Here is a 224,915-nt window from a genome sequence, read left to right on the forward strand (position 1 = left end):
TCGAACTCTCCGTCTATGACGGCATCCCGCATTTGCTGACGCCCGTCGTGACCGATCCGAAAAAGGCCGTGGTCGCGCTGAAATGGGCGGTTCGCGAGATGGAAGAGCGCTACAAGCGCATGGCCAAGCTCGGCGTCCGCAACATCGACGGCTATAATGCCCGTCTGGTCGAGGCCAAAGGCAAGGGCGAGGAGCTCACGCGCACCGTTCATACCGGCTTCGACAAGGAGACCGGCAAGGCGATCTACGAGGAAGAGAAACTCGACCTCGAGCCCTTGCCCTATATCGTCATCATTGTCGACGAAATGGCCGACCTGATGATGGTTGCCGGCAAGGACATCGAAGGCCTCGTGCAGCGTCTCGCGCAGATGGCACGCGCCGCCGGTCTACACGTCGTTCTCGCGACGCAGCGTCCGTCGGTGGACGTCATCACCGGCACGATCAAGGCGAACTTTCCGACGCGCATTTCCTTCCAGGTCACGTCGAAGATCGACAGCCGCACCATCCTGGGCGAGATGGGCGCCGAGCAACTGCTCGGCCGCGGCGACATGCTCTATATGGCTGGCGGCGGTCGCATCTCGCGCGTGCACGGCCCCTTCGTCTCGGACGAGGAAGTCGAGAAGGTGGTGCGCCACCTGAAGACGCAGGGCGAGCCGGAATATCTCGAGGCGGTCACCGCCGAAGAACCGGAAGAAGGCGAGGACGGCGCCGTATTCGATGCCACGGGTATGGGCGCCGATGGCGGTGGTGGCGATCTATTCCAGCAAGCCGTTGCTATCGTGAAGCGCGACCGGAAGGCATCGACCAGCTACATCCAGCGCCGGCTGCAGATCGGTTACAATCGCGCAGCGTCGTTGATAGAGCGGATGGAAAATGAGGGCATTGTCGGTCAGCCCAACCACGCCGGCAAACGCGAGATTCTCATCGAAGAAGAAGAAAGCGGTTTTTGAGAGTTTGACCCTGTCGATGGATAATCCCGCTTTCGAGTCGCGAAATCGCCACAGCTCCGGGTTAGCGCCTGCGCTGGTGGCGCCAGCCGCGACGGCGGCGCAAGAGACCACCGGCCGGACCGCAAAACCGGTACCCATTCTGACGCAAAGCGCGGTAAAATGCGCCGAACCCGCCGAGCAGGACGACGCCTTGATGAGACGCCCGACCCATCACGCCGCAGACCGGCCTTTCCTGCTCGTCGGCGCAGCCGGCCTTGCTGCGACGTTTGTCGCTGCCATTCTGGCCCCTTCGGCCTTTGCCCAGACAATCCCCTTGCCGCGACCTGCACCGCAGGCACGCGGCAATGCCAGCCTCCAGATGGCAGCCTCCGAGCCGCAAGCCGTTCGACCGCCGGTCGCCATCGCTCCCAGGACATCGGCAACGACATCCACGCCGCCCAATCCGGTCATTCCGGATCCGCGCCGCAATGTTCCCGCCAGCATTTTCATGACCTTCGATGCGAATCAGAAGGCGCAGGCGAGTAAGGTCAGCAGCTATCTGTCATCGCTCAGCAATCTGAGCGGTAACTTCGTTCAGGTGGGTCCAGACGGCAGCCGCACCACCGGTGATTTCTTCATCCAGAAGCCCGGCAAGGTCCGTTTCGAATATGATGCGCCGACGACCATCGCCATGGTGTCCGACGGCCAGTCGCTCGCCGTCCGCGATTCCAAGCTGGCGACCCAGGACATCTATCCGCTGTCGCAGACCCCGTTGCGCTATCTGCTGTCCGATCGCATCGACTTGATGAAAGACACCAATGTGGTCGCCGTCACCGCTGACGACCTCTATACGTCGGTGACCATTGAGGAGAAGAATGCGCTGGTTGGTACCTCGCGTCTGATGCTGATGGTCGGCACCAAGGACGGCCAGCTCAAGCAGTGGACCGTCACCGACCCGCAGGGCTATGACACCACGGTCGCGATCTACAATCTCGATACCGCGAAGAAGCCTGACCCGGGGCTGTTCAGGATCGACTTCACCAAGTATCCTACCAGCGGCGCGAATTAGACGCTCTTCCTTCCCTTCTCCCCTTGTGGGAGAAGGTGGCGCGGCCAAAGGCCGTGCCGGATGAGGGGTAACGGCCGAGCTCCGTTGCACCCCTCACCCGTCTCGACCGCTCGGCGGTCGATCCACCCTCTCCCACAAGGGGAGAGGGGAAGAGCGTCGTCCGGATTCCCATGCATTTCAAACTCACCACCTGGAACATCAATTCGGTGCGACTGCGCATCGACCTCGTCGCAAAGTTTCTGGAACAGATGCAGCCGGATGTGCTGTGCCTGCAGGAAACCAAGTGCCCGGACGATGCCTTTCCGCTGAAGCGCTTCAAACAGCTCGGCTACGATCATGTCGTGCTGAACGGGCAGAAGGGTTATCACGGCGTCGCCATCGTCTCGAAGCTTCCGTTCGAGAGCAGCGACATCCGCGTGTTCTGCAACAATCTCGACTCGCGTCACATCTCGGTATCGTTCGGCGAGAAGGCCGGCATGGCCGTGCCACTGATCGTGCATGATTTCTATGTACCTGCCGGCGGCGACGTTCCGGATCCGGACGTGAATGCGAAGTTTGCACACAAGCTCTCGTTCCTCGACGAGATGAAAACCTGTGAACCGCTGCATCCGCGCGGCGATGCGCGTCACATCCTGGTCGGCGATCTCAACGTGGCACCGCACGAGAACGATGTGTGGTCGCACAAGCAGATGCTGAAGATCGTGTCGCACACGCCGATCGAATGCGAAAAGCTGCTCGCCGTGCAAAGCGAAGGCAACTGGATCGACGTTGCGCGCGAACGCATTCCACTGTCGGAAAAGATCTACACCTGGTGGAGCTACCGCGCCGCCGACTGGGCTGCGTCCAATCGCGGCCGCCGCCTCGATCATATCTGGGTGTCGTCCGCACTGAAGGATTCGATCCGTGATTTCACTGTCACGTCAGATGCACGCGGCTGGGAGCGGCCATCGGACCACGTGCCGGTCACGACCGTTCTTGAGCTTTGATATCAGTTACTGGCTGAGCTTGGCGCCGATCAGCGTCACGTCACTGGCGAGCTGACTGACGCGGGTGGCCATGTCGTCCCGCAGACGGCGCGCGGCCGCGGGATCGCTGTCGAGCACGCGCTGAAACAGGCTGCGTGTGATGCGGATCGTGCTGGAATATTCCGTCGCAACCGCCGTCGAGGGTCGTTGCATCGCCACCAGCAGTGCAAGTTCACCTATCAATGTGCCGGGGCCCGCGATCACTTCATGATCGCTGCCGTCGTCGAGGCTGATGCGGAATGCGCCATTCTGGACGACATAGCCGCAATCGGCATCGTCGCCCTGCCGGAACAACACCGAGCCGCGCGAGAATTCCTGCTGCTCGGAGCCGATCGCGATCACACGCAAAGCGGCGATACCCAACAGGCGCAATGTCGGGACGCGCTCAAGCAGGGCTACATCATCATCGATCGACATGCAGAACCGTGTGATCGGGACGCGCGAAGGGGGCCACCGAACAGCTAATGGCGAATCGGCTCCCGAATCGTATCACGGCACCAACTTGTAGCCACCGGCTTCCGTCACCAGGATTTCAGGATTGGCGGCGTCCTTCTCGATCTTCTGGCGCAGCCGATAGATGTGCGTTTCCAGCGTGTGCGTGGTGACGCCGGAATTGTAGCCCCAGACTTCCTGAAGCAGCGTTTCGCGCGACACCGGCAACTGGCCGGCGCGATACAGGAAGCGCAGGATCGCGGTTTCCTTCTCGGTCAGGCGAACCTTCTTGGCATTGGCGCCGGTGAGCATCTTGGAGCCGGGGCGGAAGCTGTAGGGACCGACGGTGAAAACGGCGTCTTCGCTGGCTTCGTGTTGGCGGAGCTGGGCGCGAATACGCGCCAGCAGCACGGCGAAACGGAACGGCTTGGCGACGTAATCATTGGCGCCGGATTCAAGACCGAGAATGGTGTCGGAATCGGTGTCATGACCGGTCAGCATGATGATCGGTGCCTTGAAGCCCCCCTTGCGCAGGCTGCGCACGACTTCGCGACCGTCCGTATCGGGCAGGCCGACATCCATCAGCACCAGATCGGGGGAATTGGCCTTGGCGGCAGTGGCGCCCTTGGCACCGGTGTCGACGGCGGAGGCCTCGAACTCTTCATGCAGCGACAGCTGTTCGACCAGCGCCTCGCGCAAATCAGTGTCGTCGTCCACGATCAAGATCTTGCGGGCATTGGGCATTGCGACAATCCTTTGAACGGCTGCGGCGGAGCGGTGTTCGCCGCGCTGAAACAGTGGGCCAGAAATCGTGACAGGCTTCGCCGTTACCGCATATTCTAGCGCAAAATCAGCGACATTCCCGGCGAATGTACTGCTGCAGCGCGAAATAGAACATTTGCGGTAAATAGCAAGGCGGAGTTCGCGATCCGGATGGGAAGTCTCGTTATTTCAGATACTTATCGAACAAGCTTGCGTGATCGGCCGCTAACTATGATTCACATTCGTGCGTCAGCCGGAGACAGGCTCCGTGGATGGCTGACGACCGATCACGCAACTATACCCGTCGCGCTCGGCCGCGGCGGAATCAAGGCGAACAAACGCGAAGGCGATGGCGGAACGCCACGTGGGACATTTCACCCCATCCGGCTGTGGTGGCGCGCCGACCGCAATCCGCGGCCACGGACGCCCCTGCCGATCCGTTCCATCACGCCCATGGATGGCTGGTGCGAGGATCCATCCGATCGGCACTACAATCGACCGGTCCGGCTCGACCATGGCAATGACGGCGACCGACTGTCCCGCGAGGACCATCTCTACGATTTCATCATCGAGATCGACCAGAACACCAAGCCACGGATCGCCGGGCGGGGAAGCGCAGTATTCCTGCATCTGGCCCGCCCGAAATTCGCGCCGACCGCGGGCTGTGTGGCGATGACCAAGCCCGCCATGCTGCGGCTGCTAGCCCGGATCGGACCCAAGACGAAGATCGTCATCGGGTAAATCTGGCGCAGACCTAATCTTCAGATTTTTCAGACGAGGCATGAAGATCCGGCCGGAGATGAGAATGACCTGGCCAGACCGATCGGTTACTCCGGCCTCTTATACGTTGAACCGTATGCTGATGATTTGGGCCATGGCGACGACCGGCATGCTCAACATGGCCAGCACGGCCAGAAGCCAGGTAACGGAGCGAAAGCGTCGCATGCCTGTCCCTCTCGCCGACGGGCTCCCGCGTCCGGGCCCAGTCGAGACGGAATGGTGCGACATTGTGGCGCATCTTCAGGCGCCGATCCGGAGCTTTTCAGTTCAGCAGAGCGCCAACGGCCTTTTACCGGAAGCGGGAGAAGAACTACCGCTTCCCGAAAATCGCCGAGCCGACGCGGACATGAGTCGCCCCAAACTGAATGGCAATAGCGAAGTCAGCGCTCATTCCCATGGATAGTTGCGTGAGCCCGTTACGCGCAGCGATCTTCGCCGTCAGCGCAAAATGCGGCGCGGGCGCATCGTCAACCGGCGGAATGCACATCAGTCCGGAAATCGTCAGCCCATAGGTATCGCGACAGTGGGCCAGAAAATCATCGGCCTCGCCCGGTGCGATGCCGGCCTTTTGCGGCTCCTCACCAGTGTTGAGCTGTACAAACAGTTGCGGCGTCCGCTGCTGCGCCTTCATCTCCTTGCTTAACGCTTCGCAAATGCTCGGTCGATCGACCGAGTGAATCGCATCAAACAATGCAACCGCTTCCTTGGCCTTGTTGGACTGCAAAGGCCCGATCAGATGCAACGCAATCGCGGGTTGAGTGGCGATTAGCGCCGGCCATTTGGATTTTGCCTCTTGGACGCGATTTTCGCCGAATACGCGCTGACCGGACTGGATCACGGGGATAATTGCGTCAGCCTCGAAGGTCTTCGACACTGCGATCAATGTCACAGAACTGCGATCCCGCCGTGCTTCGTTACACGCGCGGAAGATATCGTACTCGACCGACGCAAGTCCGTCGGTTGGTAAAGAAGGCGTTACGCCTGTCGGCTCTTGCACGGATTTATTTTCAACCACGGCGCGAACTTTCTTGAGATCCATTGCAGTTTAACGAATCCGGGAAAGGCTTTTTGAAGGCTTTGCAGTACCTATCTCCGCGGGGCTTAGGGATCGAAGATGTCACGCATCGGTATTAACCGCAATAAAGCGAGGCTCAGGGGAGCTCTCGGTATACGCGCTCGACTGGTCTTGTTGGCCCTCATTCTGGTCGGGCCATTGATGGCGGAGCGTATCCGTTCGCTCGATGCGACGCGTACCCACCAGATCGCGATGGCCGCGCGTGATTTCGCCGGCATCGCCCAGCACAGCGCCGATGCGCAGCGCGAGGTCTTCGCCTCCATCGAGGCCGTACTGAAATCATCCGCCTATATCTATACGTCAGCCGCTCAGGTGAATCGCAGCTGCGCGATCATGCGGGCAAGCCTGCGTGGGGACATGCCGTGGCTGCGCAGCCTGACGGTGGCCGGTGCGGATGGCATCGCCAGGTGCTCGACCTGGCCGGAAGTCATCGAGCAGAGATTCGATTTCAGCGATCGTCCCTATTTCAAGAAGGCCATCGAGACCGGCGAATTCGTCGTCAGCGACTATCTCTTCAGTCGTCTCACGAATCAGCCGACTGTCATGGCTGCCTATCTCGCGCCCGGACTGACCAAGGACGACGATGCCGTGATTCTGGCAGCTGTGAATCTCGACTGGATGTCGAAGATCATCGGCAACCTCGGCGACCGCCCTGGCGTCAGTGCACTGCTGGTCGATCATGCCGGTACCGTGCTCGCAGCACCGCCCGCCGATGCCAGCGCCATCGGCCGGCCGATGGAAGACCTCGCGTTACTGCCCATGATCGAGGCGCATTTGCGCAATACGGACAAGCAGACCGGCTCGCTGTCATTCAGCGCCAGCGACGGTTCGCAGCGAGCCGTATCATTCGCGATGATCCCGGGCACTGGCGCACAACTGATCGTCAGCATCGACGAGGCCCGGGTCTCGGCAGTTGCCGATCATGAGATTCGCACCGCATATCTGCAGCTCGCTTTCGTCTGCCTGTTCGTTCTGCTAGGCGCACTTGTGGTTGCGGAGCGATTGATCATCAAGCCGATCCAGATGATGGAGACCATGGCGAAGCGCTTCGGTCGCGGCGACTGGTCGGCGCGGGTTGCACGTAACACGCTGCCGGCGGAATTCGTGCCGCTGGCGCGCGCGTTTTACGGCATGGCATCGCAGTTGCGCGGTCGGGAACGCGAATTGCGCGCCAGCAACGAGCAGCTCACGGTGCTTGCCTCCATCGACATGCTTTCCGGCCTGGCGAATCGGCGGGGCTTCCAGAGCCGTCTCGATTTCGAATGGCTGAAGGCCCAGCAGTCCGGCGACCATCTGACGCTGCTGATGATCGACGTCGATCACTTCAAACTTTTCAACGACACCTATGGCCACCCCGAAGGCGACGCCTGCCTGGCACGCGTCGGCGAAGCGCTCTCCAATCTGGCCGATCGCACCTCGGGCTTCGCCGGACGCTATGGCGGCGAGGAATTCTGCCTGCTGCTCCCGGGCACCGAGGTCGCCCGTGGCGTTCAGATCGGCGAAATGGTGCGTGCCGCAATCTGGAACCTGTCGGTCCCCCACGCCACCAGCACGCATCAGCGCGTCACGGTCAGCGTCGGCGTGGCCTCGGCGACGCCGGCTACGCTGGAGACGGCGAACGATTTGATCGAGGCAGCCGATGCCTCGCTCTACGCCGCCAAACGACGTGGCCGCAACACCGTGGTGGAGCACGGCTTCGTCCGGGCATATGGCACGGCTGTGTCGCTGGCGGGGTGAGACGACGGGGCCTACTGGCCCCGTTTCTTGTCTTAAACCATTGACCTAACGCGGCCTTTTATGGCCTAGTCGCCCGCCTCAAGCGCGAATTCAGCCCGAGCAAGCACCGGTTTGCGACCTCGTTCGCGTGTCCTTGATCTGAGAAGCGCTCGAACCGGCCGGCGGATTTCAAAAAGCACCATGAGCAACGAACGTTACAACGCCCGCGAGACCGAACCGCGCTGGCAGCGCGTCTGGGACGACAAGGCGATCTTCGCCACCAAGAACGACGATCCACGCGAGAAGTATTACGTGCTCGAGATGTTCCCGTATCCGTCGGGGCGCATCCATATGGGCCATGTCCGCAACTATACAATGGGCGACGTCGTTGCGCGCTTCCAGCGCGCGCAAGGCAAGAACGTGCTGCATCCGATGGGCTGGGATGCCTTCGGCCTGCCCGCCGAAAACGCCGCCATCGAGCGCAAGGTTGCCCCGAAAGCCTGGACCTATGAGAACATCGCATCGATGAAGAAGCAGCTGCAGACCATGGGTCTGTCGCTGGACTGGTCGCGCGAATTCGCAACTTGCGACCCCACCTACTACAAGCATCAGCAAAAGATGTTTCTCGATTTCATGCGGGCAGGTTTGGCCGAACGCAAGAAGTCCAAGGTGAATTGGGATCCGGTCGATCATACCGTGCTGGCCAACGAGCAGGTGATCGATGGTCGCGGTTGGCGCTCCGGCGCACTGGTGGAACAGCGCGAACTGACCCAGTGGTTCTTCAAGATCAGCAAATATTCCGACGAACTGCTGACTGCACTGGATACGCTGGATCGCTGGCCCGACAAGGTGCGCCTGATGCAGCGCAACTGGATCGGCAAGTCGGAAGGTCTGTACTTTGAATTCGGATTGATCGGCGCACCCGCCGGCTTCGACAAACTGCCGGTGTTCACGACACGACCGGACACCATGTATGGCCCGACTTTCGCTGCGGTCTCGCCGGATCATCCGCTGGCGAAAGCGCTGGCCGAGAAGGATCCGAAGGTCGCTGCCTTCATCGAGGAATGCCATCGCATGGGCACCTCGCAGGCCGAAATCGACACCGCCGAGAAGCTCGGCTTCGACACGGGCATCAAGGTCACGCATCCCGCCGACGCATCATGGACGCTTCCACTTTACATCGCGAACTTCGTGCTGATGGATTACGGCACGGGCGCCATCATTGGCTGCCCGGCGCATGACCAGCGCGATCTGGATTTTGCGCGCAAATACGATCTACCGGTGCTCGACGTGTTCGTGCCCGTCGGCAGCGACGAGCGCGTTGGTAACATCGCTTTCACACCGGCGAAAAATGAGACCGTGCAGTATGTCCGTTGGGTGGGTGAACCCGGCGTAATGACCTGCGAAGAAGCGATGAAGAGGTCGCTCGATATTTTCGAGAAGGACGGCTGGGGCAAGCGCGAGATCAATTTCCGCCTGCGCGACTGGGGTATCTCACGGCAGCGCTATTGGGGCTGCCCGATCCCGATCATCCACTGCCCGAGCTGCGATATCGTGCCGGTGCCAGACACGGATCTGCCCGTCGTGCTGCCGGAGGATGTTTCCTTCGACAAGCCGGGCAACGCGCTGGACCATCATCCGACCTGGAAACATGTGAAGTGCCCCAATTGCGGCGCGGATGCGCGGCGCGAAACCGATACGATGGACACGTTCGTGGACTCGTCCTGGTATTTCACGCGCTTCACCGATCCGTGGAACACCACGGCGCCGACGACCACCGCTGTCGCCAATCGCATGATGCCGGTCGATCAGTATATCGGCGGCGTCGAGCACGCGATCCTGCATCTGCTCTACAGTCGTTTCTTTACCCGCGCGATGAAGGCGACCGGCCACGTCAATTTCGACGAACCGTTTGCCGGCATGTTCACCCAGGGCATGGTCGTTCACGAGACCTACAAGAAGCAGGACGGCACCTTCGCCTCGCCCGCCGAAATCAACATCACCGGCGATGGGGACAGTCGTCGGGCGACCATGCTGGCCGACGGCTCGCCGGTGGAGATCGGCTCCATCGAGAAGATGTCGAAGTCGAAGCGCAACACGGTTGATCCCGACGACATCATGGGGACCTACGGCGCCGATACCGCCCGCTGGTTCATGCTGTCGGATTCGCCGCCGGACCGCGACGTGATCTGGAGCGAGGAAGGCGTCAAGGGCGCATCGCGCTTCGTGCAGCGCCTGTGGCGGCAGGTCAACGAGTCAGCCGCCCACGGCAAATCGGCGCCGACAGCCCGGCCGGCCGAATTCGGCCCCGATGCGCTGGCGATCCGCAAGGCCGCCCATGGCGCGCTCAGCAAGGTCTCGACCGAGATCGAAAAGCTGCATTTCAATGTCTGCCTCGCGCATATCCGCGAGTTTTCCAATGTGCTGGGTGAAGCCCTGGCACGGCCGGGAACCCCGGCCCCGGATGTCTGCTGGGCGCTCCACGAGGCCTCGGTCATTCTTGTTCAACTGTTTGCGCCGATGATGCCGCATCTGGCCGAGGAATGCTGGGGCGTACTCGGGCAGAAGGGCATGATTTCGGAAGCCCGTTGGCCGCAAATCGAGCCCAATCTGCTGGTTGAAGACACCATGACCCTGCCGGTGCAGGTCAATGGCAAGAAGCGCGGAGAAGTCACAGTGGCCCGGGAAGCGACGAACCCGGAAATTGAGGCTGCCGCTCTGGCGCTCGATGCTGTAAAACAGGCTCTCGACGGCAAGCCCGTCAAGAAGGTCATTGTCGTCGCCCAGAGGATCGTGAATGTTGTCGGCTAAATCCCGCATTGCCGCCCGGCTCATGGTCGTCGCCACCCTGGCGGCGCTGACGGCCGGCTGCTTCCAGCCGATGTATGCCGAGCGTAGCGATGGCAAACCCGGCCTGCGCGAGAAACTACAGGGCGTTGAAGTTCCGCCGCTGGAATATCCCAATGCATCGCCGCAGGCCCGCGTCGGCGTGGCGATCCGCAACGCGCTGATGTTCAAGATGTATGGCAGCGCCACCGGTCTGCCCCCGACCTATCAGCTGAAGATCCGCTTCAACCCGAGCCGGACCTCGCTGATTGTCGACCCGAATACTGCGCTGCCGACCAGCGAAAATTACGGCATCGACGCGACCTATGGTCTGATCGAGATTGCCACCGGTAAGCAGGTTTTGACCGGAAGCACCTTCTCCCGCGTTACCTATGACATCCCCGGCCAGATGCAGCGCTTCGCCCGGGCACGCGCCTATCGCGACGCCGAAGACCGCGCTGCGGGTGAGATCGCCGACAACATCAATACCCGTCTGGCGTCGTTCTTCTACGCCGGCACCTAAGTACGCCGCGTGGTTGCGCTTCGCGGAAAAGAAATCGACGCGTTTCTGGCCAGGCCCGACGCCAGCCGGCCGATTATCCTGCTCTACGGAGCTGACGCCGGACTCGTCCGCGAACGTGCCGACGCGCTGATGAAATCAGCCGTCGACGATCCCAACGATCCGTTTTCGCTGGTCCGCATGGACGGCGACGATCTTGCCGCCGAGCCGTCGCGCCTTGTTGAAGAGGCCATGACGGTGCCGCTGTTCGGTGGGCGACGGGCGATCCGCGTCCGCGCAGGCTCCAAGAATTTTTCGGCCGGCGTCGATACGCTCGCCGACACCGACATCAAGGATTGCCGCATCGTCATCGAGGCCGGCGAGCTCAGGCCGGAATCGCCTTTGCGGAAAGTCTGCGAGAAGGCCAAAACCGCGGTGGCCATCGCCTGTTATCCAGACACCGAGCGCGATCTTGCAAGGCTCATCGACGAAGAGCTGCGCATTTCGAATCTCCGCATGGCACCCGAGGCGCGCGCCACTCTCATGGCGCTGCTCGGCGGCGATCGCCAGGCTTCGCGTAACGAACTGCGCAAGCTGACGCTCTACGCCCATGGCACCGGCGAAGTCACACTCGACGATGTCATGGCTGTCGTCGCAGACGCGTCCGAATTGAAGATCGATCCGATCGTCGATGGCGCCTTTGCAGGAAATCCCGCAGCGGTGGAAGTCGAGTTCAACAAGGCGATGATCGCGGGCACCTATCCCGGCATGATCATGATGGCCGCGCAGCGCCAGGCCGCATTGCTGCACAAAGCCAGCCTGCTGGTCGAGGCCGGCAGTTCAGCGTCATCCGCCGTCGAGAGCGGGTTTCCGCGGCTGCATTTCTCGCGCAAGGGAACGGTCGAAGCAGCCTTGCGAAATTTCTCGGCGCAGCGGCTGGTGAACATCATCGACCAGCTCGCCGTCGCCGCCCTCGATGTCCGCAAGCAAAACGCCCTTGGCGCGGTGATCGCACAGAGGGCGTTGATGTCGATTGCCGTGAATGCAAGGCGGCGCGGTTAGCCTTCCGAATCCAGCCGCTTCAGAATCTCGTCGAGCTGATCGAGATCACGATACTTGATGATCACGGTGCCGCCGGGGTCGCGGTGATCTACAGCGACCTTCAGCCCGAGCACGTCGCTGACGCGCTTTTCCAGTGCGATCGTATCCGCATCCTTCGCTGCCTTGGGAGACGACGTGCGTGGCTTCTGCGGCGCACGCTCCGGAACACCCTCTTCATGCGCGAGTGCTTCGGTCTGACGAACGTTCAGTCCCTCGGCAATGATCCGCTTCGCGGCGCTCGATGCGTCTGGCAGATTGATCAGTGCGCGGGCGTGACCGTTGGACAACTGCCCCGATGCGATCAGGCCCTGCACGTCCTCAGGCAGCTTGGTTAGACGCATCATGTTGGCGACATGGCTGCGGCTCTTGCCCACGATTTTCGCGATGTCTTCCTGGCTGTGTTTGTAGGTCTCAGCAAGCGCGTGATAGCCCTGCGCCTCTTCCATCGCGTTGAGGTCTTCGCGCTGCACGTTCTCGATGATCGCGATTTCCATCGCGGCCGAATCCGTCACGTCAAGCGGTACGATCGGCACTTCGTGCAGACCGGCGATCTGCGACGCACGCCAGCGTCGCTCGCCGGCGATGATCTCGAAGCGATCATTGCTGCCCTTCACCGGGCGCACCACGATCGGCTGGATCACGCCATGCTGCTTGATCGAGGCCGCAAGTTCGCTGAGCTCCGCATCCGCAAAGGTGCGGCGCGGATTACGCGGGTTGGCCTTGAGAAATTCGATCGGCACCTTGCGCTGGTTGCGCGAAGGACGCTCGACATGCGCGGCCTCGCCGCCGACATCGCCGATCAGACTTGCAAGACCGCGGCCTAACCGCGAACGCGCTTCATCGGCCATCGCCAATCCCCTTGAACTCATCGCACCACTCCGCACTCAAACTTGAAATTCAGACCGCAGGAGCAATGGCGCAAAGTTCACCGCATCCTGAAAAATTATCGACGCAACGTCTCAGTGAGCGGTGCGCAGATCGCGCTCGCGCTGGATGACTTCGGTCGCGAGCCGCAGATAGGCTTCGGAGCCCGAGCATTTCAGATCATAGACCAGCACCGGCTTGCCATAGGACGGCGCTTCCGAGATGCGGACGTTGCGCGGGATCATGGTCTCGTAGACCTTGCTGCCCATGAATTCGCGCACGTCGGCGACGACCTGATTCGACAGGTTGTTGCGCGCGTCGAACATGGTCATCACGATGCCATGAATCGAAAGGTTCGGGTTCAGCGTCGAGCGCACCTGCTCCACCGTCTGCAGCAATTGCGACAGACCTTCGAGTGCGAAGAACTCACACTGCAGCGGAACGAGAATCGCATCCGACGCAGCCATCGCATTGACCGTCAGAAGATTGAGCGAAGGCGGGCAGTCGATCAGCACATAGGTATAGTCGGAGCCCGGCGAGACATTGTTGTTCAATTCGCCGATCGCATCGCGCAGCCGGAAGGCGCGGTCGCGGGCCGAACCGAGTTCGAGCTCGAGGCCCGAAAGATCCATGGTCGATGCCGCGATATGCAGACGCGGCACCGCGGTTACGACGACTGCATCGCGCAGCGGGGCTTCGCCGATCAGCACGTCATAGGTCGAGCAGTTGCGATTACGACGATCGATGCCGAGACCGGTGGACGCATTGCCCTGCGGATCGAGATCGACGATCAACACGCGCTCACCGATAGCGGCGAGTGCCGTACCGAGATTGATCGCGGTGGTGGTCTTGCCGACGCCGCCCTTCTGGTTCGCCAGCGCCAGGATGCGCGGATGTCCAGGCACCGTATTTGACGTATGCTCTTGATATTCCTGATCAATTACGGTCATTTGCGTGGCCATTTTGGTTTGCGGACGGGGGCAGTCGCTCGATCCGGTCGAGTTCGACGATCCAGCCTTGTCCACCGGTCAGGCTGGCATGCAGTCGCGGGCTTAGTTTCCAATATCTAGTAGCTTCGGTCAATTCCGATTCTACATCTTGACCCTTGAGGAATAAGGCCTTTGTGCCCGGCTTCATGAAGGGTTCGGCGAAACCGATGACGATATGTAACGAGGCAACCGCACGAGCGGTGATGCAATCGACATGCTCGGGAAATCTATCCACATTATCCCCGATGTCAGCGAGATGAACTGTACCCGGGGCTTGCGTCACACGTAGCGCTTCGCGCAGGAACGCCGCCTTCTTGGCGTTGCGCTCGACGAGATGAACATGTCCGCCGGCAACATCGCCCATCGCACAGGCCAGTACCACACCGGGAAAGCCGCCGCCGCTGCCGAAGTCCAGCCAAGTCGTTGCACCCGGCGCAAGATTCAGGAGCTGCAGCGAATCCGAGATATGACGCGTCCAGAGATTTGGAAGTGTAGCGGGCGAAATCAGATTGGTCTTGGCCTGCCATTGCAGCAGCAGATCGACATAGCGATCAAGCCTGCCTTCCGTTTCACGTGAAACAGGTGTCAGCCGCAGCGCCGCAGCCTTGTCGGCATCGAGCCGGGGTGCAGGAGCAGCTTGCTGGGATCGTTGAGCCATTGGATTGTCTGTCAGGGGATTGGGACCCATCCATACTCTGAGTCCATTTTTCCCGCTATCGATTTGCCCCGCCACAAAGACGAATCCGGACAAAAAGACCCGATGGCAGAGCGACCGACATATCAGGAGGCCCTGCGACGCGCCGATCTACTCGAGATTCTGGCGCCGTTCGACCCACATACTGTTGGCACTCTCCCTCTTGGAGTTGCTCGATCCGGCAGCGATACCGATATCGTCTGCTGCGCGGTCGATCGCTGTGGCATCGCGGCTTTGCTTTGGGAGCATTTCGGCGACGCCGATGGCTTCGCGATCTATCAATGGTCGGCCAAAGGCCGACCTCTCATCGCAAGATTCGAGGCCCACGGATGGCCATTCGAGATCTTTGGGAGCACTGATCCCGTCCATGAGCAGCCCGGTTGACAACACTTCGAGATTGAACGGCGGCTTCTGGATCTCGGTGGATCGGCCTTACGTTCTGCCATCCTCGCGCTTCGGGCCGCGGGTGCGAAGACAGAGCCAGCTTTCACGACCCTTCTGAATCTTCCTGGTGATCCCTATCGTGCAATGAGCGAGTTGTTCGGCTTGCCTGATGACGCATTGGCCGAATTGCTTACAAAGAGGGGCTTCAAAAGCGGACCGAAGATCATTGAGCTGCGGGATGATGAGAGCGAAGGAGGCGAAACACGATGAGTGATGGCGCGACACTGCAACGAATGGCCCTGGCCCTCGCTGGGGTCAGCGCTGCCCCACACTTTGACCGGACCGCTTTCAAGGTAAAGCGCATCTTCGTGACGCTCGCTGCCGATGGTCTGACGGCAAACTTCCGGTTCTCCCCGGATGAACAAGCGCTCAAATGCACTGTCCTGCCCGAGGCATTTTCACCCCTCCCCAATGCCTGGGGTCAGCAGGGCTGGACTCTCGGAGTGCTTTCGAAGCTCCGTGAGGATGATCTGGCAAATGCACTTGAGGTGGCATGGCGCCACGCGCAGGTAGTGTCTCGGAAGAAAGCAGCTCGGAAATGATCCTGACGATCTGTTTCACGCGAAACAGATTAAGCGACACCAGCGGTCGGCTTCTTCCGCGCTTCGCGGCGCAGATAGGCCGCAAGAATTCCCAGCGCGGCGGGAGTCATGCCGTCAAGACGTCCCGCCTGCCCCACAGTGTGTGGAAGCGCCGCTTTCAGCTTCGCCCGGGCCTCGTTGGACAGGCCGGGGACCGCATCATAGTCGATATCGACCAGTGCGAGACTCTCATCCCGCCGGAAAGCCTCAACATCGGTTGTCTGCCGCTTCAGATAGACATCATATTTGGCATCGATCTCGATATGAGTCCCGATCGCTGGGTCAATGGCCGATAATTCCGGCCAGATCCGGGTCACGCTCGCCCATCCGGTCTCCGGATAGGACAGGAGATCGAAAGCGGAGCGGCGTTGGCCGTCGTGATTGAGCGCAAAACCATGCTTCGCCGCCCCGTTCGGGGTAATCGAAAGCGCCTGGGTGAGCGCCTTGCCAGCTGCAAGAGCTTCCATCTTGGCGCGATGCCGGACGGCACGAACACTGCCGATACAACCCAGGGCGATACCCTTGTCGGTCAGGCGCTGGTCAGCGTTGTCGGCACGTAGTGTGAGGCGATATTCGGCCCGCGAGGTGAACATCCGATAGGGTTCGGAGATCCCCCGGGTGACCAGATCGTCGATCATTACGCCGAGATAGCCGTCAGCACGGTCGAATACGACCGGCGCGGCGCCACTCGCCGCGAGCGCCGCATTCAGACCCGCGACGAGACCCTGGGCGGCGGCTTCTTCGTAGCCGGTTGTGCCATTGATCTGGCCGGCCAGAAACAGGCCCGGCACGCGCTTGGTCTGCAGGGTCGGATCAAGTTCGCGCGGATCGACATGGTCATATTCGATCGCATAGCCCGGACGCGCCATACGGACCCGCTCCAGACCGGGGATCGAAGCCAAGATCGCAGCCTGAACCTCCTCGGGCAGCGAGGTCGAGATGCCGTTCGGATAGACTGTAGAGTCATCGAGGCCTTCCGGCTCCAGGAAGATCTGATGGCCGTCGCGATCGCCAAAGCGGACGATCTTGTCCTCGATGGACGGGCAATAGCGCGGCCCCGAGCTCTTGATCTGACCGGAATACATCGGCGAGCGATGGACATTGGCCCGGATCACCTCATGGGTCGCCGGTGTGGTGCGTGTGATGCCACACTGGATCTGCGGATTGGTGATCCGCTCGGTCATAACCGAAAACGGCTCTGGCGGATCGTCGGCAGACTGCATCTCGACCCCGGCCCAGTCGATGGTGGTCCCATCGAGCCTTGGTGGCGTGCCGGTCTTCAGACGTCCGAGTGTAAAGCCGACACGCTCGAACGCCCTGGATAGGCCGAGCGCCGGGGCTTCATCGATCCTGCCGGCGGGCCAATTCTTCTCGCCGAGATGGATCAAGCCGCGCAGGAAGGTGCCGGTGGTGATGACCACCGAGCCGGCAGCGACTTCGCGGCCATCGGCCAGGCGGATGCCAGCGACTCGGCCATTGACCATGAGCAGATCGTCGGCCTCGCCTTCGATCACGCTCAGATTTTCGGTGACGACGATCGCCGCCTGCATGGCTGCGGCATAAAGCTTGCGGTCGGCCTGGGTCCGCGGGCCGCGCACGGCCGGGCCCTTCTTGCGGTTGAGCATGCGGAACTGAATGCCGCCGGCATCGGCGACGCGCCCCATCAAACCGTCCAGCGCATCGACCTCGCGGACCAAATGACCTTTGCCGAGACCGCCGATGGCCGGGTTGCAGGACATCGCGCCAATGGTCGCAAACTGGTGTGTAACCAGAGCCGTGCGCGCGCCCAGCCGGGCAGCGGCAGCCGCGGCTTCGCAGCCGGCATGGCCTCCCCCGATCACGATGACGTCGAATTTGTCCTGCATGGCCGCAGCTTCTAGCGCGGGCGCGGTCAGGATTGAAGAGAAATCCACAGGCGATGTTTCACGTGAAACAAGGTTCCGGCGGACGCCTCAAAACAGCTCAGGGTGTTTCACGTGAAACACCCTCACCCCTCGTCATAGCGGGGATCCTTCCGACGAAGCAATCCAGCCTTCATTTTTGTACTGGGAACTCTCGCCCGTGGGTTGCTTCGCTCCATGCGCATGAGTGGCTGAAGGGGAGACGATTTATCATGAATATTAATTCATAACTTTAATAAATGAACTAATAAATATTACTTACCTATACAAAAGTCCCGAAAGATACTGTCCAGAACATCCTCGACGTCCACCCGCCCCAGCAAGCGCCCTAATTGCTGCGACGCAGCACGTAAATCCTCGGCAATGAATTCTTCACCCCGACCCGACGACCCCGCAGCATGCCGCAGCAAATCCGCCGTGCTGCGCAACAAACTCCGCTGGCGATCACGGGTGATCCATCCGGATTCACCGGAGCCGAAATATTGCGCGGCGAAATCCACCAGCAATCCCATGAGCTGAGGCAGCCCGTCGCCCCTTTCGGCCGAAATGGAAATCAACAGATCCGGACCTGCGGCTCCTGCCAGATCCATCTTGTTGCGTACGACCCAGACCGGCACGTCGGAACCTGACAGCCATTGATCGGGGTCAGACCCAGACGCCGCCGCGTCAACGAGCCAGAGCACGAGATCGGCCTCGGCCGCACGCCTCCGCGCCCGGCGTACGCCCTCCTCCTCCACCGGGTCAGCCGTCTCGCGAATGCCGGCCGTGTCGATGATGGTCACCGGATAGCCGTCCAGATCGAGCTGCACCTCGATGATGTCCCGGGTAGTCCCGGCATGCGGGGACACGATCGCCACATCGCGCCGGGCGAGCTGGTTCATCAATGTGGACTTGCCGACATTCGGCTGTCCCGCGATGGCCACAACCAGGCCATCCCGTAGGCGTTCACTACGCCCCTGAGCGGACAGCACGTCTTCGATTTCTCGATGAAGCGCCGACGCCTTCGCCAAAGCCGGCGCCAGCAGTTCTGCTGACACGTCACCCTCATCAGAAAAATCGATACCGACTTCCACCAGGGCCAGCGCCTCGATGATCTGCTGCCGCCAGTTACGCGCCTTGTCGCCGAGCAGTCCCTTCAGTTGCCGCAGCGCCTGACGCCGCTGTCGATCGGTGTCCGCGTGAATCAGATCGTCGAGGCCTTCCGCCTCGGTCAGGTCCAGCTTGCCGTTCTCGAAAGCGCGGCGGGTGAATTCGCCAGGTTCCGCCGGCCGCAAGCCATCGATGGCCGCCAGTGCTTCAAACAAGGAAGCCAGCACCGCGCGTCCGCCGTGGATATGAAATTCGGCGACGTCTTCCCCGGTCGCACTGGCCGGTCCCGGAAACCACAGCACCACCGCGTCGTCGATCGGGCCGAGCTTCTCGTCTGACAGCAGAACATGAGTCGCCAGTCGTGACGCTGGCAGGTTCTTCGCCAGACGCCCCAGGGCCTGCCCCGCCAGTGGACCCGACACGCGCACGATGGCGATCGCCGTCGGCGGTCGGCCGGAAGACAATGCGTAGATGGTCTGGTCGCGTGGGTGCATCGCCTATTTGACGATGCGGGTTACATGACGCAACGGGATTCTTGTGGGGAATTGCGAACCTTAGCCAAACATACACGGACCTCATCCTGAGGAGCGGTCGTCTTCGACCGCGTCTCGAAGGATGGCGACAAGCGAACGCATGGTTCGAGACGGCGCCGAAGTGCCGCCTCCTCACCATAAGGGCCGGTGTCTACTGGATCACCGGCTTTCGCGGATGATGACAATCGAGAGTGGGGCAACAAAAAAGCGCCGCTGCTCTCGCAACGGCGCCTTTGATAGCTTCGACCTGCTTCGAAATCAGGTGTTCATGGAATCGAAGAATTCCGAGTTGTTCTTCGTGTTGCGGAGCTTGTCCAGCAGGAAGTCGATGGCATCCATCGTGCCCATCGGATTGAGAATCCGGCGCAGCACATACATCTTCTTGAGCAGCTGCGGATCGGTAATGAGTTCTTCCTTGCGGGTGCCCGAGCGCGAGATATCGATCGCCGGGAAGGTCCGCTTGTCCGAAACCTTGCGGTCCAGGATGAGTTCCGAGTTACCGGTGCCCTTGAATTCTTCGAAGATGACTTCGTCCATACGGCTGCCGGTATCGACCAGCGCGGTGGCGATGATGGTCAGCGAACCACCTTCTTCCACGTTACGGGCGGCACCGAAGAAGCGCTTCGGACGCTGCAGCGCGTTGGCGTCGACACCACCGGTCAGCACCTTGCCGGACGACGGCACCACGGTGTTGTAGGCGCGGCCAAGACGGGTAATCGAATCCAGCAGGATGACGACGTCGCGGCCATGCTCGACCAGGCGCTTGGCCTTCTCGATCACCATTTCGGCGACCTGGACGTGACGTACCGCGGGCTCGTCGAAGGTCGAGGAAACGACTTCGCCCTTCACCGAACGCTGCATGTCGGTGACTTCTTCCGGACGTTCGTCGATCAGAAGAACGATCAGATAGCATTCCGGATGGTTGGCCGTGATCGAATGCGCGATGTTCTGCATCAGCACGGTCTTACCCGTACGCGGCGGCGCGACGATCAGTGCGCGCTGGCCCTTGCCGATCGGCGCGACGATATCGATGACACGCGCCGAGAGATCGCGGCGGGTCGAATCCTCCAGCTCGAGGCGGAAGCGCTGATCCGGGAAGAGCGGGGTGAGGTTGTCGAAATTGACCTTGTGCTTCGACTTCTCGGGATCTTCGAAATTGAGCGTATTGACCTTGAGCAAAGCGAAATAGCGCTCGCCTTCCTTCGGGCTGCGGATATGGCCTTCCACAGTATCGCCGGTACGCAGGCCAAAGCGGCGGATCTGCGAAGGCGAGACGTAGATGTCATCCGGGCCCGGCAGGTAATTCGCATCGGGCGACCGCAAGAAGCCGAAGCCGTCGGAGAGGACTTCTACCACGCCCTCGCCGATGATGTCGGTTTCCTTGATCGCGAGCTGCTTCAAGCTGGCGAACATCAGCTCCTGCTTGCGCATGGTGCTGGCATTTTCGACCCCGAGCTCTTCCGCAAACGAGACAAGCTCGGCTGGCGTCTTGGCCTTGAGGTCCTGGAGTTTCATTTCCCGCATTGGGAGGGGTCCTGTGGAAAGTCGGGGAGGGAGCGCAAGATAGCGGAGACGGATGCGGACGCTGGAAAAGATCAGGAAAGTCCGCAGGTCTCTGGCAAGGAAGTCTTGAGCGAGGAAGGTGCTGAAGAAACTTCAAACCTGATGCGGTGGCCGGTTCAAAAAAAAAACCGGTGCAAACCACATCCGCCTGCGTGGGGTGGGATGACGCGAATATAGAAAATCACAGGGTGTCGCGCAAGGAGCCGAAACGGCCGTTGTGATGAGAAATTTCGCCTAGAACGGCTTCACGATCACCAAAATCACGATCAGGATCATCAAAACTGTCGGTATCTCATTGAGAAAACGATAGAATTTAGAAGACCGCTTATTTTTATCCTGAGCAAAATCACGCACCCGGGCGCTCAGGAAGCCATGAACCCCGGACATCAGCAGCACCAGCGTCAGTTTGGCGTGAAACCAGCCCGCACTGAACCAGTGACCCGCCCAGGCGAGATACAGGCCGAGGATCCAGGTTGCGATCATCGCTGGGTTGATGATCGCCCTGAGCAGACGACGCTCCATCACCTTGAAGGTTTCGGATTGCTTCGAGCCGATCTCCGCATCGCAATGATAAACGAACAGTCGCGGCAGATAGAGCATGCCTGCCATCCACGAGATGACGGCGATCACATGCAGCGCCTTGGCCCATTCATACATTCGAAAGTTCTTTCCAGCATCACTGCGTCACATCGCACGTGCTGATACCGGAACATTTCACCGGAAAGCCGCGTTGCAGGACACGCCGATACAGAGCGGATCATCGCACTATCCGCAAGCCATCCTTCTCTTAAATAATATTTATAGAATCTTAGGTTTGAGTCTAAGTGACAGTGGATTTCAGCCGCCCAAAACAATCCCAGAACTGTCCCACGCTTATTCACATCGACGCGTGATTTTCCGTCAGCCGCTTGCATGCAATATCCATATGCAGCGCAAGGGCTTACCGTCGTCATGCACTGGATTATCCCAAGACAAACCCGGATAACCCCATTATCATTTCAGGCAGCCTCAGAGCTTTTCCTTTTCATGAGCCCTGTGAAGAAAAAACCGAGTTATCCCGGGCCTGCAGCGGCGGTGGTCGATATCCCGGAAAAGCTCCACAGAGATTCACAGGACATACACGATCATGGTGCCCACCACCGGCAGCTATTTTCATCTTCATCTGGTCTCCGATTCGACCGGTGAGACGCTGATCACGGTGGCCCGCGCCGTCGCGGCGCAATACGCCAATGTCACGCCCGTCGAACATGTCTACCCGCTGGTCCGCAGCCAGAAGCAACTCGATCGCGTGCTTTCCGAAATCGAGGAAGCGCCGGGCATCGTTCTCTTTACGCTGCTGGAAAAAGATCTCGTCGGCCGGCTAGAAGCCAAGTGCCAGGAAATCAACAGCCCGAGCCTGTCGATTATCGGGCCCGTGATGCAGCTTTTTCAGGCCTATCTCGGTGCGTCGACCACCGGCCGCGTCGGTGCGCAGCACACGCTCAATGCCGAATATTTCAAGCGTATTGACGCGCTGAATTATTCCATGATGCATGACGACGGCCAGCATGTTGAAGGCCTCGAAGAAGCCGACGTGGTTCTCGTTGGCGTATCGCGCACGTCGAAGACGCCAACATCGATCTATCTTGCCAATCGTGGTGTGCGCACGGCCAACGTGCCGCTCGTCCCCGGCATCCCCATTCCCCATCAGCTTGAGACGTTGAAAAACCCGCTGGTGGTCAGCCTGCACGCGACGCCGGAGCGGTTGATTCAGATTCGCCAGAATCGGCTTCTCAGCATTGGCAGCGACACAACCAATGACGACTATATCGATCGCCAGTCGGTCACCGACGAAGTGACCTATGCGCGCAAGCTCAGCGCCAAATATGGCTGGGCTTTATTGGAAGTGACACGTCGCTCGATCGAGGAAACCGCGGCGGCCATCATGAAACTGTTGGCCGATCGCCAGCGTCAGAGGATGTCCGAATGACCATTTGGTGCGGCGTGCAGCCGCTGATTCTGGCGTCGCAGAGTTTGGCCCGTCGTGAGTTGCTGGCCAATGCTGGTATTACGTTTGATGCGATGCCCGCGGATATAGACGAGCGCGACATTCAGCAGAAATCCGGATTGACGGCACCGGGCGAGATCGCAGCCTTGCTCGCCGAGCGGAAGGCCGCTTTCATCTCGCTGCGCCATCCCGGTCGCTATGTTCTTGGCGCCGACCAGACCCTGGCGCTGGGTGACAGGATGTTCAGCAAACCTGCAGGCCGCGAACAGGCTGCGGAACAACTCGCCGCACTTGCTGGCCGGACTCACGAATTGCATTCAGCACTCGCTGTCGTTTGCGATGGTGCGACGTTGTTCTCCAATGTCTCCGTGGCGCATATGACCATGCGCAAGCTGGATGATACCGCAATCAATGCCTATCTGGATGCCGCGGGCGACAGGGTGACGACGAGTGTCGGCGCCTATCAGCTTGAAGGGCTGGGTGTGCATCTGTTCGAGTTGATCGAAGGCGATCACTTTACAATTCTCGGTCTGCCACTACTGCCGCTGCTGAGTTTCCTGCGCGGCGAAGAGATGATCGCGATCTGATTTTAATGAGGGCTTGATGCGCGTATTGGGGCTGACGGGTTCGATCGGGATGGGCAAATCCACCACGGCGAAGTTGTTCATGGAAGCCGGGGTGCCAGTCTATGATGCCGATGCTACCGTGCACATGATCTATGAGGGTGAGGCTGCACCGCTGATTGAAGCGGCGTTTCCCGGAACCACCGTGAACGGCAAGGTCGATCGCACCAAGCTCTCGCCGCTGGTGGTGCACGATGCTGCCGCCATGAAGAAGCTGGAGCAGATCGTGCATCCCCTGCTCGGCGCCTATCACAGGAAGTTCCTGGACGATGCGGAAAAATCAGGCGCGCCGGTGGCGGTGGTCGATGTGCCCCTGCTCTATGAGACCGGTGGCGAAAAACGCGTCGATGCCGTGGTCGTGGTGTCGACCAATCCCGAGCAACAGCGTGAACGCATTCTCGCGCGCGAGGGTATGACAGCTGAGAAGCTTGATGCCATCCTGGCGCGTCAGCTGCCTGACGCCGAAAAGCGCAAGCGCGCCGACTTCGTGGTGGATACGTCGAACGGATTGGACCCTGTACGGGAGCAGATCCGTGAAATTCTCGCCGAGGCTGTTAAGATGCCACGCAGAAGACCCTGATTCCTGGGCCCTGATTGCCCCCTGATTCGACAACCGGCTTATTTCGATGCGCGAAATCGTCATGGATACCGAAACCACCGGTCTGGATCCCCTCCGGGGCGATCGACTGGTGGAAATCGGTTGCCTCGAAATCTTCAACCGGATGCCGACCGGCCAGACCTTCCATGTTTACATCAATCCCGAACGCGACATGCCGCAGGAAGCATTCAACGTGCACGGGCTGTCGGCCGAGTTCCTGTCGACCAAGCCGCTGTTTCACGAGGTGGTTGACGACTTCATGGCCTTCATCGGCGATTCGCCGCTGGTGATTCATAATGGCATGTTCGACCTCGGCTTCATCAATGCCGAACTCGATCGCATCAAGCGCCCGCCGGTGCCACGTGATCGTCTCGTCGATACGCTGCTGCTGGCGCGCCGCAAGCATCCTGGTGTGTCGAACAAGCTCGACGATCTCTGCGCCCGCTATGCGATCGACAATTCCCGCCGCACCAAGCACGGCGCACTGCTCGACTCCGAATTGCTGGCGGAGGTCTATATCGACCTGATCGGCGCCCGGCAGTCGCAACTGATTCTGGCGGACGAAGCACCTGCGCAGCCAACCGGCAGCATCAACGACGCTCCACGCCGCCAGCGCGAGGTTGCGCTCGCGCCGCGCGTGACCGAAGCGGATCGCATCGAACACCGCGCCTTTGTCGCGACCATGGGCGACAAGGCTATCTGGAATGAATTTCTGGGACCGGCGTCATAAAACGAAAATGGCCGGGACAAGCCCGGCCATGACGTAAACTGGTTGGCAAAAATCGCCGAACTTAGTTCGACTTGCCAGCCTCGGCCTGCCCCTGGCGTTCCATGTTCTGGCGATACAGACCGACGAAATCCACGGGATCGAGCATCAGCGGTGGGAAGCCGCCATCGCGCACCGCGGTGGCGATGATCTCACGGGCGAAGGGGAACAGCAGGCGCGGGCATTCGATCATGATCAGCGGGTGCAGGTTTTCCTGCGGCACGTTGACGATGCGGAACACACCGGCATAGGCCAGTTCGAACGAGAACAGCACCGAGCCGGCGTTCTCTGCCTTGCCCTCGACCGACAGCGTCACTTCATATTCGCTATCGGAGAGATTGTTGGCGCCGACATTGATCTGGATATTGATGTTCGGCTGCTGGGCCTGCGGCGCCAGCGAGGCCGGGGCGTTCGGATTCTCGAAGGAGAGATCCTTGGTGTACTGCGCCAGCACATTGAGCTGGGGGGGGGACTGCTCCGGAGGGGTACCGTTGCCGTTTGCCATCGAAAGTTCTCCTGAAGCGCTGTCGGGCGGGTGGAACCGGTTCGTCGCGGACCTCCGCGCGAACGGTCGAATGAGGTGATCGCGGCGAGTGGCTATCATAGGCCTGCGGCACTCCACAAGGATGCCGCGCCACAACCTGGACGCTAGAAAATCGCTGGTTTGACCCGTCACTTGGGCATGCAGGCGCAAAACCGGTCATATTCGTCCCGAATTCGCGTTAAATGACTGAAAGTGCGGGTTTTCTCGCCCGATCCGATTTCCTCCGCCGGACAAACGCGCTAGAATTTATCGAACCGGTTGTGGTCGAGGCTGCCGGCGCGAAGGCCGCTTTGCCGCAGCTCGACACGATGGCGCGCCATTGGCTGGGCTTAGTTTCATGTCTACATGGAGCAGGTCCGCCCATGATGCGATCTCCCGACCTTGGGGAAGCCGATTTCAGGACTGCGATGGGCGGCATAGTCTTCCGCCGGGCATGCCCGGCACCGATCAGAAAGCAATAAGACGTGGACATTTACACCATCATCTTCCTGGCACTGGCGGTCTTCATTTTCATCCGCCTGCGCAATGTGCTCGGACAGCGCACCGGCGAGGAGCGTCCGCCCTTCGACCGTGCTGCGCGTGATGTTCTGCCGCCCGAAGGCAATGTCGTGCCGATGCCGGGCGGTCCCATCGATCAGGCTGCGCCGGCACCAGCCGCCGACGTCTCTCCCGCCGAGCGCTGGAAGGGCATCACCGAACCGGGCACACCGCTTGCCGCGGGTCTCGATGCCATTGTGGAACAGGATTCGTCGTTCGATCCCCGCCATTTCCTTACTGGCGCCAAGGGCGCCTATGAAATGATCGTGCTGGCCTTTGCCAATGGCGATCGCCGCTCGCTGAAGGACTTGTTGTCGTCGGAAGTGTTCGACAGCTTCGATGCCGTCATCAAGGACCGCGAGAAGAACGAGCAGAAGACCGAGACCCGTTTCGTGTCGATCGACAAGGCCGAACTGGTTGGCGCCGAAGTGCGCGATCGCGCGGCGCAGCTCACCGTGCGTTTCGTGTCGCAGATGATCTCCGTGACCCGCGACAAGACTGGTGCCGTGGTCGACGGCAATGCCGATAAGGTCAGCGACATTACCGACGTCTGGACATTTGCCCGCGACATCACTTCGCGCGATCCGAACTGGAAGCTGGTTGGCACCGGCAGCGTGCAGTAACGCTGCCAGGCTCGGCCGGCTTGCCGCGCTGTGCGTGATTGCTGCTGCGTTGGTCCCCGCCTCGGCAGACGCACGGGCTCGGCGTCAAGCCAAGCACGCCAAACATGATCCTGCACAATTCGTGTATGTCCCGCGGCACAATCCTCCGCGGGAATGGCCGTTCGAATTCACCGGCAGCCAGTATGAGCCCGTTGCCTGGGCCGATATCGCTGGCTGGCGTGACGACGATCACCTCCTCGCCTTCCAGGCGTTTCGCACCAGCTGCAAGCCGATCGTTGCTCAACGCAATCCGCCAACGGATTCGAAGGCGCTCGGCACGACGCTCCGCGATCCCTGCCGTACTGCCAGGAGCAGCGATATTTCCGACAGTGCCAAGGCCCGCGCCTTCTTCGAAGACCATTTCCTGCCGCTGCGAATCTCGCGTCTCGGCGAGCCCGAGGGTTTTGTCACCGGCTATTACGAGCCGGTCATCGACGGTTCACGCACAAAGACAGACGTCTACACCGTGCCGGTCTATCGCCGCCCTTCAAACCTGTTCGTGCGCGGCTATAGCCAGTCATCCGCCAGCATGCCGAATGGCGGCGATGTGTTTCGCAAGATCGGTCGCCGCAAGCTCGTGCCCTATTACGATCGCGGTGAGATCGAGGATGGCGCGATTGCGGGGCGCGGACTCGAAATCGTCTGGCTGAAGAGTCAGACCGATCTGCTGTTCACCCAGATCCAGGGCTCGGCACGCGTGCGCCTCGAAGACGGCGGCATGGTGCGGATCAATTACGATGCGCATAATGGCTATCGCTACACGCCGGTCGGCCGCGTGCTGATCGATCGTGGCATCATTCCGCGCGAACAGATGTCGATGCAGCGCATCCGTCAATACATGGAAGAAAATCCGGATGCTGCGAGTGAACTGCGCCGGCAAAATCGGTCCTATGTGTTCTTCCGCGAGGTGCAGCTCTCCGACAAGGACGAAGCCGTCGGCGCCCAAGGCGTGCCGCTGACGCCGGGCCGATCTATCGCCGTCGACAAGTCGCTGCATGTCTATGGCACGCCGTTTTTCATCGAAGGCGATCTGCCGGTGAATTCGGAGACGGCAAAGACGCCGTTCCGTCGCCTCATGGTGGCGCAGGATACGGGCTCAGCCATCATCGGCCCGGCTCGCGCCGATCTGTATTTCGGCGCCGGTGCCGAGGCGGGCCGTGTCGCCGGCCGCATGCGCCATCCCGCGCGTTTTGTGATGCTAGTACCGAAGAGTCTCGATCCCTCTGCGCGCGGCCATCACATGCCGCTGCCCGATGCGCGCCCTTCGGCGGTCATTGCAAAGCTGTTTCCGCAGACGGAGCCTAAACCCGTCGAAGCGCCAAAGTCCGAGATCACGACGGTCGACAATAAAGCTGCCGCCAAGTCGAATGCGACTGCAACGGCCAAGCCTGACACATCATCATCCGCAGCCAAAGCTCCTGCACCGGGCGTCACCAGCGCACCGCCTCTGCCCGCTGCTAAACCAGTTGCGGCTGGAGCCGCGGTGGTCCCGATGGCGGCAACGCCTGCTCCAGCCGCAGTGCCATTGCCCGAAGCACGCCCGCAGGCGGCGCCTCAGGAGACCCGCCAGGCTGCGGCCGGGGCGAAACCCCAAGTGAAGTCTGAAGTGAAATCCGACGTGCAGCCGGAGATGAGGCCCGAAGCAAAAACCAGGCGCGCCAAACCGAAGCGCCGTGTGTATCGTCGTGCGCCACAGCAGCCGCAGTCCCTGTTCCGTTTCCCCTGGCAATGAAGCGTTCACGCCCGCCGCAACTCATTGATCCCGTAGTGTCGCGCCGTCGTCGCGCGCTGAGCGAGGAAGAGCGTGAGCTTTGGGAACTGGTTGCCAAGCAGGTCAAGCCGCTGCGCAAGAAGCGTGTGGTCAAGCCTGAGCCAGTGGAAGACGCGCCCGTACCTGTGAAAGTAGCGGCGCCCAAGAGGACTGCTTCAGCGCCGCCAATAGCCGTCAAACCCGCAAAGCCGCCACCGCCGCCTGTGCCACCATTGGCGCCGCTTGGCCGCCGCGAACGTTCGCAATTGTCGCGCGGCCGCAAGGAGATCGATGCGCGGATTGACCTGCACGGCATGACGCAGACGCGCGCGCATCACGCGCTGTCCGCATTCCTGCATCGGGCAAGTCACGAAGGTCTCACCTTCGTTCTGGTCATCACCGGCAAGGGCCGCACGGTAGGTCCTGAAGCCGAACGGGGCATCCTGCGCCGTCAGGTGCCGCTCTGGCTGGGATTGCCGGAATTCCGGTCGCTGGTGGTGGGATTCGAGGAAGCGCATACCGGGCACGGCGGTGCGGGCGCGCTGTATGTGCGGATCAGGCGGACAAGGTAGCCACAAGCTTGTCATTCGGGGATGCCCGCAAGGCGGCGGAGCCGACTGAAGTGCAGACCCGGAATCTCGCAGCGATTGGGGCCGCGCGAGGTTCGAGGTTCGCGCAAGGGCACGCCCTCAGCCACTCCAATCGGAGTGGCGGGGGACGACGAGATTGGCGAACTACAAAATAAACCGGCTCAAATCCGAATTTTTCGCCAGATCCCCCACATGCTTCTGCACATAGGCTGCATCGACCCGGATGGTCTCGCCGTTGCGATCCGGCGCCGCGAAGGAAATCTCGTCGAGCACGCGCTCCATCACCGTCTGCAAGCGTCGTGCGCCGATATTCTCGACGGTTGAATTCACCGCAACAGCAACATCGGCCAGCGCATCGATGGCATCATCCGCAAACTCAAGCGTCACGCCTTCGGTCTGCAGCAGCGCGACGTATTGCTTGATCAGTGACGCTTCCGGCTCGGTAAGAATGCGGCGCATGTCATCGCGGGTCAGCGGGTTGAGCTCGACGCGGATCGGCAGGCGGCCCTGCAGTTCCGGCAGCAGGTCTGACGGCTTGGCGATATGGAACGCGCCGGAGGCGATGAACAGGATGTGGTCGGTCTTCACCGCGCCGTGCTTGGTGGAGACCGTGGTGCCCTCGATCAGCGGCAGCAGGTCGCGCTGCACGCCTTCGCGCGAAACTTCGCCACCGCTGCGGCCATCGCGCACGCAGATCTTGTCGATTTCATCAAGGAACACGATTCCGTTGTTCTCGACTACGTTGATGGCCTCCTGCACCAGTGCGTCGCTGTCGAGCAGCTTGTCGGCCTCCTCATTCACCAGCGGCTCATGCGCATCTTCGACACGGAGGCGGCGCGTCTTGGTGCCCTTGCCCATCTTGCCGAAGATATCGCCGATCGAGATCGCGCCCATCTGCGCGCCGGGCATGCCCGGGATTTCGAACATCGAGGGGCCGCCGGAGGACTGCACCTCGATCTCGATTTCCTTGTCGTTGAGCTCGCCGGCGCGAAGCTTCTTGCGAAACGATTCTTTCGTGGCCGCGCTCGCGGTGGCGCCCACCAGTGCATCGACCACGCGATCTTCTGCCGCGAGTTGCGCGCGGGCCTGGACGTCCTTGCGCTTGCGCTCGCGGGTCAGCGAGATCGCGACCTCGACGAGATCCCGGATGATCTGCTCGACGTCGCGGCCGACATAGCCGACCTCGGTGAATTTGGTGGCCTCAACCTTGATGAACGGTGCGCCAGCGAGCTTCGCCAGCCGGCGTGCGATCTCGGTCTTGCCGACGCCGGTGGGACCGATCATCAATATGTTCTTCGGCAGCACTTCTTCGCGGAGCGATCCGGTCAGTTGCAGGCGCCGCCAGCGATTGCGCAGCGCGATTGACACGGCGCGCTTGGCGTCGTGCTGGCCGACGATGAACCGGTCAAGTTCGCTAACGATTTCGCGGGGAGAAAAGTCGCTCATGTTACTCTACGTAGGTTGAGAAGGGCGTTGGGACAAGCGGATCAAATGATGGGTGGTCCGGCCTGCCAGGTTCGGATCGCTTCGAATGGATGAATCAGCATGATCACGTTCAAAGTGAGATTGTCGCGAATGTGCAGGCCGACCAGAATCTCGAATAGCAGTGCGATTGCGACGGTCGCGGCGACCGGCAGCTTCCGCGCCAGGATGAAGCCCGTGATCATCGACAGTGTATCAGCCAGTGAATTGACGATGCTGTCGCCGAAGTAATCCAGCGACATCGTGCCCGCGCGATAGCGCTCGATGATCCAGCTCGAATTCTCCAGCAGCTCCCAGCCGCCTTCGATGAGCATGGCGACGATCAGGCGCGCGATCCAGGACAGTTGCGGAAATAGCAACCAGGTGGCGGCGTAGAACAGGAAGCCATGAATGATATGGGAAAAAGTGTACCAGTCCGTGAGGTGCTGGGAGTTCTCCGAACTCAGCACCACGCCATGCCAGAGTTTTACATAGCCGCAGGCGCAGATCGGCAATCGCCCCATCGCCAAAAGAAGAGCCGCCTGCAGCGCGAGCAGGCTCAGCGCGATCAGGGCGCCCTGCTTGACCGAGAGACCGGTGACAGACGGCGCGCGGGTATCGTGACCCGCGCCGGTCATGCCTCCAGCATTTCCAGCGTCACGTTGCGGTTGGTATAGACGCAGATGTCCGCCGCGATATCGAGCGACTTGCGCACGATGGTCTCGGCATCCTGATCGGTATCGACCAGCGCCCTCGCCGCCGCCAGCGCGTAATTGCCGCCGGAGCCGATGGCCATCACGCCGGCTTCCGGCTCCAGCACGTCGCCGGTGCCGGTCAGCACCAGCGAAACGTCCTTGTCGGCGACGATCATCATGGCTTCCAGCCGGCGCAGATACCGGTCGGTGCGCCAGTCCTTGGCGAGCTCGACCGCCGCCCGGGTCAATTGGCCGGGATACTGTTCCAGTTTCGCCTCCAGTCGCTCGAACAGGGTGAAGGCGTCCGCCGTGGCGCCGGCAAAGCCGCCGATCACGTCGCCTTTGCCCAGTTTACGGACCTTTTTGGCGTTGGATTTGATGACCGTCTGGCCGATCGAGACCTGGCCGTCGCCGCCGATCACGACTTTACCGCCCTTGCGGACGGTCAGGATGGTGGTGCCGTGCCAGACGGGGGATGATCCGTCATGGGAGGCCGAATAGGATGCGTTCATGGAAACCCTCTTGAGCGCCTGATCTAGGCACGGATACCGGCCGTTGCAAATCCGGCGAGGAAGGATAGGCCAGTGGCCGGTCGGCGCGGATTCCGGTCACCATAGGGGCAAAGATCGGTCCGGAATCGGCTCTCCCGCGGTAGCGAAGGTGTCATCTCCCTGTTAAAAGGACGCGTTTTCAGCAGGCGGAGAGGCGTTTTCATGCGCACGGCGACGATCAAGCGCAAAACCAAGGAAACCGATATCGAGGTCTCTGTGAACCTCGACGGCACCGGCGTGTCCAAATCGACCACCGGAATTGGTTTCTTCGACCATATGCTCGATCTGCTCGCCCGCCATTCCCGCATCGACGTCACGGTGAAGGCGGTCGGCGACCTCCATGTCGATTTCCACCACACCACCGAGGATGTCGGCATCGCGCTCGGCCAGGCGGTCAAGCAGGCGCTCGGCGATATGGCCGGAATCACCCGCTATGCCTCGGTCTATATGCCGATGGACGAGACCCTGACCCGGGTGGCGCTGGATATTTCCGGCCGGCCGGTGCTGGTGTTCAAGTCCGCCTTCCCGACCCAAAAGATAGGCGAATTCGACACCGAACTGGTGCGCGAGTGGTTCAATGCCTTTGCCGGCAATGCGGGCGTGACTTTGCACGTCGAAACCCTATATGGCGAGAACAGCCATCACATTGCCGAATCCTGCTTCAAGGGTCTGGCGCGGGCACTGCGGACGGCCGTTGCGATAGATCCGCGCAATGCCGGCGAAGTGCCATCCACCAAGGGTCAGCTCGGCGGCTGATCGGCCTCTACGGTTCCGGGCGGAGTTTGCCATGCCGGTCTACACAGTTCATGCGCCTCGCGGCGCCGGCCCTGAGCCGTTTTCAGCGACGGACAGGTTCGAGTTCGTGCGCGATGGATTCCATGTCTGGGCGTTCCTCGCCGGCCTGATCTGGCTGATCTATCATCGGCTGTGGTGGGCGCTACTCGGCTATGTCGTTCTGTCGGTCGCAGGCGAAGTCGCATTGTCGCTGCTGAAGGTCGATATCGGCGCGCGCTTTATCGTGATGCTGCTGTTTGCGCTGCTGATGGGCTTCGAGGCCGCCAGTCTGCGACGCTGGACTCTGTCGCGCGGAAAGTGGCGTCAGCTCGATGTGGTCGTCGCCGATAACAAGGATGCCGCCGAGCGCCGCTTCTTCGATCGCTGGACGACGCAGCACCACGCCGTCAACGACCAGTGGGCGAGCGATCGTGGCGGTCCGCCGCCGACGCGTCACATGCCCGGCCAAGCATTCTCTCGTCCGCCGTCTCCGGCGCAAAACGACATCATCGGGTTATTCCCGCAACCGGGAGTGACACGGTGAGCGTTGCCATTATCGATTACGGCTCCGGTAACCTGCACTCGGCGGCAAAGGCGTTCGAGCGCGCCGCGCGCAGTATGGATGTGCCGGAGAAAATCATCGTCACGCGCGATCCAGAAGCCGTGTTTCGCGCCGATCGCATCGTGCTGCCCGGCGTCGGCGCCTTTGCGGATTGCCGTAAGGGACTGGATTCGCTGGACGGCATGGTCGAGGCCATGACCGAAGCGGTGCGCGACAAGGCCAGACCTTTTTTCGGCATCTGTGTCGGCATGCAGCTGATGGCGACCAGGGGCAAGGAGCACGTCACGACCGACGGGCTGGGCTGGATCGCCGGCGATGTCGAGAAGATCAAACCTCGCGAAGAAAATCTGAAGATCCCGCATATGGGATGGAATACGCTCGATATGGTGCGAGAGCATGCGGTGCTGGAGCGCCTGCCGCTCGGGCCGAAGGGCCGCCACGCCTATTTCGTGCATTCCTATCACCTGAATGCGGTCAACGAGGCCGATGTGCTGGCGCGCGCCGACTACGGCGGTCCCATCACTGCCATCGTTGGCAAGGACACCGCGATCGGTACGCAATTTCATCCCGAAAAGAGCCAGCGCTTTGGGTTGGCCCTGATTTCGAACTTTCTGAAGTGGAAGCCGTGATTCTCTTTCCCGCCATCGATCTGAAAAACGGCCAGTGCGTTCGCCTGGAACAGGGCGACATGGCGCGCGCCACTGTGTTCAACCTCAATCCCGCAGCGCAGGCGCGCGACTTCGAGACGCAAGGCTTCGAATACCTCCACGTTGTCGATCTCGACGGCGCCTTTGCCGGCAAGCCGGTGAATGCGCAGGCGGTGGAAGAGATGCTGAAGGTCGTCAAGATGCCGGTGCAGCTCGGCGGCGGCATTCGCGATCTCAAGACCGTCGAAGCCTGGCTCTCCAAGGGCATCACCCGCGTTATCATCGGCACGGCTGCGGTGCGCGATCCCGCTTTGGTGAAGGAAGCCGCGAAGAAATTCCCTGGCAAGGTCGCCGTCGGCCTCGATGCGCGCGATGGCAAGGTTGCCGTTGAGGGCTGGGCCGAGACCTCGACTGTCACCGCACTGGAAATCGCGCAGCGCTTTGAAGACGCCGGCGTTGCCGCCATCATCTTCACCGACATCGCGCGCGATGGTCTCCTCAAGGGTATCAATTGGGATGCGACGATTGCGCTCGCCGACTCGATTTCAATTCCGGTGATCGCCTCGGGCGGCCTCGCCTCTATCGATGATATCAAGGCCATGCTTGAGCCACGCGCTGCGAAGCTCGAAGGCGCGATCTCCGGCCGTGCACTGTATGACGGGCGGATTGATCCGGCCGAGGCGCTGTCGCTGATCAAGCAGTCACGGGCGGCATAGGAGCTGGTATGTTCAAGGTGCGCGTGATCCCCTGCCTCGACGTCAAGGACGGACGCGTGGTGAAGGGCGTCAACTTCGTCGACCTGCGCGATGCCGGCGATCCTGTCGAGGCGGCGATTGCCTATGACGCCGCGGGCGCCGATGAACTCACTTTCCTCGACATCAACGCCACCCACGAGAACCGCGGCACCATGATGGACGTGGTGCGCCGCACCGCAGAAGCCTGTTTCATGCCGCTGACGGTCGGTGGCGGCGTGCGCACGGTGGACGATATCAAGACGCTGCTGCGCGCCGGTGCCGACAAAGTCTCGATCAATTCGGCCGCGGTGGCCAATCGCCAGTTCGTCAAGGAAGCCGCCGAGAAATTCGGCGACCAGTGCATCGTGGTCGCGATCGATGCCAAGCGATCCGGCTCGCGTTGGGAGATCTTTACCCATGGTGGCCGCAAGTCCACGGGCATCGATGCCATCGAATTCGCCCAAGAGGTTGTCTCATTGGGCGCTGGTGAAATCCTGCTCACCTCGATGGATCGCGACGGCACCCGCTCCGGCTTCGATATCGAGCTGACCCGGGCCATCGCCGACAGCGTCGGGGTACCGGTCATTGCCTCGGGCGGCGTCGGTAATCTCGATCATCTGGTCGAAGGTATCAGGAGCGGTCATGCCACTGCGGTTCTGGCGGCCTCGATTTTTCACTTCGGGGAATTTACCATTCGCGAGGCCAAGGACCATATGGTGCGGGCCGGACTACCGATGCGGCTGGACCCCTAGGGTCACTCGACCCGTAAGTCAAAGTCTGGCAGGAGTCCGCGCTGCCCAGCCAACAAGGCGCCGAAATGGCTTTTACGCTTCACGATCTCGCCGATACCATCGACGCCCGCGCGGCAGCGGGTGGCGACGCGTCCTATACGCGCAAGCTGCTCGACAAGGGCGCGGAGCATTGCGCCAAGAAGTTTGGTGAGGAAGCGGTCGAGACTGTGATCGCGGCAGTCGAGAACGATCGCATCAATCTGATCAATGAAAGTGCCGACCTGCTGTTTCATCTGCTGGTGCTTCTGAAGGCGCGCGGCGTGACGATTCAGGAAGTCGAGACGGCGCTAGGTCAGCGCACGTCGCAATCCGGACTGCAAGAGAAGGCTTCGCGCCAGAGCGAGTAACAGCGTCGATCATAACGGGGACCGCTTCATGGATGTGCGGGCAGACCAACAATATAATCCCTATCGGACTTTCTCGCGCGAGCAGTGGGCGAAGCTGCGCGACGATACGCCGATGACGCTGGAGGCCGGCGAGATAGCCGCCCTGCGTTCGATGTATGATCGCCTCGATCTGCGCGAGGTCGAAGAGATTTATCTGCCGCTGTCCCGCCTGCTCTCGATCTATGTCACGGCAACGCAGCGCCTGTATTACGCACAGCGCAAGTTTCTGGGTATCGAAGACCGCAAGATGCCCTACATCATCGGCGTAGCCGGTTCGGTGGCCGTGGGAAAGTCGACCACTGCGCGCGTGCTGCAGGCGCTGCTGGCGCGCTGGTCGCCGCGGCCGAAGGTCGATCTCGTGACGACCGACGGATTTCTGTATCCGAATGCAGTGCTCGAGCGCGAAGGCATCATGCAGAAGAAGGGCTTTCCCGAGAGCTACGATCTGCCGACGCTGCTGCAGTTTCTCAGTGACATCAAAGCCGGTCGCAATGCCGTCCGCGCGCCGGTCTATTCGCATCTCACTTACGACGTGGTTCCAAACAAGTGGGTCGAGGTCGATCAGCCCGATATCCTGATCGTCGAAGGCGTCAACGTGCTGCAGACCGGGCGTCTGCCGCGCGACGGCAAGGCGGTACCCGTGGTCTCCGACTTCTTCGATTTCTCGGTTTACATCGATGCGGACGAGCCGGTTCTGCGCGACTGGTATGTGAGACGGTTTCTGGCGCTACGCGACACTGCGTTCCACGATCCGCGGTCATACTTCAATCGCTACGCGCTGTTGTCGGACGAAGAAGCGACAGCGACCGCGTTGGCGATCTGGGAACGGACGAACCTGGCCAATCTCGAAGACAATATCCTTCCGACGCGGCCGCGTGCGACGCTGATCCTGAAAAAGGGCGCGGACCACGTGGTGGAGAACGTTGCGCTACGTCGGCTGTAGACGATCACGCTGCGTGACGTGAGGCATCCGTGCTGAAGTGCTCGATATAGCGGGCGCCGATCGAGGTCACCGGCATCACGATCAGGACGTCGGTGGTGCCGAACTGGTGATCGATCACGGCGCCGTCGCCGATCATGGCGCCGATTCGCAGGTATCCCTTGATCAGCGGCGGCAACGCACGGAGTGCCGCCTTGGTGTCGATGGCATCCGCGGCCATCCGGTTCATCTCGACATAGCGCGACGGATGCGCGCGGGCGCGCCAGGCTTCGGGTGCGCGCGCATTGTGGTGCAGGAACGACAGCGGCAGTGCCAGACGCTCCGGATCGGTGCCTTCAAAGCTGGCACAACCGATCATGACGTCGAACTTGTTCTGGCGCACATAGCTCCAGATGCCCTGCCATAACAACTCGACGGTGCGCTTGTTGCGGTAACGCGGCAGCACGCAGGAGCGACCGAGTTCGAGAAAGCGCAGACCCGCATGGCGCTCGATCATCCCCGACAGATCGAATTCGCTATCGGTATAAAAGCCCCCGTTTCGCATGGCTGCCTCATGCCGTAGCAGGCGATAGGTGCCAACCACCGGCTGCTTGCCGGATAGCGTGGGCTTCGCGTCGTGATCGACGACGAGAAGGTGATCGCAGATCTTGTCGAATGCATCCTTGTCGCGGCGTGCGAGCATGGTGGCGGCGTCGGCGATCGCAGTACCGTTCTTGTAGAATACTTTATACCGCAGACGCTGCGCGCGCTTCACGTCGCGCTTGTCCTGCGCGAGGCGAACTTCGAGCGGGCCCATCCGGCCCAACGAACCGGTGGTAGCCGGAATGCCGTTGGCGGGATGAAGGTGCAGCGGCGGCTTGAACCAGGTGATCGCAGTCTGTGCGGCGGCGCTCATGTTCTGGGGCCGCAACATCTGCATGAAACCCTGTTTCGGTCGCACCAGTTCGTTGCCATGCATGGCCATCCCCAACTCAATCGCCTTGTGCCGCAGGCATCACGCGAATCATCGATGCGGCCTATCCGCACCAGACATCACGAGCGCTCAACAGCCGTGTGACGGACGTGTTGCGGAGGTGTGACAGCGACATTGAGAGTGGAGCTAGGCGGCGATATGCCGCGACGTAGCAAGTCCCTTGAGGGCTTCGGCGAGTTTGTTGCGGTCCAGCGGCTTCATCAGGAAGCCATCCATACCGGCCTCGAAACAGGCGTAGCGATCTTCCACCAGCGCATTGGCTGTAAGGGCCAGGATCGGCGTACGCCTGACGCGCTGGCCGGCCTCGCGTGCGCGAATGCGTTTGGTGGTCTCAATGCCGTCGAGCTTCGGCATCTGGATATCCATCAGGACGAGATCGTAAGGCGTGCCTGCGGAATCCGAGGCCAGCCAGGATTCCAGCGCCTCATTGCCATTGGTGGTCACGACCGGCTTGTGACCCAGCCGCGTCAGCAGTGAGCGCATCAGCAGCGCGTTGATCTCATTGTCTTCGGCAACGAGGATCGACAGACTGGGCCCCGTCGCCAGCGCCAATCCCGGCGTGGCAGGTTCACGCTCGAGCAGATCATCGGGGGCGATCGCTGGCGAATCGGTCTGCAGGGTCAGGCGCGCAGCGAGCGAGGCCGCACGCAGCGGCTTCACCAGATAGCCGGTGAAGGCGCTCGGTGCCGCGGGCTGTAACTCATGTCGCATTGCCGGCGTAAACAGCACGATCCGTCGTAGCGCGTGCGGAATCGCGGCATCCGCGAGGTGTTCGGCGGCGTCAGCGCCAAGGGCACGATCGATCATGACGGCATGCCACGACCGTTCGGGCAGCAGTGCTTGTGCGACGGCAATATCCGATACGGTGCAGGTCTGTGCCCCCCAGCGCCCGAGCCGCAAGGCCATCAAGGAGGCTTCGATGGTTTGCGGCGCCACCAGCATCACCGAAAGGCCAGAGAGATCGGGCGCCATGAAGGTCGCCGTACCGCTGTCGGACGCGGCGAGCGGGATCGACACTTCGAATGTCGAGCCGGCGCCGAGTTCGCTCTGCAGCGTGATACGGCCGTTCATGCGCCTGACGATGCGCTCGCTGATGCTGAGGCCGAGACCCGTTCCGCCGTAGTGGCGCGCAGTGCCCTCGTCTGCCTGTTCGAATTCGCGGAAGATGCGCTGCTGCGCCTCGGGTGCGATGCCGATGCCGGTATCGCGCACCAGGAAAGAGATTTCGTTTGGCCAGATGCCCGGTTCGACGATCAGGGCCACGCCGCCCGTGGCAGTGAACTTGATGGCATTCCCCGCGAGATTGAGCAGCACCTGACGCAGCCGCGCCGCATCGCCCACCACTTGCAGCGGCAGCCGCTCGTCGACATAGGCCGCGATTTCGAGATTGCGGGCCTGCGCGCGCGGCGCCAGCAATTCGGTGATGTCCTCGATCAACCCGGCCAGTGCAAACGGCCGGTATTCAAGATCGATCTTGCCGGCTTCGATCTTGGAGTAATCGAGCAGCTCCTCGATGAGTGACAGCAGCGCATCGCCGGAGGTCTTCACAGCCCTGGCGTAAGTGGTCTGTTCGGGCGTCAGTGGCGTATCGAGCAGCAAGCCACTCATGCCGAGAATGCCGTTCAGCGGCGTGCGGATTTCATGGGACGCCATGGCGAGGAAACGCGACTTGGCGCTGTTGGCGGCATTGGCATGGTCGCGCGCTTCACTGAGGGCGCGTTCGGTCTGGGTGCGGTCGGTGACATCGCGACCGACGCACTGCAATTCGGCGGGCTGTCCGGCGTCGATCCGCACCAGACCTTCGCGCCATGCGATCCAGCGCGGGCCGGTCGCCGTGGCGATCTTCTGATCGTGGATGCTGGTGCCGTTGGGCTCGTTGGCGATGTCGCCCTGCTCCAGCAGCGTGAGTTCGAAGCGGCTGCCGATCAATGCCTCGCGCGGTCGTTCCGCCAGCGCACAATAGGCATCATTGACGAAGGTGATGCAGCCTTCAGTGTTGCGGATCACGATCAGGTCGCCCTGCGCTTCGAACAGGCTGCGCGCGCGCTCTTCGGCCTCCTTCAATTCCCAGTTCCGGTCGACCAGGGCTTCGTTATGTGCAGCCAGCTTGCGCATCCGCTTGCCCATCAAGCGCATGCGGATGCTCATGGTGGCCAGGGCGACGCAGGCCAGCGCGAACAGGAAGCTGGCGCCGATTGCAAAGGCGTGCGGGTCGTAACCTGAGTCTTTCGACGTCGAGCCGGAGATAAAGCCGTAGGCGCCCCCGAAGGCAGCCGAGAACATCACGATGGAGCGGATGATGAAAGCAAGCCATGGAAAACGGCGCGCAAAGCGCCGGAAATAGACCTTGATCCGGAAAACGCCCTTCGCCACAGATCAGTACTCCGGCTTGGTCACATCAAGGCTCGCGCCTGCACGCAAATACAGACCGCGATCAGGCGATCGCGGATATCGGAGACAATGCGGGTATGTTGTTGCCAAGTGCTTGCCCTCGCCGCAGTTTTGAATTTGCCGGCGCAGACATGGTTGATGAAGCGTTAATGTGCGGCCTAGAGGCTGGCCGCTGCCATCCGTGCCGGGCTGCGATTGTGGGCGCCGACGATCAGTGCTGCCGCATCGCGCGCCGTGAAGCTGTGTGACTTCACGAAGATCCGGTAGTCGGCGTCCCCGTGTTCCGACAAATAGATGACGGGCTCTGAACTCGCGGATGTGTCGGCAATGCCGATGAAGCGCGTCGCGGCCGTGATGGAACAGGCGTCGGGTTCCGCTGCGTCGACATCATCGAGCACGACGAAGTCGGCGGTCTCGGCGCTGTCGACGATCTGCACACGGACGGTCGCCTGCAGGGGATCGCTGGTGAAGCTGACATGCGATTGCGCCTGCCAGGGCATGGTGGCGATCTGGATGGTGGTTTCACTGGTGGAGATGCAAGGACGTGCGCCGGTTACGAAATCGCCGTGGGTGAGAAAAGCTGCAAGAGCCAAGGGAATCGTCGAGGCTAAAATCTTGAAACGCAACATGACACGGTACTCGCCTTGGCCCCGTAACGCGGGGTTATGGTGAGCAGAGCGTAAACAAAACTCGTTACTATCGCGTTGACGTCCACATCAGGGGGGTGACGTGGAGACGTCACGCCGCGCGGCGCACATCCTCAGCCAACGCACGGTAAGACAACGCCTCGGCCAGATGCAGCCGACCGATTTTTTCTGCGCCGTCGAGATCCGCGAGCGTCCGGGCTACGCGCAGCACGCGATGATAGCCGCGCGCTGTTAGCCGCATCGTTTCGGCGGCATCGCGCAACAATGTCAGTCCTTGGGCATCCGGCTGCGCGACCGTTTCCAGCACAGAGGCGGGCGCGGAAGCATTGGTGTGGGTGCCCGGCAATCCCGTCGCAGCATAGCGTATGGTTTGCAGATCGCGCGCGGCGGCGACACGCGCTGCGACTTCGGCGGAACCTTCCGACGGCGGCGGCAGAATGAGATCCGATGCGGTGACAGCCGGCACTTCGATGCGCAGATCGATGCGGTCCATCAGGGGGCCGGAGATGCGCGCCTGATAATCGGAGGTGCAGCGATCGATGCGGCCGCGTTTGCAGGAGAAGCCAGGCTCGAACGCGTGACCGCAGCGGCACGGATTCATCGCAGCAACCAGCATGAAACGCGCCGGATAAGTGACGCGGTGATTGGCGCGCGACACCGCGACCTCGCCATTCTCCAGCGGCGCGCGCAGCGAATCGAGCACGCGCGGATCGAACTCCGGCAGTTCATCGAGAAACAGAACGCCCTGATGCGCCAGCGAAATCTCACCCGGTCGCGCGCGCAGGCCGCCGCCTGTGAGCGCCGCCATGCTGGCGGAGTGATGCGGCGCGCGGAACGGCCGGCGTGCGGTGAGCGCTCCGTCCTTGATTTCGCCGGCCACCGAAGCGATCATCGAGACTTCGAGGAGTTCCGCCGGTGATAGCGGCGGCAGAATCGATGGCAGCCGTGCCGCCAGCATGGATTTGCCCGATCCCGGACTTCCGACCATCAGCAGGTGATGCCCGCCGGCGGCAGCGATCTCCAGCGCGCGCTTGGCACTTTCCTGTCCCTTGATGTCGCGCAGATCCAGCATGGATCCCTCGCGCGCGTGAATCTTCGGTTGGGGCCGCGACAGAACCTGCGTGCCCTTGAAGTGATTGGCGATCTGGATCAGCGAGGTCGCCGCGATGATCTGGATGTCTGGGCTGGCCCAAGCCGCCTCCGCGCCGCAGGCAGCCGGACAGATGAGGCCTTCATCGCGTGCATTGGCGCCGATGGCAGCGGGCAGCACCCCGGCCACCGGCGCGAGCGAGCCATCGAGCCCGAGTTCGCCGAGCACGGTGAAACCGCTCAGGGCATCCGCCGGAATCGCGCCGATCGCCGCCATCAGTCCGAGCGCAATCGGCAGGTCGTAATGGCTGCCTTCCTTCGGCAAATCGGCGGGCGCGAGATTGACGATGATCCGCCGTGCCGGCAGAGCAAGACCCGAGGCGACCAGCGCGGCACGGACCCGTTCGCGCGCTTCGGACACCGCCTTGTCAGGCAGGCCGACGATCAGGAAATTCGGCAGACCGGGCACGACCTGAACCTGCACATCGACCGCGCGGGCCTCGATCCCCTCAAAGGCTACGGTGGAAACACGTTGAACCATGCCGCCCTCATTCGGGATGAGAGCATAACTTAAGGTTGTTATTATTTCAAGAACAATCAGTGAACGAAGATAAAGATAAAGTATGCTGATTTTGGCTGAAGTCGGCCACTGGCGTAGGAAATCTTAAACACGTCATGCAAAACATCCTATCAAGAGCTCCGAGACGAAGACCGGGTGCCCGCAGAATGTCAGATCGCTTGTCGAAGCCGCCAGACGCTCCGAATGACGCCGACCTGATCGCTGCGCTGAGGGCGCAGATCGAAGCCCAACAAGTCATTATCGACGAACAAGCTGCTTCGCTGGCGCATAGCCGGAAGATCTTCGATCGCTCTTCGGCCGCCGCGCGAATCGGCGTCTGGGAATGTGACCTTTCCGATGAATCGCTGGTCTGGACCGATGTTGTCTATGACATCTTTGATCTGCCGCGGGGCTCGACGCCGCTTCGCGAGGAGGCGCTCGCCTGTTACCCCGAAGAATCGGTCAGGGAACTGACGAAGCGGCGCAGCAAGGCCATCGAGGATCGCACAGGCTTCAGCCTCGATGCGGAAATCATCAGCTTCAAGGGCAACCGGCGCTGGATCAGGATCACGGCTACCGTCGAGTCCGTCGACGGCGTTGCCGTCCGCATCTTCGGCATGAAGCAGGATATCACGGAAGAGAAGATTCTGGCTGACCGTAACCGCTATCTCGCCGAATTCGATACGCTGACCGGGCTCGCCAATCGCAGCCAGTTTCAAACCAGGCTGTCGCTGTTCGATGCAGCATCGGCCAGCAAGGCAAAACCGTTCGGCGCGCTGTTGCTGATCGATCTGGACGAATTCAAGCCGGTCAATGACTGCTTCGGCCACGCAGCCGGCGACACCTGTCTCACTGTCGTGGCAAATCGTATCCGCAACATTTGCGCGGGCGCGGAACTGGTCGCGCGCCTCGGCGGCGATGAATTCGCGGTTCTGCTGGGCCCCCACGCACAATTCGAGGAAGCCTCCGAGACGGCGCGCGCCATCGTCGCGCAGTTGGGCCTGCCGATCGATCATCGCGGACAGCAACTGCGGGTAGGCGCATCGGTTGGCATCGCTTTGGCGGACAATTGCACGTCATCGCAACTGGCGGCCATGGCCGACTCGGCGCTCTATGCGGCGAAGGATGCCGGCCGCGGGACGTTCCGGATCTACAAGCGCGGTGCAGAGCGACGCGCGCGGGACACGTCATCCGCTGCGTAACGATAGGGTCGGTGTGGAATTCCTGCGGCGGCCACTGTCTCAAGTTCGCCGCAGGAAAGTCGAAAGATGTCCGCTAGAGATTCATCACCATCGGCTCGGCGATGTAGCGGAAGCCGTCGCCTGATTTCACCACATGGCCATAGCCCGGCCACGCGAAGTGATAGGACATCACAGCGGTCTTGTTGGCTGCGAGCATATCGAGCATCTTCACCCGCGTTGCCGCTGCCATCTTCGGATCGGAGTCATAGGCGAACTCCATCCGTGGCTTCTCCAGTAGCAACACCTGATGATGGGTAAGATCGCCGAGGAAAGCGAAGGACTTTCCGTCCGATTGGATCATGAACATGTGGTGGCCGAACGTATGACCGGGCGCATGCATGGCAGTGACGCCCGGCAGGAACTCCTGACCGTCCTTGTAGAACACCAGGCGGTCGCGCACCGGCAGCAGGTTCTTGCGCGCATGGACGATGAAGTCCTTGAGCGGTGAACCCAGTTTGCCTTCGTCGGTCCAGAACTTGAAGTCTTCCTCGCTGAGATAGACCTGTGCATTGGGAAACAGCGGCTTGTCATTGGCATCGACGATGCCGCCGATATGGTCGATATGGGCGTGCGAACACACCACGGCATCGATATCGCCGGGCTTGATGCCCGCTTCGGCCATGCTTTTCTGCAGGCGGCCTGTGGTGTTGCCGAACAATTGCGACGTACCCATGCCTGTATCGAACAGGATGAGTTTGTCGCCCATGTTGACGATCGGGGCGTTCTGTTCGAGCACGACGTTGCTGCTGCTGAGGAAATTATCCGTCAGCATTTTCTGCACGTCCTCCTTGGGTACGCCGACGAACGTGCCGGAAGGATCGCCGAGCGGCAAAGGTCCGTCGGAGACAACGGTGACTTCGGCGCTGCCCAGCATGAAACGATGGAAGTAGGGTGCCTGCGTGCCGAGTTTTGGTGCCTTGGCCGATGCGCTGCCGATCAGGCCGGGAGCGAGGAGATTTGCGCCCAGACCTGCGCCGAGTGCGAGCAGGGACCTTCGCGAAACTTCTGAAGTCATGCGTTTCTCCACTGATATGCTTTTGCTTGCCGCCACATGTGGCGGGCCGCCCGATTGGCCGGTCGTGCATCGGCATGCTGCGCTTGCCGATCATGACTGGCAAGCAAAAGCAGCAAGCGGAGAATTGCGATAAATGGAATTCAAACTGCTGCGTCGATGATTGACGCAGCGCAGCGAATGACGTGGCGGAGTTTACTTCCGCTTCGCTTCGATCACGTCCCAGACGCGCGCCGCCACATCCGGTCCACCAAGCTTGGCGATGGCGCGGATGCCCGTGGGGGATGTGACGTTGATCTCGGTGAGGTTACCGTCGATCACATCGATGCCGACGAACAGCAGACCGAGGTCGCGCAGCGCCGGTCCGACGCGTTCGCAGATCTCGCGCTCGCGCGGCGAGAGTTCGGTGGCCTTGGCGGCGCCGCCGCGCACCATGTTGGAGCGCAAATCGTCTTCAGCCGGCACGCGGTTCACGGCGCCAGCGAATTCGCCGTCGATCAGGATGATGCGTTTGTCGCCATGTTTCACTTCGGGAAGGAAGCGCTGGATTACCCACTGCTCCTTGAAGGTGACGGAGAACAGATCGTAGAGCGAACCGAAATTCATGTCCTGCGGCAGCACGCGAAACACCGCCGCGCCGCCATGGCCGTGCAGCGGCTTCATCACCACGGCGCCATGCTCGGCGCGGAACGCGTTGATCTCATCCTTGTCGCGCGAGATCAGCGTCGGCGGCATCAGGTCCGAGAACCCCATCACGAAAATCTTCTCCGGCGCATTGCGCACCGAGGCGGGGTCATTGACCACCAGCGTCTTCGGGTGGATGCGCTCAAGAAGATGTGTCGAGGTGATGTAAGCGAGATCGAACGGCGGGTCTTGCCGCAGCAGCACCACGTCGAAGGATTCCATATTGGTGCGGACGGGGTCGCCGAGGGTAAAGTAATCGCCCTCGACGTCGCGTACCGACAGCGACTGTACCGGCGCCACCACGTCATTGCCGCGCAGCGAGAGCTTGTCCGGGGTGTAATAGGACAGTTTGTGGCCGCGCTTCTGGGCTTCCAGCAGCATCGCGAAGGTCGAGTCGCCCTTGTGATTGATGCGCGCGATGGGGTCCATCTGGACGGCGACGTTCAAGGTCATGCTGGGGGTCCGGAATTGTGATCAGGAAGGCGAAAACTCAGGTACTGGCGTCGAACGCCGCTAACAGATGGCGTGGCAAATGTCTCGGCGCAATCAGTACGACGTCGAAACGCAGATCGAATTCCGCATGTTCGGGATGCGTCATCAGCCAGGCCTGGGCGGCATCCATGATTCGGGCCTGCTGGCGCGGCGTCACGGCATAGGCGGCTTCGTCCAGGCTGGCGCGGGCCTTTACCTCGATAAAGGCGACCAGGCTGCGCTTCCTGGCGACGATATCGATCTCGCCATGAGGGGTGCGAAAGCGGCGGGCCAGGATCCGATAGCCCTTGGCCAGCAACAAAGCTGCGGCGCGGCTTTCGGCGGAGAGGCCGGTATTGAACGCGGCGACGCGTTCCGGCGCGGCCAGCTTGGCAGCGGGCGTCGGGGCAGAGACTTTGTCAGTCTTCGCCATCGCCGGAGTCCTTGTGAATCTCCTTGGCCAGTTCCAGCGCGCGGGCATAGACGGCGCGGCGCGGCCGCCCGGACAGCTCAACGGCATGAGAGACGGCATCCTTGACGCTGTCGCGCTGCAACGAGCTGCGCAGCAGGGCATCAAGATCGTCTTCGGTCATCGCCTGCGCATCGGCAGCCGGCGGCCCGATGACCAGTACGAATTCGCCGCGGGTCTCAAGCCCATCGGCTTCCTTGGCCAGATCGGCAATCGCTCCGCGATTGACCTCTTCGTGCATCTTGGTGAGTTCCCGGCAGATCGCGGCGTCGCGGTTGCCCATGATGTCGGCGAGATCGGCCAGCGTGTCCTGCACGCGGTTGCCAGAGTCGAACATCACCAGCGTGGCGTCGATGGCGGCAAGCTCCGTCAGTCGCGACCGGCGCGCCATCTGCCGCGATGGCAAAAAGCCCTCGAAGAAAAAGCGATCGGTCGGCAGCGCCGAGACGGCCAGCGCGGCCAGTACCGAGGACGGGCCCGGCAATGAAATGACACTGAAGCCGGCGGCGGTCACTTCGCGCACAAGCTTGAAGCCGGGATCGGAAATCAGCGGCGTGCCGGCATCCGACACCAGCGCGATGGACGCGCCTTGTGCCAGCTTCTCGAGGATCTTCGGCCGCGCCTGTTCGGCATTGTGCTCGTGATATTGCTTGAGCGTGCCGGAAATCCCGTAGCGCTCGGTGAGCCGGCGGGTGATGCGGGTGTCTTCACAGGCGATGATGTCGACCCCGGCCAGGGTCTCCAGCGCGCGCAGGGTGATGTCACCGAGATTGCCGATCGGCGTGGCCACAAGATGCAGCCCCGGAACAGCTTTTGGTGCCATGAGCAGGTGGCCTGAGACCGTGAAGGTCCGGGCCGATGGCGCCGCGGCGTCCGCAGGCGATGAGGATAAGGGTGTTGCGCGCATGGCGACAATGTAGAGCGAATTGCGCCAAAGGGGGACAGCCGTTTTTCGACGTTTGGCTGTGGTTCATTCCCGTCGTGCTAATCTGCCCGCGGTGACCGGGTAAGGCCGAGCATAAAGCTTTTGTTTTGGTTAACTTATTGCCGACAATATGTCTGAATCCGCGCCTCACACTATATGGTGGGTGATGAGGCGGGCCGATGTGATGCGGCCGAAAGAAGAGAAGTGATGGCGGATCCGTTCGACCCCAAATCCGGGACCAAGGGCGCGACTTCCGGCGCGACACGGCGGGCCGCTGTCGGCCTGCTGCTGGGTGCGCCGCTGCTCGGAGCATGCGCGGGTGTGCAATCGACGCTGACCAATGCGTTTGGCACCGGCCCGGCTGCACCGTCAGGTCCGCCCGCTGGAGCGGCGCAGCAGTCGCAAGCCATCGGCACCGGGGGCACGAAAGTCGGGCTGATCCTGCCGCTGTCGGCTTCGGGCAATGCCGGTGTCGCCGCACAGTCGATGAAGAACGCCGCCGAAATGGCGCTCGCCGAATTCCAGAATCCCAGCATTCAACTGCTGATCAAGGACGACAATGGCAGCGCGCAGGGCGCGCAGCAGGCGGCCCAGCAGGCGCTCGACGAAGGCTCCGAAATCATTCTCGGGCCGCTCTTCGCGCTCTCGGTACCGGCCACCGCGCAGCTGACGCGCGCGCGCAATGTGCCGGTGATCGCGTTCTCAACCGATTCCAGCGTCGCCGGTCGTGGTGTTTATTTGCTCAGCTTCCTGCCTGAGTCGGACGTCAATCGCATCGTCGATTACGCCGCGGGCACGGGCAAACGCTCCTTTGCGGCGATGCTGCCCGAGAATGCCTATGGCAATGTCGTCGAGGTCGCGTTCAAACAGGCCGTCGCGCGCAAGGGTGGCCGCGTCGTCGCCTTCGAGCGCTATGGCGCGGATCGCTCCAGCGCAGCGCGCAACATCGCAGCGTCCCTCACCGGCGCAGATGCGCTGTTTATTGCCGACGATGGCGATGCGGTCGTCGCGACAGCCGATGCCCTGACCGCGGCGGGCGCCAATCTGCGCAATGTGCAATTGCTCGGTACAGGCCTGTGGGACAATCCGCGCGTCTTCAACAGCGCGGCGTTGCAGGGTGGGCTCTATGCCGCGCCGGATCCTGCAGGGTTCCGTGCCTTCGCCGGCCGTTATCGCGCGAAATATGGCAGCGATCCCGTTCGTACTGCGACGCTTGCTTACGATGCGGTGGCGCTGGTCGCCGCTTTGGCACGCACCCAGGGCGGACAGCGCTTCGCGCCTGAAACGCTCACCAATCCATCCGGCTTTGCCGGCATCGATGGCCTGTTCCGGTTCCGCAGCGATGGCGGCAACGATCGCGGCCTCGCCGTGATGAAAGTCGCATCGGGTGGCGGTCAGGCGGTGGCCGGATCGCCGAAGAGCTTCGGCGCGTAGGTTTTACGCCGCCAGATCTGCGACAACAGCGTCGAGCACGGGGAATCCCTCCTGCGTCACCCGCAGGCGTCCGTTCTGTTCGACGACGATGGCGCCTTCCTCGCGCAGGATCTGGATACGCTTCTCATCCAGCGCACGGCCGGACAGCATCTGATAGCGCGCAGGATCGATGCCCTCAGCGAGGCGCAGGCCCATCAGCAGATATTCGTCGGCGCGTTCTTCGCTGTTGAGCAATTCATCCGATGTTACGCCGTGGCCGTTGTCTTCCACGCGCATCACCCAGGCTTCCGGACGCTTCTCGGTGGCGATGGCATGGCGGACACCGTCGATGTCGAGACGGCCGTGGGCGCCGGGACCGATGCCGGCATATTCCTGGCCGCGCCAATAGACGAGGTTGTGTTTGCACTCCGCGCCGGGGCGGGCGTGATTTGAAATCTCGTAGAACGGCAGGCCCTGCTGCGCGCAGACCTCCTGCGTCACATCATAAAGCGTGCGTGCGAGGCCTTCGTCGGGTGTCCTCAGTTTGCCGGCGGCGTGCAATCCGAAGAACGGCGTGCCTTCCTCGATGGTCAGCTGATACAGGGACAGATGTTCGGCGGCTTCCGAGATCGCGAGCTTGAGTTCATCGGTCCACATCTGCGGCGTCTGATCGGGGCGCGCATAGATCAGATCGAATGAGTACCGTTCGAATGCGCTGCGCGCGATGGCGACGGCATCGAGCGCTTCACGCGCCGTATGCAAGCGTCCGAGCGACTTCAGCGACGCATCGTCGAGCGCCTGGACGCCGAGCGACACGCGGTTGACGCCGGCCTCGCGATAGCCGCGAAAGCGCGTCGCTTCGACGGAGGTCGGGTTGGCTTCGAGGGAGACTTCGACGTCGGAGGCGACGTTCCAGTATTTTCCGATCGAATCCAGAATTGCGCCGACGGTTTGCGGCTGCATCAGCGACGGCGTCCCGCCACCGAGAAAGATCGATGTCACCGTGCGCCCCGGCGTGCGGGCTGCTGTGGTTTCGATCTCGCGTGCGAATGCGCGCGCGAAACGCACTTCATCGATCGCGTGATGACGGACATGGCTGTTGAAGTCGCAATACGGACACTTCGACAGACAGAAGGGCCAGTGCACATAGACGCCGAACGCGTCCTGCTGTGCGTCAGCGGGGTTCAAGGCAGATCTCCGCGAGTTTCACGAAGGCCCTGGCGCGATGCGACAGGCCTTCACCGAGTGGCGGCAACCCGTGCTTCTCGACCGCGGTCATTTCGCCATAGGTGCGGGTGTGACCATCGGGCAGGAATGTTGGATCGTAGCCGAAGCCGGCGGTGCCGCGCGGCGGCCAGACCAGCGTGCCATGCGCATGCGCTTCGACTTCCTCGAGATGACCGTCGGGCCACGCCACGCAGAGCGCCGAGACGAAATGCGCGGCGCGCTTGTCAGGCGTCGTCGCGCCGCGCTCCTGCAGCAGGCGCTCGATGCGCGTCATCGCGCCGATGAAGTCCTTGGATTCGCCGGCCCAGCGCGCCGAGAGGATGCCGGGCGCGCCGTCGAGTGCATCGACGACGAGGCCGGAATCATCCGCGAAGGCCGGCAGTTGCGCGACATTGGCCGCAGCGATGGCCTTGATGGCGGCATTGGCTTTGAAGGTGTCGCCGGTCTCGTCGGGCTCCGCGAGGCCGAGCTCGCCGGCCGACACCGCTTCGATGCCGTAGGGGGCCAGAAGATCGCGCATCTCGGCAAGCTTGCCGGGATTGTGGGTGGCGATGACGAGCTTCCCAGTGATTCGACGATGTTGAGTCATGATGAAGTATAGTCCGGTAATAGAACTCCGTCATGGCCGGGCTTGTCCCGGCCATCCACGTTTTTGCTCGCGGCTCAGGCGTGGATGCCCGGCATCGGGCATGACGGCTTCGTTTTAAGCGATCGCCATCTTCTGCAATTCGACCAGACGGCCGACGCCCGTCTGCGCCAGTGCCATCAGTTTCAGGAACTCATCCTGCGTGAACGGCGTCTTCTCGGCGGTGCCCTGCACCTCGATAATGCGGCCGTCGCCGGTCATCACGAAATTGGCGTCGGTGTCGGCTTCGGAATCTTCGGCATAATCGAGATCGAGCACCGGGGTGCCCTGATAGATGCCGCAGGAAATGGCCGCGATATTGTCGCGCAGCACGTTGCCGCCACCGTTCTTGAACATGTTGCGGTTCTTCATCCAGCCAATGCAATCGGCCAGCGCGACCCAGGCGCCGGTAATCGAGGCCGTGCGGGTACCGCCATCGGCCTGGATCACGTCGCAATCGATGGTGATCTGGCGTTCGCCGAGCGCTTCGAGGTCGACGGCAGCGCGGAGCGAGCGGCCGATCAGGCGCTGGATCTCGACGGTGCGGCCGCCCTGCTTGCCGGATGCGGCTTCGCGGCGGGTACGTTCGAGCGTGGCGCGGGGCAGCATGCCGTATTCGGCGGTGACCCAGCCGCGGCCCTGGCCCTTGAGCCATGGCGGCAGGCGCTCTTCCAGCGTTGCGGTGACCAGCACGTGGGTGTCGCCGAATTTCACCATGCAGGAGCCCTCGGCATATTTGACCACGCCGCGTTCCAGCGACACGGCGCGCAGTTCATCGGGCGCACGACGGCTTGGCCGCATGAGAAAATCCTTCCAAATGTCCAGAGAAAGCCTGTTCGCGGTGCTTTTAGGGGCGACGGAGCGCAGCGGCAAGGGCAGGGCAGGTTCCACAATAGCAATGGTGCTTGTATCCGGCCCGCCGGAGCGACAGATTAGGTTCTCAAGGAGTTGCCTGTGGCCCACCACGATCCGATCGGCCTGATTTCGCCGCATGCCGGGCTCGCCCAGCTCAACGAGCGGTCGCGCGAGATCTTTCGGCAGATCGTCGAAAGCTATCTCGCCACCGGCGAACCTGTCGGTTCGCGCAATATTTCACGCCTGATCACGGTTCCGCTGTCGCCGGCTTCGGTCCGCAACGTCATGTCGGACCTGGAGCAGCTTGGCCTCATTTACGCCCCGCATACCTCTGCCGGGCGGCTGCCGACTGAACTCGGACTGCGGTTTTTCGTCGATGCCTTGATGCAGGTCGGTGATCTGACCGAACCAGAGCGGCAGTCGATCCAGCAGCAGCTGTCCTCGGTCGGTCGCTCGCAGACCGTGGAAGCGGCGCTTGGCGAGGCGCTGACGCAGCTGTCCGGCCTGACCCGCGCCGCGGCGGTAGTTTTGACCGCCAAGTCCAATGTGCGGCTGAAACACATCGAATTCGTTCGTCTGGAACCCGAAAAGGCCCTGGTCGTGCTGGTGGCCGAGGATGGCCAGGTCGAAAACCGCGTGCTGACCCTGCCGCCCGGCGTGCCGTCATCGGCGCTGAACGAGGCCTCGAATTTCCTCAATGCCCGGATTCGCGGCCGGACGCTGGCCGAGGCCCGGTTGGAGCTGGAAACCGCGCTGACCCAGAACCAGATTGAGCTCGATCAACTGACCCAGAAGGTGATCGCCGCCGGTATTGCCAGCTGGTCGGGCGGCGACAAGGACGATCGGCAGCTGATCGTGCGCGGTCAGGCCAATCTGCTGGAGGACCTTCATGCGCTGGAGGATCTTGAGCGCGTTCGCCTCCTGTTCGACGACCTCGAAGCCAAGCGCGAGGTGATTGATCTTCTCGGCCGGGCGGAAAATGCCGAAGGCGTGCGCATCTTCATTGGCTCGGAAAACAAGCTGTTCTCGCTGTCGGGCTCGTCGACGATCATTGCCCCCTATAGCGACGGCGCGGGCCATATCGTCGGTGTTCTCGGTGTCATCGGACCGACACGTTTGAACTACGCGCGGGTGATTCCGATGGTGGATTACGCCGCCCGTATCGTCAGTCGCATGCTCGGCGGCTAACGGATCGGCCAATTCCGGCCGGTTGCGCTTGATTTTCGGCGCTCAAACCCCGATATCCCGCTCAGCAATCCCACCATTTTGGCGTGTTTTTGAGAAGGCAGCGTGATGACTGATTCCAATGGGCAGAACGACAATCAGGACAAGACGGCAGCGGCCGCCGATCCGGTGGTCTCCAAGCCCTACATCATGCCGGACGATCCGGAACCGAATTCGGTCGAGGCCCTGACCAAGGAAGCCGCGGACGCGCGGGACAAGATGCTGCGCACGCTGGCGGAGATGGAAAACCTGCGCAAGCGGACGCAGAAGGAAATCGCCGACGGCCGCACTTATGCGATCGCTAATTTCGCACGTGAAGTGCTCGATATCGCCGACAGCCTGCAGCGAGCCCTCGATGCGGTGCCTGCCGATACCAAGGCTGCAGCGGATCCGGGTCTGAAGGCCTTGCTCGAAGGCGTGGAGCTTACCGAGCGCTCGCTGCTCAATACGCTGGAAAAGAACGGCGTGAAGAAGTTCGATCCGTCAGGTGAGAAGTTCGATCCGAACTTCCAGCAGGCGATGTACGAAGTGCCCGATGCCTCGGTGCCCGCGGGCACCGTCGTTCAGGTCGTGCAGGCCGGCTACACGATCGGCGAGCGCGTGCTGCGCCCGGCGCTGGTCGGCGTGTCGAAGGGCGGCGCCAAGACGGCGCCGGTTTCGGAGTAAGCGCAGGATGGGCAAAGGCGCACTTGCGCCGTGCCCACCATTCTCACAGTCAATGTAGCTTGGTGGGCACGCTTTGCTTTGCCCACCCCGCAAGATCAAGCGGCCAGGTCGCCCGACTGAATCCGCTTCACGCCGGCCTTGTTCATGTCGGCCCAGGCCTTGGCCAGCGAGCCCTGCGTGTCGATCCCGCGGCAGGCATCCTCGATCACATAGACATCGAAACCCGCTTTTCGCGCATCGAGGGCGGACCACGCGACACAGAAGTCGGTGGCGAGGCCGGCGATGAACACGCGCTGTAATTTGCGGGCTTTCAGATAGGCGGCGAGACCGGTGGTGGTCTTGCCGTCGGCCTCGGTGAAGGCCGAATAGCTGTCGACGTCCTTGTTGAAGCCCTTGCGCAGGATCAGCTCGGTATGCGGGATCGCGAGATCCTTCGAGAGGGCGGCCCCCTCCGTGCCCTGCACGCAGTGATCCGGCCACAGCACCTGCTTGCCGTATTTCACCTCAAGGGTTTCGAACGGCTTCTTGCCGCTGTGGCTGGACGCGAATGAGATATGGCCCGGTGTGTGCCAGTCCTGCGTCATCACCACGTCGGCAAATTTCCTGGCGATGCCGTTGATAACCGGCACGACCTTATCGCCGTCTTTCACAGCCAAACTACCGCCCGGCAGGAAGCAGTTCTGCACGTCGATCACCAGCAACACGGATGTACGATCGAGGCTGACCTTGCCGGCGGCGGATAGTGTTTTGGGAGCTAGGCTGGTCATGGCTACGGCTCCAAGCCCTCCGAGAATTTGACGTCTGTTGAGCATCGCGAAACTCCCCATAGCGGATGACCCAGCAAATCAGGTCACAGGGAAGTCGTAAAGCAGGCCGTGAGCCCGGCCCGCTCCAGTCTTCAGCGCGGCTCGATACCGTCGCGCACAGCACGGAAGCGCGGAAACGCCTTGGCCCAATCGTCGCGCGGTGCGCTGGCAATGATGCGCATCGTAACCTTGCCGCCGCCAAAGCGCAGCCACTGCACCACGCTGACCGGCGTGTTGTTCTTGCCGCTGACGGCATCGATGCGGGTCTCCCAGCCGGCCATGCCGTCGATGCGCTGCGGCTCCGACATGGTGATGCGGCCCTCGCGCAAACCCGGAATCGCGCCTGCGGCCTGCTGGGCAAACCGGCCGCGGTCGTCGGGCTTTTCCGGCGCCGAGGCCAGGCTGCCGATCACCATGAAAGGATTTGTCTCGATGCTGTTCTCGTCAGTCGAGTCGGCCAGCAAAAGGGCCGCGCCGGGTGCGAGCGTGCGGACGGTCTTGAAGTCGCTCATTTCCGAGATCTTGAACGGCATCAGGCCGAGCTGTTCTGCCAGTGGTACTTCCTTGCGCACCACGGCGGATGCGAGCATCTGGCGCACCGCGTCGTCGGTATAGATCTTCTGGGCGTTTTCCGGGACCTGCACGGCCACATAGCCCGAGAAAGTTCCGCCGCCGCCGACGATCATCGAATAACGCCTGACATTGCCGGTGGCGTCCTTGGCATTTTCGATTGTGTAGAAGGCCTTTCCGGCCGTGGTCTCGATGCTTTCCGGCTTCGCGACCATGCCTGCCGGATTGGCCTTGAACGCCGTCTCGACCTCGTTGAAGGCGGCGGCCGGCAATTCGGTCACGAGCACTTTGACGCCCTGATCGGAGGTCTCGAAGCCGACAAAAGTCTTTGCCGGGGCGAGGCCGACCAGCGGGGCCAGACCCACGCGGACGCCCGGCGGGAAGATCGGGTCGGCCGCAAAAGCGGGACTGAAGGCGGCCGAAATGGCGGTCAGCATGGTCAGAGCGAACAGGGGCGCAGCATGTGTCATGAAAAATCTACTGGGTTTGCATTGAGGCTGTTCGATGGTGCCGGGCTCCGGCCTTGGTCGCCGCGCGCCGGCCGGAAGGGGCTTTCACGGTTGCCCCGTTCCGCCAACAGATCAAGCCATAAATCCGTTCCCGGCGGGGGCCGCGCCCATCCGCCGCGTCTTGGCGAAACAACTGCCAAGGGACTGTTTCACCAAATATTAATTTCGCGCGCTGGTCGTGTTTTCATGGGTCCGGAGTGTGCCAGATGCCTTGCGGCCACCACCCCCCCTCCTATATGAGGCCTACCGTCGCAATATCGCGAATAGTTGATGTTTGGGGGTTGGGAGCGGGGTGCCGTCAGGGCCCAGCCAACCTGCCGCAGAAAAAGGATATGAGAGCATGGGAAAGGTCATCGGTATCGACCTCGGTACGACGAATTCCTGCGTCGCCGTTATGGACGGCAAAACGCCGAAGGTCATCGAGAACGCAGAAGGCATGCGGACCACGCCGTCCATCGTGGCTTTTACCGATGATGGCGAGCGCCTCGTCGGTCAGCCGGCCAAGCGCCAGGCCGTTACCAATCCCGAGCGCACCATTTTCGCGGTGAAGCGCCTGATCGGCCGCCGTTATGACGATCCGACCGTCGAGAAGGACAAGAAGCTCGTCCCCTACAAGATTGCCAAGGCTGGCAATGGCGATGCCTGGGTCGAAGTCGATGGCAAAACCTATTCGCCCTCGCAGATCTCCGCCTTCACGCTGCAGAAGATGAAGGAGACCGCGGAGGCTCATCTCGGCCAGAAGGTCGAGCAAGCCGTCATCACCGTGCCCGCCTACTTCAACGACGCCCAGCGTCAGGCCACCAAGGATGCCGGCAAGATTGCCGGCCTCGAAGTGCTGCGCATCATCAACGAGCCGACCGCTGCTGCGCTCGCTTACGGCCTCGACAAGTCGAAGTCCGGCACCATCGCGGTGTACGACCTCGGCGGCGGCACCTTCGACGTCTCGATCCTCGAGATCGGCGACGGCGTGTTCGAAGTGAAGTCCACCAACGGCGACACCTTCCTCGGCGGTGAAGACTTCGACATGCGGCTCGTCGGCTATCTGGCCGACGAATTCCAGAAGGAGCAGGGCATCAACCTGCGCAACGACAAGCTCGCCCTGCAGCGCCTGAAAGAGGCGGCTGAGAAGGCGAAGATCGAGCTGTCGTCGACCACCCAGACCGAAATCAACCTGCCGTTCATCACGGCGGACCAGACCGGTCCGAAGCATCTGACCATGAAGCTGACGCGCGCCAAGTTCGAGGCGCTGGTCAACGACCTGGTCGAGAAGACCATCGAGCCGTGCCGCAAGGCGCTGAAGGACGCCGGCCTCTCCGCCGGTGAAATCAGCGAAGTGGTGCTGGTCGGCGGCATGACCCGCATGCCGAAGATCCAGGAAGTGGTGAAGCAGTTCTTCGGCAAGGAGCCGCACAAGGGCGTCAACCCGGACGAAGTCGTTGCCATCGGCGCGGCGATCCAGGCCGGCGTGCTGCAGGGCGACGTCAAGGACGTGCTGCTGCTCGACGTGACCCCGCTGTCGCTGGGCATCGAGACGCTGGGTGGCGTGTTCACCCGCATCATCGAGCGCAACACCACGATCCCGACCAAGAAGAGCCAGGTGTTCTCGACCGCCGAGGACAACCAGAACGCCGTCACCATCCGGGTCTTCCAGGGTGAGCGCGAAATGGCGGCCGACAACAAGCCGCTCGGCCAGTTCGATCTGATGGGTATTCCGCCGGCTCCGCGCGGCATGCCGCAGGTCGAGGTGACCTTCGACATCGACGCCAACGGCATCGTCAACGTGTCCGCGAAGGACAAGGCGACCAACAAGGAACAGCAGATCCGGATCCAGGCATCCGGCGGTCTGTCCGAGTCCGACATCCAGAAGATGGTGAAGGACGCCGAAGCCAACGCGGCCGAAGACAAGAAGCGTCGTGAAGCCGTCGACGCCAAGAACCACGGCGATGCACTGGTGCATTCGACCGAGAAGGCTCTGAGCGAGCATGGCGACAAGGTTGGTGAGTCCGAGCGCCGCGCCATCGAGGATGCCATGAGCGACCTCAAGGAAGCGCTGAAGGGTGACGATGCCGAGGCCATCAAGGCCAAGACCAACACGCTGGCGCAGGCTTCCATGAAGCTCGGCGAAGCGATGTACACCCAGCAGGCTGAGGCTGACGCCAAGCGCGATGCTGAAAAGGATGACGTGGTCGACGCCGAATTCACGGAAGTCGACGACGACAAGCCGAAGAAGTCGGCCTGATAGGCGAGCAGAACAATGGCCCTCATCCTGAGCAGCGCGGTGCGCATCTCGAAGGATGAGGGCCATTTTTTGTTAGACCGCCTTGTTAGGCGATGCTTGTTAGCCAAGTTTTGTTAGTGCGGGAGTTGCATCTTTATCGATGCGTTCTTCTGGGATGCTCCTCGGGATGAGGACCAATTTCGAGCGGATTGACTGATGTCCACCAAGCAATGTTACTACGACACGCTGGAAGTCGAGCGCACCGCCAATGATGCGGCTCTGAAGACGTCGTTTCGCAAGCTTGCGATGAAGTGGCATCCCGACAAGAATCCGGGGGATGCGTCTGCCGAAATCAAGTTCAAGGAAATTGCCGAGGCCTACGACGTTCTCAAGGACGGCGACAAGCGCGCGGCCTATGATCGTTATGGCCATGCCGCCTTCGAGCAGGGCCACGGTGGTGGGGGCGGTCCGGGCTTCGGCTCCGGCTTCGCCTCATCCTTCTCCGATATTTTCGAAGACCTGTTCGGCATGGCCGGGCAGCGCAGCGGCGGCCGCAGCGGCGGTCGCGAGCGCGGGGCAGATCTCCGCTACAACATGGAAATCACGCTGGAGGAGGCTTACTCCGGCAAGACCGCACAGATTGAGATTCCGGTCGCTGTGACCTGCGAAGCCTGCTCCGGTACCGGCGCCAAGACCGGCACCAAGCCGAAGGCCTGTTCAACCTGCGGCGGCGCCGGGCGCGTCCGCCAGGCCCAGGGCTTCTTTACGTTGGAGCGTACCTGCCCGAGCTGCCAGGGCCGTGGTCAGATGATCGAGGATCCGTGCCCGAGCTGCTCCGGCGCCGGCCGCGTCGAACGCGAGCGCACGCTCTCGGTCAATATTCCGGCAGGCGTCGAGGACGGCACCCGCATTCGCCTCGCCAACGAAGGTGAAGCCGGAACGCGGGGCGGACCGTCCGGCGATCTCTACATTTTCCTGTCGCTCGCGTCGCACGACTTCTTCCAGCGCGATGGCGCCGACCTGCATTGCCGCGTGCCGATCTCGATGGTGACCGCTGCGCTGGGCGGCGAATTCGAGGTGCCGACCATCGACGGCGGTCGCAACAAGGTCAAGGTTCCTTCGGGCACCCAGTCCGGTCGCCGTTTCCGCGTCACGTCAAAGGGCATGCCGGTGCTGCGCTCGCGCCAGACTGGCGACATGTATGTCCAGGTCGTCGTGGAAACGCCGCAGAACCTGACGAAAAAGCAGCAGGAGCTGCTGGCCGAATTCGAAAAACTGTCTTCGGGTGCAACGCAACCTGAAGCAGCGGGTTTCTTCACTAAGGTCAAGGACTTCTTCGGAACGCGGGCGGGCTCCTGACGTTGGAAGCTTGACCGTTTCTATTGTTGCCTATACCTCTTTATGACGAAATTCTGACGTTCCGCACGTTCCGCGGTCTGCCTGGAAGCGACATGCCTCTGCACTCGTCCGCGCGTACGTTGAAGAAGCCGCTCCGTCTCGACGACGAGGTCCGCTTCCTCCGTTCATGGATCGACAAACCTCTGCACATGGGCGCCGTGATGCCGTCGGGTAAAGCTCTTGCCCGCACCATGGCGCAATATGTCGATAACGACGCGACCGGTCCGGTCATCGAACTTGGACCCGGCACCGGCGCGATCACCTCTGCGCTCGTGGCGCATGGGGTGGACCAGAAGCGTCTGGTGCTCGTCGAATTCAATCCCACCTTCTGCGCGCTGCTGCGCGAGCGTTATCCGCAGGCGACGATTGTTCAGGGCGACGCCTACACATTGCGCGACACGCTGTGGGACGTCCTGAAAGAACCCGCTTCCGCCGTCGTCTCCGGCCTGCCACTGGTCACCAAGCCGATGCTGACGCGCCTCAAACTGATCCGCGATGCGTTCACGGCGATGAAGCCGAACGCGCCCTTCGTGCAATTCACCTATTCGGTGGCGCCGCCGATCCCCAAATCGCTGCCTGGCGTGTCCACAGAGGCCTCGGAGCGGATCTGGATGAACCTTCCGCCGGCCCGCGTCTGGGTGTATCGCAAAGGCTAGTGCCGGCCGCGATCGCGCGGCGGCTTCGCCCCGACGATCGGAATTATGGCTGCGATCAAGATCCTCGTTATTCCCGGCTCGCTGCGCACGGGGTCGCTGAATGCGAAACTGGCGGCCGTCGCCATCGATGCGCTGGTCCGCGCCGATGTCGATGCCACCAGGATCTCACTCGGCGACTTTCCGCTGCCGATCTATGACGGCGACCTCGAGAGCAACTCGGGCGTGCCGAAACATGCGCTCGATCTCAAGCGCATGATATCGGCGCATCATGGTGTGCTGATTGTGACGCCTGAATACAACGCGTCGCTGCCGCCGCTGGTGAAGAACACGATCGACTGGATCTCGCGCGTGGAAGACACGCATGAGAGCAAGGGCCAGGTGTTTCGCGAGCGGCCGTTTGCGATTGCGGCGGCTTCGAATGGGCGGCTTGGCGGTGCGCGCTGTTTGCAGGCCTTGCGGCTGGTGCTGTCGGCGTGTCGCGCGATGGTGATCCCGAACCAGCTCACGCTGGCTTTCGCCGGTGAGGCCTATGACGATATGGACCGGCTGAAACACGCCGCCGACAAGGATGCGATGACGGCGATGGTGCGCCAGCTTATCGATGTCGCGCAGCAGATGAAGTGAGACGAGATGACGTTGCAGACCATTGATCCCCGCGACCGCCTGATCGTCGCGCTCGATTTGCCGGATGTTGACGCTGCCGAAGCGATGATTGCGCGGCTCGGCGACAGCGTGACTTTCTACAAGATCGGCTATCAGCTCGGCTATGCCGGCGGCTTGCCGCTGGTGCGCAAGCTCGCCGATGCCGGCAAAAAAGTATTCGCGGACCTGAAGATGCATGACATCGGCAACACCGTTGCGCGCGGCGTCGAGAGCGTCGCGAAACTCGGCGCGACCTTCCTCACCGTGCATGCCTATCCGCAGACCATGCAGGCGGCGGCCAATGCAAGCAAGGGCTCAGGCCTGAAGATCCTCGCGGTGACAGTGTTGACCTCTTACGACAACGAGGATCTGAAAGCCGCGGGTTATCAGCTCGGTGTCAGCGATCTCGTCGCCGCGCGGGCGCAGCAGGCGCAGGCGCTCGGTATCGATGGTCTCGTTTGCTCGCCGGAAGAGGCCGCGAACCTGCGCAAGCACATCAAGCCCGAGATGTGTCTGGTGACTCCTGGCGTGCGCCCCGCGGGCAGCGATGCCGGCGATCAGAAGCGGGTCATGACACCCGCGCGTGCGATTGTGGAAGGTTCGGACTATCTGGTGGTCGGCCGTCCGGTGATGGAGGCTGCCGATCCCAAGGCTGCGGCCGAGGCGATCATCGCCGAGATCACACAGGCGCTGGCGAACAAGTAAGAGCGAGACGAGGGAGAAAGACGATGGCCAAAGCTTACTGGATTGCGCGCGTCGACGTGCACAATATGGACGGTTACAAGCAATACGTGGCCGAGAACGGCCCGGTCTTCAACAAATTCGGAGCCAAATTCCTGGTGCGCGGCGGCCAGTTCGAGGCCAAGGAAGGCACCTCGCGGTCGCGCAATGTGGTGCTCGAATTCAAGGACTACCCGACTGCGCTGGCCTGCTACAATTCGCCGGAATACCAGCGGCTGGTGGCCATGCGTAGCCCGCACGGTGAAAGCGATCTCGTGATCATCGAGGGGTACGACGGTCCGCAGCCTTGATCGGCGGGGCCTTAAGCATGTGTTTGATCTGATTGGTATCTAAGGACTTTAGGTACCGTGGATGTGTTGCCGCCGTGGCAGCGCGCCGCTATACCGCCTTAAGATACTGAGGATCGTTCAATGTCCGATATGAGACTGATTGTTGCTGGCGCCGGCGGCCGAATGGGCCGCGCGCTGATCCGCACCATTTCCGAAACCCCGGGCGCTGTCGTTGCCGGTGCGCTGGAAGCGCCGGGGTCCGCATTGCTAGGACAGGATGCCGGCGTGCTCGCCGGCCTGCCGGAGAATGGCGTCAAACTCTCGGCCGACCTCTGGACGCTGTCGAAGGATGCCGACGGCATTCTCGATTTCACCGTTCCTGCGGCAACCATCGCCAATGTTGCGATCGCAGCCCAGCGTGGCCTCGTCCATGTGATCGGCACCACCGGCCTGTCGGCATCGGATAACGCGGTGATCAAGAGTGTGACAGGTCAGGCCATCGTCGTGCAGTCGGGCAATATGAGCCTTGGCGTCAATCTGCTCGCCGCGCTGGTAAAGCGTGTCGCGCAGTCGCTCGATGACGGCTTCGATATCGAAGTGCTGGAGATGCACCACAAGGCCAAGATCGACGCGCCGTCGGGCACGGCTTTCATGCTGGGTCAGGCTGCTGCCGAAGGCCGCAAGATTCCACTTGAGCAACATTCGGCGCGTGGCCGCGATGGCCTCACCGGTGCGCGCAAGACCGGCGATATCGGCTTTGCGTCGCTCCGCGGCGGCACCGTCGCAGGCGACCACACGGTGATCTTCGCCGGTCCTCATGAACGCATCGAGCTGTCGCACAAGGCTGAGGATCGCCTGATCTTCGCCCATGGCGCACTGAAGGCGGCGATGTGGGCGCATGGAAAAAAGCCCGGTTTGTACTCGATGGCTGACGTGCTCGGCCTTGGTGAAATGTAAGAAGAACGAAACGGAATTCTCGATGAACGAACGTCTTCTCGTCCTCGTCCGTCACGGGCAGAGCGAATGGAATCTGAAGAACCTTTTCACCGGCTGGAAGGATCCTGATCTCACCGAGAAGGGCGTCGCCGAGGCCAAGGAAGCCGGCCGCAAGCTGAAGGCGCAGGGTCTGACGTTTGACGTTGCCTTCACCTCGGCGCTGACCCGCGCACAGCATACGCTCAATCTCGCACTGGAAGAGATGGGCCAGACCGGTCTGCCGATCACCAAACATCTGGCACTTAACGAGCGCGACTACGGCGACCTCTCAGGTCTCAACAAGGACGATGCCCGCGCCAAATGGGGCGAGGAGCAGGTCCATGTCTGGCGCCGTTCCTATGACGTGCCGCCGCCCGGTGGCGAGAGCCTGAAGGATACGCTGGCACGCACGCTGCCGTATTTCGTGCAGGAGATTCTGCCTTGCGTGCTGCGCGGCGAACGTACGCTGGTGGCGGCCCACGGCAATTCACTGCGCGCACTGATCATGGTGCTGGAGAAGCTGACGCCGGAAGGCATTCTGGCCCGCGAGCTCGCGACCGGCGTGCCGGTGATCTATCGGCTCAATGCCGATGCGACGGTGGCGTCGAAGGTTGATCTCGCGGGTTGAGTACTTTCAGTCGTCATTCCGACGAGCGAAGCGAGACCAGATTGCTTGGCTTCGCTCGCAGTGACGTGGCGAGGCATGACCTCTAACCAGCCCCGACCTGCCCGGCCTCCCAGCCGATCATCGCCTGTTTGCGGGTGATACCCCAATGATAGCCTGTCAACGCGCCGGATTTGCCGAGTGCGCGGTGACAGGGCACCACGAAGGAGATCGGGTTGCGGCCCACTGCGCCGCCTACGGCGCGTGAAGCCTTCGGCTTCTCGATCTTGCACGCGATGTCTGAATAGCTGACGGCGCGGCCCATCGGGATCTTCAGCAGCGTCTCCCAGACACGGACCTCGAAGTCGGTGCCGATTAGCACTACCCGCAGCGGCTCGTCCGGTCGCCACAGTTTGGTATCAAAGATACGCCGCGCCAGCCCGGCCGTGCCGGCGGTGTCCTCGATCAATGTGGCTGCCGGCCAGCGCCGGCTCAAGTCGGCGAAAGCGCGCTGTTCTTCGCCGGGGTCGGAGAATGCGAGACCTGCAAGGCCGCGATCGCTGGCGATCACGATCGCTGTGCCGAACGGCGAGGGATGGAAGCCGTAACGCAGCTCCATGCCGGCGCCGCCGGTTTTCCATTCTCCGGGTGACATCGCTTCATGGGTGACGAACAGGTCGTGCAGCCGGCCCGGGCCGGACAGGCCGGAGTCGAGCGCTGCGTCGAGGACGCTGGCGGAATCGCGCAGCAGGTGCTTGGCGTGATCGAGCGTCAGCGCCTGCATGAATGCTTTCGGTGTCAGTCCGGCCCAGCGGCGGAACAGGTGGTGCAGTTCGTCCGGCGTCACGCTCGCGGCGTCCGCCACGGCCTCGATATTGGGCTGGTCCCGCCACTGTGAGTGCATGAAGCCGATGGCACGGCGCACGGAATCGTAATCGCGCAGGGCCGCGTCGCGCTGGCCCGGCTTGATCGGGCGATGCTCAGTCATCGCTAGGTCTCTGGCAAGATTCATCATGATATCGATGTAGGCCTGCGCCCGTGCGCAAACCACCCGATTTCCGACCTGATATCACCACAGGCATCATGCCACCGGATTGTAGGTCGGGCCGCGTTTGGCTGCCTGCAAGGCAGCAATTAAGTCTTTGACGAAGCTTGCCTTTTCTTCCGCGCCCAGAAACCGCGCGATCGAGACCCGGCGGCCACGCGAGACCAGAAAAAGCTGCTCGATGCCGAATTCGGCGTGGCAGACCTGATCGAGCTGCACCCAGAGCGGATTGAACGCCCATTCCACGACGTCGCCCCGTGGGCTGACCCGGCGCACGCGGATTTCCGACGGCGTGACGGTGATCTCTTCGGTGGCCTCGGAGCGTCTGTCGTAGATCCTGAAGGCGATATAGATCGCCAGCAGGTCGAGTCCGAAAAAGCCGAGCACCGGCCAAGCGCCCATCAGCAGGAAGGCCATTCCTGCGCCGAACGAGACAGCGCTGATGAAACCCATAAGCACGAGGAAGCCCTTGCGACCCAGCGCGCGATGCGGACGCAACAGCGCGCTGAACAGCATCGGTTCCTGCAGGACGTCAAAGTCGTTGCCTGATGTCATGGTCCCTCAGTATATCCCTTTGATGCCGAAAATCACCCGCAAGCTCCCCGCCAGCACGAAATCCAGTCCTGCAAAGAAGGTTGTAGCGAAAGCGGTCAAGGCACCTGCGAAGAAGATAGCCAGGTCGAAGCCTATCAAGCTGAAACCCATCAAGTTGAAACCTTGGACCAAAGCCCAGGTCCATGAAGCCTTCTCGCGCTTCCGCAAGGCCAATCCCGAGCCCAAGGGCGAGCTTGAACATCTCAATCCCTACACGCTGCTGGTCGCCGTGGTGCTATCGGCGCAGGCGACCGACGCCGGCGTCAACAAGGCCACGCGCGCGCTTTTTCCCATCGCCGATACGCCGCAAAAGATGATCGATCTCGGCGAAGAGACGGTGCGCGAATACATCAAAACCATCGGCCTCTATCGCACCAAGGCGAAGAACGTCATCGCGCTGTCGGAAAAACTGATCCGTGATTTTGGCGGTGTCGTGCCGCGCACCCGTGCCGAGATCGAGTCACTGCCGGGGGCGGGGCGCAAGACCGCCAATGTCGTGCTCAACATGGCGTTCGGCGAACACACGATGGCCGTAGATACCCATGTCTTCCGCGTCGGCAATCGCACCAACATGGCGCCGGGCAAGAACGTGCTGGAGGTCGAGCTCGAGCTGGAGCGCGTGATCCCTCCCGAGTTCATGCTGCATGCCCATCATTGGCTGATCCTGCATGGCCGCTACACGTGTCTGGCGCGCAAGCCGCGCTGCGAGGTTTGCCTGATCAACGATCTGTGCCAGTGGCCGGAGAAGACGGTGGTCTAGGTCACCGTTAGTTTTGTCACACGTCCCGGTTCGATCAGCTCCGGCCGCGGGCCGCTCAATCGCTTGTGCATGTGAACCATGAAGGCCATGCCGAATAGCGGCGTGGCGAGGTTGACGATCGGAATCGAGACGAAGGCCGCGATGAATAGTCCGGCGGTGAACACCGTCGCCGCGTGATGCTTGCGCATCGCCTTGGCATCTGCGGGCGAGCGGAACCGCATGGCGGCGAGCTCGAAATATTCGCGGCCGAGCAGCCAGGCTGTGGCGATGAAGAAGACGATGAAACCGACACCGGCGAAGAACACGAAGGGTAGTGCGATCAGATAGACCACGATGGTCAGCAGCGCCGTCTTGCCACCTTCGGTGATGGCGAGCCCGAACGGCAATGCGACGCCGACACGCTCCGCAGGATAGTGCTCGCGCTCGACGATATCGGCGACGTCATCGACGAACACGCTGGCGACCAGTGACGTAATTGCCGGCATCAGAAAGATTGCGCCGGCGACGACGCTGAGACCGGCGGCGATCGACAAGGCCCAGGACAGAACATTGATCATCGTGTGATAGTCCGAGCCTATCGTGCTCTCGGCCCAGACGCCGCCCGAGGTGGCGGCCCAGTTCAATAGCCGCTGCATGCCGATCGCCAGTACAGTGATTAAAACCAAGGCAAGCCCGATCGACTTCCACAGGATGCTACGCATCGGTGGTGACAGAATTTGCGATAGCGCCTTGGCAGCAGCAACAAGCATCCGATTTTCTCCTGCAATTACGAAAACGTAACCGTTGCGAAGTTGTCAGACAAGTGCAGCGCAGCATCGACTTCTTCACTGGACGGATAAATAGAAAGAGGTAGTCTCAAGAAAAATAATCATCAGGGAGGACGACGTCTTGATCACCAAGGGTACCCGTGCGCTTGTTTTTGCCACCGCCGCTTCCGGCTTGTTTCTGACCGCAGCGCCCGCCTTCGCGCAGCAAAGCATCACCGTGTGGTTCAGCAAGGGTTTCTACAAATCCGAAGATGAATCGCTGCTGGCGGCGATCAAGAAGTTCGAGGACAAGACCAAGATCAAGGTCGAACTCTCGCAATATGCCATTCAGGACATGATCCCGAAGACTGTGGCGGCGCTGGATTCCGGCACGCCGCCGGATGTCGCCTATGCCGACACCTATGATGTGCAGGCCTCCGGCAAATGGGCCTTCGAGGGCAAGTTGGAAGATCTGACCGACATTCTCGCGCCGATGAAGGACAAGTTCGCGCCGAACACGGTCGAGACCGCCTACCTGATGAACGGTCAGACCAAGAAGAAGGCCTATTATGGCTTTCCGCTGAAGCAGCAGTCGATGCATGTGGAGATCTGGAGCGATATGCTCGAGCAGGCCGGCTACAAGGTCAGCGATATCCCCAAGGACTGGAAAGGCTATTGGTCGTTCTGGTGCGACAAGGTGCAGCCCGCTTACCGCAAGGCTACGGGCAGCCGTGCCTATGGCGTTGGTCAGCCAATGGGCGTGGAGTCCACGGACTCGCTGCAGTCGTTCTACACCTTCATGGACGCCTATAACGTCAAGCTGGTGGACGATGACGGCAAGCTGCTGGTGGATGATCCCAAGGTCAAAGAAGGCCTGATCGGCGCGCTCCGGGATTACACCGACACCTATGTAAAGGGCTGCACGCCGCCGTCCTCGACGACGTGGAAGGACCCCGACAACAATGTCGCCTTCCATAACAAGAGCATCATCATGACCCACAACTTCACGATTTCGATCGCGGCGAAGTGGTTCGAGGATTCGCAGAACCAGACGCTGACACCGGAGCAGCGCGCGGCCGGCAAGAAGGCCTATGAGGAAACGATCGTCACGGCATCGTTCCCGCTGAAGCCCGACGGCACGCCGATCAAGTATCGCTCCGACGTCAAGACGGGGATGATCTTCTCGCAGTCGAAGAACAAGGCGGGCGCCAAGGAGTTCGTCAAGTTCCTGATGGAAGAGGAAAATCTCGGCCCCTATGTCGAGGGCGCGCTCGGCCGCTGGTTCCCGGTGACGAAGGCCGGACAGGCAAGCCCGTTCTGGCAGGCCGATAAACATCGCAAGGCGGTTTACACCCAGTTCACCGGCGGCACCTCGTCGTTCGATTTCGTGAAGAATTACAAGTTCACGATCCTGAACAACGAGAACGTCTGGGCCAAGGCGATGAATCGCGTGGTCAGCGAGAAGGTGCCGGTTGAGAAGGCCGTCGATGAGTTGATCGCCCGCATCAAGGAAGTCGCGGGTTAGTCCGAGACAAAGCCGGCCGCCCCTCGCGGCCGGCTTTTGCAATGGTGCACAGCATGGCCACAATCGCCTACCCCGCTCCCGCCGAGACGCTGCCACGCCGGCCGTGGTCTGCGCGGCTGAGCACGCCGCAGGTCTGGGGCATCGTGATGATCGCGCCCTATCTGCTCGTGTTCCTGGCTTTCGTCGTCTATCCGATCGGTTATGGCTTATGGCTGGCGCGCCATCCTGCGAGCTATGTCGCGCTCTATAACGATCCGGTGTTTGCGCGCGCCGTCGTCAACACGCTGATCTTTCTTGTCATCGGCATCAATTTCAAAATGCTGGTGGCGCTGTTTCTGTCGGGCTTCTTCGTGCAGTCGCGCACCTGGATTCGCTGGCTGTCGGTGCTGTTCATCCTGCCCTGGGCTGTGCCGTCGATTCCGACCATCCTGTCCGTGCGATTCATGTTCAATCCCGAATGGGGCGTTATCAATAATCTGATTTTCAAATTCACCGGCGAGGATGGGCCCAACTGGCTGAATGACCCTGCCATGGGCCTGACGCTGGCCATTCTGGTGCACATCTGGAAGTCGCTGCCGTTCTGGACGCTGATCCTGATGACCGGGCGTCTGGCAATCTCGACGGACATGTTCGAGGCCGCCGATGTCGACGGCGCCAGCTGGTGGCAGAAATTCCGCTTCATCACCTGGCCATCGATGCAGACGCTGTATCTCACCTGCACGCTGCTTTCGATGATCTGGACGCTTGGCGACTTCAACAGCGTCTATCTGTTGACGGGAGGCGGGCCAGCCGATCTCACCCATGTTCTGTCCACGTTGGGGATTCGCTATCTCCGCCTCGATCAGCTCGACATGTCGATGGCATCCATTGTTTGCGCCATGCCGCTGGTGCTGCCGCTGGTCTATTTCATGATGAAACGGCTCTCTCGATGAAAGGGTCTCCGCGATGAGAGTGCCATCCCTGCGCGAAGCCGGCGCCGAAGCGCGACTGCTGCTGATCGGCATTCCGGTGCTGATCTGGACGCTGATTCCGATCTACCACATGTTCCTGTTCGCGATCTCGCCGAAGCAGGATGCGTTTGCGGGCAAGTTGTGGCCCGACCATCCAACGTTGAACAATTTCAGGATCGTGTTCAATCAGCAGCACTATTTTTTGCGCGATTTCTGGGCGCAGTTCGGCAATTCGGTGGTGATAGCAGTTGCCGTGGGCGCGCTGACACTCGTGATCGCAACATCGGCAGCCTTTGCAATTTCACGGCTGCGTGTGCGCGGCGGCCGAACGGTGATGAACCTCGCATTGTTCACTTACTTTATTCCGGCGGCGTTTCTCGCGGTGCCGATGTATCGCACGATGGGCAATTACGGTCTGCTCAACAATCACTGGTCGCTGATCCTGGCGATGGTCACCATTGCCTCACCCTACGCGATCTGGGTGCTCAAGCAGGCGTCGGACAAGCTGCCGCTTGAGCTCGACGAAGCCGCCATCATGGACGGCGCAACGCCGCTGCAACTGTTCCGCATGGTCTATGTGCCGCTGATGCTTCCGTCGCTGGTGGCCGTCGGTACCTACGCCCTGCTGCTTGCCTGGAACGAATATCTCTACGCATTCCTGCTGCTGTCGAAAGATACCGAGATCACGCTTCCTGTCGCACTCGGCAATTTCCTCGCCGCCGACGACTCGCCGTGGGAATTGCTGATGACCACCGGCTTCATTTACGCGTTGCCACCGGCCGCAGTCTATTATGTGTTCCGGCGCTATATGGTCGGCGGATTGACGGCGGGCGCGGTGAAATCCTGAGCCGGATCAGGCCACCAGCCTGATCCGGGGATTTATTATCACTTCCTCGCCAGGAAATTTCGTTTCCGCACCAGACGTTTCAGAACTGAGCGCCGGCGCGCTGATGGGCTCCGGAAACGGACCGAAAGCACCCGCTACCTCCGGGAGCGGCTTCTGCTTGTCGGCCCAATGCAGTGCCGTGTAGTCGAAGCCGAGTTCGATGGTTGGCTTGACCACTTCGAAATAGGGCGAGATGTCGAAATCCCTCGGCATATACAGCGAAGAATCGCGGATGTGCAGAATCTCGCGGCGTGCCTGACGGCTGCCGCCACGGGTGATCTTCGGCAGGATAGGATAGCGCACGGCATCGAAGGCCTGTGCGATCAATGCCGAGCAAATGATCTTGGTGGGATCGCCGGATCCGAAAGCGATCATGCGTCGCCGCCAGCGCTGCGGTATCGGTAGCGGAATCAGATACCGCATCAGATCCAGAATATTCTTGGTGTCGTAACCGAAGCCGATGCGGTTGATGGCATAGCGGCACACCGTGGTGCGGTCCTCATAGGACAGTCCGACCGGGCGGCAAACCCGCGTGTGATATGGAAAGTACTTCGACAGCGGCACAGACGTCACGCCTTCGCCGATATTGGCCTCGATGAGCACATGCGGTTCGCCATCGGGCTCCATCGCGCCTTCGATCGGCCCGACATAGAGCGCGGCGTGCGACCATGTCGATTGCGTCAGATACTTGATGATGCCTGAGATGTGGTTGTTGCCTTCGACCAGCAACACGTCGCCTTCCCGGATTACTTCGCGCAGGCGCTCAGGATCGCTCGGTGTAAACGGCTCATAGCCGGGCAGCTCTTTCTGCAGATACCTGGCGATCAGTTTCCCGACCGTATCGAGCATGAGGCCCATGATGGTTACTCCCCCGGTGCGATTCGTATCGACCGCTTTCCCTGGCTTCATCATGGTCGCAAGCCATTGCAATTTGGTTCATGCCTCTGCGGCACTGGTGACGATTGATTCACCACGACGGTTGCTGCACATCCTCGAATACGGCAAGGTTCGCGGGACGTTCTCATGCATCACAAAGTTTCGGAAACCATGTCATGACAATTTCGCGCCGCGATTTCCTGTCGGCGTCTGCGGCATTGACGCTTGCGCCGCTGTTTGGCGCAAGGGCATTGGCTGCGTCTTTACCGCGCGATGCTGACATTGTCGTGATCGGCGCAGGTGCGGCAGGCATCGCCGCAGCCCGCCGCATCCAGGCGGCGAACCGCAAAGTGATCGTGGTCGAAGCCTCCAACCAGATCGGCGGCCGCTGCGCAACGGATTCCACCAGCTTCGACGTTCCGTTCGATCGCGGGGCGCGCTGGCTGCACACGCCCGAAACCAATGCGCTGGTGAAGTTGGCGCGTCCTGCAGGTATTGATGTCGCACCGTCGCCGCCGAGCCAGAAGTTGCGCATCGGGCGTCGCAATGCCCGTGCCGGCGAGACCGAGGAATTGCTCGCCGCGGTAGTGCGCGCCAATCGCGCCATCGACGAGGCAGCGCGCCGTGCCGACATCTCCTGCGCTGCGGCGCTGCCGAAGGACCTCGGGGACTGGGCGGGCACGATCGATTTCTTGCTCGGGGCCTATGCGACCGGTAAGGACCTGAAGGATCTCTCGACGCTGGATCTTTCTCGCGCACAGGATCGTGCCATCGATGTTGCCACCCGCCAGGGGCTCGGCGCGCTGATGGGCAAACTCGGCGAGACCGTCCCGGTGGCGCTGTCGACGCCTGCGACGCGCGTGACGTGGAGCGGTCGTGACATCGGCGTCGAAACGGCATCGGGCCGCATCGGCGCGCGTGCTGTCATCATCACCGTGTCGAGCAATGTGTTGTCGTCCGGTGCGATCAAGTTCACGCCGGAACTGCCGAAGCGTCAGTTCGATGCCGCGGCAAAACTCAGTCTCGGCAGTTACGACCGCATTGCGCTGCAGTTTAATGGCAACCCGCTTGGGCTCGGTCGCGACGAGCTGATGGTCGAGCAAAGCATCAATGCGCGGACCGGTGCGCTGTTTGCGAACATTGGCGGGTCATCGCTGTGTACCGTCGATGTCGCTGGCGCATTCGGCCGCGATCTCGCAGCCCAAGGTGAAGCTGCGATGGTGGCTTTCGCGGTCGAGTGGTTGACGAAGCTGTTCGGCTCCGATCTCAAGGCGGCGATCAAGCGTTCGGCAACCACGCGCTGGAATGCATCGCCGTTCGTGCTTGGTGCCATGTCAGGCGCTGCGCCGGGCGGACAGGCTTCGCGCCGTATTCTCTCCGAACCGATGGGAAATTTGTTCCTCGCCGGCGAAGCCACGCACGAAACATTGTGGGGCACGGTCGATGGCGCATGGGAAAGCGGCGAGCGCGCAGCAGAGGCCGCGCTCAAGAAGATCGGCGCAATGAAAGAGCTCGAGCCGGAAAAGCCATTGCGGGTCAAGCAGCGTCGGCAGCGGTCGAGCGGAGGTGGGGCGGAGTAGTCGCGACGTGAGGCTGCGATTGGCGCTACACCGGTAGCGCCAGCTGCATCAGATCCTTGGCAACGATGATCTTGCCGGAAAAATTCTTTCGCGCGCCTTCGATCCAGTCCTCGTCCGTGACTTCGGGATCGTCGCCCGGCACGAAATGGCTGAGCACCAGCACCTTCACGCCAGCAGCGGCGGCGATACGTCCGACATCCTCGGTGGTGGTGTGGCTCTCCATCAAATGTTTTTTCAGTGTCGCGCCGTTCTTCGTCTTGATCACCAGCCGGTCAACAGCGGGCACGTAAAGGGCCTCATGCACCAGCACGTCCGCTCCCTTGGCGAACTCTGCGAGTTTCGGGTTGTAAGCGGTGTCGCTGGAGAACACGATGACGCCGTCGGGCGTCTCGAATTTGTAGGCGAAGTTGTCGACGATCGGCGGATGTGGCGTGCGGAACGCCGTCACCTTGACGTTGGCGGTCTGCAGCACCACGCCATCCTCCGCGATATCCTTGGCAATGAGCAGCGGCCGCGGATCGGGGCGACCTTCATCTTCGATGCGGGTATCAACGTCGAATTTGTTCAACTCCCAATAAGTCCGGGTCATTGCCTCGATGCCCTTGGGGCCGAACGAATGGATCGGTGTCGAGAGGCCTGCGGCCCAGGCGTTGTAGAACAGGTTACCGTATTCCAGATTGTGATCGGAATGGTGGTGACTGATGAAGATGTACTTCACCGAGGGAATCGGCACGCCGGCATTGACCAGTTGCCGGCTGACGCCCATGCCGCAATCGATCACGAACGGCGTGTCGTTGACCACAACGAGGTTGGCGGGATTGGATGCACCGACGCCGACGCGCGGGCCGCCCTTGGTGCCGAGAAATATGATCCTGGTGCGCGGTTTTGCCAGCGTCTGCGCCAGCGCGGGGCGCGCCGCGAAGACCACGGCGCCGGCAGCAGCAAACTTCAGCATGTCGCGGCGATCGATCATGGTCTTCTCCCGTTGTTCTTGAATTGGAGAGACCCTAGCGCCGCGCCGGCTGGCGCCGCAAGTCACGCAAGCGTCAGTGAACGATCCCGTCGAACAGCGGCAGGCTGATCAGCGCCGAGACGGCGATCAGCGTGTAGCAGATGCGGCGGAATAGCTCATCGCTGGCCTTGCCGAACAGTTTCGAGCCAATCCACAGGCCAAGCCCGAATACCGGCCCGGTGATCACGGCGAGTCCGAGGATGGCCGTGCTCCACAATCCGCCGATCGTGTAGCTGATGATGATCAGCACGTCGGCGATGGCGAAATACAGAATGATGTTTGCGCGCGTGACGGCGGCCACGGCCGCGTCACGTAGCCAATACATGACCACTGGCGGGCCGCCGAGCTGCGCCAGTCCGCCGAAGAACCCGGCGAGACCGCCAACGCTGACCGTCACCGGTACGGTCGGCTTGCCCGGATAGCGCCAGCCGGAGATCAGCAGTGTTAGCATCGTGACGATGAGCGCGACGATACCCCAGCGGATGGTGAGCGGATCGGCCCAGGCCAAGGCCATCGTGCCAAGCGGCACGCCGACCAACGCCCCCAGCGAAATGATGCTTACGTCGCGCCTGTCAGCGCGGCGGGCGGCATTGGGAATCAGAGTGAGCGTGGTCGAGAAGTCGATCAGCAGCAGCAAGGGCGACGCGATCTGCGCACCGACCACGCTCGAGGCGAGCGGCATGAAGATCAGCGCCGAACCGAAGCCCGAGAACCCGCGGGCCAGTCCGGCGATGAAGGCTGTCACCGTGATGAAGACGAGCGACGTGGTCGAGTATTGGACCAGCCCAAGCGTCTCCATCATGCGCGTAACGTACCGCCCGTTTTCTTCGTCACTTCAGCCACGATCTTCGCCGCCACCGCGTCGATTTCCTGATCGGTCAGGGTCTTCTCGCGTGGCTGGATCGTCACCGCGATGGCCACCGACTTCTTGTCGTCGTCGATGCCCTTGCCCTCATAGACGTCGAACACGGTCACACCGGTGACCAGCTTCTTGTCCACGCCGGCTGCGGCACGCACGATATCGCCAGACATGACCTTGCGATCGACGATGAAGGCGAAATCGCGCGACACCGGCTGGAACGCCGAAAGCTCGAGCGTTGGCTTGGCGCGCGTCGCCTTCTGCTTGGCGTCGGGAATGCGATCGAGGATCACTTCGAACGCCATCACCGGGCCGTCGGCACCGAGTGCCTCGAGTGCGCGCGGATGCAACTCGCCGAAATAGCCGAGGATGTTCTGCGGCCCGATCTGGATCGTGCCGGAGCGACCTGGATGCAGCCAGCCGGCACCACCGGCGACGATCTGCAATGCCTGCATCGGTGCACCCGCGGCTGCGAGAACTGCAAATGCATCGGCCTTGGCGTCGAGCGCGTTCGCAGCGCTGGCGCCTGACCAGTGACGGCCGTTGCCCGCCGACGATGCAAGGCCGCGCCGCACGCCGGAGGCGGCCATGAACTGATCCTGTGGGCGATCACCACGGAAGATCTGGCCGACTTCAAACAGTGCGAGGTCGGACGAGCCGCGATGCGCATTGGCCTGCGCTGCCGCGACAAGGCCTGGCAACAGGCTCGGGCGCATGTCGGAGAGGTCAGCCGCGATCGGATTGGCCAGCGCCAGTTCGGGCGCACCGCCGCCGAAGACTTCGGCGTGGGGCTTCGAAATGAACGACCACGTCACGGCCTCGACGAGACCACGCGCCGCCAGCCCGCGCTTGGCGCGCCGGGTACGCTGCTGAATCTGCGTCAGCACGGGCTTGCGCGGGGCGTCGCCACGTGGGAACGGCGTCATCGGCACCTTGTCGACGCCGACGATGCGCATGATCTCTTCGACGATATCCGCCTTGCCGGTCACATCGCTGCGCCATGATGGCACGGCGACTTTCACCACGGGGCCACTGCCCGCCACCATGAAGCCGAGATGCGTCAGGATGCGTCGCATCTCCGGGAATGGCACGTCGATGGCGGCGAGGCGCTTCACCTCGGTAATCGGGAAATCGATGAGGCGATCGTCGCCATAGCTCTTGCCGACCACGACGCTATCTGACGGCGTGCCGCCGCACAGTTCCATCACCAGCCTGGTCGCCAGTTCGAGGCCGGGCACCATGAAGGCCGGGTCGACGCCGCGCTCGAACCGATAACGCGCATCGGAATTGATGCCGAGCCTGCGGCCGGTCTGCGCGATATTGATCTCGTTCCACAGCGCGGATTCGATCAGGACGTCGGTGGTTTCTTCCGAACAGCCCGACGCTTCGCCGCCCATGATGCCAGCGAGCGACTCGACGCCATGGTCGTCGGCGATGACGCAGGCCTTGCTGTCGAGCGTATAGGTCTTGCCATCCAGCGCGAGCAGCGTTTCGCCGTCGCGGGCACGGCGTACCACGATATCGCCCCTCACCTTGGACGCGTCGAACACATGCAGCGGACGTGCGCGGTCGAAGGTCAGGAAGTTGGTGATGTCGACCAGCGCATTGATCGGGCGCAGACCGATCGAGGTCAGCTTCTTCTGCAGCCACTCGGGAGAAGGGCCGTTCTTGACGCCGCGCACGAGACGCAGCGCGAAGCCCGGGCACAATGTGGCGTCTTCGACGGTGACTTTGATGGGGCAGGGGAATTCCCCCTTGATCGGCTTGATGCCGGGATTCTTGAACACGCCCATGTCGGCCGCGGCAAGATCCCTGGCGATGCCGGATACGCCGGTGCAATCCTGGCGATTGGGCGTCAGATTGATCTCGATGACGGGATCGCCGAGCTTGGCCCAATCGGGATAGATCGCGCCGACAGGCGCATCGGCAGGCAGTTCGATGATGCCGTCGACATTGTCCGGCAGGCCGAGTTCACCGGCCGAGCACAGCATGCCCTGGCTTTCGACACCGCGGATATTGCCGAGGCCGATGGTGAAATCCTTGCCCGGGATAAAAGTACCCGGCCTGGCGAGGACGGTCTTCAGGCCCGCACGCGCATTCGGCGCACCGCAGACGATCTGCAGCGGCCTGTCGTCGCCGGCATTGACGGTACAGACACGCAGGCGGTCAGCATTGGGGTGCTGCTCGGCCGTGACGATCTCGGCGATCGTGAACGGCTTCAGAAGCTTCGCCTTGTCGTCGATATGCTCGACCTCAAGCCCGATCATGGTGAGTTTGTCGGTCAGCGTCTCGAGCGACTCGTCGGTGTCGAGATGATCCTTCAGCCAGGAGAGGGAAAATTTCACGTGCTCAGTCCTCCGGCCAGCGTCGGTACTTCAAGCGGCTTGAAGCCGTAGTGATTGAGCCAGCGCACGTCGCCTTCGAACAGCTGGCGCAGGTCGGCCATGCCGTATTTCAGCATCGCGATACGGTCGATGCCCATACCCCAGGCGAAGCCTTGATACACATCGGGATCAATGCCGCAGGCCCGCAGCACATTTGGATGCACCATGCCGCAGCCGAGAATTTCGAGCCAATCCTCGCCTTCGCCGAAACGGATCTCGTTCTTGTCGCGACGGCACTGGATATCGACTTCCAGCGACGGCTCCGTGAACGGGAAGAACGACGGGCGGAAACGCATATTGACGTTATCGACCTCAAAGAACGCCTTGCAGAATTCGTGCAGGATCCATTTGAGGTGACCGAGATGCGAGCCCTTGTCGATGACCAGGCCTTCCACCTGATGGAACATCGGCGTGTGGGTCTGGTCCGAGTCGCTGCGATAGGTGCGCCCCGGGCAGATCACGCGGATCGGTGGTTGCTGGCTCAGCATGGTGCGCACCTGCACGGGGGACGTATGCGTGCGCAGCAGCAGGCGCGAGCCGTCTTCCTTCGGATTGAAGTAAAAGGTGTCGTGCATCTCGCGGGCCGGGTGGCCCTCGGGGAAGTTCAGCTTGGTGAAGTTGTAGTCGTCGGTCTCGATATCCGGACCCTCGGCGACGGCGAAGCCCATATCGGCGAAGATCGTCGTCAGCTCGTCCCAGGTCTGGCTGAGGGGATGAATGCGGCCGAGTTCGGCGGGACCATCGCGCAGCGGCAGCGTGACGTCGATGGTCTCGGAAGCGAGACGTGCATCGAGGGCGGCGGATTTCAGCACATCGCGGCGCGCGGTCAGCGCCTGCGTAACGGTGTCCTTGGCCAGGTTGATGGCCGCGCCTTCGGTCTTGCGTTCTTCCGGCGTCATCTTGCCGAGAGTCGACAACAGCGCGGAGATCGAACCCTTCTTGCCGAGCGCGCCGACACGGACGGCTTCGATGGCTGCTTCGTCGGAAGCATTGGCAATATCGGCCAGGATATTTTGTTGGAGTGTCGTCAGATCGGACATCAGCAACCTCGATGAGAGAGGCGGGCGCCTCTTGCTGTCTTCGCGTCCGACGGAAGGCCGGGCACCAGCTTCTACAGCACGGGTATCACAGGGATTAAGACGTCAATGGCCGGGACAGGAGCGTGTGAACGCTTCTGCCCGGCCATGACAATGTCGATGAATACGCGGAGCGTAGAGAGCTTAGGCTGCGAGAGCAGCCTTGGCCTTCTCGGCAATCGCGTTGAACGCCGCCGGCTCGTTGATCGCGAGATCCGAGAGCACCTTGCGGTCGACAGTCACGCCGGACTTGGCGAGACCGTTGATAAACACGCTGTAGGTCATGCCGAGCGGACGGACGGCAGCGTTGAGACGCTGGATCCAGAGCGCGCGGAACGTACGCTTCTTGCGCTTGCGATCGCGGAACGCATATTGGCCGGCCTTGTCGACGGCGGCCTTGGCGGCGCGGATGGTATTCTTGCGGCGACCACGGAAACCCTTGGCGGCCTTGTAGACTTTCTTATGCTTGGCGTGAGCCGTCACACCGCGTTTTACGCGAGCCATGACTGATCTCCTTCATCTGAAATAACAAAAGGGGTGATATCCGCCGCAATCAAGCGGCGTAAGGGCGATCAGGCGTTTGGCAGAAAGTACTGCTTGATGTTGTCGCCATCGGTCTTGAACAGCACGCGGGTGCCGCGGAGCTGACGAATCTGCTTCTTCGTCCGCTTGATCATACCGTGGCGTTTGCCGGCATGGGCGGCCATAACCTTACCCGTTCCGGTAACTTTAAAGCGCTTTTTGGCGCCCGACTTGGTCTTCAGCTTGGGCATTTGGCTCTCCTATGGCCACGCAGAAAGCGCCCCGAGGGGCGTTGCGTAGGCTAAAATGCTCGTTAGAGCGTTGAAAATGCTCAACTAACCGCCGTTTGCGGAAAGTCAGCACAGTCGTCGACACGGCAGCCCTTAATCAGCCGGGCGACGAAGGTTGGGCTTATGGCAGAGGAATGCCCCGATGGCAACGATTAACGCGGCTCAACACTCTGTTTAGCGCATGGCTTCAGGCTGGTCCGAACGGGCCCGGATGCCTATGTAACCCGAACCAGAGAAACAAAGGGACGACGACAATGGCCCGGAATACACGTGCCGCCGCAAGGGCGGTTGCCATCCAGCAAAATGCTGCTGCTCAGACCGCCACCCGCTGGATGTTCGTCGCCGCGGGTCTTGCCGCCGCCATCGCGCTGGCCGGTGCACTCGCCCTCGTCTCGGGCTGACCCGCCCGTCTTCGATAGATCTCTGAAAACTCTTCCAAAGAAAAAGGCCCGCCAAGACTGACGGGCCGAAATCCCTCGTTGCCAAGTCGCCGCTGTGATCAGCGCGGTGCCAGCACCATCACCACCTGACGACCTTCGAAGCGCGCGTCCTGCTCCACCTTGGCGTATTCGGCGACGTCTGCTTTGACCTTGTCGAGCAGCTTGGTGCCGATTTCCTGGTGCGCCATTTCGCGGCCACGGTAGCGCAAGGTGATTTTGACCTTGTCGCCTTCCTCGAAGAAGCGCTGCATCGCGCGCATTTTCACGTCGTAGTCATGATCATCGATCATCGGGCGGAGCTTGATCTCCTTGATTTCGACGATCTTCTGCTTTTTGCGGGCCTCGGCGGCCTTCTTCTGCGCCGAATATTTGAACTTCCCGTAGTCCATGATCTTGCAGACGGGAGGATTCACGTTCGGCGAAATCTCGACCAGATCCATACCGGCTTCCATTGCCATCTTAATCGCAGCAATGGTTTCCACGGTGCCGTGGTTGAGGCCGGTCTGATCAATCAGCTGGATCTGCAGATTGCGAATTTCATCGTTGGTGCGCGGCCCGTCTTTGGTTGCGGCGGGCGGGGCTCTGTTGGGACGGCGAATGGGTAACTCTCCAATGTTGTGAAGGAAGGCCGCAGTGTGAAGGAATAAGGCGTTTCGAGCAAGCAAACTCACGCCATATGGCGCCAAATCACTCAAATACGAGGCAATTTCGTCACGCGAAAGGCCACTACGCGTCGCGCCCCGCTGACATAGCTCAAATAGAGTTCTCCGGATCGTTCTGCAAGCCGCGGTTGATGGAAGCGCAACGCGGCACTGGGGTGGGTGTTCCCGAGGATATGGAGGTTTAGGGATCGGCGTTGACGATCCCGACCTGCTCAATCAAACAGCAAGCGGCATTTTGAGGTCGAACAAGGATAGTTTGATGAGCACAACGGTATCGACCGACCCTACCTTCATCACTGTCGGCACCGCCGGCAACAATCGCCAGATCGCCATGCGGGTCCGCGATGGCGGAACACCGGGCTTGTTCTGGATGAGCGGCTTCAAATCCGACATGCAGGGCGGCAAGGCGGTCGCGCTCGATGCCTGGGCCGCCGAGCACGGCCGGGCCTGTGTACGTTTCGACTATTCCGGCCACGGTGAATCCGGCGGCGATTTCGTCGATGGCACCATCGGTCAATGGCTGGAGGATAGCCTCGCGGCGTTCGATGCGGCCTGCCAGGGTCCGCAAGTGGTGATCGGCTCGTCGATGGGGGGCTGGATGGCGTTGCTGCTGGCGCGTGCGCTGGCCCGGCGCGGCAAAGTAGGGCGCGCGACGCTGAAGGGCTTGGTGCTGATCGCGCCGGCGCCGGATTTCACCGAAGAGCTGATGTGGAAGGGCTTCTCTCCGGAAATTCGCGCGGAGATCGAGGCTAACGGCCAATGGCTGCGCCCGTCGGAATATGGCGAGCCCTATCCGATCACGCGACAGTTGATCGAAGAGGGACGCAATCACCTGCTGCTCGGCGGCACGATCGATGTCGGTTGTCCCGTCCGGATCTTGCAGGGCCGGCAGGACCCCGACGTGCCGTGGCAACACGCTTTCCGATTGGCAGAACGGCTGCCGAGCGAGGATGTCGTGTTGACCATGATCCAGGACGGTGATCATCGGCTGTCGCGCCCGCAGGACATTGCGCGACTATTGTCGGCCGTGGCGGAGTTTTGATTGCGTCACCCGCGCCGTTGAATAGGCTCGCCTGAAAAGAGCGATCAATCAGCGGGAGGAACTTGGGATGGATGCCACGGCGATGCTGCGCGCATTTTGCGATGCTGTCGAACAGCGTGACGGCCAGAGCTTCGCGGCGCTCTTTACCGAGGACGGCGTCTATCACGACGTCTTTTACGGGGCGTTCGAAGGCCGCGCCAAAATCGCCGACATGGTCGATGACTGGTTCTATCGGACCGCCGACGATTTCCGCTGGGACATGCACAGGCCGGTAAGCGACGGTACCACGCTCTATGCGCGCTATACGTTCAGCTATCGCTCGAAACTCCCCGAAGCCGATGGCGGTCGCGCGATGTTCGAGGGCGTTGCGATCATGACGCTGCGTGACGGCAAGATCGTGAGCTATCACGAAGTGGCCAATACGGCGCCGGCCTTCGTCGATCTGCATTTCGCGCCGGACCGCATCGCCAAGATCGTCGGTAAGCAGGGGGCAGCGCTTAAAGCGCGGCCGGAGATGGCGCGGCATCTGACAAACTGAGCGCGAGTTGCCATTCGTCGCAGACGCTCTCGTCCTGTTCGGCATCGGCGAGTTTCGAGGCTACCGCAGCAAATTCGTCCGCAGTCATCAATTGCGACAGCGCCCATATCGCAGCCCCGCGCACCACTGGGCTTTCGTCATCGAGCAGCCGCTGCGCTTCGCTCATCAGCGACAGGTCGTCCGAATTGCCAATGGCGATCAGCACGTTGCGGATGAATCGGTTGCGGCCGATGCGCTTCACGGGCGACTTCGTGAAGAAGGTCCGGAAAGCCGCATCGTCGAGCCGCGCCAATTCAGCTAGCGGCGGCGCACGCAATTCATCGCGCGCGGCGAGTTTGATCTCGCGGCCTTCTTGCGCAAACTTGTTCCATGGGCAGGCCGCGAGGCAATCGTCGCAGCCATAAATGCGGTTGCCCATGGGTTTGCGGAACTCGCGGGGTATCGGGCCTTTGTTCTCGATCGTGAGATAGGAAATGCAGCGTCGCGCATCGAGCTTGTAGGGCGCGGGAAAGGCCGCGGTCGGGCAGCTGTCGAGACAGGCCTGGCACGAGCCGCAATGATCGACCGCGCGCGCGTCGGGCGGCAGTTCAACTGTGGTGAAGATTGCGCCGAGGAACAGCCACGACCCGAATTCGCGCGACACGAGATTGGTGTGCTTGCCCTGCCAGCCCAGACCGGCCGCGCCGGCAAGCGGCTTCTCCATCACGGCAGCCGTATCGACGAATACTTTGACGTCGCCGCCAGCCTGCGCGATCAGCCAGCGTGCCAAAAGCTTCAGGCGTTTCTTGATGAGGTCATGATAGTCGTCGCCGCGGGCATAGACCGAGATCGCGGCATGCGAGCGTTGCTTCAGGATTTCGAGCGGGTTCTCGTCCGGTCCGTAATTGACACCGAGCATGATGACGGAGCGGACGTCCTGCCACATTACCTTCGGGTCGGCGCGACGGGCGGGATTGTCGGCCAGCCACTCCATGTCGCCATGGGCGCCGGTATCAAGAAATTCCTGCAATCGCTCGCGCACGCCTGCAATGGCATCGGGATCGGTGATCCCGATCGAATCGAAGCCGAGCGTCAATGCTTCGCGGGTCAGCGTCTCCCTGAGATCCGTGGGAAGCGTACCGTGTTCACCGTCAGCGGTTGTGCTCAGAAATCGAGATCCACGTAGGTCCGCGATGCTGGCACGCCCGCCAGCCACTCGCTCAACAGCGGTCGGAACGACGGACGGGATTTCACCCGCGCGTACCACGCCTTCGCTGCGTCGTCCTCGCTCCATGGCACATCGCCCAGATAGTCGATCGCCGACAGATGGGCTGCCGCGACCAGATCCGCATAAGTCAGTCGGTCACCGGCCAGGAAATTGCGCGTCCGCGCCAGCCAGCCGATATAGGCCAGATGATAGCGCACATTTGCGGTGGCTGCGCGAATCACATCCATCGCCGGCGCACCGCCGCCAACTTCTTCGCTCATGAAGCGCTTGTAGATCCGTTCCGTGACCAGAGGGCCGGACGCTTCCTCGAAGAACTTTTCGTTGAACCACGCCATCAGCCGGCGCACTTCGATGCGTTCCGCCATCGAGACCGGCAGTAATCGGCGGTCTCCTAAGTCTGGCCCATGTGTTTCGTCGATATATTCGGCGATGATCCCGGCACCGGGAATGGGCGGAAAACCGTCGGTGAGCAGCACAGGCGTAGTTCCCGCGGGATTGAGCGCCAGGAATGCCTCGCGCCGATCCCACGGCCGTTCGTCCACCAGCGTGAGGTCGAGTCCGTATTCGCCGAGTACGAGACGAATGAAGCGGGAATGCGGGCAGAACGAATGATGGTAAAGCGTGTACATGCGGGCCTTGATAGTTATGCGATCTTAAGAAAGCGTCTCGGTTGCGTCGGTGGTAAAAGTGTCACGCGGCGCGCGCCAAACTAGCGAAGCTTGGCTCTGAGGCAACCCGCGAATGTGATGGTATTTGCGATTGCAGCAATGGTGGGAATAGGCGAGAAGAACCCGGCTTTTTCAGGCCCACACTGACGAAGGACAGATAAGCAGATGATGTCTGATGCGATAAGGGCGGTGATTCTCGGCATTGTCGAGGGCGTCACCGAATTCCTGCCGGTTTCCTCCACGGGGCATCTCTTGCTCGCAGAGCGCTTCTTTGATCTGGGTGAGGATAATTTCTGGAAGAGTTTCGCCGTGCTGATTCAGCTCGGTGCCATTCTGGCGATCCTTGCAATTTACTTCGGCAAATTGTGGCATATCGCGCTGGATCTGTTCAAAGGCGATGCTGCGGCGCGCCGTTTCGTGATCGGCGTCCTCGTCGCATTCCTGCCCGCCGCGATCATCGGCGCCGCCGCCGGCGGCTATGTCAAAAGCTATTTGTTCAATCCGTGGGTCGTGTGCTTTTCGCTGATCGTCGGCGGCGCGATCCTGCTCTGGGTCGATCAGCTCGATCTTGAGCCGGTCCATCACGATGCCACGACGTTCCCATTGCCGATGTATTTGAAGATTGGTCTGGCGCAGTGCGTGGCGATGATTCCAGGCGTGTCGCGCTCCGGCGCGACCATCGTCGGCGCCATGTTGCTCGGCGCCGAGAAGCGCGCAGCGGCGGAGTTCTCGTTCTTCCTGGCGATCCCGACCATGGTCGGCGCTTTCGTCTATGATCTCTACAAGAGCCGCGCCGATCTCTCGGTCGATCACGGCACGATCATCGCCATCGGCTTCGTGGTGTCGTTCATCACGGCGATCATCGTGGTGAAGAGCTTTCTGGGCTACGTCACGCGCCACGGCTTCACGCTGTTCGCATGGTGGCGCGTGATAGTCGGCACGCTCGGTCTGATCGCGCTGGCGCTGGGTTACTAAAATTCCGTGTCATCCCCGCCTGGCACGCCGAAGGCGTGCGTGGAGCGAGGATCCACAACCACGGCCCCGGTGGTTAGAACGGCGAGGCCGTAATTGCTGCGCTTGAATGAGATCGACAACGTGTCTGGTTCCCCGCCTGCGCGGGGACGACATCGTCAGTTTATGCCGTTATGCGCGAACTGGCCGGTCGCGCGGAAACGCCAGAGATATTGTGGCGCAATGGCTTCCAGCGAATCGGCGGGGATGCCGAGGCCATCCAGCGTCAGGCCGGCCGCCTTGGCTGCGTCCGACACCACATTGTCGACACCAAGCATGGCGACCTGATCCGGCGTCAGCTTGAAGTCGCCGGGCGCGAATTGCAGGAAATACGACTGGAGCTTGGCGATGCCCATCGGCACCGGCAGCGTCATGCGCTTGCGTTCGATGGTCTTGAGAATGATGTCGATGATTTCACTCATCGTCAGCACCTCCGGACCGCCGAGTTCATAGGTGGCGCCCGGCTTGGTCTTGCCGTCGACGGCATCGGCCGCCGCCTGGGCCACATCGCCCACATAGACCGGCTGCATTTTCGTCGTGGCGCCGAATACCGGCATCACCGGGGCCATCCGGGCGAGATTGGCGAATCGATTGGTGAATTGATCCTCGGGGCCGAACACGATCGACGGGCGCAGGATGGTTGCCGATGGCACGGCTGCCAGCACCACCTGCTCGCCGGCCGCCTTGGCGCGGGCATAGGCCGATTCAGAATTGGCATCGGCGCCGATGGCAGAAAACTGCACCATCCGCGCGCCGATTTCGGCGGCGGCCTGCGCCACCGCGCCGGCGCCCCGCGCCTGCACGGCATCAAAGGTCTGTGCGCCGCTCTCGGTCAGGATACCCACCAGATTGACGACGATGCTGGCGTCGCGCATCGCGGCCTTGATCGAGGCCGGGTGGCGCAGATTGGCCTGAACAATGTTGATCTGTCCGACACGGCCAAGCGGCTGCAGGTGGCCGGCCAATTCCGGGCGGCGCACCGCGACCCTGATCCGGTATTGGCGCTTGGCCAGCGCGCGGACCACATGGCGTCCCACGAAGCCGGATCCGCCGAAAACCGTGACGAGGGTGTCGATGGGGGCAGCCATGGATCAGTTCCTTGAGTCAGTCATGCAAGGGCAAAACGGGGGAATTTGGACCAATTCGCGATACGCCAACGCGCGGGGCCTGTACAGCGGATTTGGAATTGAACGAAGCAATTTGACAAGCGCGTAACGGCCCCCTACTAACCGCGCCACGTGCCTCGCACGTGCCCAGGTGGCGGAATTGGTAGACGCGCTGGCTTCAGGTGCCAGTGGCTTAACGGCCGTGAAGGTTCGAGTCCTTTCCTGGGCACCACTAACTTCTTGATGTGAAGCAATTCCAAGAAGTTAAGCCCGATCAGAGTGTTGCGTCGGCCCCGGCTGTGTAACAATGGGGCGTAACATTGCTGTACGCCGGGATGGTTCTCCTAAACTCGCTTTTCCTTCAGCGAAACCCGTTAAGCGCAACGATCCGGCGCCGAGCTTGTGTCGGCTTCCCGGAGGCCGCTGTGTTCGGTCCAATGGTTATAGGAAGTTAACGCCCAGGGCCGGTTGCGAGCAGCGATCACCCAGCACGGGGATGCGCCAAGCACTCCCGGTCGAGGGGGGGCGTTCACAGATTTTCGCCAATAATCCCGAGGGTGACGGTTGACGACGGAGGGCCGCTCTCATGCTGCGGCATGGGCTTCTGCCTGGTCCTGCCGTGAGGCCCGACGGCAGGCGTGCCTCAGCGCAACGAGCCGTGTCGGGGAGTGAGCGATCACAGTGCGAGCCTTTATCCCTCCAATGGAAGAAAGGCGGTCGCCGGATCGCAATTGGCGCAAAATGGCAAGACCGATGATCTGCCTATGCTCGAAATGGCCCCCACGTTAGTCAGATGAATGAAAAGGTACGTCCATGCTCCGCTCCGTTGGCATCAGTCTCGCATTTGCTTCGGTTGCACTGATCGGTGGAGCATTTGCCCAGGCGCCAGCCAGCAAAATGCCGGTCACCGTTGACAATTTCACCCGCGCTGAGACCGATCATTACCTCGCGGCGAATGCAAAGGCCGTAGGCGGGCTGGGCAAGTTTCAGCACTCCCGGGAGCCCGCATCGATCGATAAGCAAACGGTCATTCGCATGAACCGGGATACGCTGTATTCGTTTGCCGTATTTGATCTTGCCGGCGGGCCGGTAACGCTCTCGCTGCCGGACACGGGCAAGCGTTATATGTCGATGATGGTCGTCGATCAGGATCACTACCTGCCAATCGTCGCCTACGGCACGAAGCCGGTTACGTTGACGCAGAAATCCGTCGGCACCCGCTATGCCTTCGTCGCTGTCCGGACGCTGGTCAATCCCAATGATCCGAAGGATCTCGACGAAGTCCACAAGCTTCAGGACGCCATCAAGGTTAGCCAGAAGGCAACAGGCAAGCTCGACCTTCCAAACTGGGATGAAGGGAGCCTGACGGACGTCCGCAATGCGCTGCTCGGACTGGCAAAGTTCCAGACGTCGTTTCGCGGTTCCTTTGGCGCCCGCGGCCAGGTCGATCCGATCCAGCACCTGATCGGCACGGCTGCAGGGTGGGGTGGCATTCCGGACAAGGACGCCATCTACGTAAGCTTCACGCCTGCGAAGAACGACGGCAAGACGGTCTACATCTTCAATATGCCGAAGACTGTGCCTGTGAAGGATTTCTGGTCGGTCAGCGTGTACAACGCGAAGGGATTCTTCGAGAAAAACGAATACAATGCCTATTCGATCAACGACATCACCGCGAAGAAGAATGCTGACGGCTCGGTGACCGTCCAGTTCGGCGGCTGTGACGGCAAGATCCCCAACTGTCTGCCGATCGTTGAAGGCTGGAACTACACCGTCCGGCTTTATCGGCCGGAGCAACCCCTTGCCAGCGGCGAGTGGAAACTCCCGGAGGCCAAGCCCTTAAACTGAGCCTCAAGCTGAAGGACTGAGCACACCCAAGCCCCGCACCGTCATCCCGATACGCCGACTGGCGTGTCCGAGGCCGCGCAGAAACACGTCAAGGCGACACCCGGTTTCCCCGCCGGGATTGCTCGCGAAACTGTCGCGGCGCCACACCGGCAATACGGCGGAAGGCGCGGCTGAAGTGTGCCGGATCCGTGTAGCCGGAAGAAAAAGCGATATCGATAATCCTGGCATCCGTGTCGCGCAAAAGTTTGCTCGCATTCTCATATCTGACGGTGTCGAGCAGATCTGAATAGCTCAGGCCGACATGCGCGAGCTTGCGCTGAAAGCTTCGTGTGCTGACGCCCGCCATTTCAGCGACTTCGGCAAGAGCTGGAATTCCGTCGTCCAGATAGGACGGCAGCATCAGTTTCAGCAGCTCAACGATGTCATAGCCTGAAGGGCCATCCTCGTGAGCGTGCGGCGCAGGGCTTAAATCTTTCCGACGGTTGGCGAGACTGAGGTGCGAGATCGGCAAGTCGATCCACGCGGCATGCTGCCCTGACAGGAATCGCACAGTTGGCCACAAGGATTGCGTCGCCGGACGCGGCGTGTAGCGCGCTTCAAAGGCGATCGTTGCCGGCGTCCAGTCGGGCCCCGCGAATTGCCGCACGATGTGTATGGAGAAAATGTTCTGGATCCATTGCAGATGCTCCATATGCAGGAGCCCCTCTGTCCCGGCGAGCCTGCTGCAAATCCGCACGTGGTCGTCATCGTGCTCAATCCACATGCTCAGAATCGTATCCTCCCGCGGCGCCCATGTGCAGGCGTGTCGCAGGGCAACGAGCAGCGTCGGGGAGTGCGCGATCAGGGCCCGCGTTTTCTCGCGCATATGGGAGAAATGCAGCCGCTGGCTGGCCAGGAAGCCGAATTCTTCAATGCCCTGGCTTCTCCGCGCTGTTTCCATGAAACGGATTGCGGGCATCAGCGGGACATAGAGATCGCTCTTGTCCTGCAGAGATGACGGAAGCCGAAACTTTGTCAGAAGCGAACTTGTCGGCGCACCGGTCTCATCGAGAATCCCGACGAAGGGCAGAAGAAACTGGCAGCGCGTTAAAGGGATATTAGCCATTGGGTCTCGTCGCGATCATCAGTCAGCACTTTTCATCAGCCACAATTTCATTCGAATCGCTACTGGCGAGCCCGGAGAATGTCACCGTTGTCTTGCCGGCACCTGTCGGCCTCGAATTGCAACGGTCGCCGCGTCGAGTGCATGCGGCAAGAATTCACCTGCAAATGACATGATCGGCAGCGATTGGCGCGAAGTGGCAAGACGGCCGGCCCTCGTCTGCACGAAATGACCCGGACAGGGTGCACCTGTCGATCGGAAGGCAACCGGGCCGGGCGCAGGCCCCGGCTCCCCCAAGATTCCGCCCACGGAACGTCGGCACCGGCCCGGCTTTGCTTCCACCTTCACAATGAATCCGACAAGTAAACTGGAACCACCATATTGAGAACGCTGACCTGCGCCGAAACGGCTCAGACGGATTTGCGATCGGAGCGTGTACGAGACGGCATGATCTTCGTGAGTGCCGGAACGTTCTGGATGGGTTCGGATAGGCACTACCCCGAAGAGAGGCCTGCTCACCGCGTCAGTGTCGATGGTTTCTTCATTGACGAGACTCCTGTCACCAATACTCAGTTTGCCGAGTTCGTGGCCGCAACCGGATATCGCACGGTTGCCGAATCCGTGCCCGATCCAAAAGACTATCCCGGCATAATGCCGGAGATGTTGTATGCGGGCTCGCTGGTTTTTCGCGAGCCGACCGGGCGTGTCGGTCTTGATGACTGGTCGCAGTGGTGGTCGTTTCTCGAGGGCGCCAACTGGCGTCGTCCCTATGGTCCGGTTAGCAGCATCGAGGGACGAGATGATCATCCCGTCGTCCACGTCACCCACCAGGACGCGCTGGTCTATGCACGATGGAAGGGCAAGGATCTTCCTACAGAAGCCGAGTGGGAGTTCGCCGCCAGAGGAGGCCTCGAACAGGCCGAATTCGCATGGGGATCGGAGCTGATCCCCGATGGCCGGCATATGGCCAATACCTGGCAAGGGTCGTTTCCGACAGTCAATCATAACCAGGACGGATACGCCCGCACGTCGCCTGTGAAGGCTTTTCCGCCTAACGGATACGGCCTCTACGACATGATCGGAAATGTCTGGGAGTGGACGTCCGACTGGTACTCCGCGCAGCACGAAGCAGACACGACGAAAGCCTGCTGCGTGCCCAGCAATCCTCGCGGCGGCCATGAGTCAGCCAGCTACGATCCGTGCCTTCCCGAAATAAAAATCCCGCGGAAGGTCCTCAAAGGCGGCTCGCATCTATGCGCTCCGAATTATTGCCGCCGCTATCGGCCTGCAGCTCGCCATCCAGAAGCAATCGATACTTCGACAAGTCATGTCGGGTTCAGATGCATTGTTCGAAACGGAGAACCGAATGGAAAAGCCTCCTAATAATCATCTCAGGGCGCGCTGGTTGGGCGTGAGCACGACTCTCCTGTTGTTGGGAACGCCTGCTGTCGCCCAGGAATCGCTGCCGTTTCCGCCGAAGCCCTCAGGGAGCAAAGCCGGACCGACGATCGCGGAGTCGACCTACAGCCCCCTGCCGATGAAGTCGCATCTCCCGGCCAACGCGCCGAACATCGTCGTGATCATGCTTGACGACGTCGGTCCAGCGCTTCCGAGCACCTTCGGCGGCGTGATCGATACACGGACGCTGAGCCGCGTTGCCGGAGACGGGATCACCTATAACCGCTTCCACAATGCCGCGATGTGCTCACCCACCCGCGCGGCCCTGCTGACCGGGCGCAATCACCATCGCGTCGGCTCCGGCCAGATCACCGAACTGGCGAACGACTGGGACGGCTATTCTGGCCGGATCCCGCGCACATCGGCGACCGCGGCGAAGGTCCTCGGCTATTACGGCTATGCGACGAGCGCCTTCGGAAAATGGCACAACACGCCGGCCAACGAGACCACGGCGGTCGGCCCCTATACGAACTGGCCGGCCGGCCAGGGGATCGGCTTCGACTACTTCTACGGCTTCCTGGCGGGAGAATCCTCGCAATGGGAGCCTGCGGTCGTTGAAAACACAGTCCGGGTGAATCCGTCCGAAGGGAAGAAGGAATACCACTTCACCGAAGACATGACCGACAAGGCCGTCTCATGGATGAAGCAGGTCCGCGCGCTGACGCCGGATCGGCCCTTCTTCATGTATTGGGCCCCCGGCGCCTCCCATGGCCCGCATCACATCTTCAAGGACTGGGCGGACAAATATAAGGGCAAGTTCGACGAAGGCTGGGACGTCATGCGCGAACGCGTCTTCGCCCGCCAGAAGGAGCTCGGCTGGATTCCGAAGGACACCGAGCTGACGCCGCGGCCGAAGACGCTGGCCGCATGGACTGACATTCCCGAGGACGAAAAGCCATTTCAGCGTCGGCTCATGGAAGTGTTCGCCGGATATACCGAACACGCCGATGCGCAGGCCGGCCGATTGATCGATGCTTTGGACGAACTCGGCATCCGCGACAACACGCTCGTCTTCTACATCTGGGGCGATAACGGCTCGAGCGCGGAAGGCCAGAACGGCACGATCAGCGAGCTCCTGGCGCAGAACGGTATTCCGTCCGAGATCAAGGACCATATCCGCACCATGAACGAGCTCGGCGGCCTGGACGTGCTCGGCTCGCCCAAGGTGGACAACATGTACCATGCCGGCTGGGCCTGGGCCGGCTCCACGCCCCATCGGTCGACAAAGCTGATCGCCGCGCATTTTGGCGGCACCCGCACGCCGCTCGCCGTTTCCTGGCCGAGCAAGATCAAGGCGGACAAGACGCCGCGTCCGCAATTCCATCACGTCAACGATATCGTGCCGACGATCTACGACATCCTGCGCATCACGCCGCCGAAGCTCGTCGACAGCGTCAGCCAGGATCCGCTCGACGGCACCAGCATGACCTATTCCTTCGTGTCCCCGACGGCGCCGGACCACAAGAAGGAGCAGTATTTCGAGGTCATGGGGAGTCGCGCCTACTACAAGGACGGGTGGATCGCCTCGACGTTTGGGCCGAGAGTGCCTTGGCAAGCGGGCGTCGATCCCTCGATCATGACATGGTCGCCGAAGAACGATGTCTGGGAACTCCATGATCTCAAGAAGGATTTCTCGCAGGCGAAGGACGTCGCCGCCGCCAATCCTGGCAAGCTCGACGAGCTGAAGAAGGCTTTCGAGGTAAGCGCGAAAGATAATAAGGTCTATCCGGTGGGCGGCGCGCTATGGTCCGCGATCTTCCACCCGGAGGACGCACCGTCCAATCCCGCCAAGTCGTTCAGCTTCACGCAGGAGGTCGTCGGCGTTCCCGAGTTCACCGCGCCGAAGCTCGGATCGCGTAGCAACCTCGTCACCATCGATGCGGATTTGCAGCCCGCCTCGAAGGGCGTGCTCTACGCGCTTGGCGCCGTCTCGGGCGGCATCGCCCTGTGGGTCGAGGACGGGAAGCTCCACTACGAGTATAATCTGTTCGAGATCGAACGGACGCAGCTGGAAACGTCAGCCCCGCTCCCGACCGGGAAGGTCAAGATCGAGGTCGAAACAACGCGCAAGACCAGCGGCGCCCGCCCCGCGTCTCTCGACATCGTCATCCGCGTTGACGGCAAAGAAGTCAGCAAGGGCCGTGTCCCACGCGCGGCACCAGGTAGCTTTACCGCCAACGATGCCTTCGACGTCGGCCGGGACAGCTATTCCCCCGTCTCGCTCGCGTATTTCGACCGCAAGCCCTTTGCGTTCAACGGGAAAATCAATCGTCTACGGGTTGAGTATCTGAACTGAGTGGTCGTTTGACCACGTCGAGTAATCGTTGACTGGGAGCGGAGATCGAAGGTGTTCGCTGCTCCCGGTCGAGAACGAACTTCACTACCCCTGCAGATAACGCCCTGCTTATTCACGAAAGGAACGTTCAATGATGAAGCAACTTGCTTTTGTTCTTGCTGTTGCGTGCGCAGCGCCACTGGGCTCGGCCCAAGCCCAAACCGAATTGAAGGCCTATGCTGACGCGGATGGTTACATCAACGTGCAGAAGCTGACTTGCGCGCAACTTGCTGGAACGTATCAGGAAGACGCGAACTTTCTCGGCGTTTGGTACAGCGGTACAATGGCCTCGGAAAGAAGTCGTCCATCAACTTGCCCAGAGTTCGAGAAGGCATTCACGAGTTGATCGTCTACTGCAAGGCCAATCAAGGCACGACGATCATCAAGGCCATCGACGCTCTTCTGAAGGCTGAAAAGGTCCGCACGGCCAAATGAATGATGATTCCCGCATCATTCTGAATTGCCGGCCCGGCTAACTAACAAGTAACAGGAAACATCCCTTGAAAAACCAATCCAGAACGCCCTTGAATGCGGGGCGCCGATCGATCCGCTCTGTTGCCGCGCTCCTGATCGCGTCGGGTTTATCTGCGACATGCATCGGAGCTGGCGCTGCCCGCGCGGACAATGCCGCATCCATCCTGCGCGCAATGTCCGACTACATCGCGAATCAAAAGAATGTCTCGATATCGTATGATTCCGATATCGAGATCATGACCCCGGACATGCAGAAGATTCAGTTTGCCAGTTCCGGGCAACTGACCCTCCATCGGCCGGACAAACTCCGCGTGACACGGACCGGCGGCTACGCCGACGTTGAGCTCGTATACGATGGCGCCAATTTCACCGTTTCCGATCGTGCCCGCAAAGTCTACGGGCAGATGCCAGTCCCCGGTACGATTGACCAGCTCGTCGACCGCATTCGCGACAAGTCCGGTATCGAGGCGCCGGGCGCCGATCTTCTTCTCGCCAATTCCTATGCAGCCCTGATGGATGGAGTCTATGACGCCAAGCATATCGGCAGGGGTGTCATCGATGGCCATGAGTGTGAACACCTGGCGTTCCGTACGCCGGATGCCGACTGGCAGATCTGGATAGAACCAGGCGCGACGCCAATTCCGCGCAAATACATCATCACCACTAAAACGGTGACAGGCGCGCCTCAGTACACGCTCCGAATCAGCAGCTGGAAAACCGGCCCCGACACCAGTGCCGATGCATTCGCTTTCAAGCCGAGCGCGGACATGAAGAAGCGCGAGCTTCAGGATCTCGGCCATATCGACGAGATTCCCCCAGGAATCAGCCCCAGCGGAGAGAATAAATGACTGGATTGAAAAGCAAGCTGCTGAAAATCGCCCTCGGAACGAGCGTGGCCATCCTGTGTCTGTCGGTCAGCGAACAGGCGTCGTTCACGCGTGGCGGCACGTTCATGACCTCGGCTGAGGCACTCATCGGAGCTCCGCTCACGCCCCTGAGTTACGCCGGCGTCGCGCGGCGAACGACGCGCCGAGCCGTCGTTGGTGGAGCCATCGTAGGCGGAGCAGTCGCGGGTGCAGCCGTCGTCGCCGCGCCACCCGCTTGCGTTCAGGCGGTCGACGTCTACGGCCGAATCTATAACCGGTGCTACTGATCGCACTCAGACCGAGGGCTCTTTCAGCAGGTGGTTGTTGTCGATTCACGTCGAGCAGCGACGATGCGGTGTTCTCAACGTTACTGAAATAGCTGGAGCGCGCTTCCATCGGAAAGCGCTCCAGCTTTTCTTGACGCATCCTGTCTCAGAGCGAATGCGTTTGCGCTGGAATGGCCCCATCCAAGATCGGCTCCCTTAGCGTGGTGTCGCCTTTCGATGTAAACGCAACACCCTGCGAATAATGTAAGCAGCGCGGGAATTCGGTGTGACGAATATCGATTTACGCGTATGTTGATCCATTTTTGATTTGTGCTGGTTTACTACGCGGAGTTTGTTGATGCGCTTCTCTTTGACGATGACGGTCGCTGCCTGCGCCATGCTGTGCTGGTCACAAAGGCCAGTCATAGCAGCCGAAGGCGGCGTAAGTGTCTCCCTCCTCGGGTCACACGCAACCGGCGCAGGCATTACGCCGCCGCCCGGCGTCTTCTTTCAGAACGACTTTTATTATTACGACGGCAAACTCAGCGGCGGTCGAACTCTGCCGACTGGTGGTCTTCTCGTTGCAGACGTCTCGGCCCAGAGCTGGATCGAATTACCAACAACACTCTGGGTTACACCTGCCAAGATTCTCGGCGGCAATCTCGCATTCTCGTTGACGGTGCCCGTTGGTGAGCCGCGCGTGAATGCAAATCTGCTGGTGAACTCGCCGCGCTTCGGGCCGATCGGTGTCGGCGTGACGGACAAGAATGCTAGCCTCAGCGACTTCTTTCTCCAGTCCTTTGTCGGGTGGCAGTCGGGCAATTTTCACTGGCAGCTCGGCGTCGGCGGTGTAATCCCGTCCGGAACGTATGTCGCCGGTCAACTGTCGAACGCCTCGCTGAACAGACCCGCGCTCGACGTCTTCGGCACTTTCACATGGCTAGATTCTGCCATTGGCTGGGATCTCTCCGCCGCGGTGGGCGTAACCTTCAACCAGACCAACACGGCGACCGACTACAAGAGTGGCGATGAATTCCACCTCGAATGGGCAGCAACTAAATACATCACCAAGGAATTCACGCTCGGGCTCGTTGGTTACTATTACCAGCAACTGACGGCGGACACCGGAACAGGCGCGAGGCTGGGCGCCTTTGAGGGTCGTGTCGTCGCACTCGGCGGCTCGATTGGGTACACGTTCGAGGTCGGGACGCTCCCGATTTCAACGCGCCTGAAAATCTATCGTGAATTCGATGCCGTGAACCGCATGGAAGGCACTGCCGGATACTTTACCGTGTCTGTGCCCGTCGCGTTGGATACCAATGTAATGGCGCTCGCCGATGGGCGCTCGATAAAAGCCAAATTCTAGCTCCTTCAACTGGGAAGCCTCCAGGCTTGTTCTTTGTCGATGTTCTGAGGAACGATGGATAGGATTGATGACGGCATATCAGTCAGGACACACCGGCTCACAAATTTCGAAGAGCTCAATGCCGCCGTTTATGGAGCACGCATCAGCGGGACGTAGAGATCGCTAAATGGCTTGACCGGCCGCGATTGGCGCGAAGTGGCAAGACGGTTGGCCTTCGTCTGCACGAAATGACCGGATAGGATTCGCCTGTCGATCAGAGGCAATCTGGCTGGACGCAGGCATCGGCGTCCGCGAACAATCCGCTCCGCGGAACGTCGGCACCGGCTCGGCTTTGCTTCCGTCTTCCCAAGGAATCCGATAATTAAACTGGAACCACACCTTTACCGCCTCCGCTTCGATTGTTTTTTTCACGGGGCAACTGGTTGTGCCGAAAAAGTCAGGTGGCAACCATCTTCAGAGCACTGATCATTGCAGCAACCTACCGTTTTTGATCGGCGGCTCTGACTTACCTTCTAAGAGGCGGCTCGGTCAGATGGCGGGGACCCGCATTCGGGGAAACTCAGTCGCCTGATGATCCCGGCACTCTTGAAATGAATAGGGACTATCCATGACTGCAAACCTGGTTCGATCCGCAGGCACATCCGTCTTCGTGCTGCTCACAATTTGCGGTCAAGTCCTCGCCCAATCGAGCGAAGCCCAACCGAAGGTCACTGATCCTCATTTCAAGATAGCGCCCGGCTATCTGAAGCCGTCCGAACTGCCAAACAGCCTGGTCCTGCTCGGTCCGCCTCCCGAGAAGGATTCGGCTGCGCTGGCCAGGGACGAAGAGGCGCGCAAGGCAACGCTCCCGCTGCGCGGTACCGACCGCTGGAAGCAGGCCTATACCGACGCCGACCTTGCCTTCCCGCAGGCCGCCGACAATTTTTCCTGCGCGATGGGCATCAAGATCGACAAGGAACAGACCCCGCGCCTCTATGCCATGATGCAGAAGATGCTGTCCGACTTCGGCCTGTCGACCTATGGCGTGAAGAACAAGTACAACCGCATTCGCCCCTTCGTCGTTCACAACGAAGCCACATGCAGGGCCGATCAGGAAGCGATTCTGCGTGGAGACGGCTCCTATCCGTCAGGCCATACGGCTGCGGGCTGGGGATGGGCCCTCGTCTTCGCGCAGATCAATCCCGAGCGTTCCAACGAGTTGTTCACGCGCGGCATCGCTTTCGGCCAGAGCCGCGTGATCTGCGATGCGCATTGGCAGAGCGATGTCGATGCGGGCCGCATCATGGGGGCGGCGACCGTCTCGCGCTTGCAGACCAACGCCACCTTTCTTGCCGACCTCAAAGCTGCAAAGATGGAAGTGAAGGCTGCGAAAGCGAGGCGCGCTGCGCCGGTTTGTGCGGCCGAGACAACAGCCTTGTCCACGCAATAAGCGGGTTTTGATTTTGAGCAGCGGGCGTCTTCGATCGATTCATGGATGGCTTCTGGTTTGCACCATTTGCGTGGGCGTGACCGATGCTGCCTTCGGCAAGGACGACAACGATCAAGCGGCTCAATTTACCCCGCCAAACGTCTATCTGGATCTCCGCACCACCTATGCGACAGCGCCCGGCGGTGCGATCGGAATCGGCTTCGGCAACACGTCGCTGTTTTCGGTTCTGGGGGCGATCGCCCTCGCGGCCGGCCACACGCCGTCGATGGTGCCGACCCATAAAAAGTTGCCGGCAGTGCACGCGGTCACGATTGATATCCCTCTGACCGTCGATCTCAACGATCGGGTATCGGTCTATGGCGGCGTTTCGGTGAATGCCAATACGATGCCGCTCGGTGGCTGGACGGATATCGACATCGCGAGCTGGAACGTCGGCTTTCAGGCTGATCTCTACAAACAGAACGGCGGTGCGCTCCCCAGCATCACCGTGCAATCGACCATCACGCAATCGCTGCCGAGCGGGCCGTTCGCGACGACGAATTTCAACAACGTCATTGAGTTCGACTATGCATTGGACGAGGATCAAACCAAGGGATTTATCTTTGGCCTCCAGGACACCCGCGTCGCGGTCCAAAGCGCAATGGCTGAGGTCCGTTCGAGCATGATCGGATATGCCGGCGGCTACTATCAGTGGCCGAATAACTGGAAAGCGTCCGCCCGCGTCGGTGTGCAGTCATTCGGCGGCGTTGAACTCGTGAACAGAACGCTGATCCAGCCCTTTACCCAACCCATTATCCGCCTTGACCTCGACCGCATGGACGACAACGACAATCGCGTGTTCGGTGTCATGGTGCAGATCCAATGGATCCCGCAGCCGTCCTATCAATTGACGTTCAGGACACCGCTCTATCTGACGGGGAATTAGCCAGCGTTTGTGTCTGAACTTACCAAGGCACTATGCCGGCATCGTCGACGCCCTGATACCGCTTGAAGCCGCTAATATTCTGAATCGACTTCCGCTTTCGGCGGGATAGCCAACATAGCCGGATTTCCCGCCAGCGGTTGACCAGCTCGGACATCGGTGGGTTTGCGGTCAACACAAACACCCCACGGTTTTTCCTTTCCTTACCTCGGTGAGGGGCAGGGCTGGCCGTTTGGAAGCACGCATTTGGCAGCTGGTGGTGCCGGACGCGCGGCAGGTGGGGGCGGCGGTGCCGGACGTGCAGCAGGTGGCGGCGGTGGTGCTGGACGTGCAGCAGGTGGCGGCGGCGGTGCCGGACGCGCAGCAGGCGGCGGCGGTGGTGCTGGACGTGCAGCAGGTGGCGGCGGCGGTGCCGGACGCGCAGCAGGCGGCGGCGGTGGCGCCGGACGTGCAGCAGGCGGCGGCGGCGGTGCTGGACGCGCGACAGGTGGTGGCGGCGGCGCCGGACGCGCGGCAGATGGTGGCGGCGGTGCTGGACGCGCAGCAGGCGGCGTGGCGGCCGGCTTCGTTGCCGAATGCGGAGTTGCTGGCACCGCGGGCGCAGGCCCAGGAGTTTGGGACGATTTTGCGCCGACGGGCGGAGAAGCCTTCGGAGATGTGACAGGTGGAAGCGGCTGGCCGTTGGTTCCTGGTAGCGCCGATCCCGGCTTGTTCGCACCCGGAGCTACAGGGGCTGCTGGCGCCGGCGAAGATTTCGCACCGGAAGCTGGCGATGCGCCTGAAGCTGCGCCGGGGACAGGCGGAAGCGGCTGACCGTTCGCTCCGGGTAGAGCCTGTCCCGGCGGCTTGTTGATTGCATTTGGAGTCGAAGGCGCTGCCGGGGGCGGCGGTGTCCCCGGCTTTACAGCTGTCAATGGGCGCGCACCGGGCGCGACATTTGTGGGTGACGTCGGAGCCGGACCTGTTGTCGCTGGCGTGGACTTTGTACCAGCCGGCGGCAGTGCACCGGGAACAGGCTTGCCGTCGGGGCCGATGGCGCCTGGCGGCGGCGTTGGCCCTGTTGCTGGCGTGGATTGCGCCTGAGATGGCCCCGGCTGTCCTGGAACAACAGGTTTGGGCGCCTGCACCGGTGGAGGGTTGGGCGCGAGCGCAGCCTTGGTCGCGACCGAAGGCGGCAGCGAAGGCGCCAGAAGCGCGGCAGCCCCTGCACCCGCAACCCCCGCAGCGATGACGCGGCCAGCTCCGGACGAGGGCACCGGCGCCTGTCCCGCGCCTTGCACTGGAGCAGCGGGCGGAGGCGCAAGGGTTTGGGCCTGTCCACTGGGATTGGTGATCGTCACCACATTCGTCGTGTTGTTGACGACGACGGTGTTGTGAATGTTGTTGTAGATGATGTTGCTCGGCGGCGGTGCCACATACTCAGGTGGCCGCACCCATACGGGAATGGGCGAATAATCCGGGACCGGAAGAATGAACGCATAGACCGGTGGCGGTGGTGGCGGCAGATCGACAAAATAGACCGGACGCGGCGGCAGGAAGATGACCGGCGGCGGAGGCGGTGGAGCAAATCCGAAATCGGGATCGTCGAACATCAAAACCGGCCGCTCAACGTAGATTACTTCCTCCGGTGGCGGCGGCGGCACGTCATATGTGATGACGGAAAATTGCGGCGGCGGTTCGAAGGCTGCTGAAAGATAGGCAAGCCGGCGACGGGCATCATCCGCGTGTGCGCCCCGTGGGTAGCGGCGAAGATAGGACCAGTAAGCGGGTGGCGTGTTGACACCCCGCGTTCGGCGCCAGGTGATCGCCTCCCGGCGCGCCGCGACGATCGCGCGAACCCGCCGCGCCATCGGATCATCGGGATAGGCAGCGAGGAAGGCCTCGTAATCCTCCAGCGTGTCACGGTCCACGGCGGCCAGGTAGGCTTCCTGCGAGCTGAAATCGCGAAGCGGTCTTGATCGGATCGCGGAGGCTTGCTCGCGCGAAACCGCAGGCGGAGGCGCGTCGGGCGCGCGGTCGAAGAAATAGAATGGCGCCTCTAACTTCGACGCATTCCATGGGACTTCCGCGCCCTTGGTTGTCTCGTTGACGCGGAGCCGAATGCGGCTGAAGAGGTCTTCCACCCGTAGCCCGCCTTCACGCATCATTTCGGCGAGCGCTTGGGCATATGCCGAATAGGGCCCGGCCTCAGTGGGTGCCACCGTACCAGGTGCCGCATTGAAGGCGATAAACATGCCTTGTTCGGGCTCGACGAGTGCCAGGCCGCCGGTTAGCGGGGGGCCGATTTTGGCGAAGGGATTGGTTCGCGCAATGTCGAGGACCACCATGCTCGCCTTCAATTTCAGCGCGGCAAGCGGCGCCATATAGTCGGATAACCGCAGCGCTTCCGCCGATATGTTGACGTCGCGAGCGATCCTGGCATCGACCGGCACGAAATAGTTCTCGCCTTCAAGCTGCAATCCATACCCGCCAAGATAGATGAAGGCGACCGTCTCCGGTCCAGAGGACGATGCCTTGTCCAGGAACTCCCGGAACGTCCGACGCAGCGAATCCTGATCCAGATCTCGTGCCCCGGTGACGTCGAAGCCGGCAGCCTGAAGTGTTTGTGCAATCAAGCCGGCATCGTTCGCGGGGGTCGGCAGGGCACCTGCCTGATAGTTCGCATTGCCGATCACCAGAGCGATGCGCCGTTCGGACGGCGCGGCGTTCGATTCGCTTCCACCGACCAGCATGAGTGCCAACAGAAAAGCAGCGAACTTCGAGATCGATGTCATGACCATCCCGCCAAATCTTTGGGTCCAGCGTTACACATAAATTCAACGGCGTTGAACGAATTCTGAATGGAACTGGTCGGAATTAAGACGCGACCCCAGAGCACGAGGAGAGCAGCAGGATAGTTAACCACTGATTGTTCCCTCCGTCGGTATGATCACCAGGCGAATCACCCTCAGCGAGGTATCTATCGATGTCACGTCAGCAACTGTCGTCAAAGTTCGAACCCGCGGTCGGCACCACGATGCCGATTTTCAGCGACGACGAGTGTGTTCAGAAACTCGCAATGCTGATGGAGCACAGGGACAGTAAAAACCTTGCCGAAATTGCTGCCTTGATCAGCCGTTTGGCCGTTCCAATAGAATAAGCGCCGGCGAAGCATATACGGTCGTAACAGATTGCCTCGCGGCTGCCCTGAGCCAGCATCCGGCTCGAACTTCAATGCTGGGGTGCATGAGTCCGTCTTGGCACTACCGGGCGGTTAGAGGTCAGGCAGAGTGTATCCGCTCTGCCTGAGTATTCCAGACATCAACTTGTTCGCCATTGCGAACGCATCGCTTTCGATCTTGATCTGTCCGAGCAAAAGCCGGACAGACCTGAGATTGCCTGTGCGCCGATAAATCAGGGTAGCTTTTTGTGCGTCGCGGCGAATGCGTCGCAAACAGCTTCGGATCAAGTCCGGCATCGCCGATCCAGTCCGATCCAGGACGCATCGCACCCTGCTTCTAGCGGGCAATCGCCTGATCATAAGCCGCGACAGATGCCTGTGCGGTCGCCCTCACCTCGATAGCGCTCATTCCAGGTCGGTACAGGCTGCTGCCGAGGCCGAAGGCCTGTATGCCGGCGGCGATATAGTCCGCGAAATTCCGGTCGGAAACACCACCAACAGCCCCGATCACGGCATCCTTGGGCAGAACCGCGCGAATGGCGGCGATGCCGGACGGGCCGAGGATCAATGCCGGAAAGAATTTCAGTGCAGAAGCTCCCGCCCGCAGCGCGAGGAAAGCTTCGGTTGGGGAGAACACGCCGGGCATCGTAACCATGCCGCGGCTCACCGCCATTGCCAGCACATCGACATCGACATTCGGGCTCACCATCAGGCGTCCACCGGCATCGGCGACGCGGGCGCAGTCATCTGCGGTGAGGACGGTGCCGGCGCCGATCAGGGCGTCATTGCCAAATCGTTTGCAGATACGCGCGATGGAATCGAACGGATCAGGCGAGTTCAACGGCACTTCAATCATTTCGAAGCCGGTGTCGATCAACGCCTCGACGATGCCCTCCACCTCGTCGGGCTGCACGCCGCGCAGAATGGCGACGAGCGGACGCTTCACGCTGGGCCAACGGATTGGCTGGTTCATGTGAACTGAGCTCCCCACAGATGGATTGCGGCCTTGGTCAGGCCGTGTTGCGACGCGCGTTCGGCATCGATGATGGCGTCCTCGAAACCGGCAGCCGCAAGCGCCGATGCATAGAGATCCTTGAGCGCGCCGGCGCCGATCAGGCGCACCGGATGCCGCGTGCCATAGCGCGATCCCGCATCGGCGATTTCCGTGCCGATCAGGAGGCCCGACAGGCGTGCCGCGCCGTCGGCCTGTTGCTGGAAGCCGAGCAGTTGTGCCGCGCGCAGGCTGAATAGCGAGGCGGTCAAGCCGATCGGCGCTTCGATCGCGCGCTGCAAGCCATCGCGGAATGCGCCATTCGCGGCGGGCGAACCCGCATCGCGATCGACGGCGTGTTTCAGGATGCTGTGCTGAGTGATGACCGAAAATAGTTCGCCGGTCATATAGGTCGTGAATGACACCACGCTGCCGGCGTCGATCCAGACCCATTTGCTGTGGGTGCCGGGAATGCAGACCAGACCGGTGAAGTGAGGCTCGGTCACGCCGAGCAGTTGCGTCTCCTCGCCGCGCATGACGTCGGGCGCCGTGGCGTCGGCCTGGGCGATGCCGGGCAGGATACGCACGTCGCCTTGTGTATCGACACGCTTCGCACCGTCGTGCAAGGCGTCGAGCCGTGTCGGTGTGTGCAGATAGGGCGCCTCGATCCAGCCCTGCCGTGCGCCGGCCATGCCGCAGATCAACACGGGCAGGTTCTGCATTCCGCCAAGCCTGGCGAGATGATCAGCGAGCACCGGCGCGAAGCCGGCAGCCGCGCAATGCAGCATGCCTTCAGGCCCACGCGTCTCCGCAAGCACGCTGCCGTCGGCGGCCATCAACCAGCCGCGAAAGCTGCTGGTGCCCCAATCGACCGCGACGAAAGCCGGTTTGCCTGATGTCACGTTTTGCTCCGGCTTGCCATGGCACGAATTCGTGCCAAGCATAGCCGAAAGTCTCGCTCATGGAAGGCTGTTCGAGACGGTCGAGCTACAGCACTTCGCACTGGTCCTCTTCACTCAACAGTAATTCTCACACAGCATCGGCTCGGAATCGGTGCGCTGGATTGCGCGCACGGGCGCTTGCGTCAGATGCGGCGTGCCTCCGCGGCTAACAATAGCGCGAAATGCATCCAGGATCGCCGTCGCCATGTCCGGGTGATGCGTCTCGACGGCGCTGTCCAGCCAGTCTGGAAGGTCACGCCGGTTCGAGAGCGCGCAATGCCATTCGCCTTCGTCATAAACGAGCCGACGCAGTTGCCACCGCGGTAGTTCGATCGCGATCAAGGCAAGCGCGGCGTCGGTCCAGGCGCCGGCGGCGACCAGGCGATCGAGGCGTTGGGCTTCCGCCGTGCGGCGCATGGCGGGCAAGCGCTTGCAGGTGGCGAGGCAGATTGCGGTGAAGGCCATCGCGTCAAGCGGAGTCGTTTCGGATGGCGCTTCGGAAAGGAGCGTTTGCTGAAGTGAGATTAACGACATGACGGTTCTCCATGAACAGCGCGATCTTCGGAAGGCCGCATCATGCAATGTCCGTCGTCCGCCATTCGAATACGAGGCAGCTTCGGGCACAAAGATATAAAGGCTGCATAAGCGCCTGAGGACTGGCGACGCATGGGCGTGTGCTTCTCCGCGTCTTTATGAGATTCCTATAAGTTCATCGTCCACTCCATCTCGAAAACCTACCTCCTGACTGGCACCTGATCCTGCATCAGGCGCGGAAGCTGTTTCCTTTCCGCTGCTGCAGCCAGTGCATCAGGAGCTTTCCATGCTGGACGTCGTCATGCTGGCCCTCGGGCTCGGCTTTTTCATTCTCGCGCTGGGTTATGCCTATGCCTGCGAGCGGCTGTGAGGAGCGCATCATGATTTTCGATTACACGCTTGCCGGCTTCGTATCTGCGGCATTGCTGATCTATCTCACTTACGCGCTGCTGCGGCCCGAGCGGTTCTGAGCGCACGCAATCCAAAAGGTCCACTGACATGACAACAATTGGCTGGATTCAAATCGCTTTGTACTGCGGCGTGGTTCTTGTGCTGGTGAAGCCGCTCGGCGGCTACATGACATCAGTCTTCAGCGCCGAACGTACTTTCCTCTCTCTGATTCTGCGACCGGTCGAAGCCGGGCTGTATTGGGTTGCCGGCGTTGAAGAGAAACGCGAGCAGCACTGGCTGACCTATACGGTCGGCATGCTGCTGTTTCATGTGGTCGGTTTCCTCGGCCTGTATGCGGTCATGCGGCTGCAGGCCGTGCTGCCGTTCAATCCTGCCGGGCAATCCGCAGTCGCCGAAGATCTCTCCTTCAACACCGCGATCTCTTTCATCACCAATACCAACTGGCAGAACTACGGCGGCGAAAGCACCGTGTCGTATCTGACCCAGATGTTGGGCCTGACCGTACATAACTTCCTGTCGGCGGCGGCCGGCATCGCGTTGGCCGTGGCCCTGATCCGCGGTTTTGCACGGTCGTCGATGCGCACCATCGGCAATTTCTGGGTCGATATCACCCGTTGCGTGCTCTACATTCTCTTGCCGATCTGCATCGTCTACACACTGTTCTTGGTCTGGCAGGGCATTCCGCAGACGCTTGGCGCCTATGTCGATGCCACGACGCTGGAGGGTGCGAAACAGACCATCGCGGTCGGCCCGGTGGCATCGCAGGTTGCTATCAAGATGCTCGGCACCAATGGCGGCGGCTTCTTCAACGCCAATGCTGCGCATCCGTTCGAGAACCCGACCGCACTGTCGAATTTCATCCAGATGGTCTCGATCTTCGCGCTGGGTGCGGCGATGACCAATGTGTTCGGCCGTATGGTCGGCAACCCCAGGCAGGGCTGGGCGATCCTCGCCGTGATGGGGGTGCTGTTCGTCGCCGGCGTCGCCATCACCTATGGCGCCGAAGCCTCGGGCACCACGGGCCTCAACGCGCTTGGCCTGACCGGCGGCAATATGGAGGGCAAGGAGCTGCGCTTCGGCATCGTCGCGTCGTCGCTCTTCGCTGTCATCACCACGGCGGCCTCTTGCGGCGCGGTCAATGCGATGCATGATTCCTTTACGGCGATCGGGGGCATGATCCCGCTGATCAACATGCAGCTCGGCGAAATCATCGTCGGCGGCGTCGGCGCCGGGCTTTATGGCATGCTGCTGTTCGTCGTGCTGGCAATCTTCGTCGCCGGTCTGATGGTCGGCCGTACGCCGGAATATGTCGGCAAGAAGATCGAGGCGCGCGAAGTCAAGATGGCGATGCTCGCCATTCTCGTCCTGCCGCTGATGTATCTCGGCTGGACCGCGGTGGCGGTGGTGTTGCCGTCGGCTGTGGCGTCGATGGCCAATGCCGGACCGCATGGCTTTACCGAAGTGCTCTACGCCTTCACTTCGGCGACCGGCAATAACGGTTCGGCCTTCGGCGGGCTCACCGGCAATACGTTCTTCTACAACCTCACACTGGCGACCTCGATGTTCGTCGGCCGCTTCTTCATGATCGTGCCTGCCATGGCGCTGGCCGGATCATTGGCCGCGAAGAAATCGATCCCGCCATCGGCCGGTACGCTGCCGACCACCGGCGGTCTCTTTGTTGGCCTCGTCATCGGCGTGATCCTGATCATCGGCGGTCTCACCTTCTTCCCGGCGCTCGCGCTAGGGCCGATTGTCGAGCACCTCGCGATGACCGCCAATACCCTGTTCTGATCGGATTTCGGAGTACTCACCATGGAAACGTTGAAACTGCAGAAGCGGGTGCCAGTCTCGGCCATGCTGGATGCGAAAATCGTGTTGCCTGCGATCCGATCGGCTTTTACCAAGCTTGATCCGCGATTGATGATCAAGAATCCCGTGATGTTCGTGGTCGAAGTCGTGGCCGCGCTTACTACGGTGATTTTCATCAAGAATGCCATCATGGGCGGAAGCGATCTGGGCTTCACGTTCCAAATCATTCTGTGGCTCTGGTTCACCGTGCTGTTCGCCAATTTTGCCGAAGCTGTCGCCGAAGGCCGCGGCAAGGCGCAGGCGGAGTCGCTAAAGAAGACGCGGACTGAAAGCCAGGCCAAGCTGCTCACCGGCAGTGACTCTGGTGACAAGAGCTACCGCATGGTCTCGGGCACCAGCCTGAAAGTCGGCGATGTCGTGCTGGTGGAAGCCGGCGACACCATCCCCTCCGACGGCGAAGTCATCGAAGGCGTTGCTTCCGTGAATGAGGCTGCCATCACCGGTGAATCCGCGCCTGTCATCCGCGAGTCCGGCGGTGACCGATCGGCGGTCACCGGTGGCACGCAGGTGCTAAGCGACTGGATTCGCGTTCGCATTACCGCAGCGCAGGGCTCGACCTTCATCGATCGCATGATCAAACTGGTGGAAGGTGCCGAACGACAGAAGACGCCGAACGAGATTGCGCTGAACATTCTCCTGGTCGGCCTCACGATCATCTTCGTCTTCGCCACGGTGACAATCCCGAGCTACACGGCTTACGCAGGTGGTTCGATTTCGGTGGTGGTGCTGGTCGCGTTGTTCGTCACGCTGATCCCGACGACCATCGGCGCGCTGCTGTCGGCCATCGGCATTGCCGGGATGGATCGCCTGGTGCGCTTCAACGTGCTGGCGATGTCCGGCCGCGCGGTGGAAGCGGCGGGCGATGTCGATACGTTGCTGCTCGACAAGACCGGCACGATCACGCTCGGCAATCGTCAGGCGACAGCCTTCCGTCCGGTGCGTGGCGTAACCGAGCAGGAACTGGCCGATGCGGCGCAGCTCGCATCGCTCGCGGACGAAACCCCGGAGGGTCGCTCCATCGTCGTACTGGCCAAGGAGAAATACGGCATTCGTGGCCGCGACATGGCCGAACTGTCAGCGACCTTCGTGCCGTTCACCGCACAGACCCGGATGAGCGGTGTCGACGCCGGTGGCTCGTCGGTGCGCAAGGGCGCGGTGGATTCGATGCTGGCTTACGTCAACGGTGGTGGGTCGTTCGCCGTGGCATCCGGTAATACTGCGCGCGCGATGCAGCCTGCTGCCATGTCGGATACGGCGCGCGAGATCCAGGCGATCTCCGACGAGATTGCAAAGGCCGGTGGCACACCGTTGGCCGTGGCACGTGACGGCAAGCTGCTTGGCGTCATTCACCTCAAGGATATCGTCAAGGGCGGTATTCGCGAGCGCTTCGCCGAACTGCGTCGCATGGGTATCCGGACGATCATGATCACCGGCGATAATCCGATGACGGCTGCCGCCATCGCAGCCGAAGCCGGTGTTGATGATTTCCTCGCGCAGGCCACCCCGGAGGACAAGCTGCAGCTCATCCGCGACGAGCAGGCCAAAGGCAAGCTGGTCGCCATGTGCGGTGATGGCACCAATGACGCCCCGGCACTGGCGCAGGCCGATGTGGGCGTCGCCATGAACACCGGCACGCAGGCGGCGCGCGAGGCCGGCAACATGGTCGATCTCGACTCCAATCCGACCAAGCTCATCGAGGTCGTCGAAATTGGCAAACAGCTCCTGATGACGCGAGGGGCGCTGACCACGTTCTCGATCGCCAATGACGTGGCGAAATACTTCGCCATTATCCCGGCGATCTTCCTCGCCTTCTATCCGCAGCTCGAAGCACTCAACATCATGAAGCTGGCAAGCCCGCAGAGCGCCATCCTGTCGGCCATCATCTTCAATGCGATCATCATCATCGCGCTGATCCCGCTGGCCCTGAAAGGCGTCGCCTATCGCCCGATCGGCGCAGGCGCACTACTCCGCCGCAACCTGCTGATCTACGGCCTCGGCGGCATCATCGTTCCGTTCATCGGTATCAAGGCGATCGACCTCGTTGTCACCGCCCTGCACATGGTTTGAGGAGTTCCGCTATGTTGAGAGAAATTCGCCCGGCCATCGTTCTGTTGCTCGGCCTCACTGCCATCACCGGCCTCGGCTATCCGCTCGCGATGACGGGCATTGCCGGGGCGATCATGCCGAGCCAGGCGCAAGGTAGCCTCATCGAAAGAGACGGCAAGGTGATAGGCTCTGCACTCATCGGTCAGGAATTCAAGGGCGACGACTACTTCCACGGCCGCCCTTCGGCAACCACCGGTGCCGACCCCCAGGACTCCACCAAGACAGTGCCGCAGCCATACAATGCTGTTAACTCGATGGGCTCCAATCTCGGTCCGACCAGCAAGGCACTGATCGATCGCGTCAAGGATGACGTCGAGAAATTGAAGGCGGAGAATCCATCGATGCCCGTGCCGATTGATCTCGTCACCACGTCGGGCAGCGGGCTCGACCCGAACATCTCGCCGGAGGGCGCACTGTTTCAGGTGCCTCGGGTCGCCAAGGCGCGCAAGCTGCCTGAGGATCGCGTCCGTCAGTTGGTGACCGAGAAGATCGAGGGCCGCTTGGGCGGTCTGCTCGGCGAACCGCGCGTTAACGTTCTCGCGTTGAATCTCGCCCTGGACGCCGTCGCACCCAAATAGGCCGTCCAGGCCCAAGTCTCATCTAGCCTAAGATTTGGCGGAGACTATATTGCCTTATGGCAAATCAGAGCCGCGATCCCGACCGAAGACCTTCGCCTGAGGCCTTGCTGGAAACAGCAAGGCGCGAGGAAGATGCGGCCGGGCGGTTGAAGATCTTCGTCGGCGCCGCTCCCGGCGTCGGCAAGACCTATGAGATGCTGCAGAGCGCCCACGCCAGGCGCAAGGCGGGCGTCGATGTCGTGGTCGGTGTTGTCGAGACCCACGGCCGCGCCGAGACCGAGGCGCTGCTCACGGATCTGGAAGTCATTCCGCGGCGCCGTATCGATCACAAGGGCCAGGTCCTCGAGGAAATGGACCTCGATGCGCTGATCGCGCGGCGCCCGCAGATCGCACTGGTCGATGAGCTCGCCCATACCAACGCGCCGGGCAGCCGGCACTCGAAGCGCTATCTCGACGTCGCGGAATTACTGGCCGCAGGGATCGACGTCTATACCGCAGTGAATATCCAGCACATCGAAAGCCTGAACGATGTGGTCGCGCAGATCACCCATGTGCGGGTGCGCGAGACCGTGCCGGATTCGGTGTTCGATCGGGCTGACGCCATCGAGCTGATCGACCTCACCCCGGACGATCTGATCCAGCGCCTGAAGGAAGGCAAGGTCTACGTTCCCAAACAGGCCGAGCGTGCGCTGGAGCATTATTTCTCGCCCGGCAATCTCACGGCGCTACGCGAGTTGGCGTTGCGCCGCACAGCGGATCGCGTCGATGAGCAACTGCTCACTCATATGCAGGCCAACGCCATCGCCGGTCCATGGGCCGCCGGCGAGCGTATTCTGGTCTGTATCAGTGAGGACCCGCGCTCGGCCGGGCTGGTCCGTTACACCAAGCGTCTCGCGGATCGGCTTCACGCACCGTGGGCGGCGGTCAGCATCGAGACGCGGCGCAGCCTTCAACTCACTGAAGAACAGCGCGACGGGCTGGCCGATACGCTGCGGCTCGCCGAAACGCTTGGTGCCGAAGCCCTGACGATTCCGGGCGCTGGACGGCGGATCGCCGACGATCTGCTCGGCTATGCCCATGCCAACAACGTGACCCAGATCGTGATCGGCAAGGCATCGCGGTCATGGTGGTTCGAGCTGGTACGCGGCTCGGTGGTGCATGATCTCGTTCGGCGCGCCGGCAATATCAGCGTGCATGTGATTGCTGGCGATGCGCTGCCCACGGAGCCTGCCGCGAAACGCGCGCAGATGACAGATCGCGTCGAGCCATTCGATGCCAAGCCCTATCTCGCGGCACCGGCGATCGTGGCTGTTGCGCTGGGTGCTGCTACGTTGATGCGGCCGCTGTTCGGGGTCGAGAACGTCGATCTGGTGTTCCTCACAGCCGTAGTCGTCGTCGCGGTTCGCTTTGGGCTGTGGCCATCGATCATGGCAAGTGTGGTGGCGTCACTCTGTTATAATTTCTTTTTCCTGCCGCCGGTCTACACGCTCACCATCACCGATCCGACCAATGTGGCGGCGTTCTTCTTCTTCATGCTGATCGCTATTCTGGTGTCCAATGTCGCGGCACGGGTGCGCACGCAGGCCGTCTCGGCCTTCGGTCGGGTGCGGACAACCGAGTCGCTCTACGCGTTCAGTCGCAAACTCGCCGGCACGGCGGCGCTCGACGATGTGCTGTGGGCGAGCGCCTATCAGATCGCATTGATGCTCAAGGTGCGCGTCGTGCTTTTGCTGCCGGAACAGGGCGTCATCACCGTCAAAGCGGGCTATCCCCCTGAGGACGAGTTGGACAAGGCGGATCTGGCCGCTGCCAACTGGGCCTGGAGCAACGATCGACCGGCCGGTCGTGGCTCCGACACATTGCCAGGTGCCAAGCGGTTGTTTCTGCCGATGCGCACCGGCCGTGGACCGATCGGCGTGATCGGCATCGACGATGACCGTACAGGTCCGCTGCTGACACCGGACCAGCGCCGGTTGCTGGATGCGCTTGTGGACCAGAGCGCGCTGGCCATCGAGCGTGTGCAACTTGTGGAAGACATGGACCGGGCTCAGCGCAACGTCGAATCCGACCGGCTCCGTCAGGCGCTGCTGACCTCGATCTCGCATGACCTGAAGACACCGCTGGCCTCCGTGCTTGGTGCAGCCTCCACGCTGCGGGACCTGTCGCCGAAGCTCACCGAGGCTGAAAAAGCCGACCTGCTCGGTACGGTGATCGACGAATCCGAACGGCTGAACCGTTTCATCGCCAATCTGCTTGATATGACCAAGCTGGAATCCGGTGCCGTGGTCCCGAACGCAACGCCGCACGATCTCGCAGAGATTATCGGCAGCGCGCTGCGCCGAGCCGGCAAGATCCTCATCAAGCATCGCGTTGCGCTGGATCTGGCGCCGGACCTGCCCATGCTGGAGCTTGACGCGGTGCTGTTCGAGCAGGTGCTATTCAACCTGCTCGACAATGCCGCAAAATATGCCCCGGACAACAGTGCCATCGCGATCAAGGCGATGCGCGACAAGGAGTCGGTTTTGCTGCAGGTGACCGACGAGGGGACGGGCATTCCACCCGCCGATCTCGAGCAGGTGTTCGATAAATTCTACCGCGCCAACAAGGGCGATCATGTCAGGGCGGGCACTGGCCTCGGCCTTGCGATCTCTCGGGGCTTCGTTGAGGCAATGCATGGCACCATTTCGGCCGCCAATCGCGTCGACCGCAGTGGTGCCGTGCTGACCATTCGTCTTCCCATCCCGCCGGCCTCCGAAGCTCTGGACACCGCCGCATGAATACCGCTGCCATCAAGGTTCTGATCATCGATGATGAACCGCCGATCCGCAAATTGCTGCGCATGGGCCTCAGCACCCAGAGCTATGACGTCCTTGAGGCCAGCAACGGCAAGATCGCGCTGGAGAAACTGGCGGAGAAGCCCGCTTTGATCATCCTCGATCTGGGCCTGCCGGACATCCAGGGCCATGATCTGCTGCAGATGATTCGCGCCCGGGACGACAGTGTGCCGATCGTGGTGCTGTCCAGCCGCGGCGATGAAGCCGGCAAGGTGCAGGCGCTCGATCTCGGTGCCGACGACTATCTCACCAAGCCGTTCGGCATGGATGAGTTGCTGGCGCGGATGCGGGCCGCTCTTCGGCATCAGCTACAGGTTCATGGCGAGCGGCCGGTATTCCGCTCCGGAGAATTGTCCGTCGATCTGGTGCGCCGGATTGTGAAGGTCGGCGACCGCGACGTGAAACTCTCACCGAAGGAATATGAGCTGCTGCGGGTCCTGGTGCAGCATGCCGGCAAGGTGCTGACTCACCGGTTTCTGCTGAAGGAATTGTGGGACGAGCTCACCGACGCGCAATATCTGCGCGTCTATGTCCGCCAGCTCAGGCAAAAGATCGAGCTTGATCCGGAGCGGCCGCAATTCGTCCTGACGGAAACGGGTATTGGCTATCGGCTGCGCGCCGGAGAATAGCCAACCATGAAACCGTTGCGCGGTAGGCTATTTCGTCTGCCGCGCTATCGATGCCGGCGCGTTGTAGTCCAGCAGCCGGATCGCCTCGTCGGCGGCTTCCACCATCTCCGACATGAGTTTGCGTGTTCGCTCGAAATCGGCAGCGGTCATGCTGCGAAACAGCATGTCATTCACTGGACGCTGAACGGGTGCCAATTCATTGAGCAACGCGCGCGCTTTCGGGGTGATGGTCAGGATGACGCGGCGACGGTCTTCCTCGTCGGTCTCTTTCTCGACAAGGCCGCTTGATACCAGCTTGTTGATTTCAATGGTAATGAACGCGCCGCTGAAGTGTAGATGCTCGGCAACCTGATTGACGCCAATCTTCTCATCGGTGCCGCTCAAATGAGCAATCGCAATCAGCACCGTATACTGCGTGCCTGATAGGCCAATAACGGCGCCGAGCTGCCCGCGCACAGCCTGAAGCCGCGCCGAAAACGCCAAAGTGTCATGAACGAATTGACGGAAAGCCCGATCCGACCCGTCGACCATCAATTGTGGCCGCGAAATCGTCGGCTCTACCTTCATTTTACGTGATTTGCTTCTAGTCGCCATCAGGCCCCCGCACACCTATGAGTCGTATAGCGGCGGCGTTACTTACAAACAAGTTGGAACCGGCGCGGGGCAGATCAGCCATGCTTGACAGCACGAGCTTTCGTTCGATAATATAGCTTTGTTATAAAGCTATATGTGTGCCGTTGGGTTTTGCGATCAGGAGATGACCATGGGCGCCACTGCGGACGTGGATCCCCGCGCCTTCCGCCAGGCGCTCGGGCAGTTTGCCACCGGCGTCGCCGTGATCACGGCCGAAGCCGCCGATGGTCATGCGATCGGCCTGACCATGAGTTCGTTCAACTCGGTCTCGGTCGATCCGCCGCTGATCCTGTTCTCAATCGACCGCAAGGCCTTCAGCCTCAAGGCGATGACCGAGGCCAAGGGCTACGCCGTGAACATCCTCGGCCGCGACCAGGAGCGCCTGTCGAACAAGTTCGCCAGGGCGCTCGACGATAAGTGGGCGGCGGTCGAGCATACGCTGGGCCATGAGGCGGCGCCCCTGATCGCCGGCGCGCTCGCGCACTTCGAATGCGCGCCATACGCGCAATATGACGGCGGAGACCATGTAATCTTCGTCGGCCGGGTGGTGAAGTTCGCCGCCTATCCGGCCAACGAGCCGTTGATCTTCTTCCGCGGGGCCTATCGCAGCCTTGCGAGCACCGAGCGCAGTCCGGAATGGCCGCTGCCGATGCACTACTGAAACAACACACCTGAAATGCTCATCATGACTGAAAGTGACCGAGGCAACCCATGATCAAGACCGGCGAACAGCATATCGCGAGCCTGCGCGACGGCCGTGAAATCTATCTCGATGGCGAGCTGGTGGATGACGTGACTACCCATCCGGCATTCCGCGGTGCGGTAGCTTCGATCGGGCGGATGTTCGATTTTCAGAGCGCGCCGGAAAATCGCGACCTGATGACCTTTGAGACCGAGACCGGTACCCGCGCCAACCGGATCTGGGAATTGCCCGGCAGCTATGATGCGCTGGTCAATCGTCGCCACGGGCTGGAAGCCTGGACCGAGCTGCATGCCGGGTTCATGGGCCGCGCGCCGGATCACGTCGCCTCCTGCATCGCAGGTATGTATATGGGTGTCGAGGTGTTCGAGGCTTACGACAAGGCGCGCGCCAAGGCGCTGGCTGACTACTATCGCTACGCCCGCGACAACGACCTCTACCTCACTTACGTCATTATCAACCCGCAGGCCGACCGCTCCAAGAGCGCGGCGGAGCAGGCCGATCCGTTCCTGTCAGCGGGCGTGGTGTCGCGCGATGCCGAGGGGCTGACGATTCGTGGCGCCAAGATGCTGGCGACCGGCGGCATCATGGCAAACGAGGTGTTCGTCACCTGTATTCAGCCGCTGCAGCCCGGTGACGAGAAATATGCGGTGTCCTTCGCGATTCCGATGAACACCAAGGGTCTGAAAGTGCTGTCGCGCAAGTCGTACGAGGCTGCGTCGCCGTCGGTATTCGACAACCCGCTGTCGAGCCGGTTCGATGAAAATGATGCCGTGCTGTACTTCGACGACGTGAAGGTGCCTTGGGATCGCGTGTTCATCGTCGATGACATCGCGATGTGCCAGAAGCAGTTCCACGCCACTCCGGCGCATGTGTACCAGAACTACCAGGCCATGATCCGGCTCTCGGTGAAGCTGCGCTTCCTGATCGGCATCGCATACCGGACCGCCGAGACCAACGGTATCGCCGGCTTCCCGCAGGTGAAGGAAATGCTCGGCCAGCTCGCCGCCGAAGTGTCGATGGTCGAGGCCTTTGTGGTGGCGATGGAGACCAAGGGCACGCAGCGCGGCGCCTACTACGTGCCGGACCGGGCCATGCTGTATTCGGCGCAGGTTCTGACCCAGCAACTCTATTCCAAGGTCATCAACACCCTGCGCGAACTCGCCGGCGGCGGGATGATCATGCTGCCGTCGTCTGTGAAGGACTTCGCCAATCCGGAACTGGCGCGCCTGATCGGCAAGACCCAGCAGTCACCGGCCGCCAGCGCGACCGAAAAGGTCAAATTCTACAAGCTGGCCTGGGACGCGGTCGGCTCCGAATTCGCCTCGCGTCACTCGCAATACGAGATGTTCTTTGCCGGCGCGACCTTCGTCACCAAGGGCCATGCCTTCCGCACCTATGACTGGATGAGGTCGGCGGCGTTGCTCGACAAGATGTTGTCCAGCTATGACCTTGCTGATGAAGTCACCACCTCTGCAGCGCCGGTCACCTCGCCGCGCGCTGTCGCTTGATCCGTCCCTTCAGGAAACCTGACCATGGCCATCAATAAACTTCACGATGAATTCCGCACCGTCGATATGTCCTCGGGATGGGAGACGCCTGCGGGCTATCCGGCCGGCATCCAGCAGAAGATCCTGTCGGGCGCGCTCGACGAGGCGAACAAGCGTGGCAGCCGGACCCGCCTGCTGCGTTTCGAGCCGGGCGTTTACACTACCGAGCCATTCGTGCACGAATACTGGGAAGAGGTATTCCTGTTCACCGGCGATCTGATCGTCGGCAATGACAAGCAGGGCAATGGCGGCGAGTCTTTCAAGCCAAACACCTATGCCTGCCGTCCCCCCGGTGCCTATCATGGTCCGTTCAAGTCGGTAGGCGGTTGCGTGCTGATGGAGATCCACTATTTCGATCCAGTCTGAGACAGCGCCGCGGCGTCTGATCGTTGGCATCACCGGGGCATCGGGCACCATTTATGGTGTCCGTCTGCTGCGGCTGTTGCAGGCAACGGACGTCGAAACGCATCTCGTGCTGAGCAAGTCGGCCAAGATCACGCTGACCCAGGAGCTGGATCTCAAAGTGTCCGACGTCACCGATCTGGCTGACGTCGTGCATCAGGCGGATAATATAGGCGCGACGATTTCCTCCGGATCGTTCAAGACCATGGGCATGGTGATCGCGCCGTGCTCGATGCGCAGCCTGGCGGAGATCGCCAGCGGCGTCACCTCGTCGTTGGTGACGCGTGCCGCTGATGTCGTGCTCAAGGAACGTCGTCGGCTGGTGCTGATGGCGCGCGAAGCACCGCTGCATCTCGGTCACCTGAAATCGATGGCGGCAGTGACTGAAATCGGCGCCATCGTCTATCCGCCGGTCCCGGCCTTCTATGCCAGGCCAGCCAGTATCGAACAGATGGTCGACCAGACGCTGGGGCGGGTACTCGATCTGTTCGATATCCAGACCGATGTGGTGAGCCGCTGGAATGGCCTCAATCCCGCCAAGACCCGGGATATCCCATGACCGCGCCGTTGCCGGACGTGACAAGCGTGGCGGCACGATGGCAATGACGGATGATGGCCGGGACCTTGCAGCAGAGAGCTGGGCCTTCGCCCTCAAGCTCTATGCAGAGCCCGGCGTGTCTGACGCCTGCCTGAAGTTGCAGGCCGATACCGGCGTCGATGTCATGATGTTGCTGGTGGTGATCTTCGCAGCGGCGCAGCGGCGTATCGTCCTGACCGTTCCCGACATCAAGGATATGGACAATGAATGCCGCCCATGGCGCGAACAGGTGGTTCGTCCCCTTCGCGCACTCCGCACGGCGCTGAAATCCGGCCCAGCGCCCGCCCCCTCCGAAGTGACCGACAGTCTGCGATCCCAGATCAAGGCGAGCGAACTGATCGCCGAGCGTCTTGAGAACGATCTGCTTGCTGCCTGGCTGCAGGGCAGGGTATCTCAGGACCGCAGACCGGCGCGGGAAGCGATTGGCGGCGTCATGCGTGACGTCGTGCTGCTAGCACTGGGCGAGGAGCGTCATCATCAGATTGGCAGCCTGCAGGCCGCCTTCGACACGCTTCTCTCAGCCACTGATAAATTCGTGCAATGATGCATTGCACGCTGCCAAATTAGTCAGTCTGTGCCTAGCGAGCATGCTTGACTAGCTTTGGTGCTTAGCTATCTTTGTTCGCAATTCTGTGATCAGACGAGAAGAGAACAAAAATCCACATGACGCAGCAGATCCTCGACACCCGCTTCCGTTCCGCACTGGCACGTCTCGCCAAAAGCGACCGTATTCTGACATTCGAGAAGCCTGCTGATCCGCATCTGGAGATCGCGGCGGTGCTGAAAAAGCACGATGGGCGGCAAACGCTGCTATTTCCGTCGGTTAAAGGCTACGATGTTCCGCTGGTCGGGAATCTGCTGAGCTCGAAGGAAAACTGCGAGGCCGCATTCGGCCTCGATTTCAACGGTATCCGTGGCCTGGTACAGCGCGCCATGGGTGGTCCGCTTCCGCCCGAAGTCGTCGCCAACGCGCCGTCACAGGAAGTCGTGCTGAAGAGCGGTTTCGATATCACGAAGATGCTGCCGGCGCTGTTTCATGCGCCGGGGGATGCAGGGCGTTACATCACAGCTGGCATTGTCGTCGTCAAAGACCCCGAGACCGGCATCTACAACGCGTCATATCATCGGCTACAGCTGCTTGGGCCGGATCGCGTCGCCATCAAGCTCGACTTCGGTCGTCATCTCCGCCTCGCTTTCGAGCGCGCCAAGGCGCAGGGCAAGTCGCTGCCAGTTGCGGTCTGTATCGGAACAGATCTGGCGCTGCATTTCACGGCGGCGACCATGGGGTCGCAAATGCCGGAAAGTGCCGATGAGCTGGCTGTTGCCGGTGGTCTCGCCGGCAAGCCGCTGCCGGTGGCCAGGGCCGTCTCGCAGGACATGATCGTGCCGGCCGAATGTGAATTCGTGCTGGAAGGTGAAATCCTGGTCGATGACGTGGCTCCCGAAGGTCCGTTCGGGGAGTTTGTCGGCTTCGCCGCACCGGCGGCGGATGCACCCGTTTTGAAAATTACGGCCGTCACGCATCGCATGCGGCCGATCTATCATGTCATCAACGGTTTCGGGCGTGAGACGATCATTCTGCGTAAATACGTTCTCGAGGCCAGCCTGCTCAAGGTCTTGCAATCGGCGATTCCGATTGTCACCGACGTTGAAATGACCTCCGGCGGCTTGCATCGCTTCCACGCGGTCATTCAGGTCAAGAAGCAGAGCCGCCAGCATAACGGCCTCCAGCGCAATGCGATGATGGCGGCATTTGGTGCGCTGAAGGATCTCGATCTGATTACGATGGTCGACCACGACATCGATATTCGCGATCCCATCGATGTCGAATATGCGGTGGCGACACGCATGGAGGCATCGAGCGATCTCATCCTCATTCCGGGCGCGCGTGGCCACGAATATGTACGCGTCAGCAAGGAAGGCATCCGCACCAAGCTGGGCATCGATGCGACGGTACCGTTCGAGGATCAGGACAAGTTCCGGCGTGTCGAATTCGCAAAGACCGATATCGAACTCAGTCATTTTGCCGCGGGTGAGGACAGGGCCACGCAGGCGCTCGGGCTCGTAGGAACGAACATTGCATAGTATCTGAAGCCCTCTCGACTTTCTCTCAACGGTTAGGAATCCCTGATGAAGCGACTTCTTGCAGCGGCCCTGCTGATGGGCACCGGACTGAGCGCCACTGTCGCGTCTGCGCAGGACTGGCCGACAAAGCCGATCAAACTCGTGGTGCCCTATGCGCCGGGTGGCTACACGGATGCGGTCGGTCGCATCACCGCGCGTTTCCTTGAGAAAGAACTGGGGCAGACGGTGATCGTCGATAATCGCGCCGGTGGTGGTGGTATCGTTGGTTCCGATCTGGTGTCGAAGTCGCCGGGCGACGGCTACACGCTGTGCGTCTGCAGTGTCGGAGCAATCTCGATCGCGCCGGTCGCACAGACCACGTCTTACGATCCGATCAAGAGCTTCAAGCCGATCAGCGTCGTCAGCACGATTCCGCAAACCGTGATTGTCAATCCATCTTTGCCAATCAACTCGATGGAAGATCTCGTCAAATACGCCAAGGCCAATCCGGGCAAGCTGACCTATGGCTCCAGCGGTGCAGGCGGGCTGATGTATTTCTCGGTCGCTCTGTTCGATGCGCGTGTCGGCACCAAGATGACTCACGTGCCATTCAAGGGCGGCTCGCCGGCAACCGCAGCCGTGGTCTCGGGCGAAGTCAATTTATCCTTCACCAACATGACCGACGCGCTGCCGCAGATCGAGGCCAATACCGTCCGCGCACTGGCCGTGACGTCCGCAACCCGCAGCGAGTTCACGCCGAAGCTTCCAACCGTCGCGGAGACGGTGTCGCCTGGCTATGCAGTGGAGTCGTGGAACGGCGTCATGGCGCCGGCATCGACGCCGGATGCGATCGTCGCGAAAGTATCGGACGCCCTGAAGAAAATGGCCGCCGATCCGGAAGTGAAGAAGAACATGGCGGTCGCTGGTGCGTCGACGGTGTTTACGACGCCTGCTGAATACACGGCACAGATCACCAGGGAAGTCGATCAGTGGCGCACGCTGCTCAAGGAAATCTCCGAGAAAAAGACCTGAGTGCGTGATCCCCGGTGGTGCCTGCTTCACGCAGGCGCCATCCGACCATCGTTTCGACGGCAAACGGCATAAGGGCCCGCCATGAAATCACTCGCGCAGCGTGGGAATTCGGACTTCTACACGGGCTTGCTTCTCGTCGTGGTTGCGGCCGTCGCTTTGCTCTATATCCGCACGCTGACCGTCGGCACTGTGCTCGAGATGGGCCCGGGCTACTTCCCGCTTGGATTGGCCTTGATCCTGCTGGGCATGGGTCTCGTCATGATCGTCAAGGGACTGACGACTGCAGGTGTTCCGGTCGGTGCGGTCCATCTGCGTCCCTTGTTCTTCATTCTGCTGTCCTTTGCCGCGTTCGGCTTGCTCGTCGAGCGGGCCGGGCTCGCCATTTCGATCGTGGTGCAAGTTGGCCTGGCGCATTTCGCTTCGCGTGAAACCACCTGGCTGGCCAGCGTAATCACCGCTGTCGCGCTGGCGATCGTATCCTCGATCGTTTTTGTCTGGCTTCTCAAGATTCCCGTGAGCGTGCTGCCATGATCGACCTGTTTGCCGCGCTCGGCCATGGCTTCTCGGTCGCCGCCACGCCGATCAACCTGCTGTTCTGTCTGATCGGCGCCGTCTGCGGAACATTGATCGGCGTACTGCCCGGTCTGGGTCCGGTGGCCACCATCTCGTTGCTGCTGCCAGCCACCTACGCCCTCGATCCGGTCGGGGCCATCATCATGCTCGCCGGTATTTACTACGGCGCGCAATATGGCGGCTCGACCACGGCGATCCTGGTCAATATTCCGGGCGAGTCCACGTCCGTCGTCACCGCCATAGACGGCTACAAGATGGCGCAGCAGGGTCGGGCCGGCGAGGCGCTGGCGATTGCTGCAATCGGCTCCTTCATCGCGGGCTGTTTCGGCACCGTGGTGATCGCACTCCTCGGTCCGCCACTGGCGTTGATGACGCAGAAGTTTGCGTCGCCCGATTACTTTTCCTTGATGGTGCTCGGCCTCGTATCCGCGGTGGTGCTAGCCAACGGCTCGGCCTTCCGCGCCGTGTCGATGATCTTCCTTGGCCTGCTGCTTGGCATGGTCGGTATGGACATCAATACCGGTGAAGCGCGAATGACGTTCGGTCTAATCGAGTTGTCCGACGGCATCAACTTCGTCGCGCTGGTGATGGGCCTGTTCGGCGTGGCCGAGGTGATCTCGAATCTCGAAGGCGTTTCCACCCGCATCGTCAACCATTCGAAAATCACCAGCATCTGGCCATCCTTCAAAGTGTTGCGCGGAGCCTGGGGCGCAGTGATGCGCGGCACGTTGCTGGGCACGTTGTTCGGCATCCTGCCCGGTGGTGGTGCGACAATTGCGTCTTTCTCATCCTATGCGCTTGAGAAGCGCGTATCGAAGACACCGGAGCGGTTCGGTAACGGCGCCATCGAAGGCGTTGCAGGTCCGGAGTCGGCCAACAACGCCGCCGCGCAGACATCCTTCGTGCCCCTGTTGACCATGGGTATTCCAACCAGCGCGACAATGGCATTGCTGGTCGGCGCGCTGACGCTGCATGGCATCGCGCCGGGGCCGACCATCATTTCGCGCCAGCCGGATCTGTTCTGGGGTCTGATCGCCAGCATGTTTATCGGCAATGCGATGCTGGTTATCATCAATCTGCCGATGATCGGGATCTGGGTGCGGCTGCTCAATGTGCCGTATCGTATTCTCTATCTGATTATCGTCGTGGTCTGTGCGATCGGCGTGTTCTCGGTCAATAATTCGAGCTTCGACATCTATATGACCGTGGGCTTCACGGCTCTCGGCTATATCCTGCGCAAGCTGGACGCAGAGCCTGCGCCATTGCTGATGGGCTTCGTGCTCGGTCCGATGGTCGAGGAGAATTTCCGCCGCAGCCTGATCACATCGCATGGCGATCCGATGGTGTTTCTGCAGCGGCCGATCAGCCTCGTGCTTCTGCTCCTGTCTGCAGCTTTGCTGATCTCCATCGTCATGCCGTCGATCAGCAAACGCCGCAACGAAGTCTTTCAGGAGTGACACCAGCCCTCTGTCGGCGGTGCGAATGACAAGAGAACGAGAGACTCCATGAACAAGCACGCCCCGGTTTCTTCATCGGTCGACAAGGCCGTTCTGCGCAATGGTGGCGAGATTCTCGTCGCGGCGCTCCGCCGCAACGGCGTCGATCGCATGTTCGGCGTGCCCGGTGAAAGCGCACTACCAATCTTTGACGCGCTCTATGAGCCGGATGCCGGGATCCGCTTCATCGTCTGCAGGCATGAGACAACGGCGTCCCATATGGCGGAAGCCGACGGCAAGATCTCGGGACGGCCCGGCATTTGCGTCGTCAGTCGCGGTCCGGGAGCCATGCAGGCCGCACTCGGATTACACACTGCGTGGCAGGATTCCACGCCGATGATCCTGATCGTCGGCCAGGTGCCGCGAGGCCATCTGGGCCGCGAGGCCTTCCAGGAAATGAACTACGTCCGAACCTTTGACGACATGACGAAATGGGTGGTCGAGATCGACTCCGTCGACCGTATTCCGGAATTGGTCAGCCGCGCCTTCCATGTCGCGATGCAAGGGCGTCCGGGACCCGTCGTGTTGTCGATTCCGGAAGATATTCTCGGTTCTGTCAGCGAGGTCGCTGATGCGGCGCCGGCGACAGTCATCGAGGCGGCCCCCTCAGACGCGCAGATGGCTGACGTCCGCGCGCTGTTACAGAAAGCGCAGCGACCTCTGGTCATTGTCGGAAATCTCGGCTGGACGGCCACTGCGGCGGAACAATTCAGAGCATTTGTCGAACGCAATGATCTGCCTGTCGTCGCCGGCTTTCGTTCACAGGACGTGCTCGATAACCGCAGCGATCAATATATCGGTGATATCAGCCTCGGCTGCAGCCGGCCGCTGATGGCGCGGGTGAAAACGGCCGATCTGCTGCTCGTGATTGGTGATCGGCTGGGTGACGTCACCACCAATCATTACTCGCTGTTTGACGTTCCGACGCCCAAACAGGTCTTGATCCATGTGTTTCCCGGTCCGGAAGAGATCGGCCGTGTCTATGTGCCGACACTCGGTATTCCCGCCAATTCGTCGCGTTTCGCCGAGGCGCTCGCCAAATTGCCGCCGCTTGAGAGTAGCGCATGGGCCGGCTGGCGTGCTGAATCGCGTCAGGCCTATGAGGACTATCAGGCGCCACGTACCGATGCGCCGCCATTCGATCTGGCCAAGGTGATCGATCATCTGAATTCGCAATTGCCGGACGATGCGATCGTGAGCAATGGCGCTGGCAACTACACGATCTGGCTGCATCGCTACTATCGCTACCGCAAGCTCCGCACCCAGATCGCGCCAAAGTCGGGTTCGATGGGATACGGCCTGCCGGCCGCCATTGCCGCGCAGCTGCGCCATCCGGAACGCAGGGTCGTCTGCCTGGCCGGCGACGGCTGCTTCATGATGGCCTCACAGGAATTCGCCACGGCGGTCCAGCAGCAACTGCCGATCATCGTCATCATCGTCAACAATGCGATGTATGGTTCGATCCGGATGCACCAGGAACTCAATTTTCCAAATCGCCCGGGCGGCACGGATCTGCTCAACCCCGACTTTGCCGCGCTCGCGCAGTCCTACGGGGCCCATGGCGAGGCGATCGAGGCGCATGACGATTTCCCGGCCGCCTTCGCGCGGGCCGTAGCGGCGGAGCGCCCCGCGATCATCGAACTGCGCGTCAACCGCAATCAGCTGACGCCTGACCGCAGTCTCTAAGGCCAGTCCGGGTAAGCCCGTCCGGGGCTTCCAATCTGAAGGGAACCTCTCGTCACCCCTGCGATAGGGCGCTAAAGTCTCCTGAAGCCCTCGAATCGCGGGCGCTGAAAGAGGCAACTGAGACCATGACCATCCGCCTGCATCGCGGCGATCTGCCGGATCTGAGCCGCTACACCGATTCGGTGGCGATCGACACCGAGACCATGGGTCTCAATCCGCATCGCGACCGGCTATGCGTGGTGCAGCTTTCGCCCGGCGATGGAAGCGCTGATGTCGTGCAGATCCCGGCGGGCCACACGGATGCGCCGAACCTGAAGAAGCTGCTCGGCGATCCCAAGGTCACCAAGCTTTTCCACTTCGCGCGTTTCGATCTCGCTGCGCTCTACAATGCGCTCGGCGTCATGCCTTCGCCGGTCTATTGCACCAAGATCGCCTCCCGCCTGTGCCGCACCTATACCGACAGACACGGCCTCAAGGATCTGGTCCGCGAAGTCCTCGGCGTCGATCTGTCGAAGCAGCAGCAGTCGAGCGACTGGGGCAGCCAGACCCTCAGTGAGGCCCAGCTATCCTACGCCGCATCGGACGTGCTGCATCTGCATGGGCTCCGCGAGCGGCTGAACGTGATGCTGGCGCGGGAGGGCCGCACGGAGCTGGCGCAGGCCTGTTTCGAATTCCTGCCGACCCGGGCCAAGCTCGACCTGTCGGGCTGGGAAAACGAAGACATTTTCGCCCATTCGTGACCGGCTTGCGGCGAAGTGACTTTCTGAAACATCTGAGGGGTCCTCCCGCCGCGTTTCGGTCATAGTCCTCGTTCTGGTGGGGCGGGGCTGCAAACCGGTGCATTTCAGCGTAGACTAGCACTGGTTTGGCATGGCCTTTCTCGGCATGGCCCGTTGGAGCGGCGGTGAGTTCAGTTCAGGTTCCCAGCTATCAGGCGGGCATGGATGCGCGGTTCAGGGCCGCTGCACGCCATAGCCGTTTGGTGCGCGTGCTGCGGATCGCTGTCCCTGCCGTTGTGATCCTGTCGATGGCCGCGATCGTCGGTGTATCGATCTTCAATCCGTTCCGGATCCTCGCCAAATTGCCGCTCGACATGGGCAATCTGGTCGTTTCGGGTACTAAGATCACTATGGAGACGCCGCATCTGTCAGGCTTCTCGCCGGACGGGCGGCCCTATGAATTATGGGCCAAGGCCGCGACGCAGGATCTGACGGACCCTGACAATGTCGAACTGACGACCTTGCGCGCCAAGGTGATGATGGAAGACAAGTCGACGATGACGATGGATGCCCGCACCGGGAAGTTCAATTCGAAGGCGCAGATGCTCTATCTGTATCAGGACATCTTCCTGCAAACGACGACCGGCTACGAAGCGCGGCTGACTCAGGCGGAGATTGACATCGCCAATGGCACCGTCAGATCGGACGAGCCGGTCGATGTCAAACTTCTCAACGGCACTTTGCTCGGGCAACGGATGCGCATTACGGAACATGGCGAGCTGGTGCGGTTCGAGGGTGGTGTGTCGATGAACCTGAAGATGGACCCACCTTCGCCGGATGCTTCGGCTCAGCCTGAGACCGTGGCAGAGCCTGAAGTCGCGCCGGAGCCTGCGAGGCCGCGGGCCGCCAACGGCAAGCGCGCCAACGCGAAATGAATGTGATGATTTTTCTCTTCAATAATATCCGACTCCGCGGGGTGACCGGTGCTGCGATTGCCGTGCTCGCCCTCGCTCTGACAGGCGATGCAAATGCGCAGAGCGCGGTGCAGGGTGTGCCGAATGCGATGCAGGGCTTCTCGCAGAATCGCGATCAGCCCATTCAGATCGAAGCCGCATCGCTGGAAATGCGCGACAAGAAAAAGGAAGCGACATTCGCAGGCGATGTGAAGGTCGTGCAGGGTGACACCACGATGAAGTCGAAGACGCTCGTGGTCTTCTATGACGGCGGTGGCTCGGCGAACGAGCCGGCTGCCAAGGCTGCTCCCAAGACGCCGATCAAGGCGGCGCAACCGGGTCCGGGCGGCTCGTCGGCGATCAAGCGACTTGAAGCGCGCGGCGGCGTTATCGTCACCCAGAAGGATCAGGTCGTCACCGGCGAGACGGCGGTATTCGACACCCGGTCCAATCTCGTCACCATGCAGGGCAATGTTGTCCTCACCCAGGGCAAGAATGTGCTGCGCGGCGATCGTCTGACCGTGGATATGACCACGGGCACCTCACGCGTTGAATCCAACAGCGGCAGGGTTCAAGGCATGTTCGAGTCGTCCGGCCAGCAGAAGGGTGGCGGTGGCCCGACCTCGATCATACCTGGGCCTGGAAGCGGAAAACCCAAGTAAATCTAATGATTTACCGACATGGACGAGCCGGGTCCTGTTGAAACCGGTCGCACAACCAGTTATCGCCATTGTTTTAATCGACATGGAAGGCTTGGCGTTCGGCTGGGCAAGGGACATTTAGTCCGCCATGCTGTTCCCATTGGTCAAACATGCCGCGACGTGGCGCGGATGACGTTTAGAGGCTGATCGAAGCGCGAATGGTTGATTTCCTCGGCATGTTCCGTCGGCGCGCTCCGAAACGCGGTCCGCAGGGTTTTGCGCGCTCGCCGGTCGACATCACGGCGCTTGGCGACAGCATGGGCGACATGCTGGGCAGCCCCAGCCGTGAGGCGCCGCCCTTGGTTCGCACCGGCCCGGCCGATACCCCCCAGGTTCCGCAGGCCCGGGCGGAGGCCCCGCGTGCCCCGCAGCAGGCGCCGGCCCGCCGCCCGGAGAAGGCGCCGCAGCGGCCCCGAACCAACGGCGCCGCCGCACCAAAAGCGTCTCCGCGTGCGGGCTATCTGGCCGTCCATAATGTGAAAAAGAGCTTCGGCTCACGGCAGGTCACCCGCGGCGTCAGTATCTATGTTCGTCGTGGTGAGGCGGTCGGCCTGCTCGGACCGAACGGCGCCGGCAAGACCACGGTGTTCTACATGATCACCGGCCTGATCAAGCCCGACAGCGGCGCCATCGAGCTTGATGGCCACGACGTCACCCAGCTACCAATGTATCAGCGTGCTCGCCTCGGCATCGGCTATCTGCCGCAGGAAGCCTCGATTTTCCGCGGTCTGACGGTCGAGCAGAATATCCGAGCGGTGCTGGAAGTCGTCGAACCCAGCCGGAAGAAACGTGAGCGCGAGCTGGATTCCCTGCTCGAAGAGTTCAACATCCAGAGACTGCGCAAGTCACCGTCGATCGCTTTGTCCGGCGGTGAGCGCCGCCGCGTTGAAATCGCGCGTGCACTGGCGACGCGACCGAATTACATGCTGCTCGACGAGCCCTTCGCTGGCATCGACCCGATTGCGGTGGGCGATATTCAGGATCTGGTCCGCCATTTGACCAATCGCGGCATCGGTGTGCTGATTACCGACCATAATGTGCGCGAAACGCTGGGGCTGACAGACCGCGCCTATATCGTCTATGCTGGTGAAATCCTGACGGAGGGGTCTCCTGAGGAGATCGTGGCTGACCCGGACGTGCGTCGCCTTTACCTTGGCGAGGAATTCCGCCTCTAGACCAAATTTACAATTCGTCAAGTCGTGTACATCAGGCTGGGAAAGAGATAAGCAAGAAACGGACCAACTTTTGGATCGGTTTTTGCCTCCATGGCGCTGACGCAGAGACTAGAGTTCCGGCAATCTCAGTCGCTGGTGATGACGCCGCAGCTGATGCAGGCCATCAAGCTGCTGCAGTTGTCGAATCTCGATCTTGCAACCTTTGTCGAAGATGAACTGGAGCGCAATCCGCTGCTGGAACGCGCCAGCGACGGTCCTGAGCCGCCGGTGGCCGGAGAGGCCACCCCCGAGCGCAGCGAGTTCTCCGGTCACGACGAGGCGGGCTATGCTTCCGGCCAGGACGATGGCGGCGACCATTCCGATTTTTCCGATCGTTCAGGCGGCGATAGCTTCGATGCGCCGGCGCCCGACGAGTGGATGAACCGCGAACTCGGCACCCGCGCCGAGATCGAACAGACCCTGGATACCGGGCTGGACAATGTCTTCTCCGAAGAGCCGGCCGAAGCCGCCGCGCGTAACGCGCAGGACGCAGCCCCAACCGCCTATACCGAATGGGGCGGCGGCGCCTCCAATGACGACAGCTACAATCTTGAGGCCTTCGTTGCCGCAGAGGTGACGCTCGGCAGCCATCTTGCCGAACAGCTCGCGGTGGCGTTCTCATCGCCCGTGCAACGCATGATCGGTCAATACCTGATTGATCTCGTCGATGAGGCCGGCTACCTGCCGCAAGATCTTGGCGATGTGCATGAGCGACTGGGCGCATCTACTGACGATGTCCAAACTGTTCTCGGTGCGTTGCAGAAATTCGACCCCCCGGGGGTCTGCGCACGCAGCCTCAGCGAATGTCTCGCAATCCAGTTGCGTGAACAGAACCGCTACGATCCTGCGATGCAGGCACTGGTCGAGCATCTCGATCTCCTGGCCAAGCGCGACATCGGCAATCTCAGAAAAATCTGCGGCGTCGACGACGAAGACCTCACCGATATGATCGGCGAGATTCGCAGGCTCGATCCGAAGCCCGGTCTGAAATTCGGTTCGGCGCGGACCCAGACTGTTGTGCCCGACGTTTACGTGCGGCCCGGTCCCGATGGCGGCTGGCATGTCGAATTGAACAGCGACACGCTGCCGCGCGTTCTCGTGAATCAGGTCTATTATTCCGAACTGTCAAAAACGATCCGCAAGGATGGCGACAAGTCGTACTTCACTGATTGTTTACAGAACGCGACCTGGCTGGTGCGTGCGCTGGATCAGCGCGCGCGTACTATCCTGAAGGTTGCGACCGAGATCGTCCGGCAACAGGATGGCTTCTTCACGCAGGGTGTTGCGCATCTGCGGCCGCTGAATCTCAAGGCGGTTGCTGATGCCATTCAAATGCATGAATCGACAGTGTCGCGCGTTACCGCCAACAAATACATGGCGACAAATCGCGGCAGCTTTGAATTGAAATACTTCTTTACGGCGTCGATAGCGTCGGCTGATGGTGGCGAAGCGCATTCGGCTGAAGCGGTGCGACATCACATCAAGCAATTGATCGATGGAGAAAGTCCTTCTCTTATTCTTTCGGATGACACGATTGTGGAACGCTTGCGCGAAGCCGGAATTGATATCGCGCGCCGTACCGTTGCCAAATACCGTGAAGCCATGCGTATTCCATCTTCGGTCCAGCGCCGCCGCGACAAGCAGAGTATGCTCGGCAATGCACTCACGGCGCCCGCCATATCGTCCGACAGGACAACCGACCGATCCCGCGACACTGCACCAGCTTGATTGCACTCCCGCGGAAACGGGATACTGTCGGTTCAGCGCAGAACGAATCGAGGCATCAGCATGACCCTTCGTATCTCGGGAAAAAGCATCAATGTTGGAGACGCTTTGCGAGGCCGCGTGAGCGAGCGGACCGACGAGGTCCTTCGCAAATATTTCGATGGCAATTATTCCGGCCACATTACGCTCAGCAAGGACGGCTTCGGCTTCCGCACTGATTGTGCGTTGCATCTTGATTCCGGAATTACGCTCGAAGCGGACTCCAATGCAGCGGATGCTTATGCCAGCGCCGATCAGGCGCTGCTCCAGATCGAGAAACGTTTACGTCGCTACAAGAGCCGGCTGAAGGATCGTTCCGCGCGCAAGGCGCATGCGGAAAATCAGGCGATGGCCGAACTCACGGCCCCGACTTTGGACGCGCCGAGCTACATCCTTGAGGCCCCCGATCACGAGGACGATGCCGACGGCGGCTACGATCCGGTCATCATTGCCGAATCGACGAGGTCGCTGAAGCGGCTTTCGGTGAGCGAAGCTGTCATGGAACTCGACTTTACCGGCGCCGCGGTTGTGGTATTTCAGCATGGCAGTACCGGCCGGCTAAATATCGTTTATCGACGGGGGGACGGTAACGTGGGTTGGGTCGATCCGCCGGTGGTTAAACCGTCTTGACGGCATTGACGCCCAAACGCCCCCTCCCTATGGTCCGCCGCCTTTGACAGGTTATGCCCGTCAATGGATTTCGCATGGGGGGTTCCGGTGCTAGAGTACGTTCGGGCGTTCGCGCCCGGTGCGTTTTCCACCACAGGGAACGATGCCCTTTCCAGTCTTTCTTGACGCTGCCGGTTTTGGTTCTAACTACCCGCTGACGGTCAAACATCCTCGGAACGGTCAATGACGATTACCGATCTGGTCGCGCCCGAGGCGATAATCCCGGCGTTGAAGGTCAACAGCAAGAAGCAGGCGCTGCAGGAGCTCGCGGCGCGCGCGTCTGCGCTCACCGGTCAGAACGACCGCGCCGTTTTCGAGGTGCTGTTGCAGCGCGAGAAGCTCGGTACGACGGCCGTGGGCTATGGCGTTGCCATTCCGCATGGCAAGTTGCCGAAACTCGACAAGCTGTTCGGCCTGTTTGCGCGCCTCGACCGTCCGATCGATTTCGAGGCCATGGACGGCCAGCCGGTCGATCTGGTGTTTCTGCTGCTGGCGCCTGAAGGTGCCGGCGCCGATCATCTGAAGGCGCTGGCACGGATAGCACGTCTCCTGCGCGATCAGGACGTCGCCAAAAAGCTGCGTGCCTCCCGTGACGCGCAGGCGATCTATTCCGTGCTCGCTTTGCCGCCGGCGACGGCCGCTTAACCGTCTCACCCCGCAGCTTGCGCTAGAAGCGCCCGGTTTGACCGGGCGATTCTGTACCCCGAACCAGGCCCATATCTGTGTGGGGACGGAAGGCTGGTTGGCCTCGCCGGCTTACGCCGCGAATTCCCTTGCGGAGATTGGAGCGAGCGACTCGTTGCGCACCGCCTGCCGCGCGGTGATCGATGCGAGTTCGTTCATGGCTACAGAGGCGGCTTCGGCCTGCGTTTCGGCACGGACCGATTCTGCTTCTTCTGCTGCGGCAGCTGCGCGCGATGAGGCTGCCATCCGCAGTGCTGTCTGGATCTCACTGGAATCCGCGCCGCTCTTGAGTAGCAGCAGCGTCAGCAGCGCCTTGACGTCGGAATTCATCGCGTCTGCACTCTGCTTCATGCGTCGCACTGCCGCTGACGTTTCGGGAACGTTGACGGCCGCTACGGGACGAAGCTTGGCGACATTGCTACCCGAAGCTTCTGTACCCTGCATGCGCATCGGACTGGCATGTTCTTCCGCCATCATCACCCGCGATGCGGCAGCAAGCTGCAACGCATTGTGAATCTCCGGCGAACTGGTGCCGGTCTTCAGCAGCAGCAAAGTGAGGAGGGCTTTGACGTCCGAGTTCATCGCGGCACTGTTTTGCATGGCGTTCCTCGCTTGTGAGAAGAGTGACGGGGTTAGTTGAAACGTTGTCCGATCAGTCGTTCAAAGAAGGTTGGTTGTTGCGGCGAAGGTTGTGAGCGCACCGTCCTCAAGGCTGCCGCGGATCAGGGTTGGTGAGAGAAAGTCCGGATCTGCGAGTGCTACAGTCGTCACAAGGCGCGCGCTATCCAGGGCGCCGGGTTTCTGAACGGCCTCAGTGCTCAATTGCCCGACCGGCAAGCGGTCTGACTTGGTCACGAAAGGCGGGTTGCCGTCGGGCGCGGTAATGGGAGGGACGGTGCCGTCGGCGCGCATCAGGAATACGGCGGCCGCTGCGCAGCCCGGCGCAAAAACGAAGATTGCGAAGCAGGCTGCAACCACCGGCCGACTATCAAAACTCCGGGAGCTGGTCCGGGGAACTGAATCTGATTTCTGAGGGGTGATCGTTGCACCGAAGTTCCGCAGCAAGTCTTCGACTTGAACGATCTGGGCTTGTGTCGATCCGCTCATGGCGACCTCGAATCTCACTATGACCAGAGTTTCTCAAGTCATGGTGAATGCGTGGTCACTGTTTTCTTCTGTGAAATGGCAGCAGCAATCAGGCGCAATGTTGCCATCGCATCGGATATCTGGATTGTTATTGATGAGGGGATCGGTTTTTCAGATGGCGATGGTGGCTGGAGCCCGTGTCCGAATCGATCACGTCACATGCTGCGCTGACGGTGTTGACGAGGGGTAAAGCAAATACCGCGTTATCAAATGAAGCACGAGCGGCTGCGTATGATGACAGTTGTTGTTCGGACATTGGGATACGCGGTTCCACCGCGTATCCTGACATCTGCATGCTGGCCGGTTCGCGTTAGTGAACGCTGACGGTCTGCAATTCCTGGCTCCATGCATTCGCAATCGCAGCTTCTCGGCTGTCGGTGAGCATGATCGGTGTGCCGTCGGCGGCATGCAGCGCGAACAGCTGCAGTCCCGGCGCAATCGCTGGCGCCTGCGGGAATAGTCCCGGCACGTCTTCCGAGCGAACCGGCTTCACATAGGCGATCATACCTTCGCCCAGATGCGCCAATGCTTCGGTGGTGACGGCGGCATTTTCATTGATCGTAACAACTTCAGTCATCGTCTCGACTCCTTCTATGAGATCAAGCGGTCGAGTCCGCTACTCGTTCCATACTCAGGATGCATGACTTGATCGAAAACCAGAAACCAGTTTGTCGGGTCATGCATTATTCGTGTTCATTGATAGCGATTGTCTTAATGACCCTTTCAGGCTCAGGCCTGGCCAGATCAATCGACAACAGCCCGTTCTTCAGATCCGCACCCAGCACCAGCATCCCCTCTGCCAGCACAAAAGTACGCTGGAAGTGACGCGCGGCGATGCCGCGATGGATATATTGCCGGGTCTTGTCGTCCTGCTGGCGGCCCCGGATCACGAGCTGGTTTTCCTCGGTGGTCACATCGAGTTGATCGCGGGTGAAACCTGCGACCGCCAGCGTGATCCGCAGGCGCTCGGGTTGACCGGTGTTACGGTCGCACCGCTCGATGTTGTAAGGAGGATAACCGTCGGCGCCTTTGACAACGCGATCGAGCGCACGCTCAATCTCGTCGAATCCCAAAAGGAACGGACTGGATAACGAAGGAACACGAGACATACCTACAAAGCCCTCTCGAAGCGACTTTGAGGGGCCCTTACGGCACCCCTGGCCAATCGGCACTCTGCCAACCGGTCATTCAACAATATGGGCATGCCAAAGCCCGGTTCAAGCACCCCTAACTTGCCGGGAAACCGTTACTAAGGCCTTGAAACGGATCAGATATCGATCCGACTGCGGCCGTCGGCGCTGAACAGGTGCAGTTTGTCGCGGGAAGCCGTGGCGCGGATCGACGCACCGATGGCCGGGGCGTCCTGGCCGGGGATGCGGACGATGATCTCACCCTCGGGCAGCTCGCCCGGGGTGGCGCTGACGGCCTTCTCAGCCCGCGCGCTGGTGCCGTAGACGAAGGTTTCCGCGCCCACCCGCTCGATGGCCTCGACCGTCAGGTTCAGGGTGATTCCGTCGGCTGTGGCCGCCTCACCGGAGATCGCGAGGTCTTCCGGCCGAACGCCGAGAATGCCGGTCCCGGCGGCGCTGCGGCTGTCGCCGGCGAACCGGGCACGGATTTCATCACCATTCAGCTTGATCAGGTTCATCGGCGGCGCGCCGATGAAGGAGGCGACGAAGGTGGTCGCCGGCTTGCGGTAAATATCGAGCGGGCTGCCGATCTGCTCGACCTGGCCGCCATTCATCACCACCAGAATATCCGCCAGCGTCATCGCCTCGAGCTGGTCGTGGGTGACATAGATCGACGTCGTCTTCAGCCTGCGCTGCAGCTTGCGGATTTCGACACGCATGGCGACGCGCAGCTTGGCATCGAGATTGGACAGTGGCTCGTCGAACAGGAACACCTTCGGCTGCCGCACGATGGCGCGACCCATGGCGACGCGCTGGCGCTGTCCACCGGACAATTGTCGCGGCTTACGATCGAGCATTGCCGTGATTTCGAGGATCTGCGCGGCTTCGCGCACGCGCGTATCGATCTCGGGTTTCGGCATGCCCCGATTGCGCAAGCCGTAAGCCATGTTGTTGTAGACGCTCATATGGGGATAGAGCGCGTAGTTCTGGAACACCATGGCGATATCGCGATCGGCCGGTTCGATCTCGTTGACGACACGGCCGCCGATATCGATCTGGCCGGAGGTGATGGTCTCCAGGCCGGCCACCATGCGCAGCAACGTCGACTTGCCGCAGCCGCTTGGTCCCACCAGCACGCAGAACTGGCCGTCGCCGATTTCGAAATCGATGCCCTTGATGGCCTCGAATCCGCCGGGATAGGTCTTGCGGACGTTGCGCAGCGATACGTTGGCCATCTGAATTTACTTCTCCGTCTCGACCAGGCCGCGTACGAACAGCCGCTGCATGAACACAACCACGGCGACAGGCGGCAGCATGGCAAGGATCGCGGTGGCCATCGCGAGCTGCCACTCGGCGAGCTCGTCTGTCGTCGCCAGCATTTTCTTGATACCGGTGACGATGGTCTGCATGGATTCCTGCGTTGTGATCAGCAGCGGCCACAGATACTGGTTCCAGCCATAGATGAACTGGATCACGAACAGAGCCGCCATTGTGGTGACCGACAACGGCAGCAGCGTATCCTTGAAAAAGCGGAAGGGACCGGCGCCGTCGATGCGCGAGGCTTCGAGCAATTCATCGGGGATGGTCATGAAGAACTGACGAAACAGCAGCGTGCCGGTGGCCGATGCGATCAGCGGCAGGATCAGCCCGGCATAGGTGTCGAGCATCTTCAGATCGGCGATCACCTTGTAGGTCGGATAGATACGGACCTCGACCGGCAGCATCAGCGTCACGAAGATGATCCAGAACGCCGTCTGGCGGAACGGAAAACGGAAATACACCACCGCATAGGCGGAGAGGATCGAGATCACGATCTTGCCGAGCGCGATGCCCATTGCCATGATGAATGAATTCATCAGCATCTGACCGACCGGCTCGCGGCTGTAGCGCGACCCGCCGACGAAAATCGCACGGTAGTAGTTCTCCAGCGCATGACCGCCCGGCAGCATCGGCATGTTGCCGTTGACCACTGTCGCGGCGTCATGGGTCGAGGCGATCAGTGCGACATAGACCGGGAAGACGACGATGAACACGCCGAGGATCAGGATCGCGTAAGCGAGGATGTCGTTCCAGCGGCGGTGCTCGACCATCAGTACTGCACCTTGCGCTCGACGTAACGAAACTGGATGGCCGTGAGCGCGATCACGATAACCATCAGGATCACCGACTGCGCTGCCGATCCGCCGAGGTCGCCGCCGAGCCTGCCGTCGGCATAGACCTTGTAGACCATGGTGGTCGTCGCCCCGGCCGGCCCACCACCCGTGACGGCGTCGATGATGCCGAAGGTGTCGAAGAAGACATAGACGACGTTGACGACCAGCAGGAAGAACGTGGTCGGCGACAGCAGCGGGAACGTGATCGTCCAGAACCGTCGATATGGTCCGGCGCCGTCGATCGCCCCGGCCTCAAGTACGCTGCGCGGGATCGCCTGCAGGCCGGCCAGGAAGAACAGGAAATTATAGGCGATCTGCTTCCACACCGCGGCCATGACAACGAGCGCCATGGCGTGGTTGCCGTTCAGCAGCGGATTCCAGTTGAAGCCCATCAGGCGCAGCGGCCGTGCCATGGTGCCAAGCGTCGGGTGGAAGATGAACAGCCACAGCACGCCGGCAACCGCGGGAGCCACCGCATAGGGCCAGATCATCATAACCTTGAACGTCGGCGCTGCTTTCAGATTCTTGTCGGCCTGGGTTGCGAACAACAGCGCGATCGACAGCGAAAGCGCCGCGACCAGCGACGAGAACACCAGCGTCGTCGCCATCGCCTTGTAATATTCGGGCTGCGCAAGAAGAGCCTGATAGTTCTCCAGCCCGATGAATTCCGAATTCAGGCCGAACGCATCTTCGCGCAAAAACGACTGCCAGACGGCCTGACTCGCCGGCCAGTAGAAAAACACCAGGGTGATGACCAGCTGCGGCACGAGCAACAGATATGGCAGCAGCTTACCCTTAAAGACCGCTGACTTTTCCATTGACGTGGTCGTGCCTTCGATGCCGGTGCTTTGGATGCCGTGGTCGAAGGCCCGCTCCGGTGTTGGAACGGGCTTCGTGGGAGCGTTACTTCGCAGTCTTTTCGAAGGTCCGCAACATGGCGTTGCCGCGGCTCACGGCCGTGTCGAGTGCCTGTTGCGCCGTCTTCTGGCCACCCAGCGCAGCCTCGATCTCTTCGGACCAGATGTCGCGCAGTTGCACCATGTTGCCGAATCGAAGCCCGCGCGAATTCTCGGTCGGCTCCTTGTTGGTCAGCTCCTTCAGCGGCGTCTGCAGCACCGGGTTCTTTTCGTAGAAGCCGTCAGCCTTGGTCTTCTCGTAAGCCGCCTTGGTAATCGGCAGATAGCCGGATTCCTGATGCAGCCTGGCCTGGCGGTCGGTGTCGGACAGGAAGCTGAAGAATTTCGCGATGCCCTTGTATTCGTCGGGCTTCTTGCCGCCCATCACCCATAGCGAGGCGCCGCCGATGATCGAGTTCTGCGGCGCGCCGGTGACGTCGGGATAGTAGGGCATCGGCGCCGAGGTGAAGGCGAATTTGGCAGTGCCCTTGGCGGTGGCGTAATAGCCCGACGAGGTCATGAAGAGCGGGCATTCGCCGGAGCCGAACCGGCTTTCGCTGGCATTGCCGCGGCCGGAATAATCGTAGGTCTTGTCCTTCTGCAGTTCGATCAGCGTCTGCAGATGTTTGACATGCAGCGGCGAATTGAACTTCAGTTCGGTGTCGAAGCCATCGAGTCCGTTCGCCTTGCTGCCGATAGGCACGTTGTGCCACGCGGAAAACTGCTCGATATGCGCCCATGTCGCCCAGGCATTGGAGAAGCCGCAGGTGGTATAGCCGGCCGCCTTGAGCTTCCTGGCGTCCTCGAACACTTCGGGCCAGGTCTTCGGAATCTCGGCGATGTTGGCCTTCTTCAGCGCATCCAGATTGACCCACATCACCATCGAGGATGAATTGAAGGGGAACGACAGCATCTCGCCCTTCGAGGTCGAGTAGTAGCCGGTAATCGCGGGCAGATAGTTGTTTGGATCGAACGGCTCGCCCGCATCCTTCATGAGCTGGTAGACGGGTTTAACGGCGCCCTTGGCGCTCATCATGGTCGCGGTACCGACCTCGAAGACCTGCAGGATGTGCGGTGCGGTACCGGCGCGGAATGCTGCGATGCCGGCATTCATGGTGTCGGGATAGCTGCCCTTGAAGGTCGGAACCACCTTGTAGTCCGACTGGCTGGCGTTGAAATCGGCCGCGAGCTTGTTGACGATGTCGTTGTTGCCGCCGGTCATCGCGTGCCACCACTGGATCTCCGTCACCGCATGCGCGGGCGAAGCGAGCGCCAGCGTGGATGCGAACAGGGCAGCAAGTGCGAATGGGGGGCGGATCATGCAGTTTCTCCCGAAGTGCCGTCATCTCGTTGTGCGCGTAGCCGCGCCGGATGACGTGCATGCGACATTTTGACAGCGCGGATGCTAGGCGGGAAATGGCGGCGTTGGGAAGCCGCAAAAAGTCGAAGTCGAACGGGGCTGCGGATCGCGCAGCCCCGTGTCGTTCTTATCGTTTGCGTTCGGAGCCGCTTACGGTTCCCTTGGCGACGAGATCCTTGATCTCGTCCGCGGAGTAGCCGAACTCGCCGAGGATCTCGTTGGCGTGCTCGTTGAACTTCGGCGGGACGCGGCGCAGGCTGGCCTTGGTGCGGTCGAAGCGGACCGGGGAGGCGACGCCCTTGTACCAGTCCTTCTCGATGACATCGCCGCGATGCTTCGTGTGCGCATTGGCCAGCGCCTTGTCGATCGACTGCACGGGACCGGCCGGGAGGCCGGCACCGAGCAGGCGTTCGCACAAAGGTGCGCTGTCGTGATCTTTCAGGATCGCTTCCAGCTCGGCACGCAGCGCATCGCGATTCTGCACACGGTCGCGGTTGCGTGCGAAGCGCACGTCTGTGCCGAGCTCCGGTTTGCCGAGTTCGCGGCACAGCTTCCGGAAAGTGCCGTCATTGCCGACACCCATGAAGATGTTGCCATCGCGCGCCTTGAACACGGCATAGGGCACCAGATTCGGATGCTCGTTGCCGGTCAGGGCAGGCGGCTTGCCGCCATTGTAGAAGTAGTTCGAGGTGTGCGGATGCATGATCGCGAGACCGGTCTCATACAAAGTCGCTTCCACGAACTGTCCGAGACCAGACTTTGCACGCTCCTGCAGCGCCATCAGGATGCCGACGCAGGCATAGAGGCCGGTCGCCATGTCGACGAGCGCGACGCCGATGCGGGTCGGGCCGCTTTCCTGCGAGCCGGTCGAGGCCATCAGGCCGACCATCGACTGGATGATGGCGTCATAGCCGGGATGGCCGCCATGCGGACCGTCGGCGCCGAAGCCGGAGATGCGGCAATGGATCAGCTGCGGGAATTTTTCGCGCAGGAAATCATTGCCGATGCCCCATTTGTCGAGTGTGCCCGGCTTGAAGTTCTCGATCATCACATCGGCATCTTCGAGCATCCGCATCAGCACGGCGCGGCCGCCCTCGGAAGCGAGGTCGAGACCGATGGAGCGCTTGTTGCGATTGGCGCCGACGAAATAGGCCGCATCCTCGTCATGGAACGGGGGGCCCCAGTCGCGGGTCTCGTCGCCGGCGGGCGGCTCGACCTTGACGATGTCGGCGCCGTGGTCACCCAGGATCTGCGTGCAGTAGGGACCACCGAGCACACGCGACAGATCGATCACGCGCAGGCCGGCAATCGCGCCGGGAGCTATGGGCAAGCTCATTCAATCAGCCTTCTCTCAAGTGTCGTTGGGATATTTTTATGCCAGAGAGCATGTCGAAGGCTGTCAGAGCTAGCGGGCTTCCGGCTGGTCAGCAATGGCCTTGTCCGGGCAGCGGCTATGGCCAGAGCGGGGGTATGACGCAACCGCCAGACGAACGCGAACGGGCTCGGCCATCGGCCGAGCCCGTTCGTACCGAGAGTTAATTCGTTTGCGTCGCCGTAACTCAGACGATCACGGTGCGGACGTCGATATTGCCGCGTGTGGCGTTGGAATACGGGCAGACCTGATGCGCCTTCTCGACCAGCGCTTCAGCTTCAGCGCGCGGCAAGCCCGGGAGCGAGACCGCCAGTTCGACATCGAGGCCGAAACCACCGGCTGAACGCGGGCCGATGCCCACGGTGGAGGTGACAGACACGTCGGCGGGTACCTTGGGGCCGCCCTGCGAGCCTACGAACTTCATCGCGCCGATGAAACAGGCAGCATAGCCGGCCGCGAACAGCTGCTCGGGGTTGTTGCCGGCGCCGCCTGCGCCGCCAAGTTCCTTCGGCGTGGTGAGCTTGACGTCAAGCGCGCCATCCAGGGTTGCGGCGTGGCCATCGCGGCCACCGGTTGCTTTGGCGCTGGTCTTGTAAAGCACATTCACAGACATTGTGTGTCTCCTCGTTGTTGTGTCTTGCCCGATTATAATTGCGCACAATTATATTGTGCGCAATACATAAAACGCGTGACGCAATCGAATTGTGCTCAACTGATCGTGAAGGGGTTGGGGTCTGGCGTCACCTGTGGCCAAATAGACTTTGGAGATAATCATGGCCAAGAAACCCGCACCTGTTCCGCTGCTGCAGCTCGATAATCAGCTCTGCTTTGCCGTCTATTCGGCCGGCCATGCGTTCAATCGCGTCTACAAACCGTTGCTGGACCGATTGAAGCTGACCTATCCGCAATATCTGGCGATGCTGGTGCTGTGGGAGCATGACAATGTTCCGGTGAAGGATATCGGGGAACGGCTGTTTCTCGATTCCGGCACGCTGACGCCGCTGCTGAAGCGGTTGGAGGCCGCTGGCCTGATCAAGCGCACCCGCAGCGCGGAGGATGAGCGGCAGATGTTGATCGCGTTGACGGCACAGGGGCAGGCATTGCGCGAAAAGGCCAAGGCCGTACCGCTGGGAATCCTTGCGGCGTCAGCCTGTACCGTAGGCGAGATGGCCGCGATGAAGAATGAACTCGTGGCGCTACGCGACAGGCTGAATGCGGCGCTGGGGGAGTGAGGGGCTGCGTTGTGGCTCAGTATCAGAGCCGCTTTTTCGCGAACGCGCGGCCGGAGTGGGATTTCAGATATTTCTCGAAGGCGAGAGCGCGTTGTTTGTCCGGGAAAGCGCAGTACCAGACCAATTCCCAAGGCATGAACTTTGCGGTGTGTGTGGATTTGCCCGCGTTGTGCTCGGCGAGTCGCCGCTTCAGATCGGCTGTCGCGCCGGTATATTCCTGATGGGGGAAGTTGATGCTGCGGATGATGTAGACGTACCACATCGTGGCTCGGCCCGATTGGGAAGTCATCAAGCAGTAAAGTGGGAACTTCAGTCCGTCTTTGCCCTAGCGGGCTTCGCCGGACACCACGCTCCGCCAGGAGGCTAAGCGCGGCTGCGCCACGCGTAGCCTCTTGGCGGAGCGTGGTGGAGCCAGGCGGGATCGAACCGCCGACCTCTTGCATGCCATGCAAGCGCTCTCCCAGCTGAGCTATGGCCCCGAACCTGCGACGCACTGGGTGGAGCGTCGCGCGGCAAACCAAGATCACATATCAGCAGTGATCTCAAGTCTTACAATTTAACTTTCTTCGTCGCCCGAAACGTCGCCGATGATGTCGGTGACGTCTTCATCGCCTTCTTCCTCGTCGGCAATGAAGGTCGAATCGTCGTCTTCATCGTCATCGATGGTGTCGTCGACTTCGATATCGTCCTCGGATTCCAGCACGGCAGCCTTCTTGCCGGTGTTTTCCTCGGCGTCGGCTTCCTCCAGCGAGACCAATTCTTCGTTCTCGGCGGCTTCCGGAGCTTCTGCGGCGGCAGATGCTGCCGCTGCGCGTGCGGCGGCGTCCGCGCGGGTCCGCGGCGGTGCGATCGGCGCAATCGGCACAACCTCACCCGTATACGGCGAAATCACCGGGCTCTTGTTGAGGTCGTAGAACTTCTTGCCCGTCGTGGGGCAAATGCGTTTGGTTCCGAGATCGGATTTGGCCACGTGAAGGGTCCTGGGGATTTTTTGAAAAACGGTGCTTCACTTGGCTAGTTGACGCGCCCCTGTCAATAGCGCTTTGCGTGAGAATGACCGCGGCGTGACGCAGCGTGGCTCTTATGCTACGAGCCGCCTGCGCGAAGGAACACAATCTTGACCCAATCAGACACAGCTGCCGCCCGCCCGACACCGCTGACGGCGCGTAAATCCGGCGCTTTGCGCGGCTCTGCCCGCGTTCCCGGCGACAAGTCGATCTCGCACCGGGCCCTTATTCTGGGCGCTCTGGCGGTTGGCGAGACCCGGATTACGGGACTGCTGGAGGGCGAGGACGTCCTGAATACCGCCAAATCGATGCAGGCGCTGGGTGCCAGCGTCGAACGAACAGGCGATTTCGCGTGGAAGGTCAATGGCGTCGGTGTTGCCGGATTCGCCGCACCGAAGGCGCCGCTGGATTTCGGCAATTCGGGTACCGGGTGCCGGCTGGTCATGGGCGCCGTCGCGGGCTGTCCGATCGAGGTGACATTCGACGGCGATGCGTCGCTGCGCAGCCGGCCGATGCGCCGGATTGTCGATCCCCTGGAATTGATGGGCGCCAGGGTGACCGCCAGCCAGGAGGGCGGACGTCTGCCGCTGACGCTCAAAGGCGCGCGTGATCCGCTGCCGATCGTCTATCGCACCCCGGTGGCCTCCGCCCAGATCAAGTCAGCCGTGCTGCTGGCCGGCCTGTCGGCCCCTGGCACCACCACGGTGATCGAGACCGAGGCCAGCCGGGACCACACCGAGCTGATGCTCAAGCATTTCGGCGCCGAGATCGTCTCCGAGAAGGAAGGCGCGCACGGCCGCAAGATCACGCTGACAGGCCAGCCCGAACTGAAGGGCGCCGATGTCGTGGTGCCGGCAGATCCGTCCTCCGCAGCATTCCCGATGGTCGCGGCATTGATCGTGCCGGGCTCAGAGATCGTGCTCACCGATGTGATGACCAATCCGCTGCGCACCGGGCTGTTCACGACACTGCGCGAGATGGGCGCGTCGATCGAGGAGAGCGACATCCGCGGCGATGCCGGTGAGCCGATGGCGCAATTCCGCATCACCGCCTCGAAGCTAACGGGCGTCGAAGTGCCGCCGGAGCGCGCGCCGTCGATGATCGACGAATATCTGGTGCTTGCAGTCGCAGCGGCATTTGCCGAAGGCACGACCATCATGCGCGGGCTGCAGGAGCTGCGGGTCAAGGAATCCGATCGTCTGGAGGCCACGGCAGCCATGCTGCGGGTCAACGGCGTCAATGTCGAGATCGTCGGCGACGACCTCATCGTGCACGGCAATGGCCGTGTTGCCGGCGGTGGTCTTGTCGCCACCCATATGGATCACCGCATCGCCATGTCGGCACTGGCCATGGGCCTCGCTTCCGACAAGCCGGTGACCATCGACGATACGACATTCATCGCCACCAGCTTCCCTGATTTCATCCCGATGATGCGGCGCTTGGGCGCTGATTTTTCCTGAGGCGGGCTGGCGTGGATATTTCCGGCGACGGGTGCTAAGCCCGCGCAGGTCGCGCGAGCCCGGCTCCCGATCCACCGCCATTCATCGCTTCAAGACGAGCACGCGCAACGCATGATCATTGCTATCGACGGTCCCGCCGCATCCGGAAAAGGCACGCTGGGCAAACGGCTTGCGCACCATTACGGCTACCGGCACCTCGATACCGGCGTGATCTATCGCGCGGTCGCCAAGGCGATGCTCGATCTCGGCGCGGACCTGACCGATGAGGCGCAGGCCGTGGCTGTCGCCAGTGAGCTCGATCCCGAGAAATTCGGCAATCCGGCGCTGAAGACCCAGGAAGTCGGCGATGCGGCCTCTGTAGTCTCGGCCATCCCCCGGGTGCGGGAGGTCCTTTTGAATTTCCAGCGGCGTTTTGCCGAGGATCCGCCGGGAGCGGTGCTCGACGGCCGCGACATTGGAACCGTGATTTGCCCCCATGCGGACGTGAAGATCTTCGTCGTGGCGGATGCCAGGGTCCGCGCCCGCCGGCGCACCCTGGAGGCTCTTGGACGGGGTGAGGTAGCCGATGAGGCCGCCGTGCTGGCAGATATCATCAGGCGTGACGAACGCGACCAGAACCGCCCGATTGCGCCTCTGAAGCCGGCCGCGGATGCATACTTGCTGGATAACTCCAATTTGGATATAGAAGGCGGCGTCCGGGCCGCCATCGACATTGTCGAGGCCGTTCGAGCGGGCCGGCAACGGGTCTGATTTTTCTTTCTTTCCGAAAGGCCTCAGACAAAAACGTTGCCGTCATTGGAGGAAAGCCCGCTCCCGATCTCGAGCTGCGATACGCGCTTCAGGCTCCGGACACCATCAAGTACTACCCACGTTTCGATCGTGAAGGCATGCTGCCGGCCCGTTCTTGCATCCTCCTGCAAGGCGGTCGTTAGAGGTTGCGGACCCCTGACACTTCACATTTGAGACGCCCCTTAACCCGAACGGCCGGCGATACCCGCATCTGGAGAACAAATGGCTTCGACTGCTTCTTCGTATAATCCTTCCCGCGATGATTTCGCGGCAATGCTCGACGAGTCCTTCGCGGGCGGCAACCTTCAGGAAAGCTCTGTCATCAAGGGCATCGTGGTTGCGATTGAAAAGGACATGGCCGTCATCGACGTCGGCCTGAAGACTGAAGGCCGTGTGGCACTGCGCGAATTCGCCGGTCCCGGCCGTGACAGCGAACTCAAGGTCGGCGACGAAGTCGAAGTGTTCCTCGACCGGATCGAAAACGCGCTGGGCGAAGCCGTTCTGTCGCGCGACAAGGCGCGCCGCGAAGAGAGCTGGGGCAAGCTCGAGAAGGCCTTCAAGAACAACGAAAAGGTCAACGGCGTCATCTTCAATCAGGTCAAGGGTGGCTTCACCGTCGATCTCGACGGCGCAGTCGCCTTCCTGCCGCGTTCGCAGGTGGACATTCGTCCGATCCGCGACGTCGCCCCGCTGATGAACAATTCGCAGCCGTTCCAGATCCTCAAGATGGACCGCCGCCGCGGCAACATCGTCGTGTCGCGCCGCACGGTTCTCGAAGAGACCCGCGCCGAGCAGCGCCAGGAGCTGGTGCAGAACCTCGAAGAAGGTCAGGTCATCGACGGCGTGGTCAAGAACATCACCGATTACGGTGCGTTCGTTGATCTCGGCGGCATCGACGGCCTGCTGCACGTCACCGATATCGCGTGGCGTCGCGTCAATCACCCGACCGAAGTGCTGACCATCGGTCAGACGGTCAAGGTCAAGATCATCAAGATCAACCACGAGACCCACCGCATTTCGCTCGGCATGAAGCAGCTGCTGGACGATCCGTGGCAGGGCATCGAGGCCAAGTATCCGCTGAACTCGCGCTTCACCGGCCGCGTCACCAACATCACCGACTACGGCGCGTTCGTCGAGCTCGAGCCCGGCATCGAAGGCCTGATCCACGTCTCCGAAATGTCGTGGACCAAGAAGAACATGCACCCCGGCAAGATCGTGTCGACCTCGCAGGAAGTCGAAGTGCAGGTTCTCGAAGTCGATTCGTCCAAGCGCCGCATTTCGCTCGGTCTCAAGCAGACCATGCGCAATCCGTGGGAAACCTTCGTCGAGAAGTATCCGGTCGGCGCCACCGTCGAAGGCGAAGTCAAGAACAAGACCGAGTTCGGTCTGTTCCTCGGCCTCGACGGCGACGTGGACGGCATGGTCCATCTCTCCGACCTCGACTGGAAGCAGCCGGGCGAGCAGGTCATCGACAACTTCAAGAAGGGCGACATGGTCAAGGCCGTGGTGCTCGACGTCGATGTCGAAAAGGAGCGCATCTCGCTCGGCGTCAAGCAGCTCGAAGGCGACCCCTTCGCAGAGCCGGGCGACGTCAAGAAGGGCGCCGTCGTGACTTGCGAAGTGATCGAAGTGAAGGAATCCGGCATCGACGTTCAGATCGCCGGCACCGACTTCACGACCTTCATCAAGCGTTCGGAACTGGCGCGTGAGCGTTCGGATCAGCGCGCAGAGCGTTTCGCCGTCGGCGAAAAGGTCGATGCCCGCGTGATCCAGTTCGACAAGAAGGCCCGCAAGGTCCAGGTGTCGATCAAGGCTCTCGAAGTGGCAGAAGAGAAGGAAGCCATCGCGCAGTACGGATCGTCGGATTCGGGCGCGACCCTCGGCGACATTCTTGGCAAGGCGCTCAAGCAGAGCACCGACAAGTAAGCGCGCAAGTAAGTTTCGACTCACTTGCTGCTACCAATTGGGGCCCCGGTTTCACCGGGGCCCTTTTTGCTGTCTCGACCATGTTTTCTTCATATTGCCTCGCAATTGATGTATTTGAGATACCTCAAGTAAACGCTGCCCGGACGACAGATGCAGCTTCCGCCAGACGCAGCTCTCGCCGAGGGCTTCCAGGAGATTTCCGATGTCGCTTGATTCCGATGTGATCGTCGATCGCCGCAGGATGCGCCGCAAGCTGACTTTCTGGCGTGTGGCCGCCGTGCTGGCAGCGGTCGCAGCGGTGGTCGTCGTCGGGCTCACCGTGACGCGGTCGGGGTCCGAGGCGCTGTCGTCGTCAGGTGCGATCGCGCGCATCAAGATCGAGGGCCTGATCCAGAGCAACAATGATCGCGTCGAGGCGCTGGAGCGGCTGGAGAAGTCATCGGCTGCCGCGGTGGTGGTTCATATCAACTCGCCGGGGGGCACCACAGCGGGCTCCGAGCAGCTCTATGACGCGCTGATGCGCGTGAAGGCCAAGAAGCCCATGGTGGTCGTCGTCGAGGGCCTGGCCGCATCCGGCGGCTACATCGCGGCGCTTGCGTCCGACCATATCGTCGCACAGCAGAGCTCGCTGGTTGGTTCCATCGGCGTGCTGTTCCAGTTTCCCAATTTCACGGGTTTGATGAAGACCGTCGGCGTCGAAGTCGAGCAGGTCAAATCCTCGCCGCTGAAGGCGGCGCCCAACGGCTTCGAGCCGACCAGCCCGGAAGCGCGGGCGGCGCTCGAATCGCTGGTGAAGGACTCCTACGCCTGGTTCCGCGGGCTCGTGCAGAGCCGCCGCGCCATGGATGACGCGCAACTACAGAAAGTCGCCGATGGCCGTGTTTTCACGGGTCGCCAGGCCGTGGACCTCAAGCTGATCGACCAGCTCGGCGATGAGAAAGCCGCCGTGGCGTGGCTGGTATCTGAGAAAAAGATCAAGAGCGACCTGCCGGTCCGCGACTTCAAGCTGACGCCCAAGTTCGGCGATCTGACCTTCCTGCGTGCTGCCGCGACGATCACACTCAATGCAGTGGGTCTCAATGCGATCGCGCGGCAGGTCGAGCAGGCCGGCGTCACGCAGGCGATGGACGGTTTCGGCCTCGGCGGCATGCTGGCGCTCTGGCAGCCGGCCACCACCAACTAGGGGACCGCTCATACGGTCCTTCCCGCACTGCAAAGAGGGCTGCAACAACGGTTTCGGGCATTTGTCACGCATTTTCGAAGGTGCCCGATTTCATTTAGCGTCTTGACAGTTCAAGGCATTTTCACGGAAATGCATCCTCCCGTTCAGAGTCCAACGTCTCGATGATCAAATCCGAACTCGTTCAACGCATCGCTGAGCATAACCCGCACCTCTACCAGCGGGATGTTGAGAACATCGTGAATGCGATTCTCGATGAGATCGTGGCTGCGCTGGCACGCGGTGATCGTGTCGAACTTCGCGGCTTCGGTGCATTCTCGGTGAAGCATCGCCCTGCCCGCGCAGGCCGCAATCCGCGTACCGGTGAGCATGTTCCGGTGGACCAGAAGAGCGTTCCGTTCTTCAAGACCGGCAAGGAAATGCGCGAGCGCCTGAATCGCGACAATGCAGCGCCGGAAGCAAGCGCAGCGCCATAGAGAACCTTGAGGTAGCGCGCATTCGGGCTGACAAGCCTGAGCCCATTAGCGGAATGCGCACCCGCATCGCCTTCGCGAGAGACTTTGATGCGCAAATTCTTCTCTGCCCTGGTGATTATACCCCTCGCGATCATCTTCATCGTGTTCGCCGTCGCCAACCGTCATCTGGTCACGGTCTCCTTCGATCCGTTCAACAGCAGCTATCCCGCGGTCGGTGCCACGATGCCGCTATTCGTCGTGATCATCCTGTCGGCCATCCTGGGCGTCATCGCAGGGGGAGTGGCTACCTGGTTCAGGCAGGGCCGCTGGCGCCGTGCGGCGCGTCAGCACGAGGCCGATGTGCGGCGGGCGCGTGCAGAACTGGCTGATCTACGCGCCCATGCTGCGACCGCCTCGCGGAATGGTATGCAGCGGATCCCGGCGCCGGGTTCCCCTTATATGGCTGGTGAGCGAGACAAGTCCGGCGCGACGTTGTAGAACCCCGCGCATAGGCTTTTCCTGCCATTCCCGGTATTGCCAGCGGCCATTTGAAACATGTCTCTGATCGTTAAAATCTGCGGCCTGTCCACTCCGGAGACGCTCGACGCGGCTCTGGTCGGCGGTACGGATATGGTCGGCTTCGTGTTCTTTCCGCCGTCGCCGCGCCATGTCACGCTCGACGTGGCGCGGGCTCTCGGGAAGCAGGCGAAGGGCCGTGCTGTAAAGGTCGCGCTGTCGGTGGATGCCGACGATGCGGATCTGGAAAACAGCATCGACGCATTGAAGCCCGATATCCTGCAGCTCCACGGCAAGGAAAGCGTGGCGCGGGTGCGTGATATCAAACAGAAGTTCGGCCTTCCGGTCATGAAGGCGCTCGCCGTCGAGACCAGGGCCGATCTCGGTGCATTGCCTGGCTATGCTGCCGTCTGTGATCGCATCCTGTTCGATGCCAAACCACCAAAGGATGCAACGCGTCCGGGTGGCCTCGGCGCGGTCTTCGACTGGCATCTGCTCGAAGGCCTCGATCTGAAGCTGCCCTTCATGGTGTCGGGCGGCCTCAATGCCGCCAACGTCGCCGAAGCCCTGCGCATCACGCGGGCCGGCGGTGTCGATATTTCGTCCGGCGTGGAAAGCGCGCCGGGCATCAAGGATCCCGACATGATCCGCGCTTTCATCCGCGCCGCGCGCGCAACGGAAGAACTGACGACCTGATGACTCAAGCCATTCCCAATTCCTATCGGTCCGGTCCCGACGACACCGGTCACTTCGGCATCTTCGGCGGCCGCTTCGTCGCCGAGACGCTGATGCCGCTGATCCTCAATCTGCAGAAGGCCTATGAGGAGGCCAAGGCCGATCCCGCCTTCCGCAAGGAGATGGACGGTTATCTCAAGGCCTATGTCGGCCGCCCGTCGCCGCTCTATTTTGCGGAGCGCCTGACCGAACATCTGGGTGGCGCAAAAATCTATTTGAAGCGTGAGGAGCTGAATCACACCGGCTCGCACAAGGTGAACAACGTGCTCGGCCAGATCATGGTCGCGCGCCGTATGGGCAAGAAGCGGATCATTGCCGAGACCGGCGCCGGTCAGCATGGCGTGGCGACGGCGACGCTCTGTGCACGCTTCGGCCTCGAATGCATCGTCTATATGGGCGCGGTGGACGTCGCGCGTCAGCAGCCCAATGTGATCCGCATGGAAATGCTTGGTGCCAAGGTGGTGCCGGTGCAGGTTGGTGCGCGCACGCTCAAGGATGCGATGAACGAGGCGCTGCGCGACTGGGTCACCAATGTGCACGACACGTTCTATTGCATAGGCACCGTTGCCGGCCCGCACCCCTATCCGATGATGGTACGCGACTTCCAGTCGATCATCGGGGAGGAAACGCGTGTGCAGATGCAGGAGCTCGAAGGTCGCCTGCCGGATTCGTTGATCGCCTGCATCGGCGGCGGCTCCAATGCGATGGGGCTCTTCCATCCGTTCCTCGACGATCCCTCGGTCGATATCTACGGCGTCGAAGCGGCGGGTCACGGCCTCACCAATTTGCATGCGGCGTCGATCGCTGGTGGCCGTCCCGGCGTGCTGCACGGCAACCGCACCTATCTCCTGATGGATGAAGACGGCCAGATCCAGGAAGGCCATTCGATCTCCGCCGGCCTTGATTATCCCGGCATCGGCCCCGAGCATTCGTGGCTGCATACGATCGGCCGCGTGAAGTATCTGTCGGCGACGGATGAGGAAGCGCTCGCCGCATTCCAGCTGCTGTCGAAACTCGAAGGCATCATTCCGGCGCTGGAGCCGGCCCATGCCCTCGCCAAGGTGAGCGAACTCGCGCCAACGCTGCCGAAGGATCACCTGATGGTCGTCAACCTCTCCGGCCGCGGCGACAAGGACGTCCCGCAGGTCGGCGATATCCTGAAGGGCAGGCAATCGTGACCACCCGCATCGATACCCGTTTCGCCGAACTGAAAGCCGAAGGCCGTGCGGCATTCGTCACTTTCGTGATGGCCGGCGATCCCGATCCCGCCACCGCGCTGGAAATCGTCAAGGCGCTGCCGAAGGCCGGTGCCGACATCATCGAGATCGGTATGCCCTTCACCGATCCGATGGCTGACGGCCCGTCGATCCAGGCTGCGGGTCTGCGCGCGCTGCAGGCTGGCATGACGCTGCGCAAGACGCTGCAGCTCGTGCGCGACTTCCGCGTCACTGACGACAAGACGCCCATCGTGCTGATGGGCTACTACAATCCGATCTATATCTACGGCGTCGATAAATTCCTGCCCGATGCGAAATCCGCCGGAGTCGATGGCCTGATCATCGTCGACCTGCCGCCGGAAGAAGACGCCGAACTCTGCCTGCCCGCCATGAAGGCAGGCCTCAATTTCATTCGTCTCGCGACGCCGACCACCGACGACAAACGCCTCCCGGCTGTGCTCGCGAACACGTCGGGCTTCGTCTATTACGTCTCGATCACGGGCATCACCGGCTCGGCCAGCGCGGACACCTCCGCCGTGAGCGCCGCTGTGGAACGCATCAAGCGTCACACCAAATTGCCGGTCTGTGTCGGCTTCGGGATTCGGACGCCGGAAGCGGCGCATGACATCGCAAGGCATGCCAATGGCGCCGTGGTCGGCACGGCGCTGGTCGATGCCCTGAAGGCCTCGCTGGATGCCGAGGGCAAGGCAACGCCCAAGACCGTCAGCGCTGTCGCCGGTCTGGCCGCAGCCCTTGCCCAGGGCGTTCATGGGGCCAAACAGGCTGCGGAATAAGCCACAATTGGCCGACATAGACCGGGAACGATGGTTGCCGGGCTCTGTGCTGGCCGCCATATAGATATCAGAGCGACGCATCATCTCAGCGACGCGGAGACACACATGAACTGGCTCACCAACGTCGTCCGGCCGAAAATCCGCAACATCCTGCGTCGTGAGACGCCCGAGAATCTGTGGATCAAGTGCCCGGATACAGGACAGCTCGTGTTCTACAAGGACGTCGAGAGCAACCAGTTCGTCATTCCCGGCTCGAACTATCACATGCGCATGGGCGCCACCGCCCGCATGAAGTCGATCTTCGACAACGAGACCTGGTACGACGTCGCGCTGCCCGAGGTGATTGCCGATCCGCTGAAGTTTCGCGACGAGCGCAAATATGTCGATCGCATCAAGGATGCGCGCACCAAGACCAGCATGAACGACTCGGTCAAGGTCGGTTACGGCAAGATGGAGGGCACCGGCGTCGTCGTCGCCGTGCAGGATTTCGATTTCATGGGCGGTTCGCTCGGCATGGCCGCCGGCGAGGCACTGGTGCGCGGATTTGAGCTCGCGGTCGAGAAGAAGTCGCCCTTCATCGTGTTTGCGGCCTCCGGCGGTGCGCGCATGCAGGAAGGCATCCTCTCGCTCATGCAGCTGCCCCGCACCACCGTCGGCGTGCAGATGCTGCGCGAAGCCAAGTTGCCCTACATCGTGGTGCTCACCAACCCGACCACAGGCGGTGTCACCGCATCTTATGCGATGCTGGGCGATGTGCAGATCGCCGAGCCCGGCGCGCTGATCGGCTTTGCCGGAGCCCGCGTGATCGAGCAGACCATCCGCGAGAAACTGCCGGAAGGTTTCCAGCGCGCCGAATATCTGCGCGACCACGGCATGATCGACATGGTCGTGCATCGCCACGATCTGAAGCCGACGCTGGCGCGCCTGTGCCGCCTGCTGACGAAGTCCCCGGCCATTGCCAGTCCGCCGCGCGCGGAGAGCATTCCGGCCGAGATCGTCGTGGCTCCTGACGCGGTGCCGGCCGCGCACGCGTGAGCAACTCCGCGCCGCCATCGTCGCCGGACCTCGGCGGGATTCTGGCGCGGATGTCGACGCTGCATCCGACCGCCATCGATCTGTCGCTGGACCGCATGCAGCGGCTGATGGCGCAGCTCGGCAATCCCGAGCGCAAGCTGCCCCCGGTCATCCATGTCGCCGGCACCAATGGCAAGGGCTCGACCATCGCCTATCTGCGCGCGATCTGTGAGGCCGCCGGTCTCAAAGTTCATGTCTACACCTCGCCGCATCTCGTTCGCATGAATGAGAGCATCCGCCTCGCCGGCGCGCTGGTGAGCGACGATGAATTGCAAGCGGCTTTCGCCCATGTCGAAACGGTCAATGCCGACGCACCGATCACGCTGTTCGAGGCCGAAACCGCCGTGGCGTTCGGTCTGTTCGCGAAACATCCCGCCGATGTCGCGCTGCTCGAAGTCGGCCTCGGTGGCCGGCTCGATGCGACCAATGTCATCGAAACACCAGCCGCCTGTGTGTTGACGCCGATTTCCATCGATCACACGGATTTTCTCGGCGATACGCTCGCGAAGATTGCCAGTGAGAAAGCCGGCATCATCAAGCGCCGCGTGCCGGTGATCACGGCCGAGCAGGCGCCTGAAGTGACCGGGGTGATCGAACAGCAGGCGCGCAGGATGCATGCGCCGCTTGTGAGCGCCGGGCAGGAATGGCACGTCAATATCGAGCGCGGGCGTCTGGTGTATCAGGACGATCGCGGGCTGATGGATATCGCCGCGCCACGGCTGTTCGGGCGCCATCAGTTCGGCAATGCCGGTTTGGCAATTGCGACATTGCGTGCGCTGGACATCTTCAAGATCGATCCCGCGGCCTACGAGACGGGGGTGGCGCGCGCCGAATGGCCAGCGCGGATGCAGCGACTGACATCGGGCAGGCTCGTCGCTGCGGCGCCTGCCGAATCCGAAGTCTGGCTCGATGGCGGCCACAATGCGGATGGCGGTCGCGTCATCGCAGCCGCGCTCGGCGATCTCGAAGAGCGCGTGCCGCGACCGCTGGTCGTGATCGCCGGCATGATGGCCAACAAGGATGCCACCGGCTTTCTGGCGAATTTTGCCGGCCAGACCCGGCATATCATTGCGGTGAAAATCCCTGGCCGCGACGGCGCCATGGCGCCGGAGACACTGGCCGATGCCGCGCGGAGCCTGGGTATGCGCGTCGAGACCGCGCCGAGCGTCGCTGATGCGCTGCAATCTCTCACCAAGCTGGCCTATGAAGTGCCGCCGCGGATCCTGATTGCGGGCTCGCTCTATCTCGCCGGCCATGTGTTGGCCGAGAACGGCACGCTACCTGCATAGAACCTGCATCACGATAAACGATCTCTGATTGATCGTTGATTGTTACGGGGAGATTCGATGCGCTTCGCTGCCATTGCCGATGTTCACGGCAACCATTTCGCCCTTGAAGCTGTTGTCGCTGACATCCGCGCGCAGGGCATTTCCGATATCGTCAATCTCGGCGACATGGTTTCAGGCCCGCTGGATGCCCGCCGCACCGTCGAGATCATGATGGGCATGAACGCCGTCTGCGTGCGTGGCAATCACGATCGCTATGTCACCGATTACAGACTTGAAGACATGTATCCGTCCGACCGCCTGGCGCATAGCCAGCTCGAACCGGCGCAGATGGAATGGCTGCGTGCGCTGCCCTTCAGCACGATCTATCGCGATGAGGTCTATCTCGTTCACGCGACACCCGATGACGACAACACCTACTGGATGGAGTCCGTAACGCCCGAGGGCATCGTGCATATGGCCGCGATCGAAGCCATCGAGGAGAAGGCGAAAGGTATCACCCAATCGCTTATCCTCTGCGCCCACACCCACATTGCACGCTCCGTCAGGCTTCGCGACGGCCGCATGATCGTCAATCCCGGCAGCGTCGGCGGCCCCGGTTATCGCGACGTCGTGCCTTTTCCGCATATGCTGGAAGTCGGCACGCCGGACGCCTGCTACGCAATCATCGAAAAGGTGGGCAAGCGATGGCACGTGACGTTCCGTCAGGTGCCTTACGATCATCAGGCGATGGCGGAGTTGGCGTTGCAGAACCAGCGACCCGAATGGGCGAGCGCACTGGCGACGGGCTGGATTCGCTGAAAGAAAAACGGTCGGCGCCGCTTCCCTCGCCCCGCTTGCGGGGAGAGGGTGGCGCGGACGAAGTCCGCGGCGGGTGAGGGGGGCCAGCGAGTGAAACACTGGCTCCCCCTCACCGCCTTCCACATGCTCCGCATGTGAAAGGCGACCTCTCCCCGCAAGCGGGGCGAGGTCAGGTACACAAAACAAAAACGGCCGGTGAGATATCACCGGCCGTTCGAATTCTCAGAGATGAAAGGCGATCAGACCGCAGCGCTGATCCACTGCTGCAGCTTCGCCTTCGGCGCGGCGCCGACCTGGCGGGAGGCCATTTCGCCGCCCTTGAAGATCATCAGCGTCGGGATCGACATCACGCCATACTTGGAGGCGGTCTTCGGGTTCTCGTCGACATTGAGCTTCAGGATGGTGACCTTTTCGCCCATGGCAGCGGAGATTTCGTCGAGCGCCGGCGCAATCATGCGGCACGGACCGCACCATTCGGCCCAGAAATCGATCACGACCGGGCCGGTCGCCTTGAGCACTTCCGCTTCGAAATCGGCGTCTGTCACCTTGCCAACGGCCATGGTCGTATCCTCGTCCTGTTCAATGAAAGGCGCGCTGGAAGATTCGCGCGCCGGAATGATGCATCCAACCTATGAACGCCCCCTTGCCGGGTCAAGGTTGGTCACAGTGAGATGATGGCGGCCAGCTCCGCGTCCAGCGCAGCACCGGAAATCTCCATCATTTCAAGCGTTTCCGTCCAGAGCAGGGCGGCGCGGATCGGCCGGTCCGGGTATAACCTGGCGAGCACGCCGCGATACAGCGCCAACTGCCGGATGTAAGCCTTGGGTGCCTCGATCAGCTTTCGCGGCGGATTGTGATTGGTCTTGTAATCGACGATCCGGATCTCGCTCTTGGTCAGGACCAGCCGGTCGATCTGGCCCGACACCAGAACCGGCGAGCCGTCCTTACGCGTCAGCCGGCCGGCCACGGCCACCTCGGCGCGGCTGCCCGGCGCAAACAGCTCGGACAGGCGCGGATCGCCGATCAGCGCCAGCACCTGCGTGGCCAGCGCCACCCGGTCAAGGTCGGTCCAGCCGTCCCTTTCTTGGGCGTTACGGGCAAGGAAGCTCAGCCCGGTCTCGCGGCGCTTCTCGGCGGCGATATCGGGCAGCGATTGCAGCAGCCGATGCACGAGATTGCCGCGTTGCAGGGCCAGTTGGCGCAGCCGCTCGGATTCACCCGTGCGCTGGCCGCGCCCGTCGTCATCGTCTTCGGCGTCCGATGGGCGGAGCAGGCTTTCGCGGCGCGGCTGGTCGCCGACCTTGTCGCGTAGCCACGCCGGCAGCACGATTGGCGCAGCCGCAGCGGCAGGGGTTGCAGTGCCCGGCGCGGGTACGATGTCTTCCACCCGCGTATAGCGTTTTACCGCGCCGTCCGGCGGCGGGACCTGTTGCATGTGAAGGCCCGAGTTCTCGAGGCCCTTCTGGATCAGATCGTACCAGGACAGCGGCCGCACTTCGTTGCGATTGCCGGGCATGCAGCCGCCGACGATCAGGCGGTCGGCTGCGCGCGTCATCGCCACGTAAAGCAGCCGGCGATACTCGTCTTCGGTATCGCGGATCATGTCGGCGCGCGCCGCCGCCACAGCCGGCGGATCGTCCGCTTTCTTGCCGGCCCAGACCACGACGCCCGGTGCGTTCGGCGCGGCATTAGCCTGCGGCAAATGGATCAGATTGAGCCGCTGTGAATCCGCGGGCGACGATGTGGTATCGACCAGGAACACCACCGGCGCTTCCAGACCCTTGGCGCCGTGCACGGTCATCACGCGGACTTCATCGCGCGTGATTTCCATGTCGCGCTTCACCTCGGTGTCGGCGGCGCGCAGCCAGGCGACGAAGCCCTGCAGCGAGGCCGGTGCCTTGCGCTCATAGCCCAATGCAAGTTCGAGAAACTCGTCGAGCGCATCATTGGCTTCATGGCCGAGCCGACGCAGGATGCGCGCGCGGCCATGGTCGCCGCCGAGCAGCCAGGCATAGAACGCGAAAGGCGTCTCGCTCGCACTGCGCTTCTCGCAGGTGATGAGCCGTTTCAGAGCGTTGCCGAGTTTGGCATCGTTCGCCGCCTTTTCACCGAGCGCGTCGCGCAACGATCCCGTGCGCTCATAGGCCAGCTTGAACAGATCGTCGTCGTCGAGGCCGAATAGCGGGCTCTTCAACACGGTCGCCAATGCCAGATCGTCCTGCGGCAGCAGCAGCGCATCGGCCAGGTTCATCAGGTCGATGATGGCGATATGTTCGGTGAGCTTCAGCCGGTCAGCGCCGGCGACCGGAATGCCGGCATGTTTCAGCGCCTGGATGATGGCGTCAAAGGCCTTGCCTCGGCGGCGCACCAGCACCAGCATGTCGCCATAGCGCAGTGCGCGGCGCTTGCCGATGGGGCCGGTCTCCGTCTTCGCCGCGATCAGGTCCTTGATCTCGGTCTGCACACGGCGCGCGAGCTTCACTTCGGGGCTTGTCTCGGAGCGCTTGTCGAACGGTGCTTGCCAGCCTTCGATGCTGGGCCGGTCGTCAGGCTGTTCCAGCTCCCATAGATCGATCAGGCTGGGCCCGGCATCGTCCAGCGTTTCATGAATCGGATAGCCGTTCTCCACCGCATGGATGCTGCGGAAGATCGCTTCGTCGCGAAACACGTGATCGACCGATCGCAGAATGGCCGAGCCCGACCGGAAGGAATGGCTGAACGCAATGGGATCGAATTTCATCCCGGCGTCCTTGAACCTGCTCTGCAGTGCCTTGCGCCGCAGGTCGAATTCGCGGGGTGCTGCGCCCTGGAACGAGAAGATCGATTGCTTCTCGTCGCCAACCGCGAAGATCGTGCGCTTGAGGCTGTCGCGCGCGCCTTCTCCGGAGGTGAATTCCGAGATCAGATGGGTGATGATGTCCCATTGCCGCGGGCTCGTATCCTGCGCCTCGTCGATCAACACGTGGTCGACGCCGCGATCGAGTTTGAAATGCACCCAGCTCGACGACACCCGGTCGAGCATCTCCAGCGTGCGCGCGATCAGGTCGTCATAGTCCAGCAACCCGCGTTCGTTCTTTTCGCGGCGATAATTTTCCGCGACCTGGCTGGCGATCACCAGTAGCGACTGGGTGCGTTCGCGCATGGCGACGGCGCGGCGTCGCTCCAGCAGCGGGATCACGCGGTCGCCCTCGCGCTGCAGGGCTGCCAGGAGGTCCGGACGGCTGTCGGCGATTTTCTTGGTGGCCAGCGACTTTCGCAGCGACTGATCCTTGGTCAGGAACAGTTCGAGATATTTCTCGACCTGTTCGGTGCCCGACAGCGACAATGCCTCGCGCAGTCGTGTCGCCTGATCGTTGTCGGTCTTGCTGCCGGTTTCGAAGATCTCGGCGGCGGGTATCCAGCGCTCGCGCGGCAGATGGGGCCCGTCGATGATTTCGAGCTCGACATTCTCAGGGCTGTCTTCGGGCGCCACGCCCAATGTCGCCGAGAGCTGCGCCATCGCGGCGTCGGTCGAGCCGGCACGTGCGATCCAGGCTAGGAATTGATCGCGGGAGAGGCTCGCCTCGCGCACCACGTCGCGGAAGGTGACATCGGCAGCGGACGTCATGGCCGTCGTCAGCGCGCGGCCTTCGGCGCTGTCGGGCGCGGCGGCTGCATGCAGCAGCACCTGCAGGCTGGCGCGCTCCATCATCTCGTTCTGGTCGCGATCATCGAGCACGCTGAACCGCGCCGGCACATTGGCCTCGAACGGAAACTGCTGCAGCAGCCGCGTGCACAGGGCGTGGATGGTCTGCACCTTCAACCCGCCTGGTGTTTCCAAGGCGCTGGCAAACAGCTCGCGGGCTCGCGAGCGCAGTCTGCTGTTCGACGCGGGAACGCCGGCATTTTTGATTTCCGCGTCGAGCGCGGCATCATCGAGCGTGACCCAGTGGCCGAGCCGCGTGAACACGCGTTCGGCCATGTTGGCCGCGGCTGCCTTGGTGAAGGTGACGCAGAGGATCTTCTCGGGCGGCACGCCATCCAGCAGCAGCCGGATTACGCGATTGACCAGCACATAGGTCTTGCCGGAGCCGGCATTCGCGGAGACGAACACCGAGGATGCGGGATCCGACGCAAGCTGTTGTCTGGCACTCGCCGCGGGCGGGATGTTGCGCGGGCCACTCATGACTCGGCTCCCCCAGAGCCACCATTGGCAGACCACTCCTTGATCCGCGCCAGATCGTCATAGCTGCCATAGCGGTTCGACCACATGGACAGGCTCAGCGACGTATAGGCGGTGGCCTCGTCCTCGAATGTGCGGATCAGCGCCTCCAGCTTGGCGCGTGCTTCGATAGCAGCATCGTCCGGCAATTGCGCCTCGTCCTTGCGCTCCATCTTCAGTTCGAGCACCCGCTCTTCGCCGGGCGGGTTGTTGCCGCTGAGCCGGACATAGACCAGCTCGCTGACGGACGATCCGGCAGCGATCCCGGCAAAGCCGCCCTCGCGCAGGATCGCGGCTTCCAGCGTGAGTTGCGGCGACAGGCCCATGCGGACCTGCTTGCCGGTCGGCGGCTGGCCGGTCTTGTAGTCGAGCAGCGCGAAAGTGCGGTCGCTGCGATGTTCGATGCGGTCGGCGCGCGCCGACAGATGAAAGACGCGGCCGTGATCGAGCGGGATCTTGATCTCGCCGCGCACTTCCGCATCGATGCTGGCGACATTGATGCGGCGGTCGATCTCCCAGGCCGCAAACCACGATGCGATGCGCAGGAAGCGCGGCCACCATAATGCCCGCGCCTCGGGCCGCGCCATCAGGGGGGCAAAATGCTGATCGCCAATCTGGCGCAGTTCACGGGCGGGATCGTCAGGCAGCGCCTTGCTGTATGCGATGGTGAAGTCGCCGAGCGCGGCATGGATCGCCGATCCCCGGTCGGCAGCCGACAGCGGCATGTCAACGGGATCGAGCGGTGCCAGACCCAGAATATATTTGGCATAGATCGTGTAGGGATCGCGCAGCCAGTCCTCAATGGCGGTGACCGACAGTCTGAGCGGCCGCGCGGCGCGCGGTGGCCGGGGCTCCGGTTGCGTGATCGGCGTGACTTTGTCCGGTCGGTCGAGTTCTTCGGCGTAACGAACATAATTCTCGCCCGCAGCAACTGCTGCGTTCCAGCGCACCTTACCGGCGACGGCTTCGAGCCGATGCAGGAAGCGCGACGCGACAGCCGGCGCACCGCCGACTTTTGCCGCGTGGCTGAGAATGACCTCGTCGCTGCCGAGCAATTGCACGAAGTCATGCGCGGTCAACCCGATGCGACGCTCCGGAAGGTCGAGGCCGAGTTGATGCCGCATCGGACGGCTGAGCCAGGGGTCGATGCGCGGCGATGGCGGCCAGATGCCTTCGACGAGGCCACCGAGAATGACACGGTCGGATTGCGTCAATCGCGCTTCGAGCTGACCATAGATGCGCAGTGTCGCATTGGCGACTTCCGGCCGGCGTACGATGCGATCCGCAAAAGCGGTCTGAAACACATCGGGGTAATCGCGCAGCTGCATCATCAAGCCGCTTGGACGCAGGCGATCCTCGCCACCGTCTTCGGCTGGCTCCTTCACGAGCAGATCGTCGAACGCCCTGGTGAGCGGCGTGCCCTCGCGTCCGACGAGCGCGACGTCATTGCCTTTGTCATCACGCGACAAGAGCTTGATCGCCTCGCGGTGCCGCAAGGCGACTTCGGCGAAATCGATCGGCCTGATGGGATGGATGCTTTCCAGCGGCGCCAGCGCCGCCCGCAATCCGGCGATCAATTCTTCCGCGCGGTCGAGTTGGTCGTCGTTCAGTTTCGCGCGCGGCTCAGCGCCATGTAGCATGGATGCCTCGCGGCGTCGCAGCTTGCCGAGCTCATCGCGGAATCGCATGAAGTCCTGCGCAAGCCCCGCGGTGCCGGGCGTCGGCCGCGTGCCGCGCAGCAGCGCAAGTTCGAGCGTCTCGATCGCGTCTTTCCAGGAATTCGGTGCAGCACCCAGACGAAACAGCGGATGTTTCAGCAGGGCCAGCAATGTCGCCGGCTCGAGCTGTTCTGCTGCGGCCTCGGCGATGAGGCGCGCGAAGATACCGGCCGACGTCTCCGTCAGCGCATCGCCGCCAGAATCGTCGAACAGCAGATTCCAGCGCCCGAGCGCGGCCATCACCCGGCGCGCCAGCGCGCGGTCGGGCGTCACCAATGCGGCGGATTTCTTCAGCTCATGGGCTTCGCGCATTGCAATCGCGATGGCCAGCGCTTCCATTTCCGGATTTGTGGCGGCGATCACGGAGAGATTTTGCATCCCGGCAGCGATCTTCTGCTCGACGGCAGGCTGCGCCAGTCGCGTATGCCACTGCGCCGTGGCATTGGACGGCCGCATGGCTTCCGACGTCAGCAATTCGCGGCCCCGTGGGGATGGCGTGCCGAGCGTCATCACGTCACGGCGGGTGATGCCGAACCGTTCCAGTAGCGCATGGAGCGCGAATTGCGGATGGTTCGATGCGGAGGATTCGGTGCGGCCCAATGCATCCTTGGTGCCGCCGATGAGATTCCATGCGATGTCGTCGAGATCGGTATCGAGCCCTGGCAGAACGACGGCGCCATCAGGCAGTTGCGCGACTTCGCGCAGAAACTTCGCCGTCGTCGGCATCGAGCCGGTCGAGCCTGCCGCGATGATCGGGCCGCCTTTGTGAACCTTCAGGCGTGCCGCCTCGGCATCGATCAGCAGATCGCGGCGCACAGCGGGCTCGATCGCTTTATGGGCGGCAAGGATATCCGGCCAGACATTCCTGGCGATGCTCAGAAACTGCAGCGTGAGTTGCCAGTATTGATCGAGCGCATCGGGCACCAGCCCGTCCAGCGCGCTCCAGTCGACCTTGCGCGTCGCCATGTCGTCCATCAGCCGCGCGAGATCGTCGGCAAGGGCGAGCGTCGAGGCCGGTCCACCGACCACCAGCGGCGTCTGCGTGGGGTCGCCGGGTGCAAGCTGCCTGGCCCATGCGGCAATCAGTTGCGCGAGCAGCAGGCGGCGCTGCAATCCATCGAGTGCAGCGGGCGCATCCAGCCTTTCAAGCGCCTCGGGCGATGCCGCCTGCGCAAAAGCCAGTTCCTCCTCGTCGACATCGCCGAGCGGCACGATACGCGGCAGCAGCACGGCGTCGGTGCCGAGCACGTCGAGGAAGATTTCCTGCGCCATGCGTCCGGCGCGGCGCGTCGGCAGATACAGGGTGACGGTTGCCAGCTTCTCCGGCGCGTTGCGCGCGGAGAATCCCTCGACGAGATCACCGTCGACGAGCGCGGTGATCAGCGTGCGCAGAAACGGCGCCGAGGATGGAATGTTGAAGACGCGCATGAACACCCTGATTCGTGATCAGGATGCATCATGGCATGGCTGGGAAGGCGACGGGAGTCGCAGGAAACTCAGGCGACGCTGGCCAGAAACGCATCTTCCGCGGCGCGCACGGCATCGGGCGTGCCGACATGCATCCAGACGCCTTCCATGCGCAGGCCGAACAGGCGCTCCTGCTCGTTGGCCTTGTCGAACAGTTTGGTCAGCGAGAATTCGCCGGATGGTGCATCCTTGAACAGCGCGGGCGTGAGGATCGCGACGCCGGCATAGACGAACGGGACGACCTGGTTCTCCTTGCGGCGACGCAGCGCACCATCGGTGAGCATCGCGTAGTCGCCGGAGCCGGCATAGCCGATGCTGTTTGCGGTGGGTGCCATCAGCAGCAGGATATCCATGCGTGCGGGATCGAAGGCGTCGGCGAGGCGCGCCAGATTAGGCTGCACGCCGTCGATCCACATCGTGTCAGCATTGAGATGATAGAACGGCTCATTGCCGAGCAGCGGCAGGGCCTTCACCACAGCACCACCGGTACCCAGCACCTGATCGCGCTCGTCGGAAATGATGATCTTCGGTTTGGTGCGCGTCGCGACATGATCGATGATCTGGTCGGGCAGGTAATGCACATTGACCACCGCTTCGGTCACGCCTGCAGCAGCGAGCTTGTCGAGCACGTGATCGAGCAGCGGCTGTCCGGCGACAGGGACCAGCGGCTTCGGCAGATTGTCGGTGAGCGGTCGCATGCGCAGGCCGAGGCCGGCGGCGAGAACCATAGCTTTGTTGGGTCTTACGGGCATGGCGACGTTGGCCTTGGTAGAAGGATGGGCCTTGAAGGAAGGATGGCCCTGATGGAATCGTTCTCGAATTTTTGAGCTGAAATAATGGTAGCATGGCGGCGTGCCGCATGCATGAACCTATCGAGCCATAATGGGCCGAGATGACGCAGGTGCGACAATTGCACCCGCCTGCACAGTCATGTTTCGGCGCCTTGATTCTCCGGACGTTTCGCCTTTTTCTTTTTGTCGTTGGGTTTGAGAAAATTCACGCCAATCTGATCACCATTGACCCAGCCGAGTTCGCAGCGGCGATAGGCAAGTCCGGTGGACGAAAGCAGAAGGAAGAATTCTTTCAGGTTCAGTCCTTCGACCGAACCATCGACGGTGAGCTTGGCACCAGTCTCGGAAATATCTTCCATGATGCACGAGCGACGCCAGGTACCGTCGATGCCCATCATGTGCGCAGGAAAACCGCGCTCGAAAACGACCCGATCTCCCGCACGTCGCTCCGTCATGACACGTCCCTTGTCCAGTACGCCAAGCCCGCACGTGCAGGGCTCATGCGCAGGATAGGGTGCCTGCAACTAATAAGTGGTTAAGGAAGTGTTAGAGCGTTTTCGAGCGAAGTGGAGACCGGTTCGCATCAAGAAAACGCGTTGAACTGAGTGGCTCTAGGCGCGGGGCGGTGGTACATGCGCTGCATACCACTGCTGGAACGGCGCCAGCGTCGGATGCGCCAGCGAGCGGTTGAGATAGGTCCAGATCCGCGGCTGGTGCTTGAGATAATGCGGCTTGCCGTCGCGGCGGTTCAGGCGCGCAAATGTCCCGAGCAGTCGCGTATTCCGCTGTGCCGACATGATCGCGTAGAGCTCGGCAAAGGCCGCGGCATCGAAAGCCGGATCGGCTGCGCGCCGCGCCTTGATATAGCGCGTCAGCATGGTCAGCTCCAGATGCTCGGGCACGTCGATGCGCGCGTCCTGCAGCAGCGAGACGAGATCATAAGCGGCAGGGCCGAGCACCGTGTCCTGGAAATCGATCACGCCGACCCTGTTGATGCCCTCGCGGTCATCGAGCCAGATGATGTTCGGCGAATGAAAGTCGCGCAGCACCCAGGTCCTCGGTGCCGCAGCGGGTTTCGCCAGCAGCTCGCGCCACATCGAGAAGAACTCGGTGCGTGCCTCATCGGCGAGCGGCGCGTTACGGTCCGGCAGATACCATTCCGGCATCAGGCCGATCTCGACCAGCAATGCGTCCGTGTCGAAGACGGGAATAGCGTAGTCGACATGTGGCGACAGCGGCAGCGTCTCCGGCAGCGCCTTGCCGTGCAGCATTGCGAGCATGTCGGTTGCAGCCTGGTAGCGCTCGGCGATCGGCGCGGGCGGCTCGCCTTCGATCACGGGCACCGTGCCGAAATCTTCGGTGATCAGGAATCCCGCATCGAGATCGGCGTGATGGATCGCCGGAGCGGAGATACCCTGCGCGCGCAGACCGTTCGCAATGGCGACGAACGGTTTGACGTCCTCGGCCAGATGCACTGCCGCGCTGTAGGACTTGCCGTTATAGATCGGCGCACCATCCGGCCGCTTCGGCGCATTCATCAGGATGAAGACGTCGTCACCGTGGATCAGCCGCGCATAGGAACGCGTTGAGGCGTCGCCGGCCATGCGCTGTCTGATAGCATCGAGATAGCGTGCCTCTTCGAGAAATTCACGCAGTGCCTTGAGGCGCAGAACGATGGATGCGGCCTTGCCGTGACCGGTGATCTCCGCCGCCCGCGCCACGGAACCCAGTGCCGGCCGGTGGCTGAGCGCGATATCGATACGATCCGGTGGCAGCGTGCCATCGGCGCGCTCCGGCCATTCGATCAGCGCGACCACGCCGTCCGGGAGCGGTGAGAGACCGATCTCTTCCAGCTCGCTTGCGTCGTTGATGCGATAGAGATCGGCGTGGATAAGCGGAAACGACGGCAAGTCGTAGCTCTGCGCGAGCGTGAAGGTCGGACTCGGTACTTCGAGCTCGGAATCCCCAGCGAGATAGCGGATCATCGCACGCGCCGCGGCGGTCTTGCCGGCGCCGAGATCGCCTGAGAGCGTGATGACATCGCCGGGGCCGATCAGCAGAGCGAGATCGGCCATCAGTTGCGCAGTGGCGTTCTCATTTGCGAGCGCCAGCGAAAATGTGCAGGGCTCGTTGATGACAGGTTCGCTCATTCGGCGGCGCTGCGATGCGCGGTCTGGTCGATGGGGAAATCGCAGCTGACGGTGGTGCCCTTGCCGACGGCGGAATCGACGCGGACCTTGCCGCCATGCAGTTCGACGAAGGAGCGCACCAGTGACAGGCCGAGCCCGGCGCCACGATGACGCGAGCCATTGGCGTGGCTCTCGAACCAGTCGAACACCTTGTCTTTCACCTCAGGCGGAATGCCCGGGCCGCGATCGGTGACAGTGAATGTAATGGTGTGGTCGGAACGTCGTGCGGTCAGCGTGATCGCGGCATCATGCGGCGAGAAGCCGACGGCATTGGCCAGCAGGTTATACAGCACCTGCACCACGCGGCTCTCGTCGCCGGTGAAGCTGCCGATGGCGGGATCGACATCGATCTGCAGCGCGATGCGGTCGCGCACCAGCCGGTCCTGAATGCCTTCGGCTGCTGCAGAGATGGTCTTGCGAATATCGATCGGGCCGAGATTCAGCGTCATCGCGCCGGCGTCGATGGTGGCGAGATCCAGGATGTTATTGATGATCGCCAGCAGCGCGCCGGTCGAGGTGGTGATGTAGTCGAGATATTCCGCCTGCTTCGGCATCAACGGGCCGGTCACGGGATCGCTGAGCAGATGCGCGAAGCCGATGATGGTGGTCAGCGGCGAGCGCAGCTCGTAGGACACGTGGTGGACGAAGTCGACCTTCATCTGGTCGGCGGTCTCGAGCGCCTCGTTGCGCTCGCGCAGCGCGCGCTCGACATTTTCGGCGTCGGAAATGTCCTGGAAGGTCAGCATGGTCGCGCCATCGGGCAGCGGCATGGTCATGCAGGCCAGCACGCTGCCGTCCTTGCGTTCGAGCTTGAGCGGAACCGACTTGCGATTGTCGATGCCGGTAATGGCGCTGCGGATCGCCTGCCATGTCGGGGTATCGTCGAACAACGGCCGGCACCAGGTCTCGACCATCTCGATATGCGGACGCTGTTCCAGCGATTCGTCCGACAGCTTCCACATCTTGGCGAAAGCCGGATTGAACAGTTGCGCGCGGCCGTTGCTGCCGAACACGGCGACGGCTTCGGCGAGATTGTCGAGGGTCTCGCGCTGAACGCGGATCAGGCCGTCGAAGCGCCGTGCCAGTTCGAGGCTCTCGGTCACGTCGTCGAACAGATAGGTGACGCCACCTTCGGGATTGGGCGTGGTGACGATCGAGAGCGCGCGGCCATCCGGTAGATACCAGACATCCTTATGGGCTTCGACGGCGCGATAGGCTTCGTGCAGCTTGGCTTTCCAGGCGCGGAAGTCCGGCTGCTCCGGCAGTTTTCGCGCGGCCCGGAGACGGTCCAGCACGCTGGAATCGTCGGGATTGCTGTCGAGGAAGGTGCGGTCCAGATCCCACAGCCGCCGATAGGCATCGTTGTAGAAGGTGAGGCGACGCTGGCCGTCGAATACGGCAACGCCGGAGGACAACTGGTCGAGGGTGCGGCGATGCGCTTCGGCCATACGCACGAGGGCAGCGCTGAGTGCCGCGGCCTCGCTGGCGTCGATCGCCATGCCGGCGCTGCCGCTGGCGACCTTGGCGGCGTGGACGTCGAAAATGCGGCGTTCGCCGGAGATCACGATGGGCAGGCGCGCGGCGAAAGGCTGGTTGTCGTTGAGCGCCCGCGCCAGATTGCCGCGATCGTCGCTGTCCAGCAGTTCCAGATTGCGACGGACCGCATCGCCCGTATCAGTCGCATCAGTCGCACGCGCATAGGCGGCATTGGCGAAACTCAAGCCGCCATCGGCACCCTTGGCCCAGATCGGCCATGGCGCCGCATTGGCGAAGCCGCGGAGAATCTCGGCTTCCTCGGCCAGCTCCTTGTAACGCAGCGAGACTTCGGCGAGCTCGCGGCGCAAACCGCTCAATTCGCGAATCCGGACAATGGCCTGGCCGCCGATGGCGCGGCCCATCGCCTCGATGGCGCGGCCGCTCGACGTCGTCAGATTCAGCAGGAAACCTTCGCCGGCATCGAGTAGCGCATCGACGGCGTGGTCCATCCGCAGCGCGGGTTCCGGCGGCAACCAGGTTCCGAAAGCGAGGATGCGCTGCGGCTGATGGGTCTGCGCGTCCTGCGACATCATCAGTGCGGTGTCGCCGGAGATGTCGGGGCGGTTCTCGCCCGCAGCCCAGGCGATCAGCACCTGCGGTTCGGTGAACAGCAAGGCGCGAAAGCGGTCGGCTTCGACCTGCAGCGTGTGCAGTTCGGAGCGCAACTTCGCCTCGGTCCTGGCGGAGCGAATGCGATTGTGCATCAACAGGATGGCGGAGACGACGGAGAAGCCGAGCACCGCTGTGGCTGTCGTCAGCGCTGCGATTTCCTGGCGATCGAGGTCGAGCAGGTTGGCCAGCGTCTGGGTGATGAAGGGGCCCTCAGCGGCCGACGCGGAGGAAGTGGCCAGAAGTGCAGACGCACTGATGCCGACAAGCCCGTCGCGCACCATAGAAGTGCACGACAGCAAGGTCCGACGCATCGCCGCGATCACGCCTGACATCATTCGCCCCAAACCGCACGTCTTCCCGACCAGCCCCGCCCGATCGCGAATCGTTTGACAATATCCGCTTCGGGAGTCGCCGGGTAAGAGTCCAGACCGTGAACGCAGAGTCCCCGGTTAAAAAATGCAGACGCCTTTGATTCAAATGCTGCGCGATGTGACGAAATGCGCGCTATCGGCCGGTGGATCCGAAGCCGCCGCTGCCGCGTTCGGTCTCGCCGAGTGCTGTGGCCACCACGAGTTCCGCATGCGTGACCGGCGCGATCACCATCTGCGCGATTCGCTCGCCGCGTTTGATCGTGAAATCTGCCGGGCCGTGATTGATCAGGAGTACGCCGATCTCGCCGCGGTAATCGGCGTCGATGGTGCCGGGTGAGTTCAGCACGGTGATGCCGTGCTTGGCGGCAAGGCCGGAGCGTGGGCGCACCTGTGCCTCATAGCCGGGTGGCAGTGCGATGGTCAGCGCGGTCGGCACCAGCGCATATTTGCCGCTGACGAGAATCATCGGCTGGTCCTCGGGAACCGCGGCGAGCAGGTCGAGGCCGGCAGCATGTGCGGTCTGATAGGCCGGCAGCGCGAGGCCTGCGCCATGCGGGAGCTGCTGGACGTCGACCTGTACGGGGATGGCAGCGCTCATGATTGGTCTTTCGTGGATTGCGTCGATTTATTTGATGTCACCGCGTCGGCGATTCGCGCGACCAGGGTCGTCGCGACCTGTTCCTTGCTCATCGGTGCCCACGAATCAACGGCGATATCGGTGCTGTCCGTACTGCGCGTCAGCAGATGCACGGTATTGTCGTCGCCGCCCATGATGCCAGTGGCCGGCGAGACGTCGTTGGCGACGATCCAGTCGCAGCCCTTGCGCGCGATCTTGGCTTTGGCGTTGTCGATCAGATGTTCGGTCTCGGCGGCGAAGCCAATCACCAGCGGCGGACGACGCTCGGGAAGTTTCGAGATCGTCGCGAGGATGTCGGGATTTTCGGTAAGCTGCAGCGGCGCCATTGCGGCACCGGCCGTCTTCTTCAATTTCTGCGCACCTTCGTTGACGACGCGCCAATCGGCCACGGCCGCCGCGAAGATCGCGATGTCGACCGGCAACGCGGACTGGACCGCCGCGAGCATGTCGCGCGCGGATTCGACATGCGTCATGGTCACGCCCGGTACCTCGTCGAGATCGACCGGGCCTGACACGAGAATGACCTCGGCACCTGCGGCCCGTGCCGCAGCAGCAATCGCATAGCCCTGTTTGCCGGACGAGCGATTGGCGATGTAGCGCACCGGATCGATCGGCTCATGGGTCGGACCTGCGGTGATCAGCACGCGCTTGCCGGCCAGGGGCTGCGCGCGCGGCGGACGGAGGAAGCTGTGCGCGGCAATCGCAATCTCGGTCGGCTCCGCCATGCGGCCGATGCCGGATTCGTTGCGCTCGGCCATCTCGCCGGCATTCGGCCCGATCATCCTTACGCCGTCACGCTGCAATTGCGCGACATTGCGACGTGTTGCGGCGTTATTCCACATCAGCGGATTCATCGCCGGCGCGATCAGAATGGGTTTGTCGGCGGCGAGCAGAATCGCAGAGGCCAGATCATCGGCGTGGCCGTTGGCCATCTTTGCGATCAGGTCGGCGGTCGCCGGCGCCACAACGATCAGATCGCATTCGCGCGCAAGACGAATATGCCCGGCATCGAATTCGCTCTGCGGATCGAACAGGTCGGTATAGGCGCGCTCGTTGGACAGTGCGCTGGCGGCCAGCGGGGTGACGAATTGCTGCGCGGCCCGGGTCAGTACCACGCGGACATGGATGCCGCGTTCCTTCAAGCGGCGGATCAGATCGAGCGCTTTATAGGCTGCGATTCCGCCCCCGATGATCAGCGTCACGCGGAGCTGATCGTCGATATTTTTCAAGGGCTTGGGCAGGTTTTCGGGACCTGGCGCGTCTTGCGGAAAACTCGCGTCAGGCTTGAGGCCGTCTTGCGACGCCTCGCGCAAGATGACCCGCACCTCGTCCTCGACCGATCGACCATTACGCGCCGCCCGCAGGCGCAATTCGTCGCGGATGGCATCGTCGAGTTTACGGATAGTCAGGCTGGCCATGATGATCTCACGCTCGTTATGACAGCAATGCTAGCACGAAATGCCAGCATTGCAATCAATCGCTAGCGGATCGAGAGCAGCAGTCCCAGGAATGACAGCGCGATCACCCAGACGCCAACCGTACGCCAGCGGAGCTGCTTGGCCCGCGCCCGCGCGATGGCGGCGATGGTTGCGTCGTCGAGCCTGACGCCGTCCCGGGTCATGGTCTCCAACTGTTCGAGCACCGTCAGCGCCCGCGTCGCCAGGGCCGGCAGGCTGCCGACGACCTTGCCGAGCTCGCCGGCGCCGGACAGCGCACCCTGGATTTTGCCGAGCGGTCCGAGATTGCGCTCGATCCATTCGCGGACGACGGGATCGGCGACCTTCCAGATGTCGAGCTTGGGATCGAAGCTTCGCGCGACACCTTCGACAACAACCATGGTCTTCTGCAGCAAAATCAACTCCGGCCGCGTGCGCATGTCGAACAGGCCCGTGACCTCGAGCAGCAGCGTCAGCAGCTTGGCCATCGAGATTTCTTCGGCGGTGCGATTGTGAATCGGCTCGCCGATGGCGCGGATCGCCTGCGCGAAATTCTCCACCGAGTGATGGCCCGGCACATAGCCGGCCTCGAAGTGAACTTCGGCGACGCGGCGATAGTTGCGGGTGATGAAGCCCAGCAGAATCTCCGCGAGGAAGCGGCGCTCCTTCAGCCCGAGCCGGCCCATGATGCCGAAGTCGACGGCGACGAGGCGGCCGTCAGGATCGAGGAACAGATTGCCGGGGTGCATGTCGGCATGGAAGAAGCCGTCGCGCAGCGCGTGGCGCAGGAAGCTCTGGATCACCTTGCGGCCGAGATCCGGCAGGTCGACGTTGGATTCTTCAAGGGACTTGTGATCGTTCAGCGCGATGCCGTCGATCCATTCCATGGTCAGCACGTTATGCGAGGTGCGATCCCAGTCCACCTCCGGCACGCGGAAGTCCGGATCGTTGCGGGTGTTCTCCGCCATCTCGGACAGTGCTGCGGCTTCGAGACGAAGATCCATCTCCATCGCAACCGAGCGCGACATGGTATTGATGATCTCGATCAGGCGAAGGCGACGCGCCTCGGAAAAATGCTCTTCAGCCTTATGGGCGACGTAAGCGAAATCGCCGAGGTCGCGGCGGAATTGCGCGGCGACATTCGGGCGCAGCACTTTCACGGCGTAGGTCTTGCGGACACCGTCCTTGTCGATCTCGGCGCGATGCACTTGCGCGATCGAGGCTGCGGCGACTGGCGGGCTGAAGCTCGCATAGAGCTGCGCCATCGGCCGTTCCAGCGAAGCGGCGACGACGCCTTCGGCTTCGGTCAGGGAAAACGGCGGAAGCCGGTCCTGCAGGCTTTCGAGATCGCGCGCCATGGCGATGCCGACCACGTCGGGGCGCGTCGCGAGAAACTGTCCGAGCTTGAGATAGGCAGGTCCCAGCCGCGTCAGCGCGCGCGACAGCCGTGCGCCGGATTTGGCGCCGGGCCGCTCAATGAGCCGCGCCATGCGCAGCGCGAGTTGTCCCGGCGGCGGCACCAGCGACGGATCGACGACGCCGAACACGCCTTCGCGCGCAAACACGAAGCCGGCGCGGGCCAGCCGCGCCATATGATTGAGTGCAGAGATCACAAACGCCAGCCCGAATGCAGCGCGACGATGCCGCCCGAGAGGAGTTCGTATTTCACGCGGGAGAAGCCGGCTTCCCGGATCATATCGGCAAAGATCGGCGGCTTCGGAAATTTGCGGATCGATTCGACGAGATACTGGTAGGATTCGGAATCACCGGTGACGGCCTTGCCAAGCGGCGGGATCACCTTGAACGAGAACAGGTCGTAGATCTTGTCGAGACCCGGCACATCGACGGTCGAGAATTCGAGACAGAGAAAACGGCTGCCCGGCTTCAGCACGCGATAGGCCTCGGACAGTGCGCGATCAATGCGCGGCACGTTGCGGATGCCGAAGGCGATCGTATAGGCGTCGAAACTCTTGTCGGCGAACTGGAGCTGCTCTGCATTGCCCTCGACGAAGGAGACCTGGTGTTCGAGATGCTGCTTGATGGCGCGCTCGCGGCCGACTCCCAGCATTCCCGTATTGATGTCGCAGACCGTCGCGGAAAAGCCGAGGCCCGACGCCCTGGCGGCGCGGAAGGAAATATCGCCGGTGCCCCCGGCGACGTCGAGCAGGGCGAAGGGCGCATCGGAACGCGGCGGGTTGAGCTGATTGATCATCACGTCCTTCCAGACGCGATGCATGCCGCCGGACATCAGATCGTTCATCAGGTCGTAACGCTGCGCGACGCTGTGGAACACATCGTTCACCAGCGTCTGCTTGTCGCCCACGGGGACGTCCCTGAAACCGAAATGGGTGGTTTCGCCCGGCTGATCCATCGTTCTCATCTCAAAAGCCTCATCGCGGCGGACCATAGCGCGCCTGCGGCAATGGGGCTATCACGTCCCCATCTCAAGGTGAATGACGTGAATCATGCCTGAATTGCCCGAAGTCGAGACCGTCCGCCGCGGCCTGCAGCCGGCCATGGAGGGGTCGAAGATCACCCGTCTGGATCTCAGGCGAAAAGACCTGCGGTTTCCGTTTCAGGCGGATTTTGCCGGGAGGTTGCAGGGCCGGACCATCACCAGCCTGGGCCGCCGCGCCAAATATCTGCTGGCGGATCTGGATTCCGGCGATGTGCTGCTGATGCATCTGGGCATGTCCGGCTCGTTCAGGGTGGTGTCCGATGAAGAAAATGTGATGCCGGGCGCCTTCCATCATCCGCGCAGCGACGAGCGCGCGCACGACCACGTTGTCTTTCACATGTCCTCTGGCCCGTCGGTGATCTACAACGACCCGCGCCGCTTCGGCTTCATGAAGATATTTGCGCGCAGCGAGATCGAGAACGAGCCGTTCCTGAAAGACATCGGCCCGGAGCCGCTGGGCAACGCCTTCGATGCGGCCATGCTGGCCGGCGCCACCGCAGGCAAGAAGACCAGCCTCAAGGCCGCGTTGCTCGACCAGCGTGTCGTCGCAGGCCTCGGCAACATCTATGTCTGCGAAGCGCTCTTTCGTTCGCATCTGTCGCCGCGGCGGTTGGCTGCGACACTGGCGACAAAAAAAGGCGAGCCGACCGATCATTCCAGACGACTGGTCACCGCGATCCACGAGGTGCTGAACCAGGCCATCAAGGCCGGCGGTTCGTCGCTGCGCGATCACCGCCAGACCGATGGCGAGCTCGGTTACTTCCAGCACTCGTTTCAGGTCTATGACCGGGAAGGCGAGCCGTGCCAGACCGATGGCTGCAGCGGCATCGTGAAGCGCTTCGTGCAGAACGGGCGATCGACCTTCTGGTGCCCGAAGTGTCAGAGGTGACACCGCGCCTGCTTGATTTGCTGGCACGTCATTGTTGAATATCGACCGTCACATGCCCTTCAACACATGTCCTTCAACGCGGCGGCTGCGGCCTCTGCCACCCCCGCACGCGATGTCATCAGCGGCTGAATGCGCTGCCCGAAATCTTCAACGCCCTGGACGAAGTCGTCAAAGGTGAGCAATACGCCCTCGGTCCCCGGCACGGTGGCAACCTCGTCGAGCATGCGGGCGACATTGGCGAATGAGCCGACGAAGGTCCCCATATTGATATTGACCGCTGAGGTCGGGTCGGCCATCTGGCGGATGTTGGTGTCCTTGCCGGACTTGGTGTCGACGGCGCCCTGTACGCCCAGCCAGGCGACCGCCTCGTGATCGACTCCGGCTTTGTAGTGCTCCCACTTTGCAAACGCAGCTTCGTCGGTCTCCGCTGCGATCACCATGAACAGCACATAGGTCGTGACGGTCCGGCCGGTTTCCCGTGTGGCCTCGATCAGCCGCTCAGCGGCGGGGGCGAAATCTGTCGGGGTATTGACGCCTTTGCCGAAGCAGAAATTGTAGTCGGCGTATTTTGCAGAGAAGGCCATTCCCGCGCCGCTCTGGCCGGCGCAAATGATCTTCATGTCGGCTTGAGGTCGCGGGCTGACGCGGCAGTCCTCCATCTGGAAGAACTCACCTTTGCGATCCGAGGCGCCGGTCTGCCAGAGTTCGCGGAGGATCTCGACATATTCCGAAAGATATTCGTAGCGGCGTGCGAAATATTCGTCGCCCGGCCAGAGCCCCATCTGTGAATATTCGGGGCGTTGCCAGCCGGTGATCAGATTGAGTCCGAAGCGGCCATGTGAAATCGAATCGATGGTCACTGCCATGCGTGCGGCAATCGCGGGCGGCATGACGAGCGTCGCTGCCGTCGCGAACAGTTGAATCCGCTTGGTCACCGCGGCCAGGCCGGCCATCAGGGTGAAGGATTCCAGATTGTGATCCCAGAATTCGGTTTTCCCGCCGAAACCGCGCAATTTGATCATCGAGAGCACAAAATCGAGGCCGTAATGCTCGGCCTTGAGCGTGACCTCCTTGTTGAGGTCGAAAGTCGGCATGTATTGCGGTGCATTTTCGGAGAGCAACCAGCCATTGTTTCCGATTGGAATGAATACGCCGACCTTCATCTTGCTCTCCTGCGCAACCGCGTGACGCCCCGGGGCATCGCGAACCATTCTGCTTGCGTTGAGCAAAGCAACAACCGTGCCGATATGCTCCTTTGCCTCGACCAGGGATCTCACCATGAAGGAAGAGGTTGCAGGCGATGCATTTCCGTTCATGATCTGCCGCCAACGCCGCATTGAGGACGCCCATGACTGACGCATCGTCTCCCTCCATCCGGTTCAACGATGGCGCGTCCTATGAGCGAATGATGGGCGTCTGGAGCCGCAGCGCCGGCGAGGTCTTTCTGGATTGGGTGGCGCCAAAGCCGGGTCTTGCCTGGATCGATGTCGGCTGCGGCAACGGCGCCTTCACGCAGCTGATCGCCGAGCGCCATGCGCCGTCGGTGATCGACGGCATCGATCCCTCGGAGCCTCAGCTCGCCTACGCGCGGACCCGGCCGGGTGCCGCGATGGCGGCGTTTCATCTGGGCGACGCGATGGCGCTGCCGTTTTCCGACAAATCCTTCGATGTCGCCGTGATGGCGCTGGTGATCTTCTTCGTGCCGGAGCCATCGAAGGGCGTTGCGGAGATGGTGCGCGTCGTGTCGCCCGGCGGCACGGTGGCAGCCTATGCGTGGGATATGGACGGTGGCGGCTTCCCGCTGCAGCCGATCCTCGGTGAGCTCAGCAAGATGGGTCACATGCCGTCGCTGCCGCCGAGGGTGGACGCGTCACGCCTCGACGTGATGCAGTCGCTCTGGACCTCCGCCGGCCTGGTGGAGGTCGAAACGCGTGTGATCGATGTGACCCGTGCGTTTAGCGATTTCGATGACTTCTGGTCGGCCTCGTCCGCGGGGCCATCGGTGACGGCAGCTTTGATGGTGATGACTCCGGAGCAGATCGTTCAGCTCAAATCGCGCGTGCGTGCGGGACTTGCGGAGGATGCAACGGGCCGGATCACCTGCAGTGCCCGCGCCAATGCCATCAAGGGGCGAGTGCCCGGCTGAGGCAGGGCGACTGCCAGCTACCGTGACCCAATCGCCGGGATTTTTCCGGCAATATTTCTTCAATTTGAAGGGGTACATAAGTAACGAAATAACCAAAGTGCGCGTAAACGCTCGCATGGTCGGGTTTTCTATGGTGGTGGAGATGTGCCGTAGAGGGTGAACCCGTGTCCGTTGAAAAATTCCTCAAGCAGCGCGCCGTCAATATCGTCGTCAGCGGTCAGTATACGCTGTCGAACTGGCTGGATGCCGAAGGCAAGCCGCGGAGCTTCGCCTGCCGGACCAGCCGCGTCTCGCCGTTCAGGATGATTGTCGATGTGCCCGTGGTGGGCCGCATCGGCGATCGCATCGCCCCCTATTTTGGCGACTTTGGTCAGCTCGAAGGCCGCATCAGCGACGCCATTTCCGGCAGCTTGCTGCTCGAACTCAACATGACGCCGCCGATGCGCCAGAAGCTATCGGACAAGCTGATCTGGCTGGAGAAATTCCAGCAAGACCCCATGGTGCGCGAAGAGCGCAAGCAGGCGCGCCTCATTCCCGCGAGCCCGCATTCCACGCTGGCCTTGGCCGACGGCAGCGTGAAAAGCTGCTTCGTCATCGATATGTCGGTGTCCGGCGCTGCCGTGTCAGCCGATGTGCAGCCCGAGGTCGGAACGCCGCTCGCCGTCGGCGCCTGCGTCGGCCGCGTGGTGCGCCATCTCCCGGGCGGCTTCGCAGTGAAATTCGTCGAGCAGCAGAATCGCGAACACCTCGAACGCCGGATCATCCGTGCGCCGGCAGCACCTGCGCCGCGCGCGACGCCGTTCGCGGCGCAGATGGATACGGTGTACGAGGAAGTGGATTAGAGTATCGGATAAGCCGCTGCCTATGACAGCCAGTTCTCAACCTTGAGACCGCTCACCCGTTTGAACTCCTTCGCATTCGCGGTTACCAGCGTGGCATCGACGGCGCAGGCGTGAGCCGCTATCAGCAGGTCATTCGGGCCGATGGGGATGCCCTTCTTTTCGAGGTCATGGCGAATGCGCGCGTATTCGGTGTCGGCCGGGCTCTCCAGCGGCAGGATGTCGAGTTCATTCAGCACCTGCTCTATGAGTTGCGAGAGCCGCGGCGAACTGCGTTTGGTGCATCCAAACCGTAATTCGGCAGAGGTGATGATACTGACGCAAAGCCCCTCGGCGCCGAGTTTGCGAATTCTCCCGGCCGCACGGCCCGCTGGATTTCGGATCAAATCCGAAATGATATTTGTGTCGAGCATGTAGCGTGGAGTGCTCAAAGCTCGATGTCCCTTAACGGGCGCAAGCCTGTATCGACATCCGGAAATTCTTCGGCGAAGGGTTCCATCGTATCGAGCAGTGCGAGCAGGCCGCGTTTGCGTACGGGCTCGATCACGAGCCTGTCGCCATCGCGGTGCATGACGGCTTCGTCGCCCGGTAACTCGAATTCGACGGGAATACGGACCGCCTGATTGCGGCCGTTACGGAACAGCCTGACATGACGGGAGTCGGTCATCGGCACCTCCGTGGCATATGCCTAAGCATAGGCCAAAAAAGCCCCGATTTCCAGCGAAAACTACTTTCGCACGCAGATCACACGCACCATCGCAGCCTTGGCGTCGGCCGAGGTGCCGGTCGCGCTCGCGCCATTCGCTCTCACGAAATTCCGCACCAGATCCGCGGGCACCAGAGCCGCCTGCGGCGCCGCATTCGGCGGACCGGCCACGAGCAGCGGCTTCAATTGCGCGAGTCCTGCGAATTTTCCGTCGCTGTCGATGGCGGCTGCGCCGGCAAAGCCGAGCCCCGGGGCGGGTGACAGCGCCAGTTCGCTTCCGGTGCCGACCGGTGCGGCGACTGCCTTCACACTGGTGATCGCTGCGCCGCCGCCCTGGCTTTGCGGATCGGCGATCCCGATGAGATCGAGATTGGGTTTTGCAGCACGCGTACCAAGCGACAGCGGCTTCAGCTCGCGCGCGCCATAGATACGCAGCAACGCGAGATCGTGCGCCTTGTCCTCGGCGAGTTTGTCCGCATTGCCATAACCGGCAACGACGATGGACATGCAGCCATCCACCGCCTGTCGGTCGGTGACGATGGCGCCGTCATCGCTCACCACGATGCCGCTGGCATATTCGACTTTCTTGCGGGGCGGCGGGCCCATCGCCTGCGCGCCGATGGGGAATGCGTTGAAGGCTGAGGACATCGCGATCACCACCGGCTCCATCGTGCCTTCGGTCGCCTGATCATAGAAGATCGAGAGGATGCGGACCTCGGAGTCCTTGAACTGGCCGCGGATGTAGAACTTCTTCTGGTTCTGCAGGCCGGACAGGACGAAGAAATCCGGCTTCACCACCTGATAGTCGATCTTGCGGCCGGGCTCCTTGCGCTCCGCCTCGGCGAGCTTCGCGGTGGAAGGCGCGTCCTCCTTGCGGCGCGCCAGCGTGATCTGGATCGTGCCGGTGGATGACGACCACTTGCTGCCGTTCGCGTCGGAGGCCTGCTGCGGCACCAGCTTGCCGGGAATGCCGAGCCGTGCGCCGGTCACCATGTCGGTGACCATTTTCCAGCCGACATTGTCCTGAAGCTTCTTCGCCGCGGCGCGCAGCAGATCGCGCTCCTGCGGGTTCAGCACGCCCGTTTGCTTGGCGCCGTTGTCCTTCTGGAACGTCTTGATCGCATTGACCATGCGATCCGAGACCTCGCCGGTGATGGCGCCGTTATACTGCCCGGTCCATGCCAGATCCGACTGGATCCCAAGCCGCTCGGCCTGCGCCATGGCATTGGCGGTGTCCGCGGGGGTCTGCAGCGCCGGGCGGATCGGCGTGGTCGTCACCGGCTTGGGTTTGATGCCTTGCACCGCGGGAGGCGTCGCCTGCACCTGCGCATGCGCCGCAGAGGCTGCCACGATCATCAATGTTGCTGAAAGCATCGATCTCATGACATGTCCGGTGTTGAAGCTGGTGATTGATTTCAGTGGAATTAAGCACATCTCGTGGGTCGGTGACAGCGCGGGAAGGGTTCACGACAATGCGGGACCTGATCTGTGGCCTCATCCTGAGGAGGCGCTTCTTCAGCGCCGTCTCGAAGGATGAGCTGTTCATCTCATGGTTCGAGACGCGCGCAAGAAGCGCGCTCCTCACCACGAGGGTCGGAGTTTGGAGCGACTATTGCGATGCTGAATGCCGATGAACTCGAGCGCTATGCGCGCCACATCGTGTTGCGCGAGGTCGGCGGTCCCGGCCAGGCTGCGCTGCAGCGCGCGAAAGTGCTGGTGATCGGCGCCGGCGGGCTGGGTGCACCGGCGCTGATGTATCTGGCCGCGGCGGGCATCGGCACACTCGGCGTGATCGATGACGACACGGTATCGCTGTCCAATCTGCAGCGGCAGATCATCCATGCGACGCCGGATATCGGCGCGCTGAAAACCGAGAGCGCGGCCGCAAAGATCCATGCGCTCAACCCGCATGTGAAATTTGTCGGCCATGCTGTCAGGCTCAATGCCGCGAATGCGATGGCGCTGTTGTCGGGCTACGATCTCGTGCTCGACGGTTCCGACAATTTCGTCACGCGCTATCTGATGTCAGACGCGTGCTATCTCGCGAAGAAACCCCTGATCTCTGCGGCGCTCGGCACCTTCGATGCGTCGCTGACCACGATCCGGGCTCATGAGACCAATGCAGCGGGCGTGTTGAATCCGACCTATCGCTGCCTGTTCCCGGAAGCGCCGCCGCCGGGCACGGTGCCGAGCTGCCAGGAAGCCGGCGTCATGGGCGCGCTGGCCGGCATGGTCGGTTCGATGATGGCGCTGGAAGCGATCCGCGAGATCGTCGGCTTCGGCGAGGGGCTGGTCGGACGCCTGCTGATGATCGACGCCCGCAACATGCGCTTTGAAACGCTGCGTTACGGGCGCGACCCGGCGAATCCGCTGAACGGGGATGCGCCGAGCATCAGGGATTTGAGCGCGTATCTGTGATCTTCAGGCCCGCTTCTTCTCGCTGTCCAGATGCGCCAGATGCTCCTCCGGATAGCGGCCGCCGGCTGCCGCATCGGCCGGGATCGCCTCCGCCAGCGCCTTGAGATGCGCGGGCGTGAGTTTCACATCCAGCGATCCCAGCGCTTCAGTGAGTCGATCGCGCCGCCTGGCGCCGACCAGGGGCAGGATGTCCTGGCCTTGCGCGGCAACCCAGGCGATGGCGACCTGCGCGACCGAGGCACCGATCTCGCTGGCGATAACGCGGATCTTTTCAACCAAAGCCAGATTCTGATCGATATTTGCAGCGCTGAAGCGTGGGCTGTGGCTGCGATAGTCCTTTGCGTTCATGCCGTTCTTGGTGAAGTGGCCGCCGATGAGACCGCGCGCCAGCACGCCGTAAGCCGTGATGCCGATGCCGAGCTCCCGGCAGGTCGGCAGGATGTCGTCCTCGATGCCGCGCGAGATCAGCGAATATTCGATCTGCAGGTCGGCGATCGGGTGCACTTTATGGGCGCGGCGGATGGTCTCGGAGCCGACTTCGGACAGGCCGATATGTTTGACGTAACCGGCCTTGATCAGGTCCGCGATGGCGCCGACGGTGTCCTCGATGGGCACATTGGGGTCGAGCCGGGCCGGGCGATAGATGTCGATGGCCTCGACGCCGAGCCGCACCAGCGAATAGGCCACGAAATTCTTCACGGCTATCGGGCGGTTGTCGAAACCCATGAAGGCACCGGCGGGATGGCGCATGCCGCCAAATTTGACCGAAAGCTGCAGGTTGTCGCGGCTGCGGCCGCGCAGGGCTTCGGCGATCAGGAGTTCGTTGTGGCCCATGGCGTAGAAGTCGCCGGTATCGATGAGGGTGACGCCGGCCTCCAATGCGGCGTGGATGGTGGCAATGCTCTCGCCGCGGTCGGCGGGGCCGTAGACATCCGACATACCCATGCAGCCGAGGCCGAGGGCGCCTACTTTGGGGCCGGTCTTTCCGAGTTGAAGATGGTTCATGGTGGTGCTCCCAGAAAGCGGCAGGTCCGATCCATACCGATCCTTGCCGCTGCTGCCGGATATGAGCCCGCGCCATTGATCCGATAAGCTGGACAATCTCGAAAGCCTTGTTCACTTTGGCGAACAATGAGCGATCTCGATTTGCGCGATCTGGCGGCCTTTCTGGCGGTGGCCCGGACCCGGAATTTCCGGAGGGCTGCGGTGGAGACCCATGTTTCGGTGTCCAGCCTGAGCCAGCGCCTGCGCGACATGGAAGAACGGCTCGGGGTACGTTTGCTGCATCGCACAACGCGCAGCGTCGCGCTCACCGAGGCCGGCGAATTGCTGCAGCGCAAAATCGTTCCAGCCATGGGCGACGTTCATGCTGCGTTGCAGGAAATTCGCGATTTCGGTGAGGTGCCGTCTGGCCGTCTCAGGATTAACGCTCCGGCACCAGCCATCGATATCGTCGTGGCGCCGATGGTCACTCCATTTCTGCAGCAATATCCGCAGGTTGAGCTTGAGATCGTTGCCGAGACGTCATTGATCGACATCGTCGCCAGGGGGTTCGATGCCGGCATTCGCTATGGCGAGGATCTGGCGCAGGACATGATCGCGGTCTCACTGGGGCCGCCACAGCGCTTCGTGATGGTGGCTTCCCCGCAATATATTGCGCAGCATGGGCGCCCTACCGCACCGCAGCAATTGCTGCAGCATTGCTGCATCAGGACGCGTTTCGACAACGGTTCGATTCCGGAATGGGAGTTCGAAAAGGACGAACAGGTGATCCGGATACCGCCGCGGGGGCCGCTCTTGGCGAGCTATTCCCGCCTGGGGCTGGAAGCGGCCCGGGACGGACTTGGCTTTTACGCGGTGTTTGAAGGCTATGTCCGGGACGACCTCGCGACCGGGAGGCTGATCAGCGTGCTGGAAGACTGGTTGCCGCCATTCCCGGGCCCGTTCCTGTATTATCCGAGCCGCCGGCAGCCGCCGCCGGCTTTGGCGGCGTTCGTGAGTTTTGTGGCGGAGTGGCGCAAACGGGAGCGGCGGGCTGCGGCCCCGGACAGCCCCGGCGGATCAGAGCGGCAGGGGGATCGCTGAGGCGTTCTCGCGGGTCTGCCAGAAGGTCAGCACGCGCTGTGCCGTGGCGGGCACCAGGCGCTCGAAATTCTGCCGGGCTTCCTCGACATCGGCGGCGGCAGGCGAACGGCCGGGGCCCAGGCGCAGCGTCATCAGGGCGCGAACGGTGGCCCAGGAAATCCCGATCGATTTGCCGAGGATCAGCATTGGATCGTCGCGGTCGCCTTTGAGGAGCTGGTCGATGGTTCCGATCCGCACGCCCGACAGGGCGGCCAGGGCAGCGGCGGTTTCCTCATATTGATGGGCGCGGGCAAAGCGCAAAAGCGCGCCTTCGTTCAGTTCGTCGGCCTGGTGCAGTTTGCGAATGGCACGCTGCGCGGTGGCGAAGTCGCGGGTGACGGTCAGGTGCGTCGGCGCGCCGGTGATGTCCTGCATCGCGCGGTTGATCGCGGTGCGCAGTTCAGGGGCTGCGGCATCGAACAGCCGGCGGCGAACCACCTCGACCGACTGCGCCAGCAGGTGTTTGAGTTGATCGGGCCCGAGATCGTCGCGCTGGCCGATGGTGACGGCGAGCACGCCGTCATCGCTGGCGCGGCGAATGAGGCCGGTATAGCCGAGCTGCGAGAAAGCGGCGCCGGCATTGCCGGCGACCCGGCGGATCACGTCGCGGTCGCCGCGGCGGACGATCACGTCGGTGAGGCGCGGCGTCAGCGTCGAGCGGTCGGAAATCGCCAGCAGATGGGACTGGCCCTGAATCTTGGCGATGTCGACCAGCGTCGGCTCGTCGATCAACGGCGAGCGGCGCAGCAGTGGCCCGGCGATCAGGATTTCGTCGTCACGGACCAGCAGGGCGATGAGTTGCGGCGGCGCATTGACGAGGTCGGACAGCCGTTCGGCCAGCGCGCTGCGCGCTTCGACCTCGGTTTGTGGAACCAGACTGGTCAGGATACCGTCGAACAGATCGACATGGGCTGGCTGATAGCGGGAAGCACCCTTCAGGAAGAGCTCTGAAATCTTACGCACCGCCTCGCCGCGGCGCTTCGGATCGCTATCTCTGACGATGTTATCCAGGCCCGGAATGAGCGATTTCGCCTCAGCCATCAAAAAATACTCAACACCACCATACGGAAAGGCTGGCGCACCCTAGATCGGGTTCGTGAAGGAACGGTTAGCCGCAGGATTGGGCTACCGCGGGTTGCAGAAATATTGCCGGGCAGCCACTGCGACCTTGCCGGCGCACTGGAAAACGGCTATATCGCCCACAAGTTATTAGGTTCTCATACGATCGCGTTTGAGAGTGGGCCCCTCGGGACCCGCTCTTTTTTATTACCTGAATGGGCCCTGGCTGGTGATCCCGGCGGGGTTCGTCCGGGTCCAAGGAAGGGCCGAAAGCCCGACGCGACACGACCCTATCTGCAGGCGGCACGCGAATTCAGATATTCTCCAACCGGAATAATTCGATCCTGGACATGACCGACCAAAAGCCAGAAACCGTTGATACCGAGCTGCTTTCCGAGCCGCGCCTGGTGATCGAGCCGGGTGCTGCGGCGCGGGTATCGGCTGTCGCCACGCCTGTGCTTGAAAACCTCGGTTACCGGCTGGTGCGGATCAAGATTTCGGGCGAACTCGGCTGCACCGTGCAGATCATGGCAGAGCGGCCGGACGGCACGATGCTGGTCGAGGATTGCGAGGCGATCTCGAACGCGCTGTCGCCGGTGATGGACGTCGCCGATCCGATCCAGCGCGCCTATCGCCTCGAAATTTCCTCGCCCGGCATCGATCGTCCGCTGGTCCGGCGCACCGATTTCGAGCGTTATCATGGCTATCTGGTTAAGATCGAGATGGCTGTCGCCGTCGGCGGCCGCAAACGCTTCCGTGGCCTGCTCGGCGCTATCGAGGGCGATGTCGTGCTGATCGAGCGCGAAGGCGCCCGGGACGGCGAGGACCCCATCACGCGGTTGCCGCTGGAAGACATCTCCAATGCCAGCCTGGTGCTGACCGACGAGCTGATTGCCGAGTCCATGCGCCGCGGCAAGCACGCCGAGCTTGATCTCAAGCGAGAGCTCGGTCTGGCGCCGCCGCCGGCCCCCCATGCCAAGCGCAGCGATCCGAAAAAGAGCTTTGCGCCGAAGCCGAAACTCAAGGCCGCGAAAGCTGCCAAGAAGCCTTTGCCGAAGAATACCAAAGAACATCGTCTGGCCGCCGATCGTGCGCGCCGAGGCGAAATCGATCCCATCGAAGGAGAATGAGCTATGGCCGCTGTTAGCGCCAATAAACTCGAACTGCTGCAGATCGCCGACGCCGTCGCGCGCGAAAAATCGATCGACCGCAACATCGTCATCCAGGCGATGGAAGAAGCGATCGCAAAAGCGGCCCGTGCGCGTTACGGCTCCGAAACCGATGTGCATGCCGAGATTCATCCCAAGACCGGCCAGTTGTCGCTGACGCGCCACATGCTGGTGGTCGAGGACGTCGAGAATTCGTCGAACCAGACCTCGCTGTTTGACGCGCAGCGCGCCAATCCGGGTGCGCAGATCGGCGATACCATTGCCGACACACTGCCGCCGCTGGAATACGGCCGTATCGCCGCGCAGTCGGCCAAGCAGGTCATCGTGCAGAAGGTGCGCGAAGCCGAGCGTGACCGGCAGTACCAGGAATTCAAGGATCGCATCGGCGAGATCGTCAACGGCATCGTCAAACGCGTCGAATACGGTTCGGTGATCGTCGATCTCGGCCGCAGCGAAGCCATCGTGCGCCGCGACGAGATGCTGCCGCGCGAAGTGTTCCGCAACGGCGATCGCGTCCGCGCCTATGTGTTTGACGTGCGCCGCGAGACCCGCGGTCCGCAGATCTTCCTGTCGCGCACCCATCCGCAATTCATGGCCAAGCTGTTCGCGCAGGAAGTGCCTGAAATCTATGACGGTATCGTCGAGATCAAGGCCGTGGCCCGCGATCCCGGCTCGCGCGCGAAAATCGGCGTGATCTCGCGCGACTCGTCGGTGGATCCGGTTGGCGCCTGCGTCGGTATGCGTGGTTCCCGCGTGCAGGCCGTGGTCAATGAGTTGCAGGGCGAAAAGATCGACATCATTCCGTGGTCGCCGGATATCGCCACTTTTGTGGTGAACGCGCTGGCGCCGGCAGAAGTCTCGAAAGTCGTGATCGATGAAGATCGTGAGCGTATCGAGGTTGTCGTTCCGGACACCAATAACCAACTATCCCTTGCGATCGGTCGTCGCGGCCAGAATGTGCGCTTGGCTTCGCAGCTGACCGGCTGGGATATCGACATCCTGACCGAGCAGGAAGAATCCGAACGTCGCCAGGCCGATTTCGAAAATTCCACGCGCGTCTTCATGGAAGCGCTGAACGTCGACGAAGTCGTCGGTCAGCTGCTCGCGTCGGAAGGTTTCACCTCGGTGGAAGAGCTCTCGATGGTCGATGCCAAGGAACTGGCTGGCATCGAAGGCTTCGACGACGAAACAGCGGCCGAATTGCAGAGCCGCGCACGTGAATATCTCGAGCAGCTCGAAGCTGAACTCGAAGGCAAACGTAAGGAACTGGGTGTGGAAGACGCTTTGAAGGATGTTCCGGGCGTGACCCTCAAGATGATGGTCAAGTTCGGCGAAAACGACATCAAGACCGTCGAGGATCTCGCCGGCTGCGCCACCGACGATCTGGTGGGCTGGACCGAGCGCAAGGAAGGCTCCGAGCCGACCAAGCACCCGGGCATTCTCGATGCCAGCGAGATCTCCCGTGAAGACGCCGAGCAGCTGATCATGCAGGCCCGCGTCGTGGCCGGCTGGATCACCCAGGCCGATCTCGACAAGGGTGCTGCGCTCGACGCCACCGAAGAAGCGTAAGGACAATGCCACGCGCATGCTCGCCATTGCTGACCAAGCAGATCTGGATAACGGCCCCCGGAGCACCAAGCCCGGGACCGAACGGATGTGCGTGGTCACGCGGAGCGTGCGCCCGATCGATGATCTGATCCGTTTCGTCGTCGCGCCCACGGGCGAGGCGATCCCGGACCTGAAGCGCAAGCTTCCTGGCCGCGGCCTCTGGGTCACGGCCTCCCGCAAGGCGGTGGCCGAGGCGGCCAAGCGCAATCTTTTCGCCAAGGGCTTCAAGAAAGCGGTCAAGGCGTCGCCAACCCTGGCTGACGACACCGACAGGCTGATGGTGCGCGGTGTTATCGAGGCGTTGGCCATGACCGCCAAGGCCGGTCAGGTGGTCTCCGGTTTCACCAAGGTCGAAGACGCCCTGCGCCGCGGAACGGTCGGTGTTCTGCTCCACGCGTCCAACGGCGCCCCTGATGGAATCCGCAAACTGGACGGCATTGCCCGGCAACGCGTGGAATTTGACGCGGAATCCGGCGATGACGCGCCGAAATTGCCGATCATGACGGTTTTGAGCTCCGATGAATTGGATTTGGCATTGGGGCGGTCAAATGTGATACATGCTGCCGTGCTTACGGGCCCGGCGGGCAAAACGTTCCTGTCACGCAGCCAGACTCTGGTCCAATACCGGCTGGCTGACGACGACATCAACGCAAGCGCCAAAGCTTCGCTGACAACTGCTGCGCCGGAGACGGAGCCGCTGACGCCAACGATCTCGCTGATCGAAACTTCGACGACTGTGCGACCGCGCACAACGCAACAAGATTAGGACTGCTGAATGGTTGATACGAAAACGCCTGGTGACAAGACTCTGAGCGTTCCCAGCAAGACCTTGACGCTCAAGCCGCGCGTCGAGCAGGGCACTGTGCGCCAGAGCTTCAGCCATGGCCGCACCAAGCAGGTGGTGGTCGAGAAGCGCGGCAAGCGCCGTATGCCCGGCGATGCGCCGGCTGCTGCGCCTGTCGCGGCTGCTCCGGCACCGGCTGCTCCGGCACCTGTCGAGACTGCTGCACCAGCTCCCGTTGCTGCTGCGCCGGCTGCTCCCGCTGCAACTGCTGCGCCCGCGGCGCCGGTTGCGCGCGCTGCTGCGCCTGCACCTGCACCGGCCGCACCGGCTCCCCGCACTGCTGCACCTTCTCCCGCAGGACGCAGCTCCGCTCCGTCCCCCGCAGCGCCATCGCGCGCGCCGCAGCGCTCGCAGCCCCCGGCTCGTTCGGGTTCGGGCGTCGTGCTCCGTACCCTGACCGAGGAAGAGCGCAATGCCCGCGCCAGCGCGCTGGCCGATGCCCGCGTGCGCGAGCAGGAAGAGCGTCGTCTCGCCGAGATCGAGGCGGCCCGCCGCAACACCAAGGAATTCAAGGAACAGGAAGAGCGTGAAGCCGCCGAAGCCCGTCGCAAGGCCGAGGAAGAGCGTCACCGCCAGGAAGAAGAAGCCAAGCGCCGCGCCGAAGTCGAGGCCAAGCGCCGTCAGGCTGAAGCCGATGCGAAGGCCGCCAAGTCGGCCACGACGACGGCCCGTCCCGGCGCCACCTCAGCTACGCCTGCGCGTGCGCCCGGCGTCGCTGCCGATGGCACCGACGAGGATGAAGGTCCGCGCGTTATTCGCCGTGGTCCCGGCGGCGCCGCGCGCCCCGTGATCGCGCCGAAGCCCACTGCCAAGCCCGGCCCGCAGAAGGAGCGCGGCCGTCTCACCGTGGTCACCGCGTTGTCGGCCGGCGATGTGCGCGAGCGTTCGATCGCCTCGTTCCGCCGCCGCACCCAGCGCCTGAAGGGTCATCAGTCGAACGAGCCGAAGGAAAAGCTGGTTCGTGAAGTCACGATCCCGGAAGCGATCACGATTCAAGAACTCGCCAACCGCATGGCCGAGCGTGCCGTGGACGTTATCCGCCTGCTGATGAAGCAGGGCGCGATCCACAAGATCAACGACGTCATCGACGCCGACACCGCGCAGCTGGTGGCCGAAGAAATGGGCCACACCGTCAAGCGCGTTGCCGAATCGGACGTCGAAGAGGGTCTGTTCGACAAGGTCGACAATTCCACCGATACCGAACCGCGTTCGCCGGTTGTGACCGTCATGGGCCACGTCGACCACGGCAAGACCTCGCTGCTTGACGCGCTGCGCCATGCCAATGTCGTGTCCGGCGAAGCCGGCGGCATCACCCAGCATATCGGCGCGTATCAGGTCATGTCGCCCGAGAGCGGCAAGAAGATCACCTTCATCGATACGCCCGGCCACGCTGCGTTCACCGCGATGCGTGCCCGCGGCGCCAAGGTTACGGATATCGTTATCCTGGTGGTGGCGGCCGATGACGGCGTCATGCCGCAGACCATCGAAGCCATCAATCACGCCAAGGCTGCCGGCGTGCCGATGATCGTGGCGATCAACAAGATCGACAAGCCCGATGCCAAGGCGGAGCGCGTACGCACCGAACTGCTGCAGCATGACGTGCAGGTCGAATCCTTCGGCGGCGACGTGGTCGACGTCGAAGTGTCGGCGAAGAACAAGACCAATCTCGACAAGCTGCTCGAAATGATCGCGCTGCAGGCCGATATTCTCGACCTGAAGACCAATTCGGAACGTCCGGCGGAAGGTACCGTGATCGAAGCCAAGCTCGATCGTGGTCGTGGTCCGGTGGCAACCGTGCTGGTTCAGCGCGGCACCCTGAAGGTCGGTGACATCATCGTGGCCGGTGCCGAAATGGGCCGTGTCCGCGCACTGATCTCCGATCAGGGCGAGACGCTGACCGCAGCAGGTCCGTCGGTGCCGGTCGAAGTGCTCGGTTTCAACGGTCCGCCGGAAGCCGGCGATCGTATGGCCGTGGTCGAGAACGAAGCCCGCGCCCGTGAAATCACCGGCTACCGTGCGCATCAGAAGCGCGAGAAGTCCGCAGCCTCCACCAACGGCATGCGCGGCTCGCTCGAGCAGATGATGAGCCAGCTGAAGACATCGGGTCGCAAGGACTTCCCGCTGATCATCAAGGCCGACGTGCAGGGTTCGCTCGAAGCCATTCTCGGCTCGCTCGAGAAACTCGGCACCGACGAAGTCGCTGCGCGCATCCTGCATGCGGGTGTCGGCGGCATCTCGGAATCGGACGTCACGCTGGCGGAAGGCTTCAACGCCGCCATCATCGGCTTCTCGGTTCGCGCCAACAAGGAAGCTGCCGCTGCAGCCAAGCGCAACGGCATCGAAATCCGCTACTACAACATCATCTACGACCTCGTGGATGACGTGAAGAAAGCCATGTCCGGTCTGCTTGCGCCCACGCTGCGCGAAACCATGCTGGGCAATGCGCAGATCCTGGAAGTGTTCAACATCTCGAAGGTCGGCAAGGTTGCGGGTTGCCGCGTCACCGACGGCACCGTGGAACGCGGCGCGAATGTGCGCCTGATCCGCGACAACGTCGTCGTGCACGAAGGCAAGCTGTCGACACTGAAGCGCTTCAAGGACGAAGTGAAGGAAGTGGCGTCAGGCCAGGAATGCGGCATGGCGTTCGAGAACTACGGCGACATGCGCGCCGGCGACGTGATCGAGTGTTACCGCGTAGAGACCATCCAGCGCTCCCTGTAAGTCCAAATCTTGCAGAGAGACTGATGTGAATGAGACGTCATGCCCGGCCTGCGCGAAGCGAGCTTCGCTAGATGGCCGGGCATCTGCGTCTTTGATGTTTCAGCAGCACTGACGTGAATGGCCGGGACAAACCCGGCCATGACGAATTTCGTTTTGTAGGGAAACCGATGCCCAAGCATCACCAGAAGTCCGCGACGCCGGGCGGCTCGCAACGTCAGTTGCGCGTCGGCGAACTGATCCGCCATGCGATCGCCGATATCCTGTCGCAAGGCGGGGTCCACGATCCCGTATTGGCAACCACCATCATCACCGTGCCGGAGGTGAGGATGTCGCCCGATCTCAAGCTCGCCACCGTCTATGTGATGCCGCTCGGCGGCCAGAACACCGAGCCGGTGCTGAAAGCGCTGGCGGCGAACAAGAGCTTCCTGCGGACCGAGGCCGCGCATCGCGTGAACCTGAAATACGCCCCGGATCTCCGCTTCCGCATCGATGAGCGCTTCGACGAAGCCGAGCGCATCGACAAACTCCTGCGCACGCCTGCCGTTGCGCGCGACCTCAAACCAGACTCGGACGAAAACGAATGACTGTGACGACACCAGCCGCCGCCCTCGATTCACGCCTCGATGAAGCGGGCAATGGCGAGGCCACCCTGTCTCCGGCTGTGCAGCACGGTGACCACGGTCAGCAAAGTGACCGCGGCGGCAATGACCAGCGTCAGCATCAGGGCCCTCGCGGCAATAACGATCCGCGCCATCAGGGCGGCAAGCAACGTCATCAGGGCCAGGTCCGGCGCGACAAGCGCGACGTCCATGGCTGGGTGATCCTCGACAAGCCGATCGGCATGACCTCGACCCAGGCGGTCGCGATTGCCAAGCGCCTGTTCCAGGCCAAGCGCGCCGGCCATGCCGGTACACTCGATCCGCTGGCGTCCGGCGGCCTGCCGATCGCGCTCGGCGAAGCCACCAAGACGGTTCCCTTCGTGATGGACGGCCGCAAGCGCTATCGCTTTACCGTCGCCTGGGGCGAGGAGCGCGACACCGACGACACCGAGGGCCGGGCGACCTTCACCAGCGAGATCCGGCCCACGGCCGACCGGATCCGGGCGCTGCTGCCGCAATTTACCGGCAATATCGAGCAGACCCCTCCGCAATACTCGGCGATCAAGATCCAGGGCGAGCGCGCCTATGATCTCGCCCGCGACGGCGAGGTGGTGCCGCTGGTTCCCCGTCCGGTCGTGATTCACGAATTAGTTCTTACAGAACAGCCAGATAGCGACCACGCCGTGTTCGAGGCCGAATGCGGCAAGGGCACTTATGTCCGTGCGCTGGCCCGCGATATCGGCCGTTTGCTCGGCTGCTACGGCCATATCAGTGCGCTCCGGCGTACCCTGGTCGGACCTTTCGCCGAAGCCGACATGATTCCGCTGGAACAGTTGGAGGCTTTGTGCGATAGAGCCGCGTCTGGCGAGGGCAGCCTCGCCGACGCGCTTTTGCCCGTTGAGACCGCGCTGGACGACATCCCGGCACTGGCCGTCACACGGGCTGATGCGGCAAGGCTCCATCGGGGCCAGGCCGTTTTGTTGCGCGGACGGGATGCGCCCGATTGTAGCGGCACAGTTTATGTCACGGTGGCAGGGCGATTACTGGCCCTCGCTGAAGTTGGCAACGGCGAACTCATCCCCAAGCGCGTGTTTAACCTGACCGGACTGACCGCCAGTTCGGCCCGCAAAGAAAGTAACTGACGATGTCGATTACCGCAGAACGCAAAGCGGAAGTCATCAAGACCAATGCCAACAAGGCCGGCGATACTGGTTCGCCGGAAGTCCAGGTTGCAATCCTCTCCGAGCGCATTGCCAACCTGACCGGACACTTCAAGACCCACACCAAGGACAACCATTCCCGTCGTGGTCTTTTGAAGCTCGTCTCGACGCGTCGTTCGCTGCTTGATTACATCAAGCGCAAGGACGAGGCGCGCTACAAGGCGTTGCTCGAGAAGCACAACATCCGCCGCTAAGACAATCACGCGCGCAATTCTTGCGCGCGTTTTTGCATGAATCGTAGTGCGGGCCACTGTGGGCCGCACGATAACGTCCAGAAGCACTCCGGCAACTGGACGATGACGGGCAAGGTGCTCGTCGCGCGGCGCGATCCCCCAAAGATCCCCGCGACCATCGGAAGGATGGACGCCATTCAGAATACAAAGGCCATGGCAGGATCGCCGGACGCTGATTTCGCGACATCGCGAGCAGCCTCTTGCCGTCTTGCGCATGGCTTTTGTGTTTCGGGCGCCGTTCTCCGTGAACCCATGAAAGAAACCCAAGATGTTTAATGTTCACTCCGTCGAGATCGATTGGGGCGGTCGTCCGCTCAAGCTGGAAACCGGCAAGGTTGCCCGTCAGGCTGACGGTGCCGTCATCGCCACCTACGGCGAGACCGTCGTTATCGCCACCGTCGTCGCCGCGAAGACTGCCAAGGATGGCATCGACTTCCTGCCGCTGACTGTCGACTACATCGAGAAGACCTACGCAGCCGGCCGCATTCCCGGCGGTTACTTCAAGCGCGAAGGTCGTCCGACCGAGAAGGAGACGCTGGTCTCCCGCCTGATCGATCGTCCGATCCGCCCGCTGTTCGTCGATGGCTGGCGCAATGAAACCCAGATCGTCGTCACCGTGCTGTCGCACGACATGGAAAACGATCCGGACATTCTCGCGCTCGTTGCCACCTCGGCTGCGCTGACGATTTCCGGCGCCCCGTTCCAGGGCCCGATCGGTGCGGCCCGCGTCGGCTTCATCAATGATGAATACGTGCTCAACCCGACCCTCGACGAGATGGCCGACACCAATCTCGACCTCGTCGTCGCCGGCACCGGCGATGCCGTGCTGATGGTGGAATCGGAAGCCAAGGAGCTCAACGAAGACGTGATGCTCGGCGCCGTGATGTTCGGTCACCGCCACTTCCAGCCGGTCATCAAGGCGATCATCGAACTCGCCGAGAAGGCCGCCAAGGAGCCGCGCGAGGTCAAGACCATCGATGACAGCGAAATCGAGAAGGAAATGCTCGGTCTCGTCGAAGCCGAGCTGCGCGCTGCTTACGCGATCCCTGTGAAGCAGGACCGCTACGCTGCCGTCGGCGCCGTCAAGGCGAAGGCGATGGCACACTACTTCCCGGAAGGTCAGGAGCCGAAATACGACAAGCTCCGCATCGCTGCGGTGTTCAAGGAACTGGAATCGAAGATCGTTCGCTGGAACATCCTCGACACCAAGAAGCGCATCGACGGCCGCGACCTGACGACGGTTCGTCCGATCGTCGCCGAAGTCGGCGTGCTGCCGCGCGCCCACGGTTCGGCGCTGTTCACCCGCGGTGAGACCCAGGCGCTGGTCGTGACCACGCTCGGCACCGGTGAAGACGAGCAGTACATCGACTCGCTGTCGGGAACGTACAAAGAGACGTTCCTGCTGCACTACAACTTCCCTCCCTACTCGGTCGGCGAGACCGGTCGTATGGGCGGCACCAAGCGTCGCGAAATCGGCCACGGCAAGCTCGCCTGGCGCGCAATCCATCCGGTTCTGCCGGGTCACCACGAATTCCCGTACACCGTGCGCGTGGTGTCGGAAATTACCGAGTCCAACGGTTCGTCGTCGATGGCATCGGTTTGCGGTGCTTCGCTGGCGCTGATGGATGCGGGCGTTCCGATGAAGCGTCCGACGGCGGGTATCGCCATGGGCCTGATCCTCGAAGGCGCACGCTACGCGGTTCTGTCGGACATCCTGGGTGATGAAGATCACCTCGGCGACATGGACTTCAAGGTGGCTGGTACCGACACCGGCATCACCTCGCTGCAGATGGACATCAAGATCGCCGGTATCACCGAAGAGATCATGAAGGTCGCTCTGGGCCAGGCCAAGGAAGGCCGCATTCACATTCTCGGTGAGATGTCGAAGGCGATCAACAACGCCCGTGCCGAGCTCGGCGAATACGCGCCGCGCATCGAGACCTTCAAGATCGCCACCGACAAGATCCGTGAAGTGATCGGCACCGGCGGCAAGGTGATCCGCGAGATCGTCGAAAAGACCGGCGCCAAGGTCAACATCGAAGACGACGGTACCGTGAAGGTGGCCTCGAGCGATGGTGAGTCGATCAAGGCTGCGATCAAGTGGATCAAGTCGATCGCTTCGGATCCGGAGCTCAACGCGATCTATGAAGGCACCGTGGTCAAGGTCATGGAGTTCGGTGCATTCGTGAACTTCTTCGGCGCCAAGGACGGTCTGGTTCACATCAGCCAGCTCGCCGGCGGCCGCGTGCAGAAGACCTCCGACGTCGTCAAGGAAGGCGACAAGGTCAAGGTCAAGCTGCTCGGCTTCGACGATCGCGGCAAGACGCGTTTGTCGATGAAGGCGGTCGATCAGGAGACCGGCGAAGATCTCGAAGCCAAGCAGAAGGCCGCCGAAGGCGCGACTGCAGCGGAGTAATCTCGCAGCGACATTGCGAAGTACGAAAGGGCGGCCGAGAGGCCGCCCTTTTTGTTTGGGCGCGGCGATTGGGGCGAAATCGACGATTAAACCTCCAGCCCTCATCCCGAGGAGCAAAATCAGGTGGCGCAGAGCGACGCCTGATTTTGCGTATCGAGGGATGGCGGGGACCGCCGGCCCATGGTTCGAGACGCCCGCCAAGAGGCGGGCTCCTCACCATGAGGGACCGAGCCGATCACGAAAATGTATGAAGTCTTCCTTTGTAGCTTTCCTGAAGCACCGCAACGGCCAACGCAGCGCCCGGTCCGGCGGATCGTGATCCGTCGCATGTAAGGTGGTATCTCACATCTGTGATGTGCTCCGTGCCGCTGCGTCACAATGCCCGCACATGAAACTGGCAGACCGTGCGTTGCGTAGCTGCCAGACACGCCCGCAAAATCTTCAGGGAGAAGCCCCATGTCATCGATGTCCCGACGCCATCTCATGCTTGCTGCGACCGGCATCGCTGCCGCGGCCATCGCTCCGCGCACTGTCTTTGCCCAGGCCGCCACGCCCGCTGCCGGCAATGCGCCGTTCATCCTGCCGCCGCTGACCTATCCGGTCACGGCGTTCGAGCCGCATATCGATGCCAGGACGATGGAGATCCATCACGACAAGCATCACGCCGCCTATGTCGCCAACATGAACAATTTCGCCAAGGACACCCCGGTGATCGGCGAGAAGCCGCTGGTCGAGGTGCTCGGCAATCTAGGCAGCGTGCCTGACGCGATCCGCACCGGCGTGCGCAACAATCTCGGCGGCCATGCCAATCACACCATGTTCTGGCAGATCATGGGCCCGAATGGCGGCAAGCCGGAAGGCGAGGTGCTCGCCGCGATCGATCGCGATCTCGGCGGCCTCGAGAAATTCCAGACCGATTTCAACGCCGCCGGCGGCCGTCAGTTCGGTTCTGGCTGGGTCTTCGTGATCGTCGACAAGGACGGCAAGCTGTCCATAGAGACCCGTCCCAATCAGGACAATCCGATCATGGATGGCAAGCGTGCGCTGATGGGCAACGACGTCTGGGAGCACGCTTACTATCTGACCTACCAGAACCGTCGCGCTGATTATCTCAAGGCGTGGTGGAATACGGTCAACTGGACCAAGGTCGGCGAGCGCTATGCGGCGGCAAAGGCCGGCACGCTGGCGGTGTGATTGTCCCGCCACACACAGTCCTCATGGTGAGGAGCGCGCCTTTTGGCGCGCGTCTCGAACCATGATGAGCTTGGCGCCCATCCTTCGAGACGCGGTCGAAGACGACCGCTCCTCAGGATGAGGGCGGTGTTTGTGGCGGGTGGTTCAGGTCAGAACGAAAAACGCTGTGCGATGATCTACTTCCTCAGATCGCCTTCGTCCGCTGCGCTCTCCGCGAGCGTGGCCGGCTCGATGCCGTAGCGCTTGATCAGCGGCATCTGCGCCACCGCGAAGGCCATGGTCAGCGGGATGACGCCGAACGCCTTGAAAGCCACCCAGAAATCCGTGCTCTGGGTGCGCCAGATCGCTTCGTTCAGAAGTGCCATCGCGAAGAAGAACAGTGCCCAGCGCTTCGTCAGCGCACGCCAGCCCTCGGGCGTTAGATTGAACATCTGGTCGAACATGATCGCGATGAAGGAACGGCCGAAGAGCAGGCCGCCGCCCAGAATGGCTGCGAACAGGCCGTAGATGATGGTCGGCTTGACCTTGATGAATGTCTCGTCGTGCAGCACCAGCGTCAGCGTTCCGAACACCAGCACGATAACGGCGGTGACCAGCGCCATGATCGGCACATGCCTGACCACGACGTAAGACGCGATCATCGCCGCAACGATGGCCACCATGAAGGCGCCGGTGGCGACGAACAGGTTGAACTTGGCATTGGCGACGAAGAACACGATCAGCGGGCCAAGCTCGGTGGCGAGCTTGAACAGCGGATGTGGCTGGTTCTTGGCGAGTGCGTCGGTCATCAGCTTTCAATTCCTGCAATCGCTTGTGCAAAGTCTTTCGCGGTGAAAGGCGCGAGATCGTCGATGCCTTCGCCGACGCCGATGAAATGCACCGGCAATTTGTATTTCTCGGACAGCGCCACCAGGATGCCGCCACGGGCGGTGCCGTCGAGCTTGGTCATCACCAGGCCGGTGACGCCAGCCGTACGATGAAACGCCTCGACCTGCGACAGCGCGTTTTGTCCCACCGTGGCGTCGAGCACCAGCAGCACCGCATGCGGCGCGCTTGCGTCCACTTTCTTGATGACGCGGACGACCTTCTCGAGCTCGACCATGAGTTCGGTCTTGTTCTGCAGCCGGCCGGCGGTGTCGATCAGCAGGACGTCGCGATTGTCGTCGCGCGCCGCTGTGACGGCGGTGAAAGCGAGGCTGGCGGAATCCGAACCCTGCGCCCCGGCGATGACCGGCACCTTGTTGCGTTCGCCCCAGACCTTGAGCTGCTCGATGGCCGCCGCGCGAAACGTATCGCCGGCGGCCAGCATGACCTTGCGGCCTTCGGCGGAGAAGGTGGAAGCCAGCTTGCCGATGGTGGTGGTTTTGCCGGAACCGTTGACGCCGACCACCAGGATCACGAACGGCTTGTGGCTGGTGTCGATCACCAGTGGCTTGGCCACGGCCGAAAGGACCTTCTCGACCTCGGTGGCCACGACGGCTTTGACCTCGTCGGCGGAGATCGCCTTGTCATACCGGCCATGGCCGACGGCGGCGGAAATCCGCGCCGCCACTTCGGTACCCAGATCGGCGCGCAGCAGCACGTCCTCGATGTCCTCGAGCATGGCGCGGTCGAGCTTGCGCTTGGTCACAAGGTCGGCGACCGCGGTGCCAAGGGCGCTCGAGGTGCGCTTCAACCCGCTGGAGAGCCGTCGCCACCAGCTCAGTTTTGGCGTTTCGGGAGTGTCGCTCATGTCGGGGGTGTGTTAGCCGTTTCGCGCCATGATTCAAAGTATGACCAGTGAAAGTGACGAAGACGTCAGTCTGGAGGCCGAGCCCCGGCTGGAACCCCGCACCGATGCGGTTGAACTGACCGAAGCCGAGATTCTGGCGCGGGTGCTGCACCGTGACGGCCTGATGCTGGTGATCGACAAGCCGGCCGGCCTGCCGGTGCATCGCGGCCCCAAGGGCGGTGCGAATCTGGAGACGTCGTTCGAATTCCTGCGCTATGGCCTGCCGCGCGCGCCCGTTCTGGCGCACCGGCTCGACAGGGACACGTCGGGCTGCCTCGTGCTCGGCCGGCATCGCAAGGCGACGGCGTCGCTGGGCCTGCTGTTCAAGCACAGCCGTATCCGCAAGACCTATTGGGCGGTGGTCGAGGGCGGGCCTGCCGAAGATTCGGGCGTGATCGACATGCCGCTTGGTCGACTCAATGCCGACCGGGGCTGGTGGATGAAACCGGATCCGGAGGGGCTCAAGGCAGTCTCGAATTTCACGGTGCTCGGCCGCGGCGGCGGCATGAGCTGGCTGGCGCTGGAGCCGGTGACGGGGCGGACGCATCAGTTGCGTGTGCACTCGGCGTCATCGGGCTTTCCGATCGTCGGCGACAATATCTACGGCAATGGTCCAAGATTCGGCGAGCCGACGCTGCATCTGCATGCGCGGGAGATCGTGATTCCGATTTCGCGCAACAAGGACCCGATTCGCGTCGTCGCGCCGGCCCCGCCGCACCTGCATGAGCGGCTGCGGGCATGCGGATGGAACGGGGAATAGGACCTAGGCGACTGAAGCAAACAGCTTCGGATCGAACGTGCCCTCATATTCGAACGCGGCCGGCCCCGTCATCAGCACGTGGTCGTCGCTCTCACGCCACTCGATGGTCAGCTCACCGCCCGGCAGCGTCATATGGACCGTGCGGTTGGTCCGGCGCAGACGCGCCGCAGCCACCGCCGTCGCGCAGGCGGCCGAGCCGCAGGCCTTGGTGAGGCCGGCGCCGCGCTCCCAGGTGCGCATCACGATGTGATCGCGATCGACGATGTGAGCCAGCGTGATATTGGCGCGGTCCGGGAAAATCGGGTGGTTTTCCAGGAGCGGGCCAAACTTTTCCAGGTCATAGGCCGCGATATCGTCGACCCAGAAGATCGCATGCGGATTGCCCATCGAGACCACTGACGGCGTGTGCAGGATCGGGGCGTCGATCGGGCCGATCTGCAGCTCGATGCCGCGGGTATCGCGGAATTCCTCCGCCAGCGGAATGTCCTGCCAGCCGAACTTCGGCGTGCCCATGTCCACCGTATAGAGATCCGGCGCCGGGCCCTGCCAGCAATTGATCAGGCCGGCCCTGGTCTCGAATGTGAGAGCCGTCTTGTCGTGGCCAGAAAGGTTTTCTCGGGCAAAGGTCTGCCGCGCCACACAGCGCATGCCGTTGCCGCAAGCGCCGGCTTCGGAGCCGTCATTGTTGTAGATCGAGACGAAGGCGTCGGTGCCGGCGAGGCGTGGCTTCTGCAGCACCATCAACTGGTCATAGGGCACGCCTTCGGGGGTCGCCACGGCGCGGGCGTCGGCCGGCGTGATGCCGGAGGCGGTGTCGCGCAGGTCGATCACGACGATCTCGTTGCCGATGCCGTTCATCTTGGCGAAGGAATGGTTGGCCAATGCGCTCATGTCGTGTCCCGTTGATCCCAGTCTTATATGGCGAGGCCGGTCCGATTGGCCAGTGCGGCACTTCTGTGGCGGGTGTTTTGAATGGCGCTCCGCAATTTGGGGAGGGGACGAAAGCCGTGGCTGCGTGTTACCATGGTGCCATATCGCGCATGTTGCCGGACGTTGCGCTGCAGGATGTCACTGGAGACCCTTCGTATGACCCGTTCTCGCCTGTCCCGCCTCGCCACTGTGGCGCTGATCCCGGCCGCCGCGCTGACGCTGAACGCCGCGGTTTGGGCGCAATCGCCGCCCGCCACGCCGCCGGCAGCGACGACGACACCGGCTACCCCTGCGCCTGCTCCCGCAGTCCCGGCGACACCTGCTGCGCCTGCCACTCCTGAAACTCCGGCACCTGCGGCGCCGGCAACGCCACCCGCGGCGGCCCAGGCTCCGGTAACTCCGCCGGCCACGCCCGCGCCGGTGCAGACCGCCGATCCGTTCGGCGAGGAAATCACGCTGACGCCGAAGCAGATGGTGACTTTCGTCGGCAAGGCGAATTGGGATTCGGCCTTCGACACGCTGATGGACGCGTTCAAGCAGGTCACGACCGTGCTCGACAAACAGGGCATCAAGTCATCGGGTAACTCGATGATCGTTTACACCGCGACCGACGACACCGGCTTCACCTTCCTCGCCGAGATCCCCGTCGATCAGGAGGTGAAGAACCTGCCGAAGACAATGAAGATGGGACTGTCACCCGACGGCAAGGCCTTGAAATTCGTTCATCGCGGCTCCTATGACAATATGGACAACACCTATGAGGCGATCACCAATCACCTCGACGACAAGAAGCTCGAGGCGAAAGACACGTTCATCGAGGAATACATGACCGATCCCTTGAAGACCGCGGAAGACAAGCTGGTCATCAATGTCTATGTGCCGTTGAAGTGATAGAGCCGCACCTCTCGTCATAAAGAAGCCTTGGACAGTCGCGAGAGAACTGGTCATGACAAATCATCTCGCTCTCGCTTCGCTGGCCATTGCGCTTATCGCCACTCCTGCTGCCGCGCAGGTCAATCCGCCGCCGACGATTTCGGTGTCCGGCGAAGGCACCGTGTCGGTGCCGCCGGATCTCGCTGTTGTCGATGGTGGCGTGACGACCGACGCCAAGACCGCACGCGAGGCCGCAGAGGCCAACAATGCCGCGATGGCCAAGGTGCTGGCGGCCCTGAAGAGCGCCGGCATTGCCGAGAAGGATATGCAGACGTCGCGGCTGTCGCTGTTTCCGCAATATGCGCAGCAGACCCGTCCCAATCCCGGCCCGAATGTGATCTCGGGCTATCGCGCCAGCAACCACGTCACCGTCCGGGTGCGCGATGTGACCAAGGTGGCCGGCGCCATCGACACGCTGGTGTCGTCGGGCGCCAATGAGGTCGGCGGCATCACTTTCATGGTGACCAAGGCGTCGCAACTGCTTGACGATGCGCGTAGCCAGGCCATCGCCGATGCGCGTCGCAAAGCGGAGATCTATGCCAAGGCGGCCGGCGTCACGCTCGGTGCGCCGATCAATATTTCCGAGGACTCCAGCAGCGCACCGGCGCCGATGATGCTGCGCAAGATGGCTGCCGACGTGGCATCCGCTCCAGTGGCGCAAGGCGAGGAAGTGCTGCGCGTGAATGTCAGCGTGTCCTGGGAAATCAAGCCGGGCCAGTAATGTTACACTCCGTCATGGCCGGGCAAAGCGCGAAGCTCGCTTCGCGCTGGCCGGGCATGACGATTGAGAGTTCTGCGATCCTCGCTTCTATATCTCCACCACCTGCCCCGGCTTCAGCGCCATAAACTTGTCGCTGGGCAGTTCTGCCGCGCTGCATGCGGCAGCGAGTCCCTTCACCGGCCCGTCGATCGCCTCATCGGTGAGCTGGAACGTCGAGTGATGGCTGGCCAGCGCCTGCTGCGCGCCGCAATCATTCAGCGCCTTCACGGCATCCTCCGGATTCATGTGCTGGTCCTTCATGAACCAGCGCGGCTCATAGGCACCGATCGGCAGGATCGCAAGCCTGATAGCGCCATGGGCTTCGCGCACGCGGCGGAAGTGCAGGCCGTCGCCATAGCCGCTGTCGCCGACGATGTAGATATTGCCGGCCGGCGTCTCCAGCACGAAGCTCGCCCAGAGCGACTTGTTGCGGTCGAACAGGCCGCGCGCGGTCCAGTGCCGCGTCGGCACCAGCGTGACGGCGAGGCCGCTGCCGAGCTCGACGCGATCTCTCCAGTCATAGGCCTCGGCCTTGATCGCGCTGTCGGCGCTTTTCATGGTGATGTCGTTGCCGAGCGGCGTGATCACGCGCGGCGCAAATTTGGCTGATAGCTTCGACAGCGTCGGAAGATCGAGATGGTCGTAATGACCGTGCGACACCAGCACGATGTCAATCTTCGGCAGCTTGTCGAACGCGATGCCCGGCGCGGTGTGACGCTTCGGCCCGGCAAACGAGAATGGCGAGACGCGGTCGGACCACACCGGATCGAACAGGATGTTGATCCCGGCGGTCTGGATCAGCCAGCTCGCGTGACCGACATAGGAAAACCGAACGCCCGCGCCCTCGACCCTGGCCGGCGGGGTATCGGCAAACTCGTTCTCGACCCAGTCGGGCCAGACCTCGCGGGTACGGCCACCACCGAACTGCCAGCGCAGCACTTCGCCGAGCGACTTGGGGGGCGCCCCGTCAGGATCGAAGAAAATCTTGCCGTCGAAGTGATCGGAGACGGGGCCGTCATAATAGGTCATGCGGGAAGCCCAGATGGCCGACAGCCCCGTCGCTGCGGCGAGGCCGCCGACGGATGCGAGAAGCTTGCGGCGTGTGATGGCCATGAAACCGAGAGGCGAAAAGTGAGTTAGGTGAGCGATCACTCACATCTAGGCCAACTGTCGCAGAAATCCAGTTGCCAATTGTCAATTTGATCGGCTGGGGCAAAAAATATCCTTTATCTGGAACGGGTTGCCATTCCGAACGACTGTACCGCGGCCATATTTCCTTGACTCGCCGGGCCCCGGCGCTGTAAATCCCCGCCAATTCTCGAAAAGTTCTCTTTTCGACCCGCCGACCGGCCCTTGAGACCGGAGGTCAACGCCCGACAGCGCGATGCGCCCTCGGGCGCAAAAGTGTTTGGTTCTTCGTCATTATGGTGATGGCGATATCGGAAGCGAAGTAGCGATGTTCGACAATCTGTCGGAACGACTTGGCGGAATTCTCGACCGGCTCACCGGGCGCGGTGCGCTGTCGGAGGCTGACGTCGATGCCGCAATGCGCGAAGTGCGCCGCGCGCTGCTCGAGGCCGACGTCTCGCTCGACGTGGTCCGCTCCTTCATCGATCGCGTGCGTGAGCAGGCCATTGGCGCCACGGTCGTCAAGTCGGTCACGCCCGGCCAGATGGTCGTCAAGATCGTCCATGACGAGCTGGTCGCGACCCTCGGTGCCGATGGTGAAGGCGGTATCGACCTTCAGGCTGTCCCGCCCGTCGCCATCATGATGGTCGGCCTGCAGGGCTCCGGTAAGACCACCACCACCGCGAAACTCGCGCGTCGTCTCACCCAGCGCGACAAGCGCAAGGTGCTGATGGCGTCGCTCGACGTCTATCGCCCGGCTGCCATGGAGCAGCTCGCGGTGCTCGGCCGCGATCTCGACATCCAGACGCTGCCGATCGTCGAAGGCCAGAAGCCTGCCGACATTGCCAAGCGCGCGCTCTCTGCTGCCAAGCTCGGCGGCTATGACGTGGTTCTGCTCGACACCGCCGGCCGCACCACGCTCGACGAAGAGATGATGTCGGAAGCGATCGAGATCAAAGCGATCGCCAACCCGCATGAAGTGCTGCTGGTCGCGGACTCGCTGACCGGTCAGGACGCCGTCAATCTCGCGCGCTCCTTCAACGAACGCGTCGGCCTCACCGGCATCGCGCTCACCCGCGTCGATGGCGATGGCCGCGGCGGTGCCGCACTCTCGATGCGCGCCGTCACCGGCAAGCCGATCAAGCTGATCGGTACCGGTGAAAAGACCGATGCGCTGGAAGACTTCCATCCGAGCCGCATCGCCGGCCGCATTCTCGGCATGGGCGACGTCGTCTCGCTGGTCGAGCGCGCCGCTGCGAATATCGATGCGGAAAAGGCTGCGCGCACTGCCGAGCGCATGCGCAAGGGCCAGTTCGATCTCACCGACATGCGTGAGCAGCTGATCCAGATGACCAATATGGGCGGTCTCTCCGGCCTGATGGGCATGATGCCCGGCATCGCCAAGATGAAGAACCAGATCGCCTCCGCCGGTCTCGATGACCGCGTGGTGAAGCGCCAGATCGCCGTTATCGATTCGATGACGCGTCAGGAGCGCAAGAATCCCGACATCCTCAAGGCCAGCCGCAAAAAGCGTATCGCTGCCGGCGCCGGCCTCAAGGTCGAGGAAGTCAACAAGGTGCTGAAGATGCACCGGAACATGGCCGACATGATGAAGGCCATGGGCTCCGGCAAGCGCGGTCCGATGGCCGGCATCGCGCAGGCCATGGGCTTCGGTGGCGGTGGCATGCCGTCGCCCGAACAGATGAAGGCGATGGCCGAGAAGATGCCGGGCGGACTGCCGCAGGGCATGCCGTCATTGCCGAAAGATTTCCCGGGCCTGTCGGGCCTGGGCAAACCGACGCTGCCGGGACTCGGCGGCTTTCCCGGTCTCGGGAAAAAGAAATAACGCGATCCATTCAACTCACATTCAAATCGAACACATCCAGGAGAATCCCATGTCCGTCGTTATCCGCCTCGCGCGCGCAGGCACCAAGAAGCGCCCCGTCTATCACGTTGTCGTCGCCGACTCGCGTTTTCCTCGCGATGGCCGCTTCATCGAGCGTCTCGGCTACTTCAATCCGCTGCTCGCCAAGGACAATGAGCTGCGCCTGAAGCTCGACCTCGAAAAGACCAAGGCCTGGATCGCCAAGGGCGCACAGCCGTCGGACCGCGTCGCTCGCTTCCTCGATGCCGCCGGCGTCGCCAAGCGCGAAGCCCGCAACAATCCCGAGAAGGCCGTGCCGCGCAAGGAGCGCAAGGCTGCTGCTGAAGCCGCAGCGAAGAAGTAAGGCGGAATGCCAACCGCGCAAATCTGCGTCGCGCGCATCGGCGCGCCGCATGGTGTGCGCGGTCAGGTCCGGCTGTGGACCTTCACCGAAGATCCATTCGCCGTGCTCGACTACGGCCCGCTTGCCACCAAGGACGGCAAGCGGCGCTTTGAGGTCGATGACGTGCGCGAGGCCAAGGGCCATCTGGTCGCGACGCTGAAGGGCGTCGCGTCTCGTGAAGACGCCGAGCGCCTCAATGGCGTCGAGCTCTATGTGGCGCGCGATGCGCTGCCCGACACCGAAGACGATGAATATTACCACGCCGATCTGATCGGCCTCGCTGCGGTCAATGCCGCGGGCGATGCGGTCGGTCGTGTCGTCGGCATCCATAATTTCGGCGCCGGCGACATCATCGAGATCGCGCCGCCTGACGGCGCGACCCTGCTGCTGCCCTTCACCAATGCCGTGGTGCCGACCGTCGATCTTGCGGCCGGCAAGGTCGTGATCGAATTGCCGGGTGAGATCATCGGCGACGATCCCACCGCGGCGTAAGGTTTACGCTTTCAACGTTTCCGCAATCGTTGCAGCGAACGGCGTCGTCGTCCGCCCGATCAGCTTGCTCAGCGTATGGCTGTCATCGAACAGGGCGCCGTCGGCGGCGGCCGTGTTTGATGTCGCGATCAGCTCCGCGAGTTCTTCCGGGAGGCCCGCATTGAGCATGATGGCCTTGAAGTCGGCTTCCGGCAAACGGACATAAGGAATTGCTCTGCCGCACTGCTTGCTGATCTCCGCTGCAAAATCCTCCAGCGTGTAAGCTTGATCGCCAGCCAGCTCATAGACCTTGCCGGCGTGACCTTCTTCCACAAGCACGATCGCGGCTGCCGCCGCATAATCCGCACGCGTTGCCGACGCGATGCGGCCATCCCCGGCACTGCTGACCAACGCATTATGCGCCAATGCCGCGGGGATGGATGCCGTGTAGTTCTCTGTGTACCAGCCATTGCGCAGCAGCACGAAAGGGATGCCGGAGGCGCGAATCAACTCTTCCGTTGGCAGATGCTCTTTTGCGACTGACAGCTTCGAGGTGTCCGCACGCAGCACGCTCGTATAGGCGATCAGCTTTACGTCGGCGCGCTTTGCTGCGTCGATGACGTTGCGGTGCTGCGCGACGCGCTGACCGAGTTCGTTCGACGAGATCAGGAGCAGGCGGTCGATGCCTTTGAAGGCGGCGTCCAGCGTCTCCGGTTTGCTGTAGTCGGTGGCGACGACCGAGACGCCCCTGGCTGCAAGATCGGCGCCCTTGGCGGGATCGCGCAGGCCGGCGACGATCTGGCTGGCCGGGACGCGTTTGAGCAGGGCATCGATGGTGAGGCGGCCGAGCTGGCCGCCGGCGGCGGTGACGAGAATACGGTGGTTCGACATGGCGGGATCCTGTGTGGTCTCTAAATGAACACAGGTCTTGAATAGAGACCGCTAGCCGTTTCCGTAAGGAGGCAGGTTTTTCTCACCAGGTGACTTGGAAGTGACCTGCGGTCGGCCGGAAGGAACCCCCGATGTCCCAAAAAGCTCCTGATGAGACCCCACTGGCCACCCGGTTTGACGAATGGCAGGCGAGGGGTTTCGACGCCGACGCCTGTCCGGTGCGCAACGTGCTGGACCGCATCGGCGACAAGTGGACGTCGCTGTTGCTGGTCGCGCTGGCAGCCAGGCCGCGGCGCTTCAGCGAGCTCCATCGCGCCGTGCCGGACATCTCCAAGCGCATGCTGACGCAGTCGCTGCGCGACCTGCAGCGGGATGGGCTGGTCACCCGCCACGTCTTTCCCACCAAGCCTCCATCGGTCGAATATCGTCTCTCGCCGCTGGGGCGGTCCGCGCTCGGGCCGCTGGCCGGCCTGATCGATTGGGCCGAGCGCAGCTTTGCCGAGATCAAGGCCTCGCGCGCGGCATTCGATGCGGGCGACACCAGCGAGCAGATGTCGGCGGCCTAGGCTGCGAGCGACGGCGTTTGACGCCTCGCGCCGGACGCGCGATGGAGAGCCATGATTTCCCATCTTTCATCCGCCCCATGGCGCGCGACGGTGCTGACGCTGTTTCCCGAGATGTTTCCGGGGCCGCTCGGTATCAGCCTCGCCGGCAAGGCTCTGGCTTCCGGCCTGTGGGCGCTGGAGGCGCGGGACATTCGCGCCTCGGCCACGGACAAGCATCGTAGCGTCGATGATACGCCCGCCGGTGGCGGGCCGGGCATGGTGCTGCGGGCGGACGTGCTGGCGGCGGCGATCGATGCGGTGGATGCGCAGGACCGCCCCAGGCTGGTGATGAGCCCCCGCGGTCGGCCATTGACCCAGGCGCGGGTGGCGGAGCTGGCCGCCGGGCCGGGGCCGCTGATCGTGTGCGGTCGCTTCGAGGGCATCGATCAGCGCGTCATCGACGCCCGCGGGCTCGAGGAAGTCTCGATCGGGGACTATGTGCTGTCCGGCGGTGAAATCGCCGCCATGACGCTGATTGACGCCTGTGTGCGGCTTTTGCCGGGGGTCATGGGTAAACTGGCATCTGGAACCGACGAGAGTTTCTCCGACGGGCTACTGGAATACCCGCAATATACTCGCCCGCAGGCCTTCGAGGGGCGGGAGATTCCCGAGGTTCTGATCTCCGGTGACCATGCCAGGGTCGCCAAATGGCGGCTGGCCCAGGCGGAGGCGCTGACTGCCGCGCGGCGGCCCGATTTGTGGGCGGCGCGTCCGAAAGCGCCGGAACCAGGCAAAAAGCGAAAACCGCCAAAAATCACGACGGGCGAGTGACACAGACGGTGACAACGGCTTTGCTTTCCCGTATAGCAGCGCCAAATCCGTGCACTGGCAGGGTAAGAGTTTCGTGCGCAGCCCGCGCAATGTCTGGGCGCGCCGCCGATGGAGATTTTGATGAACATTATCCAGACGCTTGAAAAAGAGCAGTTCGACCGCCTTTCCGCCACCAAGTCGATCCCGGAATTCGGTCCCGGCGACACCCTCATCGTCAACGTGAAGGTTGTCGAAGGCGAGCGCTCCCGCGTGCAGGCCTATGAAGGCGTCTGCATCGGCCGCAACGGCGGTGGCATCAATGAGAGCTTCACCGTTCGCAAGATTTCCTACGGCGAGGGTGTCGAGCGCGTGTTCCCGCTGCTCTCCCCGATGATCGACTCGATCAAGGTCGTGCGTCGCGGCAAGGTGCGTCGCGCCAAGCTGTATTACCTGCGCGATCTGCGCGGCAAGTCGGCCCGCATCACCGAGAAGAAGACCGAGCGCCCGGCCAAGGTCGCTGCTGTGGCTGCTGCCAAGTAATATTCCGCATCATCGAATGTGCGAGACGAAAAGCGCGGCGCAAGCCGCGCTTTTTTGTTGTGCGGCGCTCGCATACCTTCGCCGCATTGGCGAAATTGAACCCAAGTGCTATATCACTGGAATGTTTCTAGATCTGCACCAGCATGCGCTTCGCATCGTTATCGACGATCATAGCCGGCTGCCCGGGCGCTTCTTCGGGCGCTTTACGACCTCTGTCGTGGCGGCGCTTCGAAAGCTCTGACGCCTGCTCTTTGACCGCCATTTTTCAGTCGCGTGTCTCGCGCCGTCAAACCGGCCCGCTTTCAGCAGCACGCAACCGATCTTAAGTTTTCTTTCGAGGCCTGAACTCATGACCGACTCTGCAAAACCGACGACCCTGTACGACAAGATCTGGAACGATCATCTGGTGTATGAAGCCGACGATGGTACGGCGCTGCTCTATATCGATCGCCATCTCGTGCATGAAGTCACAAGCCCGCAGGCTTTCGAAGGCCTGCGCGCCGCCGGCCGCCGTGTGCATGCGCCGGAGAAGACACTCGCTGTCGTCGATCACAACGTGCCGACCACGGATCGCACCAAGCCCAATCCCGATCCGGAAAGCGCCGAGCAGATCGCGACGCTGGCCGAGAATGTGCGCGAATTCGGCATCGAATATTACAACGAGTTCGACAAGCGTCAGGGCATTGTCCATGTCATCGGCCCCGAGCAGGGCTTTACGCTGCCGGGCACGACGATCGTTTGCGGTGACAGCCACACCTCGACGCATGGCGCATTCGGCGCACTAGCGCATGGCATCGGCACGTCGGAAGTCGAGCACGTCCTGGCGACGCAGACGCTGATCCAGAAGAAGGCCAAGAACATGCGCGCCACCGTCGATGGCGTGCTGCCCGAGGGCGTCACCGGCAAGGACATCATCCTGGCCATCATCGGCGAGATCGGTACCGCCGGCGGCACCGGCTATGTGCTGGAATATGCCGGCGAGGCGATCCGTGCGCTGTCGATGGAAGGCCGCATGACGGTCTGCAACATGTCCATCGAAGGCGGCGCCCGCGCCGGCCTGATCGCACCTGACGAGAAGGCCTATGAATTCCTCAAGGGCCGTCCGATGTCGCCGAAGGGCGACATGTGGGAGCAGGCTATGCGCTACTGGGAAACGCTGCGCTCCGACGAAGGCGCGCATTTCGATCACGAGATTCGTCTCGACGCCGCCAAGCTGCCGCCCATCGTCACCTGGGGCACGTCGCCGGAAGACGTCATCTCGATCACCGGCAAAGTACCAAACCCCGCTGATATCGCCGACGAAGCCAAGCGTCTCTCCAAGGAGCGCGCACTGGCCTATATGGGCCTGACCGCAGGCACCAAGATCACCGATATCAAGCTGGATCGCGTCTTCATCGGCTCCTGCACCAATGGCCGCATCGAGGATCTGCGCGCCGCGGCCAAGGTCGTCGACGGCAAGACCGTCAACGGTCATGTCTCGGCGATGATCGTGCCGGGCTCGGGTCTGGTGAAGGAGCAGGCGGAAGCCGAAGGCCTCGACAAGATCTTCCTGAAAGCCGGCTTCGAATGGCGCGAGCCGGGCTGCTCCATGTGCCTGGCGATGAACCCGGACAAGCTGGCGCCGGAAGAGCGCTGCGCGGCGACCTCGAACCGCAACTTCGAGGGCCGTCAGGGCCACAAGGGCCGCACCCATCTGGTGTCGCCGGCAATGGCTGCTGCGGCTGCGATCGCGGGGCACTTCGTCGATATCCGCGAGTGGCACTGATTAACCCGGCTCGTCATTCCGGGGCAGGCCGGGCCGCTTAGCGGATCGGTATGCGCCCGGAATGAGTCCAGCTTCTTCGTCGCTGGGCATCAGCAGGTGATGAACACTTCAAGATTCCCCGCCACTCCAATTGGAGTGGCGGAGGTTCGCATTTCAGCGGCTACGCCGCTTTCATGCGCCCCGGAATGACAGTCGAAGCCATCCGGGCTACCTTTGCGCCATGCCGCGCATCGCTTCCAATCCCGTTGAAATCACCACCGCCGCCGCCCGCCGCATCTGGTTGCGCGCACAGCGGCTCGATGCCCGTGCGCCGTTCGGCGATGGCGCAGAGGCAGTGAAAGCAGCGGTTGCGCATCTCGGCTATGTGCAGATCGACACCATCCATGTGATCGAGCGCAGCCATCATCACATCCTGTTCTCGCGCATCCCCAACTACAAACGCGCGGATCTCAGGCAGGCACAGACGCACGACAAGAGCGTGTTCGAATACTGGACCCACGCGCTGGCCTATGTGCCGACCGATGACATCGGCTTCTTCGTACCGGATATGAAATACTATCGCCGTGAGGGCCATGGCTGGTTCGCATCGGTGACGCCGGCCGACAAGCGCAAGGTCATGCGGCTGGCGAAAGCCGGCCCGTTGTCGATCCGCGATATCGATGACGACGTCCTGCGCGAGAAGGATCACGAATGGGCCAGCCGCAAGCCGTCGAAGCGCGCATTGCAACTGGCGTTCTATGAGGGCTACCTCACGATCTCGGAACGGCAGGGCATGCTGAAGACCTATGACCTGCTGCTGCGGCATTTCGGTTGGGACAGGCTGCCGAAGCCGGCCACGTCAACGCAGAAATTAACTTACTTGCTGGATCGGGCGCTGCGGTCGCAGGGAATCGTCAGTCTGGATTCGATCTGTCATCTCGATGCGCCGAGCAAGGCCGGCATAGGCAAGCTGATCGATGCCCGCGTGCGCAAGGGCGAGTTGGTGGCCGTGACGCTCGATGGCGCCGGCAAGCAGGAACACTGGACGACGCCCGCAGCGCTCGAGGACACCAGCGAAGGCGAGCAGGGGCTGGTGCATGTGCTGTCGCCGTTCGATCCGCTGGTGATCCAGCGCAAGCGCACCAATTTGTTCTTCGGCCACGACCATCGTTTCGAGGCCTACGTTCCGAAGGAGAAACGCCAGCTCGGCTATTTCGCGCTGCCGGTGCTGGTGGACGACCAGATCGTCGCGGCCGTCGATCTCAAGACCGACCGGCAGAAGCGCAAACTGCTGATGCAGCAATGGAGCTGGGTCGGCGATGGCGCGAAGCCGAAGACGCCGCGCAAGGAATGGAAGCGGCGGATCGAGGAAGAGCTCGGGCGGTTCGAGGCGTTTCAGCTCGGGGAGTGAACGACCAGCACTCAGTCGTCATGGCCGGGCCAAGCCCGGCCATGACCGAGAGTGTGGAGCGTCGCTTCAGTCAAACCGGCCCATCTCACCAGTAGACGTGGAAGCGATGGTAATGCCGCCGGTAGTGCCAGTGGCGGTGATGCCAGGGGCGATAGCGGCAGATCTTCCGTGGGCCGTAATAGGTCCAGACGATCCGGCAGAAGCGGCGCGGTTGGTAGTAGCGCGGCCCGTAATAATAGGTCGGTCCGTAATAGCCGTAAAAACGTGGTCGGAAGTGGTGGCGATGACCGTAATAGCGCACCGGCGCGAAGTGACGGTAGCCGCCATGGAATACGGGCGCGCGCCGGAAGCCGCCGCCGACAAAGGCCGGGCCCGGGCGGAAACCGCCACCGCCGCGGAACGCAGGCGCTACGGCACGGAATCCTCCGCCGCCACCGCCGCCCCGAAACGCCGGCATGCCGCCGCCGTGAAATCCGCCGCCGCCTCCGCCATGGAAGGCGTGACCGCCACCGCCGCCACCGCCGCGGAAACCTCCCCCGCCACCGCCGCCGTGTCCACCGCGATGCTGAACCTGCATGAGCAGCGCGTCGCTCGCCTGCCTGGCTGTGGGTGCCGCGCCGGGATTGATCAGTGAGACTGCCCGCGCCGATGGTGTCAGCGACATCATCATCGTTGCGGCGGCAGCCACGCCAAGCGAGCGCGTCATGAATTGTCTGATCGCAAAACCTCGTTCGGCATTCAGGACAGGTTGTCGATTTTGAACATCTCTCATTGGAAACATCCTCCCTCGATCAGCGCATGGGACATCGTCCGCGCAAACCTGACGGCACAGGTCCCCACTTGCGCCAACGATATGTTTGCGCATGGTCGTGTCATGTGAGTTGTCGCACCTTGACCGAAAATTAAGGATGCTGATCTGAACGCGTCATGAATAACGCAGGCACGAGCCGCGCGGCACGCACAAAAAAACAGGCGCCGCAAAGGGCGCCTGTCGATGTCGTCTGGAGATGCTGGAATTTACCAGCGGCCGAAGCTGAAGCCGACACTGAGCGGGCCGCCGCCGAAACCGAAGCCCGGGCCATAACCATAGGCGCCGTAGGGATGATAACCGCCGTAATAGCCGTAGGGCCGGTAGCCGTATCCGCCATAGTAAGCAGGGCGGTAGGCATAGGGACGTCCGTAATAGGCGGGACCGTAATAGGAGCGGTACGGACGATAGCCGTATTCGTAGCCATAGCGCGGGCCGTAATAGCTGCGATACCCATAGTGCCGGTGGCCGTAGTGGCGATGTCCGAAGTGATGGCGATGGTGGACGTGACGATGACGCCGCTGCGCGCTGAAGTCCGTCGCTGTCGCCTTGTCGTCTGGCGCAGCCTTGTGTGTCGTCTGCGCGTCGGCCAATGCGGGGGCGCTCACAAATGCGCCGCCGAGTGAAAGTGTTGCAGCCATCATGGCTGCACCTATCCAGTTCTTCATGATCATTCCTTGCCTCGATCGCTTCTCATCGATCGTCTTCGTCGCCTTCACCCCATAACGCATATAGCTGCAATGATTTCCCGCGACAGACCGACGCGGTCAACATCCTGTTAAAGTAAACAGGCGCGCTTGGGCACGCCTGTTTGGACTTTGGAGAGAGTCTCAGTAACGCCCGCCGTGACGGCGCACGTGGTGCGGCCGGTGCCAGCCATGATGGCGGCGGACGTGATGCGGGCGATGCCAGCCGTGGTGACGGCGCATGCCGTGATGCGGGCGATAGCCGCGATTGTGGTGATGACGATACTGAACCTCAGTCGTCAGTTTCTCGCCGCCGCCCTGAACCGATGCAGCGATGCCGGGGCTGTTCAGCGAAACGGCGTTCGCCTGCTGCGTCGGCGCTGCGACGAACAGCAATCCTGCGATGGCGGCAAGGCCGAAAAACTTCTTCACGTTCATGTGTTCTCTCCTGAGTCTGCTGCGTTCATGTCGAGATGCAGCTTCACGAATGGATCATCGCCCATGCCGGCAACGCTAGGGTTTGAGAGGTGAACGCGATGTGAATGCGGCGTGAGCGATATGACGCGGCGGCGGACTGTCGCAGTTGTGGAACCAATGCGCCCGGTCGCGTCATCGTGAAGTGTGTCGCAAAACCAGTCCGCTGCAGGAGGTGTATCTCGATCATGCAATGATGGAGGCCATCATGATGCGTTTGATCTCGACGATCGTCCTCGTATCCGGCGGTCTGGATCTGTGGATCGAACGGGCGCAGGCGTCGCAGGGCCCCGGTGTGATGCATGGCACCGCCGGCACGACGACCCAGCTCGCCATGGCGATCATCGTCTATGGCGGCTCGGCGATGGTGATTGCGGCAGGTCTGATCGGTGCCGTACGGCAGCGCCGGATACGCGGTTAGTTTCTTGCCTTGCCGCGTTCTGTCAGTGCGAACCGGTACCCGCTTCGCTCGAAACGCTCTCGTTCAGCCGCGGCGCCAGTAGCAGTTCATCCGGGGCACGATCACGGTGCCGCTCGGGCGATATTCCTGCACCAGATTGGCGGTGCAGTCGCGCACGGCATTCGGGCCGGGATTGTAGCTCGGATAAACGCCGCGCTCATCGGGCGTGCGATAGATGCGGACGCGCGGGCGGGCACGGCGGGGCTGAACGTTGTCGCCGGATTGGGCGACCTGCATGGCCGTCTGCGCCTGTGCGGTGTCGGCCATGGGCAAGCCGCCGAGCGTAACCGCCAATCCCAGTGTTGCCATCATGATCCGCATCTTAACGCCCCAAACCGCCATAGGCATGATCCCGAAAAGTGGATGCCGATTTTCGCCGACAAACGGGTTCGTTTGTCGGGGGATCATGCTTCAAAGAACGCCGCAAAGTCTCCGATTGACGCCCGCCCGTCAACCGTTGGGACCGGACTGTAGCGGCGCATTGCCATGTCACGGGAATTGGCTAGACAGGGAAACATGTGGCACCAGGCAAAAGCACCCGATCTCGCGGAAATGGAGGACATGACCCATGCCATGCTCGCCCTTCTGCCGGAGGATTTCCGCAAGCTCTGCGCGGGCGTGATCATCCGGGTCGATGATTTCCCTACGGACGAGGTGCTGGAGGAGATGCAGGCCGAGACCGAATTCGACCTGCTCGGCCTGTTCCAGGGCGTCGGCCTGCCGTTCCAGAGCCACGATAACACTGGCCAGCTGCCCAACATGATCTGGCTGTATCGCCGGCCGATCCTGGATTACTGGGCAGAACACGACGAAACCCTCGGTCATATCGTCCGCCACGTGCTGATCCACGAGATCGGCCACCATTTCGGGCTCTCGGACGCCGATATGGAGGCGATCGAAGCGCAGGTGACTGACGAGGCTGCAGAAATGCCGCTTGGAGCGCCGCCCCGATCGGGCTAAAAAGCCCGCTCAATCGAGGACCTTTGCCATGGACAAGTTCACCACGCTGGAAGGCGTCGCGGCGCCGCTGAAGATCATCAATGTCGACACCGACATGATCATCCCGAAGCAGTATCTGAAGACCATCAAGCGCACCGGCCTCGGCAAGGGCCTGTTCTCGGAAGCGCGCTATCTCGATGACGGCAGCGAGAACCCGGATTTCGTCCTCAACAAGCCTGCCTATCGCAACGCCAAGATCATGGTGGCCGGCGACAATTTCGGCTGCGGTTCGTCGCGCGAACACGCGCCCTGGGCGCTGCTGGACTTCGGCATCCGCTGCGTGATCTCGACCTCGTTCGGCGACATCTTCTACAACAACTGCTTCAAGAACGGCGTGCTGCCGATCCGCGTCTCCCAGAAAGATCTCGATGCGCTGTTCGATGATGCCGAGCGCGGAGCCAATGCGACGATCACCATCGATCTGCCGAATCAGGAAATCCGCGGCCCCGATGGCGGCACGGTGAAGTTCGAGATCGATCCGTTCCGCAAGCACTGCCTGCTCAACGGTCTCGACGATATCGGCCTGACGATGGAGAAGAAGGCCTCCATCGACAGCTACGAAGCCAAGGCCAAGACCGCGCGCGCCTGGGCCTGATCTCATATCGGAAGGTGACGCGTGATTCCTGACGTCGTCACCTTTTGGGAGGGCCCGCTCGATGCGCTGCGCAGGCTGTGCCTAAGATCGCAGGTTGAGGCCGGCCACCGCGTCACCCTCTACAGTTTTGCGCCGATACCCGATCTGCCGGATGGCGTGAGCAATGCCGACGCGGAAGCCGTGTTGCCGCGGGCCTTCGCCGAGCGGCTGCGCCCGTCAGCTCCCAACGGTGCGTGGGTTGGCTGGACCCCGCTGCAATTCAGCGATTTCTTTCGCATCCGGCTGATGGCCGAAGGTCTTGGCCTCTGGCTCGATGCGGATGTGCTGCTGCTGAAGCCCATCGAGATCGATCCGGCAAAGCCTTATTTCGCCTGGGAGAAGCGACGTCAGCTCGGTAACTCGGTGCTGTATCTGCCGCCTGACGATCCGATCGTGGCGGCGTTCGAGGCGCTGATCAAGCAGGACGAGTTGACGCCCGACTGGATGTCACTGCGCCATCGCCTCACTTTCGCATGGCGCAAGCTGCGCGATCGTTCAAAGCGCGCCAGCGACGTCCGCGTTGCGATCTTCGGTCCGGCATCGCTGACGGCGCTGGCGAAACGCCACGGCTCCCAGCATCACGCGCTGCCGCGGAAGTCGTATTATTCCGTTCACGCGGAGCCGACGCTGTTCTTCGAGCCGTCAGATTTTGCGACGCTGGTTGGCGACCCCCAAATATTGGGCTTCCACATCTCCCCGAAGGGGCGCGGCAAGGACGCGCCGGTGCCGGGGAGCTTTTACGCGTGGGCGACGGAGCGGGTCGGCGCAGGTTAGTATCAGCCTTTGAATCTACAAATTTCGCGCAACGGCCCGCGGTATCCCTCCCCTTGCGGGGAGGGTCGGCCGAACCTGACGATGCGAAGCATCGTTCAGGTGGAGGCCGGGGTGGGGGTGCCACACGTGAGAGCATCGCCTGTGGCACCCCCACCCGTCGCGCTGCTCGCTGCGCTCGCAACGCGCCACCCTCCCCGCAAGGGGGAGGGTGAAGAAAGCGCGTCGTTGCTGACTGGTACTAGTTCCCCATCGCCGCGATCGCGTCCGAAATCGCGATCGTGCGTTTTGCCATGTCCGCATGCAGGCGCTCGACCATCTTGCCGTCGAGCTGGATCGCGCCGCGCTTGGCATTCTCGGGCTGCTCGAAGGCGGCGATGATGCGGCGGGCCTGGGCGACTTCGTCATCCGGTGGCGTGAACACCTTGTTGCAGGCTTCGATCTGGCTTGGATGGATCAGCGTCTTGCCGTCGAAGCCGATGTCGCGGCCCTGTTCGGCTTCGGCAATGAAGCCCTCGGTGTCGCTGAAATTGCTGTAGGGGCCATCGAGGATCTCGAGGCCGTACAGCCGGGTCGCCAGTACGCAATGGGTGATCATGCCAAGCATCGCGGCACGGCCGGGCATCATGCGGATGCGGGTCTCGCGGGCGATGTCGTTGGGGCCGAACACGAAACCGGCGAGGCGATTTTCCGAGTCCCTGGAGGCGGCCGCGAGTTCCTCTGCATGGAGGATCGCGCGCGAGGTCTCGATCATGGCCCAGACCTTGATCGACATGTCGGCGCCGATGTCGCTGAGGCGATCGGCCACTGCCGCGAGATCCTCGACGCTGGAAATCTTCGGCACCAGGATGCCGTCGGGCTTGGCCTTGCCGGCCATGGTGACGTCGTCGATCCACCACGGCGAATCCAGCGCATTGATGCGGATGATAACCTCGCGCTTGCCGAAGCCGCCGGCGGCCAGTGTCTGCGCGATAGCGTCGCGCGCCGTTCCCTTGGCGTCCGGTGCCACGGCGTCTTCGAGGTCGAGGATGATGCCGTCAGCGGCCACGGTACGGGCCTTCTCCAGCGCACGCGGATTCGAGCCGGGCATGAACAAATGGCTGCGGCGCGGACGGATCATGGCGTCATTTCCCTGTAATTATGGCCTGTTCGTTATTCAGGCATTCGCGATAACATTTCGGCACGCCGCCCGGAAGGCTTGTTCGCGCTGGCGTCCTATGGTTATCCGTGAGGACGTATGTTTGAGCGTGATCTCTCGACAAACGAACCCGCTTGTCGAGAAATCATGCTCCGAACGAGGCAGACCCATGACAGCATCATTTCCGAAGCAACTCATCGCCGGCTACCAGACCTTTACATCGGAGCGTTTGCCGACCGAACAATCGCGGTTCCGCGAATTATCGGAAAAGGGCCAGTCGCCGGAAGTGATGGTGATCGGCTGCTGCGACTCGCGGGTGTCGCCGGAGGTGATCTTCGACGCCAGCCCCGGCGAGCTGTTCGTGGTGCGGAACATCGCGAACCTCGTGCCGGTCTATCAGCCCGATGGCGGTGCACATGGCGTCTCGGCGGCGCTGGAATACGCGGTGCAAGTGTTGAAGGTGAAGCACATCGTGGTGCTCGGCCACGCGCAATGCGGCGGCATCCGCGCTTTCGTCGACAATGCGGCACCGCTATCGCCAGGCGACTTCATCGGTCGCTGGATGTCGATGTTCATCAAGCCCGACGAGAAGGTCGAGATCCGCGAGCACGAGGCGTTCCAGGATTTCGTCACCCGTATCGAAAAGGCCGCTGTATTCCGCAGCCTTGAGAACCTGATGACGTTCCCCTTCGTGAGCAGCAAGGTCGCGAAGGGCGAACTCGAATTGCACGGCGCCTATTTCGGTGTGGCAGTCGGTTCGCTGTCAGTGCTGGATAAGGTCGCGAAAGAGTTTCGGCCGGTCGCCTGAGGCAATCGTCGCGGCCTGCGCTCAAACAAAAAAGCCGGATGCAAAGCATCCGGCTTTTGATTGTTTGGGATCGAAAATCCGCTTACGCGGCCTTCTTCTTTGCCGTGATCAGCTTGCGGTTGATCAGGCATTCCGCGATCTGCACGGCGTTGAGCGCCGCACCCTTGCGGAGATTGTCCGACACGCACCACAGTACGAGACCGTTATCGACCGTCGCATCCGTGCGGATACGGCTGATATAGGTGGCGTCTTCGCCTGCGGCTTCATAGGGCGTCACGTAGCCGCCGGGTTCGCGCTTGTCGATCACGAGGCAGCCTGGCGCATTGCGCAGGATATCGCGGGCTTCATCTTCCGAGATCGGATTCTCGAATTCGATGTTGACCGCTTCCGAGTGGCCGACGAACACCGGCACGCGCACGCAGGTCGCGGACATTTTGATTTTGGGATCAAGAATCTTCTTGGTCTCCATCATCATCTTCCACTCTTCCTTGGTGTAGCCGTCCTCCATGAACACGTCGATCTGCGGGATGACGTTGAAGGCGATACGCTTCGGGAACTTGTTATTGACCAGCTCGGAGTTGGTGTAGACGGCCTTGGTCTGCGAGAACAACTCGTCCATCGCATCCTTGCCGGCGCCCGACACCGACTGATAGGTCGAGACGACGACGCGCTTGATCGTTGCCCTGTCGTGCAGCGGCTTCAGCGCCACCACGAGCTGCGCCGTCGAGCAGTTCGGGTTGGCGATGATGTTCTTCTTGGCGAAGCCATCAACGGCCGAGGCATTCACTTCCGGCACGATCAACGGCACGTCCGGGTCCATGCGCCAGGTCGACGAGTTGTCGATCACGACGGCACCGGCAGCGCCGATCTTCGGCGACCATTCCTTGGACACGGCTCCGCCGGCCGACATCAGGCAGATGTCGACGTCGCTGAAGTCATAGGTCGCGAGGTCTTTGCATTTCAGGGTCCTGTCGCCGAAGGAAACCTCAACGCCCATGCTGCGGCGGGACGCAAGCGCCACGACCTCGTCAGCGGGGAATTTACGTTCGTCCAGAATGCTGAGCATTTCACGCCCGACATTGCCGGTCGCTCCGACCAGCGCGACTTTGTAACCCATCGTTCACTCTCCGAAGAAAAATGCTTCACCCCCGCCTATCGCGGAAAGGGAAGAGCCGCGCTTCTATGCGAGAAACGTCGCAAAGACAACGTCCTAAGCGTGTTTGCGTGTGTTGATGCGTTCAATTTTGGTCCCGCGCTACCCAAAATCCCGCAATGTCCATCCGGCCCTGCACACCCTCGCCGACGACTGCGGTGCCATCGCCGTGCGTCTGCTCGCCTATATGGGAGCGCTGGCACTGGTTGTCATGGCCGCAGTTACCGTTTTCGACGGATTGGAATTCGACCTCAGCAGCGAACCGGTCGCCAAAGCCGGTTGGAGCGTCGCCAGCCGTTCCCATCCAGCCTTTGCTGTCAGTCAGTTTGATTCATCAGGTAAAACAGTCTCTTACGAGATATTGAGACACCCCGACGGCGGCCGGAAGGATGTCCTGCGCTGGTCGTCGCCTGGAGAGCCACCTGTGGCCGAACTGGAATTGTATCGCCCCGGCGCTGAAGCTGACCGGGCAGGTGTGGTGGTGGCGGCGGATATCGCGCGCCGGATGGACACCGGAGGCGTTTGGGAAGTAGGGGGCGAGGGCATCATCGACAGCAAATTCGGGCCGGTCGCCCTGGTGGGCTTTGCCGACCGGTTGAAGGACGGCAAGCGCTGCCTTGGCTTCATGAAGATGCTGGATGCCTCCAATCTCCGGATTTCCGGCTGGTCATGCCAGGGCGACGGCCTGCCGGCGCGGCGGGCGGCTATCGCCTGTACGCTGAACCGGCTGGTGCTGCTGACCGCCAGCAACGAACCCCGGCTGCAGGAGGCCTTTGCCCAGGCCGAGCTGAAGCGGGCCGGCTGCATCAGCGGCGCGGCGCTGTCGGCGACGTCGGCCGATTGGGTCACCGGCGCCCAGAACCCGCCGCTGCGCGGCAGCCTGTGACCTCTTCGTGATGGGCAGGACCAAGACCTTGGATTACATGCAACATTCGGCCATACCGCGCATTATATCGGCGACTGTGGCCGGATAGACCTTGTGGCCGGATACCCCGGCCAGCTAAATTGACCGTAAATCGGATTTGCCGACTCGTCTGAAGACTGCCGATCTTCCGACTGCCGATATTCTGACCGCAATGAGGACCTGATGACCCTGAAATTCCCCGCCGCGAAAACTCTCGCCATGTTGTTCGCGACGGTTGCCGTCATCGCGACCGCCGTTGCCGCCTCGCCGGCCGATGCCGCCACCAAGAAGAAGGTCCGTGTTTCTGACCGTGACGCTGTTTATGGCGCGCGCGGCCCGAACGTGTCCTATCAGCAGGGCCGCACCCGCGTTTACGTGACGCGTCGCTCCTGGCTCGATGCCGGCGTCGAAGTGCTTCCGGGCGATCGCAAATTCACCGATTACGCCTACCCGCCCGGCTACTCCTTCGCCCGCGATAACAACAACCGTTCGCTGGACCGCAGCCCGCTCAATTCGCAGTGGGATCTCGGCGGCTATCCCGAGCGCTTCCCGCTCTACTGAGCGCAGCGATATCTGAATACGAAAATGCCCGGCTTAGCCGGGCATTTTTTGTTTGGGGGAGGTTCGAGCGCCGCTCAAGCGTGCAGTGCCTGCAGTTCCGTCAGCATCGCTTCGCCCATGCCTGACGTGCTCACCACCGTCGAGCCCTCGGACTTGATATCAGCGGTGCGCAGGCCCTTGGCAAGGACGGCGGCGATGGCCTGGTCGACCTTGTCGGCCAACTCACCCATCTCCAGCGAATAGCGCAGCGCCATGCCGAAGGAGGCGATCATGGCCAGCGGATTGGCCATGCCCTTGCCGGCAATGTCTGGCGCCGAGCCATGCACGGGCTCATACATCGCCTTGCGCTTTTGGGTCTTGGTATCGACTTCGCCGAGCGAGGCCGAGGGCAGCATGCCAAGCGAGCCTGTCAGCATCGCTGCGATGTCGGAGAGCATGTCGCCGAACAGATTGTCGGTGACGATGACGTCGAATTGCTTCGGCCACTTCACCAGATTCATGCCACCGGAATCGGCGAGCTGATGTTCGAGCGTGACATCCTTGTATTCGCGGCCATGGACCTGCGTCACGACCTCGTTCCACAACACGCCGGATTTCATGACGTTGCGCTTCTCCATCGACGTCACCTTGTTCTGGCGCTTGCGGGCCAGATCGAAAGCGACGCGCGCGATGCGCTCGATTTCATAGGTGTCGTAGACCTGCGTATCGACGGCGCGCTTCTGGCCGTTGCCGAGATCGGTGATGGTCTTCGGCTCGCCGAAATAGACGCCGCCGGTGAGTTCGCGCACGATCATGATGTCGAGGCCTTCGACGACCTCGCGCTTCAGGCTCGATGATTCCGCCAGCGCCGGATAGCAAACCGCAGGGCGCAGATTGGCAAACAGGCCGAGATCCTTGCGCAGGCGCAGCAGGCCGGCCTCGGGCCGATGCTCGTAAGGTACATTGTCCCACTTCGGGCCACCAACGGCGCCGAAGATGATGGCATCGGCCGCATCCGCCTTGGCCATGGTGGCATCGGTGATGGGGAGCTTGTCGGCATCATAGGCGGCGCCGCCAACCAGGCCGTTCTCGATCGTGAACCTGGCGATGCCCTGGGCATCGATCCAGTCGATCAGGCGCTTCACTTCGGCCATCACTTCGGGGCCGATGCCGTCGCCGGGGAGAAGAAGCAATTTGTGCGTTGCCATAATCAAGTGCCCTTGCAATCCGTTATTGATTGCCGCGAGTGCTAGGACGTCATTGCAGGAATGGCAAGACAGTGTTGCCGAAGGGATGATTGCGGCTTCCGTGAAACCTGCGACATTGCCGGCGCAGCGGAGATCCCCGTGACGTCACCTGTGCCTTCCCCGATGCGCCGTAACCCGGCGTTGCTGATTCTCGTCCTGTCGCTCGCACCGGCCATCGGGCTTGGAATCGGCCGCTTCGCCTATTCGCTGGTGTTGCCCGATATGCGCGACAGCCTGCAGTGGTCGTATTCGGCTGCGGGCTTCATGAATACCGTCAATGCTGCCGGCTATCTCGCCGGCGCACTGGTCGCGGCCGGGCTCGGCAGGCGCTTCGGTCTGCTCGCAGTGATTCAGGGCGGCACGGTGGCCTGCGTGATGTCGCTCATCGTTTGCGGCGTCACTGCAGATTTTACATTGCTGAGTATCGCGCGACTGGTCACGGGCTTTGGCGCGGCGATTTCCTTTGTCGCCGGCGGCGCGCTCGCCGCGACCATCGGCCTCGCTTATCCCGAACGCTCATCCTATCTGCTGAGTCTGTTTTATGCGGGACCCGGCATGGGCATCCTGCTGTCGGGTCTGATCGCGCCGTTCGTGCTGCAGGGCTTCGGCGCCGGCTCGTGGTGGATCGTCTGGCTCATCCTCGGGCTCGTGTCGGTCGTGATCGGCCTTCCGTTGCTACGCCCGCGCGTCGATGCATCCGATGACAAGTCAAAGGTCGACGAAGCGCCGCTCGCGCTCCGTCCGATGTGGATCTACCTCATTGCCTATTTCCTGTTTGGCGCCGGCTACATTGCCTACATGACATTCATGATCGCCTATGTGCGTGATGGCGGAGGCAGCGCCGTGGCCCAGAGCGCGTTCTGGTGTCTGATCGGGGTCAGCTCGTTTGCTTCGCCCTGGCTCTGGCGCGGCGTGCTCGCGCGGGGCCGGAGCGGCCGTGCGATGGCAATCATTCTTGGTACAAATGCGGTGGGCGCCGCAATGCCGCTGCTGGGGCATTCGCCTGTCGTGCTTGGCATCTCCGCCGCAGTCTTCGGCGTCGCATTTTTTGCGGTGGTTGCGGCAACCACGGCCTTCGTGCGCTTCAACTATCCTCGCGCGGCATGGTCGAAGGCTATCGCGGCCGTGACGATTGTGTTCGGCATCGGCCAGACTCTGGGCCCGATCGCGGTGGGGGCCATTACGGATGCGACGGGAAGTCTGACGTCGGCGCTGGTGGTCTCGGCAGCCACGCTTGCGATTGGCGCTGCAATGTCAATGTTCCAGAAGCCGATCAGCTCCCGCTGAAATCGTTATAGCCCTGATCTTCCCAGTAGCCGCCCTTGTAGTCGTTGGTGACTTCCATCGCGATGACGTATTTCGGATTCTTGAAACCGAGCTTGGTCGGCACGCGGATCTTCATCGGAAAGCCATAGGCTCGCGGCAGGAGCTGGTTGTCGAACTTGAAAGTCATCTGCGTTTGCGGATGCATCGCCGTGGGCATGTCGAGCGAGGTCGCATAATCCTCGGCGCAGCGGAAATGGATCCATTTCGCATTGGTGTCTGCACCAACCAGTTTGAGGAAATCGCGCAGCGGCGTGCCCTGCCAGGAGCCGATGGCGCTCCAGCCCTCGACGCAGATGTGGCGGGTGATCTGCGACACTTCCGGTAGCTTGTGCAGTTCGTCCAGTGTCCAGGACTTCTTGTTCTGCACCAGACCGGAGACTTCGAGTTTCCACGTGTTGCCGTCCACGTTTGGCGCGTCGTCCTCCGCGTAGAAGGCGTTGAACGGAAATGGACGCTTGATGTCCTTCTCGGAATAGGTCGGTGCCAGCGTATTCGGATTGAAGATCTTGGCCTGCACCATGTCGTTGAACTTCGACATATGTGTCAGCAGGTTCTCGGCCGATAGGCTGTCGCTCACGTCGCAACCGGTGAGCAGTGTCAGCGCGCCGAAGCTTGCACCCGACGCGATGAAGCGGCGGCGCGACAGGTCGGGCATCAATTTCGTGGCGTCCTTGACGAGGAGGTCCTTGTCGACGCCGGGAATGATGAGTGAGCGGATTTTCCGGATCATGGTCGTGCTCCTCAGCGCCCGATAATCATCGCACGCAGGCTCTTCGGCACGATCAGGGCCAGAGCGACGTGGATGACGAGGAAGCCCACGATGGCTGCCATCATGAAGAAGTGCACATAGCGCGCGGTGTCGTAGCCGCCGAACACAGCGGTGAGGTAATGGAACTGAACCGGCTTCCAGATCGCGAGGCCCGACAGGACGATCAGAATGCCGACCACGATAATCCCGGTGTAGAGCAGCTTCTGCACCTGATTATATTTGGTGAGGTCCTCATGGGAAAGCTTGCCGGTCAGCGCGGCTTTGGTGTCGTCGAGCACGCCTTTTGCCGAGATCGGCAAAAGCTTCTTGCGGAAGCGCCCGGTAACGATGCCGAGGGTGAGATAGACGAGGCCGTTGATCACCAGCAGCCACATGGCGGCGAGGTGCCACATGATGCCGCCGCCGAGCCAACCACCCAGCGTAATGGACGATGAGAATGTGAAATTGAACAGCGGCGACGCATTATAGATCTGCCAGCCCGACATGATCATCAGCACGATCGCGACGGCGTTGATCCAGTGCACGACGCGCACCCAGGCGGGCTGGATTACCTTGGTATTCGTAACCTTGGTTGCGGCGCGGTCGCCGGCGGCTGTGATGCTCGACATAGGCATATCCTGGGCTGAGCGGTGGTTCGACGATGCTCGGTGACGCACGTTGTTATCAGTTATACGGCATAACCGGTCGTTCGTTACGGCGGCTCTTGTAACAACCCCGGTCTGGCCGGCTCATACCGATCACAAAAAAGCGAGCCGGGTTGCCCCGGCTCGCTCCTGTTGCGCCCGTGGGACGCACGCGCATCCTGTGGGGGAAGTCAGGATGCGCGAACGTCGTCGCGCAGAGGCCTGAACTCAGGCCTGGCCATTAGGCCTTCGGCATCAACACGGTATCGACGACGTGAATGACGCCGTTTGACTGGTTGACGTCCGGGATGGTTACGGTCGAGGAACCGCCCTTGGCGTCGACGATCATGACCTTGCCGCCAGAAGCCTTCACGGTCAGCTCTTCGCCCTCCACGGTCTTCAGCTTCTGGCCGTCCTTGAGGTCGGCGGCGTTCAGCTTGCCCGGTACCACATGGTAGGTCAGGATCTTGGTCAGGGTCGCCTTGCTCTCAGGCTTCACCAGCGTGTCGACGGTGCCGGCTGGCAGCTTGCCGAAAGCGGCATTGGTTGGTGCGAACACTGTGAACGGGCCCTTGCTGGAGAGCGTATCAACCAGACCGGCGGCCTTCACGGCGGCGACCAGCGTGGTGTGGTCCTTGGAGTTAACGGCGTTCTCGACGATGTTCTTCGAGGGGTACATCGGTGCGCCGCCGACCATCACGGTCTTCTCGCCCGACATTTCGCTTTTCATCATCTTCTTGTCTTCGGCCTGCGCGGGGGCAAGCACGGCGCCAGTGATGGCGAGGGTGCTGAATGCGACGGCCGACAGAAGTGCAATGCGTTTGGACATGGATCGTCTCCCGAGTGATGTGAGTGACCAGCGATCTCGCTGGTGCGATGAATGGCATCAACCGCAGCAATCCCCTGGAGGCCAGATTGCGCCGTCGATGTCCGAGCTACGCGAGGCCTCGGGGCCAGTTTCAGGCTATATTTTTTGTTGCCGTTGAAACTTTTGCGGGCGCATCCCGTTCGCGCGAGGCAATGATGAGATCGATGCATCGCGTTTGATACAATCAAGCGCGGAAATCGCGGCGGATGGCGCGACCTGCGTCCCCATGGGGGGATGCGTTGCCTAGATATGGCCATTCTTGCTAAGGAACGGGATAAATTGACGCGATCGTCAGGCTCGCTGCACCGATCGCTCCCGCACTCCTGCACCGCGTGACCTTGCCATGAACGCCAACCTGTTTTCTCGCCTGTTCGACAAACTCGACGATGCCTCGCGTCTCGCCATCGAGACGCCCGAGGGCAAGCATATCAGCTATGGCGATCTGATCGCGCTGGCGGGCCAGATGGCCAATGTTCTGGTCGCCCGCGGTGTCAAGCCCGGTGACCGCGTCGCGGCGCAGACCGAGAAGTCTGTGCCTGGTCTGGTGCTGTATCTGGCGACCGTGCGTGCCGGCGCAGTCTATCTGCCGCTCAACACCGCCTATACGCTCAACGAACTCGATTACTTCATTACCGATGCCGAGCCGTCGCTGGTGGTGTGCGATCCCTCCAAGGCGGAAGGCTTCGCCGCGATTGCGGCCAGGGTCGCTGCGAAAGTCGAGACGTTGGGTGCCGACGGCAAGGGCTCGCTGACCGATGCGGCGGCCAAGGAAAAGCCGGACTTCCAGACCGTGGAGCGCAAGAACGAGGATCTCGCCGCGATCCTCTATACGTCGGGCACCACCGGCCGTTCCAAGGGCGCGATGCTGAGCCACGACAATCTGGCCTCGAACTCGCTGAGCCTCGTCGAATACTGGCGTTTCACCAGGGACGATGTGCTGATCCACGCGCTGCCGATCTATCACACGCATGGTCTGTTCGTGGCCAGCAACGTGACGCTGTTTGCGCGGGCATCGATGATCTTCCTGCCGAGGCTCGATCCGGAACTCATCATCAAGCTGATGGCCCGGGCCACCGTGCTGATGGGCGTGCCGACCTTCTATACCCGCCTGTTGCAGTCGCCGAACCTGACGAAGGAGACTTGCAGCCACATGCGGCTGTTCATCTCCGGCTCCGCGCCGCTGCTGGCCGATACCCATCGCGAATGGTTCGCGCGGACCGGCCACGCCGTGCTGGAGCGCTACGGCATGACCGAAACCAATATGAACACCTCGAACCCCTATGACGGCGAGCGGGTGCCCGGCGCCGTGGGCTTTCCGCTGCCCGGCGTCTCCGTGCGCGTCACCGATCCGGAGACCGGTAAGGAATTCGAGCGCGACACCATCGGCATGATCGAGGTGAAAGGGCCGAACGTGTTCCTGGGCTATTGGCGGATGCCGGAAAAGACCAAGGCGGAATTCCGTGACGATGGCTTCTTCATCACCGGCGACCTCGGCAAGATCGACGCCAAGGGCTACGTCCACATTCTCGGTCGCGGCAAGGATCTGGTGATCTCCGGCGGCTTCAACGTCTATCCGAAGGAAATCGAGAGCGAGATCGACGCGATGCCGGGCGTGGTTGAGTCCGCCGTGATCGGCGTGCCGCATGCGGATTTCGGCGAGGGCGTCACCGCCGTGGTCGTGAGCGACAAGAAGACCGCGATCGACGAGGCCTCCGTGCTCAAAGCGCTGGAGGGCCAGATCGCCAAGTTCAAGATGCCGAAGCGAGTGATCTTCGTCGATGACCTGCCGCGCAACACCATGGGCAAGGTGCAGAAGAACGTGCTGCGCGACACCTATGGGAAGCTTTACGCGAAGTAAGATGAGGCACTGACGGTGCCTCATACGCAGTTGTCGTCCCCGACCGGGCGGGGACGACATTGAGCCTGGATGCTAAACCTTCCGTTCCACGTCTCTCCCCAACCAGGCATACAGCGCCGGCAACACCAGCAGCGTGAGCAACGTCGCCGTGATCAGTCCACCGATCACCACGGTGGCAATCGGTCGTTGCACCTCGGCGCCGGTACCCGTCGCCAGCGCCATCGGCACGAAGCCGAGTGATGCCACCAGCGCCGTCATTGCTACCGGCCGTAGCCGCGTCAGCGCGCCTTCCGAAATCGCCTGCAATCTGTCGCGGCCTTCGGCTATCAGCTGCTTGATATAGGTCAGCATCACCAGTCCGTTCAGCACAGCGATGCCCGACAAAGCGATGAACCCCACGGCCGCCGATACTGAAAACGGCATGCCGCGTAACCACAGCGCCAACACGCCACCGGTCAATGCCAGCGGGACGGCGCTGAACACGAGCAGGGCGTCGCGCGCGGATCCCAGGGCGCTCATCAGCAGCAGGAAGATCAGGACGAAACAGGCGGGAACCACGAGGCTCAGTCGCTGGCGCGCGGCCGCGAGATTCTCGAACTGCCCACCCCATGTCATCCAGTATCCGGCAGGCAGCTTCACCTGTGCATCGATCGCGGCGCGCGCGTCGCTTGCCACTGAGGCGATGTCGCGATCCCTGACATTGGCCGTGACGACCATGCGCCGTTTGCCGTCTTCGCGGCTGATCTGGTTTGGCCCCTCGCTGAAGTTGAACCTGGCGATCTGTCCGAGTGGAATGGTCGGCGCCAGGATCGCGGTGGATGGCAGTGAGACCGGCAGGTTCTTCAGCGCGTCGACGTCGCTTCGAACGTCGTCCGGCAGCCGCACCACGATCTCGAAGCGGCGGTCGCCCTCGAAGACGAGCCCGGCGTCGCGGCCGCCGATGGCTGTGCCGATCACCTCCTGCACGGTGGACAGGCTGAGCCCGCGCCGCGCGATTTCGGCCTTGTCGACCGCAATATCAAGCACCGAGAGGCCGCCGGCCTGCTCGACCTTGACGTCCACGGCGCCTTTGGTGGTGCGCAGGATCGCCGCTACCTGATTGGCGGACTGCAGCAGCGGCTCGAATTCATCGCCGAAGATCTTGATGGCGAGATCGCCGCGGACGCCTGCGATCAATTCGTTGAAGCGCATCTGGATCGGCTGGGTGAATTCATACTGGTTGCCGGGAAGTTGTTCGACAGCGGCCTCGATCTGCCTGAGCAGTGCTTCCTTCGTCAGTTTCGGATCGGGCCACTGCGCCTGCGGTTTGAGGATGATGAAGGTGTCGGAGGCATTTGGTGGCATCGGGTCCGAGGCCATCTCTGCCGTACCGGTCTTGGAAAAGACCAGGGCAACCTGCGGCATCGACAGGATGGTACGTTCGACATCCAGCTGCATCGCCTGCGATTGTGGCAGACCGGTCGAAGGAATACGCAGGGCATGCATGGCAAGATTCTTCTCGTCGAGTGTCGGCGTGAATTCCTGCCCGAGCCGGGTGAAGATCAGCAGGGCGACCGCAAACAGCACGATGGCGCCGGCAATCGCGGCCAGCGGACGACGAATGGTCCGCGTGAGCGCGGGCGCATAGATCCGCTTCAGCCAGCGCACGGCAGCATTGTCGCCCTCGCTGACGCGGCCGCTGACGAGAATGGCGATCATCGCCGGCACGAAGGTCAGCGACAGCACGAAGGCCGATGCGAGTGCCAGTAGCACAGTCAATGCCATCGGCTGGAACATCTTACCTTCGACACCGCTGAAGGTCAGCAGCGGCACATAGACCAGCATGATGATAGCCTGGCCATAGACGCTGGGCTTGATCATCTCCTCGGCGGATTGCTGCACGGTTTGCAGTCGCTCGTTCAACGTGAGCGTGCGTCCGGTGGCATGTTGACGCTCGGCGAGATGGCGCAAGGCATTCTCGGCGATGATGACCGCGCCATCGACGATCAGTCCGAAATCCAGCGCGCCGAGACTCATCAGATTGGCGCTGATTTGCCCCCGCAGCATGCCAGTGGCGGTCATCAGCATGGCGACCGGAATTACCAGCGCAGCAATCAGCGCGGCGCGGAAGTTGCCGAGCAGCAGGAACAGCACCGCGATCACCAGCAGGGCCCCTTCGCCAAGATTGGTCGCCACGGTCCTCAACGTGGCGTCGACCAGCGTGGTGCGATCCAGCACGGTGGTGACGACAATGCCTGCTGGCAGTGTGCGGCGAACCTGATCGAGCTTCGCATCCACGGCCTTGGCGACCGTGCGGCTGTTGCTGCCAACCAGCATCAGTGCGGTCCCGATCACTGCCTCATGGCCGTTCACGCTCGCGCTACCTGTGCGAATCTCGCCGCCAATGGCGACGTCGGCGATATCGCTGATACGAACAGGCGTGGCTGCGCGGGTGCTGACCACGACATTGCGGATATCGTCGATGGTTTCCAGCCGCCCGCCGGATCGCACCGCGATGCCTTCGCCGTTGCGCTCGATGACGCTGGCGCCGCGGCTCACATTGTTGGCCTCGATGGCACGGGTGATGTCGCCGAACGACAGGCCGAGGCCGACGAGTTTCATCGCATCGGGCCGGATCTGGAATTGCTTGGCATAGCCGCCGATGGAATCGACACCGGCAACGCCTGGTACGCCACGGATCTGCGGTTTGACGATCCAGTCCTGCACCGTGCGCAGATATGCTGCGCGCGCGACGTCGGTGGTCAGGCGCTCGCCCTCCGGCGTGACATAGACGCCATTGTCCGATGGCGCGAAGTCGATGGACCACATATAGATTTCGCCAAGGCCGGTGGAGATAGCCCCCATCTTCGGATCGGCTCCCGGCGGCAGGCTGGAGCGTAGTTCGATCAGGCGCTCATTGACCTGCTGACGCGCGAAATAGACGTCGGTGGCTTCGCTGAAAATGGCGGTCACCTGCGAGAAGCCGTTGCGAGACAGCGAGCGCGTGCTCTCCAATCCCGCGATGCCGGCCAGCGCCGTCTCGATCGGGAAGGTGACCTGCTTTTCGATCTCGGCCGGCGACAATGCTGGCGCGACCGTATTCACCTGCACCTGCTTGTTGGTGATATCCGGCACCGCATCGATAGGCAGCCCGACGAGCGACCATGCGCCGACCAGCATGACGACAAGTGTGAGCAGCACGACCGTCCAGCGACGCTGGATCGACAGCGCGAGAATGCGACTGATCATGTCCGCCCCTAGTGCTGGTGCTCGACCGCGGCCTTGCCGAGATCAGCCTTCAGAACGAATGTATTGGCGACGGCGATGCGCTCACCTGGCTTGAGACCGGCGATGATTTCCGCCACACGGCTGTCCTGCCGGCCCAGCGTGACCTTGCGGGCTTCGAAGCCGTCATCGGTGCGCACGAACACCACATCGTTGCGCTCAAGCGTCTGCAAGGCCGACTTCGGCACGACGACAGTGGCGGCCGCTTGATCGACCGGGATCTCCGCCGTGACGAATGCGCCCGGCCGCCATCGGCGTTCGATATTGTCGACCACCGCGACGACGCGCGCATTACGCGTGTCCTTGTCGAGCAGCGGGCTGATGAACATGATCGTCGCCGGGGATGGTGCGGAATGACCCGAGGCAATGGTCATGCGCTGGCCCTCGCGGATGTCGCTGAGGTCGTTCGGTCCAATGGCGAGTTCGGCCCAGACCGTTGTGAGATCGACGATCACGAACAGTTCGCTCTCCTGTCCCTCGCGACCGACCAGTGCGCCCAGTTCGACGCGGCGTTCGGCCACCCGGCCAGAGATGGGGGCGCGCACTTCCTGTCGGCGCAGCGTTTCCACCGGCTGCTGCGGCAAGGTCTCGATCTGCTCGCTGTTGAGACTCAAGGCGAACAGCTTCTGTCGTGCGACCTCCAGCTTGACGCGGGAGTCCTCAAAAGTCGTCCGCGCGCGCAGGAAGTCATTTTCGCTCATGACCTTGCCGTCCCACAGGGTCTGGGCGCGGTTGAACAGCGTTCGCTGCAAATCGGACACCAGGCGAGCGGCGAGATATTCGCTCTTGGCGTCGGCGACCTCGCGGCTTTCAATGACTGCGACCACTT

The 224,915-nt window shown here is 61.9% G+C and carries 219 protein-coding genes, 2 tRNA genes and 2 pseudogenes (1 of these 223 running past the window's edge); 127 read left to right on the top strand and 96 right to left on the bottom strand.

The genetic code is table 11. The features are described from left to right. The 3 genes from ACEK02_RS20395 to ACEK02_RS20405 all read left to right on the top strand — a co-directional run. The coding region (locus ACEK02_RS20395) for an FtsK/SpoIIIE domain-containing protein (RefSeq protein WP_371423388.1) at positions 1 to 950 on the top strand (950 nt) is incomplete at its 5' end. Between the two features lie 193 nt (positions 951 to 1,143). Continuing rightward, positions 1,144 to 1,998 (top strand): outer-membrane lipoprotein carrier protein LolA, encoded by an 855-nt coding sequence (locus ACEK02_RS20400; protein WP_371423389.1) that lies wholly within the window; start codon positions 1,144 to 1,146, stop codon positions 1,996 to 1,998. Positions 1,999 to 2,168: 170 nt separating this feature from the next. Further along, complete coding sequence (locus ACEK02_RS20405) at positions 2,169 to 2,984, top strand: exodeoxyribonuclease III (protein ID WP_371423390.1); 816 nt, start codon at positions 2,169 to 2,171, stop codon at positions 2,982 to 2,984. A 6-nt stretch (positions 2,985 to 2,990) separates the two neighbouring features. On the opposite strand, the gene ACEK02_RS20410 is transcribed toward ACEK02_RS20405, so the two are convergent. Then, positions 2,991 to 3,440 (bottom strand): cyclic nucleotide-binding domain-containing protein, encoded by a 450-nt coding sequence (locus ACEK02_RS20410; RefSeq protein ID WP_371423391.1) that lies wholly within the window; start codon positions 3,438 to 3,440, stop codon positions 2,991 to 2,993. 72 nt (positions 3,441 to 3,512) lie between these two features. Beyond that, positions 3,513 to 4,199: a response regulator transcription factor gene (locus ACEK02_RS20415; RefSeq protein ID WP_068730214.1), complete on the bottom strand. Its 687-nt coding sequence runs from the start codon at positions 4,197 to 4,199 to the stop codon at positions 3,513 to 3,515. A gap of 189 nt (positions 4,200 to 4,388) precedes the next feature. Here ACEK02_RS20415 and ACEK02_RS20420 point away from each other — a divergent pair, with 189 nt between their 5' ends. After that, positions 4,389 to 4,958 carry a L,D-transpeptidase gene (locus ACEK02_RS20420; RefSeq protein WP_371423392.1) on the top strand — a complete coding sequence of 190 codons (570 nt, stop codon included), beginning with the start codon at positions 4,389 to 4,391 and terminating at the stop codon, positions 4,956 to 4,958. A gap of 349 nt (positions 4,959 to 5,307) precedes the next feature. Here the strand turns inward: ACEK02_RS20420 and ACEK02_RS20425 are convergent, their stop codons facing one another. Continuing rightward, positions 5,308 to 6,036 (bottom strand): YggS family pyridoxal phosphate-dependent enzyme, encoded by a 729-nt coding sequence (locus ACEK02_RS20425; protein WP_371423393.1) that lies wholly within the window; start codon positions 6,034 to 6,036, stop codon positions 5,308 to 5,310. 75 nt (positions 6,037 to 6,111) lie between these two features. Between ACEK02_RS20425 and ACEK02_RS20430 the strand changes: the two genes are divergently transcribed. The 4 genes from ACEK02_RS20430 to holA all read left to right on the top strand — a co-directional run bounded on the left by ACEK02_RS20430 (position 6,112) and on the right by holA (position 12,175). Then, positions 6,112 to 7,809 (top strand): diguanylate cyclase domain-containing protein, encoded by a 1,698-nt coding sequence (locus tag ACEK02_RS20430; protein ID WP_371423394.1) that lies wholly within the window; start codon positions 6,112 to 6,114, stop codon positions 7,807 to 7,809. Positions 7,810 to 7,989: 180 nt separating this feature from the next. Next, positions 7,990 to 10,599, top strand: a complete 2,610-nt coding sequence (gene leuS / locus ACEK02_RS20435; protein WP_371423395.1) for a leucine--tRNA ligase — start codon at positions 7,990 to 7,992, stop codon at positions 10,597 to 10,599. Further along, a complete protein-coding gene (gene lptE / locus ACEK02_RS20440) occupies positions 10,586 to 11,137 on the top strand; it encodes an LPS assembly lipoprotein LptE (protein ID WP_371423396.1) in 552 nt (183 codons plus the stop codon). The genes leuS and lptE overlap by 14 nt, the downstream gene beginning before the upstream one ends. Before the next feature lie 9 nt (positions 11,138 to 11,146). After that, entirely contained in the window at positions 11,147 to 12,175 is a 1,029-nt protein-coding gene (gene holA / locus ACEK02_RS20445) for a DNA polymerase III subunit delta (RefSeq protein ID WP_371423397.1), read from the top strand. Here holA and ACEK02_RS20450 read toward each other — a convergent pair. The 3 genes from ACEK02_RS20450 to rsmG form a co-directional block, all read right to left on the bottom strand. Continuing rightward, entirely contained in the window at positions 12,172 to 13,062 is an 891-nt protein-coding gene (locus ACEK02_RS20450; RefSeq protein ID WP_371423606.1) for a ParB/RepB/Spo0J family partition protein, read from the bottom strand. The genes holA and ACEK02_RS20450 overlap by 4 nt on opposite strands. A 111-nt stretch (positions 13,063 to 13,173) precedes the next feature. Beyond that, positions 13,174 to 14,028, bottom strand: a complete 855-nt coding sequence (locus tag ACEK02_RS20455; RefSeq protein ID WP_371423398.1) for a ParA family protein — start codon at positions 14,026 to 14,028, stop codon at positions 13,174 to 13,176. Continuing rightward, the gene (gene rsmG / locus ACEK02_RS20460; RefSeq protein ID WP_371423607.1) at positions 14,015 to 14,725 is read right to left on the bottom strand and encodes a 16S rRNA (guanine(527)-N(7))-methyltransferase RsmG; all 711 of its coding nucleotides are present in this window, start codon (positions 14,723 to 14,725) and stop codon (positions 14,015 to 14,017) included. The genes ACEK02_RS20455 and rsmG overlap by 14 nt, the downstream gene beginning before the upstream one ends. Before the next feature lie 102 nt (positions 14,726 to 14,827). Between rsmG and ACEK02_RS20465 the strand changes: the two are divergent. Further along, positions 14,828 to 15,415 (top strand): annotated as a pseudogene (locus ACEK02_RS20465) (DUF4269 domain-containing protein). Further along, positions 15,412 to 15,747 carry an MmcQ/YjbR family DNA-binding protein gene (locus ACEK02_RS20470; protein WP_371423399.1) on the top strand — a complete coding sequence of 112 codons (336 nt, stop codon included), beginning with the start codon at positions 15,412 to 15,414 and terminating at the stop codon, positions 15,745 to 15,747. The pseudogene ACEK02_RS20465 and the gene ACEK02_RS20470 overlap by 4 nt, the downstream one beginning before the upstream one ends. Before the next feature lie 29 nt (positions 15,748 to 15,776). Here the strand turns inward: ACEK02_RS20470 and mnmG are convergent, their stop codons facing one another. From mnmG to hemJ, 4 genes are all read right to left on the bottom strand, one after another. After that, positions 15,777 to 17,651 carry a tRNA uridine-5-carboxymethylaminomethyl(34) synthesis enzyme MnmG gene (gene mnmG / locus ACEK02_RS20475; RefSeq protein ID WP_371423400.1) on the bottom strand — a complete coding sequence of 625 codons (1,875 nt, stop codon included), beginning with the start codon at positions 17,649 to 17,651 and terminating at the stop codon, positions 15,777 to 15,779. A 290-nt stretch (positions 17,652 to 17,941) separates the two neighbouring features. Next, on the bottom strand, positions 17,942 to 19,270 hold the full coding sequence (gene mnmE, locus ACEK02_RS20480; protein ID WP_371423401.1) for a tRNA uridine-5-carboxymethylaminomethyl(34) synthesis GTPase MnmE: 1,329 nt from the start codon (positions 19,268 to 19,270) through the stop codon (positions 17,942 to 17,944). A gap of 297 nt (positions 19,271 to 19,567) precedes the next feature. Then, a complete protein-coding gene (rho, locus tag ACEK02_RS20485) occupies positions 19,568 to 20,833 on the bottom strand; it encodes a transcription termination factor Rho (RefSeq protein ID WP_068730228.1) in 1,266 nt (421 codons plus the stop codon). Positions 20,834 to 21,106: 273 nt separating this feature from the next. Continuing rightward, a complete protein-coding gene (gene hemJ / locus ACEK02_RS20490; RefSeq protein ID WP_371423402.1) occupies positions 21,107 to 21,529 on the bottom strand; it encodes a protoporphyrinogen oxidase HemJ in 423 nt (140 codons plus the stop codon). A 472-nt stretch (positions 21,530 to 22,001) separates the two neighbouring features. Between hemJ and ACEK02_RS20495 the strand changes: the two genes are divergently transcribed. From ACEK02_RS20495 to dnaQ, 4 genes are read left to right on the top strand one after another with little or no spacing between them, the layout of a single operon-like run. Further along, entirely contained in the window at positions 22,002 to 22,841 is an 840-nt protein-coding gene (locus ACEK02_RS20495) for a pyruvate, water dikinase regulatory protein (RefSeq protein ID WP_149530365.1), read from the top strand. Then, positions 22,838 to 23,446 carry a Maf family protein gene (locus ACEK02_RS20500; RefSeq protein ID WP_371423403.1) on the top strand — a complete coding sequence of 203 codons (609 nt, stop codon included), beginning with the start codon at positions 22,838 to 22,840 and terminating at the stop codon, positions 23,444 to 23,446. The genes ACEK02_RS20495 and ACEK02_RS20500 overlap by 4 nt, the downstream gene beginning before the upstream one ends. A gap of 16 nt (positions 23,447 to 23,462) precedes the next feature. Next, on the top strand, positions 23,463 to 24,062 hold the full coding sequence (gene coaE, locus ACEK02_RS20505; RefSeq protein WP_371423404.1) for a dephospho-CoA kinase: 600 nt from the start codon (positions 23,463 to 23,465) through the stop codon (positions 24,060 to 24,062). A 46-nt stretch (positions 24,063 to 24,108) separates the two neighbouring features. Further along, positions 24,109 to 24,810 carry a DNA polymerase III subunit epsilon gene (dnaQ, locus tag ACEK02_RS20510; RefSeq protein ID WP_371423405.1) on the top strand — a complete coding sequence of 234 codons (702 nt, stop codon included), beginning with the start codon at positions 24,109 to 24,111 and terminating at the stop codon, positions 24,808 to 24,810. Positions 24,811 to 24,871: 61 nt separating this feature from the next. Here the strand turns inward: dnaQ and secB are convergent, their stop codons facing one another. Beyond that, entirely contained in the window at positions 24,872 to 25,351 is a 480-nt protein-coding gene (gene secB / locus ACEK02_RS20515) for a protein-export chaperone SecB (protein WP_371423406.1), read from the bottom strand. Between the two features lie 503 nt (positions 25,352 to 25,854). Here secB and ACEK02_RS20520 point away from each other — a divergent pair. Genes ACEK02_RS20520 through ACEK02_RS20530 form a run of 3 tightly spaced genes read left to right on the top strand, consistent with a single transcriptional unit; the run spans position 25,855 to position 28,911 of the window. Further along, positions 25,855 to 26,550: a Tim44/TimA family putative adaptor protein gene (locus ACEK02_RS20520; RefSeq protein ID WP_371423407.1), complete on the top strand. Its 696-nt coding sequence runs from the start codon at positions 25,855 to 25,857 to the stop codon at positions 26,548 to 26,550. Then, a complete protein-coding gene (locus ACEK02_RS20525; protein ID WP_371423408.1) occupies positions 26,528 to 28,321 on the top strand; it encodes an MltA domain-containing protein in 1,794 nt (597 codons plus the stop codon). The genes ACEK02_RS20520 and ACEK02_RS20525 overlap by 23 nt, the downstream gene beginning before the upstream one ends. After that, the gene (locus ACEK02_RS20530; protein WP_371423409.1) at positions 28,318 to 28,911 is read left to right on the top strand and encodes a Smr/MutS family protein; all 594 of its coding nucleotides are present in this window, start codon (positions 28,318 to 28,320) and stop codon (positions 28,909 to 28,911) included. The genes ACEK02_RS20525 and ACEK02_RS20530 overlap by 4 nt, the downstream gene beginning before the upstream one ends. A gap of 162 nt (positions 28,912 to 29,073) precedes the next feature. On the opposite strand, the gene hslU is transcribed toward ACEK02_RS20530, so the two are convergent. The 3 genes from hslU to hslV are packed head-to-tail and all read right to left on the bottom strand — an operon-like array spanning position 29,074 to position 31,597. Further along, complete coding sequence (gene hslU, locus ACEK02_RS20535; RefSeq protein WP_371423410.1) at positions 29,074 to 30,375, bottom strand: ATP-dependent protease ATPase subunit HslU; 1,302 nt, start codon at positions 30,373 to 30,375, stop codon at positions 29,074 to 29,076. Positions 30,376 to 30,416: 41 nt separating this feature from the next. Further along, positions 30,417 to 31,028, bottom strand: coding sequence for a DUF2585 domain-containing protein (locus ACEK02_RS20540; protein ID WP_371423411.1), 612 nt, complete (start codon positions 31,026 to 31,028; stop codon positions 30,417 to 30,419). Beyond that, complete coding sequence (gene hslV, locus ACEK02_RS20545; RefSeq protein WP_068730238.1) at positions 31,025 to 31,597, bottom strand: ATP-dependent protease subunit HslV; 573 nt, start codon at positions 31,595 to 31,597, stop codon at positions 31,025 to 31,027. Before hslV ends, ACEK02_RS20540 begins: the two co-directional genes overlap by 4 nt. Before the next feature lie 201 nt (positions 31,598 to 31,798). Between hslV and hisB the strand changes: the two genes are divergently transcribed. The 7 genes from hisB (at position 31,799) to coaA (ending at position 36,473) form a co-directional block, all read left to right on the top strand. Then, complete coding sequence (gene hisB, locus ACEK02_RS20550; protein ID WP_371423412.1) at positions 31,799 to 32,392, top strand: imidazoleglycerol-phosphate dehydratase HisB; 594 nt, start codon at positions 31,799 to 31,801, stop codon at positions 32,390 to 32,392. A gap of 31 nt (positions 32,393 to 32,423) precedes the next feature. Continuing rightward, positions 32,424 to 32,954: a DUF2628 domain-containing protein gene (locus tag ACEK02_RS20555; RefSeq protein ID WP_371423413.1), complete on the top strand. Its 531-nt coding sequence runs from the start codon at positions 32,424 to 32,426 to the stop codon at positions 32,952 to 32,954. Further along, complete coding sequence (gene hisH, locus ACEK02_RS20560) at positions 32,951 to 33,601, top strand: imidazole glycerol phosphate synthase subunit HisH (RefSeq protein WP_371423414.1); 651 nt, start codon at positions 32,951 to 32,953, stop codon at positions 33,599 to 33,601. The genes ACEK02_RS20555 and hisH overlap by 4 nt, the downstream gene beginning before the upstream one ends. Continuing rightward, on the top strand, positions 33,598 to 34,335 hold the full coding sequence (gene hisA, locus ACEK02_RS20565; protein ID WP_371423415.1) for a 1-(5-phosphoribosyl)-5-[(5-phosphoribosylamino)methylideneamino]imidazole-4-carboxamide isomerase: 738 nt from the start codon (positions 33,598 to 33,600) through the stop codon (positions 34,333 to 34,335). Before hisH ends, hisA begins: the two co-directional genes overlap by 4 nt. 8 nt (positions 34,336 to 34,343) lie before the next feature. Next, positions 34,344 to 35,105 carry an imidazole glycerol phosphate synthase subunit HisF gene (gene hisF, locus ACEK02_RS20570; RefSeq protein ID WP_371423416.1) on the top strand — a complete coding sequence of 254 codons (762 nt, stop codon included), beginning with the start codon at positions 34,344 to 34,346 and terminating at the stop codon, positions 35,103 to 35,105. A 65-nt stretch (positions 35,106 to 35,170) separates the two neighbouring features. Continuing rightward, the gene (locus ACEK02_RS20575; RefSeq protein WP_371423417.1) at positions 35,171 to 35,491 is read left to right on the top strand and encodes a phosphoribosyl-ATP diphosphatase; all 321 of its coding nucleotides are present in this window, start codon (positions 35,171 to 35,173) and stop codon (positions 35,489 to 35,491) included. A 28-nt stretch (positions 35,492 to 35,519) separates the two neighbouring features. Next, positions 35,520 to 36,473 (top strand): type I pantothenate kinase, encoded by a 954-nt coding sequence (gene coaA / locus ACEK02_RS20580; RefSeq protein WP_371423418.1) that lies wholly within the window; start codon positions 35,520 to 35,522, stop codon positions 36,471 to 36,473. A gap of 4 nt (positions 36,474 to 36,477) precedes the next feature. Here coaA and ACEK02_RS20585 read toward each other — a convergent pair whose 3' ends face one another. The 4 genes from ACEK02_RS20585 to ACEK02_RS20600 form a co-directional block, all read right to left on the bottom strand. Further along, the gene (locus ACEK02_RS20585; RefSeq protein ID WP_371423608.1) at positions 36,478 to 37,428 is read right to left on the bottom strand and encodes a GNAT family N-acetyltransferase; all 951 of its coding nucleotides are present in this window, start codon (positions 37,426 to 37,428) and stop codon (positions 36,478 to 36,480) included. Positions 37,429 to 37,569: 141 nt separating this feature from the next. Further along, positions 37,570 to 39,816, bottom strand: a complete 2,247-nt coding sequence (locus ACEK02_RS20590; protein WP_371423419.1) for an ATP-binding protein — start codon at positions 39,814 to 39,816, stop codon at positions 37,570 to 37,572. 176 nt (positions 39,817 to 39,992) lie between these two features. Further along, the gene (locus tag ACEK02_RS20595) at positions 39,993 to 40,463 is read right to left on the bottom strand and encodes a hypothetical protein (RefSeq protein WP_371423420.1); all 471 of its coding nucleotides are present in this window, start codon (positions 40,461 to 40,463) and stop codon (positions 39,993 to 39,995) included. A 109-nt stretch (positions 40,464 to 40,572) separates the two neighbouring features. Continuing rightward, positions 40,573 to 42,111, bottom strand: a complete 1,539-nt coding sequence (locus ACEK02_RS20600) for a YifB family Mg chelatase-like AAA ATPase (protein ID WP_371423421.1) — start codon at positions 42,109 to 42,111, stop codon at positions 40,573 to 40,575. A gap of 185 nt (positions 42,112 to 42,296) precedes the next feature. Between ACEK02_RS20600 and ACEK02_RS20605 the strand changes: the two genes are divergently transcribed. Beyond that, complete coding sequence (locus ACEK02_RS20605; RefSeq protein ID WP_371423422.1) at positions 42,297 to 43,331, top strand: diguanylate cyclase domain-containing protein; 1,035 nt, start codon at positions 42,297 to 42,299, stop codon at positions 43,329 to 43,331. A gap of 73 nt (positions 43,332 to 43,404) precedes the next feature. Here the strand turns inward: ACEK02_RS20605 and ACEK02_RS20610 are convergent, their stop codons facing one another. The 4 genes from ACEK02_RS20610 to rsmI all read right to left on the bottom strand — a co-directional run bounded on the left by ACEK02_RS20610 (position 43,405) and on the right by rsmI (position 46,913). Next, complete coding sequence (locus ACEK02_RS20610; protein ID WP_371423423.1) at positions 43,405 to 44,385, bottom strand: MBL fold metallo-hydrolase; 981 nt, start codon at positions 44,383 to 44,385, stop codon at positions 43,405 to 43,407. A 192-nt stretch (positions 44,386 to 44,577) separates the two neighbouring features. Next, on the bottom strand, positions 44,578 to 45,519 hold the full coding sequence (gene gshB / locus ACEK02_RS20615) for a glutathione synthase (protein WP_371423424.1): 942 nt from the start codon (positions 45,517 to 45,519) through the stop codon (positions 44,578 to 44,580). Positions 45,520 to 45,556: 37 nt separating this feature from the next. Further along, on the bottom strand, positions 45,557 to 45,970 hold the full coding sequence (locus tag ACEK02_RS20620; RefSeq protein ID WP_371423425.1) for a YraN family protein: 414 nt from the start codon (positions 45,968 to 45,970) through the stop codon (positions 45,557 to 45,559). Beyond that, entirely contained in the window at positions 45,957 to 46,913 is a 957-nt protein-coding gene (gene rsmI / locus ACEK02_RS20625; RefSeq protein ID WP_371423426.1) for a 16S rRNA (cytidine(1402)-2'-O)-methyltransferase, read from the bottom strand. Before rsmI ends, ACEK02_RS20620 begins: the two co-directional genes overlap by 14 nt. A gap of 225 nt (positions 46,914 to 47,138) precedes the next feature. On the opposite strand from rsmI, the gene ACEK02_RS20630 reads away from it, so the two are divergent. Next, positions 47,139 to 48,365, top strand: a complete 1,227-nt coding sequence (locus tag ACEK02_RS20630; RefSeq protein ID WP_371423427.1) for a penicillin-binding protein activator — start codon at positions 47,139 to 47,141, stop codon at positions 48,363 to 48,365. A gap of 3 nt (positions 48,366 to 48,368) precedes the next feature. Here the strand turns inward: ACEK02_RS20630 and hemW are convergent, their stop codons facing one another. The 3 genes from hemW to rph all read right to left on the bottom strand — a co-directional run bounded on the left by hemW (position 48,369) and on the right by rph (position 50,997). Continuing rightward, positions 48,369 to 49,532: a radical SAM family heme chaperone HemW gene (hemW, locus tag ACEK02_RS20635; RefSeq protein ID WP_371423428.1), complete on the bottom strand. Its 1,164-nt coding sequence runs from the start codon at positions 49,530 to 49,532 to the stop codon at positions 48,369 to 48,371. Beyond that, on the bottom strand, positions 49,519 to 50,160 hold the full coding sequence (gene rdgB, locus ACEK02_RS20640) for an RdgB/HAM1 family non-canonical purine NTP pyrophosphatase (protein ID WP_371423429.1): 642 nt from the start codon (positions 50,158 to 50,160) through the stop codon (positions 49,519 to 49,521). The genes hemW and rdgB overlap by 14 nt, the downstream gene beginning before the upstream one ends. A gap of 114 nt (positions 50,161 to 50,274) precedes the next feature. Further along, on the bottom strand, positions 50,275 to 50,997 hold the full coding sequence (gene rph, locus ACEK02_RS20645; protein ID WP_371423430.1) for a ribonuclease PH: 723 nt from the start codon (positions 50,995 to 50,997) through the stop codon (positions 50,275 to 50,277). A gap of 153 nt (positions 50,998 to 51,150) precedes the next feature. Here rph and hrcA point away from each other — a divergent pair, with 153 nt between their 5' ends. Continuing rightward, the gene (gene hrcA, locus ACEK02_RS20650) at positions 51,151 to 52,239 is read left to right on the top strand and encodes a heat-inducible transcriptional repressor HrcA (protein ID WP_371423431.1); all 1,089 of its coding nucleotides are present in this window, start codon (positions 51,151 to 51,153) and stop codon (positions 52,237 to 52,239) included. 105 nt (positions 52,240 to 52,344) lie between these two features. Further along, a complete protein-coding gene (grpE, locus tag ACEK02_RS20655; RefSeq protein WP_371423432.1) occupies positions 52,345 to 52,941 on the top strand; it encodes a nucleotide exchange factor GrpE in 597 nt (198 codons plus the stop codon). A 95-nt stretch (positions 52,942 to 53,036) separates the two neighbouring features. Here grpE and pncA read toward each other — a convergent pair whose 3' ends face one another. After that, the gene (gene pncA / locus ACEK02_RS20660; protein ID WP_371423433.1) at positions 53,037 to 53,753 is read right to left on the bottom strand and encodes a bifunctional nicotinamidase/pyrazinamidase; all 717 of its coding nucleotides are present in this window, start codon (positions 53,751 to 53,753) and stop codon (positions 53,037 to 53,039) included. Between the two features lie 86 nt (positions 53,754 to 53,839). Further along, a complete protein-coding gene (locus tag ACEK02_RS20665; protein WP_371423609.1) occupies positions 53,840 to 54,754 on the bottom strand; it encodes a hypothetical protein in 915 nt (304 codons plus the stop codon). 412 nt (positions 54,755 to 55,166) lie between these two features. On the opposite strand from ACEK02_RS20665, the gene dnaK reads away from it, so the two are divergent. The 8 genes from dnaK to ACEK02_RS20705 all read left to right on the top strand — a co-directional run bounded on the left by dnaK (position 55,167) and on the right by ACEK02_RS20705 (position 62,353). Then, positions 55,167 to 57,065 (top strand): molecular chaperone DnaK, encoded by a 1,899-nt coding sequence (gene dnaK, locus ACEK02_RS20670; protein WP_371423434.1) that lies wholly within the window; start codon positions 55,167 to 55,169, stop codon positions 57,063 to 57,065. A 195-nt stretch (positions 57,066 to 57,260) separates the two neighbouring features. Continuing rightward, the gene (gene dnaJ, locus ACEK02_RS20675) at positions 57,261 to 58,403 is read left to right on the top strand and encodes a molecular chaperone DnaJ (protein WP_371423435.1); all 1,143 of its coding nucleotides are present in this window, start codon (positions 57,261 to 57,263) and stop codon (positions 58,401 to 58,403) included. A 92-nt stretch (positions 58,404 to 58,495) separates the two neighbouring features. Further along, positions 58,496 to 59,098: a class I SAM-dependent methyltransferase gene (locus ACEK02_RS20680; RefSeq protein ID WP_371423436.1), complete on the top strand. Its 603-nt coding sequence runs from the start codon at positions 58,496 to 58,498 to the stop codon at positions 59,096 to 59,098. A gap of 45 nt (positions 59,099 to 59,143) precedes the next feature. Continuing rightward, positions 59,144 to 59,722, top strand: a complete 579-nt coding sequence (locus ACEK02_RS20685; protein ID WP_093757831.1) for an NADPH-dependent FMN reductase — start codon at positions 59,144 to 59,146, stop codon at positions 59,720 to 59,722. 6 nt (positions 59,723 to 59,728) lie between these two features. After that, on the top strand, positions 59,729 to 60,445 hold the full coding sequence (gene pyrF / locus ACEK02_RS20690; protein ID WP_371423437.1) for an orotidine-5'-phosphate decarboxylase: 717 nt from the start codon (positions 59,729 to 59,731) through the stop codon (positions 60,443 to 60,445). Positions 60,446 to 60,468: 23 nt separating this feature from the next. Continuing rightward, entirely contained in the window at positions 60,469 to 60,771 is a 303-nt protein-coding gene (locus tag ACEK02_RS20695; protein WP_371423438.1) for a DUF1330 domain-containing protein, read from the top strand. Between the two features lie 120 nt (positions 60,772 to 60,891). After that, positions 60,892 to 61,707: a 4-hydroxy-tetrahydrodipicolinate reductase gene (gene dapB / locus ACEK02_RS20700; RefSeq protein ID WP_371423439.1), complete on the top strand. Its 816-nt coding sequence runs from the start codon at positions 60,892 to 60,894 to the stop codon at positions 61,705 to 61,707. A 22-nt stretch (positions 61,708 to 61,729) separates the two neighbouring features. Further along, the gene (locus ACEK02_RS20705; RefSeq protein WP_315839963.1) at positions 61,730 to 62,353 is read left to right on the top strand and encodes a 2,3-bisphosphoglycerate-dependent phosphoglycerate mutase; all 624 of its coding nucleotides are present in this window, start codon (positions 61,730 to 61,732) and stop codon (positions 62,351 to 62,353) included. An 82-nt stretch (positions 62,354 to 62,435) separates the two neighbouring features. On the opposite strand, the gene ACEK02_RS20710 is transcribed toward ACEK02_RS20705, so the two are convergent. Both ACEK02_RS20710 and ACEK02_RS20715 read right to left on the bottom strand, forming a co-directional pair. After that, the gene (locus tag ACEK02_RS20710) at positions 62,436 to 63,317 is read right to left on the bottom strand and encodes a methylated-DNA--[protein]-cysteine S-methyltransferase (protein WP_371423440.1); all 882 of its coding nucleotides are present in this window, start codon (positions 63,315 to 63,317) and stop codon (positions 62,436 to 62,438) included. A gap of 93 nt (positions 63,318 to 63,410) precedes the next feature. Next, complete coding sequence (locus tag ACEK02_RS20715) at positions 63,411 to 63,929, bottom strand: DUF2244 domain-containing protein (RefSeq protein WP_371423441.1); 519 nt, start codon at positions 63,927 to 63,929, stop codon at positions 63,411 to 63,413. Between the two features lie 22 nt (positions 63,930 to 63,951). Here ACEK02_RS20715 and nth point away from each other — a divergent pair, with 22 nt between their 5' ends. Continuing rightward, a complete protein-coding gene (gene nth, locus ACEK02_RS20720; protein ID WP_371423442.1) occupies positions 63,952 to 64,728 on the top strand; it encodes an endonuclease III in 777 nt (258 codons plus the stop codon). On the opposite strand, the gene ACEK02_RS20725 is transcribed toward nth, so the two are convergent. Then, positions 64,725 to 65,477 (bottom strand): sulfate transporter family protein, encoded by a 753-nt coding sequence (locus ACEK02_RS20725; protein ID WP_371423443.1) that lies wholly within the window; start codon positions 65,475 to 65,477, stop codon positions 64,725 to 64,727. The genes nth and ACEK02_RS20725 overlap by 4 nt on opposite strands. A gap of 139 nt (positions 65,478 to 65,616) precedes the next feature. Between ACEK02_RS20725 and ACEK02_RS20730 the strand changes: the two genes are divergently transcribed. The 3 genes from ACEK02_RS20730 to ACEK02_RS20740 are packed head-to-tail and all read left to right on the top strand — an operon-like array spanning position 65,617 to position 68,796. Continuing rightward, positions 65,617 to 66,999, top strand: a complete 1,383-nt coding sequence (locus ACEK02_RS20730) for an ABC transporter substrate-binding protein (protein WP_371423444.1) — start codon at positions 65,617 to 65,619, stop codon at positions 66,997 to 66,999. Positions 67,000 to 67,052: 53 nt separating this feature from the next. Next, positions 67,053 to 67,931: a carbohydrate ABC transporter permease gene (locus ACEK02_RS20735; protein WP_371423445.1), complete on the top strand. Its 879-nt coding sequence runs from the start codon at positions 67,053 to 67,055 to the stop codon at positions 67,929 to 67,931. Between the two features lie 13 nt (positions 67,932 to 67,944). Next, positions 67,945 to 68,796: a carbohydrate ABC transporter permease gene (locus ACEK02_RS20740; protein ID WP_371423446.1), complete on the top strand. Its 852-nt coding sequence runs from the start codon at positions 67,945 to 67,947 to the stop codon at positions 68,794 to 68,796. A gap of 6 nt (positions 68,797 to 68,802) precedes the next feature. On the opposite strand, the gene ACEK02_RS20745 is transcribed toward ACEK02_RS20740, so the two are convergent. Beyond that, complete coding sequence (locus tag ACEK02_RS20745; RefSeq protein ID WP_371423447.1) at positions 68,803 to 69,693, bottom strand: YiiX/YebB-like N1pC/P60 family cysteine hydrolase; 891 nt, start codon at positions 69,691 to 69,693, stop codon at positions 68,803 to 68,805. Positions 69,694 to 69,887: 194 nt separating this feature from the next. Between ACEK02_RS20745 and ACEK02_RS20750 the strand changes: the two genes are divergently transcribed. Beyond that, positions 69,888 to 71,291: a flavin monoamine oxidase family protein gene (locus ACEK02_RS20750; RefSeq protein ID WP_371423448.1), complete on the top strand. Its 1,404-nt coding sequence runs from the start codon at positions 69,888 to 69,890 to the stop codon at positions 71,289 to 71,291. 25 nt (positions 71,292 to 71,316) lie between these two features. Here the strand turns inward: ACEK02_RS20750 and ACEK02_RS20755 are convergent, their stop codons facing one another. The 6 genes from ACEK02_RS20755 to rpmI all read right to left on the bottom strand — a co-directional run bounded on the left by ACEK02_RS20755 (position 71,317) and on the right by rpmI (position 77,395). Continuing rightward, complete coding sequence (locus tag ACEK02_RS20755) at positions 71,317 to 72,264, bottom strand: MBL fold metallo-hydrolase (protein WP_371423449.1); 948 nt, start codon at positions 72,262 to 72,264, stop codon at positions 71,317 to 71,319. 73 nt (positions 72,265 to 72,337) lie between these two features. Then, entirely contained in the window at positions 72,338 to 73,105 is a 768-nt protein-coding gene (locus tag ACEK02_RS20760) for a sulfite exporter TauE/SafE family protein (RefSeq protein ID WP_371423450.1), read from the bottom strand. Then, positions 73,102 to 75,507: a phenylalanine--tRNA ligase subunit beta gene (gene pheT / locus ACEK02_RS20765; RefSeq protein WP_371423451.1), complete on the bottom strand. Its 2,406-nt coding sequence runs from the start codon at positions 75,505 to 75,507 to the stop codon at positions 73,102 to 73,104. The genes ACEK02_RS20760 and pheT overlap by 4 nt, the downstream gene beginning before the upstream one ends. Continuing rightward, positions 75,504 to 76,586, bottom strand: coding sequence for a phenylalanine--tRNA ligase subunit alpha (gene pheS / locus ACEK02_RS20770; protein ID WP_371423452.1), 1,083 nt, complete (start codon positions 76,584 to 76,586; stop codon positions 75,504 to 75,506). Before pheS ends, pheT begins: the two co-directional genes overlap by 4 nt. 180 nt (positions 76,587 to 76,766) lie before the next feature. Then, the gene (gene rplT, locus ACEK02_RS20775) at positions 76,767 to 77,126 is read right to left on the bottom strand and encodes a 50S ribosomal protein L20 (protein ID WP_068730282.1); all 360 of its coding nucleotides are present in this window, start codon (positions 77,124 to 77,126) and stop codon (positions 76,767 to 76,769) included. Between the two features lie 68 nt (positions 77,127 to 77,194). Continuing rightward, positions 77,195 to 77,395, bottom strand: coding sequence for a 50S ribosomal protein L35 (rpmI, locus tag ACEK02_RS20780; RefSeq protein ID WP_068730283.1), 201 nt, complete (start codon positions 77,393 to 77,395; stop codon positions 77,195 to 77,197). A 293-nt stretch (positions 77,396 to 77,688) separates the two neighbouring features. Between rpmI and ACEK02_RS20785 the strand changes: the two genes are divergently transcribed. Next, positions 77,689 to 77,835 (top strand): hypothetical protein, encoded by a 147-nt coding sequence (locus tag ACEK02_RS20785; protein WP_371423453.1) that lies wholly within the window; start codon positions 77,689 to 77,691, stop codon positions 77,833 to 77,835. Positions 77,836 to 77,933: 98 nt separating this feature from the next. On the opposite strand, the gene infC is transcribed toward ACEK02_RS20785, so the two are convergent. After that, on the bottom strand, positions 77,934 to 78,473 hold the full coding sequence (gene infC, locus ACEK02_RS20790; RefSeq protein WP_371423610.1) for a translation initiation factor IF-3: 540 nt from the start codon (positions 78,471 to 78,473) through the stop codon (positions 77,934 to 77,936). 322 nt (positions 78,474 to 78,795) lie between these two features. Here infC and ACEK02_RS20795 point away from each other — a divergent pair, with 322 nt between their 5' ends. Further along, positions 78,796 to 79,578 (top strand): alpha/beta hydrolase, encoded by a 783-nt coding sequence (locus ACEK02_RS20795; RefSeq protein ID WP_371423454.1) that lies wholly within the window; start codon positions 78,796 to 78,798, stop codon positions 79,576 to 79,578. Positions 79,579 to 79,645: 67 nt separating this feature from the next. Further along, positions 79,646 to 80,116: a nuclear transport factor 2 family protein gene (locus ACEK02_RS20800; protein ID WP_371423455.1), complete on the top strand. Its 471-nt coding sequence runs from the start codon at positions 79,646 to 79,648 to the stop codon at positions 80,114 to 80,116. Here the strand turns inward: ACEK02_RS20800 and queG are convergent. Both queG and ACEK02_RS20810 read right to left on the bottom strand, forming a co-directional pair. Next, positions 80,076 to 81,311 carry a tRNA epoxyqueuosine(34) reductase QueG gene (gene queG / locus ACEK02_RS20805; RefSeq protein ID WP_371423456.1) on the bottom strand — a complete coding sequence of 412 codons (1,236 nt, stop codon included), beginning with the start codon at positions 81,309 to 81,311 and terminating at the stop codon, positions 80,076 to 80,078. The genes ACEK02_RS20800 and queG overlap by 41 nt on opposite strands. Beyond that, entirely contained in the window at positions 81,260 to 81,952 is a 693-nt protein-coding gene (locus tag ACEK02_RS20810; RefSeq protein WP_371423457.1) for a glutathione S-transferase family protein, read from the bottom strand. Before ACEK02_RS20810 ends, queG begins: the two co-directional genes overlap by 52 nt. Before the next feature lie 204 nt (positions 81,953 to 82,156). On the opposite strand from ACEK02_RS20810, the gene ACEK02_RS20815 reads away from it, so the two are divergent. Then, on the top strand, positions 82,157 to 82,966 hold the full coding sequence (locus ACEK02_RS20815) for an undecaprenyl-diphosphate phosphatase (protein ID WP_371423458.1): 810 nt from the start codon (positions 82,157 to 82,159) through the stop codon (positions 82,964 to 82,966). 155 nt (positions 82,967 to 83,121) lie between these two features. On the opposite strand, the gene ACEK02_RS20820 is transcribed toward ACEK02_RS20815, so the two are convergent. Continuing rightward, positions 83,122 to 84,090: a complex I NDUFA9 subunit family protein gene (locus ACEK02_RS20820; RefSeq protein WP_371423459.1), complete on the bottom strand. Its 969-nt coding sequence runs from the start codon at positions 84,088 to 84,090 to the stop codon at positions 83,122 to 83,124. A 163-nt stretch (positions 84,091 to 84,253) separates the two neighbouring features. Here ACEK02_RS20820 and ACEK02_RS20825 point away from each other — a divergent pair. Together ACEK02_RS20825 and ACEK02_RS20830 are read left to right on the top strand one after the other, a co-directional pair. Next, positions 84,254 to 84,340, top strand: a tRNA-Leu gene (locus ACEK02_RS20825). A 581-nt stretch (positions 84,341 to 84,921) separates the two neighbouring features. Further along, positions 84,922 to 85,956 (top strand): DUF1254 domain-containing protein, encoded by a 1,035-nt coding sequence (locus tag ACEK02_RS20830; RefSeq protein WP_371423460.1) that lies wholly within the window; start codon positions 84,922 to 84,924, stop codon positions 85,954 to 85,956. Between the two features lie 88 nt (positions 85,957 to 86,044). Here ACEK02_RS20830 and ACEK02_RS20835 read toward each other — a convergent pair whose 3' ends face one another. Next, positions 86,045 to 87,061: a helix-turn-helix domain-containing protein gene (locus tag ACEK02_RS20835; protein WP_371423461.1), complete on the bottom strand. Its 1,017-nt coding sequence runs from the start codon at positions 87,059 to 87,061 to the stop codon at positions 86,045 to 86,047. A 444-nt stretch (positions 87,062 to 87,505) separates the two neighbouring features. Between ACEK02_RS20835 and ACEK02_RS20840 the strand changes: the two genes are divergently transcribed. The 8 genes from ACEK02_RS20840 to ACEK02_RS20875 all read left to right on the top strand — a co-directional run bounded on the left by ACEK02_RS20840 (position 87,506) and on the right by ACEK02_RS20875 (position 96,177). Next, positions 87,506 to 88,441: a formylglycine-generating enzyme family protein gene (locus ACEK02_RS20840; RefSeq protein WP_371423462.1), complete on the top strand. Its 936-nt coding sequence runs from the start codon at positions 87,506 to 87,508 to the stop codon at positions 88,439 to 88,441. Continuing rightward, positions 88,425 to 90,812, top strand: a complete 2,388-nt coding sequence (locus ACEK02_RS20845) for an arylsulfatase (RefSeq protein ID WP_371423463.1) — start codon at positions 88,425 to 88,427, stop codon at positions 90,810 to 90,812. Before ACEK02_RS20840 ends, ACEK02_RS20845 begins: the two co-directional genes overlap by 17 nt. A 130-nt stretch (positions 90,813 to 90,942) precedes the next feature. After that, entirely contained in the window at positions 90,943 to 91,197 is a 255-nt protein-coding gene (locus ACEK02_RS20850; protein ID WP_371423464.1) for a hypothetical protein, read from the top strand. A gap of 154 nt (positions 91,198 to 91,351) precedes the next feature. Then, positions 91,352 to 92,173, top strand: coding sequence for a DUF2092 domain-containing protein (locus tag ACEK02_RS20855; RefSeq protein ID WP_371423465.1), 822 nt, complete (start codon positions 91,352 to 91,354; stop codon positions 92,171 to 92,173). Beyond that, entirely contained in the window at positions 92,170 to 92,478 is a 309-nt protein-coding gene (locus tag ACEK02_RS20860; protein ID WP_371423466.1) for a hypothetical protein, read from the top strand. Before ACEK02_RS20855 ends, ACEK02_RS20860 begins: the two co-directional genes overlap by 4 nt. 337 nt (positions 92,479 to 92,815) lie before the next feature. Next, positions 92,816 to 93,823 carry a transporter gene (locus ACEK02_RS20865; protein WP_371423467.1) on the top strand — a complete coding sequence of 336 codons (1,008 nt, stop codon included), beginning with the start codon at positions 92,816 to 92,818 and terminating at the stop codon, positions 93,821 to 93,823. A 607-nt stretch (positions 93,824 to 94,430) separates the two neighbouring features. After that, a complete protein-coding gene (locus ACEK02_RS20870) occupies positions 94,431 to 95,252 on the top strand; it encodes a phosphatase PAP2 family protein (protein WP_371423468.1) in 822 nt (273 codons plus the stop codon). 76 nt (positions 95,253 to 95,328) lie between these two features. Continuing rightward, positions 95,329 to 96,177, top strand: coding sequence for a hypothetical protein (locus ACEK02_RS20875; protein ID WP_371423469.1), 849 nt, complete (start codon positions 95,329 to 95,331; stop codon positions 96,175 to 96,177). Positions 96,178 to 96,377: 200 nt separating this feature from the next. Here the strand turns inward: ACEK02_RS20875 and ACEK02_RS20880 are convergent, their stop codons facing one another. Beyond that, positions 96,378 to 98,948 carry a caspase family protein gene (locus tag ACEK02_RS20880; protein ID WP_371423470.1) on the bottom strand — a complete coding sequence of 857 codons (2,571 nt, stop codon included), beginning with the start codon at positions 98,946 to 98,948 and terminating at the stop codon, positions 96,378 to 96,380. Between the two features lie 191 nt (positions 98,949 to 99,139). On the opposite strand from ACEK02_RS20880, the gene ACEK02_RS20885 reads away from it, so the two are divergent. Then, positions 99,140 to 99,313, top strand: a complete 174-nt coding sequence (locus ACEK02_RS20885) for a hypothetical protein (protein WP_371423471.1) — start codon at positions 99,140 to 99,142, stop codon at positions 99,311 to 99,313. A 114-nt stretch (positions 99,314 to 99,427) separates the two neighbouring features. On the opposite strand, the pseudogene ACEK02_RS20890 reads toward ACEK02_RS20885, so the two are convergent. The 4 genes and pseudogenes from ACEK02_RS20890 to ACEK02_RS20905 all read right to left on the bottom strand — a co-directional run. Next, a pseudogene (locus tag ACEK02_RS20890) lies at positions 99,428 to 99,635 on the bottom strand (hypothetical protein); the annotation flags it as partial. A 36-nt stretch (positions 99,636 to 99,671) separates the two neighbouring features. After that, the gene (locus ACEK02_RS20895) at positions 99,672 to 100,307 is read right to left on the bottom strand and encodes a 2-dehydro-3-deoxy-6-phosphogalactonate aldolase (RefSeq protein WP_371423472.1); all 636 of its coding nucleotides are present in this window, start codon (positions 100,305 to 100,307) and stop codon (positions 99,672 to 99,674) included. Continuing rightward, complete coding sequence (locus ACEK02_RS20900) at positions 100,304 to 101,269, bottom strand: 2-dehydro-3-deoxygalactonokinase (RefSeq protein ID WP_371423473.1); 966 nt, start codon at positions 101,267 to 101,269, stop codon at positions 100,304 to 100,306. Before ACEK02_RS20900 ends, ACEK02_RS20895 begins: the two co-directional genes overlap by 4 nt. A gap of 72 nt (positions 101,270 to 101,341) precedes the next feature. Continuing rightward, complete coding sequence (locus ACEK02_RS20905; RefSeq protein ID WP_371423474.1) at positions 101,342 to 101,848, bottom strand: hypothetical protein; 507 nt, start codon at positions 101,846 to 101,848, stop codon at positions 101,342 to 101,344. 332 nt (positions 101,849 to 102,180) lie between these two features. On the opposite strand from ACEK02_RS20905, the gene ACEK02_RS20910 reads away from it, so the two are divergent. The 6 genes from ACEK02_RS20910 to ACEK02_RS20935 are packed head-to-tail and all read left to right on the top strand — an operon-like array spanning position 102,181 to position 110,227. After that, positions 102,181 to 102,270: a K(+)-transporting ATPase subunit F gene (locus ACEK02_RS20910; protein ID WP_081421711.1), complete on the top strand. Its 90-nt coding sequence runs from the start codon at positions 102,181 to 102,183 to the stop codon at positions 102,268 to 102,270. A 28-nt stretch (positions 102,271 to 102,298) separates the two neighbouring features. Continuing rightward, positions 102,299 to 104,002 (top strand): potassium-transporting ATPase subunit KdpA, encoded by a 1,704-nt coding sequence (gene kdpA, locus ACEK02_RS20915; protein ID WP_371423475.1) that lies wholly within the window; start codon positions 102,299 to 102,301, stop codon positions 104,000 to 104,002. 21 nt (positions 104,003 to 104,023) lie between these two features. Continuing rightward, positions 104,024 to 106,147: a potassium-transporting ATPase subunit KdpB gene (gene kdpB / locus ACEK02_RS20920; protein WP_371423476.1), complete on the top strand. Its 2,124-nt coding sequence runs from the start codon at positions 104,024 to 104,026 to the stop codon at positions 106,145 to 106,147. 11 nt (positions 106,148 to 106,158) lie between these two features. Further along, positions 106,159 to 106,764 carry a K(+)-transporting ATPase subunit C gene (locus tag ACEK02_RS20925; protein WP_371423477.1) on the top strand — a complete coding sequence of 202 codons (606 nt, stop codon included), beginning with the start codon at positions 106,159 to 106,161 and terminating at the stop codon, positions 106,762 to 106,764. A gap of 56 nt (positions 106,765 to 106,820) precedes the next feature. Then, positions 106,821 to 109,541: a DUF4118 domain-containing protein gene (locus ACEK02_RS20930; protein WP_371423478.1), complete on the top strand. Its 2,721-nt coding sequence runs from the start codon at positions 106,821 to 106,823 to the stop codon at positions 109,539 to 109,541. Continuing rightward, positions 109,538 to 110,227: a response regulator gene (locus ACEK02_RS20935; protein ID WP_371423479.1), complete on the top strand. Its 690-nt coding sequence runs from the start codon at positions 109,538 to 109,540 to the stop codon at positions 110,225 to 110,227. Before ACEK02_RS20930 ends, ACEK02_RS20935 begins: the two co-directional genes overlap by 4 nt. Before the next feature lie 27 nt (positions 110,228 to 110,254). Here the strand turns inward: ACEK02_RS20935 and ACEK02_RS20940 are convergent, their stop codons facing one another. Continuing rightward, the gene (locus tag ACEK02_RS20940; protein ID WP_371423480.1) at positions 110,255 to 110,794 is read right to left on the bottom strand and encodes a MarR family winged helix-turn-helix transcriptional regulator; all 540 of its coding nucleotides are present in this window, start codon (positions 110,792 to 110,794) and stop codon (positions 110,255 to 110,257) included. 196 nt (positions 110,795 to 110,990) lie between these two features. On the opposite strand from ACEK02_RS20940, the gene ACEK02_RS20945 reads away from it, so the two are divergent. From ACEK02_RS20945 to ptsN, 17 genes are all read left to right on the top strand, one after another. Next, on the top strand, positions 110,991 to 111,521 hold the full coding sequence (locus tag ACEK02_RS20945; protein ID WP_371423481.1) for a flavin reductase family protein: 531 nt from the start codon (positions 110,991 to 110,993) through the stop codon (positions 111,519 to 111,521). Between the two features lie 50 nt (positions 111,522 to 111,571). Next, the gene (locus ACEK02_RS20950; RefSeq protein ID WP_371423482.1) at positions 111,572 to 113,071 is read left to right on the top strand and encodes a 4-hydroxyphenylacetate 3-hydroxylase family protein; all 1,500 of its coding nucleotides are present in this window, start codon (positions 111,572 to 111,574) and stop codon (positions 113,069 to 113,071) included. Between the two features lie 24 nt (positions 113,072 to 113,095). Further along, the gene (locus ACEK02_RS20955) at positions 113,096 to 113,476 is read left to right on the top strand and encodes a cupin (RefSeq protein ID WP_371423483.1); all 381 of its coding nucleotides are present in this window, start codon (positions 113,096 to 113,098) and stop codon (positions 113,474 to 113,476) included. After that, positions 113,466 to 114,071 carry a UbiX family flavin prenyltransferase gene (locus tag ACEK02_RS20960; protein WP_371423611.1) on the top strand — a complete coding sequence of 202 codons (606 nt, stop codon included), beginning with the start codon at positions 113,466 to 113,468 and terminating at the stop codon, positions 114,069 to 114,071. The genes ACEK02_RS20955 and ACEK02_RS20960 overlap by 11 nt, the downstream gene beginning before the upstream one ends. 37 nt (positions 114,072 to 114,108) lie before the next feature. Then, complete coding sequence (locus ACEK02_RS20965; protein WP_371423484.1) at positions 114,109 to 114,654, top strand: TIGR02444 family protein; 546 nt, start codon at positions 114,109 to 114,111, stop codon at positions 114,652 to 114,654. A 119-nt stretch (positions 114,655 to 114,773) separates the two neighbouring features. Beyond that, positions 114,774 to 116,195, top strand: coding sequence for a UbiD family decarboxylase (locus ACEK02_RS20970; protein WP_371423485.1), 1,422 nt, complete (start codon positions 114,774 to 114,776; stop codon positions 116,193 to 116,195). Between the two features lie 45 nt (positions 116,196 to 116,240). Beyond that, positions 116,241 to 117,206 (top strand): Bug family tripartite tricarboxylate transporter substrate binding protein, encoded by a 966-nt coding sequence (locus ACEK02_RS20975; protein ID WP_371423486.1) that lies wholly within the window; start codon positions 116,241 to 116,243, stop codon positions 117,204 to 117,206. A gap of 81 nt (positions 117,207 to 117,287) precedes the next feature. Beyond that, positions 117,288 to 117,737: a tripartite tricarboxylate transporter TctB family protein gene (locus ACEK02_RS20980; protein ID WP_371423487.1), complete on the top strand. Its 450-nt coding sequence runs from the start codon at positions 117,288 to 117,290 to the stop codon at positions 117,735 to 117,737. Further along, the gene (locus ACEK02_RS20985; RefSeq protein WP_371423488.1) at positions 117,734 to 119,236 is read left to right on the top strand and encodes a tripartite tricarboxylate transporter permease; all 1,503 of its coding nucleotides are present in this window, start codon (positions 117,734 to 117,736) and stop codon (positions 119,234 to 119,236) included. Before ACEK02_RS20980 ends, ACEK02_RS20985 begins: the two co-directional genes overlap by 4 nt. 48 nt (positions 119,237 to 119,284) lie before the next feature. After that, positions 119,285 to 120,961, top strand: coding sequence for a thiamine pyrophosphate-binding protein (locus ACEK02_RS20990; protein WP_371423489.1), 1,677 nt, complete (start codon positions 119,285 to 119,287; stop codon positions 120,959 to 120,961). Positions 120,962 to 121,086: 125 nt separating this feature from the next. Beyond that, complete coding sequence (locus ACEK02_RS20995) at positions 121,087 to 121,701, top strand: ribonuclease D (RefSeq protein ID WP_371423490.1); 615 nt, start codon at positions 121,087 to 121,089, stop codon at positions 121,699 to 121,701. A gap of 164 nt (positions 121,702 to 121,865) precedes the next feature. After that, positions 121,866 to 122,615: an LPS export ABC transporter periplasmic protein LptC gene (gene lptC, locus ACEK02_RS21000; RefSeq protein WP_371423491.1), complete on the top strand. Its 750-nt coding sequence runs from the start codon at positions 121,866 to 121,868 to the stop codon at positions 122,613 to 122,615. Positions 122,616 to 122,620: 5 nt separating this feature from the next. Then, complete coding sequence (locus tag ACEK02_RS21005) at positions 122,621 to 123,295, top strand: LptA/OstA family protein (protein WP_371423492.1); 675 nt, start codon at positions 122,621 to 122,623, stop codon at positions 123,293 to 123,295. Between the two features lie 197 nt (positions 123,296 to 123,492). Continuing rightward, positions 123,493 to 124,509, top strand: a complete 1,017-nt coding sequence (lptB, locus tag ACEK02_RS21010) for an LPS export ABC transporter ATP-binding protein (RefSeq protein ID WP_371423493.1) — start codon at positions 123,493 to 123,495, stop codon at positions 124,507 to 124,509. Positions 124,510 to 124,599: 90 nt separating this feature from the next. Then, positions 124,600 to 126,276: an RNA polymerase factor sigma-54 gene (gene rpoN / locus ACEK02_RS21015; RefSeq protein ID WP_371423494.1), complete on the top strand. Its 1,677-nt coding sequence runs from the start codon at positions 124,600 to 124,602 to the stop codon at positions 126,274 to 126,276. Between the two features lie 60 nt (positions 126,277 to 126,336). Continuing rightward, positions 126,337 to 126,942, top strand: a complete 606-nt coding sequence (hpf, locus tag ACEK02_RS21020) for a ribosome hibernation-promoting factor, HPF/YfiA family (protein ID WP_092140795.1) — start codon at positions 126,337 to 126,339, stop codon at positions 126,940 to 126,942. Positions 126,943 to 127,164: 222 nt separating this feature from the next. Beyond that, the gene (gene ptsN / locus ACEK02_RS21025) at positions 127,165 to 127,626 is read left to right on the top strand and encodes a PTS IIA-like nitrogen regulatory protein PtsN (protein ID WP_371423495.1); all 462 of its coding nucleotides are present in this window, start codon (positions 127,165 to 127,167) and stop codon (positions 127,624 to 127,626) included. 111 nt (positions 127,627 to 127,737) lie between these two features. Here the strand turns inward: ptsN and ACEK02_RS21030 are convergent, their stop codons facing one another. Both ACEK02_RS21030 and ACEK02_RS21035 read right to left on the bottom strand, forming a co-directional pair. Next, entirely contained in the window at positions 127,738 to 128,265 is a 528-nt protein-coding gene (locus tag ACEK02_RS21030; protein ID WP_371423496.1) for a hypothetical protein, read from the bottom strand. A gap of 60 nt (positions 128,266 to 128,325) precedes the next feature. Then, positions 128,326 to 128,772, bottom strand: coding sequence for a hypothetical protein (locus tag ACEK02_RS21035; protein ID WP_371423497.1), 447 nt, complete (start codon positions 128,770 to 128,772; stop codon positions 128,326 to 128,328). A 51-nt stretch (positions 128,773 to 128,823) separates the two neighbouring features. On the opposite strand from ACEK02_RS21035, the gene ACEK02_RS21040 reads away from it, so the two are divergent. Beyond that, positions 128,824 to 128,982, top strand: coding sequence for a hypothetical protein (locus ACEK02_RS21040; protein WP_371423498.1), 159 nt, complete (start codon positions 128,824 to 128,826; stop codon positions 128,980 to 128,982). Between the two features lie 139 nt (positions 128,983 to 129,121). On the opposite strand, the gene ACEK02_RS21045 is transcribed toward ACEK02_RS21040, so the two are convergent. The 8 genes from ACEK02_RS21045 to ACEK02_RS21080 form a co-directional block, all read right to left on the bottom strand. After that, positions 129,122 to 129,388, bottom strand: a complete 267-nt coding sequence (locus tag ACEK02_RS21045; RefSeq protein WP_371423499.1) for a DUF1150 family protein — start codon at positions 129,386 to 129,388, stop codon at positions 129,122 to 129,124. Positions 129,389 to 129,494: 106 nt separating this feature from the next. Beyond that, positions 129,495 to 129,920: an Hsp20 family protein gene (locus tag ACEK02_RS21050; protein ID WP_371423500.1), complete on the bottom strand. Its 426-nt coding sequence runs from the start codon at positions 129,918 to 129,920 to the stop codon at positions 129,495 to 129,497. A gap of 158 nt (positions 129,921 to 130,078) precedes the next feature. Beyond that, positions 130,079 to 131,176 (bottom strand): sn-glycerol-3-phosphate import ATP-binding protein UgpC, encoded by a 1,098-nt coding sequence (locus ACEK02_RS21055; RefSeq protein ID WP_371423501.1) that lies wholly within the window; start codon positions 131,174 to 131,176, stop codon positions 130,079 to 130,081. A 6-nt stretch (positions 131,177 to 131,182) separates the two neighbouring features. Continuing rightward, entirely contained in the window at positions 131,183 to 132,031 is an 849-nt protein-coding gene (ugpE, locus tag ACEK02_RS21060; protein ID WP_371423502.1) for a sn-glycerol-3-phosphate ABC transporter permease UgpE, read from the bottom strand. Further along, positions 132,031 to 132,912: a sn-glycerol-3-phosphate ABC transporter permease UgpA gene (gene ugpA / locus ACEK02_RS21065; protein ID WP_371423503.1), complete on the bottom strand. Its 882-nt coding sequence runs from the start codon at positions 132,910 to 132,912 to the stop codon at positions 132,031 to 132,033. The genes ugpE and ugpA overlap by 1 nt, the downstream gene beginning before the upstream one ends. Positions 132,913 to 132,997: 85 nt before the next feature. Continuing rightward, positions 132,998 to 134,311, bottom strand: a complete 1,314-nt coding sequence (gene ugpB, locus ACEK02_RS21070; protein ID WP_371423504.1) for a sn-glycerol-3-phosphate ABC transporter substrate-binding protein UgpB — start codon at positions 134,309 to 134,311, stop codon at positions 132,998 to 133,000. A 166-nt stretch (positions 134,312 to 134,477) separates the two neighbouring features. Further along, positions 134,478 to 135,686, bottom strand: coding sequence for a CaiB/BaiF CoA transferase family protein (locus tag ACEK02_RS21075; RefSeq protein ID WP_371423505.1), 1,209 nt, complete (start codon positions 135,684 to 135,686; stop codon positions 134,478 to 134,480). A gap of 223 nt (positions 135,687 to 135,909) precedes the next feature. Next, positions 135,910 to 136,335 (bottom strand): organic hydroperoxide resistance protein, encoded by a 426-nt coding sequence (locus tag ACEK02_RS21080; RefSeq protein ID WP_184512582.1) that lies wholly within the window; start codon positions 136,333 to 136,335, stop codon positions 135,910 to 135,912. Positions 136,336 to 136,495: 160 nt separating this feature from the next. On the opposite strand from ACEK02_RS21080, the gene ACEK02_RS21085 reads away from it, so the two are divergent. Continuing rightward, positions 136,496 to 136,954 carry a MarR family winged helix-turn-helix transcriptional regulator gene (locus tag ACEK02_RS21085; protein ID WP_371423506.1) on the top strand — a complete coding sequence of 153 codons (459 nt, stop codon included), beginning with the start codon at positions 136,496 to 136,498 and terminating at the stop codon, positions 136,952 to 136,954. A gap of 22 nt (positions 136,955 to 136,976) precedes the next feature. Here the strand turns inward: ACEK02_RS21085 and ACEK02_RS21090 are convergent, their stop codons facing one another. The 3 genes from ACEK02_RS21090 to ACEK02_RS21100 all read right to left on the bottom strand — a co-directional run bounded on the left by ACEK02_RS21090 (position 136,977) and on the right by ACEK02_RS21100 (position 137,924). Continuing rightward, complete coding sequence (locus ACEK02_RS21090) at positions 136,977 to 137,216, bottom strand: GIY-YIG nuclease family protein (RefSeq protein WP_371423507.1); 240 nt, start codon at positions 137,214 to 137,216, stop codon at positions 136,977 to 136,979. Between the two features lie 141 nt (positions 137,217 to 137,357). Beyond that, positions 137,358 to 137,433, bottom strand: a tRNA-Ala gene (locus ACEK02_RS21095). 77 nt (positions 137,434 to 137,510) lie between these two features. Beyond that, positions 137,511 to 137,924, bottom strand: a complete 414-nt coding sequence (locus ACEK02_RS21100) for a TIGR02300 family protein (protein ID WP_149529528.1) — start codon at positions 137,922 to 137,924, stop codon at positions 137,511 to 137,513. A 147-nt stretch (positions 137,925 to 138,071) separates the two neighbouring features. On the opposite strand from ACEK02_RS21100, the gene aroA reads away from it, so the two are divergent. The 12 genes from aroA (at position 138,072) to ACEK02_RS21160 (ending at position 150,194) form a co-directional block, all read left to right on the top strand. Continuing rightward, positions 138,072 to 139,421 carry a 3-phosphoshikimate 1-carboxyvinyltransferase gene (gene aroA / locus ACEK02_RS21105; protein ID WP_371423508.1) on the top strand — a complete coding sequence of 450 codons (1,350 nt, stop codon included), beginning with the start codon at positions 138,072 to 138,074 and terminating at the stop codon, positions 139,419 to 139,421. Positions 139,422 to 139,532: 111 nt separating this feature from the next. Further along, positions 139,533 to 140,171: a (d)CMP kinase gene (gene cmk / locus ACEK02_RS21110; protein ID WP_371423509.1), complete on the top strand. Its 639-nt coding sequence runs from the start codon at positions 139,533 to 139,535 to the stop codon at positions 140,169 to 140,171. A 261-nt stretch (positions 140,172 to 140,432) separates the two neighbouring features. After that, positions 140,433 to 142,136 (top strand): 30S ribosomal protein S1, encoded by a 1,704-nt coding sequence (gene rpsA, locus ACEK02_RS21115; RefSeq protein ID WP_371423510.1) that lies wholly within the window; start codon positions 140,433 to 140,435, stop codon positions 142,134 to 142,136. Positions 142,137 to 142,338: 202 nt separating this feature from the next. After that, the gene (sppA, locus tag ACEK02_RS21120) at positions 142,339 to 143,319 is read left to right on the top strand and encodes a signal peptide peptidase SppA (RefSeq protein WP_371423511.1); all 981 of its coding nucleotides are present in this window, start codon (positions 142,339 to 142,341) and stop codon (positions 143,317 to 143,319) included. Between the two features lie 161 nt (positions 143,320 to 143,480). Further along, a complete protein-coding gene (locus ACEK02_RS21125; protein ID WP_116659536.1) occupies positions 143,481 to 143,792 on the top strand; it encodes an integration host factor subunit beta in 312 nt (103 codons plus the stop codon). Between the two features lie 87 nt (positions 143,793 to 143,879). Then, positions 143,880 to 144,269, top strand: a complete 390-nt coding sequence (locus ACEK02_RS21130; RefSeq protein WP_371423512.1) for a lipopolysaccharide assembly LapA domain-containing protein — start codon at positions 143,880 to 143,882, stop codon at positions 144,267 to 144,269. 57 nt (positions 144,270 to 144,326) lie between these two features. Further along, entirely contained in the window at positions 144,327 to 144,983 is a 657-nt protein-coding gene (locus ACEK02_RS21135; protein ID WP_371423513.1) for a phosphoribosylanthranilate isomerase, read from the top strand. Beyond that, entirely contained in the window at positions 144,983 to 146,200 is a 1,218-nt protein-coding gene (gene trpB / locus ACEK02_RS21140; protein WP_371423514.1) for a tryptophan synthase subunit beta, read from the top strand. The genes ACEK02_RS21135 and trpB overlap by 1 nt, the downstream gene beginning before the upstream one ends. Continuing rightward, positions 146,197 to 147,033: a tryptophan synthase subunit alpha gene (trpA, locus tag ACEK02_RS21145; RefSeq protein WP_371423515.1), complete on the top strand. Its 837-nt coding sequence runs from the start codon at positions 146,197 to 146,199 to the stop codon at positions 147,031 to 147,033. Before trpB ends, trpA begins: the two co-directional genes overlap by 4 nt. A gap of 105 nt (positions 147,034 to 147,138) precedes the next feature. Beyond that, positions 147,139 to 148,068: an acetyl-CoA carboxylase, carboxyltransferase subunit beta gene (gene accD / locus ACEK02_RS21150; protein WP_371423516.1), complete on the top strand. Its 930-nt coding sequence runs from the start codon at positions 147,139 to 147,141 to the stop codon at positions 148,066 to 148,068. Positions 148,069 to 148,118: 50 nt separating this feature from the next. Further along, a complete protein-coding gene (locus ACEK02_RS21155; protein ID WP_371423612.1) occupies positions 148,119 to 149,396 on the top strand; it encodes a folylpolyglutamate synthase/dihydrofolate synthase family protein in 1,278 nt (425 codons plus the stop codon). A 57-nt stretch (positions 149,397 to 149,453) separates the two neighbouring features. Then, entirely contained in the window at positions 149,454 to 150,194 is a 741-nt protein-coding gene (locus ACEK02_RS21160) for a metallophosphoesterase (RefSeq protein WP_371423517.1), read from the top strand. Between the two features lie 239 nt (positions 150,195 to 150,433). Here ACEK02_RS21160 and trxA read toward each other — a convergent pair whose 3' ends face one another. From trxA to ubiE, 11 genes are all read right to left on the bottom strand, one after another. Further along, positions 150,434 to 150,754, bottom strand: coding sequence for a thioredoxin (gene trxA / locus ACEK02_RS21165; RefSeq protein WP_068734104.1), 321 nt, complete (start codon positions 150,752 to 150,754; stop codon positions 150,434 to 150,436). A gap of 101 nt (positions 150,755 to 150,855) precedes the next feature. Beyond that, positions 150,856 to 154,359, bottom strand: coding sequence for a double-strand break repair helicase AddA (addA, locus tag ACEK02_RS21170; protein WP_371423518.1), 3,504 nt, complete (start codon positions 154,357 to 154,359; stop codon positions 150,856 to 150,858). After that, positions 154,356 to 157,541 (bottom strand): double-strand break repair protein AddB, encoded by a 3,186-nt coding sequence (addB, locus tag ACEK02_RS21175; RefSeq protein ID WP_371423519.1) that lies wholly within the window; start codon positions 157,539 to 157,541, stop codon positions 154,356 to 154,358. Before addB ends, addA begins: the two co-directional genes overlap by 4 nt. A gap of 68 nt (positions 157,542 to 157,609) precedes the next feature. Beyond that, a complete protein-coding gene (locus ACEK02_RS21180) occupies positions 157,610 to 158,332 on the bottom strand; it encodes a nucleotidyltransferase family protein (protein ID WP_371423520.1) in 723 nt (240 codons plus the stop codon). A gap of 176 nt (positions 158,333 to 158,508) precedes the next feature. Then, a complete protein-coding gene (locus ACEK02_RS21185) occupies positions 158,509 to 158,826 on the bottom strand; it encodes a PilZ domain-containing protein (protein ID WP_371423521.1) in 318 nt (105 codons plus the stop codon). A gap of 156 nt (positions 158,827 to 158,982) precedes the next feature. Further along, positions 158,983 to 160,506 carry a tRNA (adenosine(37)-N6)-threonylcarbamoyltransferase complex ATPase subunit type 1 TsaE gene (gene tsaE / locus ACEK02_RS21190; protein WP_371423613.1) on the bottom strand — a complete coding sequence of 508 codons (1,524 nt, stop codon included), beginning with the start codon at positions 160,504 to 160,506 and terminating at the stop codon, positions 158,983 to 158,985. 11 nt (positions 160,507 to 160,517) lie between these two features. Next, positions 160,518 to 163,040 carry an ATP-binding protein gene (locus ACEK02_RS21195; RefSeq protein WP_371423522.1) on the bottom strand — a complete coding sequence of 841 codons (2,523 nt, stop codon included), beginning with the start codon at positions 163,038 to 163,040 and terminating at the stop codon, positions 160,518 to 160,520. A gap of 172 nt (positions 163,041 to 163,212) precedes the next feature. Beyond that, positions 163,213 to 163,677: a dUTP diphosphatase gene (dut, locus tag ACEK02_RS21200; RefSeq protein ID WP_371423523.1), complete on the bottom strand. Its 465-nt coding sequence runs from the start codon at positions 163,675 to 163,677 to the stop codon at positions 163,213 to 163,215. Further along, positions 163,674 to 165,134, bottom strand: coding sequence for a bifunctional phosphopantothenoylcysteine decarboxylase/phosphopantothenate--cysteine ligase CoaBC (gene coaBC / locus ACEK02_RS21205; protein ID WP_371423524.1), 1,461 nt, complete (start codon positions 165,132 to 165,134; stop codon positions 163,674 to 163,676). Before coaBC ends, dut begins: the two co-directional genes overlap by 4 nt. Positions 165,135 to 165,196: 62 nt before the next feature. Beyond that, positions 165,197 to 166,765 (bottom strand): 2-polyprenylphenol 6-hydroxylase, encoded by a 1,569-nt coding sequence (gene ubiB / locus ACEK02_RS21210; RefSeq protein ID WP_371423525.1) that lies wholly within the window; start codon positions 166,763 to 166,765, stop codon positions 165,197 to 165,199. Next, a complete protein-coding gene (gene ubiE, locus ACEK02_RS21215) occupies positions 166,762 to 167,523 on the bottom strand; it encodes a bifunctional demethylmenaquinone methyltransferase/2-methoxy-6-polyprenyl-1,4-benzoquinol methylase UbiE (protein WP_371423614.1) in 762 nt (253 codons plus the stop codon). Before ubiE ends, ubiB begins: the two co-directional genes overlap by 4 nt. Before the next feature lie 94 nt (positions 167,524 to 167,617). Between ubiE and mutM the strand changes: the two genes are divergently transcribed. Further along, a complete protein-coding gene (gene mutM, locus ACEK02_RS21220; RefSeq protein ID WP_371423526.1) occupies positions 167,618 to 168,499 on the top strand; it encodes a bifunctional DNA-formamidopyrimidine glycosylase/DNA-(apurinic or apyrimidinic site) lyase in 882 nt (293 codons plus the stop codon). Positions 168,500 to 168,558: 59 nt separating this feature from the next. Here the strand turns inward: mutM and rutA are convergent, their stop codons facing one another. Next, positions 168,559 to 169,662, bottom strand: a complete 1,104-nt coding sequence (rutA, locus tag ACEK02_RS21225; RefSeq protein WP_371423527.1) for a pyrimidine utilization protein A — start codon at positions 169,660 to 169,662, stop codon at positions 168,559 to 168,561. A gap of 185 nt (positions 169,663 to 169,847) precedes the next feature. Between rutA and ACEK02_RS21230 the strand changes: the two genes are divergently transcribed. Continuing rightward, entirely contained in the window at positions 169,848 to 170,645 is a 798-nt protein-coding gene (locus ACEK02_RS21230; RefSeq protein WP_371423528.1) for a class I SAM-dependent methyltransferase, read from the top strand. Between the two features lie 164 nt (positions 170,646 to 170,809). Further along, positions 170,810 to 171,487 carry a PilZ domain-containing protein gene (locus tag ACEK02_RS21235; protein ID WP_371423529.1) on the top strand — a complete coding sequence of 226 codons (678 nt, stop codon included), beginning with the start codon at positions 170,810 to 170,812 and terminating at the stop codon, positions 171,485 to 171,487. Between the two features lie 20 nt (positions 171,488 to 171,507). On the opposite strand, the gene ACEK02_RS21240 is transcribed toward ACEK02_RS21235, so the two are convergent. From ACEK02_RS21240 to ACEK02_RS21250, 3 genes are read right to left on the bottom strand one after another with little or no spacing between them, the layout of a single operon-like run. Beyond that, complete coding sequence (locus ACEK02_RS21240) at positions 171,508 to 171,897, bottom strand: type II toxin-antitoxin system VapC family toxin (protein WP_371423615.1); 390 nt, start codon at positions 171,895 to 171,897, stop codon at positions 171,508 to 171,510. Between the two features lie 14 nt (positions 171,898 to 171,911). After that, positions 171,912 to 172,151 (bottom strand): antitoxin, encoded by a 240-nt coding sequence (locus ACEK02_RS21245; protein WP_371423530.1) that lies wholly within the window; start codon positions 172,149 to 172,151, stop codon positions 171,912 to 171,914. Between the two features lie 60 nt (positions 172,152 to 172,211). Then, positions 172,212 to 173,573: a serine protease gene (locus tag ACEK02_RS21250; protein ID WP_371423531.1), complete on the bottom strand. Its 1,362-nt coding sequence runs from the start codon at positions 173,571 to 173,573 to the stop codon at positions 172,212 to 172,214. Positions 173,574 to 173,807: 234 nt separating this feature from the next. Between ACEK02_RS21250 and ACEK02_RS21255 the strand changes: the two genes are divergently transcribed. Then, on the top strand, positions 173,808 to 174,608 hold the full coding sequence (locus ACEK02_RS21255; RefSeq protein ID WP_371423532.1) for a ThiF family adenylyltransferase: 801 nt from the start codon (positions 173,808 to 173,810) through the stop codon (positions 174,606 to 174,608). 3 nt (positions 174,609 to 174,611) lie between these two features. Here ACEK02_RS21255 and ACEK02_RS21260 read toward each other — a convergent pair whose 3' ends face one another. Then, on the bottom strand, positions 174,612 to 175,613 hold the full coding sequence (locus ACEK02_RS21260; protein ID WP_371423533.1) for an aldo/keto reductase: 1,002 nt from the start codon (positions 175,611 to 175,613) through the stop codon (positions 174,612 to 174,614). 126 nt (positions 175,614 to 175,739) lie between these two features. Here ACEK02_RS21260 and ACEK02_RS21265 point away from each other — a divergent pair, with 126 nt between their 5' ends. Next, entirely contained in the window at positions 175,740 to 176,693 is a 954-nt protein-coding gene (locus ACEK02_RS21265) for a LysR family transcriptional regulator (protein WP_371423534.1), read from the top strand. On the opposite strand, the gene ACEK02_RS21270 is transcribed toward ACEK02_RS21265, so the two are convergent. Next, positions 176,670 to 177,773 carry a DUF2336 domain-containing protein gene (locus tag ACEK02_RS21270; protein WP_371423535.1) on the bottom strand — a complete coding sequence of 368 codons (1,104 nt, stop codon included), beginning with the start codon at positions 177,771 to 177,773 and terminating at the stop codon, positions 176,670 to 176,672. The genes ACEK02_RS21265 and ACEK02_RS21270 overlap by 24 nt on opposite strands. A 368-nt stretch (positions 177,774 to 178,141) precedes the next feature. Between ACEK02_RS21270 and rimP the strand changes: the two genes are divergently transcribed. The 9 genes from rimP (at position 178,142) to ACEK02_RS21315 (ending at position 189,795) form a co-directional block, all read left to right on the top strand. Further along, the gene (gene rimP, locus ACEK02_RS21275; protein ID WP_371423536.1) at positions 178,142 to 178,921 is read left to right on the top strand and encodes a ribosome maturation factor RimP; all 780 of its coding nucleotides are present in this window, start codon (positions 178,142 to 178,144) and stop codon (positions 178,919 to 178,921) included. Between the two features lie 3 nt (positions 178,922 to 178,924). Further along, the gene (gene nusA / locus ACEK02_RS21280) at positions 178,925 to 180,529 is read left to right on the top strand and encodes a transcription termination factor NusA (RefSeq protein WP_371423537.1); all 1,605 of its coding nucleotides are present in this window, start codon (positions 178,925 to 178,927) and stop codon (positions 180,527 to 180,529) included. 16 nt (positions 180,530 to 180,545) lie between these two features. Beyond that, positions 180,546 to 181,334 (top strand): RNA-binding protein, encoded by a 789-nt coding sequence (locus tag ACEK02_RS21285; protein WP_371423538.1) that lies wholly within the window; start codon positions 180,546 to 180,548, stop codon positions 181,332 to 181,334. 9 nt (positions 181,335 to 181,343) lie between these two features. After that, a complete protein-coding gene (gene infB, locus ACEK02_RS21290) occupies positions 181,344 to 184,133 on the top strand; it encodes a translation initiation factor IF-2 (RefSeq protein ID WP_371423539.1) in 2,790 nt (929 codons plus the stop codon). Between the two features lie 167 nt (positions 184,134 to 184,300). Then, positions 184,301 to 184,717: a 30S ribosome-binding factor RbfA gene (gene rbfA / locus ACEK02_RS21295; protein ID WP_371423540.1), complete on the top strand. Its 417-nt coding sequence runs from the start codon at positions 184,301 to 184,303 to the stop codon at positions 184,715 to 184,717. Continuing rightward, positions 184,714 to 185,874: a tRNA pseudouridine(55) synthase TruB gene (truB, locus tag ACEK02_RS21300; protein WP_371423541.1), complete on the top strand. Its 1,161-nt coding sequence runs from the start codon at positions 184,714 to 184,716 to the stop codon at positions 185,872 to 185,874. The genes rbfA and truB overlap by 4 nt, the downstream gene beginning before the upstream one ends. A gap of 2 nt (positions 185,875 to 185,876) precedes the next feature. After that, entirely contained in the window at positions 185,877 to 186,146 is a 270-nt protein-coding gene (rpsO, locus tag ACEK02_RS21305) for a 30S ribosomal protein S15 (protein ID WP_092140706.1), read from the top strand. A gap of 307 nt (positions 186,147 to 186,453) precedes the next feature. Then, positions 186,454 to 188,601 (top strand): polyribonucleotide nucleotidyltransferase, encoded by a 2,148-nt coding sequence (gene pnp, locus ACEK02_RS21310; RefSeq protein WP_371423542.1) that lies wholly within the window; start codon positions 186,454 to 186,456, stop codon positions 188,599 to 188,601. A 456-nt stretch (positions 188,602 to 189,057) separates the two neighbouring features. Beyond that, complete coding sequence (locus tag ACEK02_RS21315) at positions 189,058 to 189,795, top strand: superoxide dismutase (RefSeq protein WP_371423543.1); 738 nt, start codon at positions 189,058 to 189,060, stop codon at positions 189,793 to 189,795. Between the two features lie 176 nt (positions 189,796 to 189,971). On the opposite strand, the gene ACEK02_RS21320 is transcribed toward ACEK02_RS21315, so the two are convergent. Next, a complete protein-coding gene (locus ACEK02_RS21320) occupies positions 189,972 to 190,583 on the bottom strand; it encodes a septation protein A (protein ID WP_371423544.1) in 612 nt (203 codons plus the stop codon). Further along, positions 190,583 to 191,527, bottom strand: a complete 945-nt coding sequence (gene ftsY, locus ACEK02_RS21325; protein WP_371423545.1) for a signal recognition particle-docking protein FtsY — start codon at positions 191,525 to 191,527, stop codon at positions 190,583 to 190,585. The genes ACEK02_RS21320 and ftsY overlap by 1 nt, the downstream gene beginning before the upstream one ends. Before the next feature lie 163 nt (positions 191,528 to 191,690). Between ftsY and ACEK02_RS21330 the strand changes: the two genes are divergently transcribed. Further along, entirely contained in the window at positions 191,691 to 192,326 is a 636-nt protein-coding gene (locus ACEK02_RS21330; RefSeq protein ID WP_371423616.1) for an RluA family pseudouridine synthase, read from the top strand. A gap of 3 nt (positions 192,327 to 192,329) precedes the next feature. Here ACEK02_RS21330 and dapF read toward each other — a convergent pair whose 3' ends face one another. Further along, complete coding sequence (gene dapF, locus ACEK02_RS21335; RefSeq protein ID WP_371423546.1) at positions 192,330 to 193,217, bottom strand: diaminopimelate epimerase; 888 nt, start codon at positions 193,215 to 193,217, stop codon at positions 192,330 to 192,332. A gap of 195 nt (positions 193,218 to 193,412) precedes the next feature. On the opposite strand from dapF, the gene ACEK02_RS21340 reads away from it, so the two are divergent. Together ACEK02_RS21340 and ACEK02_RS21345 are read left to right on the top strand one after the other, a co-directional pair. Next, complete coding sequence (locus ACEK02_RS21340; protein WP_371423547.1) at positions 193,413 to 194,147, top strand: GyrI-like domain-containing protein; 735 nt, start codon at positions 193,413 to 193,415, stop codon at positions 194,145 to 194,147. Between the two features lie 55 nt (positions 194,148 to 194,202). Next, positions 194,203 to 194,910 carry an SIMPL domain-containing protein gene (locus ACEK02_RS21345; RefSeq protein WP_371423548.1) on the top strand — a complete coding sequence of 236 codons (708 nt, stop codon included), beginning with the start codon at positions 194,203 to 194,205 and terminating at the stop codon, positions 194,908 to 194,910. 87 nt (positions 194,911 to 194,997) lie between these two features. Here ACEK02_RS21345 and ACEK02_RS21350 read toward each other — a convergent pair whose 3' ends face one another. Beyond that, the gene (locus ACEK02_RS21350; protein ID WP_371423549.1) at positions 194,998 to 196,062 is read right to left on the bottom strand and encodes an MBL fold metallo-hydrolase; all 1,065 of its coding nucleotides are present in this window, start codon (positions 196,060 to 196,062) and stop codon (positions 194,998 to 195,000) included. Positions 196,063 to 196,405: 343 nt separating this feature from the next. Between ACEK02_RS21350 and ffh the strand changes: the two genes are divergently transcribed. Genes ffh through rimM form a run of 3 tightly spaced genes read left to right on the top strand, consistent with a single transcriptional unit; the run spans position 196,406 to position 198,836 of the window. Further along, positions 196,406 to 197,923, top strand: coding sequence for a signal recognition particle protein (gene ffh, locus ACEK02_RS21355; protein ID WP_371423550.1), 1,518 nt, complete (start codon positions 196,406 to 196,408; stop codon positions 197,921 to 197,923). A gap of 49 nt (positions 197,924 to 197,972) precedes the next feature. Further along, positions 197,973 to 198,305, top strand: a complete 333-nt coding sequence (gene rpsP, locus ACEK02_RS21360; RefSeq protein ID WP_116659492.1) for a 30S ribosomal protein S16 — start codon at positions 197,973 to 197,975, stop codon at positions 198,303 to 198,305. Between the two features lie 6 nt (positions 198,306 to 198,311). After that, the gene (gene rimM / locus ACEK02_RS21365; RefSeq protein ID WP_371423551.1) at positions 198,312 to 198,836 is read left to right on the top strand and encodes a ribosome maturation factor RimM; all 525 of its coding nucleotides are present in this window, start codon (positions 198,312 to 198,314) and stop codon (positions 198,834 to 198,836) included. A gap of 3 nt (positions 198,837 to 198,839) precedes the next feature. Here the strand turns inward: rimM and ACEK02_RS21370 are convergent, their stop codons facing one another. Next, the gene (locus ACEK02_RS21370) at positions 198,840 to 199,706 is read right to left on the bottom strand and encodes an SDR family oxidoreductase (protein WP_371423552.1); all 867 of its coding nucleotides are present in this window, start codon (positions 199,704 to 199,706) and stop codon (positions 198,840 to 198,842) included. 131 nt (positions 199,707 to 199,837) lie between these two features. Between ACEK02_RS21370 and ACEK02_RS21375 the strand changes: the two genes are divergently transcribed. The 3 genes from ACEK02_RS21375 to rplS all read left to right on the top strand — a co-directional run bounded on the left by ACEK02_RS21375 (position 199,838) and on the right by rplS (position 201,601). Beyond that, complete coding sequence (locus ACEK02_RS21375) at positions 199,838 to 200,272, top strand: winged helix-turn-helix transcriptional regulator (RefSeq protein ID WP_371423553.1); 435 nt, start codon at positions 199,838 to 199,840, stop codon at positions 200,270 to 200,272. A gap of 51 nt (positions 200,273 to 200,323) precedes the next feature. Further along, a complete protein-coding gene (trmD, locus tag ACEK02_RS21380; RefSeq protein WP_371423554.1) occupies positions 200,324 to 201,082 on the top strand; it encodes a tRNA (guanosine(37)-N1)-methyltransferase TrmD in 759 nt (252 codons plus the stop codon). Positions 201,083 to 201,202: 120 nt separating this feature from the next. Beyond that, complete coding sequence (rplS, locus tag ACEK02_RS21385; protein ID WP_149529486.1) at positions 201,203 to 201,601, top strand: 50S ribosomal protein L19; 399 nt, start codon at positions 201,203 to 201,205, stop codon at positions 201,599 to 201,601. A gap of 127 nt (positions 201,602 to 201,728) precedes the next feature. Here the strand turns inward: rplS and ACEK02_RS21390 are convergent, their stop codons facing one another. Next, entirely contained in the window at positions 201,729 to 201,863 is a 135-nt protein-coding gene (locus tag ACEK02_RS21390; protein ID WP_371423555.1) for a hypothetical protein, read from the bottom strand. An 87-nt stretch (positions 201,864 to 201,950) separates the two neighbouring features. Here ACEK02_RS21390 and leuC point away from each other — a divergent pair, with 87 nt between their 5' ends. Then, positions 201,951 to 203,366, top strand: coding sequence for a 3-isopropylmalate dehydratase large subunit (leuC, locus tag ACEK02_RS21395; protein ID WP_371423556.1), 1,416 nt, complete (start codon positions 201,951 to 201,953; stop codon positions 203,364 to 203,366). Positions 203,367 to 203,586: 220 nt separating this feature from the next. Continuing rightward, the gene (locus ACEK02_RS21400; protein WP_371423557.1) at positions 203,587 to 204,756 is read left to right on the top strand and encodes a winged helix-turn-helix domain-containing protein; all 1,170 of its coding nucleotides are present in this window, start codon (positions 203,587 to 203,589) and stop codon (positions 204,754 to 204,756) included. A gap of 85 nt (positions 204,757 to 204,841) precedes the next feature. On the opposite strand, the gene ACEK02_RS21405 is transcribed toward ACEK02_RS21400, so the two are convergent. From ACEK02_RS21405 to ACEK02_RS21415, 3 genes are all read right to left on the bottom strand, one after another. Next, positions 204,842 to 205,462, bottom strand: coding sequence for a hypothetical protein (locus tag ACEK02_RS21405; protein WP_371423558.1), 621 nt, complete (start codon positions 205,460 to 205,462; stop codon positions 204,842 to 204,844). A gap of 311 nt (positions 205,463 to 205,773) precedes the next feature. After that, positions 205,774 to 206,232 carry a hypothetical protein gene (locus ACEK02_RS21410; protein ID WP_371423559.1) on the bottom strand — a complete coding sequence of 153 codons (459 nt, stop codon included), beginning with the start codon at positions 206,230 to 206,232 and terminating at the stop codon, positions 205,774 to 205,776. A gap of 162 nt (positions 206,233 to 206,394) precedes the next feature. Continuing rightward, the gene (locus ACEK02_RS21415; protein ID WP_371423560.1) at positions 206,395 to 206,688 is read right to left on the bottom strand and encodes a hypothetical protein; all 294 of its coding nucleotides are present in this window, start codon (positions 206,686 to 206,688) and stop codon (positions 206,395 to 206,397) included. A 244-nt stretch (positions 206,689 to 206,932) separates the two neighbouring features. On the opposite strand from ACEK02_RS21415, the gene ACEK02_RS21420 reads away from it, so the two are divergent. Continuing rightward, a complete protein-coding gene (locus ACEK02_RS21420) occupies positions 206,933 to 207,145 on the top strand; it encodes a hypothetical protein (RefSeq protein ID WP_371423561.1) in 213 nt (70 codons plus the stop codon). 63 nt (positions 207,146 to 207,208) lie between these two features. Here the strand turns inward: ACEK02_RS21420 and ACEK02_RS21425 are convergent, their stop codons facing one another. After that, positions 207,209 to 207,496, bottom strand: a complete 288-nt coding sequence (locus ACEK02_RS21425) for a hypothetical protein (RefSeq protein WP_371423562.1) — start codon at positions 207,494 to 207,496, stop codon at positions 207,209 to 207,211. A gap of 204 nt (positions 207,497 to 207,700) precedes the next feature. Here ACEK02_RS21425 and ACEK02_RS21430 point away from each other — a divergent pair, with 204 nt between their 5' ends. From ACEK02_RS21430 to ACEK02_RS21440, 3 genes are read left to right on the top strand one after another with little or no spacing between them, the layout of a single operon-like run. After that, a complete protein-coding gene (locus ACEK02_RS21430; RefSeq protein WP_371423563.1) occupies positions 207,701 to 208,144 on the top strand; it encodes a metallopeptidase family protein in 444 nt (147 codons plus the stop codon). Between the two features lie 28 nt (positions 208,145 to 208,172). Beyond that, positions 208,173 to 208,778 carry a 3-isopropylmalate dehydratase small subunit gene (gene leuD, locus ACEK02_RS21435; protein ID WP_149529478.1) on the top strand — a complete coding sequence of 202 codons (606 nt, stop codon included), beginning with the start codon at positions 208,173 to 208,175 and terminating at the stop codon, positions 208,776 to 208,778. Between the two features lie 21 nt (positions 208,779 to 208,799). Continuing rightward, a complete protein-coding gene (locus ACEK02_RS21440) occupies positions 208,800 to 209,591 on the top strand; it encodes a hypothetical protein (RefSeq protein WP_371423564.1) in 792 nt (263 codons plus the stop codon). A 238-nt stretch (positions 209,592 to 209,829) separates the two neighbouring features. Here ACEK02_RS21440 and ACEK02_RS21445 read toward each other — a convergent pair whose 3' ends face one another. After that, on the bottom strand, positions 209,830 to 210,708 hold the full coding sequence (locus ACEK02_RS21445) for a CoA ester lyase (RefSeq protein WP_371423565.1): 879 nt from the start codon (positions 210,706 to 210,708) through the stop codon (positions 209,830 to 209,832). Positions 210,709 to 210,895: 187 nt separating this feature from the next. Here ACEK02_RS21445 and ACEK02_RS21450 point away from each other — a divergent pair, with 187 nt between their 5' ends. Beyond that, the gene (locus ACEK02_RS21450; RefSeq protein WP_371423566.1) at positions 210,896 to 211,534 is read left to right on the top strand and encodes a carbonic anhydrase; all 639 of its coding nucleotides are present in this window, start codon (positions 210,896 to 210,898) and stop codon (positions 211,532 to 211,534) included. A gap of 82 nt (positions 211,535 to 211,616) precedes the next feature. Here ACEK02_RS21450 and ACEK02_RS21455 read toward each other — a convergent pair whose 3' ends face one another. Beyond that, positions 211,617 to 212,651, bottom strand: a complete 1,035-nt coding sequence (locus tag ACEK02_RS21455; RefSeq protein WP_371423567.1) for an aspartate-semialdehyde dehydrogenase — start codon at positions 212,649 to 212,651, stop codon at positions 211,617 to 211,619. Positions 212,652 to 212,766: 115 nt separating this feature from the next. Here ACEK02_RS21455 and ACEK02_RS21460 point away from each other — a divergent pair, with 115 nt between their 5' ends. Together ACEK02_RS21460 and ACEK02_RS21465 are read left to right on the top strand one after the other, a co-directional pair. Beyond that, entirely contained in the window at positions 212,767 to 213,573 is an 807-nt protein-coding gene (locus ACEK02_RS21460; RefSeq protein WP_371423568.1) for a hypothetical protein, read from the top strand. 201 nt (positions 213,574 to 213,774) lie between these two features. Continuing rightward, entirely contained in the window at positions 213,775 to 214,152 is a 378-nt protein-coding gene (locus ACEK02_RS21465) for a hypothetical protein (protein ID WP_371423569.1), read from the top strand. Positions 214,153 to 214,226: 74 nt separating this feature from the next. Here the strand turns inward: ACEK02_RS21465 and leuB are convergent, their stop codons facing one another. After that, positions 214,227 to 215,339, bottom strand: a complete 1,113-nt coding sequence (gene leuB / locus ACEK02_RS21470; RefSeq protein ID WP_371423570.1) for a 3-isopropylmalate dehydrogenase — start codon at positions 215,337 to 215,339, stop codon at positions 214,227 to 214,229. 162 nt (positions 215,340 to 215,501) lie between these two features. Here leuB and ACEK02_RS21475 point away from each other — a divergent pair, with 162 nt between their 5' ends. Then, positions 215,502 to 216,665, top strand: coding sequence for a YbfB/YjiJ family MFS transporter (locus ACEK02_RS21475; RefSeq protein WP_371423617.1), 1,164 nt, complete (start codon positions 215,502 to 215,504; stop codon positions 216,663 to 216,665). On the opposite strand, the gene ACEK02_RS21480 is transcribed toward ACEK02_RS21475, so the two are convergent. From ACEK02_RS21480 to ACEK02_RS21490, 3 genes are all read right to left on the bottom strand, one after another. Further along, complete coding sequence (locus ACEK02_RS21480) at positions 216,652 to 217,434, bottom strand: molybdopterin-dependent oxidoreductase (protein ID WP_371423571.1); 783 nt, start codon at positions 217,432 to 217,434, stop codon at positions 216,652 to 216,654. The genes ACEK02_RS21475 and ACEK02_RS21480 overlap by 14 nt on opposite strands. A gap of 11 nt (positions 217,435 to 217,445) precedes the next feature. Beyond that, positions 217,446 to 218,081 carry a cytochrome b/b6 domain-containing protein gene (locus ACEK02_RS21485; RefSeq protein ID WP_371423572.1) on the bottom strand — a complete coding sequence of 212 codons (636 nt, stop codon included), beginning with the start codon at positions 218,079 to 218,081 and terminating at the stop codon, positions 217,446 to 217,448. A 256-nt stretch (positions 218,082 to 218,337) separates the two neighbouring features. Beyond that, a complete protein-coding gene (locus ACEK02_RS21490) occupies positions 218,338 to 218,925 on the bottom strand; it encodes a fasciclin domain-containing protein (protein ID WP_371423573.1) in 588 nt (195 codons plus the stop codon). Between the two features lie 382 nt (positions 218,926 to 219,307). Here ACEK02_RS21490 and ACEK02_RS21495 point away from each other — a divergent pair, with 382 nt between their 5' ends. After that, positions 219,308 to 220,822 (top strand): malonyl-CoA synthase, encoded by a 1,515-nt coding sequence (locus ACEK02_RS21495; protein ID WP_371423574.1) that lies wholly within the window; start codon positions 219,308 to 219,310, stop codon positions 220,820 to 220,822. A 72-nt stretch (positions 220,823 to 220,894) separates the two neighbouring features. Here the strand turns inward: ACEK02_RS21495 and ACEK02_RS21500 are convergent, their stop codons facing one another. Both ACEK02_RS21500 and ACEK02_RS21505 read right to left on the bottom strand, forming a co-directional pair. After that, positions 220,895 to 224,050 carry an efflux RND transporter permease subunit gene (locus ACEK02_RS21500; protein WP_371423575.1) on the bottom strand — a complete coding sequence of 1,052 codons (3,156 nt, stop codon included), beginning with the start codon at positions 224,048 to 224,050 and terminating at the stop codon, positions 220,895 to 220,897. Positions 224,051 to 224,058: 8 nt separating this feature from the next. Beyond that, positions 224,059 to 224,915 carry the 3' portion of an efflux RND transporter periplasmic adaptor subunit gene (locus tag ACEK02_RS21505; RefSeq protein ID WP_371423576.1) on the bottom strand. Its footprint extends 307 nt past the window's final position, so 857 of the gene's 1,164 nt are visible here — the last part of the coding sequence; its start codon lies beyond the right edge, outside the window; the stop codon is at positions 224,059 to 224,061.

The organism is Tardiphaga sp., assembly GCF_041424195.1.
Taxonomy (GTDB): Bacteria; Pseudomonadota; Alphaproteobacteria; order Rhizobiales; family Xanthobacteraceae; genus Tardiphaga.

Excerpts from the sequence above, each read along its gene's own strand:
- addB (WP_371423519.1), bottom strand. The coding sequence starts at position 157,541 with ATGCGCGTCTTCAACATTCCATCCTCGGCGCCGTTTCTGCGCACGCTG.
- ACEK02_RS20695 (WP_371423438.1), top strand. The coding sequence starts at position 60,469 with ATGGCCAAAGCTTACTGGATTGCGCGCGTCGACGTGCACAATATGGAC.
- rpsP (WP_116659492.1), top strand. The coding sequence starts at position 197,973 with ATGTCCGTCGTTATCCGCCTCGCGCGCGCAGGCACCAAGAAGCGCCCC.
- pncA (WP_371423433.1), bottom strand. The coding sequence starts at position 53,753 with ATGCTCAACAGACGTCAAATTCTCGGAGGGCTTGGAGCCGTAGCCATG.
- infB (WP_371423539.1), top strand. The coding sequence starts at position 181,344 with ATGGTTGATACGAAAACGCCTGGTGACAAGACTCTGAGCGTTCCCAGC.
- ACEK02_RS20990 (WP_371423489.1), top strand. The coding sequence starts at position 119,285 with ATGAACAAGCACGCCCCGGTTTCTTCATCGGTCGACAAGGCCGTTCTG.
- ACEK02_RS20935 (WP_371423479.1), top strand. The coding sequence starts at position 109,538 with ATGAATACCGCTGCCATCAAGGTTCTGATCATCGATGATGAACCGCCG.
- ACEK02_RS21455 (WP_371423567.1), bottom strand. The coding sequence starts at position 212,651 with ATGGGTTACAAAGTCGCGCTGGTCGGAGCGACCGGCAATGTCGGGCGT.
- ACEK02_RS20980 (WP_371423487.1), top strand. The coding sequence starts at position 117,288 with ATGAAATCACTCGCGCAGCGTGGGAATTCGGACTTCTACACGGGCTTG.
- ACEK02_RS20995 (WP_371423490.1), top strand. The coding sequence starts at position 121,087 with ATGACCATCCGCCTGCATCGCGGCGATCTGCCGGATCTGAGCCGCTAC.
- ACEK02_RS21405 (WP_371423558.1), bottom strand. The coding sequence starts at position 205,462 with ATGACGCGCTCGCTTGGCGTGGCTGCCGCCGCAACGATGATGATGTCG.
- leuB (WP_371423570.1), bottom strand. The coding sequence starts at position 215,339 with ATGGCAACGCACAAATTGCTTCTTCTCCCCGGCGACGGCATCGGCCCC.
- ACEK02_RS20860 (WP_371423466.1), top strand. The coding sequence starts at position 92,170 with ATGACTGGATTGAAAAGCAAGCTGCTGAAAATCGCCCTCGGAACGAGC.
- ACEK02_RS21460 (WP_371423568.1), top strand. The coding sequence starts at position 212,767 with ATGCGTTCAATTTTGGTCCCGCGCTACCCAAAATCCCGCAATGTCCAT.
- coaE (WP_371423404.1), top strand. The coding sequence starts at position 23,463 with ATGCGCGTATTGGGGCTGACGGGTTCGATCGGGATGGGCAAATCCACC.
- ACEK02_RS20800 (WP_371423455.1), top strand. The coding sequence starts at position 79,646 with ATGGATGCCACGGCGATGCTGCGCGCATTTTGCGATGCTGTCGAACAG.
- ACEK02_RS21390 (WP_371423555.1), bottom strand. The coding sequence starts at position 201,863 with ATGGCGGTCAAAGAGCAGGCGTCAGAGCTTTCGAAGCGCCGCCACGAC.
- gshB (WP_371423424.1), bottom strand. The coding sequence starts at position 45,519 with ATGACCTTGAACGTCGCCGTCCAGATGGACCCCATCGCGCGCATCAAT.
- ACEK02_RS20985 (WP_371423488.1), top strand. The coding sequence starts at position 117,734 with ATGATCGACCTGTTTGCCGCGCTCGGCCATGGCTTCTCGGTCGCCGCC.
- rpsA (WP_371423510.1), top strand. The coding sequence starts at position 140,433 with ATGGCTTCGACTGCTTCTTCGTATAATCCTTCCCGCGATGATTTCGCG.
- ACEK02_RS20620 (WP_371423425.1), bottom strand. The coding sequence starts at position 45,970 with ATGGCGAAGACTGACAAAGTCTCTGCCCCGACGCCCGCTGCCAAGCTG.
- hslV (WP_068730238.1), bottom strand. The coding sequence starts at position 31,597 with ATGAACGCATCCTATTCGGCCTCCCATGACGGATCATCCCCCGTCTGG.
- ACEK02_RS21450 (WP_371423566.1), top strand. The coding sequence starts at position 210,896 with ATGACAGCATCATTTCCGAAGCAACTCATCGCCGGCTACCAGACCTTT.
- dapF (WP_371423546.1), bottom strand. The coding sequence starts at position 193,217 with ATGAGCGCATTGGCCAACCATTCCTTCGCCAAGATGAACGGCATCGGC.
- lptB (WP_371423493.1), top strand. The coding sequence starts at position 123,493 with ATGGTTGATTTCCTCGGCATGTTCCGTCGGCGCGCTCCGAAACGCGGT.
- dnaQ (WP_371423405.1), top strand. The coding sequence starts at position 24,109 with ATGCGCGAAATCGTCATGGATACCGAAACCACCGGTCTGGATCCCCTC.
- ACEK02_RS21240 (WP_371423615.1), bottom strand. The coding sequence starts at position 171,897 with ATGCTCGACACAAATATCATTTCGGATTTGATCCGAAATCCAGCGGGC.
- ACEK02_RS20945 (WP_371423481.1), top strand. The coding sequence starts at position 110,991 with ATGGGCGCCACTGCGGACGTGGATCCCCGCGCCTTCCGCCAGGCGCTC.
- ACEK02_RS21490 (WP_371423573.1), bottom strand. The coding sequence starts at position 218,925 with ATGTCCAAACGCATTGCACTTCTGTCGGCCGTCGCATTCAGCACCCTC.
- ACEK02_RS20845 (WP_371423463.1), top strand. The coding sequence starts at position 88,425 with ATGGAAAAGCCTCCTAATAATCATCTCAGGGCGCGCTGGTTGGGCGTG.
- ACEK02_RS21425 (WP_371423562.1), bottom strand. The coding sequence starts at position 207,496 with ATGATGGCAACACTGGGATTGGCGGTTACGCTCGGCGGCTTGCCCATG.
- ACEK02_RS20500 (WP_371423403.1), top strand. The coding sequence starts at position 22,838 with ATGACCATTTGGTGCGGCGTGCAGCCGCTGATTCTGGCGTCGCAGAGT.
- ACEK02_RS20910 (WP_081421711.1), top strand. The coding sequence starts at position 102,181 with ATGATTTTCGATTACACGCTTGCCGGCTTCGTATCTGCGGCATTGCTG.
- ACEK02_RS21090 (WP_371423507.1), bottom strand. The coding sequence starts at position 137,216 with ATGTGGTACGTCTACATCATCCGCAGCATCAACTTCCCCCATCAGGAA.
- ACEK02_RS20820 (WP_371423459.1), bottom strand. The coding sequence starts at position 84,090 with ATGGCTGCCCCCATCGACACCCTCGTCACGGTTTTCGGCGGATCCGGC.
- addA (WP_371423518.1), bottom strand. The coding sequence starts at position 154,359 with ATGAGTGGCCCGCGCAACATCCCGCCCGCGGCGAGTGCCAGACAACAG.
- ACEK02_RS20450 (WP_371423606.1), bottom strand. The coding sequence starts at position 13,062 with ATGGCCGATGAAGCGCGTTCGCGGTTAGGCCGCGGTCTTGCAAGTCTG.
- ACEK02_RS21415 (WP_371423560.1), bottom strand. The coding sequence starts at position 206,688 with ATGAACGTGAAGAAGTTTTTCGGCCTTGCCGCCATCGCAGGATTGCTG.
- ACEK02_RS21430 (WP_371423563.1), top strand. The coding sequence starts at position 207,701 with ATGTGGCACCAGGCAAAAGCACCCGATCTCGCGGAAATGGAGGACATG.
- rsmG (WP_371423607.1), bottom strand. The coding sequence starts at position 14,725 with ATGGCTCAACGATCCCAGCAAGCTGCTCCTGCACCCCGGCTCGATGCC.
- ACEK02_RS21085 (WP_371423506.1), top strand. The coding sequence starts at position 136,496 with ATGGCCAAGAAACCCGCACCTGTTCCGCTGCTGCAGCTCGATAATCAG.
- ACEK02_RS20555 (WP_371423413.1), top strand. The coding sequence starts at position 32,424 with ATGCCGGTCTACACAGTTCATGCGCCTCGCGGCGCCGGCCCTGAGCCG.
- ACEK02_RS20880 (WP_371423470.1), bottom strand. The coding sequence starts at position 98,948 with ATGACATCGATCTCGAAGTTCGCTGCTTTTCTGTTGGCACTCATGCTG.
- coaA (WP_371423418.1), top strand. The coding sequence starts at position 35,520 with ATGGATGTGCGGGCAGACCAACAATATAATCCCTATCGGACTTTCTCG.
- ACEK02_RS21030 (WP_371423496.1), bottom strand. The coding sequence starts at position 128,265 with ATGCAAAACAGTGCCGCGATGAACTCGGACGTCAAAGCCCTCCTCACT.
- ACEK02_RS20755 (WP_371423449.1), bottom strand. The coding sequence starts at position 72,264 with ATGATCGATCGCCGCGACATGCTGAAGTTTGCTGCTGCCGGCGCCGTG.
- ACEK02_RS21330 (WP_371423616.1), top strand. The coding sequence starts at position 191,691 with ATGCTGGTGATCGACAAGCCGGCCGGCCTGCCGGTGCATCGCGGCCCC.
- ACEK02_RS20530 (WP_371423409.1), top strand. The coding sequence starts at position 28,318 with ATGAAGCGTTCACGCCCGCCGCAACTCATTGATCCCGTAGTGTCGCGC.
- ACEK02_RS20710 (WP_371423440.1), bottom strand. The coding sequence starts at position 63,317 with ATGACTGAGCATCGCCCGATCAAGCCGGGCCAGCGCGACGCGGCCCTG.
- pnp (WP_371423542.1), top strand. The coding sequence starts at position 186,454 with ATGTTTAATGTTCACTCCGTCGAGATCGATTGGGGCGGTCGTCCGCTC.
- ACEK02_RS21035 (WP_371423497.1), bottom strand. The coding sequence starts at position 128,772 with ATGAGCGGATCGACACAAGCCCAGATCGTTCAAGTCGAAGACTTGCTG.
- ACEK02_RS20540 (WP_371423411.1), bottom strand. The coding sequence starts at position 31,028 with ATGACCGGCGCGGGTCACGATACCCGCGCGCCGTCTGTCACCGGTCTC.
- ACEK02_RS21495 (WP_371423574.1), top strand. The coding sequence starts at position 219,308 with ATGAACGCCAACCTGTTTTCTCGCCTGTTCGACAAACTCGACGATGCC.
- secB (WP_371423406.1), bottom strand. The coding sequence starts at position 25,351 with ATGGCAAACGGCAACGGTACCCCTCCGGAGCAGTCCCCCCCCCAGCTC.
- ACEK02_RS21195 (WP_371423522.1), bottom strand. The coding sequence starts at position 163,040 with ATGTCAGGCGTGATCGCGGCGATGCGTCGGACCTTGCTGTCGTGCACT.
- ACEK02_RS20610 (WP_371423423.1), bottom strand. The coding sequence starts at position 44,385 with ATGACTTCAGAAGTTTCGCGAAGGTCCCTGCTCGCACTCGGCGCAGGT.
- ACEK02_RS21005 (WP_371423492.1), top strand. The coding sequence starts at position 122,621 with ATGATTTTTCTCTTCAATAATATCCGACTCCGCGGGGTGACCGGTGCT.
- ACEK02_RS20405 (WP_371423390.1), top strand. The coding sequence starts at position 2,169 with ATGCATTTCAAACTCACCACCTGGAACATCAATTCGGTGCGACTGCGC.
- ACEK02_RS20750 (WP_371423448.1), top strand. The coding sequence starts at position 69,888 with ATGACAATTTCGCGCCGCGATTTCCTGTCGGCGTCTGCGGCATTGACG.
- nusA (WP_371423537.1), top strand. The coding sequence starts at position 178,925 with ATGGCCGCTGTTAGCGCCAATAAACTCGAACTGCTGCAGATCGCCGAC.
- ACEK02_RS21315 (WP_371423543.1), top strand. The coding sequence starts at position 189,058 with ATGTCATCGATGTCCCGACGCCATCTCATGCTTGCTGCGACCGGCATC.
- ACEK02_RS20830 (WP_371423460.1), top strand. The coding sequence starts at position 84,922 with ATGCTCCGCTCCGTTGGCATCAGTCTCGCATTTGCTTCGGTTGCACTG.
- ACEK02_RS20930 (WP_371423478.1), top strand. The coding sequence starts at position 106,821 with ATGGCAAATCAGAGCCGCGATCCCGACCGAAGACCTTCGCCTGAGGCC.
- lptE (WP_371423396.1), top strand. The coding sequence starts at position 10,586 with ATGTTGTCGGCTAAATCCCGCATTGCCGCCCGGCTCATGGTCGTCGCC.
- ACEK02_RS21500 (WP_371423575.1), bottom strand. The coding sequence starts at position 224,050 with ATGATCAGTCGCATTCTCGCGCTGTCGATCCAGCGTCGCTGGACGGTC.
- kdpB (WP_371423476.1), top strand. The coding sequence starts at position 104,024 with ATGGAAACGTTGAAACTGCAGAAGCGGGTGCCAGTCTCGGCCATGCTG.
- trpB (WP_371423514.1), top strand. The coding sequence starts at position 144,983 with ATGACTCAAGCCATTCCCAATTCCTATCGGTCCGGTCCCGACGACACC.
- ugpA (WP_371423503.1), bottom strand. The coding sequence starts at position 132,912 with ATGGAAAAGTCAGCGGTCTTTAAGGGTAAGCTGCTGCCATATCTGTTG.
- ACEK02_RS21080 (WP_184512582.1), bottom strand. The coding sequence starts at position 136,335 with ATGTCTGTGAATGTGCTTTACAAGACCAGCGCCAAAGCAACCGGTGGC.
- ACEK02_RS21350 (WP_371423549.1), bottom strand. The coding sequence starts at position 196,062 with ATGGCCATCACACGCCGCAAGCTTCTCGCATCCGTCGGCGGCCTCGCC.
- leuD (WP_149529478.1), top strand. The coding sequence starts at position 208,173 with ATGGACAAGTTCACCACGCTGGAAGGCGTCGCGGCGCCGCTGAAGATC.
- ACEK02_RS20735 (WP_371423445.1), top strand. The coding sequence starts at position 67,053 with ATGGCCACAATCGCCTACCCCGCTCCCGCCGAGACGCTGCCACGCCGG.
- grpE (WP_371423432.1), top strand. The coding sequence starts at position 52,345 with ATGACTGATTCCAATGGGCAGAACGACAATCAGGACAAGACGGCAGCG.
- ACEK02_RS21270 (WP_371423535.1), bottom strand. The coding sequence starts at position 177,773 with ATGGCTGAGGCGAAATCGCTCATTCCGGGCCTGGATAACATCGTCAGA.
- rplS (WP_149529486.1), top strand. The coding sequence starts at position 201,203 with ATGAACATTATCCAGACGCTTGAAAAAGAGCAGTTCGACCGCCTTTCC.
- ftsY (WP_371423545.1), bottom strand. The coding sequence starts at position 191,527 with ATGAGCGACACTCCCGAAACGCCAAAACTGAGCTGGTGGCGACGGCTC.
- dut (WP_371423523.1), bottom strand. The coding sequence starts at position 163,677 with ATGAGCGCTGCCATCCCCGTACAGGTCGACGTCCAGCAGCTCCCGCAT.
- ACEK02_RS21370 (WP_371423552.1), bottom strand. The coding sequence starts at position 199,706 with ATGTCGAACCACCGTATTCTCGTCACCGCCGCCGGCGGCCAGCTCGGC.
- rpsO (WP_092140706.1), top strand. The coding sequence starts at position 185,877 with ATGTCGATTACCGCAGAACGCAAAGCGGAAGTCATCAAGACCAATGCC.
- ACEK02_RS21445 (WP_371423565.1), bottom strand. The coding sequence starts at position 210,708 with ATGATCCGTCCGCGCCGCAGCCATTTGTTCATGCCCGGCTCGAATCCG.
- hemJ (WP_371423402.1), bottom strand. The coding sequence starts at position 21,529 with ATGTATGAATGGGCCAAGGCGCTGCATGTGATCGCCGTCATCTCGTGG.
- rph (WP_371423430.1), bottom strand. The coding sequence starts at position 50,997 with ATGCGGCCAAGCCGTCGTGCGCCCGATGAACTGCGCGCCGTGTCGCTG.
- ACEK02_RS20600 (WP_371423421.1), bottom strand. The coding sequence starts at position 42,111 with ATGGTTCAACGTGTTTCCACCGTAGCCTTTGAGGGGATCGAGGCCCGC.
- kdpA (WP_371423475.1), top strand. The coding sequence starts at position 102,299 with ATGACAACAATTGGCTGGATTCAAATCGCTTTGTACTGCGGCGTGGTT.
- ACEK02_RS21185 (WP_371423521.1), bottom strand. The coding sequence starts at position 158,826 with ATGACGGAGCGACGTGCGGGAGATCGGGTCGTTTTCGAGCGCGGTTTT.
- ACEK02_RS20715 (WP_371423441.1), bottom strand. The coding sequence starts at position 63,929 with ATGACATCAGGCAACGACTTTGACGTCCTGCAGGAACCGATGCTGTTC.
- ACEK02_RS21260 (WP_371423533.1), bottom strand. The coding sequence starts at position 175,613 with ATGAACCATCTTCAACTCGGAAAGACCGGCCCCAAAGTAGGCGCCCTC.
- ACEK02_RS21130 (WP_371423512.1), top strand. The coding sequence starts at position 143,880 with ATGCGCAAATTCTTCTCTGCCCTGGTGATTATACCCCTCGCGATCATC.
- rimM (WP_371423551.1), top strand. The coding sequence starts at position 198,312 with ATGCCAACCGCGCAAATCTGCGTCGCGCGCATCGGCGCGCCGCATGGT.
- dapB (WP_371423439.1), top strand. The coding sequence starts at position 60,892 with ATGTCCGATATGAGACTGATTGTTGCTGGCGCCGGCGGCCGAATGGGC.
- nth (WP_371423442.1), top strand. The coding sequence starts at position 63,952 with ATGCCGAAAATCACCCGCAAGCTCCCCGCCAGCACGAAATCCAGTCCT.
- ACEK02_RS21135 (WP_371423513.1), top strand. The coding sequence starts at position 144,327 with ATGTCTCTGATCGTTAAAATCTGCGGCCTGTCCACTCCGGAGACGCTC.
- ACEK02_RS21480 (WP_371423571.1), bottom strand. The coding sequence starts at position 217,434 with ATGATCCGGAAAATCCGCTCACTCATCATTCCCGGCGTCGACAAGGAC.
- ACEK02_RS21250 (WP_371423531.1), bottom strand. The coding sequence starts at position 173,573 with ATGAGATCGATGCTTTCAGCAACATTGATGATCGTGGCAGCCTCTGCG.
- rho (WP_068730228.1), bottom strand. The coding sequence starts at position 20,833 with ATGCGGGAAATGAAACTCCAGGACCTCAAGGCCAAGACGCCAGCCGAG.
- ACEK02_RS20665 (WP_371423609.1), bottom strand. The coding sequence starts at position 54,754 with ATGCTGACCGCCATTTCGGCCGCCTTCAGTCCCGCTTTTGCGGCCGAC.
- ACEK02_RS20810 (WP_371423457.1), bottom strand. The coding sequence starts at position 81,952 with ATGTACACGCTTTACCATCATTCGTTCTGCCCGCATTCCCGCTTCATT.
- ACEK02_RS20865 (WP_371423467.1), top strand. The coding sequence starts at position 92,816 with ATGCGCTTCTCTTTGACGATGACGGTCGCTGCCTGCGCCATGCTGTGC.
- ACEK02_RS20955 (WP_371423483.1), top strand. The coding sequence starts at position 113,096 with ATGGCCATCAATAAACTTCACGATGAATTCCGCACCGTCGATATGTCC.
- ACEK02_RS21420 (WP_371423561.1), top strand. The coding sequence starts at position 206,933 with ATGATGCGTTTGATCTCGACGATCGTCCTCGTATCCGGCGGTCTGGAT.
- ACEK02_RS20795 (WP_371423454.1), top strand. The coding sequence starts at position 78,796 with ATGAGCACAACGGTATCGACCGACCCTACCTTCATCACTGTCGGCACC.
- ACEK02_RS21400 (WP_371423557.1), top strand. The coding sequence starts at position 203,587 with ATGCCGCGCATCGCTTCCAATCCCGTTGAAATCACCACCGCCGCCGCC.
- ubiE (WP_371423614.1), bottom strand. The coding sequence starts at position 167,523 with ATGGATCAGCCGGGCGAAACCACCCATTTCGGTTTCAGGGACGTCCCC.
- leuS (WP_371423395.1), top strand. The coding sequence starts at position 7,990 with ATGAGCAACGAACGTTACAACGCCCGCGAGACCGAACCGCGCTGGCAG.
- ACEK02_RS20400 (WP_371423389.1), top strand. The coding sequence starts at position 1,144 with ATGAGACGCCCGACCCATCACGCCGCAGACCGGCCTTTCCTGCTCGTC.
- ACEK02_RS20895 (WP_371423472.1), bottom strand. The coding sequence starts at position 100,307 with ATGAACCAGCCAATCCGTTGGCCCAGCGTGAAGCGTCCGCTCGTCGCC.
- truB (WP_371423541.1), top strand. The coding sequence starts at position 184,714 with ATGACTGTGACGACACCAGCCGCCGCCCTCGATTCACGCCTCGATGAA.
- accD (WP_371423516.1), top strand. The coding sequence starts at position 147,139 with ATGAACTGGCTCACCAACGTCGTCCGGCCGAAAATCCGCAACATCCTG.
- ACEK02_RS20785 (WP_371423453.1), top strand. The coding sequence starts at position 77,689 with ATGGCCCGGAATACACGTGCCGCCGCAAGGGCGGTTGCCATCCAGCAA.
- hslU (WP_371423410.1), bottom strand. The coding sequence starts at position 30,375 with ATGAGCGACTTTTCTCCCCGCGAAATCGTTAGCGAACTTGACCGGTTC.
- rimP (WP_371423536.1), top strand. The coding sequence starts at position 178,142 with ATGACCGACCAAAAGCCAGAAACCGTTGATACCGAGCTGCTTTCCGAG.
- ACEK02_RS20850 (WP_371423464.1), top strand. The coding sequence starts at position 90,943 with ATGATGAAGCAACTTGCTTTTGTTCTTGCTGTTGCGTGCGCAGCGCCA.
- rutA (WP_371423527.1), bottom strand. The coding sequence starts at position 169,662 with ATGAAGGTCGGCGTATTCATTCCAATCGGAAACAATGGCTGGTTGCTC.
- leuC (WP_371423556.1), top strand. The coding sequence starts at position 201,951 with ATGACCGACTCTGCAAAACCGACGACCCTGTACGACAAGATCTGGAAC.
- rbfA (WP_371423540.1), top strand. The coding sequence starts at position 184,301 with ATGCCCAAGCATCACCAGAAGTCCGCGACGCCGGGCGGCTCGCAACGT.
- ACEK02_RS20630 (WP_371423427.1), top strand. The coding sequence starts at position 47,139 with ATGGCGGATCCGTTCGACCCCAAATCCGGGACCAAGGGCGCGACTTCC.
- ACEK02_RS21285 (WP_371423538.1), top strand. The coding sequence starts at position 180,546 with ATGCTCGCCATTGCTGACCAAGCAGATCTGGATAACGGCCCCCGGAGC.
- ACEK02_RS21265 (WP_371423534.1), top strand. The coding sequence starts at position 175,740 with ATGAGCGATCTCGATTTGCGCGATCTGGCGGCCTTTCTGGCGGTGGCC.
- ACEK02_RS20760 (WP_371423450.1), bottom strand. The coding sequence starts at position 73,105 with ATGATGGAGACGCTTGGGCTGGTCCAATACTCGACCACGTCGCTCGTC.
- rplT (WP_068730282.1), bottom strand. The coding sequence starts at position 77,126 with ATGGCTCGCGTAAAACGCGGTGTGACGGCTCACGCCAAGCATAAGAAA.
- ACEK02_RS21345 (WP_371423548.1), top strand. The coding sequence starts at position 194,203 with ATGACAAATCATCTCGCTCTCGCTTCGCTGGCCATTGCGCTTATCGCC.
- trmD (WP_371423554.1), top strand. The coding sequence starts at position 200,324 with ATGATTTCCCATCTTTCATCCGCCCCATGGCGCGCGACGGTGCTGACG.
- ACEK02_RS20410 (WP_371423391.1), bottom strand. The coding sequence starts at position 3,440 with ATGTCGATCGATGATGATGTAGCCCTGCTTGAGCGCGTCCCGACATTG.
- rpoN (WP_371423494.1), top strand. The coding sequence starts at position 124,600 with ATGGCGCTGACGCAGAGACTAGAGTTCCGGCAATCTCAGTCGCTGGTG.
- ACEK02_RS20420 (WP_371423392.1), top strand. The coding sequence starts at position 4,389 with ATGGGAAGTCTCGTTATTTCAGATACTTATCGAACAAGCTTGCGTGAT.
- ACEK02_RS20705 (WP_315839963.1), top strand. The coding sequence starts at position 61,730 with ATGAACGAACGTCTTCTCGTCCTCGTCCGTCACGGGCAGAGCGAATGG.
- ACEK02_RS21255 (WP_371423532.1), top strand. The coding sequence starts at position 173,808 with ATGCTGAATGCCGATGAACTCGAGCGCTATGCGCGCCACATCGTGTTG.
- mutM (WP_371423526.1), top strand. The coding sequence starts at position 167,618 with ATGCCTGAATTGCCCGAAGTCGAGACCGTCCGCCGCGGCCTGCAGCCG.
- ACEK02_RS21475 (WP_371423617.1), top strand. The coding sequence starts at position 215,502 with ATGCGCCGTAACCCGGCGTTGCTGATTCTCGTCCTGTCGCTCGCACCG.
- ACEK02_RS20745 (WP_371423447.1), bottom strand. The coding sequence starts at position 69,693 with ATGGGCCTCATGCTCGATACGGTCGGGAAACTGATCGCCAGGTATCTG.
- ACEK02_RS20575 (WP_371423417.1), top strand. The coding sequence starts at position 35,171 with ATGGCTTTTACGCTTCACGATCTCGCCGATACCATCGACGCCCGCGCG.
- sppA (WP_371423511.1), top strand. The coding sequence starts at position 142,339 with ATGTCGCTTGATTCCGATGTGATCGTCGATCGCCGCAGGATGCGCCGC.
- ACEK02_RS21485 (WP_371423572.1), bottom strand. The coding sequence starts at position 218,081 with ATGTCGAGCATCACAGCCGCCGGCGACCGCGCCGCAACCAAGGTTACG.
- ACEK02_RS20455 (WP_371423398.1), bottom strand. The coding sequence starts at position 14,028 with ATGACCGTAATTGATCAGGAATATCAAGAGCATACGTCAAATACGGTG.
- ACEK02_RS21125 (WP_116659536.1), top strand. The coding sequence starts at position 143,481 with ATGATCAAATCCGAACTCGTTCAACGCATCGCTGAGCATAACCCGCAC.
- hpf (WP_092140795.1), top strand. The coding sequence starts at position 126,337 with ATGACCCTTCGTATCTCGGGAAAAAGCATCAATGTTGGAGACGCTTTG.
- ugpE (WP_371423502.1), bottom strand. The coding sequence starts at position 132,031 with ATGGTCGAGCACCGCCGCTGGAACGACATCCTCGCTTACGCGATCCTG.
- pyrF (WP_371423437.1), top strand. The coding sequence starts at position 59,729 with ATGACGTTGCAGACCATTGATCCCCGCGACCGCCTGATCGTCGCGCTC.
- hisB (WP_371423412.1), top strand. The coding sequence starts at position 31,799 with ATGCGCACGGCGACGATCAAGCGCAAAACCAAGGAAACCGATATCGAG.
- ACEK02_RS21045 (WP_371423499.1), bottom strand. The coding sequence starts at position 129,388 with ATGACTGAAGTTGTTACGATCAATGAAAATGCCGCCGTCACCACCGAA.
- rdgB (WP_371423429.1), bottom strand. The coding sequence starts at position 50,160 with ATGACTCAACATCGTCGAATCACTGGGAAGCTCGTCATCGCCACCCAC.
- ACEK02_RS20470 (WP_371423399.1), top strand. The coding sequence starts at position 15,412 with ATGAGTGATGGCGCGACACTGCAACGAATGGCCCTGGCCCTCGCTGGG.
- ACEK02_RS21375 (WP_371423553.1), top strand. The coding sequence starts at position 199,838 with ATGTCCCAAAAAGCTCCTGATGAGACCCCACTGGCCACCCGGTTTGAC.
- ACEK02_RS20740 (WP_371423446.1), top strand. The coding sequence starts at position 67,945 with ATGAGAGTGCCATCCCTGCGCGAAGCCGGCGCCGAAGCGCGACTGCTG.
- dnaJ (WP_371423435.1), top strand. The coding sequence starts at position 57,261 with ATGTCCACCAAGCAATGTTACTACGACACGCTGGAAGTCGAGCGCACC.
- ugpB (WP_371423504.1), bottom strand. The coding sequence starts at position 134,311 with ATGATCCGCCCCCCATTCGCACTTGCTGCCCTGTTCGCATCCACGCTG.
- cmk (WP_371423509.1), top strand. The coding sequence starts at position 139,533 with ATGATCATTGCTATCGACGGTCCCGCCGCATCCGGAAAAGGCACGCTG.
- hisF (WP_371423416.1), top strand. The coding sequence starts at position 34,344 with ATGTTCAAGGTGCGCGTGATCCCCTGCCTCGACGTCAAGGACGGACGC.
- ACEK02_RS20940 (WP_371423480.1), bottom strand. The coding sequence starts at position 110,794 with ATGAAGGTAGAGCCGACGATTTCGCGGCCACAATTGATGGTCGACGGG.
- ACEK02_RS20970 (WP_371423485.1), top strand. The coding sequence starts at position 114,774 with ATGACGCAGCAGATCCTCGACACCCGCTTCCGTTCCGCACTGGCACGT.
- ACEK02_RS21055 (WP_371423501.1), bottom strand. The coding sequence starts at position 131,176 with ATGGCCAACGTATCGCTGCGCAACGTCCGCAAGACCTATCCCGGCGGA.
- ACEK02_RS21245 (WP_371423530.1), bottom strand. The coding sequence starts at position 172,151 with ATGACCGACTCCCGTCATGTCAGGCTGTTCCGTAACGGCCGCAATCAG.
- ACEK02_RS20925 (WP_371423477.1), top strand. The coding sequence starts at position 106,159 with ATGTTGAGAGAAATTCGCCCGGCCATCGTTCTGTTGCTCGGCCTCACT.
- ACEK02_RS20725 (WP_371423443.1), bottom strand. The coding sequence starts at position 65,477 with ATGCTTGTTGCTGCTGCCAAGGCGCTATCGCAAATTCTGTCACCACCG.
- ACEK02_RS21075 (WP_371423505.1), bottom strand. The coding sequence starts at position 135,686 with ATGAGCTTGCCCATAGCTCCCGGCGCGATTGCCGGCCTGCGCGTGATC.
- rsmI (WP_371423426.1), bottom strand. The coding sequence starts at position 46,913 with ATGCGCGCAACACCCTTATCCTCATCGCCTGCGGACGCCGCGGCGCCA.
- ACEK02_RS20595 (WP_371423420.1), bottom strand. The coding sequence starts at position 40,463 with ATGTTGCGTTTCAAGATTTTAGCCTCGACGATTCCCTTGGCTCTTGCA.
- ACEK02_RS21465 (WP_371423569.1), top strand. The coding sequence starts at position 213,775 with ATGACCCTGAAATTCCCCGCCGCGAAAACTCTCGCCATGTTGTTCGCG.
- ACEK02_RS21180 (WP_371423520.1), bottom strand. The coding sequence starts at position 158,332 with ATGCCCGTAAGACCCAACAAAGCTATGGTTCTCGCCGCCGGCCTCGGC.
- ACEK02_RS20680 (WP_371423436.1), top strand. The coding sequence starts at position 58,496 with ATGCCTCTGCACTCGTCCGCGCGTACGTTGAAGAAGCCGCTCCGTCTC.
- ACEK02_RS21340 (WP_371423547.1), top strand. The coding sequence starts at position 193,413 with ATGACCCGTTCTCGCCTGTCCCGCCTCGCCACTGTGGCGCTGATCCCG.
- ACEK02_RS20425 (WP_371423393.1), bottom strand. The coding sequence starts at position 6,036 with ATGGATCTCAAGAAAGTTCGCGCCGTGGTTGAAAATAAATCCGTGCAA.
- ACEK02_RS20840 (WP_371423462.1), top strand. The coding sequence starts at position 87,506 with ATGATCTTCGTGAGTGCCGGAACGTTCTGGATGGGTTCGGATAGGCAC.
- ACEK02_RS20605 (WP_371423422.1), top strand. The coding sequence starts at position 42,297 with ATGTCAGATCGCTTGTCGAAGCCGCCAGACGCTCCGAATGACGCCGAC.
- ACEK02_RS20975 (WP_371423486.1), top strand. The coding sequence starts at position 116,241 with ATGAAGCGACTTCTTGCAGCGGCCCTGCTGATGGGCACCGGACTGAGC.
- ACEK02_RS20900 (WP_371423473.1), bottom strand. The coding sequence starts at position 101,269 with ATGCTTGGCACGAATTCGTGCCATGGCAAGCCGGAGCAAAACGTGACA.
- ACEK02_RS20885 (WP_371423471.1), top strand. The coding sequence starts at position 99,140 with ATGTCACGTCAGCAACTGTCGTCAAAGTTCGAACCCGCGGTCGGCACC.
- ACEK02_RS21155 (WP_371423612.1), top strand. The coding sequence starts at position 148,119 with ATGTCGACGCTGCATCCGACCGCCATCGATCTGTCGCTGGACCGCATG.
- rpmI (WP_068730283.1), bottom strand. The coding sequence starts at position 77,395 with ATGCCCAAGCTGAAGACCAAGTCGGGCGCCAAAAAGCGCTTTAAAGTT.
- ptsN (WP_371423495.1), top strand. The coding sequence starts at position 127,165 with ATGACGATTACCGATCTGGTCGCGCCCGAGGCGATAATCCCGGCGTTG.
- dnaK (WP_371423434.1), top strand. The coding sequence starts at position 55,167 with ATGGGAAAGGTCATCGGTATCGACCTCGGTACGACGAATTCCTGCGTC.
- ACEK02_RS20950 (WP_371423482.1), top strand. The coding sequence starts at position 111,572 with ATGATCAAGACCGGCGAACAGCATATCGCGAGCCTGCGCGACGGCCGT.
- ACEK02_RS20870 (WP_371423468.1), top strand. The coding sequence starts at position 94,431 with ATGACTGCAAACCTGGTTCGATCCGCAGGCACATCCGTCTTCGTGCTG.
- ACEK02_RS21050 (WP_371423500.1), bottom strand. The coding sequence starts at position 129,920 with ATGTCTCGTGTTCCTTCGTTATCCAGTCCGTTCCTTTTGGGATTCGAC.
- ACEK02_RS20965 (WP_371423484.1), top strand. The coding sequence starts at position 114,109 with ATGGCAATGACGGATGATGGCCGGGACCTTGCAGCAGAGAGCTGGGCC.
- ACEK02_RS21410 (WP_371423559.1), bottom strand. The coding sequence starts at position 206,232 with ATGAAGAACTGGATAGGTGCAGCCATGATGGCTGCAACACTTTCACTC.
- coaBC (WP_371423524.1), bottom strand. The coding sequence starts at position 165,134 with ATGGCCAGCCTGACTATCCGTAAACTCGACGATGCCATCCGCGACGAA.
- ACEK02_RS20815 (WP_371423458.1), top strand. The coding sequence starts at position 82,157 with ATGATGTCTGATGCGATAAGGGCGGTGATTCTCGGCATTGTCGAGGGC.
- ACEK02_RS21320 (WP_371423544.1), bottom strand. The coding sequence starts at position 190,583 with ATGACCGACGCACTCGCCAAGAACCAGCCACATCCGCTGTTCAAGCTC.
- mnmG (WP_371423400.1), bottom strand. The coding sequence starts at position 17,651 with ATGCAGGACAAATTCGACGTCATCGTGATCGGGGGAGGCCATGCCGGC.
- ACEK02_RS20835 (WP_371423461.1), bottom strand. The coding sequence starts at position 87,061 with ATGGCTAATATCCCTTTAACGCGCTGCCAGTTTCTTCTGCCCTTCGTC.
- ACEK02_RS20415 (WP_068730214.1), bottom strand. The coding sequence starts at position 4,199 with ATGCCCAATGCCCGCAAGATCTTGATCGTGGACGACGACACTGATTTG.
- ACEK02_RS20585 (WP_371423608.1), bottom strand. The coding sequence starts at position 37,428 with ATGCATGGCAACGAACTGGTGCGACCGAAACAGGGTTTCATGCAGATG.
- ACEK02_RS21230 (WP_371423528.1), top strand. The coding sequence starts at position 169,848 with ATGACTGACGCATCGTCTCCCTCCATCCGGTTCAACGATGGCGCGTCC.
- pheS (WP_371423452.1), bottom strand. The coding sequence starts at position 76,586 with ATGTCCGATCTGACGACACTCCAACAAAATATCCTGGCCGATATTGCC.
- mnmE (WP_371423401.1), bottom strand. The coding sequence starts at position 19,270 with ATGCACCCACGCGACCAGACCATCTACGCATTGTCTTCCGGCCGACCG.
- ACEK02_RS20430 (WP_371423394.1), top strand. The coding sequence starts at position 6,112 with ATGTCACGCATCGGTATTAACCGCAATAAAGCGAGGCTCAGGGGAGCT.
- trxA (WP_068734104.1), bottom strand. The coding sequence starts at position 150,754 with ATGGCCGTTGGCAAGGTGACAGACGCCGATTTCGAAGCGGAAGTGCTC.
- ffh (WP_371423550.1), top strand. The coding sequence starts at position 196,406 with ATGTTCGACAATCTGTCGGAACGACTTGGCGGAATTCTCGACCGGCTC.
- ACEK02_RS20685 (WP_093757831.1), top strand. The coding sequence starts at position 59,144 with ATGGCTGCGATCAAGATCCTCGTTATTCCCGGCTCGCTGCGCACGGGG.
- ACEK02_RS21160 (WP_371423517.1), top strand. The coding sequence starts at position 149,454 with ATGCGCTTCGCTGCCATTGCCGATGTTCACGGCAACCATTTCGCCCTT.